Origin of the sequence: Rahnella sp. ATs2 (genome assembly GCF_051851855.1) — a bacterium.
Lineage (GTDB): Bacteria > Pseudomonadota > Gammaproteobacteria > Enterobacterales > Enterobacteriaceae > Rahnella > Rahnella variigena.
Map to the genome: position 1 here is coordinate 1 of NZ_JBLYPL010000010.1, position 229,424 is coordinate 229,424.

Sequence of the window (229,424 nt, forward strand, 5' to 3'; positions counted from 1 at the left end):
GAAGGCCCGAATTCACGGGCCTCATTTCCTTAAATGACTGGCATCCGCCACCCGGCTCCTTTCACCTTACTGCGGATTACTCCACTTCAAGCGCCTGCCAGAACTGATCCAGCATTTTTCTGGCGGACGGTCTGGCGGATGCCACTTTCACCGGCAGTTCTGGCGGCATACCGGGTTTCATTTCGCCGAGATTAAACACAAAGGTGTAATCCGGTTCCTGTCCCATGCGTAAATCGCTGACCAGAATGTGGCCACCCTGCTCTTTTACGCTGAAGAAACCGTGGCTGAACCAGGCGATGCGCGCCAGAAACGCATTATCTTTATGCGCCTCGTATAACGCTTCGCCGCGCGGATAAAAGCGAAAGCGGATTGGTGAATCCGGATGCAACAGCGAGGTGAATCCTTCGCCGTAGCTGTCCTTATTCATCACCACCACGCGCCATACCAGTGAATTGAGCGGCGTCGGCGTGACCAGCACCTGCGTGCTTTCGATATTCTGGCGTTGTAATTCCTCGCCAACATGCCGCGTCACCTGGTGTTGCTCGAAAGCGGTACAGGCCAGATACAAACAACTCATCCCCAGCAGCACGTTATTCCACGTGATCCCGCGCTGTTGCTCGCGGTACAGCGCCAGCCCGACGCCGATGATCAGCGGTAAGGTATACAGCGGATCGACGATGAAAATGCTGCCGACCGCAAACGGATAGTTTGTGAAAGGTAATCCGAGCTGCGTACCGTAAACGGTCATTAAGTCCAGCAGCGGATGGGTGATCAGCGCCAGCCAGACCGCGCCCCACCAGTGTTTGAAATGCCGCCCGCCGCTGAGCAGTTTTGCCATCAGCCAGGCCAGCAGCGGTGAAATCAACGTCAGATACAACAGCGCATGAGTTTCAGTGCGGTGCATCGTCATATTGCTGATGGCGTCACCGTGATCGTAAAACACATCCAGATCGGGCAACGTACCGCAGACTGCACCGGCCAGCGCGGATTTCCACACCGGCGCGCGTTTGCCCATCACCGCGATACCGACCGCCGCGCCCAATACTAACTGAGAAACCGAATCCATCCTGACCTCTTTAAGCCCGAAGCTGAATGCCTTCGGTAATAATGTGCTGCACGTTATTCACCGTCTGTTCAAAAAACTCAGGATCGCTTAGCGTTTTACCGGTGATAGCCTCAACCTGTACGCCAAAGTCCGCATAATGCTGGGTGGTTGCCCACAGCATAAAAATCAGCTGCATCGGATCAACCGGAGCGATCAGCTCATCTTTGATCCAGCCGCGAATAACATCCGATTTATCTTCCACCAGCGTTTTCAGGCTGCCGCCCAGTTCCTGTTTCAGTAACGGCGCGCCCTGCACCATCTCCAGACAAAACAGCCGCGATGCCTGCGGATGGTCACGGGATACACACAGTTTCAGGCGGATATATTCGCGTATCGCTTCCAGCGGATGCTGATCAGACTGCAATGCTTTTAGCGGCGCCAGCCAGATATCCAGCAGCCCTTTCAGTACCGCAATATACAAATCTTCTTTTGACGGGAAGTAATACAGCAGGTTGGTTTTGGACACATCGGCGCGCTCGGCAACCTGATCCAGACTGGTGCCATGAATGCCGTACAACGAAAAGAATTCCAGCGCTGCCGCCATGATATTGCCGCGCTTGGCAGCGACCGCCCTTGAGCGACGCGTCGGGGTTTTTGCCGCCGTATGACGGGATTTTTTCTCTCCGGCGGCAGGCTGCGGAGGTTCGACCAATGGCTTCACAACGTCTCCCTGAGACAAACAGCAAGGCTGAAATCATAGCAAATGGCGCTACAGGCGACTATCGCTATGCACCCCGATGATGGAAGTAACACTGACTACATCAATGCGTAACCACTAAGGATTATAAATTTAACAATTTTGCACCATTTATGCTCAATCCTGCCTGATACACGTGCAGTTATTTTTGACCAGATGGTCTGAAACAGACCGTTTGCTCCACCAAAATTTCGGACTTGTTTTTAACCTGCTGATAATCATCATGATTTAAAAACTGGCATCCGCTTTGCAATAACCTTTCCGTCAGGAGATTTCAGCACGGTGCAATTCGGAACCCGCAGGACGCACTCAAGCCGCGCAGAGATTTTCGCAAGCCCTTGTTTTGGTACTTATTATTTTCAATCGAGGTGAGCTATGAAAATCGGTGTCTTTATTCCTATCGGCAACAACGGCTGGTTAATTTCAGAAACTGCGCCGCAGTACAAACCGACCTTCGAACTGAACAAAACCATCGTGCAGAAAGCGGAGCACTACCATTTCGATTTCGCGCTGTCGATGATCAAACTGCGCGGCTTCGGTGGCAAAACCGAATTTTGGGAACACAACATGGAGTCATTCACGCTGATGGCCGGTCTTGCCGCCGTGACCTCCCGCATCCAGCTTTACGCCACCGCCGCCACGCTGGTGATGCCTCCGGCGATCGTGGCGCGCATGGCTGCCACTATCGACTCAATCTCTAATGGCCGTTTCGGCGTGAATGTCGTCACCGGCTGGCAGAAACCAGAATACGAACAAATGGGCATGTGGCCGGGCGACGACTATTTCACCCGCCGCTATGACTACCTGACCGAATACGTCAGCGTTCTGCGCGACCTGTGGGGCACCGGCCACTGCACGCTCGACGGCGAATTCTTCAAAATGGACGACTGCCGCGTCAGCCCCCGTCCGCAGAGCGAAATGAAAGTGATCTGCGCAGGCCAGAGCGATGCCGGTATGGCGTTCTCCGCCAGACACGCCGACTTCAACTTCTGCTTCGGTAAAGGCGTTAACACGCCGACCGCCTTTGCGCCAACCGCTGCGCGCATGAAAACGGCGGCAGAAGCTGAAAACCGCGACGTTTCTTCTTATGTCCTGTTTATGGTGATTGCCGACGAAACCGATGCCGCTGCCCGTGCCAAATGGGAGTTATATAAATCTGGTGCTGATGCAGATGCACTGGCGTGGCTCACCGATCAGAGCAGCAAAGACACCAAATCCGGAGCCGATACCAACGTACGCCAGATGGCTGACCCGACTTCGGCGGTCAATATCAACATGGGCACACTGGTGGGTTCTTACGCCAGCGTCGCCAGAATGCTCGATGAAATCGACACCGTGCCCGGCGCAGGCGGCGTGCTGCTGACCTTTGATGATTTTGTGCAAGGCATTGAAAACTTCGGCCGTTACATCCAGCCATTAATGAAAACCCGCCAGCACATCGGCACTGAGCAGAAAGAGGTCGCATGATGAACGTTGTTGAGAATCAAACTGTGGTCCGCCGTGAACCCCAAAATACCGGCGAGGAAGCGATCCTCACAGCACGTCCTGAAGCCATTGCTTTCACGCCGCAACAAACGGCGCTGATCGTGGTGGATATGCAAAACGCCTATGCCTCACAGGGCGGTTATCTGGTTCTGGCGGGCTTTGACGTTTCCGCCACCGCGCCGGTGATTGCCAATATCAAAGTGGCGATTGCTGCCGCCCGTGCCGCCGGTATCAAAGTGATTTTCTTTCAGAACGGCTGGGACAACCAGTATGTCGAAGCTGGCGGTGCCGGTTCGCCGAACTTCCATAAATCCAACGCACTGAAAACTATGCGCAAGCGCCCGGAACTGATGGGTAAACTGCTGGCAAAAGGCGACTGGGATTATGACCTGGTCGACGAACTTCAGCCGCAACCTGGCGACATTGTGTTGCCCAAACCGCGCTACAGCGGCTTCTTCAATACCCAGCTCGACAGCCTGCTGCGCAGTTACGGTATTCATCATCTGGTCTTCACCGGCATCGCCACCAACGTCTGCGTCGAATCCACGCTGCGCGACGGGTTCTTTCTGGAATATTTCGGCGTGGTGCTGGAAGACGCCACCCATCAGGCCGGACCGGAATTCGCGCAAAAAGCCGCGATTTATAACATCGAAACCTTCTTTGGCTGGGTCTCCAGCGTGCGCAATTTCTGCGACGCCGTAGGCTACAAAACTGAACAAAACGCGGCCTGACCGCTTTCTGAAAAGGACGATTAACCATGCCTAAAAGCGCCATTATTCCGGCTGGCAGCGGCGTTCCGCTGGCACCTTTTGTTCCGGGCACTCTCGCCGATGGCGTGGTGTATGTTTCCGGCACCCTGCCGTTTGATAAAGACAATAACGTGGTGCATGTCGGCGATGCCGCCGCGCAAACCCGTCATGTGCTGGAGATCATCAAAAGCGTGATCGAAACCGCAGGCGGCACCATGGATGACGTCACCATGAACTCGATTTTCATCACCGACTGGGCAAATTACGGCGCAGTGAATCAGGTGTATGCCGAATATTTTCCGGGAGAAAAACCGGCACGTTTCTGCATTCAGTGCGGGCTGGTGAAACCGGATGCGCTGATCGAAATCGCGTCCATCGCCCATATCGGCAAATAATCCGTGCGATGGAACCTGTCCTGAACTCCCTGAGGTAACAGCATGTATTACAAGATACTGGGTAAGAAAAATGCTGATGCAGAAACCGTCGTACTTTCTTCCGGCCTCGGCGGTTCCGGCGGCTTCTGGCAGCCACAGCTGGCGATGCTCGCGGAACATTTTCGCGTAGTGGTTTACGATCAGCACGGTACCGGCGTTAGTCAGGGCACGGTGCCCGCCGGTTACCGCATGGAAGACATGGCCGATGAGCTGGCAGGCATGCTCAACGAGCTGGAAATCAGCCGCTGTCATCTGGTCGGTCACGCTCTCGGCGGCATTATCGGCCTGCATCTTGCCCTGCGATATCCGGCATTGCTGCAAAGTCTGGTGGTGATTAACGGCTGGACGAAGCTCGACAGCCAGACGCGGCGCTGTTTTGAAGTGCGGCAGAATCTGCTGCTCAACAGCGGCGTGGATGCCTATGTGCAGGCGCAACCGCTGTTTCTGTATCCGGGTGACTGGCTTTCTGAACATGAGGCGTTATTGCAGGAAGAGCGCCAGCAACAGGTGGCGCATTTTCAGGGGATGGAAAACCTGCTGCACCGTTTGCAGGCGCTGATGGATTCAGACCTGACGGACAGCCTGGACCAGGTGATTGCCCCGACGCTGGCCTTCAGCGCTAAAGACGATTTGCTGGTGCCGTGGTCGCGGTCGGTGGATCTGGCTTCCCGCCTGCCCCAGGGCGAACACACACAAATGCTGTACGGCGGCCATGCCATGAGCGTGACCGACCCGGAAACCTTTAACCCGATTTTACTGGACTGGCTGCGGCGGCATTCAGCGCAAGCGCCCGCTACGCCGTCCGGTCACCTGCCCACGGAGACATCATGGCCGAAGCATTAACCGCCAGCGCACTGGCGACTTTATTCACCGAAGCCCGCACCCACAATGGCTGGCTGGATAAACCGGTGACCGGCGAACAGCTGAGAACGATTTACGAACTGGCGCGCATGGGCCCGACCTCGGCCAACTGCAGCCCGGTGCGCATCGTGTTTATACAGAGTCAGGAAGCGAAAGAAAAACTGGCTCCTGCGCTTTCGGGCGGCAATCTGAAAAAAACGATGACCGCACCGGTGACGGCGATCATTGCCTGGGACCCGGAATTCTACGAATTGCTGCCCGAACTGTATCCGTCCGGCGATGCCCGTTCGTGGTTCACCTCCAGCCCGCAACTGGCGCAGGATACGGCGTTTCGCAACAGCAGTTTGCAGGCCGCGTATCTGATCATGGCCTGTCGCTCGCTCGGCCTGGACACCGGCGCAATGTCCGGTTTTGACAATGTCAGGGTCGATGAAACGTTTCTGGCGCAGGAAGGCTGGAAATCTAATTTTCTGATCAACATCGGTTACGGCGACAGCAGCAAAGTGTATCCCCGTGCGCCGCGCCTTGATTTCAACCGCGCCTGCCGTGTGCTGTAAGCATCACTGAATAAATTCTGAGGACATGACCATGCAATCCACCCTGAACGCCACATTGTCTGCGACCGATATGCCCGCCGTTGAAAAACAAGCCACTGTCGAGAAACAGGCCGCCGTTGAAAAACAAGCCGCCGTTGAGAAACAAGAGTATCGCGATGCGATGGCGCGGCTTGGTTCTGCCGTCAATATCATCACTACCGACGGCCCCGGCGGACGTGCAGGTTTCACCGCCTCTGCAGTGTGCAGCGTGACCGATACGCCGCCGACATTGCTGGTGTGCCTGAACCGCTCAGCATCCGTGCATTCAGCGTTTACGCAAAATCAGGTGCTGTGCGTAAACACGCTGGCTGATTGTCATGAGTCACTGTCCAATTTATTCGGCGGAAAAACGCCAATGGAACAACGCTTTGACGCCGCCGAATGGGCGCGCCTCGCCACGGGTTCGCCCATCCTCACCGACGCGCTGGTGTCGTTTGACTGCAAAGTCACACAAATCACCCTCGTCGGCACCCATGACATCCTGATTTGTGAAGCCGTTGCATTGCGACGCAACGACGACAGCCACGGACTGGTGTATTTCGACCGGCGCTATCACCCGCTGATGCGTCAGATAGCCTGATAACTCAATCCTCTCAACTTAGTAAGGGTCGTGCATGGCAAATACCTGGTTTCCACAATGGCGTAAAAGAGAAGGCAATCTGGATGGCGTGGTGATCGCACCGGATGAACGACTGCCGTTCGGATCGACAGTGATCATGGGGCTGCAACATACGGTGGCAATGTTTGGTGCCACCGTCTTAATGCCCTTGCTGATGGGTTTTGACGCCAACATGGCGATTTTGATGTCGGGCATCGGTACCCTGCTGTTCTTCCTGGTCGTCGGCGGGCGTGTGCCCAGTTATCTCGGTTCCAGCGCTGCGTTTGTCGGGCTGGTGATCGCGGTGACCGGCTACAGCGGCCACGGCGCCAACCCGAATATCGGCGTGGCGCTGGGCGGTATTATTGCCTGCGGCGTGGTCTATACGCTGATCGGTTTTGTGGTGATGGCGGTCGGCACGCGCTGGATTGAACGCCTGATGCCGCCGGTCGTCACCGGTGCGGTGGTGATGGCGATCGGCCTGAACCTCGCGCCGATTGCCATTAACAGCGTATCGGCTTCTTCATTCGACAGCTGGATGGCGGTGATGACCGTGCTGTGTATCGGCTCAGTGGCGGTGTTCACCCGCGGTCTGGTGCAGCGTCTTTTGCTGCTGCTCGGGCTGGTGGCGGCATATCTGATTTACATGGTGATCACCAACGGACTCGGGCTCGGTACTCCGGTGGATTTCAGCGCCGTAGCCCAGGCGCCATGGTTTGGCGTGCCGGCCATCACCACGCCGGTATTCAGCTCTCACGCCATGCTGATGATTGCACCGGTGGCGGTGATTCTGGTGGCGGAAAACCTCGGCCACATTAAAGCGGTGGCTGGCATGACTGGCAAAAACCTGGATCCCTACATGGGTCGCGCCTTTGTCGGTGACGGTCTGGCGACCTTACTTTCCGCCTCGGCGGGCGGTACCGGCGTCACCACTTACGCTGAAAACATCGGCGTGATGGCCGTGACTAAAATCTACTCCACGCTGATTTTTGTCGCTGCTGCCCTCGTTGCCATCGTGTTGGGCTTCTCGCCCAAATTTGGTGCACTGATCCACACCATTCCGGGGCCGGTACTCGGTGGCGCGTCGATTGTGGTGTTTGGATTAATCGCCGTGGCCGGTGCGCGTATCTGGGTACAAAATCAGGTGGATCTGGGACTTAACGGCAATCTGATCATGGTGGCGGTCACGCTGGTACTGGGCGCAGGCAACTTTACCCTGAGCCTGGGCGGTTTCAGCATGGGCGGCATTGGCACGGCGACCTTCGGTGCGATTCTGCTGAATGCCTTCCTGAGCCGCAGCAAACAGGTAAAAACACAGCCTGAAATAAAAACTGGCACAGAAGCTGCATTAAAAGATCACTGACGACCTCAGTTTCTCCTTAGCTCATCATTTTTGATGATCGCCAGCGGTTATCCGGTCCACCCGTCCGGATTAGCCGCTGGTTTTTTTCTTTCTGCCTCCCGCCCATTTTCCCTAATGCCGTTTCCAGCTAACGATTGCAAAATTCCTTCGTTCACCTCCCCCTTAAATTGGTTTGTTATGGGCTCAGCACTTTCGTTCTAAGAACGCATAAGTCATTCACCTGCCACCACACCAAATAAGAAAAAGGGTTTAACGATGAAGAACATTCGCCGGATTAACGCGGTTACCCGCGCACTGGCTTTAGGGGCACTTCTCACCAGCACGTTTTCCGCCATCGCCGCTGACGGCACACCGGTTCAGGGCGGCACCCTGATTTATCTCGAGCAACAGGCGCACACTAACCTGTATCCGCCCGCAGGCGGCTTCTATCCCAACGGCGGCATACTGAATCAGATCACCGATAAACTGACCTATCAGAATCCGAAGACGCTGGAAATTGAGCCGTGGATCGCCGAATCCTGGTCTTTCAATGCCGATAAAACCGAATACACATTCAAGCTGCGTCCGGGCGTGACCTTCTCCGACGGCACGCCGCTGGACGCCAGCGCGGTCGCCAAAAACTTTGATACTTACGGTCTGGGCAATAAAGCGCATCACCTGCCGGTTTCCGAAGTCATCAACAATTACGACCACAGCGAAGTGGTTGATCCACTAACCGTGAAGTTCTATTTCAAAAAATCCTCGCCGGGTTTCCTGCAGGGCACCGCGACGATTGGCTCCGGTCTGGTGTCGCTGAGCACGCTGGATCGTAACTTTGATGCGCTGGGCGACGCCACGCACATCATCGGTTCCGGCCCGTTCGTGGTCAGCAAAGAAACGCTGGGACGTGAAGTCGATCTGACGGCGCGGAAGGATTACAACTGGGGGCCGAAAAACCTCAAACAGCAAGGTCGCGCCAATCTTGACGGCATCAAAGTGATCGTCACCGGCGAAGACAGCGTGCGTATCGGCGCGCTGCTGGCGGGTCAGGCTGATTTCATCCGTCAGGTTCAGGCCTATGACGAGAAACAGGCTAAAGATCAGAACTTCCCGATTTATGCCGCGCCGACCAAAGGCGTTAACGACAGCATTTCGTTCCGTCCGGACAACGCGCTGGTGTCAGATCTGAAAGTGCGTCAGGCGCTGCTGCACGCCACCAACAGCAAACAGGTTGTCGACACGCTGTTCTCGCCAAACTATCCGCAGGCCACGTCTGTGATTGCCAAAACGGCGGCCGGTTATGTCGATCTGAGTAACAAACTGACTTACGACCCGACGCTGTCCAAAAAGCTGCTGGATGAAGCGGGCTGGAAACCGGGTCCGAACGGCATACGCCAGAAAGACGGCAAAACGCTGTCGCTGACTATTTATGAATCCCTGCCACAACCGCAGAACAAAGAAGTGTTGCAGCTGGTTTCTCAGCAGTGGAGCCAGGTCGGCGCGAAGCTGAACATTCTGGCGGGCGATGCGGGCAGCCGCGTGGCGGATAACCTCGATCCTGAGAAAACCCCGGCCAACGTGGTGGAAGTCGGACGTGCCGATCCGGACGTGATTAAAAGCTCCTTCTACCCGACTAACCGCGATGCGCTGCTGCAAAAAGGTGGCCTGAGCAGCAAGGTGAAAAGCTTCCGCGACGACAAACTCAACGATCTGCTGACCGCGATCTCTGCCGAAGTCGATCCGAAAAAACGTCTGGCACTGACCGGCGACGTGCAGAACTACCTGCTCGATCAGGCATACGTGATTCCAATTTTCGAAGAGCCGCAGGTGTTTGCCGGTGCGCCATATTTCAAAGGCGTGAGCTTTGAAGCGGTCGGGCGTCCGAGCTTCTATGGCGCTTGGCTGGAAAAGCATTAACAGACGGGAGTCAATCATGAGCCGATACGTAAGCGGTCGATTCGGGCAGGCATTGCTGGTGCTGTGGGCGGCGTTTACTGTCTCCTTCATCTTGTTGCAGGTGCTGCCCGGCGATGCGATTCTGATTAAATTCCAGAACCCGGACATGGGATTAAGCCCGGCGCAGATTGCCGATATGCGCGCTGCGTACGGCGCCGATGTGCCGGTCTGGCAACAATATCTGCATACGCTGGGTAATTTCCTGCGCGGGGATCTGGGCTATTCGATTCAGGCTGGCGTACCGGTCACCGAATTACTCAGCAGCAACTTTCCGCCGACGCTGCGTCTGGCACTGATTGGTTTCGCACTGGCCGCCGTGGTGGCCTTTGCGCTGGCATTTCTTTCCAGCCTGCTGCATTTCGGCTGGCTGAAAAACGCCTTACAGGCAGTGCCGTCGCTGTTTATTTCCATTCCCACCTTCTGGCTGGGCATCGCGCTGATTCAGTTCTTTTCGTTCCACCTGCGCTGGATCCCGGTGATCAATCCGGGCGAATGGGTCGGGCTGATTTTGCCGATTATCACGCTGGCGGTGCCGATTTCCGCGCCGCTGGCGCAGATCCTCATCCGCAGCATTGATCAGGTGCAAACCCAACCGTTCGTCGCCGTCGCCCGCGCCAAAGGCGCCAGCCGCAGCGGCGTGTTGTGGCGACATGTGGCACGCAACGCCCTGCTTCCGGCGCTGACCATTGCCGGTTTGCTGTTCGGCGAACTGATTGCGGGAGCACTGATCACCGAAACTGTCTTCGGTCTTAACGGCCTCGGACAACTGACCCAGCAGGCAGTCAACAATCAGGATGTCGCGGTATTGCAGGCGATTGTGGTGATTTCCTCCGCCGCCTTTGTCGGCATCAATTTACTGGTCGATTTGCTGTATCCGTTACTCGATCCGCGCCTTAAAGCTTCTGCTTCTAAAAACTCACGGGGAGCCACCGCATGAGCAGCTTACCGCTTGGCAAAAGTACGCTTTCATTGCCGCTCACACAGCGCCGCCGCTGGAAACCGGCCCGCCTGCAACCGGGATTAATCCTGGCGTGGCTGGTGATGGCGACCGTCATTTTGTGGGCGATTGCCCCCGGCTTATTCACGGATTACAGCGGCACCGAAGGGATTGCCGGTGCGCAGCGTCTTGCGCCGCAGGCCGGACACTGGCTGGGCACGGATCAGCTTGGCCGCGATGTGTACGCGCGTATTGTCTACGGCGCATCGCATTCACTTTCCGGCGCGCTGGTCGCCGTGGCGCTCGGGCTGGTATTCGGCACCGCACTCGGTCTCGCGGCCGGTGCCAGCGGCGGTCTGGTGGATGCCATTGTCATGCGCATCAACGACGTATTGCTGTCAATTCCCGGCCTGCTGCTGTCGCTGAGCGTGATTATTTTGCTTGGTTTCGGCACGGTTCATGCGGCGATTGCCGTCGGTGTGACGTCGGTTGCCAACTTCGCCAGACTGGCACGTGCTGAAGTGGTGCTGGTGCGTCACAGCGATTACGTCGAAGCGGCGTATGGCAGCGGCGGTTCCTTCTTCTCCATTTTGTGGCGACACATTTTGCCCAACTCGCTGACCTCAGTGATTGCCTTTTCTGCACTGCAGTTCGGCAGTGCCATTCTGGCGATTTCAACCCTGAGTTTTCTCGGTTACGGCACACCGCCGCCGACGCCGGAATGGGGTTTACTGATTGCCGAAGGCCGTAACTACATTTCCACAGCCTGGTGGCTGACCACCTTCCCCGGCGTGGTCGTGGTGTTAGTGGTGCTTTCCGCCAACCGCATCAGCCAGTCATTACGCAGGAGAACGCGATGAACGCACAGGCCACTTTTACGCATGACGCTCCGCCGGTTCTCGAACTGGAAAACGTGTCGATTGCCTACGACGGCAAACCGGTGGTGCATAACGTATCGTTTACGATTAACGCCGGGGAAGTGCTGGCGCTGGTCGGCGAATCCGGCTCAGGGAAAACCACCACCGCACAGGCGATTATTGGCCTGCTGGCGGAGAACGGCCATATCGAACAGGGCGAAATTCGCCTGAACGGCACGGACATCAGCCAGTGGTCGCAGCGCCGTCTGGATGCCCTGCGCGGCGCACGCATCAGCCTGATACCGCAGGATCCGACCAGTTCGCTGGATCCGGTCAAAACCATCGGTTCGCAGGTCGCGGAAATTCTTGATATCCACCAGCGACTGCCGCGTGCGCAGCGCGACGCCCGCGTGGTGGAGCTGCTTTCCCGCGTTGGCCTGTCACATCCTGAACAGCGGGCTAAACAGTATCCGCATGAACTTTCCGGCGGCATGAAACAGCGCGTTTTAATTGCCATCGCAATTGCGCTGCAACCGGCGCTGATCATCGCCGATGAGCCGACCAGCGCACTGGATGTCACGGTGCAAAAACGCATTCTGGATCTGATCGACGAACTGCGCCGCGAATTCGGTACTGCCGTGTTGCTGGTGACGCATGACCTGGCGATTGCCGCTGAACGCGCCGACCGGTTACTGGTATTCCGTCACGGCAAAGTGCAGGAACAGGGCATCACCCGCGAGGTGCTGGATGCGCCGAAAAGTGATTACACCCGCCAGCTGTTCGCCGATGTCCCTGCCCTTTCCGGCCGCCACCGCGCGCAACTTCGCACGGCGGAAGATCCGGTGCTGGTGGTCGAAAACATCACCCATGATTTCACGCTGGGGGGCAAAAACCAGGCGGCGTTCCGCGCTGTAGATCACGTCTCTTTCAGTATTCCGCGCGGTACCACGCATTCGCTGGTCGGCGAATCCGGCTCCGGCAAAACCACGCTGGCGCGCATTCTGCTCGGTTTTCAGAAACCGGACAGCGGACGCGTGCTGATTGACGGCGAAGACATCACGCGCCTGAAAGGCGAAGCCCTGCGTCAGCTGCGCAGGAAAATCCAGCTGGTGTATCAGAACCCGTTCGCCTCGCTGGATCCATCGCAAACGCTGTTCAAAGTGATCGAAGAACCGCTGCTGAATTTCGAAAAGATTCCCGCCGCCGTTCGCCGTGAACGGGTGCTGGATATCGCCCGCCGCGTGGCGCTGCCGGAAGAATTACTCAGCCGCAAACCGCGGGAACTGTCCGGCGGTCAGCGCCAGCGGGTGGCGATTGCGCGCGCATTAATCTTAGAGCCGAAAGTGCTGATCCTTGATGAAGCGACGTCGGCGCTCGACGTCACCGTGCAGGCGCAAATCCTGACGTTGCTTTCACAGTTACAGGATTCACTCGGCCTGACCTATTTGTTTATCTCGCACGATCTGGCAACCGTCCGGCAAATCTCGCACAGCGTCTCGGTGTTAAACCGGGGACAGCAGGTGGATTCCGGCGACGTGGAAGACGTTTTTGCCCTGCCTTCCAGCGATTACACCCGCCAGCTGATTGACGCCATACCCGGCCGCCATCGCGCCGCCTGAACCCGTACATGAAAGCCCGTACAGAAAAAAAGAGGGACATTATGAGTAGTAAACGTCTTGGATTCTTCACCCGCCTGCTGGACAACACCAGCGCGCAGGAACGTTACCGGCTGGCGACCGAGCAAATTATTCACGCCGAACAGTTAGGCTTTGATTCCGCGTGGGTCGCGCAGCACCATTTTCACGAGGCCGAAGGCGGCCTGCCTGCGCCGCTGGTTTTCCTCGCACAAGTGGCAGCGCATACCCGCTTTATCCGTCTCGGCACCGGCGTGATCACGCTGCCGATGGAAAACGCATTGCGCGTTGCCGAAGACACCGCCGTGCTGGATTTACTCTCCGGCGGACGGCTTGAAATCGGTTTAGGCTCGGGCGGTACGCCGACGTCATTCCCGCCGTTCGGGCTGGAAAGTCAGGATCGCGGCAAGGCCTTTGGCAGCAATCTGCAAACCCTGCTCACCGCCTGGCGCGGCGAACCGCTGGCAGGCACCGATAACCGTTTATATCCGGCGGCACCACAACTGGCGAACCGTATCTGGCAGGCGACGTTCTCGGTGGACGGCGGCGCACGTGCCGGTAAATCCGGCGACGGCCTGATGCTTTCGCGCACTCAGCCGCGTCCGCAAGATGCGCCAGATTTACGTCTCGATGAACTGCAAAACCCGATTATCGATGCCTATCTGGATGCACTGCCGGAAGGCGTGACGCCGCGCATCATGGGATCGCGTACCGCATTCGTCACTGAAAACGGCGATGAAGCTCGTGAACTGGCGCAAAAAGGCTTACGCCGTCAGGCCGAAAACCACCGCGCCAGCGGGCAGATTGTGAAAGGCGATACGCTGGACGATTACATCCGCGCTTTCGACGTGCATCTCGGCACGGCGGCACAGGTCAGCGCGACGTTGCAGGCCGATACCGCCCTGGCACGTGTCACCGATCTGGCGTTTCAGGTGCATTCCATCGATCCGCCGCACCCTTACATTTTACGTTCCATCGAACTGATTGCCCGTCACGTTGCGCCCGCGCTCGGCTGGGTTCGCCGCACGCCGCAACGCCGTGTTTCCACCTCCGCTGCCGACTCCTCATTCTCAAGGGAAGCCCTATGACTACCTATTCGACCGACCTGCTGGAAAAGCTGGCTGACATCGCCCCGGACTCGGCGCTGAAACAGGCTCGCGACACGCGTGATGCCGCGACCCGTCACGCACAGGGCAGCTATGACGCGCTGTTTACCGAACAGGATGGCGTGGATTTTTCACTGGCTGAACGCCTGCGGTTAGCGCAAAACGTCGCGCGCTGGCATGGCGATTCGCAACTGACTAACCACTATTCCGAACGTTTGCAGGACTTGCCCGACATCGACGAAACTGCCCGTCTCGACGCTGCGCTGACGCACGGTGAACGCCTGAGTTTCAAACCTGCCAGCGCGACGCCGGCGCATTTGCAGGCACTGAAAAAAGCGGGCTGGTCGGCGGATGCGATTGTCACACTGTCGCAACTGATCGCTTTCGTCAGTTTCCAGAGCCGTGTGCTGCGCAGCTACCGGCTGATTGGCGGCAAGCCGGTAGAGAACGGCAGCAATAAACCGGTCGGTGCCGCATTCTGGCGCACCGAACCGAACACCCACAGTGGCCGCGATGCACCACAGGCCTTTACCCAGGAAGAACTGGGCTGGGAGCCGTGGATACCGGCGAAAAAGCTGGAAGAATTTGATGAAGCCCAGCAGGCGATACTGGCGAAATTCGGTCATACGGATTCCGACTATTTCCGCCTGTTAGGCCGTAATCTGCCGGTGCTCGAACAGCGCACGCTGACCGACAAAGGAATTTTCTACACCTCCGGCGGGCTGCCGCGCAAAGAGCGCGAACTGGCCGCCACCGTCGCCAGCAAAATCAACGGCTGTATTTACTGCGCATCGGTGCATTCGCGCAAAGCCAGCCAGCTTTCCAAACAGACGGAAGATGTCCAGCGCCTGATCGACACCCCGCCGTGTGGCATTCTCAGCAAAGAACAATCCCCGCGCTGGCAGGCCGAAATTGATTTCGCCGCCGCGCTTTCCGCTACCCCACCGGTCGCCACTGAGCAGCACATTGCGGCGCTGCGCGAACAGGGTTTAGACGAACTTGAGATTGTCGATCTGGCGCAGTCTGCGGCGTTCTTCGCCTGGGCAAACCGTCTGATGTTAACCCTGGGAGAACCGTTTAATGACTGAAGCTCAACATCCGCAGCCCGTTCGCCCGCAGCTTGATCACGTGGTGATCAACGTCGCCGAACAACTGAATCAGGCCGAGCAGCAGTTCCGCCGCCTGGGATTCCATCTCACGCCGCGTGGTCATCACTCGCTGGGATCCAGTAATCATCTGGCAATTTTCGGTGAAAACTATCTGGAACTGCTCGGCTATGAGCCGGGCAACGCGCACACCCGCAAAGACCTGTGGCAGGCGCCGCTTGGCCTGACCGGTCTGGTGTGGAAAACGCAGAATTCATCGGCGGTGTACGAACATCTGCAACAGCAAAACATTGCGGGTTCCGCACCGGCAGAATTCTTTCGCCCTGTGGCGCTCAACGATGGCACCTCGCCGAATGCGCGTTTCCGTACCGTACCGCTGGCCGCCAGCCGCGTACCGAATGGCCGCAGTTTCTTCTGTCATCACCTGACGCCGGAACTGGTGTGGCGCAACGAATGGCAAAACCACCCGAACGCCGTTGCCGATATCACCGGTTTCGTGATTTCTGCGGCACATCCGCAGGACGCCGCAAAGGTCTATGGCGAGTTGTTTGGTGCCGCTGCACTGGAGATCAGACCGCAGGAAGTGACCCTGCGCGCGGGTCGCGCCACCGTCCGGTTTGTCACGCCGGAGCAAGCCACCGCTGAATTCGGCATTGTGCCGGAAGGCGAAAACGGCAGCGCACGGATGGTCGGACTGGAATTCGCCACCCGTTCACTGGAGGCCGTACGGAATAGTTTGCGGGTGGGGGAAATTACATTCAGGGATGACGTTGATCTCGTGTCTGTCCGGGCAGCGGACGGGCTAGGGGTCGCGCTTAAATTCAGCGAGGAATGATCTGCTTTTAGCTCCTCCCCCTGCGAAGGGGGAGGCCGGGAGGGGGTTTTAAGTATTAACGCAAATGCCTGCGCGGTGACTTAACCCGCTGATTTGTCTTTAATACCCCACCCCAACCCTCCCCTTCGCAGGGGAGGGAGTCGATCGAGTTTCCGCTGAAGACTTTAGATCTTTTCGCTCTTAGTTATCACTTTTATTTTGTTGCTTAAATTCCCTGATATGTTAAAACTCTGCTACTGCGAGTCTTAGACGGCTAAACGTCTAAATCCCCATCCGTCTATTTAATAAGGCCGAACGCCCAGTGACCACCTCCCTCCTTGAGATGCGCGATATCTCGATTTCATTTGCCGGTTTTCCTGCCCTGCGCCAGGTGGATTTCACGCTGGAAGGCGGTTCCGTCCATGCGTTAGTCGGCGCGAATGGCGCGGGGAAATCGACACTGATGGCGGTGCTTTCCGGCACGCATGAACATTACACCGGGCAGATCACTATCGACGGCAAAACCGCAAATATCCGCCTGCCGCATCATGCCCGCGAGCACGGGATTCATCTGGTGCAGCAGGAAGTGGACGTCGCGCTGGTGCCGACGCTGAACGTTGCCGAAAACATCATGCTCGACCGCCTTTCTGAACCGGGTCATCTGCATCACTGGCCGCAGCTTTACCGTCAGGCACAGTTACTGACCGAACAGCTTGGGCTGAACATCAACCTGCGGGCTCGCATCGAGAGCTGCACGCTGGCGGAAAAACAGCTGATTTTGCTGGCGCGGGCGTTATCGCATAAATGCCGGTTCCTGATCCTCGATGAACCGACCGCCCCGCTCGATCAGGCGGAAAGTGCGCGTCTGTTCGCACTGGTACGCAAGCTGAAAGCCGCCGGAATGGCGATTGTGTTTATCTCTCACCGTATCCATGAACTGCGTGATATCTGCGACCGCATGACGGTGCTGCGCGACGGGCGTCTGGTCAGCGATGACAGCATGGACGGCCTGAGCAACGAGCACATTATCGAGAAAATGATCGGCCATCAGCTCGACGATATCTATCCACCGCGCCGTCCGCCGCACAGCGGTGAAACGCTGCTAAGCATTCGCGGCATGCACGATAAAGACAAACTGCGCGATATCTCTCTGCGCCTGCATCGTGGCGAAATCCTCGGCATTGCCGGGCTGGCGGGTGCCGGAAAAACTGAACTGTGCAAGGCACTGTTTGGCGCGACGCCGAGTCAGGTGGAAAGCGGTGAACTGAATGGCAAACCCTGGAAACCGAAAGAACCGCATCTTTCGGTGGAACAGGGGCTGGCGTTAGTGCCGGAAGAACGGCGCAAGGAAGGGATTTTCATTGATGAAAATATCCCGATGAACCTGAGTGTGACCGCTGACGACACTTTTTCGCGCTGGAGTATTTTCAACGCGCGCCAGTCACTGTCATGGGCAAAAGACATTATCAGCCGCTTAGGCATTCGCGCTTCCGGGCCGATGCAGAAGCTGGCACGGCTTTCCGGCGGCAACCAGCAGAAGGTCGCTATCGGGAAATGGCTGCGCAGTGAGAGTCAGGTGTTGATCTTCGACGAACCGACCAAAGGCGTAGACATCAAAGCCAAAACGGACGTGTTCAGGCTGATCGACGGCCTGGCGCAACAGGGAAAAGGCATTATTTATGCTTCCGGTGAGTTCGCCGAACTGGTCGGTTTATGCGACCGCATTCTGGTGTTGTGGGATGGCCGCATTGTGGCCGAACTCGACGCCGCTAACGTCGACGAAGAAACCTTATTAGTCTATTCAACCGGAGGAACACCCGCGTGAACAAAGCCGTGGTGAGTAAAGAAAGCGTGCCCGCAGCGAGTCAGCCGTGGCGTCATCAGCTGTTCGAGTTTTTGTATAAATGGGGCATGTTGCTGACCGTGGTATTGCTGATCGCCGGTTTTGGTGTGGCATCAGATAACTTCCTCGAGCCGTCGAATATCATCAACATTTTGCGTTCGATTGCCATCGTGACGGTGATTGCTATCGGCGTATCGATTTCACTGGCGGTCGGCGGCTTCGATTTATCCGTCGGGTCAACGGCGTCACTCGCCAATGCGCTGGTGATTTCGATGTTCGTCTGGCACGGTTTCGGCACCACCGAAGCCATCTTAATCACGCTGGCGTTGTGTACGCTGGTCGGCCTGTTCAATGCCTTCCTGATTGTCATCCTGAAGATCCCTGACATGCTCGCCACCCTCGCCAGTTTGTTTGTGATTCAGGGCGCGGCGATGACTTACAGCTTTGGCGGCTCGATCACTGAAAACATGTTATTGCCGAGCGGTGACATGGCCGAAGGCACGGTGCCCGCGGTGTTCAGCCTGCTCGGTCAGGTGCCGGTGATTGTCATCGTGATGGCCGTCGTGACCATTGCGGTACAACTGTTTATGTCGCTGACCAAACATGGCCGCCGCATGTACGCCATCGGTGGTAACCCGCTGGCCGCACGTCTGGCGGGGATCCGCACCGCGCGTTATCGCGTGATTGCCTATGTGATGTCATCCGTTCTGGCCGGTGCTGGGGGTATTTTGCTGGCGTCACGTATCGGGTCTTCGCAGGTGAATGCCGGAGGCGGTTACCTGATGGACGCCGTTGCCGCCGCCTACATCGGCTTCTCGCTGGCAGGTTCCGGTAAACCGAATGCGCTGGGAACCCTGCTGGGCGCAGTTATTTTAGGCGTGCTGTCGAACGGCCTGGTGATGTTGTCGGTGCCGTATTACGCGATGGATATCATCAAAGGGCTGGTGCTGGCGGTGGCGCTGGCGCTGACGTACATTCAGAAGAGATAGCAGAGGCCGCTGCTATATTTCGGCTTTTTTAAGGTCAACACCGTGGGTTGCCACCCACACCCACAAAACCTTGGGTTGCCACCCAAACTGGCCTCAAGGTCGTGGGCTCGCCGCCCACACTGGCCCAAAGGGTTTTAAACGAAACCCTTTGGAATCCTGCGTTTTTTTAACTGCGCGCTATCGCTAGACACTATGTTTCAGTCACCGCAGCGACAGGCTGGAAATCTTGCCGCTGCGCGGTGCCTTCTCTCGGTCCTGAAGCCTGAGGTCTTCAGGCCGCTCCGTTCAGCAAGATTTCTGAATCGCCCGCACGATCTTAAATTCAAAGGCACAAAGATTTCATCTTTTAGATAGATGGAATGGCGTGCTCAAAATCCAGCTGAACGGAGCGACTTCGAGACCATAGGCTCGAAGACCGAGAGAAGGCAGTGCGAAGCACCTGGATTTGCGCCACTCGCTAATGCCCCAGAACATGTCCGTCGTGCCCGCGATAGCGCGCAGTGAAAGAGCCCGGGGGGTCTTGGGGGGTGGCGGCGATAGGCCGCCCCCCAAGTCGGTGTGGGCCGACGCCCACGGTTTTGACTTTAAAACATTTCACATCAGCACTTTATACATCACGCTCGTCGATTCCAGCATCCCTTCCGTCGACATCGCATAATGCGGGATCGTCCCGCTCAGGGTGAAACCGAGATTTTTATACAATGTCTGCGCCGGACTGCCCGTCACCGTATCCAGTACCAGCAGGGTTTTACCTTCTTCGCGTGCCAGCGCTTCGACTGCCGTCATCAGCTTACGGGCGAGCCCTTTACGGCGGCCGTCGGGGTGAACCATCAGTTTCACCACGTCACCGCGATGGATGCCGTTGGCGGGCTGATCGACCACCAGCTGCACAGTACCGGCAATTTTCCCTGCCACCCGCGCCACCAGCAGACGCTTTTCACCACGCTCAAAAGCTGGCAAAAGCTTTTGCCAGAAGGCCTGCGCCTGCACAAAACCAAAAGGCAAAATGAATCCGATACTTGCGCCGAGTGCGACGGATTGCATCAGCGTCTCCGCCAGCGCATCCAGATCCGCAGGCGTCAGCACGCCGCCCTGCACTTCGCTGATCACCACTTCTTCATTGCTGCTTTGCATGGGAATAACCCTTTTCATCAGAGGTTAAGGACGTGAAATAACGATGGCGTAACGGGCATCCTGCGGGCCGGGTACGTGAAAAGATGTTGTGCCGTGAAGATGAAAACGCAGACAGTCGCCCGCTTCCAGCCGGTAACAGCGGCCATCGAGGGTGAATTCCAGTACACCTTCCAGCATCCAGATGTGCTGTTCGAGGCCGTCCACCGGCGGGGAATCATACGAAATGGTCGCGCCTGATTTCAGCAAACCGGAAATCAGCTCAGCACGAAAACCGGGGGCGGGCGCGGAGACCGAACGACGCTCAAAACCGGTTTCGCGATCATGCCAGACAGGTTGCTGCGCGCGGCGTATAAGCTCCGGCGGGTTATCTTCCAGCGCCATCAGCAGGCGTGAAGTCGTCAGCCCGTAAGCCGCGCTCAGTTTGCCCAGCAAAGATGCCGTCGGGCTGGTTTCTGCCCGCTCGACTCGCGAAAGTGTGGCACGGCTGATACCGGTCAGTTGCGCCAGTTGTTCAAGTGACCAGCCCTGCCCGATACGTAATTCTGCCAGACGCTCAGCGAGACGCAGATCCTGACTTTCCTGCCCTTCTTCCATTTTCTTACCCTGCCGTTAAATCTCAATATCGGGAAAATATCTCTGATATGAGAACATTGCAAGTTAAAATAATGTAGGGGAAAAGTATTAGGCAAGTTGTACAAAAATAATAAAGTTGTACAGCTTTGCAATCTGGCGCTAGAGTTAGCATTGGTTAGTGCGAATATTATGGAATTCATTATGTCTCTTTACAGCATCGGCGAAGTTGCCCGAATTTGTGGTATCAACCCGGTCACTCTGCGTGCCTGGCAACGCCGTTACGGCTTGCTAAAACCGCAGCGCACCGAAGGCGGCCATCGTCTGTTTAATGATGATGACCTTGATACCATCCGCACTATTTTGGGCTGGATTAATCGCGGGATCCCGGTCGGCCAGGTGAAATCTCTGCTCGAAGGCAAAGTTGATGCACTGCCGGGCGGCTGGTCGCAGTCAGAACATAGTTTGCTGACCGCATTACAGGATGGCCGCAGCAATAAAGTCCGTCAGTTGATGACGGAACTCGGTCGCGAATATCCGGCGGCGTCGTTTGTGAATAACGTGCTCAGACCATTGCGCTCGCGCCTCAGTGCAGGGGATCCGCGCCTGCTGATGTTACGCAGCCAGCTTGACGGTCTGATCATCGAACACGCGGTGATGTGTATGGGTGCCGCCCGTAAACGTCCCGGCAATCCGGCGACGCTGGTTGGCTGGGGACATCTGGACAGCATCGAGCTGTGGCTTGAAGCCATTGTGCGCTGCGAGGAAGGGATGCAGATCGACATCATGCCGGTCCCGCTCGATGACCCGCATCTTGAAAATCTCAGTGGTTCGCAAATCCTGTTATGGGCTGAAGGCAAACTGACGCAAATTCAGCGCCAGCGCCTGCTGAACTGGGTTGAACAGGGGCTGTCGATACTTCTTCTGGGCAGTGCTTCCCTGCTGCTTGGCTCACAAGACAGCGAAGACGAAAACGATAATGTCGAAAGTCTTCACGGTGAAGGCATCCCTCCGGTTCTGCAGATAGTGCCAGTGCGTAATGGAAGGAAAAAATAATGATCAAACATTTTCCTGAACCCGCGATACCCGCTGATGTTCTGATCCGGCTTTGCAAATTTTACAGCCATCTGGATGTGAGCCAGCTACCGCAGCTTTCGCGTATTTATCATCCGCATGTGGTGTTCATTGATCCGGTGTCGCATTACGACGGCGTGGATGCGCTCGAACGCTATTTCGCACAGTTGCTCAAAAAAGTGAATTACTGCCGCTTTGACATTCAGCCTCCGCTGACCAGTGGCGCTGAAGCGTCGCTGTTCTGGCGGATGGAGTTTTCGCATCCGGCACTGAAAAAAGGTCAGGCTATGTTTCTTAATGGCGCCAGCCATCTGCGCCTGTCAGATAACCGGATTGCTTATCAGCGCGATTATTACGATCTCGGTGCGATGTTGTATGAGCATGTTCCGGTGCTCGGCGGCGCTGTCCGCGCGGTTAAAGCAAGGTTGAAATAATGCGCCGCGTCCTGATCACCGGTGCCAGTTCGGGTATCGGAAAACAGCTGGCTCAGGACTATGCCGCAGAAGGCTGGGAAGTCATCGCCTGCGGACGTGACGCTGAAAAACTCATTGCGGTCGCCGCCGCCAGTCCGCTGATTATCCCGCTACGTTTTGATATCACCGATTTAACAGAAACCCGTCAGGCGTTGCAGGACGTGCAGGCCGATCTGGTGATCCTTTGCGCCGGCACCTGCGAATATCTTGATGACGGCGTGGTTGAGGCTGAAAAAGTCGTCCGCGTGATGAACACCAATTTCATCGGCCCGGTGAATTGTCTCGATGCCCTGCTGCCGCGCCTGGCTCCCGGCAGCCGCGTGGCGCTGGTCGGCTCCGTGGCCTGGCTTTTGCCTTTTTCACGCAGCGAAGCTTACGGTGCCTCGAAAGCCGCGCTGGCCTTTTTCGCCCGTTCTCTGGCGGTGGATCTGGCCAAACGTCAGATCCACATTTCCCTGATCCAGCCGGGATTTGTCGAAACGCCGCTGACAGCACGCAATGATTTTCCGATGCCGATGATGGTGACGGTGGTGCAGGCATCAAAACATATCCGTAAAAAACTGGCGCACGGCGCCAGCGAAATTGCCTTCCCTCCTCTCTTTGCCCGTTTGCTGAAAACTACCGCGCTGCTGCCGGTCGGTCTGCAAAAATGGTTATGCCGGAAAATGGTGAAATAAAATGACGACTAAAGTGGCTATCGTTGGCAGCGGGATTTCAGGGCTGAGTTGTGCCTGGTTACTGGCAAAGAACCAGCCGGACTGCGAAATTACCGTCTTTGAGGCATCGGCAACGTTAGGGGGCCACACCGCCACGCAGGATGTGATTTCAGACGGCCAGGAATACGCCATCGATACCGGTTTTATTGTCTATAACACCCGCACGTATCCGCATTTTATCGCCCTGCTCAAAGAGCTGGGCATCGAAGGTCAGCCGACGGAAATGAGTTTTTCTGTGCGTAATCCGCTCAGCAAACTCGAATATAACGGGCATTCGCTCAACAGCCTGTTTGCCCAGCGTCGCAACCTTTTCAGGCCGCGGTTCTGGCAGTTCATTTTCGAAATATTGCGCTTTAACAAATTGTGTAAGGCACGCCTGCTCAATCCGCATAATGACGAAGACACACTGGCCGATTTGCTGGATCAAAACGGATTTTCGCCGTTCTTCGCCCTGCACTATGTGCTGCCGATGGGCGCGGCAATCTGGTCCTCTTCTCTCGGCGATATGGCGAATTTCCCGCTGTCGATGTTTCTGCGCTTTTTCAATAACCACGGGCTGCTGGATGTCACTAACCGTCCGCAGTGGATGGTGGTGCCGGGCGGTTCGCGGGAATATATCCGCCGGATGCAGGAGAAACTCCCCGCCAGCGTAAAACTGCTGACCAGTACACCGGTCACTGGCGTTGTCCGCATATCTGGCGGCGTGACGCTGTATTCAGCACAGGGTGAAGAACAGTTTGATCAGGTAGTTTTTGCCTGCCATTCCGATCAGGCGCTGAGCATTCTGGGTGAGAACGCAACGGACGCAGAAAAAAGCATTCTCGGCGCGCTGCCTTATCAGGCCAATGACGTCATTTTGCATACCGACACGCATCTGCTGCCGCGCGAGAAACGCGCCTGGGCGAGCTGGAATTATCAGTTGCCCAATACGCTCCATCCGGCGGGGCGCGGCGATTTTCGCGACAGCAATCCGGCGCACAGCCGCCGTGCCAGCGTGACCTATAACATGAATATTTTGCAGGGACTGAACGCGCCGCAGACGTTTTGTGTTTCCCTCAATCCGCTGACGCCGATTGATGAGAGCAAGGTGTTGTTCCGCGCCACCTATATGCATCCGGTTCTGAATCTCGCCAGCCACCACGCGCAGCAGGAGCGTTACCGGATCAACGGCCACCACAACACCTGGTTTTGCGGCGCTTACTGGTACAACGGTTTTCATGAAGACGGTGTTAACAGCGCACGCGACGTGGCGGAACAACTGAGCCTGCGGTTATTCAGTGCACAGGCAGAACCTGCGCCGGAAAAACGGGAGGCGTCATGAACAGCCAGCTGTATGTTGGCACGGTGCGCCATCGCCGGTTTACGCCAGTTGAGCACCGTTTTGACTATGACATTTTCATGCCGCTGATTGATCTCGATGAACTGGACGCGTTACCGGCTCTGGGTATCCGGCTGGAAAAATTTTCTCCTGCCAGTTTTCGCCGTAAAGATTATCTCGGCGGTGGCGATATCAAAACCAAAGCCCAGGCGAGAATTGCCGAACTGACCGGCGAACGCCCCGAAGGACGCGTGATGCTGCTCTGTCAGCTGTGTTATTTCGGCTGCTATTTCAATCCGGTCAACTTCTACTACCTTTATGATCAAAGTGGGATTTTGCGCTGGATGCTGGCCGAAGTGCGTAATACGCCCTGGAATGAACGCCACACCTACGCGGTGCTCCCTGACGGTTCGCAGCCTGTGCCGAAAGCCTTTCATGTGTCGCCCTTCAATCCGATGGACATGGTCTATCACTGGCGCCTGACACCTCCTGGAAAACAGTTACACATCACTATCGAAAATCACCGCAAAGAACGGGAATTCGATGCTGCCCTTTCTCTGACCGCCCGCCCGCTGACACGCGAGGCGCTGCGTCAGCAATTGTGGCGGCTGCCCCTGATGACCGCAAAGACCGCGCTGACCATTTACTGGCAGGCGCTGAAACTGTGGCTGAAACGGGCCCCCATTTATTCTCATCCTCCCGTTGATAAGGACTGACCATGAGCCAACCTGAAGTGCAGCTCGCCCGCGAAGGGGCGAACAACAGGCGCAGCAAGGCCGCACGCGCATTGATTCTGAGCGTGCTCAGGCAGCTGAAAGGAGCCGGTCTGACCCTGCGGGAGCCGGGCCAAGACGCCATTTTCTTTGGTGATCACACAGCGCCTTTGCAGGGTGAAATCGAAGTTCATCGTCTGCGCGCTTATCGCCGGGTTTTACTGGGCGGCAGCATTGCGGCGGGTGAAAGCTTTATTGATGGCGACTGGACCACACCAAACCTGACGACGGTGTTACAGCTGCTGGCAGAGAACCTGAAACTGGTGGACAAGCTCGAAGCACGCCTGAGCTGGCTCAGCACGCCCGCCAATAACCTGATCCACTTTTTCCGTCGCAACAGCCCTTCTCAGGCACGAAAAAATATCTCCGCGCATTACGATTTGGGCAACGATTTTTATCAGGGCTTTCTCGATGAGAAAATGCTCTATTCCTCCGCCTGGTATCAGGAACCGCAAATGACGCTGGAACAGGCGCAGGAAGCCAAAATGCGCCGTCTTTGCGAACAGCTGCAACTGCATGCGGGAGATCATCTGCTTGAAATCGGTACCGGCTGGGGCGCGATGGCAGAATTTGCCGCGCGTGAGTACGGCTGTCAGGTGACAACCACTACCATTTCCCGCGAGCAATACCGCTTTGCCTGCGAGCGTATTGAAAAAGCCGGGCTGAGCGACCGCGTGACGGTGTTGTGTGAAGACTACCGCTCGTTGCGCGGCCAGTTCGACAAACTGGTGTCGATTGAAATGATCGAAGCGGTCGGAAAGCGTTATCTCTCCACCTTTTTCAAACGCTGTAATGCCCTGCTTAAACCACAGGGACGTATGGCTATCCAGGCGATCACCATTGCCGATCAACGTTACGCGTCTTACAGCCGCAAAGTTGATTTCATCCAGCGTTATGTGTTTCCCGGCGGCTTTCTGCCGTCCATCACCGCCATGAATGACACCATGACGCGCTGCACCAGTCTGGTGGTGCGTGATTTATTTGATATCGGTTCCGATTACGCCCGCACCCTGCATGAATGGCGCGAGCGTGTGCAGCGTTACTGGAATACGCAAACCGGTGACGGGCAGGACGAGCATTTCCGCCGCCTGTGGCTGTTTTATCTGTGCTATTGCGAGGCCGGTTTCCGCGCCCGCACCATCAGCACCGTACAACTGACCGCCGAGCGACGCGGATGATGTCCCTGCGCTTCTGGTTGCTGGCAGCAGGCTTCGACGTCTGGTGGACGCTGGCAGTCTGGGGGCGCGACCGTTTTATTATTTTTCTGCTGATCAGCAGTTTTCTGATGCTGGCGTTCACCCCGTCGCGCCGCCGTTTGTGGGTCGCGGTGGCCTGTACGCTGGGCATTATGATGGATTCGCTGTGGTGCATTCTGGGTCTGTTTGAGTTTACTGATTCTGCCGCCGTGCCAGCATGGATGATGGCGCTGTGGCTGGGTTTCAGCGCCTGGTGGCTGTGGCTGCTGGGGGTTTTACGCCTGAAAGTGTACTGGTTAATTCCGCTCGGTGCCGTCAGCGGCCCGCTGGCTTATTTTATCGGCATGCACCTGGGTGCGATGCAACTTCAGGCCACACCGTTGTACGTCTGGCTGGCGCTGGCCGCGGGCTGGGCACTGTTTTTACCGCTGATCAGCCTGCCGGTTTTGCTTAACCAACATTCCCTGCGGAGAAGCTGATGAAAGCACTTTTAACCGCCGCGCTGCTGATGTTCTCCTCCCCGCTTTTCGCCGCTGTGCCGTGGGAACAGTGGAAACCTGTCGGGCACGCCACGCTCAGCTGGGGGCCGTTTGAGGTTTACAACTCGCAGTTGCTGACCCCTGACGGCACATATCAGCCCCAAAAATGGCCACTGGCGTTAGACATTGATTATCTGCGCAGTATTGATCGCGAGGAACTGACCAAAGCCACAGAAGAACAGTGGCAGGCACTCGGATTGCTGGCACAGGCGCAAAAAAATGGCTGGCTGGACGCCGTCGAAAATACCTGGCCGGACGTCAGTAATGGCAGTGAAATCGTTTTTGTCGCCACAGAAAACGGCGGACAGTTTTACAGCCGTGCGGCCAACAGCGTGATGATAAATCCGGCGGGCAACGCATTCACACCGGCTTTTCGTGATGCGTTCCTGGCCATCTGGCTCTCCCCTGAAACGCAATATCCGGATTTACGCAGCAAACTGACCGGTGCTACCGCATCGGATTGACATCCCTCTGACCGGAGGCTTTATGACTGTTTTTCGCCAAGGTTTTTTTGCGTTACTGATGGGCTGCATTCTGGTCCTCAGCGGCTGTAAAGCCAACATCGAGGATTACGCCCAGGCTCAGCCGAAGCTGGATATTTTTACCTGGTTCGCCGGTGACAGCGTGGCGTACGGCATGGTGCAGGATCACAGCAATAAACAGACGCGACGTTTTACCGTGAAAATTCGTGGTGACGTGGCGGGCGATACGCTGACGCTGCATGAAGATTTTGTGTATGACGACGGCGAGAAGCAAACCCGCGTCTGGCACATCCGCAAACTCGCTGACGGCAGCTATACCGGGACGGCGGGCGATATTATCGGTACCGCCACCGGTCATTCCGCCGGTAACGCGTTTAACTGGAAATACGTCATGGATGTGAAATCAGGCGGCAGCACCTACCGCCTGACCTTCGATGACTGGATTTATCAGCAGGATGAACAGCACCTGTTCAACGTCACCTCACTGACAAAATTCGGCGTGGAAGTGGCGCGGGTGTCGATCTTCTTTGAGAAAAAATAGGTAAGTTCGATCTGCTTCCTCCCCTGCGAAGGGGAGGACGGTTAAACCTTCACTTCCTTAATCACCGATTTTTTTCGCCCGAACACAAATTTCCCCAGCGTCACCAGCAGGACTGCGCAAAGGATCACGCCTAACGCTACCCATTCGACCGGTGACAGGGATTCGCCGGCAAAGGTGATCCCCAGCAGAACCGCCACAATGGGATTCACATAGGCATAGCTGGTGGCGACGGCGGGACGCACGGTTTTCAGTAAGAACATATAGGCGCTGATAGCGATCATAGAGCCAAAAACCACCAGATAACCGAGCGCCAGAAAACCGTGCAGCGATGGCGTCGCGGTCAGATGTTCGCCGGTTACGCGGCTGGCAACCAGCAACACCACACCGGCGATGATCATTTCCGCTGCTCCGGCCATCAGGCCTGCTGGCAGCGGCAGACGCGAACTCCACACCGAACCGAATGCCCAGCTTAATGAGGCGAGCAGGATCAGCGCTGCGCCCCACGGGTTCCCTTCCAGATTACTGCCGGTATTGAGCAGCACAATCCCGAACAGGCCGATGGCGACACCGGTCCATTCCAGACGGCTGTTGGGCATTCCCCACAGGCGGCTGAAACACAGGGTAAACAGCGGAACGGTCGCCACCATCACGGCGGCAATGCCGGACGGCACCTGCATATGTTCCGCCACCGTCACCAGACCATTGCCGACCGAGAGCAGCAAAATGCCCACGGCACCGGCGGCCATCCACTGCTTCAGCGTCGGGACTTTATGTCCGCGCAGCAGCAGAAATGTGAATAAAATGCATCCGGCGACAAAGAAACGCAGACCGGCCATCATCAGCGGCGGCCAGCTTTCCACGCCGATGCGGATAACGAAATACGTAGAACCCCAGATAAAATACAACGCAAACAGTGCAGCAATTAATGGCAGCAGAGAACGGGTGACGGAACCAGTCATAGGAAGAACTTATTAGCGTGATAATGAAGGCCAACAGTTAACGCTATTGGCCTGATTTCCGGCAAGGGAATCTGTGCGATCGCGTGAAAATGTTGCTAAAAAGTTTCTGCATATGACAAAAAATTCGCTGACGGCAACGATAATGTAGTCATAGCATGAATAGTCTGTTGCAGGGGTAACGAAACGATTTATAATTCGTCGTTCAAATTTCTGAGGTATTGCACATGAATTCGCTTGGCAAAAAATTATTTATCGCGCTGTTTGGTCTGATGGCGATGGGCGCAATTGGCGGCGTGATGGTTGCCGGTTATGCGGTGGTGATCCAGGACGACGCTAAACCTGTCAGCGATAACGACGCCCCTTCTGTTGTCCCTGCGCCGTCTTCTGCATCAACGAACTGATTCGTCTGCCGATCGCTGCTGCCAGCGTTGTAACCACAGGCTCCAGCGTTCAAACAGCATATCCACGCAAATCGCCAGCAGCGCCACAATCACCGCGCCCTGCAACACGTAAGCCGTATTAAAGCCGCTCAGGCCGATAATAATCGGTGATCCGAGGCTTAACGTGCCGACCGATGAGGCAATCGCCGCCGTCCCGATATTGATAATCACCGACGTGCGGATGCCGGAAATAATCACCGGCGCGGCCAGCGGAATTTCCACTTTTCGCAACATCTGCCAGCGGCTCATACCCACGCCTTGCGCAATCTCACGCGCCGACGCAGGCACGGATTCAATCCCGGCAATCGTTCCCTGCAAAATTGGCAACAGCCCGTAAAGCACCAGCGCGATAATCGCCGGTTTTTCGCTGAATCCCATCACCGGCACCGCAACCGCCAGCACGGCGACCGGCGGAAATGTCTGCCCCATCGCCACCAGCGTTTCCACCAGTGAGCGGAATTCCTTGCCCGCCGGACGCGTCACGCCTACACCGGCCGCCACACCTATCACCACCGCGATCAGGCTGGAAATACCGACCAGTAATAAATGTGCTTCCACCAGCGAGGCGAAACTTTCCTGCTGATATACCGGCCTGCTGAGCTCAGGGAACATCCAGTGGAACAGGCCGCCGAGCGAGGTCATGCCGAAAATCAGCGCCAGCAGTAAAGCGAATAACCAAATCAGAGGATCTGCGAATATCCGTTTCATGCGCCGTTCCTCTCAGTGGTCAGATCGGCGAAATGCAGCACGCCGAGCGGCTGGCCCTGTTCATCGACCACCGGCAGTTGCTGAACCCGTTGCGCGACAAATTTTGACAGCGCCTGACTGAGGCTCATCGAATCCGTCAGCGGCGGCTGACTGCCGGAATACGGCTCGCCGCGCCGCGTCAGTGAACCGACTTCGCGCAGTGACAGCAGCCGGATCCCCATATCGCTGCCACCAAAGAAATCGCGCACGAACGGCGTCGCTGGCCGGGTCAGTAATTCCAGCGGTGTGCCCTGCTGCACCACTTGTCCGTCGTTGAGCAGCACGATGCGGTCGGCCAGTGCCAGCGCCTCATCAATATCGTGCGTTACCAGCACAATGGTGCGGTGGGTGATTTTGTGGATGCGCGCCACTTCTTCCTGCAACGTGGCGCGGGTCACCGGATCGAGCGCACCGAAAGGTTCGTCCATCAGCAATACTTCCGGGTCTGAAGCCAGCGCACGCGCCACACCGACGCGCTGCTGTTGCCCGCCGGAAAGCTGATGCGGATAACGATGCCGGAACTGTTTCGGATCCAGATTGAGCAATTCGAGCAACTCCGTCACACGGTCGCGGATTTTCGCCTTCGGCCACTTCAGTAACTGCGGCACGGTGGCGATGTTCTCTTCCACCGTCCAGTGCGGGAACAGGCCAATCGACTGAATGGCGTAGCCCATCCGGCGACGCAAATCCTGCGCACGGAATTTCTCTATCGGTTCACCGGCAAATAAAATCTCACCGCGATCGTGTTCCACCAGCCGGTTGATCATTTTGAGCGTGGTGGATTTTCCCGAACCGGACGTGCCAATCAGAACCGTGAATTCGCCTTTGGCCATTTCCAGCGTGAGATCGCGCACGACCGCTTTTCCGGCAAAGTGTTTGCTAACCTGCTTGAAATGAATCATCTGCGTGTGGTTTCCAGAATTGAGACTGCAAATTTAAAGAGACTGTCGACGACCACCGCCATCAGCACCGCCGGGATCACCCCGAGCAGGACCAGATCCAGCGCGCTGCTGAGTAAGCCCTGGAACATGATCGCGCCCAGTCCGCCAGCGCCAATCAGCGCGGCGACCATCGCCATGCCGACCGTTTGCACCGCTACAATGCGCACGCCGGTCAGGATAACCGGCAAGGCAATCGGCATCTGCACACGTAAAAACACCTGAGCGCGGTTCATGCCCATGCCACGGGCGGATTCAATGACCGCTTCCGGCACCGATTCCAGCCCGGCAATCACGCCGCGCACCAGCGGCAACAGCGAATACAGCACAAGTGCGATAATCGCCGGAGCCAGGCCGATGCCGCTGATGCCGTGCTCTGCCAGCCACGGCAGCGCTTTTGCCAGCCCGGCCAGCGGCGCGAGCAGCAGACCAAACAGCGCAATCGACGGCACGGTCTGGATAATATTGAGCACCGACAATACCGGCCCGCGCCAGCGGGGTTTACGGTGACACAGCAACCCGACCGGCAGGCCGATCAATACCGCAGGCACCAGCGTGCCAGACAAAATGCCGAGATGCTGCCACAGCGCGTCGTTGAACACGTCGGAACGGTTGTCGTATTCCTTGAGCAGCGAAAGTTCGGCAAGCTGACCGTACGCCAGCAGCAAAACCACCGGTACGATCATCTGCACATTAAGCAAAATGCGCAGGCTGTGATTGCGGGTAAAACGGGAAATAGCGTCGGAGGCGATCAGCAGACAAAGCGCCGCGCCCGCCCAGAAACCGCCGCCCAGCGAGGTGCGCGCGATACTGTCTTCATCGCCACCGGCAAGCTGAACCGCAGTGTGACCGGCCAGCCAGACCAGCGCGGTCAGCAGGATTTCAGCCAGTAACATCACCACTAAATGATGGCGGCCATAAAGATTCAGAAAAGCGCAGACCAGCAGTAAAACGGCAGGCAACAGCAGTAAGGCAGAATAGCCATTCAGCAGGCTCGTCAGCGAAATACCTTTGCCGGAGACCAGCCGGTTAGGCGCGTGGCTGACGAAGGCCAGTCCGAAACCGGCCAGCAACAGCAGCAAAACCAGCGTCAGCAGGACGCGGTTTTTAACGGGTGAGTGATAAGTCAAAACATTACCTGATATCAAAGAGCACGACCCGAAGGCCGTGCTCAGGGCGTCACTGCCCGGTTATTTTTTAACGAAACCTTTTTCCTGCAAATACTTCGCCGCCACTTTTTTCGCATCCTGACCATCAACCGCGATTTTCGCGTTCAGGCCCTGCAATGTTTTGGTATCGAGCGAAGCAAACACCGGTTTGAGCAAATCAGGAATGTTCGGATGCGCTTTCAGCGCGGCCTCGCGGATGATTGGCGCAGGTGCGTAAATTGGCTGCACGCCTTTCGGGTCTTCCAGCGTTTGCAGGCCAAGCGCCGCCACCGGACCGTCGGTGCCGTAGGCCATCGCCGCGTTCACACCGGAGGTTTTTTCCGCTGCTGCTTTGATGGTCACCGCCGTATCACCGCCCGCCAGTGACAACAACTGCGCCTGATTCAGTTTGAAACCGTAAGCATTTTCAAACGCCGGTAAGGCATCCGGACGCTCGATAAATTCTGCCGAGGCCGCCAGTTTAAACTCGCCGCCGCTGCTGATGTATTTGCCCAAATCACCCAGCGATTTCAGGTTGTGCGCACTCGCCACGTCCTGACGCACCGCGATAGTCCAGGTATTGTTAGCCGGAGACGGATCCAGCCAGACGATTTTGTTCTGGTCGTAATCCAGCTTTTTAACTTTATCGAAACCGGCCTGAGCATTTTTCCACGCCGGATCTTTATCGTCGGAGAAGAAAAACGCGCCGTTACCGGTGTATTCCGGATAGATATCGATCTCACCGGCGGTGATCGCGCCGCGCACCACTTTGGTCGTTCCCAGCTGTAGTTTATTGGTAGTATGAATACCGTTGGCTTCCAGCACCTGAATAATAATGTTACCGAGCAGCGAACCTTCGGTATCAATTTTTGAGCCGACACGTACGGCATCATCAGCGGCCTGTGCGCTGAAACTTATCGCAGAAACCAGCGCCAGCGCTGCCACGGAAAATCCCCGTACTCGCCCAGTTGTTACAGTCATGCTCTATCCTCTTATCGGGTTATGTTGGTTTTGTCGCCCGGCGACGGCTCAGTCTTTGAGCTTTCATCTGTATAAACAAGCTGCTAACAAGAATAGTCCAATTTCGCGCAGGGGAATGGAGGGTGTGCCATAAAAACAGGCGTCGGTAGCGGAGTAAAATACCGAAATGTTCGAAGCTTATCCGTGAAATCGCTGAAACATGATTGTCTGTTTCCCCGAAAGAAAATGCTCACCCCTTCCTCTTAGATCACTTTGTTTTAACTTATAGCCATTTGTTTTCATTCAACGTCTAATCAGGACTTGTGACGGGCATCACCTCGCCTCTATGCTGGTTTTTTTGTCAAAAAGCGTAAACACAATAATGTCTGATTCAATTGCGGCCTCTCCCGCCGCCTCTTCAGGGGATTACAGCGCAGATCCTGCGTCTGACCAGCCGGTGGTGATTCGTTCCGCTGCCGATATTACTCAGTTAGTGAACCGCGGCGCGGCGAAAATCAGCGACGCGCGCATCGTGATTGCTATTGCACTGGGCGGCGTTTTCCTCGACGCCTACGACCTCGGCGCACTGGCCTTCGGGATGAAAGACATCACCCGCCAGTTTGGTCTGACACCTTCCGGCGCGGGCTTTGTAGCATCGGCGATTACCTTCGGGGCAATTGTCGGCGCATTGTTCGGTGGCTATCTGACCGACAAAATCGGCCGTTACCGCGTGTTCATGGCTGACATGTTCTTCTTCGTGATTGCCGCGCTTGCCTGTGCCTTTGCGCCAAATGAATGGGTGCTCGGTGGCTCGCGCTTTGTGATGGGATTAGGCGTCGGCATCGATTTACCGGTGGCGATGGCGTTCCTTGCGGAGTTCTCAAAACTTCAGGGGCGCGGCAATAAAGCCTCGCGCGTGGCGATGTGGTGCCCGACATGGTACGCGGCGATCAGCGTTTCCTATCTGCTGGTGCTGCTGCTTTATGCGGTGCTGCCAGCCACGCATACCGACTGGTTGTGGCGTCTGATCCTCGGTTTCGGCGCAGTGCCTGCAATTCTGATTATTGCTATCCGCCACCGTTATATGAATGAATCTCCGGTCTGGGCGGCGAATCAGGGCGACCTGCAAAGCGCGGCGGCGATCCTGCGAAAATCCTATAACATTAATGCAGTCGTCGCGGACGATGCGGATAAAACCCCGCAGGTAAAAGTGCGTAAAGCCGCATGGCGCAACTACGGCACGTTGTTGCAGGGTATTTATCTGCGCCGCACCGTGCTGGCGACGGTCACCGCCGTTGCCTCATCATTTGCCTATAACGCCGTGGCGTTCGGGCTGCCGGTGATTTTATCCAGCTTCCTGCAACAGTCGATGATCAGCACTATTCTGTTCTCACTCGGCCTGAACCTGTGTTTCGCCTTCGTCGGCGGCCTGATTGCGGTACGGTATGTGTCGAAATTTGGCGCATGGAAAATGACTTACGCCGGTTACGCCTGCCAGCTGGTGGCAATGATCGGCCTGGCCGTCGTTGGCCGTCCGGCAGACGGCGGTGAAGCGGCGATTTCCATCGCCATGCTGGCGTTATTCCTGTTCGGTCAGGGTTTCGGGCCCGGCTCACACACCATGACGTTTGCTTCACTGAGCTACCCGACGTCGCTGCGCGGCATGGGTGTCGGTTTCAACCAGACGCTGATGCGCGCCAGTTCCACCCTTTCCCTGTTCCTGTTCCCGGTACTTTCCGCTGCGCTCGGCACCGGTGTGTTCTGGGTGATCGCGTTAGCGCCACTGGCGGGACTGATCGTACTGACTGCGGTACGGTGGGAACCGTCGGGATATGATGTTGATGCTGAGGATTTTCAGCAGGAAATTAAACCGGTTTAAGTCTTTGCCATGCTCCTCCCTCTGCGAAGGGGGAGGTTGGGAGGGGGTTTAGCAGACAACTCAGTTGCCATTAATACCCCACCCCAGCCCTCCCCTTCGCAGGGGAGGGAGCAGATCGGTATTCTTACTCATCTCTGTTAGAAAACTGAGAGAGTGACATCAAATCACCGCGCTTCTCGGCGCAAACACAAACCCGATATCGTTCTCGATCATCGCGGCCACCAGTTCAAATCCACCGTTTGGCTTAGCCTGGGCGAATTCCAGTTCGCTGGTAAACACCGGGCTGACCCAAAACTGATTCACCGGATCGCCGTAAATCTTCGGCAAACGCATTTTGTCGGCAGGGCCGCAGAGTGCGGAGGAAATCACGTGGCCTTCGAAACCGAGCGGTGCCATGGGTGACATCAGCGTGTGACCTTCGCCGAGCCAGCTCAGTGTGGTCCAGGGAACCTGCGCGTAGCCGGATAATGCACTCGCCATCTGCACGGCGTTTTCTTCGGTGACGTATTCTTTGCCAACTGAAAAAGCCAGCTCGATGCGGCGGTGCTTTTCCGCTTCATCGTTGAAAACAATGTCGATTTGCGGCATCGGGCGGATGCTCATGCCGACGGTGAAGAAGTAATAGTTTTCTTCATCTTCATGCTGGGAAATCGCCATCGGCGGCCAGTTGCCCTGATTGATCAGATAATATTTCAGCGACGGGCCAAAGCGATCTTCGTAGGATTCCAGCAGTTTACGCTGGATTTTTGGCCACGGATTAGTGAACTCATTTTGCCAGTCACGCCAGAAAAGACGGGTCTTTTCCGCCAGTTCACATTGCGTGTTGGTCGAGGCAGAACCCAGCGGGAAAGTCAGCGGATTCTGTTTAATGCAGCCGGCGGAATAACACACCGAATGATCGATATACAAACTCCAGCCGGGGATCACCGCCAGCAACAATCCCTGATACCACAACGCCGCGCCGTCATCGCTTTCATTCCACAGGATCTGAATTTGTGCCGGATCCAGCGGCGCTTCGCCTTCCAGATTCCGGCAATATTGCGCCGCCAGCATCGGGGCCATCCCCTGCTCCATCGCGTCCGTGTCATCGTTTACCGGCGCGGGCACCAGATTGCGTACCCAACAGGCACGCATTTTCGGAAAACGGTCGCGCAAATCTTCACGCGCAAAAATGTAGAAATACACCACGCGGTTATCCTGCTCGACCAGCGCGGTCAGGGTTTGTTTGTCGTTACTGACTTCAGCAACTATGTCGGACTGGCGCATATGACCTCAACATTATCAGGAAGCTTATTATTCCCTGTGATGGTCAGTGTAGAACGGATAAGCCAGCCCGATAACGGGCAATATTCCCAAAAATCCCCGATAAATCATTAAAACAGGCGCTTTCTTGTCAAAATATCGACATCAGCGGCAATACATGCGGAACAGTTGTGCCAGATGCGCGGCCATTGGTGTCAGCGTGGTATCACGCCGCTGAATGAGATAGAACGTCGCTTTCGGCAGCGGCAGATCTAAATCTAGCGCCACCAGGCTCTGGCCGATCACCGGATCGTTAATCACATCAACGGACAGAACGCTGAGAAAGTCTGTTTTCGCAATCAGGCTGGTGCAAGACATAAAGGTTTCGCAAATCACGCTGATATTCGGCTCCGCATCCATTTCATTGAACACTTCGCTGAGCAGTTTGTAATAGCTGCCTCGCGGCGTCGGCATGGTCCAGTCGCAATGTCGCAACTCTTGCATCGACCGGGCGTTTTGCATCGGATGACCGCGTCTTGCCACCACGCGGTACTCTTTATCCATAAGCTTTTCATATAACAGTTCGTTATCAAAGGGTCCCTGATAATAGGTATTCACCGTGAAATCCAGCTCGCCCTGACGCAGTTCGGGGATCATCGATACCAGTTGTCCTTCAGCGATCCGCACCTTCACATCGGGGAATTCGCGGTGAAAACGGTCCACGACTTCCGGCATGATGGTACGCGCGATACTGGCACCGACACCGAGATTCACCCTGCCGCTGGTACCACCGAGACGCTGCGAAATATCTTCCTGTGCGACACGCAACTCTTCCAGAATCAGGCTTGCACGCTTAAAAAACGCCTCACCGCAGTCAGTGAGCGTCACGCCCTGACGACGGCGGATAAACAACCGCGCGCCTAATCCTTCCTCAAGTTCTTTAATCGATTTGGTCAGCGCAGGCTGTGACAAATTCATCGTCCGGCTGGCGGCACGAATACTGCCCTGACGCGCAACCGACACAAATGCCCGTAACTGATGCATTTTAATTTGTGATGGCATGAGATTCTTTGATAACCCCTGATTATCACTAAGAAGATTTTGGCATCTTATATGCCCTGATTGCTTTATGTACATTGAAAATCATCTAAGGCCGCCTTTCGTCGCTTTCTGCGCGCTGGCCTGCACTTCCCAAAGCATTGATTTCCTCCTTTCTGCCGCTGCGCGGAAAGCCTGCATGTCTGTACAAAAAGAGAGTCCGTGATGGTTAATGAGATTTCTGAACGTGTAGAAAAGCTGTTCCCTTCCCTGCAAACGCAACGTCGTGACCTGCATAAATACGCCGAATCTGGCTGGCTGGAATTCCGCACCTCCACGCTGGTGGCGGAACGTCTGGAAAAGCTCGGCTATTCGCTGCAACTGGGCAAAGAAGTGATAGATGCTGATTCACGTATGGGTTTGCCTTCTGACGCCGTGCTGGCTCAACAGGAGCAACGCGCGCTGGAGCAAGGCGCGATTGCCCGCTGGATGCCGCATTTCTCCGGCGGTTTTACCGGTATTGTCGCCACGCTGGAAACCGGGCGCCCCGGTCCGGTGATGGGGTTTCGGGTGGATATGGACGCACTGGATTTAAACGAAGTGCTGGAAGACCAGCACCGTCCGTTCCGCGAAGGATTTGCTTCTGCCAATAACGGCATGATGCACGCCTGCGGGCACGACGGTCATACGACCATTGGCCTCGGACTGGCGGAAGTGCTGATGCAGGTTCGCGACCAGTTGTGCGGCACCCTCAAACTGATTTTCCAGCCTGCCGAAGAAGGTACACGTGGCGCGAAATCAATGGTTGAGGCAGGCGTGGTGGACGATGTGGATTATTTCACCGCCGTGCATATTGGCACCGGCGTACCCGCGAATCACATCGTCTGCGGTAACGATACGTTTATGGCCACCACCAAACTCGACGTGCGTTTCACCGGCGTCGCTTCTCATGCGGGCGGCAAGCCGGAAGACGGCCGCAACGCCCTGCTCGCCGCAGCGCAGGCAACCCTCGGTTTACACGCGATACCGCGTCACAGCGGCGGTGATTCACGCATCAATGTCGGCGTTTTACAGGCTGGTACCGGGCGCAATGTGGTGCCTTCCAGCGCCACGATGAAAGTAGAAACACGCGGCACCACCAATGAGGTGAACGAATTCATTTACCAGCAGGCGCTGAAAGTGATTTCCGGCGCAGCCGAAATGCATCAGGTGAAATTCGACATCACACTCATGGGCGCGGCGCAAAGCAGCACGCCAACGCCAGCCTGGGTGAATTACATCCACCGGCAGGCGGAAAAACTCGGCGAATTCGAACAGATCATTGACCGACAGGAAGGCGCGGCCGGTTCGGAAGATGCCACGTACATGATGGAACGCGTGAAATCCCGCGGCGGTGAAGCCTCTTATGTGATTTTCGGTACCGATCTGAGCGCAGGTCATCACAATGAACTGTTTGATTTCGATGAAAAAGTGATGATGCAGGGCATCAAAACGCTGGCAGCACTGGCGCTGAATATCGCTGAATTCAAAGGAGATAACTGATGGCTGATCAACAGAATATCGTCAATTTTATCAACGACTTTATCGATAACCAGCAGCCCGCGCTGTCAGAAATCAGCGATGCCATCTGGGATCATCCTGAAACCCGCTTTGTCGAATCTTTCTCTTCTGCATTACTGGCCGACAAACTCGACGCCAGCGGATTTACTGTTGAGCGCGGCGTCGGTGGCATGGAAACGGCATTTATCGCCAGCTTCGGCAGCGGCAAACCGGTGATCGCCCTGCTCGGCGAATTCGATGCGCTGGCCGGTTTAAGCCAGAAAGCCGGTTGCGATGTGGCCCAGCCATTGATTGAAAACGGCAACGGCCACGGTTGCGGCCATAATCTGCTGGGGACGGCGGCACTCGGCGGCGCGCTGGCAGTGAAAGCCTGGATGGAACGTGAAGACATTCAGGGCACGGTGCGTTTTTACGGCTGTCCGGGCGAAGAAGGCGGATCCGGCAAAACCTTTATGGCGCGCGAAGGGTTATTCGATGACGTCGATGCCGCGCTGACCTGGCATCCGGAAACCTACAGCGGCATGTTCAGCAATCAGACGCTGGCCAATATTCAGGCGTCGTTCAGCTTTAAAGGCGTGTCCTCACACGCCGCCGCCGCGCCACATCTGGGTCGCAGCGCGCTGGATGCCCTGACGCTGATGAATACCGGCGCGAACTTCCTCCGTGAGCACATCATTCAGGAAGCGCGGCTGCATTACGCGATCACCAACGCGGGCGGGATTTCGCCAAACGTGGTGCAGGCCGACGCCGAAGTGCTGTATCTGGTACGCGCGCCGCAGATGGATCAGGCGCAGGCGATTTTCGACCGCGTAGTGGATATTGCCAAAGGTGCGGCGCTGATGACCGGCACAAAAATGTCGATGCGCTTTGATAAAGCCTGTTCCAACTACGTGCCTAACCGCACGCTGGAAAGTGCCATGTATCAGTACGTTCAGGCTTTCGGCACACCGCATTATACCGACGGAGAGCGGGCGTTTGCGGCGTCGATTCATGCCACGCTGACGGAACAGGATATTGATAATAATCTTCTGAATATCTCCCGCACCAGCGGCGCAGAAGGCATCGAATTCGCCGAAACCCTGCGCCATTCCCCGCTGACAGACTCTGTTGCTCCGTATGCCCCTAACGGCAATATCCTCTACGGTTCGACGGACGTCGGTGATGTCAGCTGGCTGGTTCCCACGGCGCAATGCTTCAGCCCGTGTTTTGCCGTCGGCTCCCCGCTGCATACCTGGCAGATTGTGTCACAGGGGCGTACCTCCATCGCCCATAAAGGCATGTGTCTGGCGGCAAAAGTCATGTCCTCAACCGCGATAGAACTGCTCACTCAGCCGGATTTAGTGGCGGCTTGTCAGAAAGAGCGCGATGTACAACGCGCACGACGCCCGTATCAGTGCCCGATCCCGGCTGGTGTGAAACCTTCGCCATTGAAATAAATCACTGGTGTCAGTTAATGAAATAAACCGCTCATTCGCGCCCCGTTCCGGCACGGATGAGCGGCATAAATATAAAAAAGACAAACACGACAGAGGGTTAACAGATGAGTATTCAGGCGCAAGACTCCGGACAGAGCCCTGGAGGATTTCTCCAGTGGGTGGAACGTATCGGTAATAAAATTCCCAACCCGTTTTTATTATTTGTTTATCTGATTGCTTTGCTGATGGTCGCCAGTGCGGTGATTTCATGGTTCAACATTACGGCCGTGAACCCGACTAACGGCGAGATTATCCGCGTTAAAAATTTGCTGAGCGTGGAAGGTATTCAGTGGATTTTGCCGAACGTCATCAAAAACTTCAGCGGATTTACCCCGCTGGGGTCGATTCTGGCGCTGGTGATCGGTGCCGGACTGGCGGAACGTGTCGGGCTGCTGCAAAGCCTGATGTACAAAATGGCTTCCAAAGTGAATGCCCGGTACGCCAGTTATATGGTGATTTTTATCGCCTTCTTCAGCCATATTTCCTCGGACGCCGCACTGGTGGTCATGCCACCGTTGGGCGCACTGATTTTCCTCGCCGTCGGGCGTCATCCGGTCGCCGGTTTGCTGGCGGCGATTGCCGGTGTTGGCTGCGGATTTACCGCCAATCTGCTGATTGTGACTACCGATGTGTTGTTATCCGGGCTGAGCACCGAAGCGGCGAAAGCCATTAACCCGGCGGTCCAGGTCAGCGTGATCGACAACTGGTACTTTATGGCCGCGTCGGTGATTTTGCTGACCATTGTCGGCGCTATCCTTACCGATAAATTCGTGGAACCGCGCCTGCCGGTGTATCAGGGTGCGCGTAATGAAGAGATGAAAAAGCTGACACCGGAGCAGAACCGCGGGCTGATGGCCAGCGGCATTGCGGCACTGGTGTTCATCGGACTGGTGGCATTACTGGTGGTACCGGAAGCCGCACCGCTGCGTAACCCGAAAACCGGCGGCATCATTCCATCGCCGTTTATTCAGGGCATCGTGCCGCTGATTATTTTGTTCTTCTTCGTGATTTCAGTGCCTTACGGCATGGTGACGAAGCAAATCCGCAGCGCCAGCGACGTACCGGATTTGCTGGTGGATCCGATGAAATCAATGGCCGGTTTTATTGTGATGGTGTTTCCGCTCTCCCAGTTTGTGGCGTTTTTCAACTGGAGCAATATGGGGAAATTCATGGCAATCGGGCTAACGGATGTGCTGGAAAACTTAGGCATGACTGGTATTCCGGCCTTCCTCGGGCTGATTTTTCTGTCGGCATTGCTGTGTATGTTCATCGCCAGCGGGTCAGCCATCTGGTCGATTCTGGCTCCGATTTTCGTGCCGATGTTCATGCTGCTTGGCTTCCATCCGGCCTTTGCTCAGATTGTTTTCCGTGTGGCGGATTCTTCGGTTATCCCGCTCGCGCCGATGTCGCCGTTCGTGCCGCTGTTCCTCGGATTCCTTCAGCGGTACAACAAAGAGGCGAAGCTTGGCACCTACTATTCGCTGGTGCTGCCGTATCCGATTGTATTTTTTGTGGTGTGGTTGCTGATGCTGGTGGGCTGGTATTTGCTCGGTTTGCCGATTGGTCCGGGCGTTTATCCGCATCTTTAACGATCAGGTAATGGTCAGTTCAGCCGTCCCATCCGGCGCATGGCGCGGTGCCATGAGCCGTTTCTCACCGCCCAGCGCAATACGCCAGCGATGCGTCGGGTAGCAAAACGAATGCTTCTGCGTTTAGACGGGGAAAGGGAAATCCCCAGTTGAGTGGCCGCCCAGTCGGGTAAAAGCTCGATACCCGCCTGAATCATCAGGCTGCCGACAGGCTTTGCCAGACGGCTTGGCGCGGGCGCATTCTGCAATAATCTCACCACTTCCAGCGTACGCTCATCGCAGCGTAACTGCGGGCGCATCGCCTGCAGATACGCGTCTGCCGCCGCCACACTGTCCGGCACGTTTACAGCACCCAGACTTTCTGCCACGCGGGCAAATTCCTGATAATAGCGGTTCTGATCGCTCACACTGAGCGCAGGATTTCGATAACGCAGATGCGATTGCAGGAAACTGTACGCCTCGGCTACGTGCACCCAGACCAGTAAATCCGGGTCGCTGGCGGCATAAGGCGTGCCGTAAGCATCGGTTCCGGTGACGCGTAAATGGATGGGTTTTACCTTTTCGATCAACGCATTGGCGTCTCGAACAGGCGCAAAGGTAGTAGCGGAAATAAACTGACTGGTACGCCGCAGACGGCCAAGCATGTCTTCACGAAATGAGGAATGATCCCAGACACCGGCGAGCGCCAGCGGATGAAGCATTTGCAGCAGCAAGGCACTGACGCCACCACAAAGCATCGAGGAGAAGTCACCGTGAATTCGCCAGGTGATGCTTTCCGGGCCAAAAAGCCCCGGATCACCTGCCGGTTTCTCGAAGTCTATACCGCCCAACGCCAGGCCCGAAATACTCAGCACCTGGCGTTCTATTCTCTTTCTTAACAATTGTCTAAAACTCAGCGTTTAGTGTGCGGCTTTACTGGCAACCGTGGCTTTCGTCAGCTCCGGCCACAGATTCATGACCACGTCGATCAGGCGGTTAAGTTCAGCGGAACTTGCGCCGTCACGTGCCTGAACGGAGAAGCCCTGAATGGTACAGGCGAGGTATTTCGCCAGCAGCGCGCTGTCCGTTACCGCCGTCAGATCACCGCTCTCTTTCTTCTTCTCGAAGTATTCAAACAAAGTGCGTTCCTGCGAGAGGTGGCGCGCACGCAGCATTTCGGCAATATCCGCAGAAGATGAAGACATCCCGGATGATGCGCTGATCATGAAACAGCCGCTTGGCGTGTCGCAGTCGGTAAACAGCTCAACGATGGCGCGCAGGTAACGCCCGACCGTATCTTCGACGGACAAATCTGTTCTGCTCAATAAACATGAGCTCTTTTCGTAAAAGTTTTTCAGATAGTGTTCAACGGCTGCACGAAAGAGCCCTTCTTTGTTTCCGAATTCGGCATACAAAGTCGGTGCCTTTGCACCGGTTGCTTCGACCAAATCAGCTAATGAAGTGGCCTCGTAACCATGGCGCCAGAATAAATTCAGGGCCTTGCTCAGAGCAGTTCCACGGTCGAACTGTTTTGGGCGACCGCGACTTTTCCGGACCAAAGCCGTCTGTTCAGTGCTCATACACCCTCCTTCCATCACCATTGTGATTATGGTTATTAAAATAGTTATAGAAATAACTTAACGATCATTATTAAAAATAGTTGCGCACAAGTCCAGCGGAGTTTATTATTTAATTATCGAGCGATAAGAAAATCACTCAAACCCGCAAAGTTGCACAGCTATAAACGCTTTAACAAGCAACAAACCCAGGACGTAACATCATGAGTAACTTCAAAATCCTTCTTGCAGTTCTGGCATTAACCGCTGTACCGGTTGCCAATGTTGCCGCACAGCAGGTTATCATGATGCCAGCACTGAGTCAGGAAGTGAGAATGGTCAATGTGACCGGTGACAGTAACTTCTGTAACCCGGCTACCTGCGCGAACAAAAAAGTCGCACAGGGCCGAATTTCCACTTCTCCGACTCAGCCACCTGCACCTTCGACCTCTGGTCATCAGCCCGCTTCTGTTTACTACTAGCTTTTAACTACAAGCTTTTGTTTACACCCAAGCGTGGCGCCTGATGAAAGAGAGTCAGGGCAGGAATAACGGTAAGGCGGCTCAGGTCGCCTTATCTTTTTCGTAACCGACCCCTGTTTTATCACCCTCTTCGGTCAGAGCCAACCATTAACTTAGCGATCATTAAAGATTCATTTAGCGAAATTATGGATATGGCTGTCTCATACCTTTCCGGCGATCTAGTTTAAAAACATAAATTTAACAAAACAAAAACAACAGCCCCTCTGAGTGTGACCTGAGTCACAGCACAATTAGTTAACGCTCATTAAAAAAACATCTTGCACAAATCCGCTACACCCCTTACCATTTACTTATCGAACGTTAACTAATAGATAACGTTGACCTGAAACTCAGGCGCCTTATTCCTTATTAACGACTAGGGCACTGCCGAAAAAATTAACGAACAGGAATCACCATCATGAAAACTATCGCAATGACCATCGCTGCCCTGACACTGGCTACCGCTTCTTTCTCCACACTTGCAGCGACTGAAGTTCAGTCTGCACCAGCGGGTGAACAAACTATCGGTACTGTCAGCGCTTCTTCAAACGGTGACCTGAGCACGCTGCAGTCAAAACTGAATGCGAAAGCCACTGAAGCTGGTGCAAGCTCTTACCGCATCATCGGTGCTTCCGGTGAAAACCACATGTACGGTACTGCTGAGCTGTACAAATAAGAGATGAAGATGCGTTAGCAGATTGTTCCGCACAATTAGTTAACGATTAATAAATAAATGAGTTGCACAGAATGTGATCCAGGTCTAAGATTTAATTATCGAACGTTAATTAACAACGTCTGACCGAATCATCACCTGCTGATAAACAGATTAAAAGGAAGACCATCATGAAAAACATCACAATGACATTAGCTGCAATCGCCCTTGCTACCGCTTCTTTCTCCACCCTGGCAGCGACTGAAGTTCAGTCTGCACCGGCGGGTCAACAATCAATCGGTGTAGTAAGTGCTTCTTCAAGCAATGATTTATCCAGCCTGCAGAACAAACTGAATGCAAAAGCTAACGAAGCTGGCGCAAGTTCATACCGCATCATCGGTGCTTCCGGTGACAACCATCTGCACGGTACTGCTGAGCTGTACAAATAAGTAAGAAGTTTTGCGTTAAGGGTAAACGACATTTAGTTAACGATTAATAAGCTAGATGTTCGATCGGACAGAAGACCGCTTTGCACATTAAATGAACGTTGATGACAACGCCTGGCAAAGCGCAATAAACGAATTGAGGAAACCATCATGAAAAACATTACTATGACTCTCGCCGCTATCGCACTGGCAACCGCTACATTCTCCACCCTGGCTGCGACTGAAGTTCAGTCCGCTCCGGCTGGTCAGCAGGCGATTGGTGTTGTCAGCGCAACTTCAGGTAACAGCCTGAGCAGCCTGCAGGACAAACTGAGCGCTAAAGCCAGCGAAGCCGGTGCAAGTTCTTACCGTATCATCGGTGCTTCTGGTGACAATCACCTGTACGGCACGGCTGAACTGTATAAATAAGCACAGCGGTATACTTTAAAGCAGTAAGCAGAAGAGGCGGCATTTGCCGCCTTTTTCGTGCCTGCGATTCACCAAAACCACATTTGTTACGGCACATCACGCAAAACATATATCCGCTTTCTTGCTCACAGCCCCTGCCGTCATATAAAGGTGTTGGCGTGAGGCATATTTAGGTATAAAATTTTATACACAAGGAAAGTGACGGTGACTAAAAATATCGACTGGAGGGGAAGTTCACTCAAAGATTTGCGCAATTTTCCTGTTGATGTCAAAAAGCGGGCGGGCTATGAACTTGAGCAGATCCAGCAAGGCCTGCCTCCGACACAGTGGAAGTCCGTCAATGACTGGGGGGCCGGCGTGGTTGAAATCAAAATGGATGCCTTTGCCGGCACATTTAGGGTTGTTTATATCGCAAAATTTGAAGATGCAATTTACATCCTTCATTGCTTTGCGAAAAAGACTCAACAAACCAGTCTGACCGATATTGCCATCATAAAAACACGGTACGCTGAGATCGTCAGAGAACGTGAAAGGAGACAAAATGAAAGAGAACATTGATGTTGCTTCGCGCCATATCACGCCAGCTGACGGTAATGTCTTTGCCGATTTAGGATTTTGCGAAGAACAAGCGCAACATTTACATGCGGATTCGCAAGCTAAAATCGCACAGACCATTGCCCTGAAAGAACAACTGATGACTGAAATTGGCAACTGGATAGCACTGCAAAATATGCGTCAAGGTGATGCAGCTAAAGTGCTCCAGGTTTCACGCCCACGGGTTTCCGACGTAGTGAATAAAAAAACAGATAAATTTACGCTGGATGCTCTGATTCTGATGCTGAGTCTGGCTGGCAAACAGGTGAAACTGGTGGTCGAATAATCACTATCACAAAATAGAAAAGGCAGGGATCTCTCCCTGCCTTCTTCGTATTGCCCTGAAACCAGACGGTCAGTTAGCCGAGCTTTTCAGCTGGTTGTCCTGCTGATGTTGCTCCAGCGCCAGTTCGATCAGGCGGGTGATCAAATCGCTGTAACCTAGTCCACTGGCTGCCCAGAGTTTGGGATACATACTGATATTAGTGAACCCCGGCAGTGTGTTGATTTCATTGATGATCACCTCACCTTGTTCGGTCAGGAATACATCCACGCGCGCCATCCCCCGGCACTCCAGCACCTGAAATGCCTGTAAAGCGATAGCGCGTATCCGGTCGTGCGTTTCCTGCGGCAAGTCCGCCGGAACAGCAACAGAAGCGCCGGATTCATTGATGTACTTAGTGTCGTAAGAATAAAACTCGTCGTGCAGGATGACTTCTCCGCACACGCTTGCCTGCGGATAATCATTGCCCAGCACAGCACATTCAATTTCGCGGCCTTTAATGGCGGATTCGACCAGCACTTTATGGTCGAAACTGAACGCTTCATCCAGCGCGCGCTGATATCCCGCTTCATCGCTGACTTTACTGACGCCGACGGATGAGCCCTGATTGGCAGGCTTGATAAACAGCGGCAGACCGAGTTGTTGCGAGACTGCGGCAAACGTATGTTTCTGGCGGTTGGCACGGGTCAGACAGACAAACGGGGCGACAGATAAACCGGCATCACGCAACAAACGTTTGGTGACGTCTTTATCCATACTGACCGCAGAACCCAACACGCCCGAGCCCACAAAAGCGATATTTGCCATGCGCAGTAATCCCTGCAACGAACCATCTTCGCCCAGCGTGCCGTGAACAATCGGGAAAATCACATCGACCTGTGAAAGTGCGCTGGCGCTGTGCGTTTCGATTAACTGATTTTCCGTTTGACCCGGGATCAGCGCGACCTGATTATTCGAGCGGTTCAGGGCAATCAGCGAAGGGTTCTCAGCATTGATCAGGTAATTGCTGGCATCATTGATATGCCATTCCCCTTTCTTATCGATACCGAGTAATGTCACATCAAAACGTTGCTTATCAATAGTATCCACGATATTTTTCGCCGACTGCAATGACACTTCGTGCTCTGCCGATTTACCACCAAAAATGATACCAACCCGTAATTTACTCACCTGCTGCTCCTTGTCGTCCGCCTCAGCAGACGGCGAATTTTCTATAAACAAACGTGCTCAAAACAGCCTTGCCTAATCAACAACAAACAGTTTCGCACCTACCGGCGTGGAGGAACGGTGTGCTTCGGCATTGTCCGCCACCTGATAACTCATGCCCGGCGACAGCGTAAATTTACGACCATCTTCCAGACGGGTATGAAGCTCTCCTTCCAGACAAAACAGTACGTGGCCTTTACTGCACCAGTGATCTGCCGCATAACCTGCCGAATATTCAACAATACGCACCCGGATATCGCCGAATTTTTGCGTACGCCACAGCGCCATGCCGGTGTCGCCCGGATGTTGTGTCGGCGTTACGTCGCTCCAGTCAGTCGTGCAAAACGGAATCGCATCAAGCTTCATGAGTTTCTCAGTGTCGGGAATTTGAAGGAAAGCCAGCATAAAAGTGAGCGGTAAATTTATCAATCGCTTGCTGAAAACAATTCATTAACAGCCTGCCGCAAAGTTACGTAAAGCCGATTGTTCTTAGAGACAGACTACAGCCCGCGTCTGGCGGGGCCTTTGAAAATGCGGGTCGGGCACTCTAAACGGTTGTGTTGCATGAGGTGTCTGTGGGACAGAGGTCACGTTTTTTCGTCTATGCTTAATGTTCTGTTGAGAAAGAACGCAGTAAGGCGGACGCACCTCAATTCCAACGTGCCGTTGTTTTCGACGACACGCCACAAAACAAGGAGCAACACATGCCATATCAAACGATAAATCCGTTCAATAACAAACTCATCAAAGAATATCAGACCCATAATGACAAACAGGTTGAAGAAGCGCTTTCCACAGCACATGCCCTGTATAAGTCTGACTGGGCGCAAGGCGATATTAAGCAACGTGTTAAAGTGCTGCATAAACTTTCAGAACTGATGGCTTCACGTGTCGATGAACTTGCAGAAGTGGTCAGTACGGAGATGGGGAAACTCATCGGTCAGAGCCGTGGCGAAGTGCAGATTTGCGCCGATATTGCGAAATTCTATGCTGAAAAGGCGGAGGAATTTCTCAAACCTGTGCCGTATAAATCCGATCTCGGTGAAGCCTGGGTCGAGCATCATCCGATTGGTGTGATCATGGCCGTCGAGCCGTGGAACTTCCCGTTCTATCAGTTGATGCGCGTGCTGGCGCCAAACCTGGCTTCCGGTAACAGCGTAATCGTGAAACACGCCAGTATCGTTCCTCATTGTGCAGAAACCTTTGAGAAACTGGTTGCAGAAGCAGGCGCGCCAAAAGGTGCCTATACCAATCTGTTTATTTCACAGGATCAGGTGGCCTCCATTATTGATGACGACCGTGTTCAGGGCGTTGCGCTGACAGGTTCGGAAAAAGCAGGTGCTATTGTGGCTGCACGCGCCGCCGGTAAGCTGAAGAAATCGACTCTGGAGCTGGGCGGTAACGACGTGTTTGCCGTACTTGATGATGCCGATATCGATAAAGCTGCCAAAGCGGGTGCTCAGGCACGTGTATCAAATGCCGGTCAGGTCTGTACCGCCGCCAAGCGTTTCATTATTCACGAGAAAGTCGCCGATGAATTCCTGAAAAAATTCACCGAACACTTTAAAGCGCTGAAAATGGGTGACCCGCTGGATAAATCCACCACGCTGGGGCCGTTGTCCTCCGCAGATGCGGTGAAAACCCTGAGCAAACAGGTAGATGACGCCGTGAAGCACGGTGCGAAACTGCACTTTGGCGGCAAGAAGGTGAGCGATAATCCGGGGAATTTCTTTGAGCCGACCATACTGACGCACATTACCCGCGATAATCCGGCGTACTTCGAAGAGTTCTTTGGCCCGGTCGCGCAGGTGTACGTGGTGAAAAATGATGAAGAGCTGGTGAAACTCGCCAACGATTCTCATTACGGCCTTGGCGGTTCAGTGTTTACCAAAGATATGAACCGCGCCCGTAAGCTGGCAAGTCAGATTGAAACCGGGATGGTGTACGTCAACTCACCGACAGATACCGCCGCCGAACTGCCTTTTGGCGGTGTGAAACGCTCCGGTTTTGGTCGCGAACTGTCTGATTTAGGTATCAAAGAGTTTGTGAACCAGAAACTGGTGGTGCTGGCCGCTAAGTCCTGATGCTTCTTATCCCCCTGCGAAGGGGGATTTTTTCCTCTCTCCGCACTTCTCCTTTCTCCCTCATTTACCAAGCCTTGACCCACGACAAAGCGCGCTCAAGCACCGCCTCTCTATAATCAGACCCGTTTGTCTTCCCACTGGTAAATCACATGGCTTATGAACTCAATCTGGACTGGCCGGAATTTTTAGAAAAATACTGGCAAAAAAAACCTGTTGTTATTAAAAAAGCGTTCTCTAATTTTGTCGATCCTATCTCTCCGGACGAGTTAGCCGGTTTAGCGATGGAGCCGGAAGTGGACAGCCGTCTGGTGAGCCATAAAAATGGGGAATGGCAGGCAAGCAACGGGCCCTTCGAACATTTTGACGGGTTGGGTGAAACCGGCTGGTCATTACTGGCGCAGGCCGTGAATCACTGGCATCTGCCCGCCGCTGAACTGGTGAAACCTTTCCGCGTATTGCCGGACTGGCGTTTAGATGACCTGATGATTTCCTATTCCGTGCCCGGCGGCGGTGTCGGCCCGCACATCGACCAGTACGACGTATTTATCATTCAGGGTATGGGCAGCCGTCGCTGGCGTGTAGGCGATGCTTTGCCGATGCGTCAGTTCTGTCCGCATCCGGCGTTACTGCATGTCGATCCCTTCACGCCAATCATTGATGAAGATCTCGAACCGGGTGATATTCTGTACATTCCGCCGGGCTTCCCGCATGACGGTTTTACGCATGAAACCGCTCTCAACTATTCCGTCGGTTTCCGCGGTCCTAACTCGCGCGATTTCATCAGCAGCTTTGCTGACTATGCGCTGGAAAACGATCTGGGCGGCAATCATTACAGCGATCCGGATTTGACGCTGCGTGAACACGTCGGGAAAGTGGAAGAGTATGAGCTTGAACGTGTGCGCCAGATGATGGTTGAACTGCTCAGTCAGCCGGAAGATTTCAAACAGTGGTTTGGTCGTTTCGCCACCACGCCGCGCCACGAGCTGGATATCGCCCCGGCGGAGCCGCCTTATGAAGCGCAGGAAATTGTGGATGCGCTGATGCAGGGCGATATCCTGACCCGTTTAAGCGGGCTGCGCGTACTGAATGTCGGTGAACGTTTCTTTGTGAACAGCGAACCACTGGAAACTGCTCAGCATGAAGCCGCCGATGCGCTGTGCCGTTTCACTCTGATCAGTCAGAAAGAGCTGGGCAATGCGTTGCAGGATCCTGAATTTGTTGTCCTGTTAACGGATCTGGTCAATCAGGGCTACTGGTATTTCGACGAGTAATCCTTCGCGAATAAATAAGAGAGCAAAAGGCGGCCTCCCTGCGGATGCCGCCTTTTTTATGCGCTTTATTTGCCGGAGGTAATGAATTAAGGACGGTAAAGCTCCACCGGCGGCTTCATTTTTCGCTCTTCCGGCTCAAACAAATCAATCTCTTCACCGTGAATATATTTGGCGCGCAACATCGCAGAAATCTTATCCATCGTCATGACAATGGCGACCAGGATCAATGTGATAAACATCACCACATCCCAGTTCCATAAACGCATATTTTCCGCATACACCAGACCGATCCCGCCCGCGCCGACAAAACCGAGAACAGCGGCAGAACGTGTATTAGATTCAATCTGATACAACGACAGTGCGAGGAATGTCGGGAAAGATTGGGTGAAAATGCCGAAACGGTGCGTCTGCAACGGAGAAGCTCCCAGTGCCCGTAAACCGCGGCTCGGCGAGCGTTCCACGGCTTCGTGTCCTTCGGCGTACAGTTTGCCGAGTAAGCCTAAATCCTGCATCACAATCGCCAGCACGCCGGCCAGTGGCCCCATGCCGACAGCACGGACAAAAATAAGCCCCCAGATCGCCATATCCAGCCCGCGCAGCACGTCCAGAAGTCGGCGAATAATCATGGAAACCGGTCTGAGTAGCGGCGTAGACATTACATTGCGCGCCGCCAGAAAGGACAGTGGCAGAGCAAGGAAAGACGCAGTGATTGTGCCCGCAAAAACGATCGCCAGCGTGATCGCAATCTGCGTGAAATAATACTTAAAAGGCCATTCGGAAACGTTATGCCAGACGAACATGCGCAGGAAATATCGTCCGACTTCACGGGTGCCGCGCACCACTTCGCTCCACGGAATACCGAAATAGCTGAAGAAATAGACGTAGTACAACGCAATGACGACAGCCAGTATCGCGAGGTAACGCAGATAGCGACGCTGTGCGGCAAACAAATGTCCGTGCTGCTGCTTCAGGCTGCTGACAACATGAGGTTCAAGCGCATCAGTTAACATCAGAAAGTGCCCTCCACGACGCGTTTGCGCAATTTACCTGATAGAAAATCCATCGCCGACACCACCAGAATAATCAGCAATAAGGTCATACTGACCTGGTCATAACGGTCCAGTTTGATTGACGTCATCAGTTCCTGCCCGATGCCCCCCGCCCCGACTAAACCGAGGATCGTGGACTGGCGGAAGTTGATTTCGAGGCGCATAAAACTGTACGACAGAAATATAGGTTTAACCTGCGGCCACATAGCAAAGCGCATGCGCTGCAAGCGCCCCGCTCCGCAGGCTCGCAGACCGCGCACCGGTTTGTCCGATGCGGTTTCAATGGATTCGTAGAAGAGTTTGGTCAGACTGCCGACGGTGTGTAAAGTCAGCGCGATAAAGCCCGGAATAGCGCCGACGCCAAAGGCCATGACGCACATCACCGCCCACGCCAGCTCCGGCATAGTACGCAGGAAAGCCACAAAAGTGCGGATACTAAATTTAACCCATTTTGGCGAATCCGTATTACCCGCGGCGAGAAACGCCAGAATAACCGCCAGCGCGGTCGATAATATCGTCGAGGATAACGCCAGCTGAATAGTTTCCCAGATCAGTGGCAACTGAATATTAAGACGATATCCCCAATACGCCAGTGAACCTTCTGTATGACCGTCAGCAAATAACAATGACCAGTGTAATACCGGCACCGTCTGACCAATATAATCAAAGAAGCTCGGTGCGGAGACAATAATCGTTTTTAAATTAAGTTCGGAAACATTGCCTGACCACAGATATAACAACAGCATCAGCCCTGACCAGATCAGCGCCTCACGCTTTTGTTTTCCCCGAATCTGCTGGTAATAACGATTGAAGTCTTTGTTCAAAATAATATTTCCGATTTGCGATAATCATTATTCCTCCCCCTGCGAAGGGGGAGGCCAGGAGGGGGTATTAAAAAACAATAATGGTAAAAGCTTTCGCTTCCTGAGTTGCCATTAATACCCCACCCCAACCCTCCCCTTCGCAGGGGAGGGAGTTACGGGTTAGCGACCGCCTTTAGTCAGCTCACGCTTCATATCAATAATCTGCTGATATTCCGCCAGGGACGTTTCGCCGATATGTTGTTTACCGCCGACGGCTTTGACGAAGCAGGCGTGGTCATCTTTGTCCAGTTTCTTGATGGCAGAAACCAGTCTGGCTTTAAACGCCGGTGGCAGATCGCTGCGCACTAAGATCGGGCCGTTAGGGATCAGCGGAGATTCCCAAATGATACGGATTTTCTTCATCAGATCCGGATGGTCCATGCGGATCATACGGTTGAATGCGCCGGAGGTATAACCGGTTTCACGGTCGCCGATCATTGATGCCCAGGTCACTGCACCTTCAAACTGACCGTTCAGCACGCCAAGAATATCTTGCTCATGGCCGCCGGAGAAGGTGACGCTGGAGAAGAAGTTGTTGTACTTGTTGTCTGTCGTGCCGCCAAATTCTTTCTTGAAAGTCTGGTTTGGGATCAGATAGCCGGACGTGGAATCCGGGTCAGCGAAGCCGAATGATTTACCTTTCAGGTCAGACAATTTCTGGTACGGGCTGTCGGCTTTCACCACAACCACCGAGTGATAACCCCGGGATTTATCGGTGTCGTCGATAACGATACCGACCAGATCTACGGCTTTCGGGTTATTAATATAGACTGAGGCGAAAGACGATGGCGACATGCTTAATACCATGTCTACTTTCTTACCTAATAATCCCTGAATAACACCGGAGTAATCAGAGGAATTACGCAGTTTGGTATCCACGTTTAATTCTTTATCGAAGAAATCTTTTACACACTGATTATCGCCGATTTGCTGAGTGGCATTCTGACCGCCCAGAATACCCAAATTCAATTCTTTAGGCGCATCTTCTGCCATGCTGTGCATCGCGGTAAAAGAACCTGCTACGAAAACTGCCAGACGTAATAACTTCTTCATGTAATGATGACCTTGTGTAGATTGAGAGAAAGTAGAAATAAGGACTGCAAAATAAATAACGTTATTGTTTAACTGTTTATGGCTTCGTGTTCTTCACCGTATAACTGTTGCAAAATACCGTCAGTTAACTGATCCGGATGACCGTCGAAAATAATTTGCCCTTTAGCGATACCGATAACCCGGGTGCAATAATCTTTCACCAGTTCGACCGAGTGCAGGTTGACCATCACGGCTATATTTTCTTCACTGACTTTTTTCAGCGCATTCATGATGCGCAACGTATTTTTCGGATCCAGCGACGCAACAGGCTCATCGGCCAGCAGAATTTTCGGGTTCTGCATCAGGGCACGGCAAATCGCCACACGTTGCATCTGACCACCGGAGAGATTTTCAGCGCGCTGCAACGCATGCGGCAACATATGCAGCCACTCGAGCAGAGAAATCGCGCGGGCACGGTCTTCGTCGTCAAACTGGTTAAAGAAAGATTTGAATGTTGAGGTATGGCTCAGACGGCCCAGCAACACGTTAGTCAGCACATCCAGGCGAGGAACCAGACAAAAATCCTGGAAAATCATCCCGCAACCCGAGCGCCAGCGACGCAACGCTTTGCCGGTCAGCCCGGCCAGTTGCTGTTGTTCTCCATTTTCGTAATGACACACTACGCTGCCATCGGTAAGCGGAATGGTACCGTTGAGTACGTGCAACAGAGTGGATTTCCCTGCGCCTGACCGGCCAATCACCGCCACGAACTCACCCGCGTGCAGATCAAAATTGATGTCATTCAGGACGCGCTGACCTGATTTATAAGATTTCACCAGGCCTTTCACGTCCAGAACTTTGTTCAAATGCTGTGGCCCGGCCTGAGGATATTCAGCCTGTGCCAGCTTAAGTTGAGCTTGCGCCATGATGCTGTCTCTCGGTTGCTTTCATAATCTGGCGTTCATTAAGCGCGAGTTATATGACACATCAATGACGATTTAATGGACAGCACATGACAAAAATGCAACAGATTAAGTGAAATTACCTAACGGATATCCCGAATGGGGTTTAACTTAATGTGTATCATTTAAGTCTATGATTAGATGGCAATGCATTTAAAAAGGAAGATGAAATGGATAATCAGTCACTCATCGCCACGCTCAAAGAGATTGCTGGCAGCCGTCATGTTCTGACCGGAGACAGCAACACTGAGCGCTACCGCAAAGGATTTCGTTCAGGTGGCGGCAAAGCACTGGCCGTGGTATTTCCGCAAACGCTGCTGCAACAATGGCAATTGCTCAAAGCCTGTATCGCCGCCGATAAGATTGTCATTATGCAGGCCGCTAATACCGGGCTGACCGAAGGCTCAACGCCCAGCGGTGATGATTATGACCGCGATATCGTCATTTTCAGTACCCTCAAACTTGATCAAATTCAGTTGCTCGACGGTGGCCATCAGGTAATCGGCTTCCCCGGCAGTACGCTCTATAAGCTGGAGAAAATCCTCAAACCTTATAACCGTGAACCGCATTCGGTAATTGGCTCGTCGTGCATCGGTGCATCGGTGGTCGGTGGGATTTGCAACAACTCCGGCGGATCGCTGGTGAAACGCGGTCCGGCCTATACCGAAATGGCGCTTTATGCGCAGATCGACGCACAGGGTGAATTACGCCTGATTAACCATCTGGGTATTAATCTTGGCGAAACGCCGGAAGAAATACTGACGCGTCTGGAAAAAGCTGATTATCTGGAAAGTGACATACTGCACGATCAGCGTCTGGCATCTGACCATGATTATGCTGCGCGGGTGCGTGAAGTGGACGCTGATACGCCATCGCGTTTTAATGCCGATGAGCGGCGTCTGTTTGAAGCCTCGGGTTGTGCGGGAAAACTGGCCGTGTTCGCCGTGCGTCTGGATACTTTTCCGGCTGAAACGCAGCAGCAGGTATTTTATATTGGCACCAATGACACGGCAGTGCTGACTGAATTACGCCGTCAGATCCTCCGTGATTTTGCGAATCTGCCGGTGGCCGGTGAATACATGCATCGCGATATTTTCGATATCACTGAAGTCTACGGCAAAGACACTTTCATGATGATCGATAAGCTTGGTACCGACAAAATGCCGGACATGTTTACCGCAAAAGGAAAGTTCGATGCGCATGCCAGTAAAGTCCCTTTCCTGCCGAAAAACTTCAGCGACCGCGTAATGCAATGCCTGAGCAAAGCCCTGCCGAATCACCTTCCACCTCGCATGAAGCAGTACCGTGACCGGTTTGAACATCACTTACTGCTGAAAATGTCCGGTCCTGGAATTGATGAGGCACGTACATTTCTGACGCGTTTCTTCAGTGATGGTCAGGGTGATTTCTTTATCTGCTCGGCTGACGAAGGCAAAAAAGCTTTCCTGCACCGTTTCGCCGCTGCAGGTGCTGCGGTGCGTTATCACGCGGTACATGAAAAAGAAGTGGAGGATATTCTGGCGCTGGATATTGCACTGCGCCGTAATGACCGCGACTGGTTCGAAACATTGCCGGAAGATATCGACAATCAGCTGGTGGCAAAACTGTATTACGGCCATTTCATGTGCCACGTTTTCCATCAGGATTACATCGTCAAAAAAGGCGCGAACAGCAAGGCACTGAAACACCGGATGCTTGAATTGCTCGACGCCAAAGGCGCGGAATATCCGGCAGAGCATAACGTCGGACATCTGTATCTGGCAAAACCGCATCTGAAAGAGTTCTACCGGCAGGCAGACCCGACCAACAGCTTCAATCCGGGGATCGGGAAAACCAGTAAGATGAAAAACTGGCAGGAATAATGTCCTTCAAAAGGCAAATGGCGTAGTCGGCGCAGGCAGTTTGTTCCCGGACAGCGCGGCGGCTCCGCAGCGTACATAAAGTACGGGAGGAAGCCGAGCACTGTCCGGGGGCAAAATGGCAAGTAAGATAGCCATTACGTTAGAATAATTGTGTTCCGTAACCCCACATAATCACCGTCAGAGCCAGAAGTAACTCTAATACCAGAACGCCCATTGCCAGCGTTGAACTGGAGAACAGGAACCCTTCGCGACGGTCGATATTCAGGAAGTTAGGAATGCCGAGATACAAAAGATATCCGCTATAACACAGCCCGATGATGCCGACGAACAGGCATAACCAGACCATCGGATAAAGCGCAACAAGACCGCTGAGGAACATCGGCGTGGCAACATAACCGGCAAACACGATACAGCTGTTGAGTGTCGGGCGGCTGTCATAACGACGTGCCATCCAGTAGATTATGCGCCCCATCAGTGCGACAGCGGCGAGCATCAGAACATAGAAGATAACGGCGATATACGACGCGGTGAACATGGAAACCATCAGCGTCTGACCGTCACCGAAATTCCAGCCCAACTGTGTTGTACCGATAAACGAACAGACAACCGGGATCAACGCCATCAAAAGAACATGGTGGGAATACACATGTGAAACGGTTTCCCGCTCACGCTGGATTTGCTGCAGTTCGGGACCTGGATGGGATAAAAGTCCCCAGACATGATTTGCCATGAAACACCCCCTTGTACGCCGAAAGCCGCCAGCGGCGTGCAGTGATAGACCTTCGGAAATGCCCGTCACACAAGGGCACAAGGAAGGTGGCGACCTGTCTATATTATAGTCGTTATTGCCAGTTTTGCTGCTGCGCCCAACTTGTCGAAATCAGCGATTGACCGCAGCAGGTCCCTCTTAATGGATAAAGCGAGCGGCTGTAAAAGTTGCACCTACCAGTACCAGCATCATGCTAATAATCCAGCGAGTCTGTTGGATCATAAGGTCATAAAACATCTTCTGCATGGCGCTTAATGAGGCTTCAATCTTTACAAAGCGCGCATCCACCTGTTCAAACCGTTTGTCGATTTGTTCAAACCGTTTATCGACTTGTTCAAACCGTTTGTCGATATGCACCAGTCGATCGTCAATCCTAAGAAGATGCCCGTCGATGCGGGAGATGTTCTGTTCAGTTTTTCCTACACGCAAACCGATATCTGTTACCGCTTCAGTGAGCGTGACCATCTGATACTCCAGTTTGCCGACCCGCAGATTAGTGTCGGTGACCACTTCCGTCAGCTGAGTGACCTGCTGCTCCACCTTCCCTACACGAAGATTCAGTCCGGCAATTTCCTCACCGTTTTTGATCCCTTGTTTTTCGATATTATTGATCTGATTTTGCATGAGCTTTTCCATGAGCAATTTTCCTTTGTATTCTTCCGGCCAGGCAGAGGCACCGGGAAAGTAGAGCATCGGATTGACGGGCGAGATATCCATTGTGCTGAGCTGAAACATGGCTGTTGTCCCTCACATGAGCTTATGAGCTTTCCCTGTTTAGAAACTCTTAATCTGGGGGGATTTTGCGCTGTATAAATAACCATATCAAATCAATTTACTTCTCGTTTCACATGACACTGCTTATGTATCTATGCTTCGAAATCTTACATTTAGATGATGAATAAAAACCAACAAAAAGAGCCTCTTACGAGGCCCTTTAAACTTTATTACTTACGTTAGCTTTCGTTTACTGCTGTTCGGGATTATGCAACGCTGCAGCACCCTGCTGAGATTTACGCGCTTTTGCTACGTCGTCTTTGCTAACCGCCGGCGCCTGATTTCCCCATGCGTTACGGATATACGTACTGACATCCGCCATCTGCTGATCGGTCAGTTTCCAGCCGAACTCAGGCATGTCTGCACTGGTCGGATTGCTTGCCGTGGCCGCCCCCTGCCCGCCGTTCATCAGCACGTGCAGAATGTTGGTCGGCCGGGTGGCCTGAACGCCGTTATTACCCTTCAGGGCAGGGATCATGTTGCGTACCCCTTCACCGGAATTCTGATGGCATGCCGCGCAGTTATCGGCGTAGAGCTCTTTACCGTTGGCCATCGCGGAATTAGCGGCTAAAGGCGCGGAATTATCTTTGCTGCCCGGCAAGCTTTTCAGGTAAACCGCGATGGCATGCAGCTCTGAATCCGACAAATGCTGCAGCGAATTCGTGACCGCTTCCGCCATCGGACCGGCAGCCACGGTGCGCGAGTTCGCTCCGGTTTTCAGGTACTGCACCACTTCGTCATTGCTCCAGTCGCCAATGCCCTGACGGGTATTACCGGTGATTTCCGGCGCGAACCAGCCCTGCAATTCTCCGCCCTGCAGATGCACGCCAAAGTTATCACCGCCCAGAGGATTTTTTGCAGTATGGCACGATGTACAGTGCCCCAGCCCTTCCACCAGATACGCGCCGCGATTCCATTCTGCCGACTGCGACGGATCGGCTTTGAACGGTGCCGTATCCAGGAACAACAGGTTCCAGCCGAACATCATCAGACGGATGTTATACGGGAACGGTAAATCCGTTTTCGGGCCGTCATAATGCACGGCAGGCACGGTATTCAGATACGCTTTGATGTCTTTCAGGTCCTGATCGCTGACCTTGGCGTAAACGTTGTAAGGCATCGCCGGATACAGATTCTCACCGTTGATCCCTTTGCCGTTGCGCACCGCATTAATGAACTGCTGATCGGTCCATCCGCCAATGCCCGTTTCTTTATCAGGCGTAATGTTAGTGGCGTAAATCGTGCCGAACGGCGTGTTCAGCCCGTAGCCGCCCGCAAAAGGTTTACCGCCGCCGGGCGCGGTATGACAGGCCACACAGTCCCCTGCCAGTGCCAGATATTTGCCACGCTCAATGGCGGTTTTGCCGGTCATGGCTGCCGCAGCCGGAGCCTGAAAATCGCCAGACTGGCTGGCGTTGTGCCAGGTTTTAAAACCGACAAAACCCAGCCCGCCGATGACAACCACGCCCGCGATAATTGCTAATGTCTTTTTCACGCTCATGCTTAAACCCTCACCAGCGGACCAGGAGATTTCAGATACTGGGTTTTGATGGCTTCAGCTGCCCATAAGGTCAGCGCACCCACGGTACCGGTCGGGTTATATCCGCCATTATTAGCAAAGGCTGAAGCGCCGCAGACAAAGACGTTATGCACATCCCAGCTTTGCAGATAGCGGTTTACCGCGCTGGTTTTCGGATCGTCGCCCATGCAGGCGCCACCGGTGGTATGCGAGGAAAGGTTATCCATCGGTGAGAACGGTTTGGTGGTCGGTTCCTGACGGACAACGGTTTTTGCGCCCATCGCGTGCGCAATCTCAACCGAGCGGTCGGCCATAAATTTCGCTGAGCGTTTGTCGTTTTCGATCCAGTCAAAGGTCACGCGCAGCAGCGGCTGGCCGTGGCGATCTTTATATTCCGGATCTAAATCAAGGAACACATCGCGGTGCGGGTAGCTGTTGCCCATGCAATAGACGTTGTTGTAGTTCTGATAGCTTTGTTTGACGGCTTTCTTCCAGTCAGCCCCCCAGCGCGGAGTGCCCGGCGGTACGTTATTGGAATAGCCAATCGGACGTCCGTTGGTGGAATGCACCAGCGCCACACCGCCGCCGATAAAATCGTGGTGGGTATGATCGAAGTTGTCGCCGTTGAAATCGTCAATCGCCTGAGACAGCGCACCGGCACCGATAAACGGATTCATCATTTCATCTTCAAAGAAGAAACCTGCACCGGAAACGGTCTGATAAGCATAGTTGCGGCCTACAACGCCTTCGCCGGTTTTGTGGTCGTAAGGTTTACCGATGCCGGAAAGCAGCATCAGGCGCACGTTGTCCATCTGGTAAGCCGAAATCACCACGATGTCCGCGGGTTGTTCCCACACTACGCCGTCGCTGCCGATAAAAGTCACACCGGTAGCGGTTTTGCCGTCGGCGGCTTTGTTTACGCGCAACACTTCAGATTCGGTGATTACCGTGAAATTGGGGCGCTGCATCACGGCTGGTAAGATACAGGCATTCGGACTGCTTTTTGACCAGTTGCCGCAGCCGAAGAATTCGCAGTAACCGCAATAAGTACACGGCGCCATGTTAATACCCAGCGGATTGGTATAGGCATCAGACGTGTTACCCGCAGGCACGGCAAACGGGTGATAGCCCATCTCGCGGGTGGCTTTATCAAAGATCATCGACAGCTGGGTGCGTTTGAGCGGCGGCAGCGGATAATCGCGGCTGCGCGGTCCTTCGAAGACATTCCCGCCTTCAATTTTTTCACCCTTAATGTTGCCCGCTTTCCCGGACGTACCCGCGTAGCGTTCGAATTTGTCGTAGAACGGTTCGACGTCATCATAGGTCACGCCCCAATCCTGCACCTGCATACCTTCGAGGAATTTGTTCTTGCCGTAACGCTCTACTGTCTGGCTGTAGCTCTGGAAATCGTACGGCAGGAAGCGCCAGGTCATACCATTCCAGTGCGTACCCGCACCGCCGACATTCATACCAAACTGGTAGGTATTAAATTCACGCAGAGGTAACGCTTGCTGGATCGGGTTATTACGGAATGTCAGGGTTTCCACCGCAGTCGGCTGCATAATCGCGCGGCGGCTGACAAAGCGCAGCTCATCGGTATCAATAGTGGTGGGGAAATCGTTGCTGGTGTCGCGCCATGAACCGCGCTCAATTGCCACCACATTCAGTCCTGCCAGCGTAAGCTCATTCGCCATCAGCGAACCTGCCCAACCCAGGCCGACGATGACAGCATCGACCTTTTCACGTTTATTACTCATACGACATTTACTCCTGCAAAAATCAATTCAATCAATGACCGTTCGTGGGCGGTTTTTATGATTTTTCGTATTGGGACAACATGCTGACCGGCTCAATATGTAAGTCTTCGCCACGGCGGTCGATAACATCCCGGAAGTCATAACGCGCACCGGGGAAACCGAGCATTTTCCAGCCCGCCATATCTTTGTTGCCGCCATATAACGGGTCGGAGAAGAATCCCTCACGCATGTTCTGCACTAACATGTTGAAGAACAGCTGGCCGTTGACGCCCGCCAGCGGAATTTCGCCGGATTCCACGCGACGCAGTAAATCGTCCTGTTGTTCGCCGGAAAGCTCGGTGAAGTTTTTCCCGTTATTGCGCGATTTCGCGACGTTATTCAGCGCCGTCAGCCCCAGTTTGTAACGCTCGGCTGGCGTGTCTTTATATTGCGGTCCGGCCTGCGGCAACCCGTCCTGAATCACCGGCCCGAGACGATAGGTAGTTACCGCTTTGCCGAAATCGCCGCTCAGCTGACGATCCAGAAACACCGCGCAACCGGCCTCTTTGCCGCCGATACTGAGTTCATCTGCCGGAATGATACGGTCGGCCAGGGTTTCCACCAGGCTGACTTCTTCGGGCGTGAAAAATGTCCATTCACCGGCGACCACCGGTTTTGGCGGACGAACCGAATGAATAATCCACGGCATACCACCGGAGAAGATTTTGGCTTTAACCTTCAGCGCAGTGCTGAATAGCAGCACTGCCATAGAGGTCAGAAAATGTCTGCGTTTCACGATAAAACTCCTTTTAGCGGGGTCTGACGGGGAAGTACCCACATCTGCGGTGGGCTTTTATTTTGTGACGGAGATTATACGAAGATGTTAGGCGAAAGTAAGATATTTTGTACCAACTGGTACATACTTTATTTGTTTTAAATCAATGTATTATTTAATTCGTATTGAGTTCGTACACTAACTAACAAATTTTTACAGGCGAAAAGCCCTGCATACTGGAAAGAAATTCATTAACGTAGTGACACGCATTACTCAGGAGAATCACATGCGCATCACCTGTTTACACACGGCGGACAGCAATATTGCGGTATTTGACCATACAGCGCGGGAGCTTGGGCTAACTCAGCATCAGTTTCTCCATGTCTCACGGCCTGATTTACTGGCCGCAGCCGAAAAGGCAGGCGGACTGACTGAGGATATTCGTCAGCAAACTGCCGATGTGTTGCTGGCATTGAGTGAAAATGCCGACCGCGTTTTACTGACCTGCTCGACGCTGGGTTCAGCCGCAACGCTTGCCAGCGAAACAGCCACGGTGCCGGTTTTGCGAGTCGATCAGGCGCTGGCGCAACAGGCCATGAAAACGGCGGGCAATGTGGTCGTGCTGTGTGCAGTCGAAACGACCCTGGAGCCGACGCAACAGTTATTCACGCAGGTGGAAAAGCATCCGCAGGCACAGTTTGAAATCCGTCTGGTAACCGGCGCATGGGAAAAGTTTAAGCAGGGTGATCTGGCGGGATACTTACAGGCCATCGCGGCAGCGGCTGATGCGCAATATTTGAAAGGTGCGATCTGTGTGGTGCTGGCACAGGCATCAATGACCGGCGCGGCGCAACTGACACAAATGGGCAAACCGCTCACCAGCCCCGAATGTGGCTTACGCGCGGCGCTGGCCTGAAAAAACAGCGAGCAAAAAGCAAAAACGCAGGCAGAAGCTATACTGATAAGGAATATCATTGGCTTAGCCGGACGGCCGATGATGACTGAAAAGTATGTTAAGGAGAAAACATGAAAATTATTCTGTGGATCATCGCCATCATCTTTATCGTCGGCCTGCTGACCCTCACAGGTGTCTTTAAACTGATTTTCTGATCATCAGTTCATTCCCTGCAAACAAAAAGTCCGGCACATGGCCGGACTTTTTCATTTATCAGCAATGACTGAAATATCCAAATAATTCGGATTGCAATAAGGCGGCAAGCGAACGAATCCCGATGAGCTGACATTAGTCAGTGATTCGGGTGAGTGAACGTCGCCAACGCCATTGCGGTCCGAAGTATGCAGGATATTTTTAGTCGTCGGCTTCTTCGACGGAAGGCTGCGTCTTCTGCTGCTCTTTCTGCTTACGATAGTTCTTCGCGATTTGTGGAACGGGCACAGTTTTACCGGTTTCCATCCAGGTGCGCAGACGGTTGGCGTCGGCAAATGCGGTGTATTTTCCGAAAGCATCCATCACGACCAGGGTAACCGGTTTACCGTTGATGGTGGTGCGCATCGCCAGACAATGCCCTGCATCATCGGTGTAACCGGTCTTGGTCAGCTGGATATTCCAGGACGGGTTCATGATCAGATGATTGGTATTACGAAATGGCAAGGCATACGCCGGATGGCTGAAGACCGCGGTTTTTTCGGCTGTGGTGCTCAGCTGGCCGATCAGCGGATAACGCTGGGAAGCCAGCAGCAGACGGGTCAAATCGCGTGCAGTCGAGACGTTATGCGGCGATAAACCGGTCGGTTCCACATAATGCGTGTGGGTCATTCCCAGCGATTTCGCTTTGGCATTCATGGCTTTAATGAATGCTGAGTAACCGCCAGGATAATGCGCCGCGAGACTGGCTGCTGCACGGTTTTCCGAAGACATCAGCGCCAGCTGAATCATTTGACGACGGGTAATTTCGCTGTTGATTTTCACGCGGGAGAAAACGCCGCGCATTTCAGGCGTATTACTGATATCGACGTTAATCACTTCGTCGAGTGGCAGATTCGCATCCAGCGTGACCATAGCGGTCATCAGCTTTGTCAGGGAGGCAATCGGCCTCACCTCATCAGGATTTCGGGAATAAATCACTTCGTGGCTTTTAAGATCCACCACCATGGCGCTGCCGGAAGCAATTTGAACAATCGAGGCGACGGCCTGCTCTTGCTTTGCAGCGAAGGCGGCAGGTGCAGACAACATGCCTGTATTTAAGGCTAATAAGCTCAGAACCAGAAGACGGATTTTCACATGCATTGCTCTGTATTTAGAAAGTTGTCATTGAGTTATGTCGAAACAGCGGGCGGAATTATAAGGGACGCGAATAGTCTTAGCACCCGCATTTTTCAATTCTATTTGTCACAAAGTCTGTCACCAGCGCCCGCCAACCGTGGAACGGCGAGTAAGTGAACACTTGCGTAAAATCTCCCGCTCAAGAAAACGAAAATTTTAGAAAGTCACAAATGTCAAAATTTTGCTATGTGGTGCTCCCTATTTCGATGAGCTTCGAGCTCCACTTTTTGCAAAAGTAACACCAGAATTTTTGGATTTTTTCTCACAAACGTCACTATCTCTTCAAAAATCATCTTCATGTTTTATCGTTACAAACCTTAAAAGCGCGAAATTAAAAAAGAACATTTAAAACAATGATTTACAAATCATTATCAAAATTTATGAGTTTGTATAAATCTTAGTGTAATCTTTAAATACCAGCACAAAATGAAGGGTTAATTGATGTCAAATATTATTAGCAACCTATTTATGGAAAATAGCCAATTTGTTCTTATCGGTCTTACTGGAAGAACAGGTTCTGGATGTACTTCTGCAGCAAACATTTTAGAGTCACAATATGCAGACATTCCTGAAGAACATCAGATTAATGAATTTTATAATGGACTTGATCTTAAACGTTATTTAATCACAAAAAATTTCATTTCAGAACACTGGAACAAATTTTTCTCTATAAAAGTAAGCGATCTTATTTCTGGCTATATTTTATTAAAAGACGAAAAAGAAGTTGAAAAATTCATAATTTCCTCAGCATCACGAAATAATAAAAATATATCACAAGATAAAGTAAATGACTTTTTGAAAAGTAGAAAGTTCAACAAATCATTAATAAAATCAGGTAAAATGATAAATACAGGAGTAGAAATTAATGAAGAAGAAATAAATCATTACGATAATATTTTAAATATTATAATGAATCATGATCTCGATATTAACACAGTTGATATTAACAATGCAATTTTCGTCAAATTCCTCGAGTATATAAGAAGATTTACTAGTAATTTCAAAAATGGTCTTAATAAACTAGAACAAGGTTTGTATGTGTCCGTTTATCAAGACGCAGGTAATTCAATAAGAAAAACTGGTGGGATAAGTTCAACGTATGAAGAAGATTCCTTTTCCCCGAAAAGCGTATTCCACCTTCCAGAAAGCATTAACAGAATAATAAAATTACTAAGAAAAAATGAAGACAAAACATTTATAGTTATTGATGCTATAAGAAACCCTTACGAGGTAAAATTTTTTAGAGATCGTTACTCAGCATTTAATTTAATTTCAATAAATGCCCCTGATAAGGATAGAAAAAGATATTTGCAAAATGTTCACAAATTTACTAATGATCAACTTGGCGATTTAGATGAACGTGAGTCTGGCATTAAACTAAACAAAAATACATCAGAAGAGAATGCGGTAGAAGGCATTAAAGATAAAATGCAGAAAGATAAATATTTTGAATTCATTTCTCAAAATGTTAAAAGATGCATTGAAATATCAGATATACATTTGTTCAACCCACGGAATGAACTTGAGAACAATAACATACTTAAAGCTCAGTTAGTGTGGTATATAGCACTAATGCAACACCCTGGCCTAATTACACCGACCGCGATGGAACGTGTGATGCAAATTGCTTTTACAGCAAAATTAAACTCTGGTTGTTTATCAAGACAAGTGGGGGCAGTATTGACTGATTGTAACAATTCAGTTAAAGCAATTGGTTGGAATGACGTAGCCAAAGGACAAGTACCTTGTTCATTGAGATCATTAGATGGTGTAATTAACGATTTTGATGACTCAACTTATAGTGAATTTGAACAAAATGATCATGATTTTAGAACGAAAGCGAAAGAAAAACTAATAATCTTCAAGAATAAAGAAGTTAGTATCAAAGGTTATAATTTATCCTATTGTTTTAAAAGTTTAAAAAATAGCATCGATGGAGATAGAAACCAAGTTCACACTAGAGCATTACATGCAGAAGAAAATGCGTTCTTGCAAATTTCAAAATATGGAGGTGTAGGTATTGAAGGTGGAGTTCTGTATACAACCGCCAGTCCCTGCGAGCTTTGCGCAAAGAAGGCCTATCAAATAGGTGTAAAAGATATCGTATTTATCGACCCATATCCAGGAATTGCAATAAGTCATATATTGAGCATCGGTAACTCCAAGCCTAATTTAATTCAATTTAGAGGTGCTATAGGAAGAGCCTACCATAAACTTTATGAACAAATCATGCCTTATAAAGACGAGTTAGAGTTTCTTAGTGGAAATGAATAATTCAAAGTTAACATTCATAAATAATATAAAAGGTATAAAAATGCAGCAACAAAGTCTTTCTATAGCTCCAATCAAAGTGCAAGAAATAGACAGCATTAGCATGGGCATTTTACCAAATGGTGAAACCTTTTTATCATTACAAGGCTTAGCAAAGTTTTGTGGCGTGGCACCAAGTGCTATAATTCAATTAGCCCAAGACTGGGAGAAAGGCGAAGCGCAAAATAGAAATAGAGGTCAAAAACTTGAAAGTTTAATTAAAGAATGGACTGAATCAGATAGCGCCCCCGACAGTTTGTATGTTCAGATAAACAGTAACAACTCTATTTCTGGAGTTATTCATGCCGTTCCAGAGGCGATAGTGATGGCCATCACAGATTATTATGCACATTTTGCACTAATAACTAAACCAGAAGCTATTAGTAACTATCGCAAGGCGGCAAAATATGGATTAAGGAAATATATACATGAAAGATTAAGCTACACTGAGAAAGATGTACTGACAAAAAGCTGGGAACTTTTCCAAGAGAGAATTCTAAACAATGAAAGTCCCCGCGGATATTTCACCATGTTTGATGAGGCAACGACAATAATTGCATCATTGATTCGTAATAGTATTGCTGTTGATGACTCAATTATGCCCGATGGTAGTTTGGGTATTCATTGGGCTAAGCATTGGAAAAATATCAACCTAGCAACAAAGCATAGTGAAAGAATAAAAATAAAACACAACTTTCCTGAGTCATACCGACAAATGGATCCAGAAATAAATGCTTACCCTAACAGCGCCCTTTCAGATTTCAGAACCTGGTTTGAAGACGTATACTTACCACAAAAATACCCTGAATATATAAAAACAAAAGCGAGAAACGGAAAAATTTCTATTGAATCAATTTCTATTCTTCTAACAGCTGTATTACCTCCTTCAATAGAGGATAAAAAATTAAATTAAAAGTCAAAAATTAGGAGCGCAGAATACATATTTTCTGCGCTCTTAGCTATAAAATTTAACTGTAGAGGTATAATATAAGTGAATCTAAAACTAATTTACAAACTAATCAGATAACCAATTTCCTGCCCGTAAGATAATTCCAGCGTATTGCCGTCCGGGTCATCAAGAAATGCCCAGTAGCCCACCGGCGCGCCGGAATCTGTCGGCTCCTGACGTAAAACGCCTGCGGCGCGCGCCTCAGTAAGTTTGGCATCCATCGCTGCTTTTGACGCACAGGCGACGCCGAGATGGCCGAAAGGGCCGAGTTTGGTATCGGTGTTTTCAGGGTCTTCGGCGAGAACGATGGCGAAATGGCGGGTCATGTCGCTCAGCCAGGCGACCGGACGGGCAGTGCTGCCCTTTTCTCCGCGACGATGAATGACTTTCATGTCGGCGAATTGCTGGTAAAACGCGATGCTGGCATCCAGGTCTTTAACAGCGAATGCGATGTGGGTCAGGCCGATATCTTTGTTTTCCATGATGCTTCTCCATTTTTTTAAGCGTTATCGCGTGGAGAAGTCATGGTGTGAAATCACCGGTTGATGCGTTCGCCAATATCCTTCGACGTCTTCAGCACGCGCACTTCAGTAAATAACTCTGTCGCTTCTTCGTACTCTTTGCGCAAGTAGCTCAGCCACTGTTTGATACGCGCAACGTGATACAAACCGGTGTCGCCCTGCTTTTCCAGACGGGTGTATTTCTGCAACAGCGTCATCACATCCGGCCACGGCATACGCGGTTCGTTGTACTTCACCACGCGGCTGAGGTTCGGGATGTTCAACGCACCACGCCCCAGCATTACCGCATCGCAACCGGTAGTTTGCAGACAGGCCTGACCGCTTTCGTAATCCCAGATTTCGCCGTTAGCAATCACCGGAATACTCAGCCGCTGACGGATTTCACCAATCGCGGCCCAGTTAATGCGCTCCGGCTTGTAACCGTCTTCTTTGGTTCGCCCGTGAACGGTCAGTTCGGTGGCACCGGCCTGCTGCACTGCATCAGCAATTTCAAAACTGCGCTCGAGGGAATCCCAGCCAAGACGTACTTTCACGGTCACCGGCAAATGCGCGGGAACGGCGGCGCGCATGGCTTTCGCACCCTGATAAATCAGCTCAGGATCTTTAAGTAGCGTGGCTCCGCCGCCGCTGCCGTTGACCATTTTCGACGGGCAACCACAGTTGAGATCCACTCCGTAAGAGCCGAGCTTAACGGCAAAAGCGGCGTTTTCAGCCAGCCATTGCGGATATTGTCCAAGCAGTTGAACACGCACCCGCGTACCGGAGGGCGTACGGCTGTCGTGATGTAATTCGGGGCACAGGCGATGGAAAACTTTGGCGGGCAGCAGCTGATCGACCACACGCACAAACTCAGTGATGCACAAATCGTAGTCGTTCACTTCAGTGAGAAGTTCACGAACCAGAGGATCAAGCACACCTTCCATCGGAGCCAGTAATACGCGCATCGTTGTTCAACCTTTAAAAATGACGCGCAAGATTACCGCATGGCCCGCCGCCGGGCAATTACCCTTGTGACAAATCGCGGCTCAGGTGTTCCGGCGCATTGCCGCTGGCCTGCCGGGCTTTTACCGAGCGCCAGGCAATCCACACAGCCAGGAACGCCGGTATGGCAAACAGCAGGAACATCCAGAATGCCGCGTTGGCCGCACCGGCATCTCCCTGACTCACGCCCGCGAAGTTAGCGACAGTGCCCGCCAGTGCCGCGCCGAGCGCTGACGCAAAAGACTGCACGACAGTTATTGATGCACCGGCTTTTTCGCGGTCGTCCTCCGGAGCCTGTTGCAGCACGCGGGTCAGCAGATGCGGCCAGCCAAGACCGATGCCGAAACCGGCCAGCGTCAGCCCGAGAACCACACCACTGATATTTAGCCACGGCAGACCAAACGCGACGGGTACGGTAAACAACAATAAAAGCAAACCGGCAGCCAGTATCACCGGCCCGCAGACAATGGCGTTGTCGGCACGGCGACCTGTCCATCCGGAGCTCGCAACCTCACTTAATGTCCAGCCCGCTGCCGCGGCTGCCGTGATATAACCGGCCGCCAGCGGCGCCTGACCATGCAAATGTTGCAGCATATAAGGGACAAACAGTTCGCAGCCGAGGCCGATAATCAGCAGACTCATCACCAGATACAGCCCGTAAAGCGGAGAAGAACGGCGTAATGCATTGCGCGGCAGCAGCCTGACATCAGCGGTAAATTCGCGGTGACGCAGAATTAAAATCATCACCACCGCAATCACGAATCCGAGCAGGTTAATCAGGCCTTCGGAGGACAAACTCCCCGCAGAAACCACCAGCACCGAGCCGGTCAGCAACGCCAGCTGCATCAGCGGTAACGGCTCGTCGGCCTGTTTTTCACGCTGCGCTTTTGGCAAGATCCGCCATACCCACAGCCCGAACAAAGACGTCACCGGCAGCAGCAAACCAAATGCCCAACGCCAGGCGTGCAGTTCCGCAAAAATCCCGCCCACTGCCGGGCCGATCAGCGTCGCAATCCCCCACATGGCAGAAATCAGCGCCATTGCCCGCGGCCAGAGAGATTCTTTAAACAGCAGATTGATCATCGCGTAAGAAAGCGCAAACAGGAATCCGCCGCCCAGCCCCTGCAACGCCCTTCCGAGCAGCAACACCGGCATATTCGGCGCGGCGGTACAAATCGCGGCACCGGCGATAAAAATACCGGTCGCCATCAGATAACTGCCGCGGGGTCCGGCGGTTCGCATCAGACGGGCGGAAAGTGCCGAGCCCAGTATGGAGCACACGACGTACAGTGTGGTGTTCCACGCATACCACGCCAGCCCGCCGATATCCTGCACGACAGAGGGCAAAATGGTGATCACGATGTAACTGTTGGTGGCGTAAAGCGCGACACCGGCACTGAGGGTGATGGCGCTCCCGCGGTTCTCTGCACTGAATAAGTCCGCCCAACCATTCTGACTTCCCGACATTTCTCTGCATCCCTTTGGTTTGTGCTTTCCACACATTGAAGCGTGATGTGGTTATGGTATGATTAAAACAAGAAATAACTTGGAATATGTTTTACGTAATCTAGAACCCGCCGAGGTAATATGTCAAGCAATGACTTGGAAAATAAAAATGACGTCAGACAAAGTGTGGCAGAGCGGCTGCTGATGCTTCTGAAAACGCGCGGGGAATTACAGGCCAGTGATGCCGGTCACCTTTTGGGCACCACCGGAGAAGCCGCACGACAACAGTTCGTGAAGCTGGCAAAAGAAGGTCTGGTGGAAGCCAAAGCCGTTTCCCAGGGTGTCGGCCGCCCGTCACAATACTGGCAGCTGACCGCCGCAGGCCATGCGCGATTCCCCGATGCGCACGCCGATCTCACCGTACAACTTTTGCAGCTGATCCGCACCTCTCTGGGCGATTCAGCGCTGGATCAGCTGATCACTTCGCGGGAAAAAATCACGCAGGAAAACTACCACCAGGCGATGCTCGGGGCGGTGTCGATGGAAGAAAAATTGCAAAGGCTGACGGATATCCGTACCCGTGAAGGCTATATGGCGGACTGGACATTACAGGAAGATGGCAGTTATCTGTTTATCGAAAATCACTGCCCGATTTGTGCCGCCGCCGCCACCTGTCAGGGATTTTGCCGGGCAGAACGCGATGTGTTCAGCGAAGTGCTGGATGCTGATGTGCAACGCACCGAGCATATTTTGCAGGGCGCACGGCGTTGTGCCTATGTGATCCGATAAACCGGATCCGCTAGATTGCAGACGAAAAAAAACCGCCGGTGAAGGCGGTTTGATTGCACAACAGTGATAACAATTACTTGTTGCCGCTGCCTGCATTGCCGGTGCGACGCTGGCCTGCATGAGCAGGACGCGAACGTGCCGGACGGTTTTCAGCTGAACCGCGGTTTTCTGAACCACGAGTTTCTGAGGTACCGCTGCGCTGACCATTTCCGCCCTGACGCGGAGCGCCGGAACGTGGAGCACCAGAGCGCGGTGCGCCCGGACGCTGGCCCTGACGTGGCGCGCCACGACCACCGCCGCCGCTGCCCTGACGACCATTAATGATCGGCTCAGCTTTGATGCTCGGGTCTGGCTCGTAACCTTCCAGCGCGATGCGTGGAATTTCACGTTTCAGCAGACGTTCGATATCACGCAGCAGTTTGTGTTCGTCAACGCACACCAGAGAAATCGCTTCGCCGGTGGCTTCCGCACGACCGGTACGGCCGATACGGTGAACGTAATCTTCCGGTACGTTTGGCAGCTCGTAGTTCACCACGTGCGGCAGCTGGTCGATATCCAGACCACGCGCAGCGATGTCAGTCGCGACCAGAACACGGATAGAACCGGCTTTGAAATCGGCCAGTGCGCGGGTACGTGCGCCCTGACTTTTGTTACCGTGAATAGCGGCGGCAGTGATGCCGTCTTTATTCAGCTGCTCAGCCAGATGGTTTGCGCCATGTTTGGTACGGTTGAAGACCAGCACCTGTTTCCAGTCGCCTTCGCCGATCATCTGAGACAGCAATTCTCTTTTACGTTTCTTATCAACAAAGTGAACGCTTTGTTCAATTTGCGCAGAAGCGGTGTTGCGACGGGCTACTTCGACAGAAGCAGGGTTGGTCAGCAACTTGCTCGCCAGACCTTTAATCTCATCAGAGAAGGTCGCGGAGAACAGCAGGTTCTGACGCCTGGCAGGCAGTTTCGCCAGCACGCGACGGATGTCATGAATGAAGCCCATGTCCAGCATGCGGTCGGCTTCGTCCAGCACCAGAATTTCAACCTGAGATAAATCAACAGCACGCTGATGTTCAAGATCCAGCAAACGACCAGGCGTTGCGATCAAAACATCCACACCACCGCGCAGTTTCATCATCTGCGGGTTGATGCTCACACCACCAAATACCACCAGCGAACGCAGGGTCAGGTATTTGCTGTAAGCCTGTACGTTTTCACCAATCTGCGCCGCCAGCTCACGGGTTGGGGTCAGGATCAGCGCACGAACCGGGCGACGTCCTTTGAATTGCGCGTTGGTATGGCTGAGCATATTGAGCAGCGGCAGGGTAAAACCAGCGGTTTTACCAGTACCGGTCTGCGCACTCGCCATCAGGTCACGACCTTCCAGCACGACAGGAATAGCCTGACGCTGAATAGGCGTAGGTTCGCGATAGCCCTGTTCTTCAACAGCACGCAAAATTTCGGCACTTAAGCCGAGGGAATCAAATGACATATAAGGAAAAGCTCCAGTCCACTCTAACCCGAACGGGGTTCGGTGCAGTTTCAAGAGTGGATGATCAGACGAGGCAAATGAGGCATTACCACGAGGATTCGGCACAAACTGCAGTGCGCCAGTTGGGTCGATTCTACCACAGAACGCCGCCGTGCGTGAATTTATCTCCTGCAGGCCTGTAACGGGCGGTTACAGAGGCTGACTCCGGCGGCGCTTTCAGGCGGCATAATCTGTCGTGATAATCCCAAATGTTGACACAGGATAATCAATTATAAATCTGATGAATGGGTTCCCACTTTTTGCGTCCCCCTTCACAGATTTGATTGCTATGCTTCGTTTCTCACACTCCTCTGTCCATAAGGCTCGCTCGCTGCAACATGGAAACCTGGAAAGTAAATTTAATCTCCGTCTGGCTGGGCTGTTTTTTCACCGGCATGGCGATGAGTCAGATCCTGCCTTTTTTACCGCTTTACATCGAACAGCTTGGCGTCACATCTCATGAATCACTGAGCCTGTGGTCAGGACTGGTGTTCAGCGGTACATTTCTGGTTTCGGCCATCGTTGCGCCGCTGTGGGGCAGCCTTGCGGATCGTAAAGGCCGCAAGCTGATGTTGCTGCGCGCCGCACTGGGTATGGCAATTGTCATGATGTTGCAGGGTTTCGCCACCAACGTCTGGCAGCTTTTCATTCTGCGTACGCTGATGGGGCTGACGTCCGGGTATATACCCAATGCGATGGCGCTGGTCGCCTCGCAGGTGCCACGGGATAAAAGCGGCTGGGCGCTGGGCACCTTGTCTACCGGTCAGGTATCTGGTGTCATTATCGGCCCGCTGCTCGGCGGTTTTATGGCTGACCATCTCGGCCTGCGCACGGTATTTTTCGTCACCAGCGGCATGTTGTTTATCAGCTTCCTGATCACATTATTTCTGATCAAAGAACGCGTAGTGCCGGTGACCAAAGCCAACCGGCTGAGTGGTAAAGCGGTATTCACCACACTGCCTTATCCGTGGCTCATCGTCAGCCTGTTCGTTACCACCATGATGATTCAACTGGCGAACGGTTCCATCAGCCCGATCCTGACGCTGTTTATCCGCGAGATTTCGTCTGACACCAGCAACATCGCCTTTATCAGCGGCGTGATTGCCGCGGTACCCGGCGTTTCCGCGCTGATGGCCGCCCCTAAACTCGGCAAGCTCGGCGACCGCATTGGCGCGCACCGCATTCTTATCGCCGCACTGGTCTTTTGCTTCATTCTGTTCTGCCTGATGGCGCTGATTAATACGCCGACCCAGCTGGGTATTTTGCGGTTCATGCTCGGTTTCGGTGATGGCGCGCTGATGCCTGCGGTACAGGCACTGCTGGTGAAATACAGCAGTGATCAGGTCACCGGCCGGATATTTGGATACAACCAGTCGTTTATGTATCTCGGGAACGTGATCGGGCCGCTGATTGGCTCGAGCGCCTCAGCCCTGCTCGGCTTCCGGTGGGTGTTTATCGTGACGGCGATTCTGGTGCTGTTTAACACCGTGCAGGTGTGGTGGAGTTTTCGGCGTGTACCGACGGGGCGGGTCAGAGTTTGATGTGCTCCTCCCCCTGCGAAGGGGGAGGACGGGAGGGGGTTTTAGGGCTGACACCATTATCCCTGCACACTTCAGCATTCATTTTTTGACCTTTATACCCCACCCCAACCCTCCCCTTCGCAGGGGAGGGAGCTAATAAACCTCACCAGCCGGCATAAAAAAAGGGACACTTCTCAGTGCCCCTCTCAAACGTTTGCAATCAAAAACCGTTACCGGCGGTTGCCGAAAATCCGCAACAGCATCAGGAACAAGTTGATGAAATCGAGATACAACGTCAGTGCGCCAACAATGGAGTATTTACGGAAGTTATCGCGATCATCAGCAGACAACTGCGCACCCATGTTTTTCAGCTTCTGTGTGTCATACGCGGTCAGACCGACGAAGATCAGCACACCGGCGTAAGAAATGATGTTCGCGAGGCCGGAGCTTTTCAGCCACATGTTCACCAGCGATGCCAGCACCAGGCCGATCAGCGCCATGAACAACATGCTGCCGATACCGGTCAGGTCACGCTTGGTCACGTATCCGTAAACACTCATCGCGCCAAACATACCGGCTGCGACAATGAAGGTACCGAAAATCGAATCACCGGTGTAGACCAGGAAAATACTGGAAAGCGTCAGCCCGGTCAGCGCGGAATACAGCATGAACAGACCGGTGGCGACCGTGCCACTCAGGCGATTCACCATGCCAGAAATCACGAAGACCAGAGCCAGCTGCGCGATGATCAAACCGAAGAATGTAATCTGGCTGGAGAAAACAAAACTCATGATTTTCTCAGAGCCGGAGGCGTACCAGGCCACAAATGCGGTTAGCAGCAAACCACAGAACATCCAGCCATACACTTGCGCCATGTACGCCTGAATGCCGGTATTCGCGCGTTCAACAATTGAACCGTTACTGCGTGGATATCGATCCATGATGATTACCCTTTTGCATGGAGGACAAAAAATGAGGCCAGAACAGCCTCCCGATTTTTTAAGCGTATCACAGATAGAGAGAAAAGCATGGAAGGTCTGCGTGCGGTTGAGATGCGATTTACCAGCGCGCCGCGGCCTGTTTATCGCTGTCACGGGCATCAACCCAACGGTCGCCCTCTTCCGTGGCCTCACGCTTCCAGAACGGTGCGCGGGTTTTCAGATGATCCATAATGAATTCATTGGCTTCAAAAGCCATGCCACGATGCGCGCTGGTCACGCCGACAAACACGATTTCATCCCCCGGATACATCGGACCCACGCGGTGATAAACCGACACGCGTTGCAGCGGCCAGCGGGAACGGGCTTCAGCAACAATTTCTGCCAGCGCTTTTTCGGTCATGCCCGGATAATGTTCCAGCGTTAACGCGCTGACATGATTACCCAGATTGTGATTGCGCACTTTGCCGGTAAACGTCACCACAGCACCGTCGGCGTCAGATTGCGCCAGCCAGTTGTACTCATCACCCACGCTGAACGGCGCGGCATCCACAACAATTTTCGTCTCGCTCATCTCAGCCCCCGGTGACCGGTGGGAAGAAGGCCACTTCATCGCCCGCCGTGAGCGGATGCGCCATCGTGGTCAGCGTCTGGTTAACCGCCACCAGTAACTTTCCGGATTCCAGCGCCAGTGCCCAGCGGTCACCGCGTGCCGTAAGCGAAGTCCGTAACTCTTCCACCGTTGAGAAATCCGACGGAAGTTGCAGGCTCGAGGTGCCGGTCAGTTCGCGTACCTGCGCGAAGAAAAGAACGTCGATCATATTTCCACCTTACCTTCCACCTTAAAGTCTCCGGATTTGCCGCCGGTTTTTTCCAGCAGGCGGATCGGGCCGATCACCATATCTTTCTGCACCGCTTTACACATATCGTAAATAGTCAGCGCCGCCACGGAAGCCGCCGTCAGCGCTTCCATTTCCACGCCGGTTTTTCCACTCAGACGGCAGCGGGATTCGATGCGCACGCGGTTATGTTCCGGCTGCGCGTCGAGATTTACTTCCACTTTGGTCAGCAACAGCGGATGACACAGCGGGATTAAATCCCAGGTCTTTTTCGCCGCCTGAATGCCAGCGATACGCGCCGTAGCGAACACATCACCTTTGTGGTGGTTGCCGTTAATGATCATCGCCAGCGTACCGGCCGCCATTTCAACAAAGGCTTCGGCTCGCGCTTCGCGAACCGTTTCGGCTTTACCGGAGACATCCACCATGTGCGCGTCGCCGGAAGCATTAATGTGAGTGAGTTCAGACATGCTTATTTCTTCAAATGTGGAGTGAAATTGCACGGTCCCTGACGGGCGTCAAGCTGCGCTTCAATGATGTTGTCCCAGGCGGTCTGGCAGGCGCGGGTCGAGCCGGGCATGGCGAAAATTACCGTCTGGTTGGCGATGCCGCCAATGGCGCGCGACTGAATAGTCGAGGTACCGATATCTTCAAACGACACCATGCGGAACAACTCGCCAAAGCCTTCGATTTCGCGGTCAAACAGCGGTTTCAGCGCTTCCGGCGTATTGTTGCCGGCGTTAAAACCGGTACCGCCATTGATCAGAATCGCCTGGATTTTTTCATCCGCTACCCACGCAGAAACCACGGCGCGGATGCTGTAAATGTTCTCTTTGACGATTTGCTGTGCGACGACGTGATGCCCGCTTTCGGTCACGGCCTCTTTCAGGTAATGCCCGGATGTGTCTTCAGCCTCAGTGCGACGGTCGGAAACCGTCATGATCGCCACAGATAAAGGCAAAAACTCTTTACTGGCTTTGCTCATCAGTTTGCTCCTTAAACGATTAATGCCGGACTCAGCCGCCGATAAACGACAGGTTCTGGGTAATCCCGGTATTGCCCTCATGCAGGAAGTGAGTTTGTTTTTTGCGGCTCAGGCCGCCCTGAATGCGGTCCATCAGATCGTCCTGCTGCATGTCGTTGGCTAATAAATCACGCAGAGGGATGCCCTGCTCGCCGAAAAGACACAAATGCAGATTGCCGATGGCAGACACGCGCAGCCGGTTACAGCTGGCGCAGAAGTCTTTTTCGTACGGCATGATCAATCCGATTTCACCGAGATAATCCGGATGGCTGAAAACCTGCGCGGGGCCGTCGCTGCGGGAGCGAACCTGCAACTGCCAGCCCTGACGCACCAGCTGTTCGCGAAGCACTTCGCCGGACACGTGATGTTTGCGGAACAGATCGCCACCGTCGCCGGTTTCCATCAGCTCGATGAAACGTAGCTGGATCGGACGGGTTTTGATCCAGTCGAGAAACGTGTTCAGGCTGGCGTGATTCACATCGCGCATCAGCACGGTATTGACTTTCACCTTACTGAAACCGGCGTCAAAAGCCGCGTCGATTCCGGCCATCACATCGCGGAATTTATCCTGACCGGTGATGGCGTGAAACTGGCGGGCGTCGAGACTGTCGACGCTGACGTTGATGTTGGTCAGACCGGCATCGCGCCATTTATCGATATCACGCGCCATGCGATAACCGTTAGTGGTCACCGCGAGGGTTTTGATGGAAGGATTTTCGCGCACTGCAGCAATGATCTCGCAGAAGTCGCGGCGCAGCGACGGTTCTCCACCGGTCAGGCGCACTTTTTCTGTCCCTAAGTGAGCGAACGCGCGGCTGACCCGACGGATTTCATCGAGCGAGAGAAAACTTTTATTGCTGTGTCCGTGCGGCTTGTAGCCATCCGGCAGACAATAGGTGCAACGAAAATTGCACACGTCTGTGATCGACAGCCGCAAGTAATAAAACTTGCGGGCAAAAGCATCAGTAAGTTGAAGCACCTTAACACCTTTCCAGATACGGGAGATGCGGGCATTTCTGCCATACACCCTGGTGACTTTCGTCACGGCCAGGGCTCCATATTGTTTCTGTGGGAACGACGTCAGAAAGGCAACTTAGGAACCAGGGCTAGGAGTTGATTCATCCGATCCATAGCGGAGCGATGATGAATACGGGGGTAACGGGGCATATTCTAACGCCGCAAAGTCCGGATCGCCAAGATGGTTTTTCGTTATGCATTTTGATATATAACGATTTTTCACGACAAAAGACTGCATTTTCAAGGCTAAAAGCGTTTGATTTTGAATACGCTGAGTCTGCAAATGTCGTGCCCTTAAGTGATAACATCTTGTTGCAAAGTTAGGTAAAATCCCCGCAGAAAATTGATTTATATCGCCACTCCCCATTGAAAGGAAAACCATGCGTAACCGAACATTAGCAGACCTCGACCGGGTGGTGGCGTTAGGCGGAGGTCACGGGCTTGGCCGCGTGATGTCCTCCCTCTCCTCTCTCGGCCCGCGTCTGACCGGCATCGTGACCACCACGGATAACGGCGGTTCGACCGGTCGCATACGTCGTTCCGTGGGTGGCATTGCCTGGGGCGATATGCGCAATTGCCTGAATCAGCTGATCACCGAACCGAGTCTGGCCTCCGCGATGTTTGAATATCGCTTCAGCGGTCAGGGAGAACTCGACGGGCATAATCTGGGGAACCTGATGCTGCGTGCGCTCGATCACCTGACCGTGCGTCCGCTTGAAGCGATCAATCTGGTGCGCAGCCTGCTAAAAGTGGATGCCGAACTGATCCCGATGTCAGAACAGCCGGTCGATCTGGCCGCCATTGATGCCAACGGTGAAACGGTTCATGGAGAAGTGAATGTCGATAAACTGACGCAGATCCCGCGAGAACTGCGGCTTGAACCTCAGGTGCCGGCCACGCGCGAAGCGTTGCAGGCAATTGCAGAAGCTAATCTGATCCTGATTGGCCCCGGCAGTTTCTTCACCAGCCTGATGCCGCTGTTGCTGATGAATGACCTCACCACTGCGCTGCGTCGCAGCCGTGCGCACATTGTGTATATCGGCAATCTGGGGAAAGAACTCAGCGTCGCCGCGGCTTCTCTGACGCTGGATAACAAACTGGATATGATCGAAACGCGCATTGGTCGCCGTGCGGATGCCGCGATTGTCGGTCCGAAAGTGACTGTTGGCGGAAGCGCGGCTGAACATCTGATTATTCAGAGCCCGCTCGAAGCCAGCGATGTGCCCTATCGTCATGACCGCGATATGTTGCGGGCGGCCATCGAAGAAGCGCTGCAAAAGATGCTCTGATTTACTGAATAGCATAAACACGAAAGGCCGCGCGATGCGGCCTTTTTTGCGTCCGGAAACTGAATTTACTGCCAGTCAGCCAGGATCTCATTGGTGGTTTTCACGGTAACCGGATTCCCCGGCACGGATAACTCACGCCACACTTCATTATGCTGACCGATCAGTTGCTGCGCCGTCACATGCGTGCGGTCGCCGGTGGTATGCGCATCCGATGCGACGGTCACGGCATAGCCTTTGCTGGCGGCAACTTTGATGGTGGTATCAACGCAGTAATCCGTTGCACAACCACAGACCGTAAAACGGGTCGCGTTCAGTTCCTGCAATACCGATTCGAGCGTAGTGCGATAGAAAGAATCACAGGCGGTTTTGGTGACAGAAATTGCCCCTTCCGGCTGATGAAGTTCAGGTAACACTTGCCAGAATTCGCTGCCTTTGCTCATTTCACCTTCAGCATGCTGAATGAAAATAACGCGCCCTGCCCGGTCAATCAGCTGATTAATGCGCTCAGCCCGTCCGCTGCGGTCATAACGCGGGGAGATGAACACCCCGTTTTGCATATCGATCACGATAAGAACCTGTTGCTCTGACACGATCCTTCCCCTCAAATGAACAGAATGAAATGCGCGTAAATTACTTTTTCACCAGCGGATGGTTATTCCACGGGCTGTCGGCAGCCGGTTTGGCGGTACTGACTTTTGGCTTTTGCGGAGCCTGTGCTGAGAGCGGTGTGCGGCGCTTGCTGCGTGTCATGTCCGGGCGCAGATGACCTTCGATGAAATCCAGATACAGCGTTTCCACTTCCTTGCGCGCCCACGGCGTACGGCGCAAGAATTTAAGGCTGGATTTCACACTCGGGTCACTTTTAAAGCAGTTGATATTCACCTGCGAGGCCAGCGCCGGCCAGCCAAAGTTATCCACCAGCGTTGTCAGCAGTTTTTCCAGCGTGACGCCGTGCAGCGGATCTTTCGCTGCGCCAGGATTTTGTGGTGTGTCAGTCATTGGCTCGCTCTTCGTTAAAATGTCTGGGTCATGATTTTTAAGCCGCGCAGTCTACCACCCTTCTCGTTATGAAATGGCAATAAACTGCTCGCGCAAGGCATGCAGTTCGTCGCGGGTATTGGCTGCTTCTTCGAATTCCAGATTCTGCGCGTGCGCATACATCTTGCTTTCCAGCTCTTTGATGCGTTGCTCCAGCGCTTTCGGCGTAAGCGATTTGAAGGTCTGCGCCGCTTCTGCATCGCGTTTGTCTTTGTTCTTTTTGGTCTTAGGCTGACCGAGTTGCAGGATGTCGGAGATCTTCTTGTTCAGCCCCATCGGCGTGATGCCGTTTTCGAGGTTATACGCTTCCTGTTTGGCGCGGCGACGTTCGGTTTCTTCAATGGCGCGGGCCATCGAGTTGGTAATTTTATCACCGTAGAGAATCGCTTTACCGTTGAGGTTACGCGCCGCACGGCCAATGGTCTGGATCAGCGAGCGTTCAGAACGCAGGAAGCCTTCTTTGTCCGCATCCAGAATGGCCACCAGCGACACTTCCGGCATATCCAGCCCTTCTCGCAGTAAGTTGATACCGACCAGCACATCGAATTCACCCAGACGTAAATCGCGGATGATCTCCACACGCTCGACGGTATCGATGTCAGAGTGCAGGTAACGTACTTTCTCGCCGTGTTCTTCCAGATACTCGGTCAGGTCTTCCGCCATACGCTTGGTCAGCGTAGTGACCAGCACACGCTCGTTAACCGCCACACGTTTACGAATTTCAGACAGCAAGTCGTCCACCTGGGTGGTCACCGGACGCACTTCGATGATCGGATCCAGCAGACCGGTCGGACGCACCACCTGATCGACCACATCATCACCGGATTTCTCCAGTTCGTATTTACCCGGCGTGGCCGAGACATAAATACTTTGCGGCGCCAGCGCTTCGAATTCCTCAAAGCGCATCGGGCGGTTATCCAGCGCGGAAGGCAGACGGAAACCGTATTCAACCAGCGTTTCTTTACGCGAGCGGTCGCCTTTGTACATCCCGCCGATTTGCGGGATGGTCACGTGGGATTCATCAACAATCAGCAAACCGTCGGCAGGCAGATAGTCGAACAGCGTCGGAGGTGCCTCGCCCGGCCCGCGCCCTGAAAGGTAGCGCGAGTAGTTTTCGATACCGGAGCAATAACCCAGCTCGTTCATCATTTCGAGATCAAACTGCGTGCGCTGGCTGATACGCTGTTCTTCCAGCAGTTTGTTATTGGCCAGCAGCACTTTACGGCGATCCGCCAGTTCGACTTTGATTTCTTCCATCGCCTGCACGATGCGTTCACGTGGGGTCACGTAGTGCGTTTTTGGGTAGATGGTGAAACGCGGCACTTCGTGCTGAACCTGACCGGTCAGCGGATCAAACAGCGACAGACGTTCGACTTCCTGATCGAACAGTTCAATGCGTAGCGCCAGATCGTCAGATTCTGCCGGGAACACGTCAATGACTTCCCCGCGCACGCGGAAAGTACTGCGCTGAAAAGCCTGATCGTTACGGGAATATTGCAGCTCCGCCAGACGACGCAGAATGGCTCGCTGATCGATAATCATCCCTTTGGTCAGATGCAGCATCATTTTCAAATACAAGTCGGGGTCACCCAGACCGTAGATGGCAGAAACTGACGCTACCACGATGACATCCCGGCGTTCCAGCAGGGCTTTAGTCGCGGAAAGACGCATTTGCTCAATGTGTTCGTTCACTGAGGCGTCTTTTTCAATAAAAGTGTCTGAGCTCGGGACATAGGCCTCGGGCTGATAGTAATCGTAGTAGGAGACAAAATATTCCACCGCGTTCTCCGGAAAGAACTCTTTCATCTCGCCATAAAGCTGCGCCGCGAGCGTTTTGTTCGGGGCGAGCACCATCGTCGGACGGTTCAGGTCAGCAATCACATTCGCCACGGTAAAAGTTTTGCCTGAACCGGTCACCCCGAGCAACGTCTGGTGCGCCAGCCCGTTCTCCAGCCCTTCTTCCAGGCGGCGTATCGCCTCAGGCTGATCGCCTGAAGGTTTAAATTCGGAATGCAGTTTGAACTCTTTACTCATGACGGGCTACCTGACTGAAATGGAAATGCACAAGGCCGTACGGGCTGAACCGGTGAACAGTTCGGGGAAAAATAGTATGAAAGACTTGGCAATTTTTGCCAGTCCAAATTTTACCGCCATTATAATACTGTATATAAAACCAGCTTCCAATCAATAAAAACGGCACCTCTTTTAACATCTTGCTGCCACTGCACTTTTTTAGGTTATGGCAAATGAGAAATCTCACCATCAGTTGACATTTTTATCCCGATATTTACCGCTATTCACTTTCTGACCACAGCTTGACGAAGATTGACACAACTGTGACGAACGAATTACGCCTGTATTGCTTTTAACTAACTCATTGATATAAAACCACATCATCAAAAAGCTGCGAATACGGGCAAACTGAGCGCAAGCCGCGTCCTGACTCGTCTGTAGCAACTTTTCTTACTCTCATGCACAAGGTTATCCACAGGAATAGTGGATAAGTCTCAGTACACCAGGCGCGGCGGGAGTTGGTAAAAAACCATTTTTTGCTCCGTCAGCGCCTGAGAGCTCTTTTTTAGTTATTTTTTATCTTTTTTATCTCCTTATTTATGCCTATTTCGCCTGGATTTCCGAGCGGATGTTCCTTGCAAAACCCAAAAGTGCATCTGATCAGGATTTTCCAGCTTCTCAACGGCGCAAACCTTGCACCAAAATTAGTGAAACCGGCACTGCCAAAGTGCAGTTTCCTTTTACAACGGCTCACGCCGAATCTCCAAATCCTGACAATACTCATGAATAATCCTAAATCATCCGTACGTGGCCTGTTAACAGCCACGTAACGTCTCTTTTTATCACTGCCTGGTAAAACTTGGCCTGAGAGTTGCAAATTCACTCTTTGAAGAGATTTCGTGAAGGATTCCCCTGTAGAACGCGCATACAGCGGAACATAAATGTCAGAAACATGACAGTGGCCGTCAAAATGCAGTCCGGTGAAAAGCGCCATGAGGGAGGTATGTCTGATGTTAAGTGTAAAATCCGTTAATCAGTACTATGGGCAAAAACATATTCTTTGGGACATCAATCTCGAACTGTACCGCGGGCAATGCACCTGCCTGATCGGGCGAAATGGCGTGGGCAAAACGACGCTGATCAATTGCATCATGGGGCATCTTCCGGTGAAAAGCGGCGCAATTTCCTGGCAATCGCGTGATGAAGAGCCGCAAAGTCTGCTGAATCTGCCTGTGGAAAGCCGCGCACAGATGGGTATCGGTTATGTACCTCAGGGGCGGCAGATTTTTTCGCAGATGAGTGTCGATGAAAACCTGCAAATCGCCATGATGGCGAGCCGGAATAAGACGCGTCGCGTGCCTGAAGAAGTCTATGACCTGTTTCCGGCGTTAAAGGAGATGGGCACGCGTAAGGCAGGAGAACTTGATGAAAGCCAGCAGCAACAGCTGGCCATCAGCCGGGCGCTGGTTCAGGAGCCGGAATTACTGATACTGGATGAACCGACCGAGCACACCAGCGCATCGATGGCGGCGAACATGGGCAATATTATTCACCGCCTGAACCGGGATCTGGGTCTGACATTATTGCTGGTCGGCCACAAACTGCCGTTCTTCCGCAGCGTCGCCGACCGGTTCTGTCTGGTCGATGGCGGCCGCAATGTCGCACAGGGCACGCTGGCACAGCTCGACGATCAGTTAATCAAAAACTATCTGACGGTCTGATGTTTCACGCCGTGAGACGGTCAAGATCCAGATATTGTCCCAGATTAACGTCCAGTCCGGCGCTCAGGTACGGGATCTCGCCCAGCAGCGGCGCAGGCAGCATACGCGTGAGCGTATCCATATACGCCTGATGATGCTTCCCCGTTTCCTGCACGTCGTTGGCTATCCAGCCCGCCAGATGCAATCCGCTTTGTGCGATGGCCTGCGCCGTCAGCACCGCGTGGTTAATGCAGCCGAGGCGCATTCCCACCACTAACACCACCGGCAACTGCTCGGCGATAACCCAGTCAGCAAAGGTATAATCCGCGGTCAGTGGCGTATACCAGCCGCCCGCGCCTTCCACAATTACCCAGTCCGCCAGCGGTTCCAGATGGCGTAAACCTGCGGATAACACCTGCGGGTCAACCGGACGCTTTTCCAGTTCGCTGACGATGTGCGGTGAGGTCGGTTCGATAAAAGTGCAGGGATTCACTTCGTCATAACGCAGACCCACGGTGCTGTAAGCCTGCAACGCCAGAGCATCGCTGTTACGTGGCCCTTCGGCGGTCATTTCACTGCCAGATGCCACCGGTTTGTATCCGGCGGTTGTGTGTCCGGCACATGCGGCAGCCTGCAAGAATGCGGTGGTCGCGACGGTTTTTCCGACTTCAGTGTCGGTGCCGGTAATGAAGTATTTTTGTTTCATGAAAAGCCTGGGGTTGGTTGGCTCCCTCCCCGCATTGAAATCAGGTTTTGCTCCTCCCCCTGCGAAGGGGGATGTCGGGAGGGGGTTTTAAAGACGACTCCAGAGTTGCCATTAATACCCCACCCCAGCCCTCCCCTTCGCAGGGGAGGGAGCAGACCGCGCCAGTTTCAAACCAGGGAGGAGCTTTGTTAACGTGGGATAAGTTCTTCGACCTGCAAAATGCCGTAGACCAGCCGGTAGTTGAGGGGCAGGATGCCGTCGCGCCGGACGTAGTGTTTTTCCAGCAATTGCAGACGTCCGCGTCCGCCCAGACCGCCGAGGCGGCCGTTTTTGATGTGCGTCGCGCCGATGCCTTTCAGCGAGCGCATCAGTGACATCACATCGGGGAATTCGGCCACGTGGTCGCTGAAGGTTACTTCGTGGCGGTACGGTGCGCAGGCTTCGGCTATTTTGTCCGGCGTCAGAAACTGGTTCACGTGACGGCGGCCATCGACTTTCATCCATGCCGCAGCCAGTTCGTTAAGCGAACCTTCCGCCAGCGTGGAAAACAGTACCAGCCCGCCGTTGCGGGTGACGCGGTGCATTTCTTCCAGCGCGCGCGGTAACGCGTTACACCACTGCACCGCCAGATTGCTGAAACAAATGTCGACAGAATTGTCGGCGAACGGCAAACGTTCTATGTCGCCCGGCACATATTCATCGGCGGAATCCAGCTCACGGGCACGGTCTAACATGCCGTCGGAGAGATCCAGCGCAATAACCTTTTTGCCCTGCGCCTTCCAGTGACGGCTAAAATGTCCGGTGCCGCAACCCGCATCGACGACCAGATTGCCGGCGTCTTTAAGATACGGCGCTGCGAGCGCCAGTAATTCCTCGCCTACATCACGCTGCAACTGTGCGGCGTTTTCATAACTGATGGCGGCGCGACTGAACGCGTCGGCCACCGCTTGTTTGTTCACTAATTCAGTGACTGCACCCATGAAGGGACTCCAGCAAAAAATCGATATCTTCCGGCTCATGCGCTGCCGTCAGGGTGATACGCAACCGCGCACTGCCCGGCGGCACCGTCGGCGGACGGATGGCGCTGATCCACAACCCGCGTTCACGCAACGCCGAAGCCAGATCCAGCGCTGGCTGATTCTCACCCACAATAACGGGCTGAATAGCGGTCTGTGAACCGGTCAGCTGATAGGGTAAACCGGCGGCTCCCGCGCGAAAACGGGCAATATTGGCCGCCAGTTTATCACGCAAGTCGTCGTGCTGCCGGACTCGTGCCAGCGCAGCCTGTAACGCACACACCTGTGCGGCGGGCATCGCCGTGCTGTAAATCAGATGACGGGCGAACTGCAACAGATAATCCGCAGTCACATCATCACACAGCACTGCCGCCCCGCTGCAGCCGAACGCTTTTCCGAATGTGACGACCAGCAGCTCAGGCCGCACGCCCTGCTGCCAGCAACTTCCGCGTCCTTCTTCGCCGGTCACGCCCACGCCGTGCGCATCATCCACCATCAGCCAGCTGCCGTGCGTTTTCGACAAATTATGCAGCTCAGCCAATGGCGCAGCGTCACCGTCCATACTGAATACGCCTTCTGTAACCACCAGCGTTTCACCGCTGACCGGCTTTTCCAGCAGACGCTGCAGGGAATCCGGCTGATTGTGATGAAAACGCCGTAATTGCGAAGGCGCATGTGCCGCGGCTTCCAGTAAAGACGCATGACTGAGTTTATCGGCCAGCACGCGATCCTCAGCCTGCATCAGCGCGGCAAGGATCGCCTGATTGGCGGCAAAACCGGAGATAAACAGCAACGCACGCGGATAACCCTGCCAGTCCGCCAGTTGCTGCTCAAACTCGGCATGCGCCTGACTGTAACCGGTGACGTGACCAGACCCGCCGCTGCCGACGCCATATTTCTCCGCGCCCTGCTGCCACGCGGCGATCACATCGCGGTTCTGGCTCAGGCCGAGATAATCGTTGCCCGAAAAATTCAGATAACGCCGCTCATTCTGCGTCAGAAAACGCGCGCTGCCGCCCTCGTTCGGCTGGCGCACACGAAATGCCGCCGCCTGTTTCCGCGCCGCGACTGCTTCGTTGATCCGCGTTTGCCAGCTCACCGGTTATACCGCCGCGTTGTAGAACTGATCGGTATCAGCATGAACCAGTTGTTCGGCCAGCGCGGCCTGCTGCTGGTTGTCGCCCATTTCTGTTTCGAAGGACTGAGGATTCAGCCCCAGTTTGCCAAACAGAATTAAGTCTTTATCTTCTGCCGGGTTCGGCGTGGTCAGCAGTTTGCAGCCGTAGAAAATCGAGTTAGCACCGGCCATAAAGCACATCGCCTGCGTCTGCTCGCTCATCTGCTCGCGACCTGCGGAAAGGCGCACGTAAGATTGCGGCATCATGATGCGCGCCACGGCAATGGTGCGGATAAAATCGAAAGGATCCACATCGTCGTTATCAGCCAGCGGCGTGCCTTTGACTTTCACCAGCATGTTGATTGGCACGCTTTCCGGCGGTACCGGCAGATTCGCCAGTTGCATCAGCAGACCGGCGCGATCTTTAACGGTTTCACCCAGACCGACAATTCCGCCGGAACAGACTTTAATGCCCGCACCGCGCACTTCCGCCAGCGTATCCAGACGTTCCTGATAGCTGCGGGTGGTAATGATGCTGCCGTAAAATTCCGGTGAGGTATCGAGGTTATGGTTGTAGAAATCCAGACCGGCGTGCGCCAGACGCTGCGCCTGCGTGGTGTTCAGCGTGCCGAGCGTCATGCAGGTTTCCATGCCCATTTCTTTCACACCCTGAACCATTTGTTCGAGATACGGCATGTCACGGTCGTGCGGATTTTTCCACGCGGCGCCCATGCAGAAACGGGTCGAACCGGCGGCTTTTGCCTGACGGGCAGATTCCAGCACCTGTTCCACTTGCATCAGACGTTCAGATTCCAGTCCGGTTTTGTAACGGGAACTCTGTGGGCAGTATTTACAGTCTTCCGGACAGGCACCGGTTTTAATCGACAGCAAGGTGCTGACCTGCACCTGACGCGGGTCAAAATGTTGACGGTGAATTTGCTGAGCTTCGAACATCAGCTCGAGGAATGGCTTATCGAACAAGGCCTGCGTTTTTTCCAGCGTCCAGTGGGACATGACGACATCTCCAAATAATGCAATCAGAATGATTTTGGGGTTAATATTTTATGATTAGTAAACCATTTTTAATTTGTTTTGGTTTACCGTCAACGTTAAAATTATTTTTTAGTTTACAACTTAGCTCCCCCAGGACTCATTTATGACCCCCGCCGATATTGAATTCGATCAGCGCCACATCTGGCATCCGTACACTTCGATGACCAAACCGCTGCCCGCGTATGCCGTGGAATCCGCGTCCGGCGTGATGTTGCAACTCGCCGATGGACGTCAGCTGGTTGACGGCATGTCATCCTGGTGGGCAGCGATCCACGGATACAATCACCCGCAGCTCAATCAGGCCGCAGTCGAACAAATCGGCAAAATGTCACATGTGATGTTTGGCGGGATCACGCATCCGTCAGCAATTGCGCTGTCGCGCCGTCTGGTGGAAATGACGCCTGCCGGACTGGAATGCGTGTTTCTGGCGGATTCGGGTTCGGTTGCCGTAGAAGTGGCGCTGAAAATGGCGATGCAATACTGGCAGGCGCGCGGCGAAAAACGTCAGACCTTGCTGACGCTGCGCAACGGCTATCACGGCGATACCTTTGGCGCGATGTCAGTGTGCGATCCGCAAAATTCGATGCACAGTTTGTATCAGGGATATCTGCCGCAGCATCTGTTCGCCGATGCGCCGCAAAGCCGCTTTGACGGCGAATGGGATGAAACGGATATCGCGCCGTTCGCCAGAATGCTCGACGAGAACCACAGCAAAATCGCGGCCGTCATTCTGGAACCGGTGGTTCAGGGCGCGGGTGGAATGCGGATCTACCATCCGTTGTATCTCAAACGCGTGCGCAAGTTATGCGACGAATACGGCGTGCTGCTGATTGCCGATGAAATTGCCACCGGGTTTGGCCGTACCGGCAAGCTGTTTGCCTGCGATCACGCCGGGATTTCGCCGGATATTCTGTGTCTCGGCAAAGCGCTGACCGGAGGCTATATGACGCTTTCGGCTACCTTAACCACGCGTCACGTCGCTGAAGTGATAAGTAATGGCGAGGCGGGATGTTTCATGCATGGCCCGACCTTTATGGGCAATCCGCTGGCCTGCGCGGTCGCCAATGCCAGCCTGCGGTTGTTAGCCGAAAACCGCTGGCAGGCACAGGTTCTGAATATTGAAAAACAACTGAAAACCGAATTACAGCCACTCGCGGAACATCCGGCCGTCGCCGACGTGCGGGTGCTGGGCGCAATTGGGGTGGTAGAGATGCGCCAGCCGGTGAATATGGCGCAGTTGCAGAAACACTTCGTTGAGCAAGGCGTGTGGATCCGTCCGTTCGGCAAGCTGATTTACCTGATGCCGCCGTACATCATTTCGGCAGAAGAGTTGAGCAAACTGACCGGTGCCATCGCCAGCGCACTGGCTGCGCTGTACTGATCAGTTTGCGCTGACTAACCGGTGTGACGTTGATAACAGCGCGCTCAGCTTTTCCCGGCTGAGCCGCGCTTCTTCATTGAGAAAATCAATCGCCACTTTCAGTGCGGGCGTCGGATTTTCCGGATACAGCAACGTATAAGACGCGCCGCTCGCTACGCAAAGCGGGAACGGTGCGACAATCCGCCCCGCCTGCAAATCGTCCTCAATTAATGTCAGATCGCCAATCGCCACGCCATATCCCTGCAACGCAGAATTAATGGCCAAATCCAGCGTATCAAAATGCTGGGATTTGGCTGAAGGCAGCCCCTGAACACCCTCTTCCCGCAGCCATAACAACCAGTCACGACGATCCCGCGTCGGGTGCAACAGTGTTTTATCCTCAAGATCTGCCACCGCAGTTTGCCCTTTATGACGCGGCAAAAAATCAGGCACACAGACCGGTGTCAGCACTTCGTCAAACAAATGATGTGCGCGACGCGATGATTCCGGCGGACGGCCAAAGACTACGGCAGCATCAAAATGCTCACTGCTGAAATCCACGCCGTGGGCGATGGATGCCGTCAGTTCAATCTGCATATCCGGGCGATCATTTTGCAGCTGGATAACGCGCGGCAACAGCCAGCGCATCGAACAGGTCGGGCATTTAATGCGCAGCGTATCAGGGTGCGAACCGACGCGTTTCAGGGCTTCCCCCATCAGTGCCAGCGCCTGTTGTACCGGCGGTAAAAGTTGCGCCCCGCGCGGGGTCAGCGTCAGCCCTCTGGCCTGACGCAAAAACAACGGATAGCCCAGCGTGGACTCAAGCCCGGTTATCTGGCGGCTGACCGCGCCCTGCGTGATATGCAACAACGAGGCGGCATGGGTCAGATTCAGCGTCTGCGCTACAACCACAAACGTTTTCAGCACGTTGAGCGAAGGCAAATTCAGGTACGGCAGTTCAGGCGAAAAGCTCACAGTTACCTCGTTGTAAACGTCATTAAGCCATGACTTCAGATCATAACGAGTATGACAAACTTTCCATTGTCGGCACAGGGGAACTGTTGCTTAATCATTCAAACCCTGTTTTACCTTCTTATGGCCGCCCGGCCTGTATTTTTTGGGGAAATGCTATGAAGAGCGCCATGTCGCCGCAGTCTAAATTACCGGACGTCGGCACCACTATTTTTACCGTCATCGGCCAGCTCAGCGCCGAGCATAATGCCCTGAATTTATCGCAAGGTGCGCCGAACTTTTCCTGTCAGCCCGCGCTGATCGAAAGTGTCACCAAAGCCATGCGCGAAGGTCATAACCAGTACGCGCCGATGAGCGGTGTGGCGGCCTTACGTCATGCGCTTTCTGCCAAAGCCGAAGCGCTTTACGGCTGCAAATATGACGCCGACAGTGAAGTGACCGTGGTTGCCAGCGCCAGCGAAGGCCTGTATTCCGCCATCAGCGCACTGGTTCATGCGGGCGATGAGGTGATTTATTTCGAACCGTCTTTTGACAGCTACGCGCCGATTGTCCGTTTGCAGGGCGCGAAGCCTGTTGCGATCGGCCTGTCGATGGACGATTTCAGCATCGACTGGGATCAGGTAGCAAGTGCGATCAACAGCCGTACGCGGATGATCATCATCAACAGCCCGCACAACCCGACCGGCGCCATTTTCACGGATTTCGATATCGAACGTCTTACCGCACTGACCAAAGATACCGGCATCGTGATTTTGTCCGACGAAGTGTATGAGCACGTAGTGTTCGACGGCGAGCGCCATGAAAGTATGGCCTGCCATCCGCAACTGGCAGAGCGCAGTGTGATTGTGTCGTCGTTCGGCAAAACTTATCACGTCACCGGCTGGCGTGTGGGCTATTGTCTGGCACCGGCCGAACTGATGAGTGAAATCCGTAAAGTGCATCAGTTTATGATGTTCTCCGCGGATACGCCGATGCAGGTGGCTTTCGCCGAAGCTCTGGCCGATCCGCAAAGTTATTTAGGTCTGGCGGATTTTTATCAGCAAAAGCGCGACCTGCTGGCAGAAGCGCTCAGTGAATCCCGCTTTGAATTACTGCCAAGCCGTGGCAGCTTCTTTATGCTGGCGCGTTTTAGTCATTTCAGCCCGCTGACCGACGACGAATTTGTGCTGAGCCTGATCCGCGATCATCAGATTGCCACCATCCCGCTCTCGGCTTTTTATAGCAATAACAAACCCACCGGGCTTATCCGCCTGAGTTTCGCCAAAGACAACGACACGTTGTACGAAGGCGCACGCCGCCTGTGTCGCGTCTGAGCCTATGTTTTTATTTAAATTACGTTATTTAAATCACGTTATCTAAATCACGCCGGGGAATTGTGAATAATGAAAAAGTTAAAAATCGCATTGCTGTTAGGTTGTGCCGTGGCTTCTTTCTCCGCACTGGCGGACGGTTCTACACTCAAATTTGGTCTGGAAGCGCAATATCCGCCTTTTGAATCCAAAAGTGCGACCGGTGAGTTACAAGGTTTTGATATCGATCTGGGCAACGCCGTCTGCGCCGCAGCCAGCGTGAAATGCGAATGGTTTGATACCTCATTCGACGGCCTGATTGCGGCATTGCAGGCGCGTAAATTTGATGCAATCAACTCCGCCATGAACGTGACAGAAAAACGTCGTCAGGCGATTGATTTCACCAACGTGATTTACCGCGTGCCGAGCAAACTGATTGCGAAGAAAGATTCCGGTCTGTTGCCAACGGTTGATTCGCTGAAAGGCAAACATATCGGCGTGTTGCAGGGTTCGATTCAGGAAAGCTACGCGCAGGCACACTGGGCACCGAAAGGCGTAGATATCGTCTCTTATCAGGATCAGAACCAGGTTTATCTGGATCTGTCCTCCGGTCGCCTTGATGGCACTTTAGTACTGGCACCAGCCGGTCAGAGCGGTTTCCTGTCGCGTCCGGACGGTAAAGATTATGGCTTTGTCGGCGACGCCGTGCGGGATGACAAAATCCTCGGCAGCGGTATCGCATTCGGCCTGCGCAAAGGCGATATCCAGCTGAAAGAGAAGCTGGATACGGCTATCGCGAAAGTGCAAAAAGATGGCGTGGTGAAAGAGCTTTCGAAGAAATACTTTGGCGATATTGATGTGAGCGTGAAGTAAAGCCGCCTGGAAGACAGGTCTTACTTTTGCTCCTCCCCCTGTGAAGGCTGTCTCTTGATCAGATCTCCTGATCAAGAGACTTCGCAGGGAGGGAGCCACTCAATACTCGGAATTCACAATCACTTCTTCGCCAAACACACCGGCCTGCGGCAATGGTTTGTAGCTTGAGTTAGAAGCGCGCAGTACGCGAATGCCCCTCGCGCTCACGGCCTGAGCGGCAGTGATATCGTTGTCAGAATCGCCATAGAATATTTTAATCTGTTTGTCTTTCAGCCACTGGACTTTGGTGTTCTGCCCGGCTTTGTCACCGGCAAAAATCACCGGATTCACTTTGTCCTGCGGGATCTGGAAATCGTTCTGCAAGGTTTTAGTCACAGTCTCAGTTTTAGTTTCACTGCGTCCCGTTACGAAGTAAATGCTGTCGCCACGCTTGAGGTGCATGGCAATCAGGCTCTTTGCCACCTCTTTTGGCATGCTGAATTCATCCCAACCGTTATTCATTTTTTCCCAGAATTGCGGGTTCTTCAGGTAATCCTGCTTACCCGGTGAAAACTCGACCTGACCACGGTAAAAGCCCGGCGAGGAGAACAGCACGGTGTCATCAATATCAAACCCCACCGCCATCGGCGGGCGGCCGCTGAGGCTGTTTTCAATCTGAGCGACAGACACCCAGTGAACTGGAGCTTGCTGCGCGAGTTGCGCGACATTCACACCCGGATAAAGCGGTGCAGGCGTGGCGTCTTTAGCGACAGCCGACTGATTCAGGCTGAGTAGCAGGAAGATGGCACTCAGTGCCAGAGGCGTTTTACGCATTCGGATCCCTTTTTTATGCTTATTAATCTTGCAGATAAAGTGGAGCAACAGGTCAAAAATCTTAACGACCATACCTGCGCAACCTGCAGATTTAAAGGAATTTTCCGGCGGATGTCATAGGAAAAGATGATGGTCACATTTCAGGGTAAAACCGTCTGAATTTTTCCAACATGGCATAAAGCGCTTGGTTCGAAAACTGTTTAGCGTCCTATACTTATTCCCAATTACGTTAGCTTTTAACTTTCTTATAAGAAAACGAAAAGGAATGACTATGCCCCAGTTACAGTCTGAAAACCGCCGCATCGTGCTGGCTTCACGTCCTCACGGTAAACCTGTCGATGATAATTTCCGTCTGGAAAAAGCCCCGTTACCGCAAGCCAAAGACGGCCAGTTATTGCTGCGCACCGTCTGGCTTTCGCTCGATCCGTACATGCGCGGAAGGATGAGCGATGCGCCTTCTTACGCCGCGCCGGTACAAATCGGTGAAGTGATGACCGGCGGCGCAGTTTCCCGCGTGGTGGAATCAAAAAGCCCGGATTTTAAAGCCGGTGATTTAGTGGTCGGCAGCACCGGCTGGCAGGATTATTCCGTGGCTGACGCCAAAGCAGTGAAGAAACTGGAAGGCGCAGCACTCAAACAGCCTTCCCTGGCGCTGGGTGTTTTGGGTATGCCCGGCTTCACGGCCTTTATGGGTCTGCTGGATATCGGCGAACCTAAACCGGGTGAAACGCTGGTGGTCGCTGCGGCAACCGGGCCGGTCGGCTCGCTGGTCGGGCAGATTGGTAAAATCAAAGGCTGTCGCGTGGTGGGGATTGCCGGTGGCGAAGAGAAATGCCGCTATGCGGTCGAACATTTCGGCTTTGATGAATGTCTGGATCACCGCGCGCCGGATCTGGATGAACGCCTGAAAGCGGCCTGTCCGGACGGTATCGACGTGTATTTCGAAAACGTCGGTGGCGCGGTATTCGACGCAGTGCTGCCGCTGCTTAACACCAAAGCACGTATTCCGGTGTGCGGACTGGTTTCGCAGTACAACGCGACCGGGCTCAAAGACGGGCAAGATCGCCTGTCGCTGCTGACCGGAACTATCCTGAAGAAACGCATGCGCGTGCAGGGCTTCATTATTTTTGATGATTACGGCCATCGTTATCCTGAGTTTGCAAAACAGATGAGCGAATGGTTTGAAGCAGGAAAAATCAAATTCCGCGAAGATGTTGTGGAAGGATTAGAGAACGCGCCGCAGGCGTTCTTTGGCCTGCTGGAAGGTAAAAACTTTGGCAAACTGGTCGTTCGTGTCGGTCAGGACTGACCTCTCTTTAACGTCAGCTGACGACAACTTCAGCTGACGACGTCCACAGGAGGTAACATGAAATTACTGATTGTATTGACATCACACGATAAGCTCGGCGAAACCGGTAAGAAAACAGGTTTCTGGCTCGAAGAATTTACCGCGCCGTATTATGAGTTTCTGGATGCAGGCGCTGAACTGACACTGGCCTCACCCAAAGGCGGGCAACCGCCGCTGGATCCCAAAAGCTCTGAGCCGGATGCCCAGACGGAAACCACGGCGCGTTTTCACAAGGATGACAACGCCAGACAGGCGCTGGCAAATACCGTGAAACTCAGTGACATCAGTGCTGATGACTTTGATGCCGTTTTCTATCCCGGCGGTCACGGGCCGTTGTGGGATCTGGCGGAAGATGCGGATTCTATTGCGCTGATCGAGGCGTTCTGGAAGGCCGGCAAACCGGTTTCTGCCGTCTGTCATGCGCCGGGTGTTTTGCGCAATGTCCTGATTGATGGCACGCCGCTGGTCAAAGACAAACGCGTGACCGGTTTTAGTAACAGCGAAGAAGACGGCGTCGGCCTGACCGATATCGTGCCCTTCCTTGTCGAGGATGAACTTAAGAAAAATGGCGGTGATTACAGCAAAGCCGCAGACTGGCGTTCTTATGCCATCATCGACGGCAAGCTGATTACCGGCCAGAATCCCGCCTCCTCCAAAGCGGTCGCACAGGCCTTGCTGAAAATGCTGGGCGGGGCTGAAATCAGTAAGTAATCTGCGGGTAACCGTTCACCAAAAGATGAGGATTTTATGGCATTTACACTGACCAGTAATGATTTGCGCGATGGCGAAAAAATGCCGGAAACGCAGGTTTTTAACGGCATGGGCTACAACGGCGACAACCTGTCGCCGCATCTGGCCTAGTCCGGTGCTCCGGAAGGCACCAAAAGTTTTGTGATAACCGTTTATGACCCCGATGCTCCTACCGGCTCAGGCTGGTGGCACTGGGGCGTGGCGAATATTCCGGCTGACGTCACCGAATTGCCGCAAGGCGCGGGCTCCGGTAAAGGCGGTTTACCTGCCGGTGCCGTACAGACCCGCACCGATTTTGGCAAAGCCGGTTATGGCGGCGCAGCACCTCCGCAGGGCGAACACCATCACTATCACTTCACCGTATACGCCATCGATACAGAAACGCTGGAAGTGGATGAAAATGCCAGCGGCGCTTATCTCGGCTTCAATGTGCATTTCCATACTCTCGGCAAAGCATCACTGACAGTGATATACAGCTGATTCCTGTGGTATAAAAGACGCAGAAAAGGTGGTCAGTTTTACTGGCCACCGTTTTTTTATTGCGGCGATGACCGCAACATTGAAAAAAAAGAACAATCTTCTTCATCAAGGAGTCAGTCACAGTGAAAATTTCCACCCTGTCGCGCGCGTGCGCTATGTTGTCTGCCAGCCTGATCCTGGCGGCATGTAGCAGCAGCCATCAAGGCTTATCCAGCCAGGTTGCTCCGGGCACCGCGTCACTGCCCGTGTTATCTGCGGACGAAGCGGCCAACTTTACAGCGAAAAATTACCTGGCCTTTGGCGGCCCTTCTTTGCAGGTTCAGCAGCAGGGCTGGTTCCCTAAACTGGCAAGCACTGACGGCGCGAAAACCGACTTCGTGGTCGGCCCGCAGTTAGGCACTCACGGTGCGGCTTATGCCAACGTTCAGCAGGCAGTCAATGCCGCGCTGGCAGTGCGTAACCACGGCGAACGTATCTTCATTAAAATCCTGCCGGGCACCTATAACGGCGCGGTTTACATTCCTGCTGGCGCACCACCCATCACCCTGTTCGGTGCCGGCAACAGCTCCGCTGATGTGACCCTGGCCCAAGGCCTGGAAGCGTCAGCAGCGCCAGCCGTTTACCGTTCAACCGTCAGCCCTGCCGGTCAGTTCCTGCCCGGTGATCGCGCATTCTATATGTTCCAGAACTGCGCAACGCTGACCACTGAAACCATCGGCACCGGTTGTACCGCAACTGTGTGGTCACAGAGCAGCAGCCTGCAATTGCAGAATCTGACCATTGGTAATTCCCTGCTTGATACCGTGGATGCCGGTGATCACTCCGCTGTGGCACTGCGCACCGACGGAGATAACATCATTCTGGATAACGTGCGCCTGATTGGCCGCCAGAATACCTTTATGGCCAACACCGCCAATATCCACAATCAGACTGACAACAGCCGTTACAGCCGCGTTTACGTGCATAACAGCCTGATCGTCGGTGATGTGGATTACGTGTTTGGTCGCGCCAATGCGGTATTCGATCACGTTGAATTCCACACTGTTAGCAGCCGTGGCGTGAAACAGGCGTCCATCTTCGCACCGAATACGCCGGCAACCGCACCATACGGTTTCCTGGTGATCGACAGCAACCTGACCGGTGACCGTGGTTTCGAGCAGGCAGCGAAAGCGAAAATGGGTCGTGCGTGGGATGCTGACGGCGCGAGCAGCCAGCTGGTGATCCGCGACAGCAGCTTCGACAACAGCTATGACCAGATGAACCCGTGGGGCGCTTCCGTCTTCTCCGGCCAGCCGTTTGCAGGCAACGTGCCGAAAGATGAGAAACAACAGCGTAATCTGAACGATACCAACTTCAACCGCCTGTGGCAGTACAACAACGTGCTGACTCAGCCTGCGAAGTAATGTCGTCTGAGGTTGTGATTTAACATGATGAAGAACCGCCGGGATTAACTCCGGCGGTTTTTTTTCGTTCTGCGGATCGGGTTTCGCAACAACTTCAGAGCGCTTCATTTCCCAGACGGAATACCGACACGGTGCGTTCCAGATTCACCGCCTGTTCATCGAGCGAGGCCGCCGCACTGGCTGCCTGCTGAACCAGCGCAGAGTTTTGCTGCGTCACGGTATCCATTTCTGCCACTGCCAGCGCAATCTGACTGATGCCCCGGCTTTGCTCGTCAGAGGCCGAGGCAATCTCATGAATGATCTGCGTTACGTGGCGGACTGAACCGACAATTTCTTCCATCGTGTCACCGGCTTTTGCGACCAGCTGCGAACCGCTGGTCACGTTGGCGACTGATTTACCGATCAGGCCTTCAATTTCTTTCGCTGCCTGACCGCTGCGCTGTGCAAGGCTGCGGACTTCACTGGCGACGACGGCGAATCCGCGCCCCTGCTCGCCTGCCCTCGCCGCTTCGACGGCCGCATTCAGCGCCAGAATGTTGGTCTGGAAAGCGATGCTGTTGATGACGGTGGTGATTTCCGAAATCTGTTTCGAGCTGACAGTAATTTCTTTCATCACACCAACGACATCCGCCACCAGCTTGCCACCGCGAGCGGCAGTGTTTGCGGCATCAGACGCCAGCTGGCTGGCCTGAGTGGCATTGTCGGCGTTCTGTTTCACCGTGGACGTCAGTTGCTCCATACTCGCCGCCGTTTGCCCGAGCGCGGCAGCCTGTTCTTCGGTGCGTGCGGACAGGTCAATATTGCCCGCTGCAATTTCGCCTGAGGCGCGTGTCACCTGCATCACGCCTTCGCGGATATCGCCGATAATGCCGTGCAGGTTCTGGTTCATGGTTTCGATAGCGCGGCTCAACTGTCCGACTTCGTCAAAGCTATGGCTGGAGGCGTGGGTTGATAAATCCCCGGCGGCAATACGCTCGGCGGTTTGCAGCGTGCGGCGCAGCGGCAGTGTCAGCTGACGTGTCATGCGCCACGAAATCAGCGCCCCGGCAATAATGGTCGCCACAATAATCGCCAGCATCTCCGAAATGGTACGGCTTACTTCATGGTGAAGGTTGGTCATTTCATGATTCAGCAAGGTGTTCGACGCAGAAGTCAGCGCCAGTCCCGCGGCGGCAAGTTGTGCGCTTATCTGCTGCGGATCACTGCCTGCGGGCGGATTAAGCGTCTGCTGCCAGCTTTCCCGATAACGGCGGATGTTATCCGGCATGGCATCCACCAGCATCTGGTCGCCGCTGGCCCAGGAATGTGCCGCAACATCGGCGCGGACGGTGTCGAGTTTATCCAGCGCCAGACGGTTTTCTTCAACAAATTTCGTGTCTTTGCTGGCCATGTAGGAAAGCCGTGAAAATTTGGCCTCGTTTAGCAGGTCGTTCATGCTTTTAAGCAGCGTGGATTTTTCGGCGCGTTGATTGATGCTGGTGAGATGGTAAATACCGGATAAAGCGATTGAGGATCCCAGTAGCAGCACCAGCGCAAAGCCTGCGCCGAGCTTGTGAGCGATGGTGGCGTGGCGAACCCGGCCAGCGATCCCTGAAAGTACATTCATTTTCTTCTCCCTGATTTCCAAAAGGACTGACTCTGAAGCGGCAGATGCCACCGAAGAATGAGTGAAATACGGGAGAGTTATCGACCAGTGCGGAATAACATTTAGTGGAAAGTGGAAATTATTCTTAACTATTGGTGAGAAGCATCAGGCAATAAAAAAGCCCCTTAATACAGAGGCTTGATCATAATATCATGGCGGGATTATTGATCAGCTGAAAAGTAAACATGAGAAAAACTGACCAGTAACTCAGCGTTATTAATTAATTTCCAGAACGCTTACCCACATCGCGCCTTTGCCCACCGGGTAGGTTTTGAGCGTCGTCAGCTGACCGTTTTTCGGATCAATTTTCGCCACTTCAATCGCATCAGATTTCTGACCGGCAGTGATCACGTACTGACCGGAATGATCGATATTAAAACCGCGCGGCTGTGTCTGAGTGGCGTGATGCCCGACCAGCTCCAGTTTGCTGCCATCCGCGGAGACGGTAATGATGGAAATCAGGCTCGCGGTACGGTCGGAAGCGTAGAGATATTTACCGTCAGGCGTGATGTGCAAATCGGCTGCCCAGCAGGTACCGGAGAAATCAGCCGGCATAATGCCCAGCGTCTGCACCTGACGATATTCGCCGCTGGCGACATCTTTCTGATACACATCCACACTGCTGTTCAGCTCATTCACACAGTAGGCAAAATGATGATTCGGGTGGAATGCCATATGGCGCGGACCGGCACCTTCTGCCGTTTTCAGCTCAGCGGAAGCATGCGGTGTCGCCTCACCTTTCACGCTGAAATCAAACTGGCGGATGCGGTCTTCTTTAAGCGCAGGGATCATCAGCAGATGGTTGGTTGGGTCGATGTTGGCAGAATGCGGCGCCTGAATATTTTCAAGAACCTGAACCGGTGCCAGCGCGTGACCTTTTTCATTCAAAGGATGAATGCTGACATTGTTGAAGCTGTAAGAAGCCGAGAACACAAAACGCCCTTGCAGATCGATGCCCAGATGCGTCGGACTGCCCGGTAATGGCGCCATCGCACCCTCTTCCAGTTTGCCTTCACCATCAATGTGGTAAGTCAGCACGCCAAATTCAGGGCGAACGCCGACGTACAAGCGATGACCATCAGGATGGATAACCATCGGCTGAACCTGTCCCGGAACTTCAACCGTTTGCAGCAGGCTCAGCTCACCATCGTCCGCCAGACGAAAAGCGTGGATTTGCTGGCTCTCAGGGCTGGCAACGTAGACAACTTGCTTCATCACATCTCCTTTTTAAGAATCAAATAGTTGTAATACCCAAAATAGTTCGAGTTGCAGGAAGGCGGCAAACGAGAGACAAATCGGTCAGGAACCGATTTGAACAGCGCTTGCGCTGGCCCGCAGGGTGAGCCTCAGGGACGAGGCTCATTAATCCCGATGAGCTTACTATAGTAAGTGATTCGCGTGAGCGAGCGCAGCCAACGCATCTGCAACTTGAAATATGCCGGGTATTAAGCGTAGCTCAGGTTAACACGATTCCCCAACGCTCTGGCGGCACCTTTAGTGCCGGAAGCGCGGTTTAATTAGCAGGCTAAAAAAGGTAATATGGCGATAATTTCCCCGATCCTCCTTCACTTACGACGGACTGCTCATGACTTATCGCATTATCGCGCTTGATCTCGACGGTACACTGCTGGACCGCCAAAAACGTATCCTTCCTGAATCCCTTGCCGCTTTGGCGGATGCCCGCGCTCAGGGTGTCAAAGTGGTCGTGGTCACCGGACGTCATCATGTGGCGATACATCCGTTTTATCAGGCATTGCAGCTCGATACACCTGCTATCTGCTGTAATGGCACGTATTTGTATGATTATCAGGCACGTAAGGTCTTAACGTCTGATCCACTCGACAGTGTGAAAGCCAAAAAAGTGATCGACCTGCTGGAGTATCACGGTATTCACGGTTTGTTGTATGTCGATGACGCCATGCTGTATCAGCAACCCAGCGGCCATGTGAGCCGTTCTATCGCCTGGGGACAAACCCTGCCGGAAAATCAGCGCCCGAACATTATTCAGGTTAACAGCTTGCGCGAGGCGGCTGATGAAGCGCAGTCCATCTGGAAATTCGCGACTTCCCATCAGGATCTCGATGCATTGCATACTTTTGCGGCGCAGGTGGAAAACGAGCTGGGTCTGGCGTGCGAATGGTCGTGGCACGATCAGGTGGACGTCGCCAAAGGCGGCAACAGCAAAGGCCGTCGTTTGCAGGAATGGGTCGAATCTCAGGGCATGAGCATGCAGGATGTGGTCGCGTTTGGTGATAACTACAATGACCTGAGCATGCTGGAAAATGTCGGTCTGGGCGTGGCGATGGGCAATGCGGCGGATGCTATCAAAGAGCGCGCGGCGCTGGTCATCGGTGACCATGAAACGCCAGGAATTGCAGACGTTATCCGCAGTAAAGTGCTGAACTGATGAGCGTTGCACGCCTTCCCATGTCTTACAGGGAAGGCGTTATTCTTCTGACCCGGACATGGGTTATTCTTCTTGCTCTGCTTTCTCTACTTTCACCACTTTCACCTTCGCCGGTCTGACAGAACGGAGGATCCGACAGTTCTTCTCGTCGAAGTAACGGCTTGGCCAGATGCTTGACGGCGGAACACCGAGCGCCTGCGCAATCAGCATTTCACCTTTTGCCCAGGGACGTGCCAGCGCGTTTGCCAGCGTTGAAGACCCCAGTCCTGCCTTGCGTGATACGGCGGCCAGTGTGGTTCTTTTCTTACGTAATCCGGCAATAATATCTGCGGGATGCCAGTCATTTCCCATTTTCATCGTTCTTCCTTTCGTGATTGATACAGCCTTCAGAAATCTGCACTACACTTTTCGGTTACAACGTTCAGTAACTCTAAACAACAATGATGTTAAGGGATGCTTAACATAACGTCAATACAGTTTTTATGGTTATTGGCTATGATCCCTCACCGACTGAAGTCAGCACGAGCAAAAGCAAAACTTACGCAGGAAAAATTAGGTGTTTTAGCGGGTATTGATGAAAGCACCGCACGCTCGCGGGTTTCTCAATATGAAAGCGGCACGTACAGCCCGAACTTCGACACCATGTGTCATTTCGCCCGCGTGCTAAACGTGCCGGAATGTTATTTCTATATCATTGACGATGCGTTTGCCGAACAGGTTCTGGCGCTTTACGAAGTGTTCCGCGCTCCGGTCAAATAACCCACGCCTTCGTCATCTGTTCACCGACACGCTTTTGATCTGCGCATACAGCCACTGTCCGGCGCGGATCATCAGTTCGTCTCGCGCCCATGGCGTAATGCGGGCCCAGATAATATGGTCGGCCATCGCCAGTTTCACTTCCACCTGATTGCCGATATCCAGACATTCCAGCACCTTGGCGGGCAGAATATTACGGATACTGCTGTTGTTGGCCGTCGGTTGCAACACCAGTGAAACGTCCGTGGAGTTCACACGAATACGCAGCGGTGTGCCGGGTTCTTCCTCTACTTTGCTTATCCACAACCGCTGATCCCCCACCGCCAGCGCCGTCATTTCATAACGCGGATGATGTTCCAGCACACTGACATTCAGCACGCTGCTCTGCTCTGCTTTTGGCAGCCAGGGACGCATGACATTGCTCGCCCAGACGTCTTCCAGCGCGCCCATCGCCAGCACGTTGCCAGCATCCAGAACCAGCACCTTTTCAGCCAGCCGCAAAATCTCATCCAGGCTGTGCGTTACGTATAAAATCGGAATACTGACTTCCTGCGCCAGACGCTCCAGATACGGCATCAGTTCCCGTTTACGCGGGATATCCAGTGCCGCCAGCGGTTCATCCATCAGCAAAATTTCAGGCGCAGTCAGTAAGGCACGACCGATCGCCACACGCTGCTTTTCGCCCCCGGATAAGGTGAGCGGAAAACGATCCAGCAGGGATTCAATACCCAGCAAACGAACGATGCTGTCAAACTGACCGCGCATCGACGCGGCCATGCCGTATTGCAGATTGCCTTTTACGCGATAATGGGGAAACAGCCGCGCATCCTGGAAAACATAGCCCACGCGGCGTTTTTCCGGCGGCAGGAAAATGTTGTTTTGCGCATCTGACAAGATACGACCGTTTAAGGTGATGCGGCCATTATCAGGTTTGGTCAGTCCGCCGATGGCGTTGATCAGCGACGTTTTTCCTGCGCCCGACAGGCCAAAAATGGCCGTGATACCCTGCGCCGGTAAAGTTTGCGTAACCTGTAAATCCAAATCGCCCAGCTTTTGACTGAAATCGAGTTCGAGCATTTCAGCCTCCCAGCCGGATACGGCTGCGTTTTGCCAGCCAGTCAGAAATCAGTAACGCTGCCAGAGACAACAGAATGGCCAGCACGCAAAGGCGCGCGGCGGCACTTTCTGCGCCCGGCGTTTCAATGAGGGTATACATCGCCAGCGGAATGGTGCGGGTCTCGCCGGGAATGTTCGACACGAAGGTAATGGTTGCGCCAAATTCACCCAGTGAACGGGCGAAGGCCAGCACCACGCCGACGATGACGCCGGGCACAGAAAGCGGCAATGTAATGGTGAAAAAGACCCGCCACGGTGAAGCCCCGAGCGTGCGGGCGGCGAGTTCCAGTTTAGGATCAACGGCTTCGAGTGACTGACGTATCGCGCGAACCATCAGCGGGAATGCCACCACGGCAGATGCCAGCACAGCGCCGTGCCAGCTGAAACTGAAGCTGAAACCAAACCATTCATATAAACGCTGGCCGATAAAACCGCGCCGTCCCATTACCACCAGCAACAAATAGCCGATCACCACCGGCGGTAACACCAGCGGCAGATGAATAATGCTGTCGAGCAGGGATTTGCCGGGAAAGCGGCAGCGGACCAGGATCCACGCCATCAGAATTCCAAGCGGCAGACTGCAAACTACGGCCAGACTCGATACTTTCAGACTGAGAAGTACCGCCTGCCACTCATATTCACTCAACATCATGTCGGTTTGTTAATCCTGAAGTAAATGTGTGGCTAAAGATAAAATATCGGCAAAAATTTAAAAGCCTTTAATCGCGGGATCCTGCGTCCGCAAAGTATAAACCGGGACGCAGTGGCGTTGAGACAAAAAAGCCATCCCCAGAGGCGATGGCATAAGTGTTTCATCTGACGAACAGATGACGTTAACCGCGCGGGGTAAAACCGTATTTTTTGAAGATTTCAGCCGCAGCAGGCGTTTTCAGATAATCATAGAAACCTTTCACGGTGGCGTTGTCATGGTCTTTTACAATCGCCATCGGGTATTCAACCGGTTTATGGCTGGATGCCGGGAAGATGCCCACGACTTTCACTTTTTTGCTGGCGACGGCGTCAGAACCGTAAACAATTCCGACTGGCGCTTCTTCACGCTCAACCAGCGCCATTGCGGCACGAACGTCGCTGGCACGCGCCAGTTTAGGCTCCAGCGTGGTCCAGGCACCCAGCTTTTGCAGCGCTTCTTTAGCATAGATACCGGCCGGAACGTGGTCCGGATCCCCGACCGCCAGACGGCTGTCGCCAATCAGTTTGGTCCAATCGGTTTTATCAGAGATGTCGACTTTATCAATTTTGCTGTTGGCCGCAGATATCAGCACCAGTTCATTGCCCAGCAAGGTGTAACGGGTGTTATCGACCATTTGTTGTTTGCCGATCGCGTAATCCATCCACTGCTGATCGGCAGAAATGAACATATCCGCAGGCGCGCCCTGCTCAATCTGGCGAGCCAGCGTAGAAGACGACGCGAAAGAAGAGACAACCTGCACACCTTTTTCTTTCTGATATTGGGTGGCGATATCTTGTAATGCATTGGTCAGGGACGCCGCGGCGAATACAGTGATTTTTTCGGCGGCCTGCGCGTGCATGCTCACGCCTGCCACCAGCACGGTCGCGGTCAGTAATTTGCCCCAGGTGTGTTTCATCGGATTTCCTCTGCTGTTATAGATATGGATACGTTATGTAGAGATGAATATAACGAGAAAAAACACGATGTCATCCGGTTTTTCCGCACTCTGCTGAAGAAGCGGTAGTTTTTTGATCTCAGGCGGAAAATCGAGTCTGTTTCCAAAATGAGTCTGTTCCCAAAAATAGAAAGCCCGGCACAATGGCCGGGCTTCTGGAAAATGCGTTCTCAGAAAACACTCATGTTTCAGTAATGAGGTTTCTCGCGGGACTCTTTAGAGTGACCCACGTGGGAGATGAGGTTGAATACTTCGCCCAGTCCCCAGATCAGCCCCAGGATCACAGCGATGAAGACTGGCACCATGACGGCAGCGAAAAGCAAACTTTCTAATAGTTCTAACATGATAGCCTCACTTAGCTGGCTGAACCGCCCGCAGACGGTGTAGGACTTCTTGCATGAAGTCAAAAACGTAAATCAAACTGTGGCAGATAATAACAGCACGGGACTGTAAATACTTTAGCATTTAGCCAACTTGCCTGCCTGCGGGTTTAGCGGCGACAATAAAGCATGATTCATTTAAGGAAGCTGCAATGCAAGCCGAAATTCTCTTAACTCTCAAGCTCCAGCAACGCTTGTTCGCCGATCCACGTCGTATCGAATTATTGCGACAAGTGCGTCACACCGGGTCAATCAGCCAGGGCGCGAAGCTCGCGGGGATCAGTTATAAAAGCGCCTGGGATGCCATCAACGAGATGAATCAGCTTGCGGATGAATCGCTGGTTGACCGCAGTACCGGCGGCAAAGGCGGCGGGGGCGCAGTGCTGACGCCTTACGGCGAGCGCCTGATCCAACTTTATGAGCTGCTGGCGCAAATCCAGCAAAAAGCCTTTGACGTGCTTAAAGAAGATTCCCTGCCACTGGACAGCCTGCTGGCCGCGATTTCCCGTTTTTCACTGCAAACCAGCGCACGTAATCAGTTCTTCGGCACCGTCGTGGAGCGCACCCATCAGACCGTCCAGCAGCATATTGATATCCTGCTGGCGGACGGAAAAACGCAAATCCGCGCCGCCATTACCGAGCAAAGTGCCGACCGTCTGGCGCTGACACCGGGTAAAGAAGTGCTGGTGCTGATTAAAGCGCCGTGGATAACCCTCGGATTTAACGCTGAAAACAGCCACAACGCGCTGCGGGGCGAAGTTATCAGTATTCAGCACGGCGAGAAAAACAGCGAAGTGCTGGTGAAATTACTCAGCAGCGAGACATTGTGCGCCACGGTGCCGAATGCAGAAATGGATAAACTGGCGCTGAAAACCGGTCAGACGGTATTTGCTCAGTTTGATGACGACAAAGTCATCATCGCCACCCTTTGCTAAAAACGGGTATTTAATCAGTATCTTGCAAAATCAGCGTTTTCATTTTGCAGAATTGTCAATTGACTTGCGAAGGTGCAGCGCTTATCCCTTATTTTATAATCATTTCAAAATGAGAGATAAAAAATGTCGTCGTTGCATATTTCGCAAGGCGTTTTCCGCCTCAGTGACACCCGAACCCTCACACTTTCCGATCTGACTCTCCGCCAGGCCGACAGCTGGGCATTTGTCGGTTCGAACGGCAGCGGTAAATCCGCCCTCGCCCGTGCGCTGGCGGGCGACTTAACCCTGCTGAAAGGCACCCGCGAAAACAGTTTTGCGCATATCGTTCGCCTGTCTTTTGAACAGTTACAGAAACTGGTCGCAGATGAGTGGCAGCGTAACAACACCGATTTACTCAGTGAAGGTGAAGACGATACCGGTCGCACAACCGCTGAAATCATTCAGGACGACGTACGCGATCCGGCCCGTTGCGCCGCGCTTGCCGCGCAGTTTGGTATTGAGAAATTGCTCGACCGCCGCTTTAAATATTTATCGACCGGTGAAACCCGCAAAACGTTGCTGTGTCAGGTGCTGATGCAACAACCCGATTTGCTGGTGCTGGATGAGCCCTTTGACGGCCTTGACGTTAATGCCCGCGCCCAGCTGGCAGAACTGCTTGAGAAACTTTCCGCCGAAGGCCAGACAATGGTGCTGGTACTTAATCGCTTCGACGATATTCCTGCGTTTGTTAAAAATGTCGGCGTGCTGGCTGACTGTACGCTGGCCTCAGTGGGCCCGCGTGAACAGGTGATGGCCGACGCGCTGGTCGCACAGCTGGCCCACAGCGAAAGCCTGAATGGCATGGCCGTGCCGGAAGCGGAGGATCCAACCGCACGCATCAGTCCGCCTGCTGACAGTCCGCTGATCGTGCTGCGTGACGGCGTGGTGCAGTACAACGACAAACCGATTTTGCATAACCTCAGCTGGCAGGTCGATCACGGTCAGCACTGGCAGATCACCGGCCAGAATGGCGCCGGAAAATCCACGCTGCTGAGTCTGATTACCGGCGACCACGCGCAAGGCTACAGCAACGATCTGACGCTGTTTGGCCGTCGTCGTGGCAGCGGTGAAACCATCTGGGATATCAAACGCCACATCGGTTACGTCAGCAGCAGCCTGCATCTGGACTACCGTGTCAGCACCAGCGTGCGCAATGTCATTACTTCCGGCTTCTTCGACTCTATCGGGATTTATCAGGCAGTCTCTGACCGCCAGCGGCTCCTGACGTCGCAATGGCTGGAACTGCTCGGTCTGGGTGGCAATGCCGGTGAGACGCCATTCCACAGTTTATCCTGGGGACAGCAGCGGCTGGCGCTGATTGCCCGCGCACTGGTTAAACATCCTGCCTTATTAATTCTCGATGAACCGTTGCAGGGGCTGGATCCGATCAACCGTCAGCTGGTGCGCCGTTTTGTCGATATTTTGATTGGCGAAGGGGAAACACAGCTGCTGTTTGTTTCGCATCACGCCGAAGACGCCCCGCAATGCATTACGCATCGCCTGAGCTTTATTCCTGACGGCGATATTTACCGCTATCAGATTGACGCATTGTAACTTTCTTCCCTTTTCCGGGGGCCATCAGCGCGGTCACAATGCCCGCCAGTGCCAGTGCCCCCAGCAATGAAAACCCGGTTATAACCCCCTGATGACCGGGATTATTCCTCAGCAGCAACGTCAGCAGCGCCAGGATCACCGCAGTGCTGCTGACCTGCGCCAGCACGCCCAGCCGTAAAGAATAATGATATTCATCACCGGTAAGCCCCTCTCTGCCAGCACGTGCTGCGTGACCTGTCAGCCCTGCCCCGAAACCTGTCAGCAGCATGCCCGGCAGCAGCGCCAGCCAGAACGGCGCTGCTGCCGGCATCATGGATATCAGTCCCAGACCGCCCGCCGCCAGCATAAAACCCCAAAGTAAAACCGTGGAGGATGAGATGCCCTGCCCGAGTTTTTCACCGAGCGCCGTGCCCGCCAGCCGCATCAGCAGCCAGGGGAGAAAGCTGAGAATAATGCCCGGTACGCTCACTGCATAAAGCTGATACATCGCCACTGCCAGCAATAAACCCGCAGTATAGGTTACCGCCGGAGAGAAAATGCACGTCCAGAGGCTTATCTGTAACGGCAGCGATGAACGTAACGGACGCGGCAGCAGCGGATCAGGATGATAATTTTCACTAATGATAAACAACACAAAAAAGAGCGCAGCGGCCCCCGCCAGCGTGTGACTCAGCGGTGTATCCAGCCCGTAAAAAGCGACACTTAACAGCGTCAGAACCAGACTCACAATAAACACCACACCCGGGATCAGGGACCACAAGGGCGAACGGAAACGGATCATCATTAATCTTTCCTCTATCAGAATCTTGCAAAAAACATCTGCCATGAAAGATGATTAAATCTCATCCTCAGCATCTTGATAAAGGAGCTTACACCGCCTATTTTAGGCTGTTCAAAGTCATAGATTTCAGCAAAGGATGAAAATAACTCATCATGAAAAAAGTCCGGTTGCCGCCACTTGGCTCGCTCAGGGCATTTGATGTCGTGGCACAGCAGAACAGCTTCAAGCGAGCGGCAGAAGAAATCGGCGTGACCGCCACCGCCATCAGCCATCAGATCCGCGTGCTGGAAGAGGCGCTGGGCACCGCTGTTTTTGAGCGCAGTGCGAGGGAAGTCCGGCTGACGGCCACCGGGGAGATTTTGCGCCAGGCAACGCGGCAGGCTTTTGCCGGATTACAGGCGGCGGTAGAAGATATTCATCACGCAGCAAGACCCGCGGCGCTGACACTCACCACCACGTCCAATTTTCTGACTCACTGGCTGGTGCCAAGGCTGGCGGATTTGAAAAGTGCGGCGCCGGACATGGATTTACGGCTACACACCGGTATCGAACTGGTGGATTTGTCCCGCAATACGGTGGACGTCGCTATCCGTTACAGCGAGTCTGCAGACGAAACGCTGAATTCAACGCTGTTGTATCAGGACACATTTGTGCTGGTCGCCAGCCCTTCCCTTCGTCTGACCACGGCGGAAGATTTAGCTGACGCGACTTTATTTCATGTGGAAAATCGCCACATTCCGCAACCTTCCCCCGACTGGGAAAACTGGCGTCAGCATTTCGGTCCGGCGACATTAAAAATCGACAGCGGGCTGCGTTTCACCGATGAAACGCATGCGATTCAGGCGGCGATTGCGGGTCAGGGCGTAGCCATTGTCAGCAGTTTGCTGGCCCATGATTTCATCGAAAAAGGCATCCTTTCTACCCCGTTCCTGCACCATCTTCCCGGTGCGAATTACTATCTGGTGACGACGAAAGAGAAAGCGGAACGGGCAGATATCGTCATTCTGCGGCGCTGGCTGCTGGATAAAATGAGCACCATTCCCAGGATGTAGTCCGAAAAATCACATAAAACGCTGATTAAGGTAATGCAACTAAATCAGTGTAAGCGATTACACTTACCATCAATTCTGACTTAATGCCGGATGTTGCGGGCTTTCTGTACGGCGCACTGTACCTGTTTGCTCATCCTGAAAGGTGCTAAACTGTTTGTGTAAGCGATTCCATTTTATTGGGGATGGATCACCTTTTTCAGCCTTGCAGCGTGATATCGTTGCAGCAAGATAATCATCGGGGAGCTCTTATGTACGTCTTAGTCACAGGTGGTAGCGGTTACATTGGCAGTCATACTTGCGTGCAACTGATTGACGCAGGTTATACACCAATCATTCTGGATAACCTTCACAACAGTAAAGTCAGCGTGCTTGAACGCATTAATACGCTGACCGGCAAAACGCCGCTGTTCTATGAAGGAGACATCCGCGACCGTGCACTCCTCGATAAAATTTTCAGTGAACATCATATTCATTCCGTCATTCATTTCGCGGGCTGGAAAGCCGTGGGTGAATCTGTGGCAAAACCGCTGGCGTATTACGACAACAACGTCACCGGCACGCTGGTATTGCTTGAAGCAATGCGCGCCGCGGGCGTCAAAAACATGATTTTCAGCTCTTCGGCAACCGTGTACGGCGACCAGCCAAAAACGCCTTATGTCGAAGACTTCCCGACCGGCAATCCTTCCAGCCCATATGGCCGCAGCAAACTGATGGTTGAGCAAATTCTGGAAGACGTGCAACGTGCGGAACCGGAATGGAGCATGACGCTGCTGCGTTATTTCAATCCGGTCGGCGCGCATCCGTCTGGCCTGATGGGCGAAGATCCGCAAGGCGTACCGAATAACCTGATGCCATTTATCGCGCAGGTCGCGGTAGGTCGTCGCGAATCGGTGGCCATTTTCGGCAACGATTATCCGACCCCGGACGGTACCGGCGTGCGTGACTATATTCACGTGGTGGATCTGGCTGACGGCCACATCGCGGCGATGAAAACCCTGCACAACAAAGCGGGCGTGCATATTTACAACCTGGGCGCGGGCTTTGGTCACAGCGTGCTGGACGTGGTTAACGCCTTCAGCAAAGCCTGCGGCAAGCCGGTGAATTACAAGTTTGCACCACGTCGCGATGGCGACTTACCGGCCTACTGGGCGGATCCGACGAAAGCCGAGAAAGAGCTGCACTGGAAAGTCACCCGCACGCTGGAAGACATGGCCAACGACACCTGGCTGTGGCAGTCGAAAAACCCGCAGGGCTACCCGGATTAAGGAGCACTAAGGAAAGTTATGACAACGTTTAACCCGATTGACCATCCGCATCGCCGCTACAATCCGCTGACCGATCAGTGGGTTTTAGTCAGTCCGCACCGTGCCAAGCGCCCGTGGCAGGGCCAGCAGGAAGCGGTTTCGCAGGAAGTGCTGCCAGCACACGATCCGGACTGTTTCCTGTGTCCGGGAAATACCCGTGTGACCGGTGATGTGAATCCGAAATACACAGGCACCTACGTGTTCACCAATGATTATGCCGCGCTGATGCCGGACACGCCGTTTGCACCGGAAAGCGACGATCCGCTGATGCGCGTTCAGAGCGCACGCGGCACCAGCCGTGTGATTTGCTTCTCGCCGGATCACAGCAAAACTTTGCCTCAGTTGTCAGTTGAAGCACTGACGGAAATCGTCAGAACCTGGCAGGAACAGAGCGCAGATTTGGCAAAAACTTATCCGTGGGTGCAGGTTTTTGAGAATAAAGGCGCCGCGATGGGTTGCTCAAATCCGCATCCGCACGGCCAGATTTGGGCCAACAGTTTCCTGCCTAACGAAGCCGAGCGTGAAGACCGCCTGCAACGTGCCTATCTGGAAAAACAGAGCTCGCCGATGCTGGTGGATTACGTGCAGCGCGAGCTGGCAGACGGCAGCCGTACAGTGGTCGAAACCGAACACTGGCTGGCGGTAGTGCCTTACTGGGCGGCGTGGCCGTTCGAAACGATATTACTGCCGAAAGTGCATGTGAAGCGCATCACTGAGCTTTCTGATGAACAGCGCAGTGATCTGGCGCTGGCGCTGAAAAAGCTGACCAGCCGCTACGACAATCTGTTCCAGTGCTCTTTCCCGTATTCAATGGGCTGGCACGGCGCGCCGTTTACCGATGGCGACAACGAACACTGGCAGTTGCATGCGCATTTCTATCCACCGTTGCTGCGTTCAGCGACAGTGCGCAAATTCATGGTCGGCTACGAAATGCTGGCTGAAACCCAACGCGACCTGACAGCGGAACAAGCCGCAGAACGTCTGCGGGCGGTGAGTGATGTTCATTATCGTGAGGCCGGAGAAAAACAATGAAACTGAAAACCAAGACCCTGGAAATCTTTGCCGATAAATTTGGCTACCCTGCGACCATCACTATCAAGGCACCGGGCCGCGTAAATCTGATTGGCGAACATACCGACTATAACGACGGCTTCGTATTGCCGTGCGCGATCGACTACGAAACGGTGATCGCCTGTGCACAGCGCAACGACCGCACCATCCGCGTGATCGCCGCCGATTACGACAATGACGAAGACAGCTTTTCTCTCGACGAACCGATTCTGCATACCGACGCGCACCCGTGGGCCAACTATGTGCGTGGCGTGGTGAAACATCTGATGCTGCGTAACAAAGATTTCTCCGGCGCTGACATGGTGATCAGCGGCAACGTGCCGCAGGGCGCGGGCCTGAGTTCATCGGCATCGCTGGAAGTGGCCGTCGGTCAGGCGCTGAAATCGTTATATGATTTGCCGCTGGATGGCGTCGCCCTGGCACTGAACGGTCAGGAAGCGGAGAACCAGTTTGTCGGCTGTAACTGCGGCATTATGGATCAGCTGATTTCCGCACTCGGCAAGGAAAATCATTCCCTGCTGATCGACTGCCGTTCACTGGAAACCCGTGCGGTGTCTATGCCGACAAACGCGGCGGTGGTGATCATCAACTCCAACGTGAAACGCGGTCTGGTCGACAGCGAATATAATGCCCGTCGCGAACAATGCGAAGTCGCCGCCCGCTTCTTCGGCGTAAAAGCGCTGCGTGACGTGGATCCTGCCCTGTTCTTCTCCATTCAGGATGAACTGGATCCGGTGGTCGCCCGCCGTGCGCGTCACGTGATCACTGAGAACGACCGCACACTGGCGGCAGCAGATGCACTGGCCAGTGGCGACCTGAAACGTATGGGCGAACTGATGGCGGAATCTCACGCTTCCATGCGCGATGATTTTGAAATCACTGTTCCACAGATCGACAAGCTGGTAGAAATCGTCAAAGAAGTGATTGGCGATAAAGGCGGCGTGCGTATGACCGGTGGCGGTTTCGGCGGCTGTATCGTCGCGCTGGTTCCGGAAGACATGGTGGAAAAAGTCCGTCATGCCGTTGAACAGCAATATCACGCCCACAGTGGCCTGAAAGAAACCTTCTATGTTTGCACCGCATCACAGGGAGCAGGCATATGTTAAAACCTGAAAACACACAGCTGGCGCCGGACGGCCAGCCGTTTGAACAGGTGACGCTACAGAATGCGGCGGGTGCCACCGCCACGTTTATGGACTGGGGCGCGACCTGGTTATCTTTCACACTGCCGCTGGCCGACGGCACCTCTCGTGAGCTGTTGCTCGGCTGCGAGTCGCCGCCGGAGTACATGAATCAGAGCGCGTATCTGGGTGCCACCGTGGGGCGTTATGCCAACCGCATCGCCCGCTCGCAGTTTGAAATTGACGGCAAACCGCATCTGGTGGTCGCCAATCAGGGCGTTCATCAGCTGCACGGCGGGCCGGAAGGCTTCCATGCGCGTCGCTGGAAGATCCTCGGGCAAACCGCGCAGAAACTGACGTTCGAGCTGTTTTCTGCCGATGGCGACCAGGGTTATCCCGGCAATATGACCGCCAAAGTGCATTATCAGCTGACTGACGATAACCGTCTGGAAATTCGTTATGAAGCGACTGTCGATAAGCTGTGCCCGATCAATCTGACCAATCACGCCTATTTCAATCTCGACGGCGAAGGCACTGACGCGCGCCAGCATAAGCTGCAACTGTTTGCTGACCGCTTCCTGCCAGTGGACAGCGACGGCATTCCTTGCGCCGATCCGACGCCGGTTGAACATACCGGCATGGATTTCAACGCCGCAAAAACGCTGGCGAAAGATTTCCTCAAGGACCGCGATCAGCAACGGGTGAAAGGTTATGACCACGCGTATCTGCTCAACCGCTCATGCAATGCCGCTACAAATCCGGCAGCACATTTGTGGTCGGCGGACGGCAAAGTGAAAATGACCATGTTTACCTCGGCGCCAGCGGTCCAGCTTTATAGCGGCAATTTCCTCGGCGGAACACCGAACCGCAGCGGCGGCGAATATGCCAGCTATAGCGGTGTGGCGCTGGAAAGTGAATTCCTGCCAGACAGCCCGAACCACGCAACCTGGCCACAGCCAAGCTGCTGGATCAAACCGGAGCAGGCATATAAATCTGCCACCACGTATCAGTTCTTCGCGCTATAACGTCCATCATCTTTAACGTTTATCAGACAGGGTCGCCCGGCCCTGTCTTCATTTATTCCGACTTCTGCAAATTTGTGACTCACGGCGCATCTGTATCAGCACATTTTCAGCTAAAGGCATTTCCCGCATCTACTCTTAGAGAGTGTCCTGCATAAAAGGACGTTTAATAAGGAGTTTGATATGCGTTTACCCGTTGTGTTATCCCTGCTGGCAACGCTTTGCGCGGCTGGCTCCGCTCTGGCGGCTGACCCTGTGAAAGTGCCTTCTCCTGCTCAGACTGAGCAACGCCAAAAGATGACCGACTGTAATCAGCAGGCCACTACCCAGTCCCTTAAAGGCGATGACCGTAAAAAATTCATGAGTCAGTGCCTCAAGGCGGAAACCAAACCGGCGACGGCAGGCATGACGCCTCAGCAGGAAAAAATGAAAACCTGTAACGCTGACGCAGCGAAAAAAGAATTGAAAGGCGATGCACGTAAAACCTTCATGAGTACCTGCCTGAAAAAAGCCAGCTAACTGCTGTCCTTTTGCAAAAAACGCGCTGTCCGGGAAACCGTTCGCGCGTTTTGTTTTACATCGCCGCAGCAAATTCGTTATGTTTAATACAAACGGTGTCCCGCAAAGGCTTCCTGAGGAAGTTTCAGATTGCTGTCCGGGAGGCCAAGCCCCTATAATGATAACCGTTATCATTGAAAATTCAGTTAACTGAGGAGTTTAGCTATGGCTGTAACCAAGCTGGTGCTGGTAAGACACGGTGAAAGTGAGTGGAACAAAGAAAACCGTTTTACCGGTTGGCATGATGTTGAACTGTCCGATAAGGGTCGCACTGAAGCAAAAGCTGCTGGTCAGTTGCTCAAAGACGAAGGCTTCCAATTCGACTTCGCTTATACCTCTGTGCTGAAACGTGCCATCCATACTCTGTGGAGCGTTTTGGACGAACTGAACCAGCCATGGCTGCCGGTTGAGAAATCCTGGAAACTGAACGAACGTCATTACGGCGCGTTGCAGGGTCTGGATAAAGCAGAAACCGCTCAGAAATACGGTGACGAGCAAGTTAAACAATGGCGTCGTGGCTTCGCGGTGACTCCGCCAGAACTGGATCGCGCTGATGAGCGTTTCCCTGGCCATGACCCGCGCTATGCAAAACTGACTGCGGCTGAACTGCCAACGACTGAAAGCCTGGCGCTGACCATCGAACGTGTCATCCCTTACTGGACTGACGTGATCAAACCACGTATCGCCAGCGGCGAGCGCGTGATCATCGCTGCGCACGGTAACTCCCTGCGCGCACTGGTCAAATATCTCGACGATCTGAGCGAAGACGAAATTCTGGAACTAAACATCCCTACCGGTGTTCCATTAGTTTACGAATTCGACGAAAACTACAAACCAATCAAACGTTACTATCTGGGTAATGCCGACGAAATCGCAGCGAAAGCAGCGGCCGTGGCAAACCAGGGTAAAGCGAAGTAATTTCGCATTTTCTGTGTTAAACAGAGCGATTGGAACAGGCACGCGCAAGCGTGCCTGTTTTGTTTTCTAAATCTGACACTCCCCTGCCCTTCTCCAGACTTTCCGGAAAATCCTCCCTTTTTGAAATTCGTGATCCAGCGCTGGATTTTTAAATAACAGTTTTGCTACATTCCTTTATCATTTCGAATGAAAGTAAAACAATATTCGTACGAAATAATTATTTCACCAGTCTGCCGGAGGTTTTATGGATAACAGATTTACGTCAACGATATTACCTGTTGATTATAAAAAGAATATTATTGAGATGAAAAAACAACTCCGCGCACAGATTGGCGATGTTGAAGGACTCTTCCGGCAGGTCTGCGAAAAAATTGAAACGGAGATAGCCGCAGCAAGGGCGGAGGAAGCGGCTAACGGCACTGCATGGCCGCAAATAAGCTGGTCAGAACTGGCAGAAGGCCGGGTATCCGATGCGCAGATTGCGCAGGTGAAACGTCGTGGATGTCTGGTGGTACGTCAGACATTTGAACGTGATGACGCGCTTGCAATGGATAAATCCATGCTGCATTACCTTGATGAAAACAATTTCGATGAGGTTTATCGCGGACCGGGTGATAATTTCTTTGGTTCACTGGACGCTTCCCGCCCTGAGATTTATCCCATCTACTGGTCTGCCGCACAGATGGAAGCCAGACAGAGTGAGGAAATCGGCACGGTTCAGTCATTTTTAAACCGTCTCTGGAAGTTCGGCGACCATCAGGGCGCATGGTTTAATCCCGACGTAAATATTATCTATCCGGACAGGATCCGCAGGCGTCTTCCGGGCACCACTTCTAAAGGGCTGGGCGCGCATACCGATTCCGGCGCGTTAGAACGCTGGCTGTTACCAGCGTATCAGAAAGTCTTCCGCAAGATTTTCACCAACCGTTTTGAAGAATACGATCCATGGGATGCGGCTTTCAGACCCGACGTCAATGAATACGATGTGGATAACACGACTAAATGCTCAGCTTTCCGGACATTCCAGGGCTGGACTGCGCTGTCTGATATGCAAACCGGACAGGGCTTGCTGCACGTCGTTCCGGTGCCTGAGGCGATGGCGTATGTGCTGCTGCGTCCGCTGCTTGATGATGTGCCTGAAGATGAACTCTGTGGCGTTGCGCCTGGCCGCGTTTTACCTGTTTCCGAAAAATGGCATCCGCATCTGATTAAAGGCCTGTGCAGTATTCCGGAACTTCAGGCGGGCGACTCGGTATGGTGGCATTGTGACGTCATTCATTCCGTCGCGCCGGTTGAAGATCAGCAAGGATGGGGAAATGTGATGTACATTCCGGCCGCACCACTGTGCGAAAAGAATGTCGCTTATGCCCGCAAAGTACACGAAGCACTGAAGACAGGCGCTTCACCTGCGGATTTCCCCCGCGAAAACTATGAAGCAAACTGGACAGGCCGATTCCTTGAACGTGATCTCAACGCTAACGGACGGCTGGGTGTCGGGATGAAGAAGTAACTGTTCGCGCTATTTTGTGGTAATACGTTTTAATTAAAACGAACAGCCATAAGGAGAAACCGATGCCCGTCAGACTCGCCTCCCCCGATGAAGCGGAAATACTCTGGGAAATCAGAAATCAGGCTATCCGCCACGGATGTAAAAATACCTATGGCACCGACATTGTGATGGCCTGGACGCCGGATCAGATGCCACCCGGTTACCGTAAGGCCATTACTGAGAATCCTTTTTTTGTGGCTGAAGCGCACGGTCTGGGTACGCCTGCGGCAACGGGTTATCTCGACCTGAAAAATGGCAGTGTTGAGGCGATATTCACCTTGCCGGAATTCGAAGGAAAAGGACTCGCGACGCAAATTCTCAATACACTAAAAGCCGAAGCAAAATCGCGGGGATTTAAAGAGATCATCCTGTCATCCACGCCCAATGCTTTTGAGTTTTATAAGAGGAACGGATTCAGCCTGGTAAATGAGGGTCTGTACCGGTCAGAAATGGCGAATGCCGATTTGCGTTGCATGGATATGCGCTGCGCACTTTGACGTATTCAGCTAATAAAAAGCCCCGCAAAAGCGGGGCTCAGAAAGATGTGCTGGTGTTAAAGAATTATCCGCGGCGCGCTTTAACGGCGTTCGCGAGATTACGCAGCAGCACTTCGGTGTCTTCCCAGCCGATGCAGGCATCGGTCACGCTCTGGCCGTAAACCAGTGGCTCGCCGCTGTCGAGGCTCTGATTCCCTTCAACCAGATGGCTCTCAACCATCACGCCCATAATTGCCTGTTCACCACCAGCAATCTGCCCGCAAACGTCTTCACAGACTTCCATCTGCTTTTTGAATTGCTTGCTGCTGTTTGCATGACTGAAGTCGATCATGATACGTGCTGGCAGACCGCCTTTTTTCAGGCCGTCTTTCACTTCGAGCACGTCCTGAGCGCTGTAGTTTGGCTTTTTGCCGCCGCGCAGAATGATATGGCAGTCGTTGTTACCGCTGGTATTCACGATTGCGGAGTGACCCCATTTGGTGACAGACAGGAAGCAATGCGGCGCGCCTGCGGCGTTAATGGCGTCGATAGCCACTTTGATGGTGCCGTCGGTACCATTTTTGAAACCGACCGGGCAGGATAAACCGGAGGAAAGCTCACGGTGAACCTGAGATTCTGTGGTACGCGCGCCGATTGCGCCCCAGCTCATTAAATCCGCCAGATATTGTGGCGTGATCATGTCCAGAAACTCGCCTGCGGCAGGCAAACCGGTGTCATTAATATCAAGTAACAATTTGCGGGCAATGCGCAAACCATCGTTAATCTGGTAGCTGTTGTTCATGTGCGGGTCATTGATCAGCCCTTTCCAGCCCACCGTAGTACGCGGTTTTTCGAAATAAACGCGCATTACCACTTCCAGTTCCCCCTGCAATTCTTCACGCATTTTCAGCAGGCGTGCGGCATATTCTTTAGCAGCTTTAGGATCATTGATTGAGCAAGGCCCGATAACAACCAGCAGACGATCATCGTTTCCTTTCAGGATCTTATGAATGGCATTACGAGCCTGAGAAACTGTTTTTGCCGCTTTGTCAGTGGCGGGAAATTTTTCGAGCAGGGCAACCGGAGGTAAAAGTTCTTTGATTTCTTTGATGCGTAAATCGTCGTTTTGATAATTCATAACAGTTCCATTCGGGTGTTCATAAGAGACAAAGCGAAACGCTGACCGCGTTCAATCTAGCCGTAATGAGGGGCAGTGTAAACCTGCTTTTACACTTACGATTAGTCTCATTTTGATTTAGGACATAATTTATTTAGCTAGGCTTTAAGCAGACACATGAAACACGACCACGGACCTTTCTGAAACAATGGAGATGACATTATGAAAAAGCTCGCAATCATGTTACTGACTGCCACTATGGCTCTGACAACGGGCGCGGCCTTTGCTGCCGGTGAAACCTCGGCTGGTGATAACAACGGTCAGGCCAATCAGTCCGGTTCACCTGGCTCAATTCAGAATATGGCACCTAAAAGTGTTGATAATGACCAGATTAACAACACGAACAAGCCAGCAGATGAAGTGAATACCAAAACGGATACCACCAAGCAGCATATGAGCAAGGACAAACAGCATAAGAAAGCGATGTGCAAAGATGGTCGTTGTCCTGACCAGGCACCTGGAACCACGCAATCAAAAGAAACTGGTAAATAAATACGCCGGTAGCATCTCGTTCAGGAGGAACTTCGGTTCCTCCTTATTTCGAAACCTCCCCTTCTTGCAACGTCATCTGATTACGCTATTGTGATCGTCTCTGTTCATCATCTTTGTGAATATAACTATGTCTTCTTCCCTGTTACCGCAGGATAAAAATAGCCGTCGCCTGTTACTGGCTTTCCTTGTAACCGTTGTTTTTATGGTTGCGGAAGTTATCGGCGGGCTGATTTCTGGCTCTCTGGCGTTGCTGGCAGATGCCGGTCACATGCTGACAGATGCTGCCGCATTGCTCGTGGCGCTGATGGCCGTGCGTTTTGCAAAACGTAAGCCCAATTCCCGTCATACCTTTGGTTATCTGCGCCTGACGACAATGGCGGCTTTCGTTAACGCCGCCGCGCTGTTAGTGATTGTGGTGCTGATCGTCTGGGAAGCCATTGCTCGCTTCTTCAATCCACAGCCGGTGATGGGTACCACGATGCTGGTCATCGCTATCGCCGGGCTGTTTGCCAATATTCTGGCGTTCTGGTTACTGCATCAGGGTCAGGAAAAAGCCAACATCAACGTGCGCGCTGCGGCTCTGCATGTGCTGGGTGATTTACTGGGATCGATTGGTGCGGTCGCTGCAGCACTGATCATCATGTATACCGGCTGGACGCCCATCGACCCGATTCTGTCGGTGCTTGTGTCGTGTCTGGTGCTGAACAACGCCTGGCGGCTACTGCGCGAAAGTTTTCATGAGTTGCTGGAAGGTACGCCTGAGGAAATTGATATCGATAAACTGCGCCGTGATTTGTCGCTCAGCATCCCTGAAGTTCGCAATGTCCATCACGTGCACGTCTGGCAGATTGGTGAACAGCGGCTGATGACGCTGCATGTGCAGGTGGTGCCACCGCACGATCACGATGCGCTGTTAGACCGCATTCAGCATCATTTGCTGGAGAAATGCCGTATCGGCCACGCGACGATTCAGATGGAATACGGTCGCTGTGAAACACCGGATTGCGAGATTAATGAAATCCCGGCTGCCAGCGCAGGGCACGATCATCATGGTCACTCCCACGCACACCATCATCACTGATGTTCACCAATAACAGAAAGCAAAACGCCTCCGGTATGGAGGCGTTTTTGTTTGAGCAGGTTCAGACGGTTTGCAGTGGCTGCGAGCCATTTTGCTTCGCGCTCTTGATCCACAGCCACGAACCATTGAGTGCAATCAGCGTCAGCAACACGTATTCGAGCGCCATCGCATAGACGCCCTGATAAGCAAAAATCGCCACACTTATCACGTCGATCACCACCCACAGCAACCAGTTCTCGACATATTTGCGCGTCATCAGCAGCATCGCCACAATCGACAGCACCATCATTGATGAATCCCAGAACGGGAAAGCATCCGGCTGCAATTCTGGCATCTGCACATTCATCCCCAGCGCCTGCATCAGATTGACCGCCACCAGAGTGAGCGCGGCAAATACGCGGTCAATGTTAAACGTCATCAGCAAAATGCCTGCGACGCACACCACGCCCCATATCAGCGCTTTCCCACGTGGCAACCAGCGGATCTGCAATTCGGCTTCCTGATCCGCTGTCTGACGGCTCCAGGCATACCAGCCATAAATATTGGCGGCAAAGAAGAAGATCTGCAGTAGTAAACTGGCGTAGAGCTGGATCTGGAAGAAGATGATCGCAAACAAGGTGACGTTGATCAGACCGAACGCGTAATTGATCAATTTTTCTTTGCTGGCGTACCAGATACAAAGCAAACCAAAAATAGTGCCAACCGCTTCAATCCAAGACAGATCATATCCGCCTTTGCCGAGAGGAATATGAACCAGAATATTGCTGGTACTGAAAAAATCCATCATCACATCCTTCCTTTTTCGTCAGTCACATCGCGTTTGCTTACAGGGCTTTGGCCTGTGTGCGTAATTTGAGTTGCGCGGCAAAATCCAGCATACGGTTCAGCGGAATCAATGACTTCACACGCAGCGCCTCATCCACTTCTATCGCATGTTCTGCTCCGCCGTGCTCCAGACCTTCAGCAATGGCTTTCAGGCCGTTCATCGCCATCCACGGGCAATGCGCGCAGGTGCGGCAACTTGCGCCCTCGCCTGCCGTTGGCGCTTCGAATAATTCTTTATCCGGGCACGCTTGCTGCATTTTGTAGAAAATCCCGCGGTCAGTAGCGACGATCAGCTGTTTCTGAGGCAAGGTTTTTGCAGCCTGAATGAGCTGACTGGTAGAACCGACCGCATCTGCCATATCCACAATCGCCTGCGGAGACTCAGGATGCACCAGAACAGCGGCGTTTGGATACAAGCCTTTCATTCGGGTCAGGGCCTGGGTTTTAAACTCGTCATGGACGATACAGGCGCCCTGCCAGCACAGCACATCAGCGCCCGTCTGCTTGCGAACATAATTGCCGAGGTGACGATCCGGTGCCCAGATTATTTTTTCGCCCAGACTATCAAGATGTTCAATCAGTTCTACCGCAATGCTCGACGTAACTACCCAGTCGGCACGGGCTTTCACCGCCGCAGAGGTATTAGCGTAGACCACAACGGTGCGATCGGGGTGCTGGTCGCAGAAATCTGAGAAAGCCTGTTCCGGGCAACCCAGATCCAGCGAGCATTCCGCATTGAGCGTCGGCATGAGCACTGTTTTTTCAGGGCTGAGAATTTTGGCCGTTTCACCCATGAAGCGTACGCCGGCCACCAGCAACGTGGAAGCCGGATGCTGACTGCCAAAGCGCGCCATTTCCAGAGAGTCTGCGACAATGCCCCCGGTTTCTTCTGCAAGCGCCTGAATTTCAGGATCAGTGTAGTAATGCGCCACCATCACGGCATCACGTTCCCTGAGCAATTTTCTGATCTTCTCTTTGTAGAAAGTCTTTTCATCTGCACTCAGAACTGCGGGTTTAGGAGGAAAAGGATAAACCGTCGCATTCAGGTCCAATGTTTCGCTCATACTCGTCATCTCATTCAGTCAGGCAGCACGCCTGAAACGCCAGAAGCCGCAACAGATCCCATCCGGAAACCCGCTGGTTTTGTATGCTAAACAAAATACCGTAAAATTCTGAGAAAGTCGTCCAGATATTAGCCATAACGCTGAAAATGTTTACTGCACTTAAAAGAGACGAGGATTGACAAAATTGCCGGAGAAATGGATATCGCGATGGAAGGAAGTTTCAGGCGTCAGATGCGAAAAAAGCGCCAAAAGGCGCTTTTCTCTGAAAGTGTGCTTTAGATGGTGGGCCGTGCTGGATTCGAACCAGCGACCAATTGATTAAAAGTCAACTGCTCTACCAACTGAGCTAACGGCCCATCTAAATGCTGGGTACTACTTTTTACTGTCGGCGTCTAAAACTATTCAGGGCGTTCACTCTAAAAGAGTGGTGGGCCGTGCTGGATTCGAACCAGCGACCAATTGATTAAAAGTCAACTGCTCTACCAACTGAGCTAACGGCCCTTCCTGAATACTTCTGTCTGCCTGCGTGTCTTGCAGTTGGTGTGCAAGCCACATGCAATAAATGATTTAGATTTGGTGGGCCGTGCTGGATTCGAACCAGCGACCAATTGATTAAAAGTCAACTGCTCTACCAACTGAGCTAACGGCCCTTCTAAACCTACTGCATATTGCCTAAATCTCTGACAGCGTTAGCCGTTTGGAGTTGTCTGGGCAACGGCGGCATATATTACTTATTTAACTTTTCAGTGCAACTTTAATTTTCAGAAAGAGTGCTAACTGATGGCGTTTCACACACTCAAGCCCAGAAAATGCACGATATGTACATTTTCCAGACCTGAATGAGGAACTACTTTGCAGATAAACGTTTTTGAGCTTGTTTTGCCGCATCGGTATTTGGGTACTGTTTTACAACCTGCGTGAAGACGGCTTTGGCTTTATCAGCCTGACCTTTCTCCTGCATGATCACCCCAACCTTAAACATCGCGTCAGAACTTTTTGGAGACTTAGGGTAATTTTTGACCACAACTGCAAAATAATACGCAGCGTCGTCTTTTTTACCTTTGTTGTAATACAACTGTCCTAACCAGTAGTTGGCGTTAGGCTGATAAGTTGAATCAGGATATTTTTTGACGAAACTCTGAAAGGCAGCAATTGCCTCATCATACTGTTTCTTTTCCAGCGCCAGTGAAACCGCAGCATTGTAATCGCTGTTCACGTCACCGGTGCTTGCAGGCGCTTGTGCAGCACCCGCGTCCGGCGTTGCGGCAGCAGAACCGGACGCGTCACCTGTGGCTGCTGCAGCGCCCGTACTGGCGGCTCCGGCATTGCCCTGGCTTAAGCTGTCCAGTTGATTAAAAATTTGCTTCTGGCGATCACCAAGCTGACTCAACTGATACTGGTTCTCCTGGATTTGACCACGAAGAGTATCCATATCACGTTGGGTATCAGAAAGTTGTTGCTGGAGTTGAGTTAATAGCTGGCTGTGAGCGTTAGAAATACGCTCCAGAGAGGTGACCCGATCTTCAATCGAGCCTGAGCCGACATTACTGATTGGCGCTTGGGCAGTAGCGGCCCATGGGACCGCTACGCCAACCAGTAACGACAGACTCAACAAGTGAGTTCTGAAGTTACTGCTCATACTATTCTCTTAGTATACCAGTACTGCACGACGGTTTTTAGCGTATGCCGCTTCGTCATGGCCCAGTACAGCTGGTTTTTCTTTACCGTAAGAAACGATAGAGATTTGGTCAGCAGAAACACCTTTGCCTTGCAGGTACATTTTAACAGCAGTAGCACGACGTTCGCCCAGGGCGATGTTGTACTCTGGCGTACCACGTTCGTCAGCATGACCTTCTACAGTCACTTTGTAAGACGGGTTGCTACGCAGGAATGCTGCGTGCGCGTCTAACATCTGAGCGAATTCAGAAGACACATCGTATTTGTCCAGGCCAAAGTAAACGATGTTGTTTTTCTGCAGTTCTTGCATCTGCAGACGAGCTTGCTCTTCTGAAGACATGTTTGCGTTTTCAGTGCCTGCGCCAGAGTTCAGACCCATACCATTAGATTGGTCGTTGTCTGCGTTCTTGTGAGAACTACAAGCAGCTACAGCCAGTACAGGCAACGCCAGCATCAGCCCTTTCAGCACTTTATTCAGTTGCATCTATTCGATCCTTTTATAATTTTTTGCCATACATAGTTTTCTATGCATTACAGATACGGCGACCAGGCAGGGAATTTGACCTGTCCATCAGTTGCCGGAAGACGCGCTTTGAAGCGCCCATCAGTCGATACCAACTGCAATACGGAACCCAGGCCCTGTGAAGAGCTGTAAATTACCATGGTGCCGTTTGGTGCGAGGCTAGGCGTTTCATCCAGGAACGTGTCCGTCAATGTTTGAACGGCTCCCGTTGCCAGATCTTGTTTAGCGATGTGCTGTGTACCGCTGGCGCTGCTCACCATCACCAGGAACTTACCATCTGCACTTACGTCAGAGTCCTGGTTCTGCGAGCCTTCCCAGGTCAGACGCTGAGGCGCACCGCCATTAATATTGACTTTATAAACTTGCGGACGACCACCCTGATCCGATGTGAACGCCAGATTCTGGCTGTCCGGGAACCAGGTTGGTTCAGTATTGTTGCTGCGTCCGTTTGTCACCTGGCTAATCTGACCAGAAGACAGATTCATTACATACAGGTTCAGGCTGCCGTCTTTAGACAGAGCGAAAGCCAGTTTACTGCCATCAGGTGAGAACGCTGGTGCACCGTTGTGACGCGGGAATGAAGCAATCTGTTTGATCGCGCCATTAGCCAGAGTCTGAACAACCAGTGCTGAACGACCGCTTTCAAACGTGACGTACGCCAGTTTGCTGCCATCCGGAGACCAGGCCGGAGACATCAGTGGCTCTGGTGAACGGTGAACCACGAACTGGTTGTAACCGTCATAATCCGCTACACGCAGTTCATACGGGAATTTACCGCCGTTGGTCTGCACGATATAAGCGATACGGGTACGGAATGCGCCTTTCACACCGGTCAGCTTTTCGAAAACTTCGTCACTGGCGGTATGGGCGGAATAACGTAACCACTGTTTGGTCACTTTGTACTGGTTTTGTGCCAGCACGGTACCTGGTGCGCCAGAGGTATCAACCAGCTGGTAAGACACCACGTAGCTGCCATCGGCTGCAGGCTGAACCTGACCGATAACAACCGCATCAATGCCCAGCGCAGTCCATGCAGCAGGAGTCACTTCTGCGGCAGAGGTCGGCTGTTGTGGCATACGTGATGCATCAATAGGATTGAACTTGCCGCTGTTACGTAAGTCAGCTGCAACGATACCACCCACATCTTCAGGTGGTGTACCCGGGCCAGCCCATTTGAATGGCACAACGCCAATCGGGCGAGCTGTATCTACCCCTTGGGTAATTTCAATGCGAACTTCTGCATGAACCACAGATGCCCACATCATCAAAAGGCCGAACGCTACTCGAAATGCCTGCTTCATTGTATCTCCCTTATCTGGACGTATCTGCCCGCGATAATTTAGCAGAATTTTAACAAACCAACGCATACAAAACTAGAATTACACCCTGCAATCTATCGTAAAATTCTGAAAAGAAATTATTTTCGTCTTTCTACGGTTTAAAATCTATCGGAGCATTTTTAAAGACTTCATAGACTGCTTCAGAAGGCGGTTTCGGGAACTTCGCCTGTCGGGCTGCGGCAAGCGCTGCCTGACAAAGTGCAGGATCCCCACCTTCCGCCGACACGCTGATAAGCGAGCCATCCGGGTTCATTTTAACGCGCAACGAACAAGTTTTACCTGCATACGATGACGCATCATAGAATCTGCTCTCGATAGCTGCCTTAATCTGGCTGCCATAGTTAGCAATATCGGCACCTGATGCGCCTGCCTTTTTCTGAGTCCCCTTCCCTGCCGGAGCAGAAGCGCCGCCACCTGTTGCGCCTTTCGGTGCATTTTTGGAGTCAGCAAGGCCATCAAATAAGTTATTCGCATCAGCTGCTTCTTTCGCAGCGGCGGCAGCAGCAGCTTTTTTATCGGCTGCGGCTTTCTTCGCTGCAGCGGCGGCTTCTGCTTTTTTCTCGGCAGCAGCAGCGGCTTTCGCATCGGCAGCTGCTTTCGCATCTGCTTCAGCCTGGGCTTTTGCATCTGCAGCGGCCTGTGCTTTGGCTTCTGCAGCAGCCTGTTTCTTCGCTTGTGCAGCCGCTTCTTTCTTCGCGTCAGCTTCCGCTTGTTTCTTCGCAGCGGCAGCAGCGGCGGTTGCTTCAGCCTCTGCTTTTTTCTGAGCATCCGCAGCAGCTTTTTTCTGTGCATCTGCTTGGGCTTTAGCCGCTTCTTTCGCAGCATCCGCTTTGGCCTGTGCCGCCGCTTTTGCTGCTTCGGCTTTCGCCTGTGCAGCGGCAGCTTCAGCCTGCTTCTGTTGTTCTTTCGCCTGTTCAGCGGCTTGCTCAGCTTGTTTTTGCTGCTGAGCCTGTTCCTGAGCCTGCTGCTTCGCATCCTGCTGCGCTTGCAGACGCTCTTTTTCAAGTTCTTTCAGGCGCTGTTGTTCGGCGGCCTGTTTCTGCTGAAGTTCTTCAGCCTGTTGCTCTGATTTTTTCTGACGCGCTGCAGCAGCGCGTTGGGAATCAGCCTGTTGCTGTTGCTGACGGTTGTACTGATCGACCACGGCACTGGGATCAACCATTACGGCAGAGATATCGCTGCCGCCACCGCCACCACTCATGCTGGTATCTTCGTCCAGCGATCCCAAAATCAGCAGGCCTATAATGATGATATGCAGAACGACCGAAACAATAACGGCGCGTTTGAGCTTATCGTTTTGTTCAGTTGCAGTTGCCTTTACCAAAATAGATTTCCCAAGACAGGATTACTAAAAACCCGGTTTCCTGTATTGCCTGTCATACTTTTAACAAGCCAGAGAATGCCGGGTTTCAAATAAGTGTTACAAATTACCTATCCTCAGATAGGTTGTGTCATCAATCCGACAGACTTCACGCCAGCCTGATGCAGCATATTCAGCGCCTTAATGATTTCATCATAAGGCACATCTTTAGCGCCGCCGATCAGAAATACCGTCTTCGGATTGGCCTGAATACGGCTGGTCGCTTCCGCGATAACCTGCTGTTCAGGCAATTGTTCCATACGCTGATGATCCACCACTATGGTGTACTGACCCACGCCAGAGACTTCGACAATCACTGGCGGGTTATCATCGCTGGATACCGTTTTGGAATCCGTCGCGTCTGGCAGATCCACTTCCACGCTTTGGGTAATGATGGGAGCTGTTGCCATAAAAATCAGTAACAGCACCAGCAGTACGTCCAGCAGCGGAACAATGTTGATCTCCGACTTACCTTCGCGACGGTTACGACGACCTCGTGAACGAGCCATACTCTCCCCCTTTAGTTACTGCTGGTTTCGCGAGAGAAAGCCTGACGGTGCAGGATGGCCGTAAATTCTTCCATGAAGTTATCGTAGTTTTGCTCAAGCTTATTTACACGCTGGTTCAGGCGGTTATACGCCATAACCGCAGGGATAGCAGCAAACAAACCAATCGCGGTGGCGATCAGTGCTTCTGCGATACCCGGTGCAACCATTTGCAGGGTGGCTTGTTTTACAGAACCTAAGCCGATAAAGGCGTGCATGATCCCCCAGACCGTACCAAACAGGCCGATATACGGGCTGATGGAACCGACGGTACCCAGGAAAGGAATGTGCATTTCAAGAGATTCGAGTTCACGGTTAAAGGAAATACGCATGGCACGTGAAGAGCCTTCAATCACCGACTCAGGCGCATGGCTGTTGGCACGATGAAGACGCGCAAACTCTTTAAAACCGGAATGGAAGATTTGCTCTGCCCCGCTCAGGGTTTCGCGACGGCCCTGGCTTTCCTGATACAAACGGGAAAGCTCAATACCGGACCAGAATTTATCTTCAAATGCTTCTGCCTCACGGGTGGCGGCATTCAGCACTTTTGTGCGTTGAATGATGATCGCCCAGGACGCGACAGAGAAGCACACCAGGATAAGCATAATCAGCTTAACCAGGATGCTGGCCTTTAAAAATAAATCAAGCATGTTCATGTCAGTCACTGCTTAAACTCCGCGACAATAGACTTAGGAAGCGCACGTGGCTTCATTTGGTGTGGATCAATGCACGCAATCAACACTTCTGCAGAACTCAGAAGGTTTCCATGCGAATCAAGAATTCGTTGTGCAAAAGTAAGAGAAGCTCCGCGAATGGACGTAATCTCACTCTGAACATCCAGCAGGTCATCTAGGCGAGCTGGTGCAAAGTATTCGACCGTCATGCGGCGGACAGCAAAAGCGACATGTTCTCCCAGCAGTTGTTGCTGGTGAAAATTGCGTTGGCGCAACATCTCTGTGCGAGCCCTTTCATAAAAGGCGACGTATCGGGCATGGTAGACCACACCTCCCGCGTCTGTGTCTTCAAAGTAGACACGAACCGGCCATCGGAACAACGAATTACTCACTCTACATCCCGTAATGCAATTTGACGGCACTACTATACTCAAGTGAGTTGGGGTTGGGAATGGGTTGCATTGCTGGAACGAAAATAATTATGGGCCAGAGCGGCCCATAGGACGATTACTGTAAATTTGTCTTTTATTTCAGCAAAGAATCAGCTGAAAAAGTAAAAAAGTCCTGCGGCCAGCGCAATCATGGCAAGTATCGGAGAGAAGAATGCCTTCCATACCGATTTATGCGGACGAAAGCCAAGGCCGTGGATCACACCTGCACAGACTGCCCATATCAGGATGATGCCGTGCCAGACTTCCAGCTGACTGGTTGACGAGGCAAACAGGCCCGGTTTCCAGAATACGCATCCGGCAAGCACCAGTGACATCACAAGCGAAAGGGCCCGCAAGGGGCCCTTGTCTGTGATGGCGTAGAGTTTATCCACGATCACACTCATTATTACTTCTCTTCTTTAGCCGCTTTATTGGCTTCGCTGTGTTCAAACGCCAGCGCGGTAATGATACCGAATGAGCAAGCCAGTAAGGTGCCGAGGATCCAGGCAAAATACCACATGGTGTTCTCCTTAATACAACGAATGCTTGTTGTTCTCGATGTAGTGTTTATCGAGGCGACCGAACATCTTGTAATACGCCCATGAGGTGTAAATCAGGATGATTGGCACAAAGATACAGGCAACAACGGTCATCACTCTGAGCGTCAGCAAGGTGGATGTCGCATCCCACATGGTCAGGCTGGCGTTCGGCTCAGTGATTGACGGCATCACGAACGGGAACATAGTGATACCCGCAGTCAGGATCACACAGGCGATAGTCAGTGAGTTACTGATGAATGCCAGCGCCGCTTTGTTCATGCGTGAGAACAAAATGGTCAGCAGCGGCAGAATCACACCCAGTGCAGGGATCGCCCACAGGCCCGGAGTCTTGTTGAAGTTAGCCAGCCATGCACCGGCTTCATGAGACACCGTTTTGCGCAGCGGATTTGAAGGGCCGGCGTGATCCATAACAGACGTCACGGTGAAGCCATCAATCCCTTTCACTAACCAGATACCTGCCAGCAGGAAGCACACCATCATCACCAGTGCAGAAATCTGCGACGCGGTGCGGGTACGCAGGTGCAGTTCACCCACAGTACGCATTTGCAGATAGGTGGCACCTTGCGTGATAAGCATGGTCAGGCTGACCAGACCCGCCAGAATGCCGTACGGGTTCAGCAGGCCAAACAGGTTACCGGTGTAGAACAGACGCAGGTCGCTGTCGATATGGAACGGAACACCCAGCAGCAGGTTACCGAACGCCACACCGAACACCAGCGCAGGGACGAAGCTGCCGATAAAGATGCCCCAGTCCCACATGCCACGCCAGCGCGGGCTCTCGAGTTTTGAACGATAGTCAAAGCCCAGCGGACGGAAGAACAAGGCGCACAGCACCAGCACCATCGCGGCGTAGAAGCCGGAGAATGCCGCGGCGTAAACCATCGGCCATGCTGCAAACAATGCACCACCGGCGGTGATCAGCCAGACCTGGTTACCGTCCCAGTGCGGGGCGATGGCGTTGATCATCACACGGCGGTCAATATCGGTTTTACCGATAATGCGCACCAGAATGCCCACGCCCATATCAAATCCATCGGTGACTGCGAAGCCGATAAAGAGCACGCCAATCAGCACCCACCAGATGAACCGTAAAACTTCATAATCAAACATAAGTGGACTCCCTATTACCGAGCTTGCTCAAGTGGCGCTGAAGTTTGTTCATAATGATAACGGCCAGTTTTCAGGCTGCTTGGGCCCAGGCGCGCATATTTGAACATCAGGAACATTTCAGCGATCAGGAACAGGGTGTACAGGCCACAGATGAGGATCATCGAGGAGAGTACATCACCCACAGTCAGTGAAGAGTGCGCAACCGCAGTCGGTAACACCTCACCAATCGCCCAAGGCTGACGGCCATATTCGGCAACGAACCAGCCCGCTTCGACAGCAATCCACGGCAATGGCAGGCCGATGAATACCGCGCGGTGTAACCAGCGTTTCTGACCAATCTTGCCGCGCAATACGGTATAGAAGGACAGCGCAATCAGCACGAACATCAGGATGCCGCAGGCAACCATGATACGGAATGCGAAGTACAGCGGCAGAACGCGCGGAATAGAATCTTTGGTCGCTTTCTGAATTTGTGCGTCAGTCGCACCCGCCGGGTTGTCGGTATAGCGTTTCAGCAACATACCGTAGCCCAGATCCTGCTTAGCATTTTCGAAATCGCTGCGTACTTTCGGGTCAGTGTTGCCCGAACGCAGTTCTTCCAGCAGGGTGTAGGCTTTCATACCATTGCGGATACGCACTTCGTGTTGCGCCATCAGGTCTTTCAGACCGGTGACCGGCGTATCAACAGAACGCGTGGCAATCAGGCCGAGCAGATATGGGATCTGAATAGAATATTCGTTCTCCATTTTGTCCTGGTTAGGCATACCAAACAGCGTGAAGCTGGCCGGTGCAGGTTGGGTGTCCCACTCTGCTTCGATAGCTGCCAGTTTGGTTTTCTGCACGTCACCCATTTCATAACCGGATTCATCACCCAGCACGATAACGGAAAGTACGGCAGCCAGACCAAAGCTTGCAGCAATCGCAAATGAGCGTTTCGCGAAACCGACGTCACGACCTTTAAGCAGGTAGTAAGAGCTGATAGCCAGAATGAACATCGCGCCAGTCACATAACCAGACGCTACGGTGTGAACGAATTTAACCTGCGCAACCGGGTTCAGGACCAGCTCAGAGAAGCTGACCATTTCCATACGCATGGTTTCGTAGTTGAAGGTGGAAGCAATCGGGTTTTGCATCCAGCCGTTCGCCACCAGGATCCACAAGGCGGACAAGTTTGAGCCAAGCGCCACAAACCAGGTCACTGTCATGTGTTGAACTTTAGAGAGACGATCCCAACCGAAGAAGAACAGGCCGACTAAAGTGGATTCCAGGAAGAACGCCATCAAACCTTCGATCGCCAGAGGCGCACCGAAGATATCACCGACGTAATGTGAGAAATATGACCAGTTAGTACCGAACTGGAATTCCATAGTTAAACCGGTTGCAACGCCCAGTGCAAAGTTAATTGCAAAGAGTTTGCCCCAGAATTTGGTCATATCTTTATAGATTTGTTTGCCGGAAAGCACATAAACCGTTTCCATAATTGCCAGTAAAAACGCCATACCCAGCGTTAATGGGACAAATAGGAAATGGTACATGGCTGTTAAAGCAAACTGTAAACGCGACAGTTCAACGATATCAAACATCTTGACCCCTTGCTCCTCGGAGGAAGACCCCAAATTGCGATCTTTGACGAACCGGTTGCCGGAACGCCTCTTGACTACCAATATTCAAATGTGTGTAGAACAGAAATGCCCGCGGCAGGCACTCTGAACCCGGAAAACGCACGGTCAGTAAGCCTCTAAGAGGCTGATGAGCAGGCGAAATCACGGGGAAAAGTAAACATACAAAAAACTGATGTTACAGGACCAATATGTTACGCCAGTAATCCCACACATTAAATAGGTTTTTTAGTGACCCAAAGCGGATTTCCGTGTACAGGTCAATTTAAGAACAAAACAGTGAAAATCGCTGTAATTGATCTGCCGCAATTTAAGCCTATCTCCTTGTTTATTTCTATATTACCCACATCAATTTCTGAAAAAATATTTCAGGATGTTAATCATTGGTTTCATTGGGCTTTAAGGGTGGACTTAATGTTAATTAATTGTGCTTATATGGTTGTCATTAATATCTATTTTGCTACCTGTTGAAACCTAATTATTAACCTTTTATTTCCAATGAACCTATCGTGCTGTGTTAATAAATATAGCTCAATTCAGCGAATGTTAAATATTTCGCTTAAAATAAAAAAGGCCACCCGAAGGCGGCCAACATGTCGAATCAGTTTCTTAAATAAATCGACTTACATCGCACCGGATTTTTTCCGGCGCGACGGGTATTACTTATTGCGGCAGGACAGATTTCACGGCTTCGCCGATATCTGCCAGGCTGCGAACGGTTTTAACGCCGGCCGCTTCCAGTGCTGCAAATTTCTCGTCAGCAGTGCCTTTACCACCGGCAATGATGGCACCTGCGTGGCCCATACGCTTGCCTTTAGGCGCAGTCACACCGGCGATGTAGCCCACAACCGGTTTAGTCACGTGTGCTTTGATGTACGCAGCAGCTTCTTCTTCTGCGTTACCACCGATTTCACCGATCATGACGATCACTTCAGTCTGTGGATCTTCCTGGAACAGCTTCAGGATATCGATGAAGTTAGAGCCTGGGATCGGGTCACCGCCGATGCCGACGCAGGTAGACTGGCCGTAACCGTAATCAGTGGTCTGTTTAACGGCTTCATAGGTCAGTGTACCGGAGCGGGAAACGATGCCCACTTTGCCTGGCAGGTGAATATGGCCAGGCATGATGCCAATTTTGCATTCGCCAGGGGTGATCACGCCCGGGCAGTTTGGCCCAATCATCACGGCATCGCTCTGATCCAGTTTCACTTTAACCACCAGCATATCCAGCGTCGGGATGCCTTCAGTGATACAGATGATCAGTTTGATACCCGCATCCAGCGCTTCCAGAATGGAGTCTTTGCAGAACGGAGCCGGAACATAAATTACAGACGCCGTTGCGCCGGTAGTTTCTACCGCTTCGCGCACGGTGTTGAACACGGGCAGACCCAGGTGCTCGGTGCCGCCTTTGCCTGGCGTAACGCCGCCAACCATTTTGGTGCCGTAAGCGATGGCTTGTTCGGAGTGGAAAGTCCCCTGGCTACCGGTGAAACCCTGGCAGATAACTTTGGTGTTCTTGTTGATTAAAATCGACATTATTTCCCCTCCACTGCCGCGACAACTTGTTGAGCCGCATTCGTCAGGCTGGTCGCTGCAATGATGTTCAAACCGCTGTCTGCCAGTTTTTTGGCACCCAGCTCTGCATTGTTACCTTCAAGACGTACCACAACCGGTACGCTGACGCCCACTTCTTCCACCGCGCCGATGATACCGTCGGCGATCAGGTCGCAACGTACGATACCGCCGAAGATGTTAACGAAGACGGCTTTCACTTTTTCATCAGACAGAATGATTTTGAAGGCTTCAGTCACGCGTTCTTTGGTTGCACCACCGCCAACATCCAGGAAGTTAGCCGGTTCGCCACCGTGCAGTTTCACGATGTCCATGGTACCCATTGCCAGACCGGCACCGTTCACCATGCAACCGATGTTGCCGTCGAGGGCAACGTAGTTCAGTTCCCACTGCGCTGCCTGTGATTCACGGGCATCTTCCTGGCTGTAATCGCGCATTTCGCGCAATTCTGGCTGACGGAACAAGGCGTTGCCGTCCGCACCCAGTTTGCCGTCGAGGCAGATCAGGTCGCCAGCGGTAGTCACCACCAGCGGGTTGATTTCGATCAGCGCCAGATCGCGCTCAAGGAAGATGTTCGCCAGACCCATGAAGATCTTAGTGAACTGCTGAACCTGCTTACCGGTCAGACCCAGTTTGAACGCCAGTTCGCGACCCTGGTAAGGCTGCGGACCTGCCAGCGGATCCAGGGCTACTTTATGGATCAGGTGTGGCGTTTCTTCTGCCACTTTCTCAATTTCCACGCCGCCTTCGGTAGAGGCCATGAACACCACACGACGGGAGCTGCGATCGACTACCGCACCGAGGTACAGTTCCTGATCGATATCCGTTGCCGCTTCAACCAGGATCTGGTTAACCGGCTGACCGCTGGCGTCTGTCTGATAAGTCACCAGACGTTTACCTAACCAGTGCTCAGCAAAAGCACGAATTTCTTCTTTGCTTTTAACCACTTTCACGCCGCCCGCTTTACCGCGGCCACCGGCATGAACCTGACATTTCACCACCCACGGACCGGCACCGATTTTCGATGCAGCCTCTTCCGCTTCACGCGGGGTGGAACAGGCGAAGCCTGATGGTGCTGGCAGGCCGTAGCGCAGGAACAGCTGTTTCGCCTGATACTCGTGTAAATTCATGATGTTCTATCCATTCTTATTCGGTAAGTAGGAAGGCTTATCAGGGCACAGCGAACTGTGCCGCAGATTTTTCGATCTCTAATCTTTCGCTGCGCCAGGACTAGACGTCCAGCAGCAGACGAGCCGGATCTTCCAGCATTTCTTTGATGGTCACCAGGAAGCCGACCGATTCACGGCCATCCACCAGACGGTGATCGTAGGACAGTGCCAGATACATCATTGGCAGAATCACTACCTGACCATTGACTGCCATAGGACGATCTTTAATGGCATGCATGCCGAGGATCGCACTCTGTGGTGGGTTGATGATTGGCGTGGACATCAGGGAGCCGAAGACGCCGCCGTTGGTCACGGTAAAGTTACCGCCGGTCAGTTCTTCCACTTTCAGTTTGCCGTCACGACCTTTGATCGCCAGCTCTTTGATTTGCTTCTCGATATCAGCCATGCCCAGCGTATCTACGTCACGCAGAACTGGCGTGACCAGACCACGTGGAGTCGATACCGCAATGCTGACGTCGAAATAGTTGTGGTAAACCACATCTTCGCCATCAATAGACGCGTTCACTTCCGGATAGCGTTTCAGCGCTTCAACCACGGCTTTCAGATAGAAAGACATGAAGCCCAGACGCACGCCGTGACGTTTTTCGAAACCATCACCGTACTGCTTACGCAGATCCATGATTGGCTTCATGTTGATTTCGTTGAAGGTGGTCAGCATCGCAGTGCTGTTTTTCGCTTCAAGCAGACGCTCAGCCACGCGCTTACGCAGACGGGTCATCGGCACACGTTTTTCGCTACGTGAACCCAGAGCAGGAGCGGCGCTGGAAGCTGCCGGAGCGGCGGCTGGCGCGGCTGCCGGTTTAGCGTCTTTGGCTTTCGCCAGATGCTGTTCGATATCTTCACGGGTCAGACGACCGCCGACACCGCTGCCTTTGATCGCGCTGGCATCCAGAGAATGTTCAGCAATCAGGCGGCGGATAGCCGGGCTGAGTGCGTCATTGTTCTCTTCTTCCAGTGCTGCTGTGTGGCGTGCCGCAGGAGTCGCTTCTTTTTCGGAGCTTTTCTCAGTGCTTGGCTTACCGGAGCTGTTGCCCGGACGGATACGCGCCAGGATCTGGCGGGAAATCACGGTAGCGCCTTCGTCTTCGATGATGCTGTCCAGAATACCGGCTTCACTTGCTGGCACTTCCAGAACCACTTTATCGGTTTCAATTTCTACCAGTACGTCGTCACGCTCAACACTGTCGCCCGGTTTTTTGTGCCAGGTGGCAACCGTCGCATCCGCAACGGATTCAGGAAGGTCAGGGACCAGAATATCTACGCTACTCATTATAAATCCTTCTTATGTTCCATAGTGTTAACTCACGCCAACGCGTTATTTAACGTTAAGCGCATCGTTAACCAGATCTTGCTGTTGCTTCTGGTGAACGGACATGTAGCCGACTGCCGGGGAAGCAGAGGCCGGACGTCCTGCGTAACGTAAAGAAGCCCCGAAAGGAATCACTTCACGGAAATTGTGCTGGCTGCAATACCACGCGCCCTGGTTCAGCGGCTCTTCCTGACACCAGACGAAGTCATGAACGTGTGAGAATTTCTCAAGCACTTCCTGAATCGCTTTGTGCGGGAACGGATACAGCTGCTCGATGCGGACAATCGCCACATCGGTTTGCTCGTTTTTGCGACGTTGTTCCAGCAGGTCGTAGTAAACCTTACCGGAGCACATCACCACGCGCTTAACCTGTTTTGGATCCAGTTCGTCAACTTCACCAATCGCTGGCAGGAAGCTGCCGTCGGCCAGTTCTTCCAGCGTAGAAACCGCCAGAGGATGACGCAACAGTGACTTCGGTGACATCACGATCAGCGGACGACGCATACCACGCAGTGCCTGACGACGGATCATGTGGTAAACCTGCGCCGGGGTAGACGGGATACACACCTGCATGTTTTGCTCAGCGCAAAGTTGCAGATAGCGTTCCAGACGTGCGGAGGAGTGCTCCGGCCCCTGCCCTTCGTAGCCGTGCGGCAGCAGCATCACCAGACCACACATGCGGCCCCATTTCTGTTCGCCGGAACTGATGAACTGGTCGATAACTACCTGCGCACCGTTGGCGAAGTCACCGAACTGCGCTTCCCAGATGGTCAGGGTACGCGGTTCAGCAGTCGCATAACCGTATTCAAACGCCAGTACCGCTTCTTCGGAAAGCACGGAATCCCAGACGTTGAACTCGCCCTGGCTGTTATGAATATTGGCCAGCGGCACGTACACGGAACCGTTTTTCTGATTGTGGATCACAGCATGACGGTGGAAGAAGGTGCCACGACCGGTATCTTCACCGGACAGACGAATCGGAATGCCTTCGTCCACCAGCGTAGCGTACGCCAGATTTTCTGCGCCGCCCCAGTCGAATTTCTTATTACCTGCGGCCATCTCGTTACGGTCGCCGTAAATCTTGGCAACGCGTGACTGCATTTCAATCGCATCCGGCACATGGCTGACGCGACGCGCCAGTTCCTGCAGACGTTTCAGCTCAACCTTATTCGGGTATGGCTCGTCCCACTCATGATTCAGATACGGCGACCAGGTGAAAGTGTGCATGTCATTCTGACGCCACTCTTCCACTACACACTCACCGGCATCCAGCGCATCACGGTATAGATTGACCATTTCCGTCGCATCTTCGAGGCTGGCAACGTTCTGCTCAGTCAGGACATCAGCGTAGATTTTGCGTGGCGTCGGGTGTTTCTTGATCTTGGTGTACATCAGCGGCTGGGTTGCGCTAGGTTCGTCGGCCTCGTTATGGCCGTGGCGACGGTAGCAAACCAGGTCGATCATGACGTCACGTTTAAAGGTGTTACGGAAATCCAGTGCCAGACGGGTCACGAAAGCCACCGCTTCAGGATCATCTGCATTGACGTGGAAAATCGGTGCCTGCACCATTTTCGCGATGTCCGTACAATAATCGGTAGAACGTGCATCTTTCGGATTCGAGGTGGTGAAGCCCACCTGGTTATTGATGACGATACGCACGGTACCGCCCACTTCATAACCGCGTGCCAGCGACATGTTCAGGGTTTCCTGAACCACACCCTGACCGGTAATTGCCGCGTCACCGTGAATGGTGATTGGCAGAACCATGTTGCTGCGCGCTTCGTCCAGACGATCACGACGGGCACGAACAGAACCGATGACGACCGGGCTGACGATTTCCAGGTGCGACGGGTTAAACGCCAGCGCCAGGTGAACCATACCGCCTTCGGTTTCCACATCAGACGAATAGCCCATGTGGTATTTCACGTCACCGGTACCCAGGTGTTCTTTATGCTTACCGGAGAATTCGTCGAACAGGTCCTGAGGTTTTTTCCCCAGCACGTTGATCAGCACGTTCAGACGTCCGCGGTGCGCCATACCCAGCACCACTTCGCGCGTTCCGTTTTTGCCGGCATGACGGATCATGTCTTTGAGCATAGGAACCAGCGCATCGCCACCTTCGAGAGAGAAACGTTTTGCACCCGGGAATTTAGCACCCAGATAACGTTCCAGACCTTCAGCTGCGGTCAGTTCTTTCAGGAAGGTTTTCTTTTCATCATTGGTGAAATTCGCACGACCCGCCACGGATTCGATACGCTGTTGGATCCAGCGTTTCTCTTCGGTGTTGGTGATGTGCATGTATTCCGCACCAATGGATCCGCAATAGGTTTGCTTCAGGGCTTTATACAGCTCGCCGAGCTGCATGGTTTCCTTGCCAATGGCAAATGAACCGACGTTGAAGGTCTCCTGGAAATCAGCTTCTGTCAGATGATGGAACGCAGGATCCAGATCAGGTACATCGTCCAGTTTCCACAGGCCGAGGGGATCAAGGTTCGCGTTCTGATGGCCACGGAAGCGGAAGGCGTTGATTAACTGCAGCACCTTGACTTGCTTGGCATCCGTTTCCGGATCGCTGATGGAGGAGTTATAACGTGACGCGTCTTTCGCCAGGCGGCGGAAGTAGTCTCGTGTTTGAGAATGGAGTTGCTCTGGTTTCACACCCACTGTTGGTAGCTGTTTAAAAATCGAACGCCAGCTATCGTCAACGGAACCAGGATCGGTTAAGTAGTCTTCATAGAGTTGTTCTATGTAAGACTGGTTCGCACCCGCCAGATAGGAGGAATCCAGCCAGGCCTTCATTGCGCCGTTCTGCATCGTGATCCCTTAAGCTTTGAAGCTTTAGTTTTCGCCGTGGTTAATAATATTGACCGTGATACACCGCGGTAAAACGGTTTTCCTTACTAAAACAGTTCGCTGGTTGAGCGTTTGGCTCTTCAAGGAACCTTCAAAAATCATCCATCTGGCTGAGTGATTTTTGAAGTTGCCCTGCTTTTTCTTCCCGACTCTTTACTGCCCTTTTATCCCCCTGTTTTTCACCCGGCTATCTTACTCCAGTCAGGCGCAACTTTGTTGCACTTGTTGCTACTTTGTTATTAAAAAATTACTTATTTGCTATCGTCGCCTCAGTTACCGCATTTGTAACTAAAGAAAGTGCAAAACCGGTGGTAACTAAATAACAGCGGGAACCTGAGTTCCCGCTGATTGCGTTACCTAAACCACTCAGGCACCACGCTGCAGAAGCATGGATTTGATATGGCCAATCGCCTTGGTCGGGTTCAGCCCTTTCGGACACACACTCACACAGTTCATGATGCTGTGGCAGCGGAATACGCTGAAAGCATCGTTCAGATCGTCGAGGCGCGATTGTGTTTCGGTATCGCGGCTGTCGATCAGGAAGCGGTAAGCGGCCAGAAGGCCTGCCGGACCGACAAATTTGTCCGGATTCCACCAGAACGAAGGACAAGATGTTGAGCAGCAGGCGCAGAGAATACATTCGTACAATCCGTCCAGCTTTTCACGGTCATCCGGCATCTGTAAATGTTCACGCGCCGGAGGATTCTTCCCATCATTCAACAGGTAAGGCTTAATCTTCTCATACTGCTTATAGAATTGTCCCATGTCCACAACAAGGTCGCGCACAACAGGCAAACCTGGTAACGGACGGATAACAATTTTCTTGCTGCCGTTACGCAACGTCGATACCGGCGTGATACACGCCAGACCGTTTTTACCGTTCATGTTCACGCCATCTGACCCGCAAACACCTTCACGGCATGAGCGGCGGAAAGCCAGCGTCGGATCCTGTTCTTTCAGCAAAATCAGCGCGTCGAGCAACATCATGTCGCGCCCTTCTTTCGCTTCCAGCACGTAATCCTTCATGTACGGAACGTCATCGACGTCCGGGTTGTAGCGATAAATCGAAAATTCAATTTTCATAATCTGTCTCCGCTCCGCCCTAGTAAGTACGCGCTTTCGGCGGGAACGCCGCGCGAAGCTTAGGCTGCATGTTCACCTCACGGCGGGTCATGCTTTCTGTTTCCGGCTGATACAGCGTATGGCACAACCAGTTCGCATCATCACGCTCAGGGAAGTCGAAGCGGCTGTGTGCGCCACGGCTTTCTGTTCGGTAGTTTGCGGAGACGGCAGTAGAGAACGCAGTTTCCATCAGGTTATCCAGCTCCAGACACTCGACGCGCTGGGTGTTGAATTCTGAGGAGGTATCATCCAGACGCGCTGATTTCAGACGCTCGCGGATCACTTTCAGCTCTTCCAGACCTTTTGCCATCGCATCACCTTCACGGAAGACCGAGAAGTTGTTCTGCATGCACGATTGCAGGTCTTTACGGATTGCCACCGGATCTTCACCTGAACGGGTGTTATTCCAGCGGTTCAGACGTTCCAGAGACACATCGATATCATCCTGAGACGCATCGCGGCTGTCGCCCTGCTCGGCAATGGATTCCTGCAGATGCATACCCGCTGCACGACCAAACACCACCAGATCCAGCAGTGAGTTACCACCAAGGCGGTTAGCGCCGTGAACCGATACGCAGGCGATTTCGCCGACCGCGAACAGCCCCGGGATCACTTCATCCTGACCCTGCGCGTTCACACGCAGCGCCTGACCGGTCACTTTGGTCGGAATACCGCCCATCATGTAATGGCAGGTTGGGATAACAGGAATTGGCTCTTTCACCGGATCGACGTGTGCGAAGGTACGCGACAGTTCGAGAATACCCGGCAGGCGGGATTCCAGAACGTCTTTACCCAGATGATCAAGTTTCAGTTTGGCGTGCGGGCCCCACGGACCTTCACAGCCACGGCCTTCACGGATTTCGATCATGATGGAACGCGCCACCACGTCACGACCCGCCAGGTCTTTCGCATTCGGCGCATAACGTTCCATGAAACGCTCGCCGTCTTTATTAAGCAGATAACCGCCTTCACCACGACAGCCTTCTGTTACCAGAACCCCTGCACCGGCAATACCGGTCGGGTGGAACTGCCACATTTCCATATCCTGAACCGGCACGCCTGCACGCAGCGCCATGCCGACACCGTCACCGGTATTAATGTGGGCGTTGGTGGTGGACTGATAAATACGGCCTGCACCGCCGGTGGCCAGCACGGTAGCTTTAGCTTTGAAGTACACCACTTCACCGGTTTCGATACAGATAGCCGTACAGCCGACGATGGCGCCGTCCTGGTTTTTCACTAAATCCAGTGAATACCATTCGGAGAAAATCGTGGTGCCGTTCTTCAGGTTTTGCTGATACAGCGTGTGCAGCAAGGCGTGACCGGTACGGTCAGCGGCTGCCGCAGTACGTGCCGCCTGCTCACCGCCGAAGTTCTTCGACTGGCCGCCAAACGGACGCTGATAAATACGACCGTCTTCAAGACGGGAGAAAGGCAGCCCCATGTGTTCCAGTTCCAGAATCGCTTCCGGGCCGGTTTTACACATATATTCAATGGCGTCCTGGTCACCGATATAGTCGGAACCTTTTACGGTGTCGTACATGTGCCATTCCCAGTCATCCTCATGGGTGTTACCCAGCGCGACGGTGATACCGCCCTGCGCTGACACCGTATGGGAGCGGGTCGGGAAGACTTTTGAAATCAGGGCGCAGGACAGCCCCATTTGTGAAATTTGTAACGCGGCACGCATACCGGCGCCACCTGCACCGATAACGACAGCATCAAACTCTCTGACTGGCAGATTCATTTACTACGCTCCCCAAACAACAATTGTTCCGTAAAGTAGGTAAACCACTAATGTCACGACAATGGCCAGTTGCAGCACAAGCCGGACAGCTACCGGTTTCACATAGTCCGTTAACACCTGCCACATGCCGATCCACGCGTGGATCAGAATCGACAGCAGCGCCAGCAGTGTGAATACTTTGGTGATGGAGGAAGAGAAGAAGCCATGCCAGACATCAAATGTCAGTTCCTGAGCCAGAACCACGAAGCCCAGAATATAGAGGATGTACAGGGTGAGGATAATTGCGGAAGCACGCAGTAACAGCCAGTCGTGCACACCATTGCGCCCTAACGCAGAAACGTTGCTTACCATACGAGGACTCCAGCCAGAATTGACAGCACGACGGTCAGACCGATTGCCACCTGGGCAGAACGGGTACCGGCAGCCAAACTCTCTTCGATATAGCCAAAATCCATCAGCAAATGGCGGATGCCACCGCAAACGTGATAGGCCAGCGCAGTGAGTATTCCCCAAAAGATGAATTTGACGAAGAAGCTATTCATGATGGCGGCAGCATGTGCAAACCCTTCAGGAGAAGAGAGAGACAGGCCTAACAGCCAGAGGAGGATACCGACGGCGACGAAGGTAATTACGCCAGAGACTCGGTGTAAGATGGACGCTATCGCAGTAACAGGAAACCGGATCGTTTGCAGATCCAGATTGACAGGTCTTTGTTTTTTCACGGTTTTGCCCACACAGCTCTTATTATTTTACTTCCTCCGGGCCCGGAGCAGTATGTCAGACAGCATCCTTTCCTTCGTTCTTGTCGCTGTGGGTGCGTTGGCTGCGTGCGCTCACCCTAATCACTGACCTATGTCAGCTCATAGGGATTCGGTTGCTTGCCGTCTTCCCACAACACCAATAACTTTGGAAAGCTGAGCTAAAAGCTCATCAGTTTTCGCGCTCAAAGGACGACATCCAGTGTGCTTAAAAGGCGCGATAAACGTATTTTCGTAGCCGTAACGTAAAGGGCGAAGAAAATGATGCTGGGTGCTCCTACTTCGGATTGTCCGGAGACCTTGTAGGAGTATAGGTTGATCACATTCTTATTACAATTGCCCTACAAATGCTTTATTCACATTTCTCTGAAACAGTGAGTTAGCTCTCACTTTTCATAAAAGACACAAAATAAATTATCTGGTTTGACAATTGATCAACATTTCCATTACAAATGAGCTATCTCTATAGGACTGTGATACTGAGCACATACCGGCTTTCGCCTGATGCACCAGGAAGGTGAAAGTTTCTGAAGAATCAGTGGATCACACAATCGCAAATACGGGTCTTCCCTGATGGCTCAAGTTATGCAAAAGTGGTGATTGTGTAAATCCTCATGCTTCTCACAGGTACTGAGTGACAGAACAGTAATGATTTACCGAATCTTTAACAACGATGAAACGCCGCTTGTTTGTCACAGAGCAGTCTGAGACTGCAATTCGACTCAGCTCTACGTTCCCTTTTTCATTCGATCGAAGAGCTAAGGCTGACAATAATAATGACCTTACAAGGCGTCGCTTCCAGGCATTTCTGTTGTTAGGGATTTTTAAAAATAAGGCGCTAAGGAGACTGTAAATGGCTGATAAGAAAGCGACACTTACCCTACAAGGTCACGACCCGATCGAACTAAACGTGCTATCCGGCACACTGGGCCAGGATGAAATTGATATCCGCCCGTTAGGCGCGAAAGGTTTTTTCACCTATGACCCCGGTTTTACGTCTACCGCATCTTGCGAATCTAAAATCACCTTTATCGACGGTGACGAAGGGATCCTGTTACATCGCGGCTTCCCGATTGATCAACTGGCGCAAGAATCTACTTTCCTGGAAGTGAGTTATCTGCTGCTCAACGGCGAAACCCCGACGCCAGAACAGTATGAAGAATTCAAAACCAATGTGACCCGTCACACGATGGTTCACGAGCAAATCACCCGCCTGTTCCACGGTTTCCGTCGTGACTCTCACCCGATGGCTGTGCTGTGTGGTGTGACCGGCGCACTGGCGGCGTTTTATCACGACTCGATTGACGTCGAAAATGAACGTCACCGTGAAATCGCCGCTTACCGCCTGCTGTCCAAAATGCCGACCGTGGCAGCCATGTGTTACAAATATTCCATCGGCCAGCCGTTTGTATATCCGCGCAACGACCTGTCGTATGCCGGTAACTTCCTGCACATGATGTTCTCCACGCCGTGCGAAGAATACAAAGTGAACCCGATTCTGGAACGCGCCATGGATCGTATTCTGATCCTGCACGCTGACCACGAACAAAACGCCTCGACGTCTACCGTGCGTACCGCCGGTTCTTCAGGCGCTAACCCGTTTGCCTGTATCGCTGCGGGCATCGCATCCCTGTGGGGACCGGCTCACGGTGGCGCCAACGAAGCTGCGCTGAAAATGCTGGAAGAGATCAGCAGCGTTGATCACATTCCGGAATTCGTTAAGCGTGCGAAAGACAAAAATGATTCCTTCCGCCTGATGGGCTTCGGTCACCGTGTTTACAAAAACTATGACCCGCGCGCTACCGTAATGCGTGAAACCTGTCATGAAGTGCTGAAAGAGCTGGATCTGAAAGACAACCTGCTGGAAGTGGCGATGGAACTTGAGCACATTGCGCTCAACGACCCGTACTTCATCGAGAAGAAACTGTACCCGAACGTCGATTTCTACTCCGGCATCATTCTGAAAGCGATGGGTATTCCGTCTTCCATGTTTACCGTTATCTTCGCGATGGCGCGTACTGTTGGCTGGATTGCTCACTGGAGTGAAATGCATCAGGAAGGCATTAAAATCGCCCGTCCTCGTCAGCTGTATACCGGTTACGACAAGCGCGATTTCCATTCTCAGCTGAAAAAATAATTCTCCTCTAATATATAAGGCCGATGAATAACTCATCGGCTTTTTTATTTGTTAATTCACATGACAACTTAATTATATATTAAGATTTTTGAAAAAATATAAAAAGCAATACCAATGTTTGACGATTATCCCTCTGTGATATACCATCCCCCGAAATTCACTGGGCTACAAAAGCCATAGTCACCAGTAACACGATTCATTGCAATCCGGTAATTAAAAGAACGGATAAATGAAACATGTAATATAAACATGCCATTATTAAACCAAGGACATTCTGACATGGAAGAATATCGGAACGGCTCACGATCGTTTAAAAGAACATTATTATCTACAGCAATACTAAGTCTCTTACTCCCTTCTTTCACAACTTTGGCAACAGCGACATATTCTGGTGGTGAGTACAATTTCTCTAGCATAGAATCTTCTTCCACACCAGGTAATGACGGCATTGCCTATATTATTACCGACGCTGGCACAACAGTCACAGTTGCAGGAGAAATGACTCCCCCTGGTTACCTCGAGCCTATTCCTCTAGAATCGATAGTCTCCACGACCGGCAACGAAGCCTATGCCTTCAATATTATTAATGAAGGCAAACTGGTACTTAATTATGCTGACGTCAGCACAACAAATTCCAGTAAAACATTTAACATCACTACCGGTGCTTCGGCTGAAATTAATAATGCCGATATAATTTCAGGCAAACAGGATAGCAGTGTTATTTATGTCTCCGATAAAGGATCGGCTTTAACTGGCAATGATATTCGTATCACCAGTGATGCAGCTCAGGCCCGGGGAATTAATATCCGCTCAGGTGCGTCAGCTGATCTGAGCAATATTGACATTACCTTAACCAATGGCCGAAACGCGATCACCGTATCGGACTCAACCGCGATCATTGAAAACCTCACCATTAGTCAAAATTCTGAAAGTACTCAATCAGCTGTTTATGTATCAGGTTCGAGCGACACCAAGAAAGCCACCGCTGAGATAATAAACGGCAACGTCGAAATGACCGGTACTGGCGATATTATGGTGAATACAAACATTTACAGCGATGTCACGCTCAATGGCGGGACATATAAAGCGGTAGGTGATAATAACACCGGATTTTTTACAGCGACTAAAGGCGCGAAATTAATCGCCAATGACCTTACACTCATCACCGATGGCACGCACTCCAATGCGGTGGATGCACGGGGGGAGACAGAATTAAATAACGTCAGTATCACGACTCTGGGTAATCAGTCTTACGCTCTCTATGTCGATTCCAATGAAGCGACAAACGCGGGATTACCGCCCGTCATGCTGACTGCCAAAGATATGAAGATCAACACCACAGGGGCCAGTTCAGCCGCTGTTGTCGCTGCCCGCGCAGGGATTATGGATCTTGATGGCGCGGAGATCACAACTCAGGGATCAAACAGTAATCTGCTGGTAGCAATGAATGATTCCACCCTTGATGCCAATGCAGTCAAGGGAATGTCGACTGGCCAAGCTGCTTCCGCTATCCGTTCCTACGCCAACAGCCAGATGACCATCAGCAATAGCGAATTATCAGCCACCGGTGCATTAGCAAATGGCATCTATACGCAGGGTTTTGATGCAGACCATCAGGCCGTCATAACGCTGGATAACAGCCTTGTCAGCAGCGCCACCAGCGAGGGAATACTGGCTGCAGGTGCCAATACCCGGATTAACGTGAACAACGGATCAACCGTGCAAAGCGGAAACGGTATTCTGCTGAAAGCTGAAAGTTTCACAGATACTGATACGGGCGTGACCGTGCAAAGTCAGGTGAACTTATCCGCCAGTAACTCGCATATGGAAGGCGAAATCATTGTCGATACCGGCAGTATTGTGGATGTCTATCTTAACAGCGGCTCTGAATGGCAAGGCACTACCGCAAATACCAACAGCGTCAATATCGATGATTCCAGCCTGTGGACACTGACGGGTGATTCGACGATTTCGCAGATGAACTCAAGCGGCACCACACACTTCACTCACAGCGGCAATGAATATTCAGAGCTGACAGTGAATGGCAATATGACCGGTGACGGCGTTTATAGCATTAATACCTACCTTGATGACAGTAATTCGCCGACAGATAAGATCCACGTAACGGGCGACATTACCGGTCAAAATACCCTGTTTGTCACCAGCACTGGCGGCAACGGTAATAATACGCTGGGTAACGGGATTGAAGTGGTTACCGTGGATGGAACGAATACGCAGGGAACCGATGCTTTCACGCTGGGGAATTCTGTTTCTGCCGGCGCTTTCAACTACGGTCTGCGTAAAGGCGATATCACCACCGGTGAGGGCGAAAACTGGTATCTGAGCAATTGCGCCAGTTACGATTGTTCAACGCCTATCCCGGATCCAGATCCTATTCCGGACCCAACGCCAGATGATAATCCGGACGACAATCCTGATGATATTCCTGATGATATTCCTGACGATATCCCGGATGACAATCCTGATGTCAATCCAATCCCGACGCCATCCGATGACACTCAGCCATGGCGTGAGGAAGTGCCGGGATACATCGCGGCGCCAGTGCTGAATATGCAGTATGGCTTTGATGTGATCGGGACTTACCATCAGCGTACCGGCGGTGATGTGCTGCATAAAGACGGAGCCTGGGGTCGGATTGTCGGTACTCACACTGAGAATGACGCTGGTCGTTACAGCTTTGACACCGATACCTGGTATGCACAGTTGGGTATGGATCTGATGTGGGATAAAAACGAAGAAAATACCGAACGCAGTGCCGGTATTATCGTGACACTCGGACGTCAGAATACTGATGCGCAAGACAGCCTTCGCAGCAATAACCCGATGTATTCCGTACAAACCGGCAGTTTAGACAGCGACATCTACAGCATTGGTGGTTATTACACGCTGAAAGCGCAAGATGGCGGATACATTGACGCGGTGGGCATGGGCAGCTGGTATAAAAACAGTTATGACAGCACACATGATGCCGATCAGGACGGTTATGGCGTCGCGTTATCAGTAGAAGCTGGCAAGCCATTTACCCTGCATGAAAATCTGAAAATTGAACCACAGGCGCAGGTGATCTATCAGTATCTTAATCTGGAAGATTTCAACGATGACATCAGCCATGTCTCCGGCGTATCAACCAGTAACGCGCAGGCACGCGGCGGTGTGCGGCTGTTCCTGGATAATCCGACCTGGACGCCTTATCTGACGCTGGATGCTGTCACCACTATCGGCGATGAACCAGATGTACAAATCGCGGATCAGCGACTGAAAGCAGAATTCAGCGATAGCTGGTGGCAGACAGGCGCAGGTCTGGCGGGCAAACTCAGTGAAAACACCACGATTTATACTGACGTCCGCTACCAGAAAGGCTTTGATTCAGATCTGGAAGGCTACAGCGGCAATCTGGGTATCAAAGTGAATTTCTGATCCTTATTGGACTGAGCAAGGGCACTCCGGTGCCCTTTTTTATCACTCATACCTGACACACCGGACACCAGAAAAACGGTCGCGATGACACGCTGGTTTTCGCGATCGGATCACCGCAGCGCTCACAAGGCATACCCGTGCGGCCAAACACCTTGAAGCGAAACAGCGCGCCGTGATGCACATTTTCATCCATCGTGCCGCGTGTAGCATAAGATAACCGCGCAACAGACAAACAGGCATCCGCCAGCGCATCCAGTTCCGCTTCGTTCAGTTCTTTCGGTTTATGATCTGGCAATAGTTTCGCCAGCCAGAGAATTTCCGCCCGCAGATAGTTACCCAGCCCGGCCAGAAAAGCCTGATCCAGCAACATTCCGCCTAACTGCCGGTTGCAGAATTTAGGTGAAAGTAACCGCTCACGTACCTGTGCAACCGTCAATGTCTCATCCAGCACATCGGGGCCGATACGTTGCAGGAACGGATGATTCTCGATTTCCGCCGTATCGTAAATACTGATTTCCGACGCGCTGTACAGCAGGATCGCCGCGCCGGTGGTCTGCAATTTTACCCGCAGCGAGCGTTTGGTTTCTTTCGCCACTTCACCGGCATTCACCACCCGCCAGACACCATAGAGCTGATTGTGGCTGTAGAGCGTCAGTCCGTTAGAAAAGTGCGTCAGCAGCGCTTTGCCACGCGTTTCAATCGAGGTGATTTTCGTTCCGCGCAGTGCAGACTGATATGGTTTTAATGAGGGAAACGCAAACCACGCTTCCGTAAGCGGTTTATTGACCACCGCTTCTGCCAGTAAATCGGCAGCGCGGCGGATTTCAGGACCTTCTGGCATCAGTGAGTCGCACCCTCAGCAATTTTCAAATCTTGTTCCGTGTGCAGCGCGATAGCGATAGTCAGCTCAAGGGCGTTCAGGACAGTGTGTACTGACATACTCGGCGCGCCAGGATGCTTCGCCGCCTGTTCCGGCAGATAAGGAATATGGATAAAACCGCCCTTCACCACCTTGCATGACGGCTGGGCCAGCCGGTGCATCAGCCCGTACATCACGTGATTACAGACATAGGTACCGGCGGTTTGTGATACGCACGCCGGAATACCAGATTCGCGTAATCCGCTGACAATCGTTTTGATCGGCAGTGAGGAAAAATAGGCCGCAGGTCCGTCGGCGACAATGGTTTCGTCCACCGGCTGATTGCCTTCGTTATCAGGAATACGCGCATCATCGACGTTGATCGCCACACGTTCGAGACTGAAATCGACGCGCCCGCCCGCCTGTCCGACGCAAATCACCATTTCCGGCAGGATTTCATCAATTGCTGCATTCAGCGCATCAATGGCTTTACCGAACACACACGGCAACTGACGCACCACAATCTGCGCGCCGGATAACTCCAGATCGCCGAGTTGTTTGACCACTTCCCATGACGGATTCACACGCTCGCCGCCAAAAGGCTCAAAACCGGTTACCAGAACTTTACGCATTGATATTCCCTAAGATCAGCCCGCGCTGATCTGAATGTTTTGCTCACCAAACGCTTCCCGCAACCGGCGGGCGAAAGTCAGTGCGTGCTCACCGTCGCCGTGAAGGCAGACAGTATCGGCGCTGACCGGCACCCAGAGGCCTTCGCGGCTGAGAACTTTGCCTTGTTGCACCATCGCCAGCGTCTGGACCAGCGCCAGTTCGTCGCTTTCAATCATGGCATCCGGCTGACTGCGCGGCACCAGCGTGCCGTCACTTTGATACCGGCGGTCAGCAAATACTTCCTGACGCGTTTGCAGCCCGAGCCGCTCACCCGCGCGGATCAATTCACTGCCCGCCAGTCCGACCAGACGCAGCCCCGGGTTGATGGTATGCACCGCACGGGCAATCGCATCAGCCAGAATAGCGTCGGTCGCAGCCTGATTGTAAAGCATGCCGTGCGGCTTCACGTGAACCATTTCCCCGCCTTCCGCACGGGTGATGGCGGCCAGTGCGCCGAGCTGATACACCACCTGTGCGTACACCGTTTCAGGAGGCAACCGCATCGCAGTACGGCCAAAGTTTTCCCGGTCGGGAAACGAGGGATGTGCGCCAATCGCCACGCCGTATTTCAGCGCCCAGCGTACAGACTGACGCATGGTCTGCGCGTCACCGGCATGGAATCCGCAGGCAATATTGGCGGAGCTGACCAGTTGCAACAGTGCCTCATCGTTGGCACAGCCTTCGCCTAAATCCGCGTTGAGATCAACGACCATGCAGCCCCCGTTTTACCTGCTCAATAAACAGCGATTGCTCACGCAGCGCTTTCTGCGCCTCTTCTGGCGTACATTTCACAAAGTGAACGGGTTCGCCAAGGCGGATTTGCGCCAGATTGTATAAATCGGCTTCGATGACACAGGCGATACGCGGATAACCGCCGGTAGTCTGGGCATCGGCCATCAGCACAATCGGTTGTCCGCCGTGCGGCACCTGTACCACGCCCGGTAACAAGCCGTGCGACAACATTTCGCGGTCAGTTTCGCGCTTCAGGACATGCCCGTGCAGACGATAGCCCATACGGTTACTTTGCGGACTAAGCTGCCAGGAAGCTCGCCAGAATTCTTCACGCGACTGCGCGCTGAATTCCTGATATTCCGGTCCCGGCAAGGCACGGATGCGGTTGCCGAAGAGCAACTGTTTAATGCCGCCGGAATGCTTCGGCTGCTGGTATGAGTCGCCGGTGGGAAGCTGATCGCCATCCTGCAACTGACGCCCCTGAAAACCGCCAAACCTGGCTTTCAGATCCGTACTGCGCGACCCCATGACTTGCGGCACATCAATCCCGCCGGAAATTGCCAGATAACTGCGCATACCGCGCGTCGGCATTTTCATCGTCAGAATCTGTCCCGGCTTCACCGGATAATTCCAGCCGGTCCAGAGATCTTTGCCATCGAGTTGCGCGTGACAGCCCGCGCCGGTCAGCGCAATCCATCCTTCACGGTGAAACTCTGCGCTGAACTGACCGAGCGTGATTTCCAGACCGGCAGCATTCTCTTCATTGCCGACCAGCAGATTAGCAATCCGCAACGCCGGTGCATCCAGCGCACCGGACTGGCTGACGCCCTGCTGGCGATAACCGTTACGGCCTAAATCCTGCACGGTGGTCAACATCCCTGCGCGTAAAACCTTCAGCATACGCCCTCCTTTTGTGGCACGAAGCGCACGCTGTCACCCGGCAGGAGTAATGTCGGAATTTCGCGCAGCGGATCAAACATTGCCAGCGACGTTTGCCCGATCAACTGCCAGCCGCCCGGCGTGGCCAGCGGATAAATACCCGTCTGGCTGCCGCCGATACCGACCGAACCTGCGGGTACAGAAAGACGCGGTTCACCATGACGCGGTGTGCTCAGTTTCTCCGGCATGCCGCCCAGATAAGGGAAGCCGGGCTGGAAACCGAGGAAGAAGACGGTGTAATCAATGCCACTGTGGCATTCGACCACCTGACGCGGCGTCATACCGGTATGCTGCGCCACATGCTCTAAATCCGGGCCCTGCGTGCCGCCGTAAATCACCGGAATTTCAATCAGCCGTGATGCCGGCTCAATCGCTTCACTCTCTTCCCACCAGGTTTGCAGGCGTTCAATCGCATCCAGCGCCGAACTTTGCGCGTCGGTGAGTAACACCGTCAGATTATTCATACCGGGTATGACTTCGCGGACACCGGGATAGGTCGCCCGATCCTGTAAACGCTGAGCCAGTCCCCAGATACGCTGCTGGCTCGCCAGCGAAACCGGAGGTTCCAGTTCCAGCACTACCGCGCGTTCACCCAGCAGGTAACATCGTGCTCGTTGCACTCAGGCACTCCTCAAAGAAAGGTTGTGGATCATCAGGTTATTTACTAAATCAATAGTGTGTGATTTGTTATCAGTTATGCGTGAAATCGAGTGGTGATGTCAACTCATCTGCCCTTTTGCACGGGACACTGAGGTTTCGCCCGCCGTCCGCAACTGGTACTCTCATAAAAGTTGCTGTTTTTTTAGCGTTTGGATAACGCCTTCGTTACACAATAGGGATGGCCTGTGAGAAAACCGTTAGCACTCTTCTTTCCGCTGTACACCACGACATTACTGATGCTGCTGGGCTCCGGCCTGCTGACTACCTACATTTCCCTGCGTTTGTCCGCTGTCCACGTCAGCGGCGCGATGATCGGGGCAATCATTGCGGCCAACTACATCGGGCTGGTGATCGGCGGTAAAGTCGGCCACATTCTGATTGCCCGCGTCGGGCACATTCGCGCATACGTTTCCTGTTCCGGCATCATTACCGCCGCCGTGCTAGGTCATGGCCTGACCGATATTATCCCGATCTGGGTGGTGCTGCGCCTGATCATCGGCTTGTGCATGATGGTGCAATATATGGTGCTGGAAAGCTGGCTTAACGACCAGGCCGAATCCAGTCAGCGCGGCGTGGTATTCGGCTTTTATATGGTGGCATCTTATCTCGGGATGGCACTTGGTCAGGTGGTGCTGATGCTCAACAGCGATTTAGGCGTCAGTACGCTCATCGTTATCGCGCTGTGTTTCGCCCTGTGTCTGGTGCCGATTGCCCTGACGACGCGCACCAACGTCGGACATATGTCTCCGGCGCCGATGGAGCTGAAATTCTTTATCGGCGCGATCCCAAAAGTGCTGGCTATCACGTTGCTGATTGGTATGGTCGTCGGGTCGTTCTACGGGCTGGCGCCGATTTACACCAGCCAGCAATCGCTGAGCACACAACAAACCGGTCTGTTTATGGCGCTGGCGATTTTCGCCGGATTACTGGCGCAGTTCCCGCTGAGCTGGCTGTCGGATCGGTATAACCGCAACATGCTGATGCGCATTAACGCGATTCTGCTGGCCGTGGCGGCATTGCCGCTGGCGCTGCTCACGCATATCTCCTTCCCGCTGCTGCTTGGCATCGGTTTTATCGTCAGCCTGATGCAGTTCACGTTGTACCCGCTGGTCGTCGCGCTGGCCAATGACATGATCGAGCCGGAACGCCGTGTTTCGCTGTCCGCCTGTCTGCTGATGGCGTTCGGCGTCGGTGCCTGTATCGGTCCGCTGGCGGTCGGCGCGCTGATCGAGCCACTGGGTGGCAATATTTTGTACGCATTTTTTGCGATTTGCGGCGGCGGCATTGTGGCGCTGAGCCGGACATCGAAAAAAGAAGAAGAGACGCAGATGGCGGTCGATGCACCGGTTCCGCACATCGCCATGCCGGACAGCCTGAGCAGTTCCCCGCTTTCTCCTGCACTGAATCCGGCCTTTGATGAGCAGATGATTCAGGACACCATGCCCGCGCCGGAAAATGTGGTTGAACCGCTGGTTGAGGAAAGCGAAGCCGCAGAGCAAGAAGAGGAAGAAGAGGAAAGTAAGTATCCACCGCAGGGCGCAGACCCCGAAGTGGATACCGGATTACAGCGGGCGTTTACCCTGCTGGAAGACAGCGTTCCTGAAGAGACAACTGATAAAACGATACATAAGTAAGGGGCGTAATCGTTGCAGGCAGTTTGGATTCGGCCAGCGCGCAGGGACAGGAGCGTACAATGAGTACGTGACTGTCACGAGCACTGCCCGGATTCAGAATGGCAAATAAGATAGCCCTAGGCAGGGTTATCAATGTCGATAAACATGACGTCCAGCCCATGTTCCGCTGCCAGCCATTCGCCCAGCGCCTTCACGCCATAACGTTCTGTGGCGTGATGGCCGGCGGCGTAGAAATGCAGCCCCATTTCGCGGGCAATATGTATCGTCTGTTCGGACACTTCGCCGCTGATAAAGGCATCGACGCCATATTCCGCCGCTTTCTGAATGTAGCCCTGACCGCCACCGGAACACCACGCCACACGGCGGATTTCAGCCGGTGCATTCTGTGAACTGTGAAGGACGTTGCGATCCAGCGTCACTTCGATGCGCTGTCGAAACTCTTCACCGGTCAGCGGTTTTTCCAGCTCGCCCCACGGCAACAACACGGCAATTTCGCCCTGCACGTTAATTCCGAACAGCTTTGCCAGTTGCGCGTTATTGCCCAGTTCAGGATGGCCGTCAAGCGGCAGATGATAGGCGTACATGTTGGTGTCAGTCGCCAGCAACGTCTTGAGACGGTTGCGTTTCATGCCACGAATTTCAGCCGGTTCGTCTTTCCAGAAGTAACCGTGATGCACCAGCACCGCATCGGCTTCCACCGCAATCGCGGCATCCAGCAAATCTTGCGACGCCGTCACACCGGTCACCACGCGTTGTACTTCGCGACGGCCTTCAACCTGTAATCCGTTCGGCGCGTAATCTTTGTAGTTGCTGATGTCCAGTTTCTGATTAATCAGGCGTTCAAGCTGGAGATTATTCATGGCGTTTCTCGTTATTAAATGAATGGTCTATTTGACCTCTAATTTATCACCCTGCGCCATTCTGACAAACTTCACGCCAAATTTATTGCCTTTCTCCAGCTGTGCCATGATCTCTTTTTCAGGATCCGCACCCGCTTTCAGGCCCGGTTTGACGTGGCTGATGATCACCGTCAGATCTTTCAGCGAACCCTCGCCCCCAGCGTATTGCTGCAAAATCCCCAGTTCTTTGAGCAACCAGTCCGGTGTCAGGTGCCCGAACAGTTTGCTGTCAGGCACACCATCAGGATAAGAGGTCTCGATGATGATGCCTTTCAGCCGTTTGGCTTTCACCTCATCACCCAGCACGCGCCAGACGGTATCCAGGTTCTTCGATTTTTCGACTTCATCCGGGCCGGTATCGCCGAAGAAGGCAAACGACTCTTTATTGCGGCTCACCAGAATCATGCTCGATGGTGTGCCGCCATGGCTGAGCGGATAAATATTGCCATCCAGTCCGGTCAGCCCGAGAGAAAAACGTTGCGCCGGACGCTGCTGATTCAGGCGATAAGTGCCGATGCGCAAACCGCTGCCGGAGTCGGTGAAGTTAGGCCAGACGCGGCCATTGAAATAATGCTGGCGCAGCGTACCGATGGTATCCGCCGTGCCGTAAATCGGTTTTTTGCTGTCTTCCGGGGAGCTGATAATCAACCCCGCAAGATGGTCGAGATGACCGTGACTAATAAAGTATCCGCCAATCAGATTGCGGAAAACCGCGCCCTGCGGGGTCAGCGGCGCGGCATTTTCAGCGGTCACCTGCGGAAAACTGCCCTTATCCAGCGCCTTGCGGATGCCCGGCAAAACAGAACCGGCATCCAGCCCGAGATAGAGTTTTTGATCATCACTTCTGATCAGGTACGAGGTGAGATTGCCTTCTTCGACGCCGCCGTTCACGCCCAGCGCCACCACATCAAATCCTGCGGTGGCCTGTCCCGCCCAGCATGCCAGCATCAGCGCCAGCAGGTACTTTTTCATCACATCGCTCCTTGTCGTGGTGAGAGTAAGGTCAGTCAGACCGGTTTTTTGCCGCCTCAAATGCCGCGAGCGTATCTTTTCTCGCCCGCGCATGATCAATAACCGGCAGCGGGTAGTCTAGCACGCGATGTTGTTTTTCCGCCCAGCGATGGGGTTGATGAATGTCTCTTTCTGGTACATCCGCCAGTTCAGGCACCCAGGCTTTGATAAAGCGTCCTGCTTTGTCAAAACGTTCACCCTGCGTGGTCGGGTTGAAAATACGGAAATACGGTGCAGCGTCGGTGCCCGTAGAAGCGCCCCACTGCCAGCCGCCATTGTTGGCGGCCAGATCGCCGTCGAGCAGTTGCGACATGAAATAACGCTCGCCTTCGCGCCAGTTGATCAGCAAATCTTTCACCAGAAAACTGGCGACAATCATACGCAGGCGGTTGTGCATCCAGCCTGTTGAATTCAGCTGACGCATTGCCGCATCCACAATCGGATAACCGGTTTTACCGTCTTTCCACGCCTGTAACTCTTCCGGTGCATGACGCCAGCGTACATTGTCGGTCCATTCCACGAATGGCTGATGCTTACAAAGCTTAGGCCAGGCAACAATCAGATGACGGTAAAACTCACGCCACACCAGTTCATTCAGCCAGCCGAACGCGCCGCCGTCAGTTTTCTCCAGTACATCCGGGCATTCGGTGCGCAGACGGTTAAGACACTGACGCGGCGAAAGCACGCCGATAGCCAGATAAGGCGACAGCGAACTGGTGCCATCGACCGCCGGTAGATCGCGTTGTTCGAGATAATCCTGTACCTGTTCCCGGCAGAAACTGCGCAGCTGATGACGCGCAGCTTCTTCGCCAATCGCAAAGTCGTCACCAATATCGGCCAGCGGATAATCGAAGGGCATCAGCCGGTGCATCACCACTTTTCCGGCATTTTCCCGGACTTGTGGCGCAGGCAGGGAACGGCTGTCGGACTCGGTCAGGCGGGATAAAAACGCGCGGCGAAAAGGCGTATACACCTTGTACATTTCATTATTGCCGGTCGTGACCGAACCCGGCGGCAGCAGCAAGCTGTCGTCAAACGCGTGGCAGATGACCGATTCACTGACCGCTTTTTCAACTGCCGCATCCCGCTGACGTTCATTGAATTCATACTGTTTATTGTAAAACAGTGCATCCACTTTTTCGGATTTACAGAAATCCTTCAGCCAGTCCACGCTGTCAGCAAAATCATCACACTGATGGTAATGCAGTCCGATACCGCGCTCTGCCAGTGAATGTTGCAGTGCCTGAAGATGCTGATAAATAAACATCGCCTGCCGTGGTGCCATCTCATGCTGTTTCCACTGTTCCGGCGTGGCGATAAAAAGGGCAATCACTCGCGCCTGCGGGTCTTCACAGGCAGCATGCAACGCGCGGTTATCGGTTATCCGCAGATCATTACGGAACCAGACTAAATGCGTGGTCATAACACTCCTTTTAATGTCCGTATCGAAGTTTTAGTGCTTCCGGGTAAGGCTCGAAATAACGCTGGTCAGCCAGATAAGCGTCCGGATATTCCGACATGTAATGCTTGAGCAACGTGATTGGCGCCAGCAGCGGCTGCATGCCCTGACGGTAACGGTCGATCAGTCCGGCCAGTTCCTGACGTTGTGGCGAACTCAGCTGTTTACGGAAATATCCCTGCACGTGCATCAGCACGTTGGTGTGATTGCGGCGCGTGGCCTTATGACTCAGCAGATTCATCAGCCGCAGGCGATATTCTTTAAAGTATTCTTCAAGGGAATCCCATTCGGCCATCGCGGCAACAAAGCGCCCCAGCTCGCGGTATTCCGGCTGCGAATGGGCCAGCAAAATGAGTTTATAACGGCTATGGAAAGCCATCAGTTTGCCGCGCGTCAGGCCGCTTTCCCGCAGCTGATTGAGTTCAAACAGCGTAAAAATGCGCTCGACAAAATTCTCACGTAACACCGGATCATTGAGACGCCCGTCCTCTTCTACCGGCAGCCAGGGATGCTGCTTCATCAGCTCGGGGGTATAAATCCCGACGCCGGATTTTTTGGCGTCTTTACCGTTGGCGCTGTAAACGCGCACCCGCTCCATTCCGCAGCTGGGAGATTTTGCACAAACGATATAGCCACAAAGGTGATCGAGCGGTGCAACGCGTTTTTCCGCGTAGGCCTGCATCTTCTCAGTGATATCGGTCGTTTCATCGTTACTGAAACGCATGATCACGCCGTCGTCGTGTTTAATCAGACGCAGCGCCGCGCGGGGTGCGGGTAAGCCGATGGCCATTTCCGGACAGATCGACTCAAAGCGCACATAAGGTGATAACTGCTCGACGGCAAACGCCAGGCGTTTATGACCGCCATCAAAACGCACGTTGTCGCCCAACAGACATGCACTGATGCCAACTGGAATTGTTTTCGCCATGGTCAGCTCCCGGTATTAAGAAAAAAGAGGGGTGCCTTAACTTCATCACCTGCATGTATAACCTTAGCACAAGTTATACATAAAAATAATGTTGTACAGGTTTATCGACCAGCAATAAAAAACCCCGCGGGGAAACGGGGTTTTTGGCTCCTCCCCCTGCGAAGGGGGAGGATGGGAGGGGGTTTAGCAGACCGAATAACGGTTTACGCAGACTTCAAATCGGGTGTTTGAACTTAATACCCCACCCCAACCCTCCCCTTCGCAGGGGAGGGAGCTAAATTAATAAAAATCCTGGGTCGCCATCTCAGCATGACTCAGCCACACCGGCTTATCGCTGGTTTTCATCCAGACGCGGTGTAAATAGCTGTAAAAACGAGCGCGGTCAGCGCGGAACAGCATGACGGGCAGAGCCAGCACACCGGCTGCGATAACAAAAGCGCGGCGGGCCAGTATGCGGGTCATTGTATATGGCGTGTAATCATTCATCGCGTTGCTCCTGTGAAATGTGGAAAGTTTTCGGAAACTGTAAGTTGCGAAAAATATACTGCAATTGATGAAATTTTACTACTCATCTGACCACTTAAAAGTGTAAATATTCGCCAATTTTGCCCTGACACTGTAATTGGGTTACAGAATGGTTAAATAAATACGCAATTAAAGTTTCTTTATGGTTTCATTTTTGCGAATTTTTATACTTTTTTTACACTGCGGTTATGTTTCTTTTCAGGATCTTTTCCCGCCTTTCCTTATTCTCGCCACAACATAAAAACACACCTGTGGAGGTGGATTGTGAGTGTTGGCGTAATCTGCGGCGCATTACTGGTTCTTCTGCTGCTCGGCTATCTGGTTTATGCCCTGCTGAATGCGGAGGATTTTTAAATGGCCGCAACCGGATTCTTACTGATTGCCAGTTTTATGCTGGTGCTTTTGCTGCTGGCAAAACCACTGGGTAATTTTATTGCTCAACTGATCGAAGGACAGCCCGGCGCATTTATTCAGCGCATTGAAAACGGTGTTTTACGCACGTCTGGCAGCAGCCATGCTGAAATGAACTGGTGGCAGTACGCGCTGGCGATCATGGTATTCAACATTCTGGGCATTATTGTGCTGACGGCGATGCTGATGGCACAAGGCGCGTTGCCGATGAATCCGCAGCACTTTGGCGGACTGTCATGGGATCTGGCCTTTAACACCGCGGTAAGTTTCGTCACCAACACTAACTGGCAGGCTTACAGCGGCGAAAGTACGCTGAGCTATCTCAGTCAGATGGTCGGACTGACCGTGCAAAACTTCCTTTCTGCTGCCACCGGTGTCGCCGTAGCGTTCGCTCTGATCCGCGCTTTTGCGCGTCCTTCAGCGCAGACCATCGGTAACGCCTGGACTGATTTATGGCGCATCACGCTGTATCTGCTTCTGCCGGTGTCCTTCCTGCTGGCGCTGTTTTTCGTCAGTCAGGGTGTACTGCAAAACTTCGAAGCGTATCAGCACATCACCACGCTGGAAGGCCTGCAACAAACGTTGCCGATGGGGCCGGTGGCTTCTCAGGAAGCGATCAAAATGCTCGGCACCAACGGCGGTGGCTTCTTTGGCGCTAACTCCGCGCATCCGTTTGAGAACCCGACGGCGCTGACCAACATGGTGCAGATGCTGGCAATTTTCATTATCCCTTGTGCGCTGTGCTTCGCGTTTGGCCGGGTGGTCGGCGACAACCGTCAGGGACACGCGCTGGTCTGGGCGATGTCGGTGATTTTTGTCGTCTCGGTGGTAGTGGTGATGTACGCCGAACTCAAAGGTAACCCGCACTTCACGATGCTCGGTGCGGACAGCAACTTCAATATGGAAGGTAAGGAAAGCCGCTTCGGCATTCTGGCTTCCAGCCTGTATGCGGTGGTCACCACGGCGGCATCGTGCGGTGCGGTCAACGCCATGCACGATTCCTTCACCGCGCTCGGCGGCATGGTACCGATGTGGCTTATGCAGATCGGTGAAGTGGTGTTCGGCGGCGTGGGTTCCGGCCTGTACGGCATGCTGTTGTTCGTGCTGCTGACGGTGTTTATCGCCGGGCTGATGATCGGCCGCACACCGGAATATCTCGGTAAGAAAATCGACGTTTACGACATGAAGATGACCGCACTGGCGATCCTGGTTACACCGACGCTGGTGCTGCTCGGCACCGCGCTGGCACTGGTCACCGACGCAGGTCGCGCGGGGATTTTAAACCCCGGCGCACACGGTTTCAGTGAAGTGCTGTACGCGGTGTCCTCCGCCGCTAACAACAACGGCAGCGCGTTTGCCGGACTGAGTGTTAACACACCGTTCTACAACCTGTTGCTGGCAGCGTGCATGTTCTTTGGCCGCTTCGGGGTGATCATTCCGGTGCTGGCGATTGCCGGTTCACTGGTGGCGAAAAAGCGCCAGCAGGCAGGCAACGGCACCCTGCCGACGTCCGGCCCGCTGTTTATCGGCCTGCTGGTCGGCACCGTGTTGTTAGTCGGCGCGCTGACCTTTATTCCGGCACTGGCGCTGGGACCGGTCGCGGAACATTTGCAGGTCTGGTCAGCACAGTAATGCTGCGTAACTCGTTGAACTGATGAATATAGAGACTAAAAAGATGAGTCGTAAACAACGTGCGTTATTTGAACCCCGCCTGATCCGCACTGCCCTGCTGGATTCGGTGAAAAAGCTGGATCCCCGCGTTCAGTGGCGCAATCCGGTGATGTTCGTGGTGTATCTGGGCAGCATCCTGACCACCCTTATCTGGCTGGCGATCTTGCTGCACCGTACCGACGGCAGCGCGGCTTTTACCGGCAGCGTGTCGCTGTGGCTGTGGTTCACCGTGCTGTTTGCCAACTTCGCCGAAGCGCTGGCGGAAGGCCGCAGCAAGGCGCAGGCGCAGAGCCTGAAAGGCGTGCAGAAAACCAGCTGGGCGAAAAAAATCTACGAACCGTGCCCTGAATCGCCGGTGATCAAAGTCGCCGCCGATACGCTGCGCAAAGGCGATTACGTGCTGATCGAAGCAGGCGATACCGTGCCGTGCGACGGCGAAGTGCTGACCGGCGGTGCATCTGTGGATGAAAGCGCGATTACCGGTGAGTCCGCGCCGGTGATCCGCGAATCCGGCGGTGATTTCTCCTCGGTTACCGGCGGGACGCGCGTGTTGTCCGACTGGCTGGTTGTGGAGTGTTCGGCCAACCCCGGCGATACCTTCCTCGACCGCATGATTGCGATGGTCGAAGGCGCGAAACGCCGCAAGACCCCAAACGAAGTGGCGCTGACCATTTTGCTGGTGGCGCTGACGCTGGTGTTCGTGCTGGCAACGGCGACGCTGTATCCGTTCTCACTGTTCAGCGTGGGCGCAAGTCACGCCGGCATTCCGGTGACTGTCACCGTGCTGGTTGCGCTGCTGGTGTGTCTGATCCCGACCACCATCGGCGGCTTATTGTCGGCTATCGGCGTGGCGGGGATGAGCCGTATGCTGGAAGCCAACGTCATTGCCACCAGCGGTCGTGCGGTAGAAGCCGCCGGTGACGTGGATGTATTGCTGCTGGATAAAACCGGCACCATCACGCTCGGTAACCGTCAGGCTTCGCAGTTCCTGCCCGCCCCTCAGGTGACGGAACAGGAACTGGCTGATGCCGCGCAGTTATCGTCTCTGGCGGATGAAACACCGGAAGGCCGCAGTATCGTGGTACTGGCGAAGCAGCGCTTTAATCTGCGCGAACGCGATATTCATTCACTGAATGCGACCTTCGTGCCCTTCTCCGCGCAAACCCGCATGAGCGGCGTTAACGTCGGTGAGCGCAGCATCCGTAAAGGTGCGGTGGATGCGATCCGTCGTCATGTGGAATCCAACGGCGGCACCTTCCCGAAAGCCGTTGATGAGCTGGTGGAAAACGTAGCGCGCAAAGGCGGCACGCCGCTGGTAGTGGCGGAAGGCGCGAAAGTATTGGGCGTGGTCGAACTGAAAGATATCGTCAAAGGCGGCATTAAGGAACGTTTCGCCGAACTGCGCAAAATGGGCATCAAAACGGTGATGATCACCGGGGATAACCGTCTGACCGCCGCTGCGATTGCCGCCGAAGCAGGTGTGGATGATTTTCTGGCGGAAGCCACGCCGGAAGCCAAACTGGCGTTGATCCGTCAGTATCAGTCAGAAGGCCGTTTAGTGGCGATGACCGGCGACGGTACCAACGACGCCCCGGCTCTGGCGCAGGCAGATGTCGCGGTGGCGATGAACTCCGGTACGCAGGCGGCGAAAGAAGCGGGGAACATGGTCGATCTCGATTCCAACCCGACCAAGCTGATTGAAGTAGTGCATATCGGTAAACAGATGCTGATGACGCGCGGCTCACTGACCACCTTCAGTATCGCCAACGATGTGGCGAAGTATTTCGCCATTATCCCGGCGGCATTCGCGGCGACCTATCCGCAGCTGAATGCGCTGAACGTCATGCACCTGACGTCGCCGTCGTCGGCCATCATGTCGGCGGTTATTTTCAACGCCCTGGTGATTGTGTTTCTGATCCCGCTGGCGCTGAAAGGCGTGAGCTATAAAGCCATGAGTGCCGCCGCCCTGCTGCGCCGTAACCTGTGGATTTATGGCGTCGGCGGACTGCTGGTGCCATTTGCGGGTATCAAACTGATTGACGTGATCCTGACCGTTTTACATCTGAGCTGATTTTTGAGGAAGACCATTATGTCCGTTAAAAGAATGTCCTATGTCCGCCCGGCTCTGGTGATGACGGTTCTGCTGACGCTGGCGACCGGCGTGGTGTATCCGCTGCTGACCACCGGCGTCTCAGAACTGGTGTTCCGTACTCAGGCCATGGGTTCGCTGGTTAAAGACAGCGGGAATAAAGTGATTGGCTCAGAACTGATCGGGCAGAATTTTACCCGTAATGATTATTTCTGGGGACGTCCTTCTGTCACCTCAGACTCGCCATATAACCCGATGCCGTCCGCTGGCAGCAATCTGGCGGCCAGTAATCCGGCGCTGGATCAGGCGGTGAAAGACCGTGTGGCTGCGCTGCGCAAGGCCAACCCGCAAAGTCCGGCGGCGGTGCCGGTGGATCTGGTCACCGCCAGTGGCAGTGGTTTAGACCCGCAGATTTCGGTCGCCGCCGCCCAATGGCAGGCACCGCGCATTGCTGCCGCGCGTGGTCTGCCACTGGCGCAAGTGAATAAATTGATTGATGATAATACATCATCGCCGCTGATTGGTTTCCTCGGCCCCGACGTGGTTAACGTGCTCGGCCTGAATCAGGCGCTGGATGAACTGAAAACCAATTAACCAATTAACCAATTAACCAATTAACCAATTAACCAACCAAAATAATTCGGGTTGCAGGAAGGCGACAAGTGAAGGAGTCCCGATGAGCTTACATAAGTAAGTGATTCGGGTGACTGAGTGAAGCCAACGCACCTGCAGCTCGAAGTATGAAGGGTGATATGACAGAAGAAAGACCCGATCCTGACAGCCTGCTGGCGCTCGCCAATGAGAAGCCACGCGGGCAACTGAAAGTCTTTTTCGGCGCCTGTGCGGGCGTCGGGAAAACTTTTGCCATGTTGCAGGAAGCACAGCGTCTGCGTGCCACCGGTCTCGACGTGCTGGTTGGCGTGGTGGAAACCCACGGAAGGGAGGAAACGCAGGCGCTGCTGCCGGGGCTTTCTCTGTTACCACCGAAACGCATAAACCACCGCGGTCGTCAGGTGCAGGAATTTGACCTCGATGCCGCGCTGGCCCGCCGCCCTGCCCTGATCCTGATGGACGAACTGGCGCACAGTAACGCCGCCGGTTCGCGCCATCCGAAGCGCTGGCAGGATGTCGAAGAGTTACTTGATGCCGGAATCGACGTGTTTACCACCGTCAACGTGCAGCATCTCGAAAGCCTGAACGATGTGGTCAGCGGCGTCACCGGCATTATTATTCGCGAAACCGTTCCCGACCGTCTGTTTGATGACGCCAGCGAAGTGGTGCTGGTGGATTTGCCGCCAGACTCCCTCCGCCAGCGCCTGAAAGAAGGCAAAGTTTATATTCCCGGTCAGGCCGAACGCGCCATCGAACACTTCTTCCGTAAAGGCAATCTGATTGCCCTGCGCGAGCTTTCCCTGCGCCGCACCGCCGATCGCGTTGACGATCAGATGCGCGAATATCGCGACGATCAGGGCGTTAATCGTGTCTGGCATACCCGCGACGCACTGTTGCTGTGCATTGGTCACGGCGGCGGTAATGAAAAACTGGTGCGTGTTGCATCGCGCATGGCCGCACGTCTCGGCTGCGTCTGGCATGCGGTGTATGTAGAAACGCCACGTCTGCATCGTCTGCCGGAAGGTCAGCGACGCGCCATTTTACACTCCCTGAAACTGGCGCAGGAACTGGGCGCGGAAACCGCCACCCTCTCCGATCCGCAGGAAGAACAGGCGATTTTGCGCTACGCCCGCGAGCATCGTCTGGGCAAAATCGTGACCGGCCGCCGCCGCGAAAAACGCTGGAAGTTCAGCGCCAGTTTTGCCGATAAACTGGCAAATATCGCGCCGGATCTCGATCTCATCGTGGTCGGACTGGAAGATTCTCCGCCCAATCCGGCACGCAAAGAACAGGACTCACGCACATTCGCTGACCGCTTCAGCCGCCAGCTCTGGGGCTGCTCGCTGGCAGTGGCGCTGTGTGCGGTGATCACCGTGATGTCGCAATGGCTGGTGCCGACCTTCGATCAGGCCAACCTGGTGATGGTGTATCTGCTCGGCGTGGTGATTGTCGCGCTGTTTTATGGCCGCTGGCCGTCGGTGCTGGCGGCAGTAATCAATGTCGTTAGCTTCGATCTGTTTTTCGTCCAGCCGCGCGGCTCGCTGGCGGTCACTGATGCACAGTATCTGGTGACGTTCGGCGTCATGCTGATCGTCGGTATTCTGATCGGGAATCTGACCGCCGGTGTGCGTTATCAGGCGCGCATCGCCCGTCACCGTGAAAAACGCGCGCAGCATCTGTATGAAATGTCCAAAGGGCTGAGCCAGTCGCTGACGCCGGAAGCCATTGCGCAAACCAGCCGCCACTTTATTTCTTCCAGCCTGAATGCCAAAACCGCCATTTTGCTGCCGCAGGAGAATGGCGAACTGGCACAACCTGCCGGTGAAACCACGTCGATTGTGGTGGATGACGCCATCGCCCGCTGGAGTTTCGATAAAAAAATGCCTGCCGGTGCGGGCACCGATACCCTGCCCGGCGTGCCGTATCAGCTTTTGCCGCTGATTGCTTCCGGAGAATCGCGCGGTCTGCTGGCGGTCGAACCGCCGAATATCCGCCAGCTACTGGTGCCGGAACAGCAACGTCTGCTACAAACTTTCACCGTGCTGATTGCTAATGCCCTTGAACGTCTGCATCTGGCCGCCAGCGCGGAAACAGCAAGACTGGAAACTGAACGCGAGCAACTGCGCAACTCACTGCTTTCAGCGCTTTCCCATGACCTGCGCACACCGCTGACGGTGCTTTTCGGGCAGGCGGAAATCCTGACGCTGGATCTGGCATCGGAAGGTTCGAAGCACGCCCCGCAGGCCAGCCAGATCCGCCAGCAGGTACTGAGCACCACACGGCTGGTGAATAATCTGCTGGATATGGCGCGCATTCAGTCCGGCGGATTTAATCTGCGCAAAGAGTGGCAGTCAGTGGAAGAAATCACCGGCAGCGCACTGCGGATGCTTGAACCGGTGCTGGCTCACGACCACATCGAGATAGATTTGCCGAAGGAAATGGTGCTGGTTAACTGCGACGCCAGCCTGATTGAACGGGTGCTGATCAATCTGCTGGAAAATGCCCATAAATATGCCGGTATTGGCGCGACAATTGGCATAAAAGCCACACCGCTGGATGAGTGGCTGGAGATCGAAGTCTGGGATAACGGTCCGGGAATTCCGGCCGGTGCCGAACACGCTATTTTCGAAAAATTCGCCAGGGGAAATAAAGAGTCAGCAATTCCCGGCGTGGGGTTGGGATTAGCGATTTGCCGTGCCATTATTGAGGTGCACGACGGACGAATTTGGGCGGAGAATGGCCCTGACGGCGGCGCGCGTTTCCGTTTCAGGCTGCCGCTGGAAGCCCTGCCCGAGATGGAAGCGGATATGGACACTGACATCGACGAGGCAACGTGAGCGCATCCCCGGTAAATATTTTAATTGTTGAAGACGAAAAAGAGATCCGCCGCTTTGTGCGCACGGCGCTCGAGGCGGAAGGCTTGCGGGTATTTGAAAGTGAGACGCTGCAACGCGGGTTGATTGAGGCCGGCACGCGTAAACCGGATCTGATTATTCTCGATCTCGGTTTACCGGACGGTGACGGCCTGACGTATATCCGCGATTTACGCCACTGGAGCGCGATCCCGGTGATTGTGCTGTCGGCTCGCACGAGTGAAGAAGACAAAATTGCCGCGCTGGATGCCGGTGCCGATGATTTTCTGACCAAGCCGTTTGGCGTTGGTGAGCTGCTGGCGCGGGTTCGCGTGGCGTTGCGCCGTCATGCGGGCAGTTCGCAGGAAAGTCCGCTGGTCACATTTGCGGATGTGACGGTAGATTTGATCAACCGCCGCGTACAGCGAAACGGGGAAGATTGTCATCTGACGCCGATTGAGTTTCGCCTGCTGGCCGAACTGCTGGCAAACAGCGGCAAAGTGATTACTCAGCGTCAGTTACTGAGCCACGTGTGGGGCCCGAATTACGTCGAACACAGCCATTATCTGCGCATCTACATGGGGCATTTGCGCCAGAAACTGGAGGCCGACGCCACCCGGCCGCGTCATTTACTGACTGAAACCGGCGTAGGCTATCGTTTTATGCCTTAGGTTCGTCAGTTTCCGGTTTGGCTTCGCCAAATTCAGCTTCCAGACTTTCCGCAGCCTGCTGCAAAATGGCACTCACCCGCACCACCTGCTCCGGCGTTAAATCCGAACGCATCATGTTGCCGCGCAGCGCGTGACGCAGGCGGTGCATCGATTCATGAATACCTTCTGCCAGATTGTTTTCACGCGGACGCTGAGCGCCAGCCAGACGGGCAAAAATCACATCCACCGCCGCCTGATGTTGCGCCAGTTCGACTTTTCCGGCTTCAGTTGTCTGATAGCTTTTACGACCATTACCGGTGGCGACAGGCTCGAGGAAATCCTGCTCTTCCAGCAGCGTCAGCGTCGGGTAAATGACGCCAGGGCTTGGCACATACAGACCGGAAGACGCTTCTTCGATAGCTTTAATCAGCTCATAACCGTGGCTCGGTTTCTTCGCCACCAGCGCCAGCAGCACGCGGCGCAAATCACCGTGTTCAAACAGACGATGCACACCGCGCTCGCCACGACCACCGCGACGGCCTTCGCCACGTCCGCGACGTTCGCGCCCTTCTTCACCACGTTCTTCACCACGATGGCGGCCATCCCGGCGCAACATGTGACGCTCGCTGTGATCGCTGCGATCTGATTCATGACGGCAATGACCGCGATGCCCTTCTTCCCGGCATCCGTGACCGCGGTGGCGGCCTTCAAACATTTTGCTAAACATAGTTTACGTCCTATTTAGATATATCGAATTATTTCGATATATCTAAACTAGATCGATTTTCAGAAACTGGCAAGCCGAAAAGCGCATTTAGATATATCTTTTTCGTCTCTGAACTGGCGGCAAGAAACGCGCAAAAAAAAAGCGCTGAATAATCAGCGCCTTTGATGAGAAACAGAAAACGGCTTATTTAGCGTCGGCAAGAACCTTGCTGACGATTTCTACCGCTTCTTTCTCGATTTGTTCGCGGTGTTCAGCACCGAGGAAGCTTTCACAATAAATTTTGTAGGCTTCTTCTGTACCGGACGGACGTGCCGCGAACCAGCCGTTTTTGGTCATCACTTTCAGGCCGCCGATTGACGAGCCGTTACCCGGAGCGTTGGTCAGACGGGCAGTGATCGGGTCACCGGCCAGCGTGTCGGCTTTCACCTGTTCAGGAGAAAGTTTAGACAGCGCGGCTTTCTGCGCGTGAGTTGCAGGTGCCTGAATACGGTTGTAGCTTGGCGCGCCAAAGCGGGCAGCCAGCTCGTTGTAATGTTCCTGCGGGTTCTTGCCGGTGACGGCGGTGATTTCCGCGGCCAGCAGGCACATGATGATACCGTCTTTGTCGGTAGACCACGGGGTGCCATTGAAACGCAGGAAAGAAGCCCCTGCACTTTCTTCGCCACCAAAACCGAAGCTGCCGTCAAACAGACCATCAACGAACCATTTAAAGCCTACCGGTACTTCTACCAGTTTACGGCCTAAATCTTCCACTACGCGGTCGATCATCGCGCTGGAAACCAGCGTTTTACCGACGGCAACCTCTTTGCCCCACTGCGGACGGTGCTGGAACAGGTACTGAATCGCCACCGCCAGATAATGGTTGGGGTTCATCAGACCGGCTGGCGTCACAATGCCGTGGCGGTCGTAGTCAGGGTCATTGGCAAAGGCCAGATCGAATTTATCACGCAGCGCCAGCAGACCGGCCATGGCGGATTCAGACGAGCAGTCCATGCGGATCACACCGTCGTGGTCGAGATGCATGAAACGGAAAGTCTGATCGACTTCATCGTTCACCAGCGTCAGATCCAGTTTGTAATGCTCAGCGATGCGCTTCCAGTATTCGATACCGGAACCACCGAGAGGATCCACACCCAGTTTCAGGCCTGCTTTCTGAATCGCGGCCATATCAACGATGTCGGTCAGGCCTTCGATAAACGGCTGAACCAGATCCTGCGCCACCAGATGACCACTTTTCCACGCCTGATCCAGAGACTGACGTTTCACACCCGCAAGCTTCGCAGCCAGCAGTGCGTTAGCGCGTTTCTCAATCACGGAGGTCAGATTGGTATCTGCCGGGCCACCGTTGGTCGGGTTGTATTTGATACCGCCATCTTCCGGTGGATTGTGCGAAGGGGTGATGACGATGCCATCAGCCAGCGCGCCGCCGTTGCGGTTGTGGGTCAGGATAGCGTGAGACACCGCAGGCGTCGGCGTGAAGCCGTTGTCTTCCTGCACGATGACATCTACGCCATTCGCCGTCAGCACTTCCAGCACAGAGATAAACGCCGGTTCAGACAACGCATGTGTGTCTTTACCCACGTAGCACGGGCCGGTGGTGCCCTGCTCTTTACGCACTTCAGCAATTGCCTGAGCAATGGCCAGGATGTGCGCTTCATTAAAGCTGTGACGCAACGAACTACCGCGATGACCGGACGTGCCGAATTTCACAGCGTGTGCTGTATTAGCCGGATCCGGTTGCAGAACGTAATACTGTGACGTTAACTGCGCCACATTAATCAAATCGCTTTGCTGAGCAGGTTGCCCTGCACGGGGGTGATTAGCCACTGGCGCTTCTCCCTTACGCTGAAATTTAGAGGGTGCCGCACACTTTGTCAGTCAGTTCCGCCGGGAACTGCATGAGTTGCATGATGTGTTCGATCATGCTGCGTTTGCGACCTGTGTTGGTATTCGTAATAACCCAATACGGCGTTCCGGGAACGTGTTTAGGCTTGGTATGAATGCCGTTTTGCAGCAGGGTTTGCTGGTCACCGGCAAAATAGGTACGCGTGCGGCCTGTTAATGACTCGGTCGCAACGGCAAATTCTTTCGGGTTCAGGCCATACAAGGTCGACAGGATCAACATAAAGCGGTTCACCGCTTTGGTCTGCTCTGCGTATTCGTCAGACAGCAACAATTCACGGACGGCGCGGACTTTATCACGCGACGTCGGTGCTGCAGCGGCGACAGGTTTTTCCTGTGCAACGGTGCCGGCAATAATGGAAGCATTCACTGTCGCGGCAGGAGCGGTCTGTCCGGCAGTAAACTTCAACATACGGCGTAAAATATCAGACGCACTTTCACCGATAGCCTGCGTGTGGCTGGCAATGTAGCGGTAGAGTTCTTCGTCAACCTCAATAGTTTTCATCTTTATCCAGTACTGTTTTTCTACTTAATTCAAAAGGATTATACAAATTTCTACACAGTAACAAACAGGGGAATTGCGCCGCGAAGCAAAAACCAGACTACTTCCCGTTTTTGCTGCATGCAGGCTCCGGCCTGTTCTTGCTTCTGGTAGTCAAATCCCGCTCAGGCATCTGGCAGAAACTTTCTGTTCTAAAAAATCATCCGCAACTCATGATAACCTAATGGAATCGTTTATCAGTATGAACTTCGCCATGAAATTACATTATCGCCTGCAAGAACCTGAAGTCGCTGGCAGCCATGCCCTGCCGGTTGTGTTAATCCACGGCCTGTTCGGAACCCTTGATAATCTGGGCGTTCTGGGCCGCGACCTGAAACAACAGCATAGAGTGTTACAGGTCGATTTGCGTAACCATGGCCAGTCCGGGCGTTCTGATGAGATGTCATACGCCGCGATGGCGCAGGATTTAGCAGAAACGCTGGATGAAGTGGGTTTCCAAAAAATCATTGTTATCGGCCACTCGATGGGCGGCAAAGCAGCGATGGCGCTGACCGCGCTGATCCCTGACCGTATCGAGAAGCTGATCGTCATTGATGTCGCGCCGGTCGATTACCGCGTGCGCCGTCACGATGAGATTTTTGCCGCGATTAACGCCGTCACCGCTGCCGGATTACGTGACCGCACGTCAGCTGCCGCCTGTATGCGCGAGTATATAAAGGAAGACGGCGTGATTCAGTTTCTGCTGAAATCTTTCCAGCAGGGAGAATGGCGCTTTAACGTTCCGGTGCTGCTCAGTGAATACGAAACCATCACCGGCTGGGAAGACGTACCGGCGTGGGATCACCCGGCGTTATTTATCCGCGGCGGATTGTCGCCGTATGTGCAGGACGCTTACCGCGAAGATATCGCCCGTCAGTTCCCGCAGGCCAAAGCCTATGTCGTCGCCGGAACCGGACACTGGGTTCACGCGGAAAAACCTGAGGCCGTGCTGCGCGCTGTTCACCGTTTCATCGATGTGGACTAAGGTTTAACATCCTGGGGATAAATTGTGCAAAAAGTCTGCACAACTTAGAAAGTTATCATGAAATCAGGGCAATCAGGCGTTGTGAACCCCAGGCGCGCCAGTGTATGATTGCGCGCTATAATTTTGCCGCCCCGTTTCACTCAGGCTGAGTCGCGGGGGGTAAATTGGGTCAGGGTTTCTTAGCCCGAAATGTGTGAAACGCTCGTCAGGAATCGGCTTGCCGTTTTCCGATGTAAAAACTTCCCTGGTTGTACCGCTACCTATGGCAAAAGAACAACTGGATCGCACGACGATTGATCTGTTCGCAGATGACCGCCGTCCGGGGCGTCCAAAAACAAATCCGCTATCCCGTGATGAACAGCTCAGGATCAACAAGCGCAATCAGTTACGCCGCGATAAAGCGAGCGGTCTGCGTCGCGTTGAGCTGAAAATGAATGCCGATGCTGTTGATACGCTCAATAAGCTGGCTGAAGAACGTAACATCAGTCGTAGCGAACTGATTGAAGAGATGCTGCTGGCACATCTTAACGGTCATGAAGGCTGATTAAAAACGGGTAACCTTTTCAGGCTACCCGTTTGTTTTTTCTTACTTATTCAACGCTCACTCTCTTCGTGCTTCTCAAAACGTTTCCCAGTTCTCAGCACTTTTCGCGCTATTCGCCGAAAGCAACCCGCCCATCCCGGTATCCGGACGCAGCAACGGAGCGGAAACCGCTTTCGCTGGACGTCCCTTCACGTTGGTGACGCTGTCTTTGAGTTTGAACGTGGCCACGGCGTTGTTGAGTAATGCAGCCTGTTCTTCCAGAGAAACCGCAGCCTGCGATGCCTCTTCAACCAGCGAGGCGTTCTGCTGCGTCACACTGTCCATCTGAGTGATCGCCACCGCCACCTGGCCGATGCCTTTGCTTTGCTCATCAGATGCCGAAGCAATTTCCGCCATGATATCGGTGACATGCGTAATTGAGCGCACCACTTCATTCATCGTCAGACCGGCGTTTTCAACCAGTTTTGAACCGCTGTCGACGCGGGAAACCGATTCACTGATCAGGGATTCGATTTCTTTCGCCGCCTGGGCGCTGCGCTGTGCCAGATTGCGCACTTCGCTGGCGACCACCGCAAATCCACGCCCCTGTTCGCCCGCACGTGCGGCTTCAACTGCGGCGTTCAGCGCCAGAATGTTGGTCTGGAAAGCAATGCTGTTGATGACCGACGTAATTTCAGCAATTTTCTTTGAGCTGCCGGAAATGTCTTTCATGGTACTGACCACGTCCGCCACAATATTTCCGCCCTTCTGCGCTGTGCCGGAGGCTTCAATCACCAGCTGGCTGGCGTGATGTGCGTTATCGGCATTGTGTTTCACCGTCGCTGTCAGTTCTTCCATGCTGGCTGCGGTTTCTTCCAGAGCAGAAGCCTGTTCTTCGGTACGCGAAGACAAGTCATTATTCCCTGCTGAAATTTCCGATGCGCCCTGATAGATATGGTTAGTACAGTTACGGATCGTCTGCACCGTATTCACCAGACTCGCCTGCATCACATTCAGCAGCGGGATCAGTTTACCGGCGCAGTTTTTACCGAACTCTTCCATATACTGCGTCAGGTCACCGCTGGCGATCACCGCGAACTGATCGCGGATTTTATCCAGCGGTTTCACCAGCGCCATCACCAGATAGCGGTCGGTCAGCAGCAACAGGATCAAACCAATACCAAATGCGCTCAGCTGGATCACTTTGCTCATGTAGGTCAGATGATTGGATTCATTTTGTGCGGCCTGAAAATCAACTGCAATCTGGCTGCTGACTTTTTCCATTGATGAACCAAAAGTGCGGCTCAGCGCCGGAACCGTGGTGTTGGCTAACTGGTTATAGGTGTCGATATTCTTACTGCTGGCAGCATTGAATAACGGCGTAACGCCCTGTGTCAGCAGGTTTTCCCAGCTGGTCTGCAGTTCCTGAATGGCTGATTCTTCCAGGCCCGGATGGGGTACTGATTTAAAATCAGCCAGCGCCTGAGTCAGTCCATCAAGAGATTGTTTGGCGCTGTCAAAAATTTCAGGGCCCTTTGACGGGTCAGCCTGAAGCTGTGCAACCGCACGACTCAGACGCGTCACGGTACGGAAATACTGATCGTTACCTTTGCTGATCAGCGTCATGTTGTTGACCAGTTCGGTACTGTTCCTGGTATTTTGCGTTAATGTGCCAAGTGATGTGACGGTATAAAGGGAAACACCGGCCCACATCACGCAGAAGATGCCAAGAATGGTTAATAAAGCGGCCCTGATGGTAATATTTTTTAAAAACTGCACGATATGCCTCTCTCGAAACAGGACTGTTTCTGGTCTGAGGATTGACGGGGATGCGGAGAATCAAAACAGGTAACCAGCAGGCTTACGCCCCCGGACATGTTTGAACACCTCTCCGGGCATCGATTTCTTTATTATGTTGAGATTGCTCTCGCATCATCTATCGGCGGGACATGCGTAAACTTAAGGAAGGAGCCGGTTTATTTCTTCACTTTGCTTATGACCTCAGGAACCCTGTGGTTGATAAGCACACGATGGCGATAACACTTTAAAATATTGCCCGATAAACTTATTCCCCAGTTAAGAAGGCGAGCAGAAGCATATTCTCCGCCTCGCGAGTTTGGTATCATCTTCGCTATTATTGCCTGCAATGCAGGGCACTTCATTTAGAACAAGAGGTTAGATAATCTTATGGCCGTTGTAGGTATCTTCTTTGGATCCGATACAGGTAACACCGAAAACATCGCTAAAATGATCCAGAAACAATTGGGTAAAGATGTGGCTGAGGTGCATGACATTGCGAAGAGCAGCAAAGAGGATCTGGAAAAATTCGATATTTTGCTGATCGGAATTCCAACCTGGTATTACGGTGAAGCGCAGTGTGACTGGGATGACTTTTTCCCGTCGCTCGAAGAGATAGATTTTGAAGGTAAGCTGGTTGCCCTGTTTGGCTGCGGCGATCAGGAAGACTATGCCGAGTATTTCTGCGATGCACTGGGTACCGTGCGCGATATCATTGAGCCACGCGGCGCAGTGATTGTCGGACACTGGCCAACTGAAGGTTACCACTTTGAAGCATCCAAAGGCCTGGCAGATGATAAGCACTTCATCGGACTGGCAATTGACGAAGACCGTCAGCCGGAACTGACCGCTGAACGTGTTGATGCGTGGGTGAAACAGATCACAGAAGAACTCAGCCTTTCAGAAATTATCGGCTAAAACCCTGTTGGCCCTGAGGATTTATTCTACAATTGAAGGGCCAAACTATTACTGAAATTAACAATTTAACCGCTACAAAATTGTAACTTTCGGTCGTATCAAGGTACACTGAGTTCATCTGTTTTTTCTATCGATCAAGTCGTTGCATTATTAGTGTGACAGGCAATTTGTGATCTTTATTAACAGGCTGTCGTTTACGAGAATGGGCACACTTCCCTTAAACGAAGAACAGTAAACGAACAATTTTGTGCCGCCGATGCCACAGGCTGCATGCCTCAACTTGATTAGCACATAGTAACAGGACTGAATCCGCATGACTGACAACAACACCGCACTGAAGAAAGCCGGCTTAAAAGTCACGCTTCCGCGCCTCAAAATCCTGGAAGTGCTGCAAGCGCCGGAAGGTCATCACGTTAGTGCGGAAGATCTGTACAAGCAACTGATTGATATGGGCGAAGAAATTGGTCTGGCCACGGTTTATCGTGTTCTGAACCAGTTTGATGATGCTGGTATCGTCACCCGTCATAACTTCGAAGGCGGCAAGTCCGTATTCGAACTGACTCAGCAACATCACCACGATCACCTGATCTGCCTGGATTGCGGTCGTGTGATTGAATTCCGTGACGAATATATTGAAGGTCGTCAGCGTGAGATTGCTAAAAAACATGGCATCAAACTGACCAACCACAGTCTGTACCTGTACGGCCACTGTGAAGCAGGCGACTGCCGTGAAGATGAATCTTTGCACAATGACAAACCTGCGCATTAATTTGCACAGCTTCGATTGTCGCAAATGTTCTAAATAAACTAACCGCTGGAAAGCGGTTTTTTTATGTCTGCCTCTCACCCCGAACACAGACGCCGCTTGCCGACGTAAAAAACCCCGGCAAGCCGGGGTTTCGCTTTTGATAATGATGATTTTGCCAGCTAAGGCTTTTACAAAAATCTGCTATTAGTTCGCCATTGCAGGCGCGTTATTGGATGTGATTTCCTGCCAGATTTTACCGCAATCCGCCGCATATGCCTGACCATCACCGGTTTTGCGCGCCGTCAGACAGCGCTGGTAATCCAGCACGCGAACTGTTTCCTGTTCCGCAAATTTCTGGTGTGTTTTTTCCTGTTTCAGCTTGTTCAGCAACACCTGACAGGATGCCAGTTTGTCCGGATTACCTTCTGAAGAATTAATACACGCGCGGTAGTCTTCACGCGTTTGCGAAATCTGTGCCTGATCGGCGGTAGGCGCACAGCCTGCCAGCAGAACAGCCGATACCGCCATCATCAGTAATTTATTCATCGACATAACGACCTCAGAAAATAGTGAATGGAGCAATAACGATGAATTTCACGTCTTTTTCATCCTGGAATATGTTGCCGTAACCCCCGCCCCAGCTCGGAATATCCGAGTGGTTGTCGTACTGGGTGTAATGCAGTTTGAACAGTGTCCCCTTCGCGCGGCCTTCCTGAATGGTGTAAAGCGCATCCAGGCTCCAGGCGCTCTCTTTCAGACGCTGGCTCTGGTCATAAGCGGCGTTGGTACTCGGTTTGGCGTCCCACGCGTAAACGTAAGAACCCCCGACGGCAAAGCCCGGCAGATCCCATTTCGCCAGATCGTAAAGTACGCCGGCGTACACCGCTTTCTCGCCGTTGGCGTTGAAGTCCGAACGGTTATCCCACCACACGTCAAGACGACCGTTGGAGGAGGAATACGTCGGGGTCATACGTTGCAGGAAGTAGCCCTGATTACCTTCCGCTTTGACCATCGTACCTTCCAGCCGCCAGTTAAACTGACCAGTGGTGTAACCGAAAGTCAGCGCCTGCAACCAGGCCATCCCGTCATACAAGCTGTTCGGATCGTTCTTATTGCTGATGCGATCTTCCGCACCGTAGAACTGGTAGCTGGTGGTCAGCGGATTGCCCATCAGATCGATTTTGTAAGACGCTTTGGCAAAATACTGATCGACGTAACTTTCAGCCTGACCAAAAGCGCCTTCCAGCACAAAGTCGTTTTTGAAGTCGTATTTCGCTCCAAGAGAGTGGATGTATGAAACGCCCGTTTTCTTATCGTTCTGGCGGAAATCATCCATTTCCAGATGCCACGGAGATTTATATTCATCCGCCCACATGTAGGAGAAACTCAATTCTCCCGGATCACCGAAATCGTGCTTGTAGCCCGCTTCCGCACCGCGGTAAGTTCCCGGCATGAAGCTCCAGTGCGGTGCAATCAGTGTCTGGCCCGTTGGCTGGATGTAACCGGCATGTCCCCAGAATCCGCCGTATTTAAATTTACCGGCGGCTTTGTACAGGCTGACCCCACTTTTATCACCGGAGTAATCTTCGTCGTAAGCACGGTTGCTGTTGGAGAAAGCGATTTCGTTGGGATGTCCGCTTTCGCTGCTTTCGGCCATTTCAATCGCCGTAAAGGCTGCGATATCAATACCAAACATGTCCCAGGCATAGCCGGAAGAAAAATCGAGATTCAGGTTAGCGGTAGAATGTGAAAGGTTGGTTGTGTAGTCTTTGTAGTTGTCGCTCGCCGGATCCATGTCCTTGCGGTCACGCTCACGCTGCCAGTAATACACACCGCCGGTCAGCGTCGAATCATCAATAAAACCTGCCGCTTTGGCATCTTCAGAAAACATCATTCCGCCACCCAATAAGGTGCCGGCAAGAGAATATAGTGCAGGTTTCAGGTAAGCCGATCCCCTGCCCCTGTTAAGGTGCTTGTGCATAGAAATTCCTCATCTTTGACTAAAAAATACCAACAAAACCCAAACGGGTATTAAAAGCGGCCGCCAAAGGCGTACCGGTTAAATCACGTTCAAGAGTATTTTTCGCGACGCGAATTATCAATGAGTAATTACTCATTGATCGCTGAAGTATGACAAAGTGCACATAAAGATGAAAAAGTGTAACAAAATGCCATAGGAAAGAGTTAAGCGGAGGAGTAACTAAAATAAATAACATAATCAGTGAATTGATAATTTTAATCGTTCATTTAAACGTTTCAGCACACAAAAAACAGGGTTTAAAAGTAAACATCAAAAACACATTAATTCGCGATGAAAAACAAAACCACCATGCACCTGTCATTACCAGCAGACAGAAATAGCAGACATAAAAAAAACGCAGCCGGAGCTGCGTTTCATCAGTCGTTCAAACAAGCCATTCAGAGGCAATTACGCGACGGGTTTGCTTTCCCAGGTATCACGCAGACCAACGGTACGGTTGAACACCAGATTGTCAGCGCTTGAGTAGCGGCTGTCGGCGCAGAAGTAACCTTCACGCTCGAACTGCAGGCTGATTTCAGCCTGAGCTGCCACGAGAGAAGGCTCAACAAAACCGTGAGCAATCACCAGCGATTCCGGGTTGATCGTGGTCAGGAAGTCCTCTGCCTGGCCAGGATTCGCCACGCTGAACAGACGGTCATACAGACGGAATTCCGCCGGTTTACCTTCTGTCGCAGAAACCCAGTGGATCACACCTTTCACCTTGCGGCCATCAGCGGGATCTTTGCTCAGCGTTTCGATATCGTAAGAACAGAAGATGGTGGTGATATTGCCTTCTGCGTCTTTCTCAATGCGTTCAGCTTTAATCACATACGCATTGCGCAGGCGAACTTCTTTGCCCAGCACCAGACGCTTGTACTGTTTGTTCGCTTCTTCACGGAAATCAGCCTGATCGATGTAAATCTCGCGCGTGAACGGCACTTCGCGGGTACCCATTTCCGGCTTGCTCGGATGGTTCGGCATTTTCACCATCTGCACGTCATCACCGGTAAAGTTCTCGATGATCACTTTAACCGGATTGATAACCGCCATGGCGCGCGGTGCGTTTTCGTTCAGATCGTCACGAATACAGGATTCCAGCGCCATCATTTCGACGTTGTTATCTTGTTTCGTCACGCCAATACGACGGCAGAATTCACGGATAGACGCGGCAGTGTAGCCACGGCGACGCAGACCGGAAACGGTCGGCATACGCGGGTCATCCCAGCCTTCAACGATTTTATCCGTCACCAGCAGGTTCAGCTTACGCTTGGACATGATGGAGTATTCGAGATTCAGACGGGAGAACTCGTACTGACGCGGATGGCATGGAATGCTGATGTTATCCAGCACCCAGTCGTACAGACGACGGTTGTCCTGGAATTCCAGCGTACACAGTGAATGGGTGATCCCTTCCAGCGCATCGGAAATGCAGTGGGTGAAATCGTACATCGGGTAGATGCACCATTTGTTGCCGGTCTGATGGTGTTCTGCAAATTTGATACGGTAAATTACCGGATCACGCATCACGAAGAATGGCGAAGCCATATCGATTTTTGCACGCAGACACGCAGCGCCTTCAGCAAATTCGCCGTTACGCATTTTTTCGAACAGCGCGATGTTCTCTTCTACGCTGCGATCGCGATACGGGCTGTTTTTACCCGGCGATGTCAGGGAACCACGGTATTCGCGGATCTGATCAGGAGACAGTTCATCTACATACGCCAGACCTTTATTGATCAGTTCCAGCGCATAGGCGTGCAGCTGATCAAAATAGTCTGAAGAATAGTGAATATCACCACTCCAGTCGAAACCTAACCATTGCACGTCGTGTTTGATCGACTCAACGAATTCAATATCTTCTTTTGCCGGGTTGGTATCGTCAAAACGCAGGTTGCACTGCCCCTGATAGTCTTGCGCGATGCCAAAATTCAGGCAGATAGATTTCGCATGACCAATATGCAGATAGCCATTAGGCTCAGGCGGGAAACGGGTATGAACGGTATTGTGTTTCCCGGTCGCCAGATCTTCATCAATAATCTGACGGATAAAATTTGTTGGGCGGGCTTCTGCCTCACTCATTGTGCAATTCCTCTACGCGACATTTGACTCTACGGATAACCGCTTATGTTCCAACAAGCCACGTAAGGAAACAACCGTTAGTTGCATAAAATCGTGGTTATCTGCATGACTTCTGCTTAGAAGCAATAAAAACGCGGGAAGAGATTACTCTCTTCCCGCGACAGGGCTTTCTAATGTGAATCAATCAACAGAGTTACTTACTCTGGATCTCGAACAGTTTGGTCTGACCGGCAACCACTGAGCCGCTGGCCAGAGAAATCACACCGGTATAATCGTCGATGTTGCTGACCACAACCGGGCTTATCATTGAGCGCGCATTGGCGTTCAGATAATCCAGATCCAGTTCCAGTACAGGCTGACCAGCGACGACCGTTGCACCTTCTTCAACCAGGCGGGTAAAGCCCTGACCGTTGAGTGCAACCGTATCAATCCCCATATGCACCACGATTTCAGCGCCGGAAGTGGTTTCCAGGCAGAACGCATGGTTGGTATTGAAGATTTTCACCACAGTACCGGCCGCAGGAGAAACGACGATTTTGTCTGTCGGACGAATAGCGACGCCATCACCGACCGCTTTGCTGGCAAATGCTTCATCAGGCACCTGATCCAGCGCAACGATGTCACCGGTAACCGGCGAAACCAGCGTCTCTACGACGGTTTTGACGCTGTTTGGCACAGCCTGCGGCGCTGCTTTAACCGCAGCCAATGGCGTAGCAACACCGGCAGCAATCGGGCCACGCGCCATCACTTTCTTCATGGCATCTGCCAGAGATTCTGCTTTAGCGCCGACGATAACCTGAATACTTTGTTTGTTCAGACGAACAATACCTGATGCCCCCAGACGTTTACATGCGGCGTCATCAACGGTGCCGGCATCTTTCACGTTCAGACGCAGACGGGTAATACAGGCATCAATACCTTTGAAGTTATCAGAACCACCCAGAGCTCCGATGTAGCTCACAGCCAGCTGATTCAGACCTTCTTCAGTGTTGCTGTTTGCTTCCGGCTCACCGATATGATCAACGTCGTCTTCACGACCTGGCGTTTTCAGGTTGAACATACGGATGATAACGCTGAACAGAACGAAGTAGATGATGAAGAAGATTACACCCATCACCAGCAACATCCAGACGTTTTTACTTGCTGCTGGCAGGTTGTACATCAACGCATAGTCGATGGCGCCTGCAGAGAAGGAGAAGCCTGCGTGAATGCCCAGCGCGGTTGCGATGTACAGGCTGATCCCGGTCAGGATGGCGTGCACTAAGTACAGCAACGGAGCAAGGAACATGAACAGGAATTCTAATGGCTCGGTCACACCGGTCAGGAATGCAGTCACCGCGACGGATACCAGCATACCGCCAACCAACGGACGACGTTCTTTTGGTGCAGCAAAGTACATTGCACAGGCTGCGCCTGGCAGACCAAACATCATGATTGGGAAGAAGCCGGACATGAACATCCCTGCAGTGCCGTCACCCGCGTAGAAGCGGTTGATGTCACCGTGGAATACAGTACCTGCAGCGTTAGTGAAGTCACCAATCTGGAACCATGCGATGGTGTTCAGAACCTGATGCAGACCGGTTGGGATCAGCAAACGGTTGACGAAACCAAAGATACCCGCACCGAATGCGCCAGCACCTACGATCCACTCCCCGCCTGCACGGATTGCATCCTGCACCGGAGGCCAGACGTAACCGAAGATAGCGGCCAGAATCAGACAGAAGAAGCCGGTTGCGATAGGAACGAAGCGTTTCCCACCGAAGAAGCTCAGGAAGTCAGGCAGTTTGATATCTGACCAGCGGTTGTAAACCATACCGCCCACCAGACCGGTGATAATACCGGCCAGCACGCCCATGTTTACCGCAGGGTTGATGGTGATCATCGCTTTAGTCAGGATGAAGTAACCAATACCACCAGCTAATGCTGCTGCACCCGCATTGTCTTTAGACCAGCTGGATGCCACACCAATAGCAAAAATTAATGCGAGGTTATCGAAAATCCCGCCACCGGCTTGCGCGATGAAAGGCATATTAAGAAGATCAGGCTGACCGAAACGCAGCAATAAAGCAGCGACCGGCAGTACGGCTATCGGCAGCTGTAGCGCTCTGCCTAAACGCTGAAAGAATCCAAGAATATTCACATTTCCCCCTATCCGCCGTCAGGCGAATCACCTAAGTAGTTTAATTAGTATGGTTACTACCTTTACATTTACCGTTCCGATTTAACCAACTGCACTTATAACTAACAGCACTGCGAGTGTAAAAAGATTATTTCGTATCGCAAATTAAAACCTCTCTTTTTGTGAGAAATGTCACCAAAAAGAGGTCATAACATGCCATCAGACTGGTCAACACACAAAACTTATTTTATCATTAAAAAAATCTAGACGGCATTGTGCCAGTCATAAACCGCCGCGGTGGTTTACGCTTAACAAGACCGCCTTTGAACTGACGAACTTAGTTTTTACTTTGACTACGTATATCCGCAGTCATTGACGTTGCAGGAAGGCGGCAATCGAGTGAAACCCGATGAGCTTACACAGGTAAGTGATTCGGGTGAGCGAGAGCAGCCAACGCCCCTGCAGCGTCAAGGACAGAGGATATCAACAGTATATTCAATATTCTGAAACTAGAGGTACGTGATGAGACTTATTCCTTTAAACACCACCACTGAAGTTGGCAAATGGGCTGCACGTCATATCGTTGAACGTATTAACGCTTTCAAACCTACCGCCGACCGTCCTTTCGTTCTGGGCCTGCCTACCGGTGGTACCCCTCTCGAAGCTTACAAACATTTAATCGCCATGCATAAAGCAGGCCAGGTTAGCTTCAAGAACGTCGTCACCTTTAATATGGATGAATATGTGGGTCTGCCGCAGGAACACCCTGAGAGCTACCATACCTTCATGTATAAAAACTTCTTTGATCACGTTGATATTCCACGCGAAAATATCAACCTGCTGAATGGTAATGCACCAGACGTCGACGAAGAATGTCGCCAGTACGAAGCGAAAATTAAGTCTTACGGCAAAATTAACCTGTTCATGGGTGGCGTGGGTAACGACGGTCATATCGCGTTCAACGAACCGGCTTCATCCCTGGCTTCACGTACGCGTATCAAAACCCTGACCCATGAAACCCGTATCGCGAACTCCCGTTTCTTCGACAACGATGTGTCTCAGGTGCCAAAATTCGCCCTGACCGTTGGCGTGGGTACGCTGCTGGATGCGGAAGAAGTGATGATTCTGGTTACCGGTCACGCGAAAGCGCAGGCGCTTGAAGCCGCTGTTGAAGGTAATATCAACCACATGTGGACCATCAGTTGCCTGCAATTACACGCAAAAGCCGTTATGGTGTGTGATGAACCTTCCACCATGGAACTGAAAGTCAAAACTGTTAAATATTTCCGCGAGTTAGAAGCGGAAAATATGAAAAACCTTTAATTAACTGAGTCCCCGAAAGCATTGGAGTTGCAGCAAGGCGGCAACGGAACGAGTCTCCGGGAGCTTACTCAAGTAAGTGACCGGAGTGAGTGAAGGCAGCCAACGCTGCTGCGGCTCAAAGGATTTAGGGGAATGGGGGCATGATGTACGCATTGATTGAGGGCCGGGTCTATACCGGTCATGACGTTCTGGATAACCACGCGGTAGTGATTGCCGATGGCAAAATCGAACGTGTCTGTCCGGTGAGTGAATTGCCGGCGAATGTGGAAACCCGCAGTCTGGACGGCGCCATTCTTGCCCCCGGATTTATCGATCTGCAACTTAATGGTTGTGGCGGCGTGCAGTTCAACGATTCTCTGGAAGCTATTTCAGTAGAAACGTTAGAAATCATGCAGAAAGCCAATGAAAAATCCGGCTGTACCAGTTTCTTACCGACGCTGATCACCTGTAGCGACGACTACATGAAACACGGTATCAGCGTGATGCGCACCTATCTGGAAAAATATCCGAACCAGGCTTTGGGTCTGCATCTGGAAGGGCCGTATCTCAGCCCGCTGAAAAAAGGCACGCATAATCCTGCCTTTATCCGCCTGCCAGACAGCGCCATGATTGATTTCCTGTGCGCGAATGCCGATGTGATTACCCAACTGACGCTCGCACCGGAACAGGTTGATGCGAAATATATCCGCCAGTTGCGTGATGCAGGGATTGTAATTTCCGCAGGCCATTCAAATTCAACGTATGCTGAAGCCCGTGCCGGTTTTGCGGCAGGTATCAGCTTTGCGACGCACCTTTATAATGCAATGCCCGCCATTACCGGTCGTCAGCCTGGCCTTATTGGTGCAATCTTCGATACGCCTGAAGTGTATACCGGCGTCATCGCAGACGGTTTGCATGTGGACTGGGCCAATATCCGTAATGCGAAAAAGCTCAAAGGCGAGAAGCTGGTGCTGGTCACTGATGCTACCGCTCCGGCTGGCGCGAATATTGATGAGTTCATTTTTGCCGGTAAAACAATATACTACCGTGACGGACTCTGTGTGGACGAAAACGGCACGCTGAGCGGCTCTGCGCTGACGATGATCGAAGCGGTGCAAAACAGCGTCGAACATGTCGGAATTGCTCTGGATGAAACGCTGCGTATGGCAACGCTTTATCCGGCTCGCGCCATTGGTCTTGAAGATCAGCTTGGCAGCATCGAAGCAGGTAAAGTCGCCAACCTCACCGCGTTCACTCATGATTTTAAAATCACAAAAACTATCGTTAATGGTGACGAAGTTTAATTGAGCGGATAACAGCATTGATGACAACTGGCGGACAGCAGGCACAAATCGGCAACGTTGATCTGGTTAAGCAGTTAAACGGCGCAGCCGTTTACCGCCTGATTGACCAGCAAGGGCCCATCTCGCGCATTCAAATTGCCGACATGAGCCAGCTGGCACCCGCCAGTGTCACCAAAATTACCCGGCAATTGCTCGAGCGCGGGCTGATCAAAGAAGTGGATCAGCAGGCTTCCACGGGAGGCCGCCGCGCAATTTCCATCATTACTGAAACCCGCCCTTTCCATGCTATTGCGGTGCGCCTTGGCCGCCATGATGCAACGATTACCCTCTACGATCTCAGTGCCAAATCGCTGGCTGAACAACATTACGCCCTGCCCGAGCGCACTCAGGAAACGCTGGAGAACGCGCTGTTCGAGGCTATTGCCCAGTTCATCGAGCTGAATCAGCGTAAAATCCGCGAACTGATTGCCATTTCTGTCATCCTTCCGGGGCTGGTCGATCCTAATAAAGGAATTGTGCGCTACATGCCGCATATCAGCGTCGGTGCGTGGAAATTAGTGGATGCGCTGGAAGCAAAATTCAAAGTCACCAGTTTTGTTGGCCACGATATCCGCAGTCTGGCGCTGGCTGAGCACTATTTCGGTGCGACCCGCGACTGTCAGGACTCGATTTTGGTTCGTTTACACCGTGGTACAGGTGCAGGGATCATCGTTAACGGGCAGATTTTCCTGGGCAGCAACGGCAATGTGGGGGAAATCGGGCATATCCAAATTGATCCGCTGGGCGAACGCTGTCATTGCGGTAATTTCGGCTGTCTGGAAACCGTTGCGGCCAACGCCGCCATCGAAAATCGTGTGCGCCACCTGCTTACGCAAGGTTATGCCAGCAAACTCAGCCTGGAAGATTGTTCGATTTCCGCCATTTGTAAGGCCGCCAATCGCCACGATGCGCTGGCAACCGAAGTCATTGAGCATGTGGGGCGCCAGTTGGGTAAAGGCGTTTCGATTGCCATTAACCTGTTTAATCCGCAAAAAGTGGTGATTGCGGGTGAAATCACGGAAGCCGACAAAGTGTTGCTTCCTGCGATTCAGAACTGTATTAATGCGCAAGTTCTGAAAGATTTCCGCCGCAATTTACCGGTAGTGACTTCAGCCCTGAATCATCAGTCTGCGATTGGCGCTTTTGCACTGGTCAAACGGGCGATGCTGAATGGCGTTCTGTTGCAGCGTCTGATGGAAAATTGAGACGTGCTATAGTATCAGGCTGCCAGGAATGGGACTGAAAATGTGGGTTTGGAAATCATGACAATAAAGAACGTAATTTGTGACATTGATGGCGTGCTGTTGCACGACAATACCGCAGTACCCGGCGCCGACCGTTTTCTCGCGCGAATTCAGGAACAGGGAATGCCGTTAGTGATCCTCACTAACTACCCTTCCCAGACAGCACAGGATCTGGCTAACCGCTTCAGCGCAGCCGGTCTTGAAGTGCCTGAAAGTGCATTTTTCACCTCCGCGATGGCGACCGCCGATTTCCTGAAACGCCAGGAAGGCAAAAAAGCCTATGTCGTCGGCGAAGGCGCATTGATTCATGAACTGTATAAGGCCGGTTTCACCATTACCGATATCAACCCTGATTTCGTGATTGTTGGCGAAACCCGGTCTTACAACTGGGATATGATCCATAAAGCCGCGTATTTTGTGGCTAACGGCGCACGTTTTATCGCCACCAATCCTGATAATCACGGACACGGTTTTGTCCCGGCCTGTGGCGCGTTATGCGCACCTATCGAAAAAATCACCGGACGCCAGCCGTTTTACGTCGGTAAGCCAAGCCCCTGGATCATCCGCTCGGCGTTGAATAAAATGCAGGCGCATTCCGAAGAGACGGTCATTGTGGGTGACAATCTGCGCACCGACATACTTGCGGGCTTCCAGGCCGGTCTGGAAACCATTCTGGTACTGTCCGGCGTTTCCACTCTCAATGATATTGAGGGAATGCCATTCCGCCCGACCTGGATTTATCCTTCCGTTGCCGATATTGACGTAATTTAACGGCCACTGATAAGTCTATGAAAACGAGCCCGAATTTGACTCCCGGCTCGTTTTTTTTCGTCTTGCCGCCTGATTTTTATCCACTTTTCTCTTTTTTTGAATCCTCCTCAATTTTTGGCAATTAAATTAATAATTCGCTAATGAAAATGCCATAAAACTGATAATTCGTTAAAGATCACCCTCCCTCTACCAACTATTTATCAGAAGAGCGTTAAACCACTTGCACAACATGGGGGTTTTGACGCATTTTCATAGTCAGCAACGCAACAACCGCCGGTTAAAACTGCAAGAACGGCAACGTTGATCCTCATTCATAAACATAAAAATGACAGCCAGAGAAACGTCGTTAGGGAGAAAGCAATATGTGTTCAATTTTCGGTGTGCTCGATATCAAAACTGACTCCGTCGAGCTGCGCAAAAAAGCGCTGGAACTGTCGCGCCTGATGCGTCACCGCGGACCAGACTGGTCCGGCGTGTTTGCCAGCGATAAAGCGATTCTGTCGCACGAGCGTCTGTCCATCGTTGACGTCAACAACGGCGCACAGCCTCTGTACAACGCAGCACACACTCACGTTCTGGCTGTTAACGGCGAAATCTACAACCACCAGGCTCTGCGCGCAGAACTGGGCGATAAATATGAATTCCAGACCGCATCTGACTGCGAAGTTATTCTGGCGCTGTATCAGGAGAAAGGCCCTGCTTTCCTCGATGAACTGCAAGGCATGTTCGCCTTTATTCTGTATGACACAGAAAAAGACGCGTACCTGATTGGCCGTGACCATCTGGGCATTATCCCGCTGTATATGGGTTACGACGAACACGGCAACATGTATGTCGCTTCTGAAATGAAAGCACTGGTGCCGGTTTGCCGCACCATCAAAGAATTCCCGGCAGGCAGCTATCTGTGGAGCCAGGACGGTGAAATTCGCGAATATTACCAACGTGACTGGTTTGACTTCGAAAACGTCAAAGACAACGTCACTGACCCTGCGGCGCTGAAAGATGCACTGGAAGAAGCAGTGAAAAGTCACCTGATGTCTGACGTGCCTTACGGCGTGTTGCTGTCAGGTGGTCTGGATTCCTCCGTGATTTCCGCAATCACCAAGAAATTTGCAGGTCGTCGTATCGAAGATAAAGATCAGAGCGAAGCCTGGTGGCCGCAACTGCACTCCTTTGCAGTCGGTCTGGAAGGTTCTCCGGATCTGCGCGCAGCTCAGGAAGTGGCAAACCATTTAGGTACCGTGCACCACGAAATTCATTTCACCGTGCAGGAAGGTCTGGATGCTATCCGTGATGTTATCTATCACATCGAAACGTATGACGTGACGACTATCCGTGCATCAACGCCGATGTATCTGATGTCTCGTAAAATCAAAGCGATGGGCATCAAAATGGTGTTGTCTGGCGAAGGCGCAGATGAAGTGTTGGGCGGCTACCTGTATTTCCATAAAGCACCAAACGCCAAAGAATTCCACGAAGAAACCGTGCGTAAATTGCTGGCCCTGCACATGTATGACTGTGCGCGTGCCAACAAAGCCATGTCAGCCTGGGGTGTGGAAGCCCGCGTACCGTTCCTGGACAAAAAATTCCTCGACGTTGCGATGCGTATCAACCCTAAAGACAAGATGTGCGGCAACGGCAAGATGGAAAAACATATCCTGCGTGAATGTTTCGAGTCTTACCTGCCACACAGCGTGGCATGGCGTCAGAAAGAACAATTCTCTGATGGCGTAGGCTATAGCTGGATCGATACCTTAAAAGAAGTGGCCTCTCAGCAGATCACCGATCAACAGCTCGAAACTGCACATTTCCGTTTCCCGTACAACACGCCGACGTCCAAAGAAGGCTACCTGTACCGTACGATTTTTGAAGAATTGTTCCCGGTCCCAAGCGCGGCAGAATGCGTGCCTGGCGGCCCTTCTGTAGCCTGTTCTTCTGCGAAAGCGATTGAGTGGGATGAAGCGTTCAAAAACATGGACGATCCATCCGGGCGTGCTGTTGGCGTGCACCAGTCCGCCTACAAATAATCCATTCCCCGGTAATTATCCTTGTAACAAACGGGCCGCTTATGGCCCGTTTTTTTGTGGGTAAAGCCACTAAAAATAATGTCTTTTGTCCAATTAATCACCAGAGTGGTTATAAGCCAGACAAATGGACGCCATCAGGGCTTTTTCTCCAAAAAAGGTGTTGACGCAAAACGGTCATATACGCATAATGCGCCCCGCAACGCCGATGAAGGTAGCGCGAAAAAAGATGGCTACGTAGCTCAGTTGGTTAGAGCACATCACTCATAATGATGGGGTCACAGGTTCGAATCCCGTCGTAGCCACCATCTTTTTTGCGGGAGTGGCGAAATTGGTAGACGCACTAGATTTAGGTTCTAGCGCCGCAAGGTGTGCGAGTTCAAGTCTCGCCTCCCGCACCATTTCCAGACATCGGTAGCACAGTTGGGGTATCGCCAAGCGGTAAGGCACTGGTTTTTGATACCAGCATTCCCAGGTTCGAATCCTGGTACCCCAGCCATTTTCTTATCTTTCACATTGCTTTACTGATGTGTTTGTGAGGAAAATCCAATTTGAAGAAGTTGTACTGTTGGGGTATCGCCAAGCGGTAAGGCACTGGTTTTTGATACCAGCATACCCTGGTTCGAATCCAGGTACCCCAGCCATACTTCTTTCTGTATAATTGGTAAGCACTTGAAATTTATTATTAAGTTAGTTAAATTAGTGCTTGAAGTTTTGAAGTAAGTCAGTAAAATTTGGCTACGTAGCTCAGCTGGTTAGAGCACATCACTCATAATGATGGGGTCACAGGTTCAAATCCCGTCGTAGCCACCATTTTACTTGCAGTACACTGCTCAAAAGGTAGTGAGAAACAAAATTGGGGTGTCGCCAAGCGGTAAGGCTCTGGTTTCTGATACCAGCATACCCAGGTTCGAATCCTGGCACCCCAGCCACATTAAGAGAGCCCGCCTCGTGCGGGCTTTTTGCTATTTGTTTTTTAATCAGCAAACAAGAAAGGCAAACCAGTATTTCTCCGGTTTGCCCTGAGCTGATTAAATCCCTAAAGCATATTTTAGTGCTTTGGTTTTCAGTGCGCCGGCACGCTGTGCGGTCATTAACGCCAGATTACGCAACGCTTTCACCGGTGGCAGATCGTTGCTGAAGGCGGTATAGAACAAATCCATGCCGCTTTGCATCAGCAAATTATCCAGACGACGCTGACGCTGATAGCGTAACAACACTTTTTCACTGCTCCACGCCTCATCATGATCCCGCGCTTTCTCCAGCACAGACAGCAATGCTTCCACGTCACGATATCCCAGATTCACGCCCTGCCCTGCCAGCGGATTGATGGTATGCGCCGCGTCACCCACCAGCGCCAGCCCCGGTAAGACGTAACGCTGAGCATGACGGCGAACCAGCGGAAACGCCCCTGCCGATAACGCTTTGACCGTGCCCAGTCGCGCAGGGAACGCCTGCATCACTTCTGTTGTGAGCTGCTGCATATTAAGCGTTTTCAGATAACGGATACGCTGCGGACTGTCATACCAGACCAGCGAGGCCTGATTGCCGAACAGAGGCAGAAATGCCCGCGGGCCGGAAGGGAAAAATTGCTGCCAGGTGACGTCCTGATCCGGCGTTTCAGTTTCAACGTTAATCAGCATGCAGTGCTGGCGGTATTCCCAGCCATCCACGCCAATGCCCGCCAGCTGGCGTACCAGTGAGTTCGCCCCGTCGGCGGCAATCACCAGTTTCGTACGCAACAAATCCCCCGTGGTCAGCTGAAGCGACCAGGTTTTATCATCGTGCTGCAAGAGATGACGTAACTTTGCCGGACAAAAACGCGTCAGGTTGGTGAGTGCGTCGAACTGCTGCCACAACGCAAGCTGCAATACACGGTTTTCGACCATGAATCCCAGCTCCGGCAATCCGAGGGATTGCGCGTCAAATTTCACCTCAGAACCGTCCACTTCCCAGGTTTCCAGGCGGCGGTACGGTACTGAGCGCATTTTCTCAACGGATTCCCATGCGCCCAGTTTCTGTAAAAAGCGGGCGGATGCACAGCCAATGGCGGAAATACGCAAATCAGCCGGTGCTGACGGGTCAAATCCGGCAGGCGCTTCATTCTCTATCAGTGCGACTTGCAGACCTTGTTTTGCCAGTCCCAGCGCCGCGGCTGCGCCGACCATGCCGCCGCCGACAATTACTGCATCAAATGTCTTCTCAGAATTATTCATTTTATTCCGGCTTTCTGTTCAGTTCATTATGCGAAGTGTACCGGATTTTTATGTCAGCATCAGGGCCTAAGCTGCTTTCCTGCACTGGTCAGCACCGGAGTGAGGGTTTACAATAGCGCCCCTGAACTATGCTATGCACTGCGGCATTGCCGATCTCACGTTCCCCGTATTGAGTACTGACACGCTGATGACTAAAAAACTGCACATAAAAACCTGGGGCTGCCAGATGAATGAATATGATTCATCCAAGATGGCTGACCTTCTCGACAGCACCCATGGTTACCAGCTGACGGATAACGCTGAAGAAGCAGACATTCTGCTGCTGAACACCTGCTCAATCAGGGAAAAAGCGCAGGAGAAAGTCTTCAGCCTGCTCGGACACTGGAAATTACTGAAGAAGAAAAATCCGGATATCATTATCGGCGTCGGTGGCTGCGTAGCCTCGCAGGAAGGCGAAATGCTGCGTAAACGCGCGCCTTGTGTTGATATCGTCTTCGGCCCGCAAACCCTGCACCGCTTGCCAGAAATGGTGAACCATGTGCGTGGCACTAAAAGTCCTGTCGTCGATATCAGTTTCCCTGAAATCGAAAAATTTGACCGGCTGCCGGAACCGCGCGCCGACGGCCCGACCGCTTTCGTTTCCATCATGGAAGGCTGCAACAAATATTGCAGCTTCTGTGTGGTGCCTTATACCCGCGGCGAAGAAGTCAGCCGCCCGTGCGATGACGTGCTGTTCGAAGTCGCCCAGCTGGCCGCGCAAGGCGTACGTGAAGTCAATCTGCTGGGCCAGAACGTCAATGCGTATCGCGGCGATTCTTTTGACGGCGGCATCTGCACCTTCGCTGAGCTGCTGCGTCTGGTGGCGGCCATTGACGGCATCGACCGTATCCGTTTCACCACCAGTCACCCGGTCGAATTTACCGATGACATTATCGATGTGTACAAAGACACGCCGGAAGTGGTGAGCTTCCTGCATCTGCCGATTCAGAGCGGTTCCGACCGCATTCTTACCATGATGAAACGCCCTCATACGGTGCTGGAATACAAATCGACGATCCGTAAGTTACGCGCTGCGCGTCCTGATATTCATTTCAGTTCAGATTTCATCATTGGCTTCCCTGGCGAAACCAATGATGATTTTGAGCGCACAATGGATTTGATCGCACAGGTCAATTACGACGTCAGTTTCAGCTTCATCTACTCTCCGCGCCCTGGTACACCGGCGGCGGACATGGTGGATGATGTGAGCATGGACGAGAAGAAACAGCGTCTGGCGTTGTTGCAGGACAGAATCACTCAGCAGGTCATGCGTTTCAGCCGCGCCACGCTGGGCACCGTTCAGCGCATTCTGGTGGAAGGCACGTCCCGCAAGGATATTATGGAGCTGACCGGGCGTACCGAATGTAACCGCGTGGTCAACTTCGAAGGCACACCGGATATGATCGGTAAGTTCGTGGATGTCGAAATTGTCGATGTGTATGCCAACTCGCTGCGCGGTGTGGTTGTCCGCACCGAAGAACAGATGGCGCTGCGCCTGCATGAATCTCCGCAATCGGTCATCGAACGTACCCGTAAAGAAAATGAATTGGGCGTTGGAATGTATCAACCCTGAACCATAGTAATGATGTATGACCCGATATCGACAGGGCGCTCCGGCGTCCTGTTTCTTTTGAGATTTTCGCTAATACCTTCATCACAAGGGTTTAATTTTCCAGCAAAGGCCGCATATCCGGATGAAGGTCCCTGCAACTGCTGCCACGGCGCAGCATATTTTGCCAAGGGCATGTATTATTAAGTCAGGTATGGTTGACGGCTGAAAGCAGTGATCAGCCGGGTGCTTCATAAAACGTACCCGAAATAATTCGAGTTGCAGAAAGTCGAGTGAATGCAGCTAACACACTCTGTAGCTTCAGTATGAAGGGTAAACTGGTCCGAAGTGACCCAAAGGATTCGTTTGAACGTTGTAACACAAGAGATTTTACTGGAGCCCGAAGACAACCAGCGTTTGCTGAGCCTGTGCGGGCCGTTTGATGACAATATCAAACAACTGGAGCGCCGGTTGGGCGTTGAAATCAACCGTCGTGATAACGCGTTTAAATTGGTCGGAAAGAGTCTGCCTGTTGCGGCAGCCGCCGACATCCTGCGTGATTTATACGTAGACACTGCGCCGCTGCGGGGTGAAATCCAGGATATCGACCCTGAAAAAATCCATCTGGCGATCAAAGAAAGCCGGGTGCTGGAACAAACCGCAGAAAGCGTGCCGGATTTCGGCAAAGCGGTCATTATCAAAACCAAACGCGGGATGGTGAAGCCGCGTACGCCAAATCAGGCGCAATACATCGCTAATATCCTCGACCACGATATCACCTTCGGGATTGGTCCTGCCGGTACGGGTAAAACCTATCTGGCCGTGGCTGCTGCGGTGGATGCGCTGGAGCGTCAGGAAGTACGCCGTATTCTGCTGACCCGCCCTGCTGTTGAAGCCGGTGAAAAGCTGGGCTTCCTGCCGGGCGATCTCAGCCAGAAAGTCGACCCGTATCTGCGCCCGCTGTATGACGCATTATTCGAAATGCTCGGCTTTGAAAAAGTGGAAAAACTGATTGAGCGCAACGTCATTGAAGTCGCCCCGCTGGCTTACATGCGTGGCCGTACGCTGAACGACGCCTTTATTATTCTCGATGAAAGCCAGAACACCTCTATCGAACAGATGAAGATGTTCCTGACCCGTATTGGTTTTAACTCCAAAGCGGTGATCACCGGTGACGTCACGCAAATCGACTTGCCGCGTCATCAGAAATCAGGGCTACGTCATGCCATTGAAGTGCTGTCTTCCGTTGATGAACTCAGTTTCAACTTCTTCCACAGTGAGGACGTCGTCCGTCATCCGGTGGTGGCGCGCATTGTTGTCGCGTACGAAGCCTGGGAAGAAGAAGACCAAAAACGCCGTGATGCGATTGCCGCAGAGCGTAAACATGAACACCAGAACAGCTCAACACAACAGGCCGGTCAATGAATACGGTAATTCTCGATTTACAAATTGCCTGCGAAGAACCCGCAGGTTTACCGTCTGAAAATGACTTTCAAAAATGGCTCGAAGCTGTTCTTCCACAATTTCAGGAAGAATCGGAAGTGACCATCCGTCTGGTCGATATCCCCGAAAGTCATGAACTGAATATGACGTATCGTGGCATGGATAAACCGACCAACGTGTTATCCTTCCCGTTCGAAGCACCTCCGGGTATGGAGATGCCACTTCTTGGCGACCTGATTATTTGTCGTCAGGTCGTTGAGAAAGAAGCGAAAGAGCAGGATAAAGAACTTCTGGCCCACTGGGCGCATATGGTAATTCACGGCAGTTTGCATTTGCTGGGCTATGACCATATCGTTGACGAAGAAGCCGAAGAAATGGAATCGATTGAAACTGAAATTATGCAGGGTTTGGGTTATCCGGATCCGTACATTTCAGAGAAAGAAGACCACTGATTTATCAGTAAACTCGCGCAGCGCCTGCCCGGTGAAGGTTTATCATCCGCAGGCGTTTCGCATAATTTTCACTAACTACGAGTAAAAAAAACCAAACGCCATGAGCGATGACCATTCACAAAATAGTGACAGCCCCAGTCCCAAGAAGGGCTTCTTTTCCCTTATCCTTAGCCAGCTTTTTCACGGTGAACCTAAAAACCGTGGCGATCTGGTTGAGCTGATCCGTGATTCAGAACAAAACGATCTGATCGACCCCGATACCCGGGACATGCTGGAAGGCGTGATGGATATCGCCGAGCAGCGCGTGCGGGACATCATGATCCCCCGTTCCCAGATGATCACGCTAAAACGCAATCAGCCGCTGGAAGAGTGCCTCGATGTCATCATCGAATCCGCACACTCACGCTTCCCGGTGATCAGCGAAGATAAGGATCACATTGAAGGCATCCTGATGGCCAAAGACCTGTTGCCGTTTATGCGCACAGAGTCTGAACCCTTCAGCATCGATAAAGTGCTGAGAACCGCGGTCGTTGTTCCTGAAAGCAAACGCGTAGACCGCATGCTGAAAGAATTCCGCTCCCAGCGTTACCACATGGCGATTGTCGTGGATGAATTCGGCGGCGTTTCCGGTCTGGTCACCATCGAAGATATTCTCGAACTGATCGTCGGTGAAATCGATGATGAGTACGACGAAGCGGAAGATCTGGATATTCGCCAGCTCAGCCGTCATACGTATACCGTCCGCGCCCTCGCGCCGATTGAAGATTTCAATGAAGTGTTCCAGACCCACTACAGTGACGACGAAGTCGATACCATTGGTGGTCTGGTGATGCAGTCATTTGGCCATTTACCGGCGCGTGGCGAAAGCATTGAAATTGACGGTTACCTGTTCAAGGTTGCGATGGCCGACAGCCGCCGTATCATTCAGGTTCACGTAAAAATACCGGACGACGCGCCGCAACCGATACTGGAAGAATAATTCTCCATGGCAATTGCCTCTTTATATCAACGCCAGCGGGTTCGCGCCCTGCTGGCGCTCTTTTTCGGTGCCTGTGGCACGCTGTCATTTTCCCCTTATGACTTCTGGCCTGCGGCGATTATTTCGCTGTGCGGTCTGCTGGCATTAACGCTCGATCGCCGTCCGGGTCAGGCCGCGTTGATCGGCTTCTTCTGGGGGATGGGACTTTTTGGCAGCGGCGTAAACTGGGTGTATGTCAGTATCGCCACCTTTGGCGGCATGCCGGAAGCGATTAACCTTTTCCTCGTCGTGTTGCTGGCAGCCTATTTGTCGCTGTATACCATGCTGTTTGCCGGATTGTTCAGCAAACTGTGGCCAAAAACCACCTGGTGGAAACTGGCTCTTGGCGCGCCCGCCCTGTGGCAGATGACTGAATTTCTGCGCGGCTGGGTACTGACCGGTTTCCCGTGGCTACAGTTTGGTTACAGCCAAATCGATGGCCCGCTTAAAGGCCTTGCCCCCATCACTGGCGTCGATGGCATCACGATTTTGCTCACTTCGCTGAGCGGCCTGATTGTGTATGCGGTACATCAGCGTCGCATCACGCCGGGGCTCATTGCTGTTGCTATGTTGCTGCTGCCGTGGCCGTTGCGTTATATCCACTGGTATCAGGAACAGACCGATAAAACGGTCGATGTGGCACTGGTTCAGGGCAATATTCCGCAGTCGATGAAGTGGGATCCAAAGGCGCTGGAAAGTGCATTGCAGACCTATCTGGATCTCAGCCGTCCGTACGTGGGCAAATCCAGCATGATCATCTGGCCGGAATCGGCGATTTCAGACATTGAATCCGATCAGCAAGGTTTCCTGAGCATGGTAGATAATATCTATCGCTCACACGGCACCCAACTCATCACCGGCATTATCGATGCGCGCCGTAACGAAGAAGGCATGAAGGTGTATAACAGCGCCATCGTGCTCGGCGGGGAAAAGCCGTATCGCTATCCCGACGAAAATCGTTTCAACAAGCATCATCTGGTGCCGTTCGGTGAATTCGTGCCGCTTGAAACAATTCTTCGCCCTCTGGCACCGTTCTTTGATTTGCCGATGTCAGGACTTACCAGTGGTGATTACGTGCAGAAACCGCTGGTGGTCAGCGGCCTGAATCTGACCACGGCAATATGTTATGAAGTGGTCTTCGGTGAACAGGTGCGTGATAACCTGCAACCGGACACTAACTTCCTGCTGACGATTTCCAATGATGCCTGGTTCGGACATTCCATCGGCCCGTGGCAGCATTTCCAGATGGCACGTATGCGTTCGCTCGAACTGGGTCGCCCGTTACTGCGCAGCACCAACAACGGCATTACCGCCGTGGTGAATGCGCAGGGCGATGTGACACACGAAATCCCGCAATTCACCCGTCAGGTGCTGAACGTGAAAGTCACACCGACAACCGGTATGACACCGTATGCCCGGGTGGGCTGGTGGCCGGTATGGTTCGCAACAGTAGTGATGGCGGGCGCCGCCTTGTGGCTTGGCCGTCGTAAATCCTAAGTAAACGCATTTCGCAGTGAAAACAGGCACCTCCCGGTGCCTGTTCTTTTATGTCGCACCCTGTTCTGCCCCGCTCTTCCCGCTCCCTTTTACCTGCTGCCGATTGTTGAGACTACCGCATTTAGCGCTGCAGGAATGACGGCTAATGAAGTTAAATCAGGCTATCTGGCACGAGTCTTGCTACATCTGATTGAAAGATATCTGTTTAGTGATTTTTTGCGACGGGATGCATCATTTTGATACAAACAGGCTGATCCTCATGCACTTTTTCAGTGCACAGCCATTTGATTGCTTCGAATTGGTGCGCGTCTCGTCTCAAAAAAGAAACAATATGGTTTCATAATATTCACATTCAGCTATTTTCTAGCTTCATATGACGAGGCATTAGTACTTTCTGATCCCTGAGTTTGGATCCCTAATGACAGCAAGGAGTTGGACATGCAATTGCGCAAATTGGCATTATCAGTACTGTTGGCAAGCGTTACCGTAAGCAGCTTTGCTCACGCAGAGGAACTGACCGGTACCCTGAAAAAAATTAAAGACAACGGCGTTATCGTTGTGGGTCACCGCGAATCCTCAGTGCCCTTCTCTTATTACAATAACGAACAAAAAGTCGTGGGTTATTCACAGGACTACTCTGACGCTATCGTCGATGCCGTGAAGAAAAAACTCGACCTGCCAAACCTGCAAGTCAAGATGATGCCGATCACTTCCCAGAACCGTATCCCGCTGTTGCAAAATGGGACCTACGATTTTGAGTGCGGTTCAACCACCAACAATCTGGAACGTCAGCAACAGGCCGCGTTCTCTGACACCATCTTCGTGATTGGTACCCGCCTGCTGGTGAAAAAAGGCTCCGACATTAAAGATTTTGCTGATCTGAAAGGCAAAACTGTGGTGGTGACTTCCGGTACTACCTCAGAAGTGCTGCTCAACAAGCTTAACGAAGAGAAGAAACTGGATCTGCGCATCATCAGCGCGAAAGACCACGGTGACTCCTTCCGTACGCTGGAAACTGGCCGTGCTGTTGCCTTTATGATGGACGATGCCCTGCTGGCCGGTGAACGTGCTAAAGCCAAAAAACCTGATAACTGGGAAATCATCGGCACCCCGCAGTCCAAAGAAGCTTATGGCTGCATGATGCGTAAAGACGATGCGGAGTTCAAAAAACTGGTTGATGACACCATCGTGAAAGCGCAGACCTCCGGTGAAGCCACTAAATGGTTTGAAACCTGGTTCAAAAAACCAATTCCTCCGAAAAACCTGAACATGAACTTTGAACTGTCTGACGACATGAAAGCTCTGTTCAAAGCGCCAAACGATAAAGCGCTGTAAGAAATACCAGACAGACAGGTATAACCAAGAGAAGAGTGAAAAGTGACTAAAATATAAGGCTGGCCCACCAGCCTGTGATGATAAAGATGCGGGGTGGTCGTTCCCCACCCCGCGTTTCTTCCCATTCACTTTAGGCGGAATTACGTCATCACTCAGAGGGTAATTCATTACCCGTTTTACGGAGTTTTTATGTCAATAGATTGGAACTGGGGCATTTTTCTGCAACAAGCGCCCTTTGGCAATACCACTTATCTGGGCTGGATTTGGAATGGATTTCAGGTCACTGTCGCACTGTCAATTTGCGCATGGATCATCGCCTTCTTCGTCGGCTCTCTGTTCGGTATCTTACGTACCGTCCCCAATCGCGTCCTATCAGGCATTGGTACGTGTTACGTTGAGTTATTCCGTAACGTCCCATTGATCGTTCAGTTCTTCATCTGGTATCTGGTGGTCCCTGAATTACTGCCGGAAAATATCGGCATGTGGTTTAAATCTGAACTGGCGCCGGACGTGCAATTCTTCACCTCATCTGTGATTTGTCTCGGTTTGTTCACCGCTGCCCGCGTGTGCGAGCAGGTGCGTGCTGCGATTCAGTCACTGCCAAGCGGGCAACGCAACGCGGGACTGGCGATGGGTCTGACCCTGCCACAAACCTACCGTTATGTGCTTTTGCCGAATGCTTATCGCGTGATTGTGCCGCCGATGACTTCTGAGATGGTCAACCTTGTTAAAAACTCCGCCATCGCCTCGACGATTGGTCTGGTCGATATGGCGGCACAGGCCGGTAAATTGCTGGATTACTCCGCGCATGCGTATGAGTCTTTCACCGCGATTACCCTGGCTTATGTTCTGATTAATGCCGTCATCATGCTGCTGATGCACTTTGTAGAACGGAAAGTCCGCCTGCCGGGCAACATGGGAGGTAAATAAGCATGCATGAATTTGACTGGAGTTCTATTGGTCCCGGTCTGCCCTATCTGTGGCAAGGCATGGTCATTACGCTGAAGATTACGTCACTGGCGATTGTGGTCGGTATTTTGTGGGGCACGTTGCTGGCGGTGATGCGTTTATCGACGTTTAAACCGATCAGCTGGTTTGCTTCTGCCTACGTCAATCTGTTCCGTGCCGTTCCGCTGGTGATGGTGTTGTTGTGGTTCTATCTGATTGTGCCGGGCTTTTTACAGAAAGTGCTCGGGCTGTCACCGAAAACCGATATCCGCCTGATTTCAGCGATGGTGGCATTTGCGCTGTTTGAAGCGGCCTACTATTCCGAGATCATCCGCGCAGGCATTATCAGTATCGCCCGCGGCCAGTCTTCTGCCGCACTGGCGCTGGGTATGACGCAGTGGCAGTCGATGAAGCTGGTTATATTGCCGCAGGCTTTCCGCGCCATGGTGCCGCTGCTGCTGACACAGGCGATCGTATTATTCCAGGATACTTCGCTGGTGTACGTTCTGGGCCTCGCGGACTTCTTCCGCAGTGCATCCAACATTGGCGACCGCGACGGTACGCTGGTTGAGATGGTGCTGTTTGCAGGACTTATTTACTTTGTTATCAGCCTTTGTGCTTCCTTGCTGGTGCGTTATTTGAAGAAAAGGACCGTTTCATGATTTCACTGAAGAATGTTTCTAAATGGTACGGGCACTTTCAGGTGCTTACCGATTGCAGCACCGAAGTTAAAAAAGGTGAAGTTGTGGTGGTTTGCGGGCCTTCCGGCTCAGGTAAATCGACGCTGATCAAAACCGTTAACGGTCTGGAGCCGGTTCAGAAAGGCCAAATCCTGGTTAACGGCACGCCAGTGAATGATAAGAAAACCAATCTGGCGCAACTGCGTGCCAAAGTGGGCATGGTGTTCCAGCATTTTGAATTGTTCCCGCACCTTTCTATCATCGATAACCTGACGCTGGCACAGGTCAAGGTCCTGAAACGCGATAAAGCCGCAGCAAAAGACAAAGGCCTGAAATTACTGGATCGCGTCGGTTTATCCGCACATGCCAATAAGTTTCCGGGTCAGCTTTCCGGTGGTCAGCAGCAGCGTGTGGCGATTGCCCGTGCGTTATGTATGGATCCTATCGCCATGTTGTTTGACGAACCGACTTCTGCGCTTGATCCGGAAATGATCAACGAAGTGCTGGACGTGATGGTTGAACTGGCAAACGAAGGCATGACGATGATGGTGGTCACGCACGAAATGGGCTTCGCCCGTAAAGTGGCTAACCGCGTGATTTTCATGGATGAAGGTAAAATTGTGGAAGATCGTAATAAAGACGATTTCTTCAATAATCCGGAATCAGACCGTGCGCGGGACTTCCTGGCGAAAATCCTGCACTGATCAGACTAGTTCCAGCAACAGGAACAAATCAGCCCCGCATTTGCGGGGCTGATTATTGATAATCAAGGCTCAAACGGACGGCGCGTAAACTCTGTATGGCCGCACTTAGGACATTTGCTCAGAATTTCCGGCGTATACACCGCTAAATTGAAATGACAGTTTTCACAGACCAGATTCCCCAGCCCGACCACTTCCCCGCTGTGATAAATCCCGTGATGGCTGACATCTTTAAACACTTCTTTCCATTCCAGCTGGGTTTTGTCGGTCATATCCGCCAGCTCTTTCCACAGGCTTTCTTTAATCACCCGCATAAATACGCTGTCCGTGCCGTCATCTTCAGCTTCTGCTACTGCCTGCTGATTTTCAGAATAACTGCGCGCAAACTCATGCAGGTCGCGTCTTACCGCTGACGTTAGCTGTTCAATCTGGATTTCAGACAGTTTGCCTTCGTTTTGCAGCTCAATACGGGCATCCTGCACCAGCGCGCTGATATCACGTTCCCCATTTTTTAACCGTTCAGTGAGTGAAGCCACCAGCTGGCGGTAAGATTGCGTAATATTGCTCATAATTTCTTCTCCTTGAACTGACGTGATCATTTGCCCGACGAAAGCGCATTGACTTTATTTTAGCCGTAAATCCCTGATCCGTTGCGCAGATTATGTCGTGCCGGCTCGCAGATTATGAATATTGCGCCAATAGCGGACAGAAATCCCCTTTAGCCTTCGCTGGGTGTTGTTGCACCATCCGCTTATCAGCTATGCTATGCGGATCTTTTGATTAAAACTTTTTGAGCTACAGGCGTAGCTGTTTTCACTCACAGGACCACCGGCCGCCATGCAAGAGCAATACCGTCCAGAAGACATCGAGTCACACGTTCAGCTTCACTGGCAAGAGAAGCAAACCTTCAAAGTTACCGAACAGCCTGGCAAGGAGAAATACTACTGCCTCTCCATGTTGCCTTACCCGTCGGGTCGTCTCCATATGGGACACGTGCGCAACTACACCATCGGTGACGTGATTTCCCGTTATCAGCGTATGCTTGGCAAAAACGTTCTGCAGCCAATCGGCTGGGATGCTTTCGGCCTGCCTGCTGAAGGTGCTGCGGTGAAAAACAACACTGCGCCTGCTCCGTGGACGTACGAAAACATCGAATACATGAAGAACCAGCTTAAATTGCTGGGCTTCGGCTATGACTGGGATCGCGAAGTGGCGACCTGCAAACCGGATTATTATCGCTGGGAACAATGGTTCTTCACCAAGCTGTATGAAAAAGGCATGGTTTATAAGAAGACCTCCGCGGTGAACTGGTGCCCGCATGACCTGACTGTTCTGGCGAACGAACAGGTTATCGATGGCTGCTGCTGGCGTTGTGATACCAAAGTAGAACGCAAAGAAATCCCTCAGTGGTTTATCAAAATCACCGATTACGCCGATCAGCTGCTTAACGATCTGGACACGCTGGAAAGCTGGCCAGAGCAGGTTAAGACCATGCAGCGCAACTGGATTGGCCGTTCCGAAGGCGTGGAAATCACTTTTGACGTGGCAGACAGCGACGAAAAAGTGACGGTTTACACCACCCGTCCGGACACCTTCATGGGCGCGACTTATGTCGCCGTGGCTGCGGGTCATCCGCTGGCGCAACAGGGTGCACAAAACAATCCTGCCCTGACCGATTTCATCGATGAATGCCGCAATACCAAAGTTGCCGAAGCAGAAATGGCAACAATGGAGAAAAAAGGCATGGCAACCGGTCTGTTTGCTATTCACCCGCTGTCTGGTGAAAAGCTGCCAATCTGGGTCGCTAACTTCGTTCTGATGGAATACGGCACCGGCGCCGTGATGGCCGTTCCAGGTCACGACCAGCGTGACTGGGAATTCGCCACTAAATATGACCTGCAAATTAAACCGGTTATCCTGAATCTTGATGGCAGCCAGCCTGACGTCAGCGCAGAAGCGATGACAGAGAAAGGCACGCTGTTCAATTCAGGCGAATTTGACGGTCTGAGCCACGAAGACGGCTTTAATGCCATTGCCGACAAACTGGTTGCTCAGGGCGTAGGTCAGCGCAAAGTCAACTACCGCCTGCGCGACTGGGGTGTTTCCCGTCAGCGTTACTGGGGTGCACCAATCCCGATGATCACGCTGGAAGACGGTACCGTTATTCCTACACCAGAAGATCAACTGCCGGTTATTCTGCCGGAAGACGTCGTAATGGATGGTATCACCAGCCCGATCAAAGCCGATCCTGAGTGGGCGAAAACCACCGTGAACGGTATCCCTGGTCTGCGTGAAACCGACACCTTCGATACCTTCATGGAATCTTCCTGGTATTACGCGCGTTACACCTGCCCGCAATATGACGAAGGTATGCTGGATCCGGCTGCTGCCAACTACTGGCTGCCGGTTGATCAGTATGTCGGTGGTATCGAACACGCCATCATGCACCTGATGTATTTCCGCTTCTTCCACAAACTGATGCGTGACGCAGGTCTGGTTGATTCTGACGAACCGGCAAAACGTCTGCTGTGTCAGGGTATGGTTCTGGCTGACGCCTTCTACCACACCGGCAGCAACGGCGAACGTATCTGGGTTTCTCCGACAGATGCCACGGTTGAGCGTGACGAAAAAGGCCGCATTACTAAAGCCACTGATCCGCAGGGCCGCGAGCTGGTTTATGCCGGCATGAGCAAGATGTCCAAGTCTAAAAACAACGGCATCGACCCGCAGGTCATGGTAGATAAATACGGCGCCGATACTGTGCGTCTGTTTATGATGTTCGCTTCACCGGCTGAAATGACGCTGGAATGGCAGGAATCAGGCGTTGAAGGGGCAAACCGCTTCCTGAAACGCGTCTGGAAACTGGCCTTCGAGCACACTGCAAAAGGCGCTACCGTTGATCTGGACGCAGCTTCTCTGAACGAAGCGCAAAAAGATCTGCGTCGCGACCTGCACAAAACGATCGCTAAAGTGACCGATGATATCGGCCGTCGTCAGACCTTCAACACCGCTATTGCAGCCGTGATGGAGCTGATGAACAAGCTGGGGCGTGCGCCGCAAGAGACCGAACAGGATCGTGCGTTGCTGCAGGAAGCGTTGCTGGCGGTTGTGCGTATGCTTTATCCGTTCACTCCACACGTTTGCTTCACCCTCTGGCAGTCACTGAAAGGTGAAGGCGATGTCGATACCGCGCCGTGGCCACAGGCTGACGAAAAGGCAATGGTTGAAGACTCTAAGCTGGTCGTGGTACAGGTGAACGGTAAAGTGCGTGCTAAAATCACCGTAGCCGCTGATGCTACCGAGCAGCAAGTGCGCGAGCGTGCGGCAGAAGAGCATTTGGTCGCAAAATATCTGGATGGGGTTACGGTTCGCAAAGTAATCTACGTCCCGGGCAAACTTCTTAACCTGGTTGTAGGTTGAGTCAAGGAGGATCTGTGCGACATCCCTTAGTGACACTGCTGCTGACCGCCGCAGTTATGGTGACAGCAGGTTGCGGATTCCATTTACGTGGAAAAACCAACGTTCCCGACGAACTGCAAACAATCGTTTTAGACAGTGGGGATCCGTATGGTCCGATGACTCGTAATATCAGGACTCAGCTGCGTCTTAGCAATGTGACCATTGTTGATGATCCAACGACGCAGCAGCGTAAAGATATCCCGTCGCTGCGCATTGGTGCGGAATCCTATGGTCAGACGACTGCGTCGATCTTCCAGGACGGTAAAACCGCTGAGTACCAGATGGAAATGAACATCAATGCCACCGTACTGATGCCGGGTAAAGACATTTATCCACTCCACGTAAAAGTGTTCCGTTCGTTCTTTGACAACCCGTTAACGGCGCTGGCAAAAGATAATGAGCAGGACATTATTATCGAGGAAATGCGTCAGCAGGCTGCACAGCAACTGATCCGTAAGTTGCTGACCGTTCATGCGTCTGAACTGCATAAAGCTGAAGATGTCGGCGGACGTGAGGTAGAAGTCATTTCTACCAGTACATCCGCTGGCAGCAAGTCGTCTGAGGATACCAAAGAGGTACCACCAACGACGTCGTCCAGCACGTCTGTAAAATGATCCGAGTTTATCCGGAACAACTTGCCGCGCAGCTCCGTGAGGGGCTGCGCGCTTGTTATGTGTTATGTGGCAACGATCCTTTGTTGCTGCAGGAAAGTCAGGACAGCATCCGCAAAGCGGCGCAGCTGGCTAATTTCGAAGAGCATTACACCTTTATCATCGATAACCATACTGAATGGGAATCAATCTTCAGCATCTGCCAGGCGCTCAGCCTTTTCGCCAGCCGTCAGACCCTGATGCTTATCCTGCCCGAAAATGGTCCGACAGCGCCGGTTGCCGAACAACTCCTTAAGCTCACGACGTTATTGCATGATGACATCCTGCTGCTGTTACGCGGAACTAAGCTGACCAAAGCTCAGGAAAACAGTGCATGGTTTAAAGCGCTGAGTGACAAAGGCGTTTTCATCAGTTGCCAGACGCCCGAACAGGCTCAGTTGCCGCGCTGGGTTTCACGCCGTGCGAAAGAGTTATCTCTGGAGCTTGATGAGCCCGCCAACCAGCTTTTGTGTTACTGCTACGAAGGCAACCTTCTGGCGTTAGCGCAGTCTCTGGAGCGCCTCTCCCTGCTTTATCCGGATGGTAAACTCACGCTGCCACGCGTGGAAGAAGCCGTGAATGATGCTGCACATTTTACGCCATATCACTGGCTGGATGCTCTGCTTGCGGGTAAAAGTAAACGTGCCTGGCACATTTTGCGTCAGCTGCAACAGGAAGACAGCGAGCCGGTTATTTTACTGCGCACCGTGCAACGTGAACTTCTGATGCTGTTGAATCTGAAACGTAAAATGGATAACACGCCACTCCGCACATTGTTTGATCAGCAAAAAGTCTGGCAAAATCGCCGGGCACTGGTGACACAGGCACTGCAACGCTTATCGCTAGCGCAACTTTCTCAGGCCGTACGTTTACTGACTCAAATGGAGATTACGCTAAAACAAGATTACGGTCAGTCAGTCTGGTCGGAGCTTGAAAGCCTCTCCATGCTATTATGTGGAAAACCATTACCCACCCATTTCGCTGGTTTGGGTTCGTATTGAAGTCAGGTATCCGTTATGCCGCGTAACACCTCTCTTACTTCTTCCTCCGGCCCAGCACCGTTGCTGGCCTTTTTTGGCGGCACGTTCGATCCGATCCATTACGGTCATCTGAAACCGGTGGCCAGTCTGGCGAATATCGCCGGGTTTGATCAGGTTATCCTGCTGCCCAATAATGTCCCGCCGCATCGTCCGCAGCCCGAGGCCACGGCGCAACAACGCCTGCAGATGGTTGAGCTTGCCGTCGCCGCCGATCCGCTGTTTTCTGTTGATCCCCGCGAACTGATGGTGGATACGCCCTCCTACACCATCGAGACACTTGCAACGTTACGTAAAGAACATGGCGATGATTGCCCGCTGGCGTTTATCATTGGGCAGGATTCATTGCTGACGTTGCATAAATGGCACCGCTGGGCGTCACTGCTGGATTTCTGTCATCTGGTGGTGATGGCGCGTCCGGGATACAAAGAGCGTCTCGATACGCCAGAATTACAGAAATGGTATGACGCCCACCGGGTGACTGATGCTGAAAAGCTGAAACAGAAACCCTGCGGATTCATTTATCAGGCCAATACGCCCCTGCTGGATATTTCAGCGACAGAAATCCGGGAACGGCGCCATGCGGGGCTAGATTGCTCAGATTTACTGCCAGCAGCCGTTGAGCACTATATTGAATCGCAGGGCTTGTACCGCCAGTAGCGAACGCGTGCTATACTGCGCCGCTTAATTTCGGCTCTCGATAACGCTACGTGACTCACCAATACAATGTATTGATTGTTAAACGTTTTAGGCTGTTTTCCTGATAACCGCTATGTTTATCCATCATGAGACTGATTGTCGCTTCGGTGCCGCACCGGCGAACGTCTTGTGGTGTCAATTGTTTCAAACATCCCCAGGGGGAACCTTTGCAAGGTAAAGCGCTCCAAGATTTTGTTGTCGATAAAGTCGACGACCTGAAAGCACAAGACATCATTGCCATTGATGTTAAAGGTAAATCAAGCATCACTGACTGCATGATTATTTGTACCGGCACATCAAGCCGCCATGTTATGTCCATCGCCGGGCATTTGGTTGAAGAAATCAAAGCCGTCGGTCTCGATGCGATGGGCGTGAAAGGCATCAACGAAGCTGACTGGGTCGTTGTCGATCTGGGCGAAGTGATCGTTCATGTTATGCAGGAAGAAAGCCGTCAGTTGTATGAGCTTGAGAAACTCTGGGGCTGATGCGTGAAGCTGCAACTTGTCGCCGTCGGCACTAAAATGCCTGACTGGGTACAAACCGGTTTTAACGATTATCTGCACCGCTTTCCTAAAGACATGCCGTTTGAACTGACTGAGGTTCCGGCAGGGAAGCGCGGAAAGAACGCGGATATCAAACGCATTCTTGAGAAAGAAGGCGAGCTGATGCTGGCCGCGGTCGGAAAAGGGAATCGCATCGTGACGCTGGATATTCCAGGGACACCGTGGGAAACCCCGCAACTGGCGCAGCAACTGGAACGCTGGAAACAGGACGGACGTAATGTCAGCCTGCTGATCGGCGGTCCGGAAGGATTAGCTCCGGCCTGCAAGGCGGCGGCGGAACAGAGCTGGTCGCTCTCTCCGTTGACACTTCCTCACCCGCTGGTTCGGGTTCTGGTCGCGGAAAGTCTTTACCGTGCCTGGAGTATTACCACTAATCATCCATACCACCGCGAATAACGGGTGGTGAATGTCAGCAACATGAATTAAGTAGTGGGATGAAAATAGATCGTAACCCTTTTCGCGACTATACGGCTGAATCAGCCCTCTTTGTGCGCCGTGCACTGGTGGCGTTCATCGGCATTCTGCTACTTAGCGGTGTCCTGGCCTTCAATCTCTATAACCTGCAAATCGTCCGGTTTCAGGATTACCAAACCCGTTCCAACGATAACCGCATCAAGCTGGTGCCGATTGCGCCAAGCCGCGGGATTATCTATGACCGCAACGGCACCCCGCTGGCGCTGAACCGGACGATTTATCAGCTGGAACTGGTGCCGGAAAAGGTTGACGATTTGCAGGCCACGCTCGAAGGCCTCAGACCGATTGTTGATCTCACCGATGAAGATATCGAAAACTTCAAGAAAGAACGTCAGCGCTCGCGGCGTTTCACTTCAATAGCGGTAAAAACAGCCCTGACCGAAGTTCAGGTCGCGCGTTTCTCCGTGAACCAGTTTCATTTCCCCGGCGTTGAAGTCAAAGGCTATCAGCGTCGCTATTATCCTTACGGCTCTGCACTGACGCACGTGATCGGCTACGTGTCGAAAATTAACGACCGCGACGTAGAACGTCTGGATAAAGACGGTATTCTCGCCAACTACGCGGCGACGCACGACATTGGTAAGCTCGGCATTGAGCGTTATTACGAAGATACCCTGCACGGTAAAACCGGCTACGAAGAGGTAGAAGTTAATAACCGCGGCCGCGTTATCCGCCAGCTTCACGAAGAACCGCCTCAGGCGGGGAAAGATATTTACCTGACTATCGACCTGCCTTTGCAGCAATACATTGAAGTGTTGCTGACCGGCAGCCGTGCCGCGGTGGTGGTGACCGATCCACGCGATGGGGCGATCCGCGCGCTGGTGTCTAACCCAAGTTATGATCCGAACCTGTTTGTGGATGGCATCTCCAGTAAGGATTACAGCGGTCTTCTTAACGACCCGAACAAACCGCTGATTAACCGTACCACACAGGGTGTTTACCCGCCGGCCTCGACCGTGAAACCGTACATTTCAGTTTCAGCACTGACCTCGGGCGTAATCACTAAAAACACGTCGTTGTTCGATCCGGGCTGGTGGCAGTTGCCGGGATCTGACAAGCGTTATCGCGACTGGAAACACTGGGGTCATGGTCGTCTGAACGTCACCAAAGCACTTGAGGAATCGGCTGATACCTTCTTCTATCAGGTGGCTTATGATATGGGCATCGACCGTCTTTCCGAGTGGATGGGCAAATTTGGTTACGGACACTACAGCGGCATCGATTTATCGGAAGAACGCAGCGGTAATATGCCAAACCGTGACTGGAAGTTTAAACGCTTCAAAAAGCCGTGGTATCAGGGCGACACCATTCCGGTCGGTATCGGTCAGGGCTACTGGACAGCAACACCGGTCCAAATCATGAAGGCCATGACCACGCTGATTAATGACGGCAATGTCAAAACGCCGCATTTACTGCTGAGTACCAAAGTTGACGGGCAGCTCGTGCCTTATAAGCAACAGGAAACCACGCAAATTGGTGATATCCATTCCGGCTACTGGGAAATTGCCAAAGACGGGATGTACGGCGTAGCTAACCGACCAAACGGGACTGCGCGCAAATATTTTGCTGATGCGCCTTACAAAGCAGCGGCCAAATCGGGGACAGCACAAGTTTACGGTTTGAAAGCCAATGAAATCTATAATGCGCATAAAATCGCTGAGCATCTGCGTGACCATAAGCTGATGACCTCTTTCGCACCGTACGATAAACCGACCGTGGCCGTGGCCGTGGTGCTGGAGAACGGCGGTGCGGGTCCGGCAGTGGGGACCATTTCCCGCCAGATACTCGACCATATTTTACTGGGCGACAATACGACACAATTACCGGCTGACGCGCCAGCGCCGCCGGGAACCGAAGGTGATTAACCGTCAATGACTGAGAACCAACAGAAAAGATCATTGTGGTCGAAAATGCATATCGACCTGACGATGTTGCTGATCATACTTGCGCTGCTGACGTACAGTGCGTTTGTCATGTGGAGCGCCAGCGGTCAGGATATGGGCATGATGGAGCGTAAAATCGGCCAGATCCTGATGGGTCTGGTGATCATGCTGGTCATGGCGCAAATTCCCCCGCGCGTTTATGAAAGCTGGGCGCCCTATCTTTATATCTTCTGCGTTTTCCTGTTAGTGCTGGTAGATGCGTTCGGCAGTATCAGTAAAGGTGCGCAGCGCTGGCTGGATCTGGGGATTATCAAATTCCAGCCGTCGGAACTGGCGAAGATCGCCGTGCCGTTAATGGTCGCGCGCTTTATCAACCGCGACGTCTGTCCGCCGTCACTGAAAAATACCGCTATCGCACTGGCGCTGATTTTTATCCCTACCCTGCTGGTGGCCGCGCAGCCCGATCTCGGCACCTCGATTCTGATTGCCGCCTCAGGTCTGTTTGTGCTGTTTCTTTCCGGTATGAGCTGGAAACTGATCGCCGTCGCTGCCATTCTGGTTGCCGCGTTTATCCCGATTTTGTGGTTCTTCCTGATGCACGATTATCAGCGTGATCGCGTAATGATGCTCCTCGATCCGGAAAGCGATCCGCTGGGAGCCGGCTATCATATTATTCAGTCGAAAATTGCTATCGGTTCGGGCGGACTATCCGGTAAAGGCTGGCTGCACGGTACGCAGTCACAGCTGGAATTCCTGCCGGAACGACACACCGACTTTATCTTTGCCGTACTGGCCGAAGAACTGGGCCTGATTGGCGTGCTGGTGCTGCTGGGGCTGTACCTGTGCCTGATCATGCGTGGTCTGGTGATCGCCGCCAATGCGCAAACAACTTTCGGGCGTGTCATGTCCGGCGGACTGATGCTGATTCTGTTCGTTTATGTCTTTGTTAACATCGGCATGGTCAGTGGTATTGTCCCGGTAGTTGGGGTACCTTTGCCTCTGGTCAGCTATGGCGGGTCAGCACTCATCGTGCTAATGGCAGGGTTTGGTATCGTCATGTCGATACATACTCATCGAAAAATGTTGTCAAAAAATTTATAGAGGTGAGCAATGCGTAAGGAGTGGCTTGGAGCTGTCATTATCGGTTTGCTGTTAAGTGGTTGCGCCACTGAAGATACCCAGCAACAACAACCGGCACCGCAACAAGCCTATAACGGCCCTGTGGTGGAAATCGGCGGGGCTGATCCGCGTTACGAACCTTATAATCAGGGCACGATGCAGGATTATACCGTTAACGGTAAAACCTATAAGATCATCAAAGACCCGTCTAACTTCTCTCAGGTCGGTCAGGCTGCCTGGTACGGTCAGGAAAATGGCGGCAACACCACGGCAATCGGTGAAGAATTCGACCCGAGTGCCATGACCGCCGCGCACCCGACACTGCCGATCCCAAGCTATGTTCGCGTCACCAACATGGCAACAGGCCGTATGCTGGTTGTGCGTGTTAACGACCGTGGTCCTTATGTGCCGGGCAAAATCATTGACCTGTCACAGGCGGCCGCAGATCGCCTGAATCTGACCAACAGCACTAAAGTCCGTATCGATTTCATTAATGTGGCACAAGACGGCACATTGTCCGGACCGGGTACGATTGGTACGACTGTCGCTAAACAATCTTACGCCCTGCCGTCACGTCCAAGTTTAGGTGCCAGCAGCATGGGCACGCCAACGCTGAGCGCTCAACCGGTCGATACGTCAGATGTGCGTCCGATCAGCAACAGCACCCTGAGTAATCCGAATGCTGCGCCATTAACCAATGAAGAAGATAACAACGCCGCCGTAGCCTCTGCACCAGCAGCGACCACGATGTCCGGTAACAGCGGCAGCGGCGGATTTCTGAGTGCGCCAACACCTCTGCGTCAGGGGGTGTTAGAAGGCAGCGAACCGGTGGCAGCACCGGTTGCTGTCGCCAGTGCCGCGCCGGTAGCAGCAACTGCGGCCTCCGCAGCGCCTGCGCATACCACTGCCGTTCCTTCCTCGGGATTTATGGTACAGGTTGGCGCACTGAGCAATCCTCAGAATGCGCAACTGTGGCAAAAAAGCCTCAGCCAGCGTTTCTCTGTACCCGGTAAAGTCCAGGCCAATGGCAGCACCTATCGCGTGCAGCTTGGTCCGTTCAGCACCCGCCAGCAGGCAGAACAGCTGAAACAGCGACTGGCCAGCGAAGCCCAGCAGCAGTCTTTCGTCACTGCCAGTATGTAATTTAGAAATACGGGGCTGCGGCCCCGTTTTTATAAGTGCTCTGTCTAATAAGAGCTCTGTCTTATAAGTAAAAATCAGTAAGCGCCGGTAATCGAAGATGTCTGACTTATGACTCTTCTGCTATAGTGGCGCACGTTTATCACTTACTCCCACGGATGTTGTTGTCCCGATCATGAAACTTGTAAATACTTCACGTTTAGTCAAAAGCCTCGCATTTGGCACCGTAATCACTTTAAGTGCAGCGTCCGCCTATGCCGACGATGTTAATTTAAAAACAATGATCCCTGGCGTTCCGCAAATTGATGCTGAAGCCTATGTCCTGATCGACTACAACTCCGGTAAAGTTTTGGCAGAAATGAATGCCGACGCACGCCGCGACCCTGCCAGCCTGACAAAAATGATGACCAGTTATGTTATTGGTCAGTCTATTAAAGCCGGCAAAATCTCTCCAACCGATATCGTGACCGTCGGTCAGGACGCCTGGGCAACCGGCAATCCGGTGTTCAAAGGCTCTTCCCTGATGTTCTTAAAACCAGGCGATCGCGTGCCGGTTTCTGAACTGAACCGCGGTATTATCTTGCAATCAGGTAATGACGCCTGTGTGGCGATGGCCGACCATGTTGCCGGCAGCCAGGACGCTTTCGTCGCCATCATGAACAACTACGTGAACGCGCTGGGTCTGAAAAATACCCATTTCGGTACCGTTCATGGTCTTGATGCCGCCGGTCAGTACAGCTCCGCCCGTGATATGGCGCTGATTGGTCAGGCGCTGATCCGTGACGTGCCGGAAGAATACGCCACCTATAAAGAGAAAGAATTCACCTTCAACAATATCCGCCAGATGAACCGTAATGGTTTGCTGTGGGATAACAGTCTGAATGTTGACGGCATTAAAACCGGTCATACCGATTCAGCAGGTTACAACCTGGTGGCTTCCGCGACTGAAGGCCAGATGCGTCTGATCTCTGCCGTCATGGGCGGTCACACCTACAAAGGTCGTGAAGTTGAAAGTAAAAAGCTGCTGACCTGGGGCTTCCGCTTCTTCGAAACGGTTTCTCCGCTGAAAGCCGGGAAAGAGTTTGCCTCTGAGCCAGTCTGGTTTGGCGATACCGACCGTGTCGCGCTGGGTGTCGAAAAAGATGCATACCTGACCATCCCACGTGGCCGTATGAAAGACCTGAAAGCCAGCTACGTGCTGAACACTCCTGAACTGCACGCGCCGTTGCAGAAAAATCAGGTGGTTGGCTCAATCAACTTCCAGCTTGATGGTAAAACCATTGATGAGCGCCCTCTGGTGGTGATGAACGAAGTGAAAGAAGGCGGCTTCTTTGGTCGCATCGTGGATTACATCAAACTGATGTTCCACCACTGGTTCGGTTAAGTGGCTGCTTGAAAAAGTTTGCAACAATCCCCATATAACCGGTATAGATTATGGCTCCCGCTACGGCGGGAGTTATACTTTCAGAGACAAAACTTAATACGCTGTACAACACGCTGGAGTGCACATGAAAACCAAACTGAACGAACTGCTCGAATTCCCTTGTCCCTTTACTTACAAAGTAATGGGCCTGGCACAACCCGAGCTGGTGGACCAGGTTGTGGAAGTCGTGCAACGCCATGCGCCTGGTGACTACAATCCTCAGGTAAAACCGAGCAGTAAAGGGAATTATCACTCCGTTTCTATTACGATCACTGCCACCCACATCGATCAGGTCGAGACCCTGTACGATGAGCTGGGCAATATCGAAATTGTCCGCATGGTGCTGTAAGCCCTTTCTGACCGATACGCGCGGGAGCCACAACACTGTCGCGCGTTCTCCCCTTCCCTGACTGACGATAACTGCCGTGCAACCACATAACCCGCAAGAACGTATCGTACTGCGCCAGCTTGGCCTTCAGCCTTATGAGCCCGTTTCTCTGGCCATGCACCACTTCACTGAACACCGTAACGCTGACTCGCTTGACGAGATCTGGCTGGTTCAGCATCCGCGTGTCTTTACGCAGGGTCAGGCAGGCAAAGCTGAACATGTTCTGATGCCCGGCGATATTCCGGTTATCCAGAGTGATCGCGGCGGTCAGGTGACGTATCACGGTCCCGGTCAGCAGGTGATGTACGTGATGGTGGATCTCAAGCGCAAAAAGCTCGGCGTCCGCCAATTAGTCACCGCTATCGAACAAACGGTAGTGGATACGCTGGCGTATTTCTCTATCGACGCTTATCCGCGTGCTGACGCGCCGGGTGTCTATGTCGATGGCAAGAAGATTTGTTCGCTTGGTTTGCGCATTCGCAAAGGCTGTTCGTTACACGGTCTGGCTCTGAATATTGATATGGATCTGGAGCCGTTCCACCGGATCAATCCCTGCGGATATGCCGGTCTCGAAATGACTCAGGCCAGTCTGGAAATGCCGGGATTAACAGTCGATCAGGTCATGCCTGTTCTGGTGAAATCCTTTAACCATCGCCTTGATTATCAGCAGGTTGAATATCTGCCGTGGCAGATTGAACACTATTCCTCTTCAGCGGAATGATTTTCATCGATTCAAAACTGCGTCATAAAACCTGCTGCGAAAAAATATTTACACACCATTAACACCCTCTCTCCGGCAGGGGGTGCTTGTGGAAAAAGTTAATATTTTCAATCCACTGGAATCATTACAGGGTTGGTTTTTCGAGAATTATTCTTGTTTAAGGTTAAATAATTGCAGCATTTAGCACTTCAGGCCATGACGAAGGGCTGAACGCAGGGATGCTTCAATGATATAATTTCCGCATTATTTCTACTTTTTTTGATGAATCAGCCAGTTCATTGAATGTCCTGAAAAAACTCGGGTAACGAGTGACAAACCTGGAAGCTGCGAGATTATGAGTAAACCGATTCAGATGGAACGCGGCGTCAAATACCGCGATGCAGACAAGATGGCGTTAATCCCGGTGAAAACCGTGGTCAGTGACCGGCAGGAAATGTTACGTAAGCCGGCATGGATGAAAATCAAATTACCTGCCGACTCAACGAAAATTCAGGGCATTAAATCAGCGCTGCGCAAGAACGGCCTGCATTCTGTCTGTGAAGAAGCGGCTTGTCCTAACCTTTCCGAATGCTTCAACCACGGCACCGCGACCTTCATGATCCTGGGCGCTATTTGTACCCGTCGCTGCCCGTTCTGCGACGTGGCACATGGTCGTCCGACCGCACCAGACACCAATGAGCCAGAAAAACTGGCGCAAACCATCTCGGATATGGGTCTGCGTTATGTGGTTATCACCTCTGTTGACCGTGATGATCTGCGCGACGGCGGTGCTCAGCACTTTGCTGATTGTATTACGGCAATCCGCGCGAAAAACCCGACAATCAAAATCGAAACGCTGGTACCGGATTTCCGTGGCCGTATGGATCGCGCACTGGACATTCTCAATGCCAGCCCGCCGGATGTGTTTAACCACAATCTGGAAAACGTGCCACGCGTTTACCGTCAGGTTCGTCCTGGCGCGAACTACGAATGGTCACTGACCTTGCTGCAACGCTTTAAAGAAGCGCACCCGGAAATCCCAACCAAATCTGGCCTGATGGTCGGTCTGGGTGAAACCAACGAAGAAATCATCGAAGTGATGCGCGACCTGCGTCGCCATGGTGTGACCATGCTGACGCTCGGCCAGTATTTACAGCCAAGCCGTCACCACCTGCCGGTACAGCGTTACGTGAGCCCGGAAGAGTTTGACCAGATGAAAGAAGCGGCGATGGAAATGGGCTTCACCCATGCAGCCTGCGGTCCGTTCGTGCGTTCTTCTTATCACGCCGATCTGCAAGCCAAAGGCTTAGAAGTTAAATAAAGTCTGACGTGGTGCTCCGGCACTGCGTTTAATATTTTGTTACTTCTTATCGCCGAAAACAAAAAAGGTTGTTCGTGAGAACAACCTTTTTTCATGCCCGGAAAACGTGATTGAGTCAGACTCAGTCTTTGTGCTCTACGCGTTCAGCCGGTTTAGCTTCTGCTGTTTTTTCAGCAGCTGCCGGAGCCGGATCATCATTCATGGCTTTCTTGAAGCCACGCAGTGCTGCACCCAGGTCGCCGCCCAGAGAACGCAGTTTGCTGGTACCGAACAACAGGACGATCAGCACGCCGACCACCAACAATTTAGTAATACTTAGACCTTCCATACATACCTTCTTTACACTGAGTGCTGGAAAACAGCAGTGACAATTTGTCGTTATTAACGGCCATTCGCGACGTTAATACAACCCGAAAATGTAACAGAACGGATCCAGAACTGTGCGCATTATGACCATAGTGAGCTATTATGAGCGTGAATAGCCTGCTCATAAAGTAATTCTGTCTTTATTTACAGCAAAACCACTTCGACTTTGATTTCGACCCGTTTTACACGCCCGATTAGCCCGCCCGACCATGTGGTGTTTGAGGCGAAGAAAAACGGGCGGAACCGGGTTGAAATAGCAGAGTAAAACTATCGCTTTCCCGTGTTCTGCCCGCCGTTATCAGATGAAGCGGCTCAGGAATGCTTGCGTGCGAGGATGCTGGGGATTCACCAGCACCTCATCTGCCGCGCCCTGCTCAACCACCACCCCGCGATCCATAAACACCACTCGGTCCGCTGCTTCTTTCGCAAAACCGATTTCATGGGTGACCACAATCATGGTCAGCCCCTGCTGCGCCAGATCGCGCATAGTCGCAAGCACCTCGCCCACCAGTTCAGGGTCAAGCGCTGAAGTCGGTTCATCAAACAACATCAGTTTAGGTTTCACTGCCAGCGCACGGGCAATCGCGACGCGCTGTTGTTGTCCGCCGGAAAGATGGCGCGGATACGCATCGGCCTTATCGCTCAGCCCGACCTTTTGCAGCAACTCACGTGCATATTTCTCTGCGTCCTGACGGCTTTCTTTATGCACGCCAACCGGGGCTTCAATAATGTTTTGCAGCACGGTCATGTGCGGATAAAGATTGAATTGCTGAAACACCATGCCGATATCCCGGCGCTGACGCGCAATCGCCCGTTCAGGCAATTTATGCAAACGATCGCCGCGCAGCTCATAACCGATTTGCTCACCGCCCACCATAATAGAGCCGCGATCGATATCTTCCAGATGATTAATACAGCGCAGGAATGTCGATTTACCTGAGCCTGACGGCCCGAGTATCACCACCACTTCGCTGGGTTTCACATCCAGATCAATGCCTTTCAGCACTTCATTATCGCCGTAACTTTTATGCACGTTACGGGCTGTCACCAGCGATGCCGGTTCGGATGACTGTGCGTCGGATAATAGTTGACTCATAAGTCCTCCTTTCGGGCCAGACCCGGCGAGTTAATGATCGGCGCGGTTTTTTCTTCCGCATTACCCTGACGTCGCTTCGCATTAGGCAACGTCCGGCGCGTACCCCGGGAATAATAGCGTTCTATCGCCGACTGACCGAGATTGAGCAATGACGTGATAAACAGATACCAGATCACGGCCACCATCAGCATCGGTACCACTTCAAAGGTGCGGTTATAGATGGTTTGCACCGAATACAGCAAATCACCCATGGCGATAACACTGACCAGCGACGTCGCTTTAATCATGCTGATCAGCTGATTACCGGTCGGAGGGATAATCGAACGCATCGCCTGCGGAATGATGATCCGGCGCAACGCTCGACCACGGCTCATGCCGAACGCCTGCGCAGTTTCCGCCTGACCGTTATCCACCGATAACAAACCGGCGCGGATGATTTCCGCCATATACGCCGCTTCGTTCAGCGCCAGACCGGCAATCGCTGCCGTCAGCGGCGTGATCAGATCATTGGTATTCCAGCTCAAATATTGCGGACCAAACGGGATACCAATCACCACCCGAGGGAACAGCGTCGACATGTTGTACCAGAACAGCAATTGCACCAGCAGCGGCGTACCGCGGAAGAACCAGATGTACAACCCTGCCAATCTTCGCAGCAGCATGCTGTCGGACAATCGGGCAATCGCCAGCATCAGGCCGATGAAAACACCGAGCACCATTGAGACCACGGTAAGGCCGAGCGTGACGCCCAGGCCTTTGATGACTGTACCTTCCGTAAACCACTGCGCCACCACATGCCATTCGAAATTGGGATTGTGAGAGACAGCCCAGAGAACATCCGCGGCAATCAGCACCACCACTATCCAGGCAATCCAGCGACCGTAATTCCGCGGTGCATGGGAAAACTCAACGTTACGTCGTGGATCCTGCGTATAGTCGTCCTTGACTGCCGGCTTTGAACTATACGGTTTATCAGTCATTTAGCCTGCGCCTTTGCCAGGTTGATGCCCGGTGCCGGGATCATATTGCCTTCCAGCCCCCATTTTTTCATGATGATGGCGTAAGTGCCGTTATCGAACAATTTCTGATAACCGGCAAGGATCGCATCACGCACTGGAGAATCTTTGGCCACCACAGTGCCCTGGAAGATATCGCCAAATCCGTTGGATTTACCGGTGCCGGTCAGCTCAAGCTGGCCGTTGGCTTTTTCCACGAAATAGGTCAGCGGTGCCTGAGAAGAGAAGAACGCGTCGGAACGGTTTGAGCGCACAGCCAGAATTGACGTCGGCTGATCGCTGAAAGATTGCACAGTGACTGCCGGTTTACCGTCTTTCACACACACATCCGATTGCTTGCGGATAACCTGTTCAGCGGACCCGCCCGCCATGACAGCGATGCGTTTACCGCAGGTATCATCAAGAGAAGTGATCTTTTCCGGATTACCTTTGCGTACGCCGAACACCACGTATTCTTTCACAAAATCAATGAAATCATTTTTCGCCTGACGATCCGGATAGTCACCAATCGGGCCGATGCCCATCTGGTAACGACCTGCCGCCATACCGCTGAGGATGCCAGATAAACCGCTCACGGAAGCATGTTCAATTTTCACACCTAACACTTCGGCCAGCGCGTGTGCCAGATCGGCGCTTGCACCGTCCAGACCGTTTGCGCCGGTGACGATTTCATACGGAGGGAATGACCCGTTGTTCACCGACGTCATCACGCCTGACTTTTGAATATCCGCAGGTAATTTAGCGTGGATCGCCGGATCCATCGTCTGCGTCGGGATGGTCACATTTTCAGCAGCCCGGGCATTCATGGAAGATACGGAAAGTAATGCAGCAGTCAGAACAGCAGCCTGACGTAATTTTTTTGCCATCATTCTCTTATTTCCTCTGTCGAAAAAGTCGGTCTGTGAGTTTATGAATGTTGTGTATTTATAGTGAGTGCCTTCCGTGGCGGGATTCCGGATGCTTCTTTTCGAAGCTTTTACTATGGCTATTAAAAACAGCTTTAGCCTTTTATTTATAAAACAAACGCATTCCCTGGTGAGGGCGCGGTACTGCATGAAATCAGTGGCCGCCGTTGAGGACCGGCAGCGAAATCAGTCCTGACGCAATTGCGGTAAACCAAAGCGGCGATTTGCCAGCACCGGTAACACCTTGCGGGCATGTGCCAGACGATCTTTGTCCAGTTCGGCAAACACCAGCGCCGGGGCTTCTGCTGCGCGGGCAATGGCCACACCCAGCGGATCGACCACCATACTGTTGCCGATATTACGCTCGCCACACTCGCCCACTGCTACCATATAAGTGGTGTTTTCCAGTGCGCGCGCCGTGACCAGCACTTCCCAATGCATTTCTTTCAGCGGGCCTTTCACCCACGCGGCAGGCAGAACCAGCACGTCTGCGCCATCCAGCACCAGACGCCGCGCCAGTTCCGGGAAACGCACGTCATAACAGGTCATCAGGCCGACGTTAAAACCGGCGACATTGACCAGCGGCGGCACTTCATCGCCAGCCGTAACGTTTTTCGATTCCTGTGAAGAAAAGGCATCATAAAGATGCAGCTTCTGGTATTCAGAGATAATTTCGCCATTACGGATGGAAATCAGCACGTTATACGCACGACCGTCCGGTGCCGGCGTGTGCACGCTCATCATGGTGGTCATCTGATTGCCACGGCTGGCGGCGACCAGCTGGCTGACAAACGGGCCATCCAGAGGCTGAGCCGCTTTCAAAACCAGATCCGGATCGGTGATGTCGCGCGCCAGAATGCCTTCCGGCAATACCAGTAAATCCGCGCCCGCTTCCAGCGATTTCGCCATCAGCGAAAGACAAGTTTCGACGTTCGCTTCCCATTCGCGGGAAACGGCAAACTGACCTAATGCAACTTTCATCTTTACTCCCCTGTCGCCTGAGAGTTCAGGCAAGTGGTTAGATAGTATTGGCAAATTGCGGGAACAACTCCTGCGGCGTCAGGCGCTTAGCCGTCAGCCCCTGAGCATGTAATTCATGAGCAAAATCGTCGATCATTTTCTCGTTGGCCGCGTAACCGTTTGCATTCCAGTTCGCAGGTAAATCGATGACCGTACGACGTAAATCGTCCAGCAACCACGGTGTGGTATCGGCATATTTAGCACGCTTATCCATCCAGACCTGATAAGAACGGTCGATAATTTCGCTCAGTGCCTGCGGTAACCACGGGTGTTCTTCGGCCAGTGCGGGTTTGATCGCCAGCAGGTGAATGCCAGGGATGTAACCGACGCGATTAAAATAGGCCAGTTCGGCGGCACGGAAATCCGGCTGGAACTGACGAAAACCGGAGTCAGGCTTGAAGAAACCGTCAGGCATGAAGGGCGTGAAAATCGCGTCCAGCCAGCCTTCCTGCAACAACTCCATCATCGGGCGTTCTTCCGGCACCACTTCAATACGGCCTTCACGACCAAAACCGGCCAGACGATCCACAACCGGATGCGCTTCGGTCAGACGACCGACATACCAGTTCGCATCTTCAATGCCCACGCCTTCCAGCGCCAGCAACGTGCGGGTCCAGGTATTGCCGGAATCCTGCCAGCCGGTCAGTCCGATACGTTTACCTGCCAGCTGAGAAAGTTCGGTCAGCGGGCTGTCTTCGCGGGTGATAATGCAACGCTGGCGGAAACCGCGCATCAGGAAATGCGGTATCGCCAGCAAATCGGATTCGCCCCGCGCACGCCCTTGTGCGTAGCGGCTGAAAGAGACTTCACCCGCATCGTATTTATCGCTGCTGCCCAGATTATCGACCAGCGTACCCACGCGATCGATTTCAAGATTAAAGCCTTCCGGTTTGAGGTCGCCCAACGCCAGCGGCGTAAAATAATCCCAGTCACGAACTGCCAGCCTGATGGTAATCGTCACATCTGTCCCCTTAAGTGTCAGCATGGTTGATATGCAGAAAAACAACTGTGCGTTTACAAACCTTCCGGCAAACACACCAAATTCTTTTACGAAGGAGACCATCTTCATCGTAATGTGATTATTTTATCGCCTCCTCTGGCTAAGTTTGATACTAATGGCATAAATTAATATGTACAATAGATTCTTTGTTACTGAACAAAATGCGAGAAAATGGCAGAAAACCCCCTCGAAAAAACGCTGGATGCACAATGGTTAGCGACGCAATTACAGGATCGATCCATGCGGGGCATTGCAATTGAAACCGCGGCGATGATCCGCTCCGGCGTGATTGAAATCGGAACGCACCTGCCCGCCGTCCGCGAACTGGCACAGGCGCTGGGAGTCAGTCCGGCCACGGTATCCGCCGCCTGGGGGCAACTCCGCAGACAAAAAGTGATCGCCGGTCGCGGGCGTAACGGCGTCTGGGTGTGCGGGGACATGCTGTCGCCGAGACCGGCGCGGTTCGAGAAAATCGGCAATTTTGGCGAACATATCATTGCGGATCTGGCGCTGTCTTCGCCGGATCCTGAGCTGCTGCCAAACCTGCTCGAAGCCATGCAACATGGCGTTGGCGCTGATAATCTCAACAGTTATCAGCGTGAGGCCATCGCGCCGTCTTTGCTTGAAGCGGCTAAACACGACTGGCCTTATGACGCGCCGGCGTTTATGTCTGCGGATGGGGGTTTTGACGGGATGAACCTGACGCTGCAAACCTTGCTGATGCAGGGTTCCGTGGTGGCTATCGAAGATCCGACCGCTACCCGTTTGCTGGATATGCTGGACAATCTGGGCGCGCAGGTCATTGCAGTGAAATGTGATGAGTTCGGCCCGTTGCCGGAATCCCTGGCTCAGGCGCTGCTGAAAAATCCTTCCGCGTTTATTTATCAGCCCCGTACGCACTCACATTGCGGTCACGCCATCAATGCGGAGCGTTATGCTGCGCTGGCGGAAATTCTCAGCCAGAGCAATACGCTGATCATTGAAGATGACGGCATCGGACAATTGTCCTGTCATCCGCCGCTCAGTATGGGCAGTCGCCTGTCTGACCGGACGGTGCATGTCCGCTCTTATTCCAAAGCTTACGGGCCGGATTTGCGGCTGGCTGTTATTTCAGGATCGAAAGATTTAATCAAACAAATCAAATCATTCCGTAACTTTGGTGCCGGCTGGTCGAGCCGTATTTTACAGGAAGCACTGGCCTGGCTGATTAAAGATCCGAAAACGCAGGAAGGTATTTCGCACGCCAAAAGTGTGTATGCACAGCGCCGTAAAGCCATGTCCGATGCCTTACGCATACGCGGGATTAACATTCCCGAACGCGACGGGCTGGCGATGTGGATCCCGGTGCCATCGGAGCAGTTCGCACTGGTGACCATGGCTGCGCGGGGGATTGCCGTTCTTCCCGGCGAGCGCAGCCGCATCGGGCCGGGGCAGTTTATCCGTATCAGTACCAGTCAGATGAAACCGGAACAGGTTGATTTAATTGCCGATGCTTTGGTTCTGGCAATGGGTGCCTGATGACTTACCGTTTTTTTAGCAAATATTTCGGCGACTCTTCGTACTGCGCCCGCGCATAGAACTGGTGGGCGCGCACGCGGCGGGTATGGCTGTGAACTTCCATACGGTCACAGCCGCGCTCCGCCGCCAGCCGTTCTGCTTCATCCAGCAATTTCTGGCCGATACCGCCGCCACGACACTGGTCACTGACGCATAAATAGCTGATACGGCAGAATTCTCCGGCCAGGGCGATTTGCGGGATATAGTGCAACGAGATAAAACCCACCGCTTTGCCGTCTGCCTCAGCGACCAGCAGACAACTGTCCGGGTTCGTCGCCATTTTTACCACACGTTCTGCTATGGCTTCCGGCGTGTTGGGATAATCCAAATCGCCCAGCAATTGCGCCAGAATCTGCGCGTCTGAAACAACACCTTCTCTGATTAGCATGGCATTTTCCTGGTTACATACTGTTTCTGTATCGTGGCTACACAAGCCTCAGGACGCGAGGTAAACTTAGCGCCCGGCCCTTTCTGAATTCATCTGCTTTTTTAAGGCATTACTATGTTTAGCACCTTACTTGCAGTTTTTATTGGCGGTGGTATTGGCAGCGTGGTTCGCTGGTATGTCAGCCTCAAAATGAACGGGATGAGCCCGGTTCTGCCCGTGGGTACACTGACGGTGAATCTGGTCGGCGCTTTTATTATTGGTCTGTGTATCGCCCTTTTCACCCGTCTGACCCATATTGATCCGGTGTGGAAACTGCTGATCACCACCGGTTTTTGCGGCGGTTTAACCACCTTCTCCACCTTCTCACTGGAAGTCGTGTACATGTTACAGGATGGCCGTTTTGGTGCCGCCCTGCTTAATATGGCGCTCAATCTTGCCGGTTCCCTGGCCATGACGTTACTGGCCTTCATGCTGGTCAGCTGGTTCAGCGCGCACTGATACTATCTTCCGGCGATGCTTTTTTTATGACAAAAGGCATCGCTGCCCTAAATTTGTGACACAGGTTCTTATCCTTCCGACGTTTCTTAATGTTTCCTTCATCTTCTGTACCGATAATAGCGTCAGTTCACTCTGGTCTATTTTCGAGGTATGGCATGTTTTCTGTTCCAAAAACGTCTTCTGAGCTTCTGGTTGTTGCTCTCTGTATTCTGACTGTTGTCGCTTTTTTACAGGCATACTTTGCCTGAATAACAATGCCTTGCCCGTAGTGTTATCACTTCTCCCTTTTCCGTAAGCGGCGCATTCCTCTGGGTTGCGCCGTTTGCATTTCAGCGTCGTGCGTAATGGCGCTGAAACTAAACGTCACTTTTCATTCCATTCATAATACAAATATTTACCTGTTCCTCCTTATTGCCTATACTTGAGAATGATCGTTCACAGTCACTGTCCGCAAAATTCTCAGGTAAATCATGCTTCACCCACAACAATGCAGTAAAGACGCGCGCATCAGCGCACGGCGCGACCAGATTATTGCCGCAGCACGCCTGTGTTTTCGCAAACACGGCTTTCACGGTGCCGGCATGGCTGAAATCGCTAAAACTTCACTGCTCAGCGTGGGACAGATTTACCGCTATTTCGCGAATAAAGACGCCATCATCGAAGAGATTGTGCGCCGCATCGTGATGAAAAAAATCAGTCTGATGACCGGCAATGCCCACAATCTGCAGCAGGTGGCACACAATCTGGCCTACCGCCGGATTGGCAATCTCAGCGCGCCTTATAAAGAAGAACTGTGCGTGGTTCAGCAAGAACAGGCAGAAATTGACCACGCATTAATGCTGGAAGTGGCCGCAGAAGCCACACGCAATCCTGTCGTGGAAAAAATCTGGCGCGACTCTGAAAAACAATTGTTCAACGAAGCAAAGTCTCTTCTCAGTGCCACTTTCCCGCAATTTTCAGAAGCTGAAATGACGGCCAAAGTGGAAACTTTAGCAGTGATTTGTGAAGGCACCGCATTTCGTCGACTGACGACAATTCACGCCGACGCGGAGCTTCTGGAAGCCATCTACCATCGCTACTTCCAGAGCCTCTTCGAAACGGATTTAATCACCAGCAAACCGGAATAAACCTTTACCATGAGCGCTCATCTGCAAGAAAAACGCCTCGGTTATGCCCTGGTGCTAGGCTCCCTCGCCGCACTGGGTCCCTTATGCACCGATTTATACCTTCCCGCTCTGCCAGAAATGGCAGGCGATCTGAATACCACAACCGCCAGCGCGCAACTTAGTCTGACCGCCGGTTTACTCGGCCTCGGTTTCGGCCAGTTACTGTTTGGCCCGCTGAGTGACCGCTATGGCCGTATGCGACCTTTATTATGGTCACTGGCTTTATTGCTGGCCGCGTCAGTTTGGTGCGCCGTGGCGCAGGATATCAGTCAGCTGATTGTCGCCCGTCTTTTACAAGGGATCGCCGGTGCCGGAGGTGCCGTGTTGTCACGCGCAGTCGCGAGGGATTTATATAACGGACATGAGCTGACACGTTTTTTTGCGTTGCTGATGCTGGTCAACGGGCTGGCACCGATTATCGCGCCGGTACTTGGCGGCGCCTTACTGAACTGGGTGAACTGGCGGGGAATATTCGGCGTACTGGCGTTCATTGCCATCTTACTGTTCAGCTTCTCATCGCTGAAACTGCATGAAACCTTAGCCCCCGAACGCCGTTCGCAGGGCGGCATTTTCAGCATGTTAGGCTCGGTATTTGGACTGCTGAAACACCGTCCGTTTATGGGTTTGTGCCTGACACAGGGCTTTATCATGGCAGGAATGTTTGCGTATATCGGCGCATCACCGTTTGTGCTGCAACAGATTTACCATCTCAGCCCGCAGATGTTCAGCCTGTGCTTTGCAATAAACGGCATCGGACTGGTAATTTCTGCCCAGGTGTCTACCCGCCTGAGCCGTCGTTTTGGTGAACTGGCTCTGGTGAAAGCCGGTTTAGGTATCGCCTCTGTGGCATCCGTTGCACTGGTCATCGCTGCAAGCCTTAACGCGCCGCTGGTGATGCTGCTGATCCCGCTGTTCTTCTCAGTGATGGTGATAGGAATTATCGGCCCGAATGCCGGATCACTGGCGATGCAAAGTCAGGGGAAAAACGCAGGCAGCGCTTCTGCACTGCTCGGGGTTTGTATGTTTGCGCTTGGCGCACTGGCGGTGCCGGTGACCGGCTTTGGCAGCCAGCCCGCGCTGTCGATGGGGCTGACCATTCTTGGCTGCTACGCGATTGCTATCCTGATGTTCGTGATTCTGGTCCGCAAACCGGCGTAAACATTTCACGAATGACAGGCAAAAAAAAACCCGCTTCGGCGGGTTTTTTAGAATTCGGCTAAAGTCAGATAGCGATAACGTTAGCAGCCGACGGGCCTTTGGCACCATTGGTGATTTCGAACTCTACGCGCTGGCCTTCAGCAAGGGTCTTGAAACCGTTGCTGGAAATAGCAGAGAAATGAACGAAAACATCTTTGCTGCCATCTTCAGGGGTAATGAAACCAAAACCTTTAGATTCATTGAACCACTTAACGCTACCTTTAATCTTAGACATCAAACTTACCTTTACGTGAATGTTGGACACAAAATGTGTGTCAAATACAGTACAGCAACAGATTTCACTTTTGTCCAGAATTCTGATGGTAATAAGCGATAAAGCTCTCACTCCTGGCTTTCTGTTGCTTTGTTCTGCTGTCAAAAAGGCCTTTAATCGCCTTATGACATCAACCGGTTAGAAGAATGAGTCGTCATCATTGTTGAAATCGTCAGTGTCGAAATCATCATTTCCAAAACCCAAATCCGAATTATCATTGCGCAGCGAGGCATCTTCCCAGGAAGGCTGACCGCTATCAAAACTCTGATTATTGTCGAGGAAACTGCTGTCAGCCGGATTGAGATCCTGCACTGGCGGCTCTTCGATAATATTGACGATTTCCTGCGGCTGGCTGTGATGGAACATGCCGGTCAGCATATCCGCCAGCACCACACCGCCCGCGACACCGGCGGCTGTGCGCAGTGCGCTGCCTAAAAAGCCCGGCTGCTGAGGTGCGGCCTGAGCCGGAGCCTGCTGCTGCGGCTGTGCAGCATATTGTTGTTGCTGAGGCTGACTGCCCCACCCTTGCGTACCGGGAATAGGCTGGCTGCCCTGCGACGCCTGGCGCTGTGGCGCAGCCTGGGAGGAGCCGCCGCCAAACAAACCAGCCAGAAAACCGCTGCTTTGCGGTTTTGCGGTTTGCGCCTGCTGTTGCAGCTGTTCATTCTGCTGTTGCAGTTCCTGCACCTGCGCATTGAGCTTGGTCAGCGCCGCTTCCTGAATAATCATCGCCTGCGCCATGTAATACGGGGCAGACGGTTGCTGACGAATATGGGCCTGAATCACACGCTCAGCTTCCGCATCACGCGGTGCTGTATTGGACTCAGCCTGTTGTAAGCGACTAAAAAGCCCGTCAATTAAACGCTGTTCTTCAGATTGCATAAATTCACCTTGTTGATGTTTCGCACGACGCCTTATACGGTATTCACCGGCGTGATAACTCTACAGTAATACAGTTACATTTTTGTATGAATTAACGGAGTGTCAACAAATGTGACGGAGGTAAAGTTGGTGCAGAAAACATGCGGAGGGATTGAAAATCCGCCTGCGGGACCACAGGCGGAATCATCAGACCTGAGAAGGACAGATGTCAGTCGTTACTTTTTCGGCGTCCAGCCCAGAATGAAATCCTGATCCGGCAGGTTAGTGAAGTTACGCACGATGTCGTGATACGTCTTCGCCGGATCCAAATCTTTGAACTGTTGCGGATAGATAAATTTCGCCAGATATTCCATGCCGACAATGTTGTAAGGATGGTTGTAGAACTGGTGATAAACGCCATACACATGGTTGGCGCTAACCGCCGGGATCTGCGCAACGCCGGTACGGGAGAGCAACACTTTGGCTTGTTTATCCACATCAGCTTCATTCGCGCCATAACCGAATGGCAGAATGTGCGTCACGGAACCGGAAGCCGGACGCGCAGAACCGGTCATGATGTAAACGTCCGGTTTCATGCTGATGACTTGTTCCAGAGAAACCGTGCCTGATGCGCCCGGCAGCAGTTTAGAACCAATATTATTGGCATCAACGGCCTGGATCAGTTTGCCCCAGCCTGCATTCCCATGGGTAAAGCAGCAGGAATCGTCACGCCCGGCAATCGGCTCAATGAACACATTTGGCCTGGTTTTAATCGCAGCGACGGCCTTCTGAATAGCCTGGAAGTGCTCATTATAAAACGCGGTATAGGCGCGGGCATTGTCTTCCTGATTCATCACTTTACCCAGCAGCTCAATGCTCGGCGCGGTATTTTTGGCCGGATCCAGTTCGTAATCCACGAACAGCACCGGAATATGCAGCGCAGCCAGTTTTTCCAGCACACCAGCCTGCGCCAGCGAGTCTTTGGCACGCGTCTGGGCAATCATCAGATCCGGTTTTTTGGCGATCACCGTTTCCAGATCCACCTGCCCCTTATCGCTGAATCCCATATCGAGGATTTTCGCTGAGTCAGGCCATTTGCTTTTCAGCATGTCCCAGGTGCCGCTGTCCGTTTTCTTCAGCAGGTTATTCCACGCCACCACATGCTGGAACGGATTGGCTTTGTCCAGAACGGCCAGCGCCAGCAGATCACGCCCGTCCTGCAAAATCACACGCTGCGGCGCTTTATCAATAGTGACCTTTTGCCCGGCCATATCGGTCACGGTCAGCGGATAGGTGGTAGCAAAAACGGAGAATGAGGCAGCCATCAGACCTGTAACAGACAGCACGCGAGCGGTGTTCTTTAACATGCGATTACCCGAAGATGAGAATGAATAAGAAATGATTTTGATAATTGTTATCAAGTAAGGCTGAAATAATAAACAAGGAAGGATTGGCGGGGCAATGTTTTTAGGGAGAATATTGGCGGTTAAAACATGTCGAAATATTAACGGGATACCGTAATGGCATCCCGTTTGGCTTAAGTCACCGAATCACTGCATCGGCTTTCTTTCTATGCTTTACGTCCAATGAAGTGCAACAGAAACTCACTCACCATCACGCGCTTAAACGCAGATTGCGCCTTGTCTGCCGCTGCGCTATGCCCCCCGTCGGTATTCTCATAAAAATACACATCCGGGATGCCCATTGCCTGCATTTTGGCGGTCATTTTACGTGCATGGTCAGGTCCGACGCGATCATCGCTGGTGGCAGTGGTTATCAGCACCGGCGGATATTTTTTCGTTGCATCAAGATTATGATACGGCGAAAACTCGCGGATAAACGCCCACTCTTCCGGCTTCTGCGGGTCGCCATATTCGGCAATCCACGAAGCGCCTGCCGAAATTTGCGTATAACGGTACATATCCAGCAGCGCAACTTCACAAACAATCGCCCCGAATAACTCCGGATAACGCGTCAGCATATTGCCGACCAGCAAACCACCGTTGCTGCCACCCTGCGCCGCAAGATGCGCCGGAGAGGTGATGTTGCTGGCGATGAGCGCTTTGGCGACCGAAGCGAAATCCTCATACGCGCGCAGACGTTTTTCTTTCAGTGCCGCTTTATGCCATTCCGGCCCGTATTCACCGCCGCCACGGATATTGGCGACCACAAAGACGCCGCCGCGATCCAGCCACGACACGCCGCTGACGCCGAGATAATACGGATCCAGCGAGACTTCAAAGCCGCCGTAACCATAAAGGAGCGTCGGATTTTGCCCGTTGTACACCACGTCTTTGCGACAGATAACAAAATACGGCACGCGTGTGCCGTCATCAGATTGCGCGAAATGCTGGCTGACCTGATAACGCGATGCATCAAAATGCGACGGATCCTGTTTCAGTAGTTCAGCCTCCACCTCCACGCCGTTATCCAGATTACCGAGTGATAAACTCGCCGGTTGCAGGAACCCGCTGACCGTCACGAAATATTCGTTGGTGTCGTCATCCACGCCCCAGGCATGAATTTTACTCAGCTCCGGCACCTTGCCGAACGGTTCACGCCGCCATTCACCGTTTTCCGGCGTCAGCACTTCGAGGCGGTTGACCACATCGTGCGTGATACTGAGGATGATGTGATCGCTGGTGAAGGAATAACCGTTTAGCTGGTCGCGGGTTGCCGTCACACCGCTGAGGGAGGAATGCGCCCCCGGCATAAACAGCGGTTTCAGCGCGCGCTCACCTGCCAGAAACGCCTCAAAGTTTACGGTCAGCAGCGAGCCGGAAGGCCAGGTTTCACCATTAATCTGCCATTCGCTGGAAGGCTGGATCAGCAGCCAGTCGCGCCAGGTACTGAATTTGGCATCCGTTGGCAGGTCAATCCGGGTCAGCTCTTTTTGCCCATTGAGCACAAAGGCCTCGCGGTGATAAAAGTCGATAACGCGCACCACAAAATCGCGTTCAAACCCTTTAAAACTGTCGTGATAACCGGCCGCCAGCATGTCTTTCTTATCGGCGCTGAATACCGTTTTGGCTTCTGAGAGCGGTGTGCCGCGCTGCCAGATTTTTACAATGCGCGGATAACCGGAATCGGTCAGCGAGCCTTCGCCAAAGTCGGTGGCGACAAACAGATGGTCGTGATCAATCCAGCCGGTACGGCTTTTGGCGA

Annotated in this window: 218 protein-coding genes, 9 tRNA genes, 1 pseudogene and 1 riboswitch (1 of these 229 running past the window's edge); of the genes and pseudogenes, 118 read left to right on the plus strand and 110 right to left on the minus strand. The window is 53.0% G+C overall.

The features are described from left to right. Positions 1-76: 76 nt before the first annotated feature. Positions 77-1,066 carry a metal-dependent hydrolase gene (locus tag ACJY2G_RS12215; protein WP_430319033.1) on the minus strand — a complete coding sequence of 330 codons (990 nt, stop codon included), beginning with the start codon at positions 1,064-1,066 and terminating at the stop codon, positions 77-79. Positions 1,067-1,076: 10 nt separating this feature from the next. Further along, entirely contained in the window at positions 1,077-1,766 is a 690-nt protein-coding gene (rutR, locus tag ACJY2G_RS12220) for an HTH-type transcriptional regulator RutR (RefSeq protein ID WP_120160552.1), read from the minus strand. Between the two features lie 411 nt (positions 1,767-2,177). On the opposite strand from rutR, the gene rutA reads away from it, so the two are divergent. From rutA to ACJY2G_RS12300, 16 genes are all read left to right on the plus strand, one after another. Next, positions 2,178-3,269 (plus strand): pyrimidine utilization protein A, encoded by a 1,092-nt coding sequence (gene rutA, locus ACJY2G_RS12225; RefSeq protein ID WP_430319032.1) that lies wholly within the window; start codon positions 2,178-2,180, stop codon positions 3,267-3,269. Next, the gene (rutB, locus tag ACJY2G_RS12230) at positions 3,266-4,018 is read left to right on the plus strand and encodes a pyrimidine utilization protein B (RefSeq protein ID WP_439291774.1); all 753 of its coding nucleotides are present in this window, start codon (positions 3,266-3,268) and stop codon (positions 4,016-4,018) included. Before rutA ends, rutB begins: the two co-directional genes overlap by 4 nt. Before the next feature lie 26 nt (positions 4,019-4,044). Then, on the plus strand, positions 4,045-4,431 hold the full coding sequence (gene rutC, locus ACJY2G_RS12235) for a pyrimidine utilization protein C (RefSeq protein ID WP_113878315.1): 387 nt from the start codon (positions 4,045-4,047) through the stop codon (positions 4,429-4,431). Positions 4,432-4,473: 42 nt separating this feature from the next. After that, complete coding sequence (gene rutD / locus ACJY2G_RS12240) at positions 4,474-5,313, plus strand: pyrimidine utilization protein D (protein ID WP_439291775.1); 840 nt, start codon at positions 4,474-4,476, stop codon at positions 5,311-5,313. Further along, the gene (locus tag ACJY2G_RS12245; protein WP_430319029.1) at positions 5,298-5,888 is read left to right on the plus strand and encodes a malonic semialdehyde reductase; all 591 of its coding nucleotides are present in this window, start codon (positions 5,298-5,300) and stop codon (positions 5,886-5,888) included. Before rutD ends, ACJY2G_RS12245 begins: the two co-directional genes overlap by 16 nt. A gap of 31 nt (positions 5,889-5,919) precedes the next feature. Further along, entirely contained in the window at positions 5,920-6,507 is a 588-nt protein-coding gene (rutF, locus tag ACJY2G_RS12250; protein WP_430319028.1) for an NADH-dependent FMN reductase RutF, read from the plus strand. A 34-nt stretch (positions 6,508-6,541) separates the two neighbouring features. Next, on the plus strand, positions 6,542-7,888 hold the full coding sequence (gene rutG / locus ACJY2G_RS12255) for a pyrimidine utilization transport protein G (RefSeq protein WP_430319027.1): 1,347 nt from the start codon (positions 6,542-6,544) through the stop codon (positions 7,886-7,888). A 255-nt stretch (positions 7,889-8,143) separates the two neighbouring features. Next, positions 8,144-9,784 carry a TIGR04028 family ABC transporter substrate-binding protein gene (locus tag ACJY2G_RS12260; protein ID WP_132963750.1) on the plus strand — a complete coding sequence of 547 codons (1,641 nt, stop codon included), beginning with the start codon at positions 8,144-8,146 and terminating at the stop codon, positions 9,782-9,784. A gap of 16 nt (positions 9,785-9,800) precedes the next feature. After that, a complete protein-coding gene (locus ACJY2G_RS12265; protein ID WP_430319026.1) occupies positions 9,801-10,760 on the plus strand; it encodes an ABC transporter permease in 960 nt (319 codons plus the stop codon). Then, positions 10,757-11,620: an ABC transporter permease gene (locus ACJY2G_RS12270; protein ID WP_113878310.1), complete on the plus strand. Its 864-nt coding sequence runs from the start codon at positions 10,757-10,759 to the stop codon at positions 11,618-11,620. Before ACJY2G_RS12265 ends, ACJY2G_RS12270 begins: the two co-directional genes overlap by 4 nt. After that, positions 11,617-13,236 carry a dipeptide ABC transporter ATP-binding protein gene (locus ACJY2G_RS12275; RefSeq protein ID WP_430319025.1) on the plus strand — a complete coding sequence of 540 codons (1,620 nt, stop codon included), beginning with the start codon at positions 11,617-11,619 and terminating at the stop codon, positions 13,234-13,236. The genes ACJY2G_RS12270 and ACJY2G_RS12275 overlap by 4 nt, the downstream gene beginning before the upstream one ends. A 41-nt stretch (positions 13,237-13,277) precedes the next feature. Then, entirely contained in the window at positions 13,278-14,339 is a 1,062-nt protein-coding gene (locus ACJY2G_RS12280) for a putative FMN-dependent luciferase-like monooxygenase (protein ID WP_439291776.1), read from the plus strand. Continuing rightward, the gene (locus ACJY2G_RS12285; protein ID WP_439291777.1) at positions 14,336-15,445 is read left to right on the plus strand and encodes an alkylhydroperoxidase domain protein; all 1,110 of its coding nucleotides are present in this window, start codon (positions 14,336-14,338) and stop codon (positions 15,443-15,445) included. The genes ACJY2G_RS12280 and ACJY2G_RS12285 overlap by 4 nt, the downstream gene beginning before the upstream one ends. After that, positions 15,438-16,298 carry a VOC family protein gene (locus tag ACJY2G_RS12290; RefSeq protein ID WP_439291778.1) on the plus strand — a complete coding sequence of 287 codons (861 nt, stop codon included), beginning with the start codon at positions 15,438-15,440 and terminating at the stop codon, positions 16,296-16,298. The genes ACJY2G_RS12285 and ACJY2G_RS12290 overlap by 8 nt, the downstream gene beginning before the upstream one ends. A 322-nt stretch (positions 16,299-16,620) precedes the next feature. Then, complete coding sequence (locus tag ACJY2G_RS12295; protein ID WP_439291821.1) at positions 16,621-18,102, plus strand: sugar ABC transporter ATP-binding protein; 1,482 nt, start codon at positions 16,621-16,623, stop codon at positions 18,100-18,102. Between the two features lie 8 nt (positions 18,103-18,110). Then, entirely contained in the window at positions 18,111-19,109 is a 999-nt protein-coding gene (locus tag ACJY2G_RS12300; protein WP_439291822.1) for an ABC transporter permease, read from the plus strand. Positions 19,110-19,703: 594 nt separating this feature from the next. On the opposite strand, the gene ACJY2G_RS12305 is transcribed toward ACJY2G_RS12300, so the two are convergent. Together ACJY2G_RS12305 and ACJY2G_RS12310 are read right to left on the minus strand one after the other, a co-directional pair. After that, entirely contained in the window at positions 19,704-20,243 is a 540-nt protein-coding gene (locus ACJY2G_RS12305) for a GNAT family N-acetyltransferase (RefSeq protein ID WP_439291779.1), read from the minus strand. Positions 20,244-20,267: 24 nt separating this feature from the next. Next, on the minus strand, positions 20,268-20,837 hold the full coding sequence (locus ACJY2G_RS12310; protein WP_112287470.1) for a helix-turn-helix domain-containing protein: 570 nt from the start codon (positions 20,835-20,837) through the stop codon (positions 20,268-20,270). Between the two features lie 180 nt (positions 20,838-21,017). Between ACJY2G_RS12310 and ACJY2G_RS12315 the strand changes: the two genes are divergently transcribed. Genes ACJY2G_RS12315 through ACJY2G_RS12355 form a run of 9 tightly spaced genes read left to right on the plus strand, consistent with a single transcriptional unit; the run spans position 21,018 to position 27,925 of the window. Beyond that, positions 21,018-21,869 carry a MerR family transcriptional regulator gene (locus ACJY2G_RS12315; protein ID WP_439291780.1) on the plus strand — a complete coding sequence of 284 codons (852 nt, stop codon included), beginning with the start codon at positions 21,018-21,020 and terminating at the stop codon, positions 21,867-21,869. Then, positions 21,869-22,321 (plus strand): nuclear transport factor 2 family protein, encoded by a 453-nt coding sequence (locus ACJY2G_RS12320; RefSeq protein ID WP_439291781.1) that lies wholly within the window; start codon positions 21,869-21,871, stop codon positions 22,319-22,321. Before ACJY2G_RS12315 ends, ACJY2G_RS12320 begins: the two co-directional genes overlap by 1 nt. Then, positions 22,321-23,037 (plus strand): SDR family NAD(P)-dependent oxidoreductase, encoded by a 717-nt coding sequence (locus tag ACJY2G_RS12325; RefSeq protein ID WP_430319018.1) that lies wholly within the window; start codon positions 22,321-22,323, stop codon positions 23,035-23,037. The genes ACJY2G_RS12320 and ACJY2G_RS12325 overlap by 1 nt, the downstream gene beginning before the upstream one ends. 1 nt (position 23,038) lies before the next feature. Next, positions 23,039-24,397, plus strand: a complete 1,359-nt coding sequence (locus tag ACJY2G_RS12330) for an NAD(P)/FAD-dependent oxidoreductase (protein WP_439291782.1) — start codon at positions 23,039-23,041, stop codon at positions 24,395-24,397. Next, complete coding sequence (locus tag ACJY2G_RS12335; protein WP_112287465.1) at positions 24,394-25,110, plus strand: DUF1365 domain-containing protein; 717 nt, start codon at positions 24,394-24,396, stop codon at positions 25,108-25,110. The genes ACJY2G_RS12330 and ACJY2G_RS12335 overlap by 4 nt, the downstream gene beginning before the upstream one ends. Before the next feature lie 2 nt (positions 25,111-25,112). Further along, entirely contained in the window at positions 25,113-26,345 is a 1,233-nt protein-coding gene (locus ACJY2G_RS12340; protein ID WP_439291783.1) for a class I SAM-dependent methyltransferase, read from the plus strand. Beyond that, a complete protein-coding gene (locus ACJY2G_RS12345) occupies positions 26,342-26,842 on the plus strand; it encodes a DUF2878 domain-containing protein (protein WP_120160520.1) in 501 nt (166 codons plus the stop codon). Before ACJY2G_RS12340 ends, ACJY2G_RS12345 begins: the two co-directional genes overlap by 4 nt. Continuing rightward, positions 26,842-27,366: a hypothetical protein gene (locus ACJY2G_RS12350; protein ID WP_439291784.1), complete on the plus strand. Its 525-nt coding sequence runs from the start codon at positions 26,842-26,844 to the stop codon at positions 27,364-27,366. The genes ACJY2G_RS12345 and ACJY2G_RS12350 overlap by 1 nt, the downstream gene beginning before the upstream one ends. 22 nt (positions 27,367-27,388) lie before the next feature. Further along, on the plus strand, positions 27,389-27,925 hold the full coding sequence (locus ACJY2G_RS12355; RefSeq protein WP_439291785.1) for a DUF3833 domain-containing protein: 537 nt from the start codon (positions 27,389-27,391) through the stop codon (positions 27,923-27,925). 41 nt (positions 27,926-27,966) lie between these two features. Here the strand turns inward: ACJY2G_RS12355 and yedA are convergent, their stop codons facing one another. Continuing rightward, the gene (gene yedA, locus ACJY2G_RS12360) at positions 27,967-28,884 is read right to left on the minus strand and encodes a drug/metabolite exporter YedA (RefSeq protein ID WP_439291786.1); all 918 of its coding nucleotides are present in this window, start codon (positions 28,882-28,884) and stop codon (positions 27,967-27,969) included. Positions 28,885-29,108: 224 nt separating this feature from the next. Between yedA and ACJY2G_RS12365 the strand changes: the two genes are divergently transcribed. Beyond that, the gene (locus ACJY2G_RS12365; protein ID WP_165353138.1) at positions 29,109-29,285 is read left to right on the plus strand and encodes a hypothetical protein; all 177 of its coding nucleotides are present in this window, start codon (positions 29,109-29,111) and stop codon (positions 29,283-29,285) included. Here the strand turns inward: ACJY2G_RS12365 and ACJY2G_RS12370 are convergent. Genes ACJY2G_RS12370 through osmF form a run of 4 tightly spaced genes read right to left on the minus strand, consistent with a single transcriptional unit; the run spans position 29,274 to position 33,138 of the window. Next, positions 29,274-30,032, minus strand: a complete 759-nt coding sequence (locus ACJY2G_RS12370; RefSeq protein ID WP_120160514.1) for an ABC transporter permease — start codon at positions 30,030-30,032, stop codon at positions 29,274-29,276. The genes ACJY2G_RS12365 and ACJY2G_RS12370 overlap by 12 nt on opposite strands. After that, positions 30,029-30,973 (minus strand): ABC transporter ATP-binding protein, encoded by a 945-nt coding sequence (locus ACJY2G_RS12375; RefSeq protein WP_439291787.1) that lies wholly within the window; start codon positions 30,971-30,973, stop codon positions 30,029-30,031. Before ACJY2G_RS12375 ends, ACJY2G_RS12370 begins: the two co-directional genes overlap by 4 nt. Further along, the gene (locus tag ACJY2G_RS12380; RefSeq protein ID WP_120160510.1) at positions 30,970-32,139 is read right to left on the minus strand and encodes an ABC transporter permease; all 1,170 of its coding nucleotides are present in this window, start codon (positions 32,137-32,139) and stop codon (positions 30,970-30,972) included. Before ACJY2G_RS12380 ends, ACJY2G_RS12375 begins: the two co-directional genes overlap by 4 nt. Before the next feature lie 60 nt (positions 32,140-32,199). Beyond that, complete coding sequence (gene osmF, locus ACJY2G_RS12385) at positions 32,200-33,138, minus strand: glycine betaine ABC transporter substrate-binding protein OsmF (RefSeq protein ID WP_279919166.1); 939 nt, start codon at positions 33,136-33,138, stop codon at positions 32,200-32,202. Positions 33,139-33,499: 361 nt separating this feature from the next. Between osmF and ACJY2G_RS12390 the strand changes: the two genes are divergently transcribed. Next, the gene (locus tag ACJY2G_RS12390; protein ID WP_113877926.1) at positions 33,500-34,996 is read left to right on the plus strand and encodes an MFS transporter; all 1,497 of its coding nucleotides are present in this window, start codon (positions 33,500-33,502) and stop codon (positions 34,994-34,996) included. Positions 34,997-35,155: 159 nt separating this feature from the next. Here ACJY2G_RS12390 and ACJY2G_RS12395 read toward each other — a convergent pair whose 3' ends face one another. Both ACJY2G_RS12395 and ACJY2G_RS12400 read right to left on the minus strand, forming a co-directional pair. Further along, a complete protein-coding gene (locus ACJY2G_RS12395; RefSeq protein WP_113877865.1) occupies positions 35,156-36,262 on the minus strand; it encodes a suppressor of fused domain protein in 1,107 nt (368 codons plus the stop codon). A 141-nt stretch (positions 36,263-36,403) separates the two neighbouring features. Then, positions 36,404-37,300 carry a LysR family transcriptional regulator gene (locus ACJY2G_RS12400; RefSeq protein WP_112290833.1) on the minus strand — a complete coding sequence of 299 codons (897 nt, stop codon included), beginning with the start codon at positions 37,298-37,300 and terminating at the stop codon, positions 36,404-36,406. 201 nt (positions 37,301-37,501) lie between these two features. On the opposite strand from ACJY2G_RS12400, the gene ACJY2G_RS12405 reads away from it, so the two are divergent. The 3 genes from ACJY2G_RS12405 to abgT all read left to right on the plus strand — a co-directional run bounded on the left by ACJY2G_RS12405 (position 37,502) and on the right by abgT (position 41,900). Further along, a complete protein-coding gene (locus tag ACJY2G_RS12405; RefSeq protein ID WP_430319009.1) occupies positions 37,502-38,818 on the plus strand; it encodes a M20 family metallo-hydrolase in 1,317 nt (438 codons plus the stop codon). After that, entirely contained in the window at positions 38,818-40,272 is a 1,455-nt protein-coding gene (locus tag ACJY2G_RS12410; protein ID WP_430319008.1) for a M20 family metallopeptidase, read from the plus strand. Before ACJY2G_RS12405 ends, ACJY2G_RS12410 begins: the two co-directional genes overlap by 1 nt. 104 nt (positions 40,273-40,376) lie before the next feature. Further along, on the plus strand, positions 40,377-41,900 hold the full coding sequence (gene abgT / locus ACJY2G_RS12415; protein ID WP_113877869.1) for a p-aminobenzoyl-glutamate transporter: 1,524 nt from the start codon (positions 40,377-40,379) through the stop codon (positions 41,898-41,900). A 14-nt stretch (positions 41,901-41,914) separates the two neighbouring features. Here abgT and ACJY2G_RS12420 read toward each other — a convergent pair whose 3' ends face one another. Then, positions 41,915-42,754: an oxygenase MpaB family protein gene (locus tag ACJY2G_RS12420; protein WP_439291789.1), complete on the minus strand. Its 840-nt coding sequence runs from the start codon at positions 42,752-42,754 to the stop codon at positions 41,915-41,917. Between the two features lie 45 nt (positions 42,755-42,799). Continuing rightward, a complete protein-coding gene (locus ACJY2G_RS12425) occupies positions 42,800-43,459 on the minus strand; it encodes a TetR/AcrR family transcriptional regulator (RefSeq protein WP_113877871.1) in 660 nt (219 codons plus the stop codon). A gap of 200 nt (positions 43,460-43,659) precedes the next feature. Here ACJY2G_RS12425 and ACJY2G_RS12430 point away from each other — a divergent pair, with 200 nt between their 5' ends. The 6 genes from ACJY2G_RS12430 to ACJY2G_RS12455 all read left to right on the plus strand — a co-directional run bounded on the left by ACJY2G_RS12430 (position 43,660) and on the right by ACJY2G_RS12455 (position 46,342). Continuing rightward, a complete protein-coding gene (locus ACJY2G_RS12430) occupies positions 43,660-43,917 on the plus strand; it encodes a hypothetical protein (RefSeq protein WP_120160498.1) in 258 nt (85 codons plus the stop codon). A 457-nt stretch (positions 43,918-44,374) separates the two neighbouring features. Continuing rightward, the gene (gene bhsA, locus ACJY2G_RS12435) at positions 44,375-44,632 is read left to right on the plus strand and encodes a multiple stress resistance protein BhsA (RefSeq protein ID WP_120160497.1); all 258 of its coding nucleotides are present in this window, start codon (positions 44,375-44,377) and stop codon (positions 44,630-44,632) included. Between the two features lie 167 nt (positions 44,633-44,799). Beyond that, positions 44,800-45,057, plus strand: coding sequence for a multiple stress resistance protein BhsA (gene bhsA / locus ACJY2G_RS12440; protein ID WP_430319006.1), 258 nt, complete (start codon positions 44,800-44,802; stop codon positions 45,055-45,057). 147 nt (positions 45,058-45,204) lie between these two features. Further along, positions 45,205-45,462: a multiple stress resistance protein BhsA gene (bhsA, locus tag ACJY2G_RS12445; protein WP_430319005.1), complete on the plus strand. Its 258-nt coding sequence runs from the start codon at positions 45,205-45,207 to the stop codon at positions 45,460-45,462. A 204-nt stretch (positions 45,463-45,666) separates the two neighbouring features. Further along, positions 45,667-46,020: a type II toxin-antitoxin system RelE/ParE family toxin gene (locus ACJY2G_RS12450; protein ID WP_430319004.1), complete on the plus strand. Its 354-nt coding sequence runs from the start codon at positions 45,667-45,669 to the stop codon at positions 46,018-46,020. Next, positions 46,004-46,342, plus strand: a complete 339-nt coding sequence (locus tag ACJY2G_RS12455) for a helix-turn-helix domain-containing protein (RefSeq protein WP_120160491.1) — start codon at positions 46,004-46,006, stop codon at positions 46,340-46,342. Before ACJY2G_RS12450 ends, ACJY2G_RS12455 begins: the two co-directional genes overlap by 17 nt. A 69-nt stretch (positions 46,343-46,411) precedes the next feature. Here ACJY2G_RS12455 and ddlA read toward each other — a convergent pair whose 3' ends face one another. Together ddlA and ACJY2G_RS12465 are read right to left on the minus strand one after the other, a co-directional pair. Then, positions 46,412-47,509: a D-alanine--D-alanine ligase gene (ddlA, locus tag ACJY2G_RS12460; protein ID WP_439291790.1), complete on the minus strand. Its 1,098-nt coding sequence runs from the start codon at positions 47,507-47,509 to the stop codon at positions 46,412-46,414. Between the two features lie 72 nt (positions 47,510-47,581). Beyond that, positions 47,582-47,911, minus strand: a complete 330-nt coding sequence (locus tag ACJY2G_RS12465; protein WP_430319002.1) for a DHCW motif cupin fold protein — start codon at positions 47,909-47,911, stop codon at positions 47,582-47,584. 338 nt (positions 47,912-48,249) lie between these two features. Here ACJY2G_RS12465 and ACJY2G_RS12470 point away from each other — a divergent pair, with 338 nt between their 5' ends. Then, positions 48,250-49,629, plus strand: coding sequence for an NAD-dependent succinate-semialdehyde dehydrogenase (locus ACJY2G_RS12470; RefSeq protein ID WP_112291363.1), 1,380 nt, complete (start codon positions 48,250-48,252; stop codon positions 49,627-49,629). A 149-nt stretch (positions 49,630-49,778) separates the two neighbouring features. Continuing rightward, positions 49,779-50,900: a JmjC domain-containing protein gene (locus ACJY2G_RS12475; protein ID WP_430319001.1), complete on the plus strand. Its 1,122-nt coding sequence runs from the start codon at positions 49,779-49,781 to the stop codon at positions 50,898-50,900. A gap of 86 nt (positions 50,901-50,986) precedes the next feature. On the opposite strand, the gene phnE (ACJY2G_RS12480) is transcribed toward ACJY2G_RS12475, so the two are convergent. The 4 genes from phnE (ACJY2G_RS12480) to phnC all read right to left on the minus strand — a co-directional run bounded on the left by phnE (ACJY2G_RS12480) (position 50,987) and on the right by phnC (position 54,770). Beyond that, a complete protein-coding gene (gene phnE, locus ACJY2G_RS12480) occupies positions 50,987-51,910 on the minus strand; it encodes a phosphonate ABC transporter, permease protein PhnE (protein WP_112291360.1) in 924 nt (307 codons plus the stop codon). Then, entirely contained in the window at positions 51,910-52,773 is an 864-nt protein-coding gene (gene phnE / locus ACJY2G_RS12485) for a phosphonate ABC transporter, permease protein PhnE (RefSeq protein ID WP_113877879.1), read from the minus strand. Before phnE (ACJY2G_RS12485) ends, phnE (ACJY2G_RS12480) begins: the two co-directional genes overlap by 1 nt. Positions 52,774-52,932: 159 nt before the next feature. Next, a complete protein-coding gene (gene phnD / locus ACJY2G_RS12490; protein ID WP_120160483.1) occupies positions 52,933-53,865 on the minus strand; it encodes a phosphonate ABC transporter substrate-binding protein in 933 nt (310 codons plus the stop codon). Between the two features lie 68 nt (positions 53,866-53,933). After that, the gene (gene phnC, locus ACJY2G_RS12495) at positions 53,934-54,770 is read right to left on the minus strand and encodes a phosphonate ABC transporter ATP-binding protein (protein WP_113877880.1); all 837 of its coding nucleotides are present in this window, start codon (positions 54,768-54,770) and stop codon (positions 53,934-53,936) included. A gap of 206 nt (positions 54,771-54,976) precedes the next feature. Between phnC and dld the strand changes: the two genes are divergently transcribed. After that, positions 54,977-56,668, plus strand: a complete 1,692-nt coding sequence (gene dld / locus ACJY2G_RS12500; protein ID WP_120160481.1) for a D-lactate dehydrogenase — start codon at positions 54,977-54,979, stop codon at positions 56,666-56,668. Between the two features lie 139 nt (positions 56,669-56,807). On the opposite strand, the gene ACJY2G_RS12505 is transcribed toward dld, so the two are convergent. The 5 genes from ACJY2G_RS12505 to ACJY2G_RS12525 form a co-directional block, all read right to left on the minus strand. Next, the gene (locus ACJY2G_RS12505; protein ID WP_113877882.1) at positions 56,808-57,398 is read right to left on the minus strand and encodes a Yip1 family protein; all 591 of its coding nucleotides are present in this window, start codon (positions 57,396-57,398) and stop codon (positions 56,808-56,810) included. Positions 57,399-57,575: 177 nt separating this feature from the next. Further along, entirely contained in the window at positions 57,576-58,172 is a 597-nt protein-coding gene (locus ACJY2G_RS12510; protein ID WP_439291791.1) for a hypothetical protein, read from the minus strand. Between the two features lie 229 nt (positions 58,173-58,401). After that, positions 58,402-59,712 (minus strand): c-type cytochrome, encoded by a 1,311-nt coding sequence (locus ACJY2G_RS12515; protein WP_430318999.1) that lies wholly within the window; start codon positions 59,710-59,712, stop codon positions 58,402-58,404. Between the two features lie 2 nt (positions 59,713-59,714). Then, complete coding sequence (locus tag ACJY2G_RS12520; RefSeq protein ID WP_120160475.1) at positions 59,715-61,487, minus strand: GMC family oxidoreductase; 1,773 nt, start codon at positions 61,485-61,487, stop codon at positions 59,715-59,717. Positions 61,488-61,542: 55 nt separating this feature from the next. Further along, positions 61,543-62,262, minus strand: coding sequence for a gluconate 2-dehydrogenase subunit 3 family protein (locus ACJY2G_RS12525; RefSeq protein WP_120160473.1), 720 nt, complete (start codon positions 62,260-62,262; stop codon positions 61,543-61,545). A gap of 265 nt (positions 62,263-62,527) precedes the next feature. On the opposite strand from ACJY2G_RS12525, the gene ACJY2G_RS12530 reads away from it, so the two are divergent. Continuing rightward, positions 62,528-63,157 carry an aspartate/glutamate racemase family protein gene (locus tag ACJY2G_RS12530; RefSeq protein WP_430318998.1) on the plus strand — a complete coding sequence of 210 codons (630 nt, stop codon included), beginning with the start codon at positions 62,528-62,530 and terminating at the stop codon, positions 63,155-63,157. Between the two features lie 393 nt (positions 63,158-63,550). On the opposite strand, the gene pbpG is transcribed toward ACJY2G_RS12530, so the two are convergent. Then, positions 63,551-64,489, minus strand: a complete 939-nt coding sequence (gene pbpG / locus ACJY2G_RS12535; protein ID WP_439291792.1) for a D-alanyl-D-alanine endopeptidase — start codon at positions 64,487-64,489, stop codon at positions 63,551-63,553. Positions 64,490-64,966: 477 nt separating this feature from the next. On the opposite strand from pbpG, the gene ACJY2G_RS12540 reads away from it, so the two are divergent. Both ACJY2G_RS12540 and ACJY2G_RS12545 read left to right on the plus strand, forming a co-directional pair. Then, positions 64,967-66,799: an anti-phage dCTP deaminase gene (locus ACJY2G_RS12540; RefSeq protein WP_439291793.1), complete on the plus strand. Its 1,833-nt coding sequence runs from the start codon at positions 64,967-64,969 to the stop codon at positions 66,797-66,799. 40 nt (positions 66,800-66,839) lie between these two features. After that, on the plus strand, positions 66,840-67,748 hold the full coding sequence (locus tag ACJY2G_RS12545; RefSeq protein ID WP_439291795.1) for a hypothetical protein: 909 nt from the start codon (positions 66,840-66,842) through the stop codon (positions 67,746-67,748). A gap of 95 nt (positions 67,749-67,843) precedes the next feature. On the opposite strand, the gene ACJY2G_RS12550 is transcribed toward ACJY2G_RS12545, so the two are convergent. The 3 genes from ACJY2G_RS12550 to ACJY2G_RS12560 are packed head-to-tail and all read right to left on the minus strand — an operon-like array spanning position 67,844 to position 70,753. Next, positions 67,844-68,266: a VOC family protein gene (locus ACJY2G_RS12550; RefSeq protein WP_439291796.1), complete on the minus strand. Its 423-nt coding sequence runs from the start codon at positions 68,264-68,266 to the stop codon at positions 67,844-67,846. 53 nt (positions 68,267-68,319) lie between these two features. After that, complete coding sequence (dusC, locus tag ACJY2G_RS12555) at positions 68,320-69,249, minus strand: tRNA dihydrouridine(16) synthase DusC (protein ID WP_430318993.1); 930 nt, start codon at positions 69,247-69,249, stop codon at positions 68,320-68,322. Positions 69,250-69,307: 58 nt separating this feature from the next. Further along, a complete protein-coding gene (locus ACJY2G_RS12560) occupies positions 69,308-70,753 on the minus strand; it encodes an MFS transporter (RefSeq protein ID WP_430318992.1) in 1,446 nt (481 codons plus the stop codon). Positions 70,754-70,873: 120 nt separating this feature from the next. Between ACJY2G_RS12560 and ACJY2G_RS12565 the strand changes: the two genes are divergently transcribed. Then, positions 70,874-71,521, plus strand: a complete 648-nt coding sequence (locus ACJY2G_RS12565) for a helix-turn-helix transcriptional regulator (RefSeq protein WP_430318991.1) — start codon at positions 70,874-70,876, stop codon at positions 71,519-71,521. Positions 71,522-71,594: 73 nt separating this feature from the next. On the opposite strand, the gene rhlE is transcribed toward ACJY2G_RS12565, so the two are convergent. Next, the gene (rhlE, locus tag ACJY2G_RS12570; protein WP_430318990.1) at positions 71,595-73,004 is read right to left on the minus strand and encodes an ATP-dependent RNA helicase RhlE; all 1,410 of its coding nucleotides are present in this window, start codon (positions 73,002-73,004) and stop codon (positions 71,595-71,597) included. A 377-nt stretch (positions 73,005-73,381) separates the two neighbouring features. On the opposite strand from rhlE, the gene mdtG reads away from it, so the two are divergent. Further along, entirely contained in the window at positions 73,382-74,584 is a 1,203-nt protein-coding gene (mdtG, locus tag ACJY2G_RS12575) for a multidrug efflux MFS transporter MdtG (protein ID WP_430318989.1), read from the plus strand. Positions 74,585-74,793: 209 nt separating this feature from the next. Here mdtG and ACJY2G_RS12580 read toward each other — a convergent pair whose 3' ends face one another. The 6 genes from ACJY2G_RS12580 to moaA form a co-directional block, all read right to left on the minus strand. After that, positions 74,794-75,504 carry a Bax inhibitor-1/YccA family protein gene (locus ACJY2G_RS12580; RefSeq protein ID WP_013576373.1) on the minus strand — a complete coding sequence of 237 codons (711 nt, stop codon included), beginning with the start codon at positions 75,502-75,504 and terminating at the stop codon, positions 74,794-74,796. Positions 75,505-75,622: 118 nt separating this feature from the next. Further along, positions 75,623-76,075 carry a molybdopterin synthase catalytic subunit MoaE gene (gene moaE / locus ACJY2G_RS12585; protein ID WP_120160459.1) on the minus strand — a complete coding sequence of 151 codons (453 nt, stop codon included), beginning with the start codon at positions 76,073-76,075 and terminating at the stop codon, positions 75,623-75,625. Position 76,076: 1 nt separating this feature from the next. After that, positions 76,077-76,322, minus strand: coding sequence for a molybdopterin synthase sulfur carrier subunit (moaD, locus tag ACJY2G_RS12590; RefSeq protein WP_120160457.1), 246 nt, complete (start codon positions 76,320-76,322; stop codon positions 76,077-76,079). Then, complete coding sequence (gene moaC, locus ACJY2G_RS12595; protein WP_120160456.1) at positions 76,319-76,810, minus strand: cyclic pyranopterin monophosphate synthase MoaC; 492 nt, start codon at positions 76,808-76,810, stop codon at positions 76,319-76,321. The genes moaD and moaC overlap by 4 nt, the downstream gene beginning before the upstream one ends. Before the next feature lie 2 nt (positions 76,811-76,812). Beyond that, positions 76,813-77,325, minus strand: coding sequence for a molybdenum cofactor biosynthesis protein B (gene moaB, locus ACJY2G_RS12600; RefSeq protein WP_439291797.1), 513 nt, complete (start codon positions 77,323-77,325; stop codon positions 76,813-76,815). A 31-nt stretch (positions 77,326-77,356) separates the two neighbouring features. Continuing rightward, complete coding sequence (gene moaA, locus ACJY2G_RS12605) at positions 77,357-78,343, minus strand: GTP 3',8-cyclase MoaA (protein ID WP_112291713.1); 987 nt, start codon at positions 78,341-78,343, stop codon at positions 77,357-77,359. Next, positions 78,333-78,489, minus strand: a riboswitch (molybdenum cofactor riboswitch). Its footprint overlaps the gene before it by 11 nt. Positions 78,490-78,761: 272 nt before the next feature. On the opposite strand from moaA, the gene ACJY2G_RS12610 reads away from it, so the two are divergent. Next, complete coding sequence (locus ACJY2G_RS12610; protein WP_112291711.1) at positions 78,762-79,670, plus strand: gluconeogenesis factor YvcK family protein; 909 nt, start codon at positions 78,762-78,764, stop codon at positions 79,668-79,670. Positions 79,671-79,735: 65 nt separating this feature from the next. Here the strand turns inward: ACJY2G_RS12610 and ACJY2G_RS12615 are convergent, their stop codons facing one another. From ACJY2G_RS12615 to ACJY2G_RS12630, 4 genes are all read right to left on the minus strand, one after another. Next, positions 79,736-80,260 carry an isochorismatase family protein gene (locus ACJY2G_RS12615; RefSeq protein ID WP_439291798.1) on the minus strand — a complete coding sequence of 175 codons (525 nt, stop codon included), beginning with the start codon at positions 80,258-80,260 and terminating at the stop codon, positions 79,736-79,738. A 40-nt stretch (positions 80,261-80,300) separates the two neighbouring features. Continuing rightward, the gene (locus tag ACJY2G_RS12620; RefSeq protein WP_013576381.1) at positions 80,301-80,669 is read right to left on the minus strand and encodes a VF530 family DNA-binding protein; all 369 of its coding nucleotides are present in this window, start codon (positions 80,667-80,669) and stop codon (positions 80,301-80,303) included. A gap of 66 nt (positions 80,670-80,735) precedes the next feature. Beyond that, positions 80,736-82,742: an excinuclease ABC subunit UvrB gene (gene uvrB / locus ACJY2G_RS12625; protein WP_112291709.1), complete on the minus strand. Its 2,007-nt coding sequence runs from the start codon at positions 82,740-82,742 to the stop codon at positions 80,736-80,738. Positions 82,743-83,286: 544 nt separating this feature from the next. Then, a complete protein-coding gene (locus ACJY2G_RS12630) occupies positions 83,287-83,715 on the minus strand; it encodes a hypothetical protein (protein WP_112291707.1) in 429 nt (142 codons plus the stop codon). A 16-nt stretch (positions 83,716-83,731) separates the two neighbouring features. Between ACJY2G_RS12630 and ACJY2G_RS12635 the strand changes: the two genes are divergently transcribed. Then, positions 83,732-84,442, plus strand: a complete 711-nt coding sequence (locus ACJY2G_RS12635) for an ABC transporter ATP-binding protein (RefSeq protein ID WP_430318987.1) — start codon at positions 83,732-83,734, stop codon at positions 84,440-84,442. A 4-nt stretch (positions 84,443-84,446) separates the two neighbouring features. Here the strand turns inward: ACJY2G_RS12635 and bioD are convergent, their stop codons facing one another. The 4 genes from bioD to bioB form a co-directional block, all read right to left on the minus strand. Beyond that, entirely contained in the window at positions 84,447-85,127 is a 681-nt protein-coding gene (bioD, locus tag ACJY2G_RS12640; RefSeq protein ID WP_112291703.1) for a dethiobiotin synthase, read from the minus strand. A 188-nt stretch (positions 85,128-85,315) separates the two neighbouring features. After that, entirely contained in the window at positions 85,316-86,107 is a 792-nt protein-coding gene (gene bioC, locus ACJY2G_RS12645; protein ID WP_430318986.1) for a malonyl-ACP O-methyltransferase BioC, read from the minus strand. Beyond that, entirely contained in the window at positions 86,091-87,242 is a 1,152-nt protein-coding gene (gene bioF, locus ACJY2G_RS12650) for an 8-amino-7-oxononanoate synthase (RefSeq protein ID WP_430318985.1), read from the minus strand. The genes bioC and bioF overlap by 17 nt, the downstream gene beginning before the upstream one ends. Before the next feature lie 3 nt (positions 87,243-87,245). Continuing rightward, positions 87,246-88,274: a biotin synthase BioB gene (gene bioB, locus ACJY2G_RS12655; RefSeq protein ID WP_113877904.1), complete on the minus strand. Its 1,029-nt coding sequence runs from the start codon at positions 88,272-88,274 to the stop codon at positions 87,246-87,248. Between the two features lie 142 nt (positions 88,275-88,416). Between bioB and bioA the strand changes: the two genes are divergently transcribed. Further along, positions 88,417-89,694: an adenosylmethionine--8-amino-7-oxononanoate transaminase gene (gene bioA, locus ACJY2G_RS12660; protein WP_430318984.1), complete on the plus strand. Its 1,278-nt coding sequence runs from the start codon at positions 88,417-88,419 to the stop codon at positions 89,692-89,694. Here bioA and ACJY2G_RS12665 read toward each other — a convergent pair whose 3' ends face one another. Then, complete coding sequence (locus ACJY2G_RS12665; RefSeq protein WP_120160440.1) at positions 89,695-90,648, minus strand: LysR substrate-binding domain-containing protein; 954 nt, start codon at positions 90,646-90,648, stop codon at positions 89,695-89,697. Positions 90,649-90,803: 155 nt separating this feature from the next. Here ACJY2G_RS12665 and ACJY2G_RS12670 point away from each other — a divergent pair, with 155 nt between their 5' ends. Beyond that, positions 90,804-91,958 carry a methionine aminotransferase gene (locus tag ACJY2G_RS12670; protein WP_112291426.1) on the plus strand — a complete coding sequence of 385 codons (1,155 nt, stop codon included), beginning with the start codon at positions 90,804-90,806 and terminating at the stop codon, positions 91,956-91,958. Positions 91,959-92,027: 69 nt separating this feature from the next. Then, positions 92,028-92,807, plus strand: a complete 780-nt coding sequence (locus ACJY2G_RS12675) for an ABC transporter substrate-binding protein (protein ID WP_430318983.1) — start codon at positions 92,028-92,030, stop codon at positions 92,805-92,807. Between the two features lie 99 nt (positions 92,808-92,906). Here the strand turns inward: ACJY2G_RS12675 and aphA are convergent, their stop codons facing one another. Further along, the gene (aphA, locus tag ACJY2G_RS12680; RefSeq protein WP_112291817.1) at positions 92,907-93,620 is read right to left on the minus strand and encodes an acid phosphatase AphA; all 714 of its coding nucleotides are present in this window, start codon (positions 93,618-93,620) and stop codon (positions 92,907-92,909) included. Positions 93,621-93,891: 271 nt separating this feature from the next. On the opposite strand from aphA, the gene ACJY2G_RS12685 reads away from it, so the two are divergent. From ACJY2G_RS12685 to ACJY2G_RS12700, 4 genes and pseudogenes are all read left to right on the plus strand, one after another. Continuing rightward, entirely contained in the window at positions 93,892-94,929 is a 1,038-nt protein-coding gene (locus ACJY2G_RS12685) for an NADP-dependent oxidoreductase (RefSeq protein ID WP_430318982.1), read from the plus strand. Positions 94,930-94,986: 57 nt separating this feature from the next. Then, positions 94,987-95,679 (plus strand): type 1 glutamine amidotransferase domain-containing protein, encoded by a 693-nt coding sequence (locus tag ACJY2G_RS12690; RefSeq protein ID WP_430318981.1) that lies wholly within the window; start codon positions 94,987-94,989, stop codon positions 95,677-95,679. Between the two features lie 36 nt (positions 95,680-95,715). Then, positions 95,716-96,198, plus strand: a pseudogene (locus ACJY2G_RS12695) (kinase inhibitor). Between the two features lie 122 nt (positions 96,199-96,320). Next, positions 96,321-97,601, plus strand: a complete 1,281-nt coding sequence (locus tag ACJY2G_RS12700; RefSeq protein ID WP_430318980.1) for a putative acyl-CoA thioester hydrolase — start codon at positions 96,321-96,323, stop codon at positions 97,599-97,601. A gap of 94 nt (positions 97,602-97,695) precedes the next feature. On the opposite strand, the gene ACJY2G_RS12705 is transcribed toward ACJY2G_RS12700, so the two are convergent. Further along, entirely contained in the window at positions 97,696-99,207 is a 1,512-nt protein-coding gene (locus ACJY2G_RS12705; protein ID WP_430318979.1) for a methyl-accepting chemotaxis protein, read from the minus strand. Between the two features lie 255 nt (positions 99,208-99,462). Further along, positions 99,463-100,461 (minus strand): 6-phosphogluconolactonase, encoded by a 999-nt coding sequence (gene pgl / locus ACJY2G_RS12710; protein ID WP_430318978.1) that lies wholly within the window; start codon positions 100,459-100,461, stop codon positions 99,463-99,465. A gap of 370 nt (positions 100,462-100,831) precedes the next feature. Between pgl and ACJY2G_RS12715 the strand changes: the two genes are divergently transcribed. Next, a complete protein-coding gene (locus tag ACJY2G_RS12715; RefSeq protein ID WP_120160426.1) occupies positions 100,832-101,653 on the plus strand; it encodes a pyridoxal phosphatase in 822 nt (273 codons plus the stop codon). A gap of 63 nt (positions 101,654-101,716) precedes the next feature. On the opposite strand, the gene ACJY2G_RS12720 is transcribed toward ACJY2G_RS12715, so the two are convergent. Further along, entirely contained in the window at positions 101,717-102,004 is a 288-nt protein-coding gene (locus ACJY2G_RS12720; protein ID WP_120160726.1) for a helix-turn-helix domain-containing protein, read from the minus strand. A gap of 144 nt (positions 102,005-102,148) precedes the next feature. On the opposite strand from ACJY2G_RS12720, the gene ACJY2G_RS12725 reads away from it, so the two are divergent. Next, a complete protein-coding gene (locus tag ACJY2G_RS12725; protein WP_112291849.1) occupies positions 102,149-102,412 on the plus strand; it encodes a helix-turn-helix domain-containing protein in 264 nt (87 codons plus the stop codon). Between the two features lie 12 nt (positions 102,413-102,424). Here the strand turns inward: ACJY2G_RS12725 and modC are convergent, their stop codons facing one another. The 4 genes from modC to ACJY2G_RS12745 all read right to left on the minus strand — a co-directional run bounded on the left by modC (position 102,425) and on the right by ACJY2G_RS12745 (position 105,515). Beyond that, a complete protein-coding gene (gene modC / locus ACJY2G_RS12730) occupies positions 102,425-103,486 on the minus strand; it encodes a molybdenum ABC transporter ATP-binding protein ModC (RefSeq protein ID WP_113877914.1) in 1,062 nt (353 codons plus the stop codon). Between the two features lies 1 nt (position 103,487). Next, on the minus strand, positions 103,488-104,177 hold the full coding sequence (gene modB, locus ACJY2G_RS12735; RefSeq protein WP_120133709.1) for a molybdate ABC transporter permease subunit: 690 nt from the start codon (positions 104,175-104,177) through the stop codon (positions 103,488-103,490). A 181-nt stretch (positions 104,178-104,358) separates the two neighbouring features. Next, on the minus strand, positions 104,359-105,132 hold the full coding sequence (gene modA / locus ACJY2G_RS12740; RefSeq protein WP_430318977.1) for a molybdate ABC transporter substrate-binding protein: 774 nt from the start codon (positions 105,130-105,132) through the stop codon (positions 104,359-104,361). Between the two features lie 227 nt (positions 105,133-105,359). Further along, positions 105,360-105,515: an AcrZ family multidrug efflux pump-associated protein gene (locus ACJY2G_RS12745; RefSeq protein ID WP_120160415.1), complete on the minus strand. Its 156-nt coding sequence runs from the start codon at positions 105,513-105,515 to the stop codon at positions 105,360-105,362. Positions 105,516-105,703: 188 nt separating this feature from the next. On the opposite strand from ACJY2G_RS12745, the gene modE reads away from it, so the two are divergent. Then, a complete protein-coding gene (gene modE, locus ACJY2G_RS12750; protein ID WP_430318976.1) occupies positions 105,704-106,486 on the plus strand; it encodes a molybdenum-dependent transcriptional regulator in 783 nt (260 codons plus the stop codon). A 123-nt stretch (positions 106,487-106,609) separates the two neighbouring features. Next, positions 106,610-108,079 (plus strand): molybdate ABC transporter ATP-binding protein ModF, encoded by a 1,470-nt coding sequence (gene modF / locus ACJY2G_RS12755; protein ID WP_113877917.1) that lies wholly within the window; start codon positions 106,610-106,612, stop codon positions 108,077-108,079. Here the strand turns inward: modF and ACJY2G_RS12760 are convergent. Further along, on the minus strand, positions 108,033-108,863 hold the full coding sequence (locus ACJY2G_RS12760) for a hypothetical protein (protein ID WP_430318975.1): 831 nt from the start codon (positions 108,861-108,863) through the stop codon (positions 108,033-108,035). The two genes, modF and ACJY2G_RS12760, sit on opposite strands and share 47 nt — an antisense overlap. 149 nt (positions 108,864-109,012) lie before the next feature. On the opposite strand from ACJY2G_RS12760, the gene ACJY2G_RS12765 reads away from it, so the two are divergent. From ACJY2G_RS12765 to ACJY2G_RS12805, 9 genes are all read left to right on the plus strand, one after another. Next, a complete protein-coding gene (locus ACJY2G_RS12765; protein WP_113877918.1) occupies positions 109,013-109,912 on the plus strand; it encodes a LysR substrate-binding domain-containing protein in 900 nt (299 codons plus the stop codon). 248 nt (positions 109,913-110,160) lie between these two features. Next, positions 110,161-111,177, plus strand: coding sequence for a UDP-glucose 4-epimerase GalE (gene galE / locus ACJY2G_RS12770; RefSeq protein WP_113877919.1), 1,017 nt, complete (start codon positions 110,161-110,163; stop codon positions 111,175-111,177). A gap of 18 nt (positions 111,178-111,195) precedes the next feature. Beyond that, positions 111,196-112,248: a galactose-1-phosphate uridylyltransferase gene (galT, locus tag ACJY2G_RS12775; protein ID WP_430318974.1), complete on the plus strand. Its 1,053-nt coding sequence runs from the start codon at positions 111,196-111,198 to the stop codon at positions 112,246-112,248. Further along, positions 112,245-113,393, plus strand: coding sequence for a galactokinase (galK, locus tag ACJY2G_RS12780; protein WP_112291865.1), 1,149 nt, complete (start codon positions 112,245-112,247; stop codon positions 113,391-113,393). The genes galT and galK overlap by 4 nt, the downstream gene beginning before the upstream one ends. Next, on the plus strand, positions 113,387-114,433 hold the full coding sequence (gene galM / locus ACJY2G_RS12785; RefSeq protein WP_430318973.1) for a galactose-1-epimerase: 1,047 nt from the start codon (positions 113,387-113,389) through the stop codon (positions 114,431-114,433). Before galK ends, galM begins: the two co-directional genes overlap by 7 nt. 180 nt (positions 114,434-114,613) lie before the next feature. Continuing rightward, positions 114,614-114,949 carry a PsiF family protein gene (locus ACJY2G_RS12790; RefSeq protein WP_112291867.1) on the plus strand — a complete coding sequence of 112 codons (336 nt, stop codon included), beginning with the start codon at positions 114,614-114,616 and terminating at the stop codon, positions 114,947-114,949. Positions 114,950-115,153: 204 nt separating this feature from the next. After that, positions 115,154-115,906 carry a 2,3-diphosphoglycerate-dependent phosphoglycerate mutase gene (gene gpmA, locus ACJY2G_RS12795; protein ID WP_112291869.1) on the plus strand — a complete coding sequence of 251 codons (753 nt, stop codon included), beginning with the start codon at positions 115,154-115,156 and terminating at the stop codon, positions 115,904-115,906. 244 nt (positions 115,907-116,150) lie between these two features. Further along, positions 116,151-117,416 carry a DUF1479 domain-containing protein gene (locus ACJY2G_RS12800; protein WP_430318972.1) on the plus strand — a complete coding sequence of 422 codons (1,266 nt, stop codon included), beginning with the start codon at positions 116,151-116,153 and terminating at the stop codon, positions 117,414-117,416. A gap of 62 nt (positions 117,417-117,478) precedes the next feature. After that, the gene (locus tag ACJY2G_RS12805; protein WP_430318971.1) at positions 117,479-117,952 is read left to right on the plus strand and encodes an N-acetyltransferase family protein; all 474 of its coding nucleotides are present in this window, start codon (positions 117,479-117,481) and stop codon (positions 117,950-117,952) included. Between the two features lie 64 nt (positions 117,953-118,016). Here ACJY2G_RS12805 and aroG read toward each other — a convergent pair whose 3' ends face one another. After that, positions 118,017-119,069: a 3-deoxy-7-phosphoheptulonate synthase AroG gene (gene aroG, locus ACJY2G_RS12810; protein WP_120160401.1), complete on the minus strand. Its 1,053-nt coding sequence runs from the start codon at positions 119,067-119,069 to the stop codon at positions 118,017-118,019. A 201-nt stretch (positions 119,070-119,270) separates the two neighbouring features. On the opposite strand from aroG, the gene ACJY2G_RS12815 reads away from it, so the two are divergent. Both ACJY2G_RS12815 and zitB read left to right on the plus strand, forming a co-directional pair. Then, positions 119,271-119,600 (plus strand): protein YbgS, encoded by a 330-nt coding sequence (locus ACJY2G_RS12815; RefSeq protein ID WP_112291877.1) that lies wholly within the window; start codon positions 119,271-119,273, stop codon positions 119,598-119,600. 127 nt (positions 119,601-119,727) lie between these two features. Then, the gene (gene zitB / locus ACJY2G_RS12820; RefSeq protein ID WP_113877924.1) at positions 119,728-120,681 is read left to right on the plus strand and encodes a CDF family zinc transporter ZitB; all 954 of its coding nucleotides are present in this window, start codon (positions 119,728-119,730) and stop codon (positions 120,679-120,681) included. Between the two features lie 61 nt (positions 120,682-120,742). Here the strand turns inward: zitB and pnuC are convergent, their stop codons facing one another. The 24 genes from pnuC to sdhC all read right to left on the minus strand — a co-directional run bounded on the left by pnuC (position 120,743) and on the right by sdhC (position 142,936). Beyond that, complete coding sequence (gene pnuC / locus ACJY2G_RS12825) at positions 120,743-121,465, minus strand: nicotinamide riboside transporter PnuC (protein WP_113877930.1); 723 nt, start codon at positions 121,463-121,465, stop codon at positions 120,743-120,745. Between the two features lie 40 nt (positions 121,466-121,505). Beyond that, on the minus strand, positions 121,506-122,570 hold the full coding sequence (nadA, locus tag ACJY2G_RS12830; RefSeq protein ID WP_129638388.1) for a quinolinate synthase NadA: 1,065 nt from the start codon (positions 122,568-122,570) through the stop codon (positions 121,506-121,508). A 280-nt stretch (positions 122,571-122,850) separates the two neighbouring features. Beyond that, positions 122,851-122,926: transfer RNA gene (locus ACJY2G_RS12835), tRNA-Lys, on the minus strand. Positions 122,927-122,995: 69 nt separating this feature from the next. Continuing rightward, positions 122,996-123,071 (minus strand) — tRNA-Lys (locus ACJY2G_RS12840). Between the two features lie 73 nt (positions 123,072-123,144). After that, positions 123,145-123,220: transfer RNA gene (locus ACJY2G_RS12845), tRNA-Lys, on the minus strand. A 197-nt stretch (positions 123,221-123,417) separates the two neighbouring features. Further along, positions 123,418-124,209 (minus strand): cell division protein CpoB, encoded by a 792-nt coding sequence (cpoB, locus tag ACJY2G_RS12850; protein WP_279919773.1) that lies wholly within the window; start codon positions 124,207-124,209, stop codon positions 123,418-123,420. A gap of 9 nt (positions 124,210-124,218) precedes the next feature. Then, entirely contained in the window at positions 124,219-124,731 is a 513-nt protein-coding gene (gene pal / locus ACJY2G_RS12855; protein WP_013576426.1) for a peptidoglycan-associated lipoprotein Pal, read from the minus strand. Positions 124,732-124,778: 47 nt separating this feature from the next. Next, positions 124,779-126,071, minus strand: coding sequence for a Tol-Pal system beta propeller repeat protein TolB (tolB, locus tag ACJY2G_RS12860; protein WP_112289187.1), 1,293 nt, complete (start codon positions 126,069-126,071; stop codon positions 124,779-124,781). 130 nt (positions 126,072-126,201) lie between these two features. Beyond that, complete coding sequence (gene tolA, locus ACJY2G_RS12865; protein ID WP_430318970.1) at positions 126,202-127,434, minus strand: cell envelope integrity protein TolA; 1,233 nt, start codon at positions 127,432-127,434, stop codon at positions 126,202-126,204. Positions 127,435-127,547: 113 nt separating this feature from the next. Continuing rightward, entirely contained in the window at positions 127,548-127,979 is a 432-nt protein-coding gene (gene tolR / locus ACJY2G_RS12870) for a colicin uptake protein TolR (RefSeq protein WP_013576429.1), read from the minus strand. A gap of 11 nt (positions 127,980-127,990) precedes the next feature. Then, positions 127,991-128,680, minus strand: coding sequence for a Tol-Pal system protein TolQ (gene tolQ, locus ACJY2G_RS12875; protein WP_056771666.1), 690 nt, complete (start codon positions 128,678-128,680; stop codon positions 127,991-127,993). Continuing rightward, positions 128,677-129,081, minus strand: coding sequence for a tol-pal system-associated acyl-CoA thioesterase (ybgC, locus tag ACJY2G_RS12880; protein WP_015698108.1), 405 nt, complete (start codon positions 129,079-129,081; stop codon positions 128,677-128,679). Before ybgC ends, tolQ begins: the two co-directional genes overlap by 4 nt. 149 nt (positions 129,082-129,230) lie before the next feature. Next, the gene (gene ybgE / locus ACJY2G_RS12885; protein ID WP_112289185.1) at positions 129,231-129,524 is read right to left on the minus strand and encodes a cyd operon protein YbgE; all 294 of its coding nucleotides are present in this window, start codon (positions 129,522-129,524) and stop codon (positions 129,231-129,233) included. 2 nt (positions 129,525-129,526) lie between these two features. Further along, positions 129,527-129,640, minus strand: a complete 114-nt coding sequence (gene cydX / locus ACJY2G_RS12890; protein WP_013576433.1) for a cytochrome bd-I oxidase subunit CydX — start codon at positions 129,638-129,640, stop codon at positions 129,527-129,529. Between the two features lie 10 nt (positions 129,641-129,650). Further along, positions 129,651-130,790 carry a cytochrome d ubiquinol oxidase subunit II gene (cydB, locus tag ACJY2G_RS12895; protein ID WP_430318969.1) on the minus strand — a complete coding sequence of 380 codons (1,140 nt, stop codon included), beginning with the start codon at positions 130,788-130,790 and terminating at the stop codon, positions 129,651-129,653. Positions 130,791-130,804: 14 nt separating this feature from the next. Beyond that, complete coding sequence (gene cydA, locus ACJY2G_RS12900; protein ID WP_120160391.1) at positions 130,805-132,373, minus strand: cytochrome ubiquinol oxidase subunit I; 1,569 nt, start codon at positions 132,371-132,373, stop codon at positions 130,805-130,807. A gap of 699 nt (positions 132,374-133,072) precedes the next feature. After that, on the minus strand, positions 133,073-133,945 hold the full coding sequence (sucD, locus tag ACJY2G_RS12905; RefSeq protein ID WP_101077378.1) for a succinate--CoA ligase subunit alpha: 873 nt from the start codon (positions 133,943-133,945) through the stop codon (positions 133,073-133,075). Further along, complete coding sequence (sucC, locus tag ACJY2G_RS12910; protein WP_113876027.1) at positions 133,945-135,111, minus strand: ADP-forming succinate--CoA ligase subunit beta; 1,167 nt, start codon at positions 135,109-135,111, stop codon at positions 133,945-133,947. The genes sucD and sucC overlap by 1 nt, the downstream gene beginning before the upstream one ends. A gap of 100 nt (positions 135,112-135,211) precedes the next feature. Further along, complete coding sequence (odhB, locus tag ACJY2G_RS12915) at positions 135,212-136,441, minus strand: 2-oxoglutarate dehydrogenase complex dihydrolipoyllysine-residue succinyltransferase (RefSeq protein ID WP_113876028.1); 1,230 nt, start codon at positions 136,439-136,441, stop codon at positions 135,212-135,214. A gap of 45 nt (positions 136,442-136,486) precedes the next feature. Next, positions 136,487-139,294, minus strand: a complete 2,808-nt coding sequence (gene sucA / locus ACJY2G_RS12920) for a 2-oxoglutarate dehydrogenase E1 component (RefSeq protein ID WP_120160387.1) — start codon at positions 139,292-139,294, stop codon at positions 136,487-136,489. Positions 139,295-139,699: 405 nt separating this feature from the next. After that, positions 139,700-140,416 (minus strand): succinate dehydrogenase iron-sulfur subunit, encoded by a 717-nt coding sequence (locus ACJY2G_RS12925; RefSeq protein ID WP_013576440.1) that lies wholly within the window; start codon positions 140,414-140,416, stop codon positions 139,700-139,702. Positions 140,417-140,435: 19 nt separating this feature from the next. Continuing rightward, positions 140,436-142,202, minus strand: a complete 1,767-nt coding sequence (gene sdhA / locus ACJY2G_RS12930; protein ID WP_112289181.1) for a succinate dehydrogenase flavoprotein subunit — start codon at positions 142,200-142,202, stop codon at positions 140,436-140,438. Positions 142,203-142,205: 3 nt separating this feature from the next. After that, positions 142,206-142,553 carry a succinate dehydrogenase membrane anchor subunit gene (sdhD, locus tag ACJY2G_RS12935; protein WP_095921202.1) on the minus strand — a complete coding sequence of 116 codons (348 nt, stop codon included), beginning with the start codon at positions 142,551-142,553 and terminating at the stop codon, positions 142,206-142,208. After that, positions 142,547-142,936 carry a succinate dehydrogenase cytochrome b556 subunit gene (sdhC, locus tag ACJY2G_RS12940; RefSeq protein ID WP_015698116.1) on the minus strand — a complete coding sequence of 130 codons (390 nt, stop codon included), beginning with the start codon at positions 142,934-142,936 and terminating at the stop codon, positions 142,547-142,549. The genes sdhD and sdhC overlap by 7 nt, the downstream gene beginning before the upstream one ends. Before the next feature lie 877 nt (positions 142,937-143,813). Between sdhC and ACJY2G_RS12945 the strand changes: the two genes are divergently transcribed. Further along, positions 143,814-145,097, plus strand: coding sequence for a citrate synthase (locus ACJY2G_RS12945; protein WP_112289179.1), 1,284 nt, complete (start codon positions 143,814-143,816; stop codon positions 145,095-145,097). Positions 145,098-145,222: 125 nt separating this feature from the next. Here ACJY2G_RS12945 and ACJY2G_RS12950 read toward each other — a convergent pair whose 3' ends face one another. Then, positions 145,223-145,513, minus strand: a complete 291-nt coding sequence (locus ACJY2G_RS12950; RefSeq protein ID WP_430318968.1) for a hypothetical protein — start codon at positions 145,511-145,513, stop codon at positions 145,223-145,225. Between the two features lie 82 nt (positions 145,514-145,595). Here ACJY2G_RS12950 and ACJY2G_RS12955 point away from each other — a divergent pair, with 82 nt between their 5' ends. Continuing rightward, a complete protein-coding gene (locus ACJY2G_RS12955; RefSeq protein WP_430318967.1) occupies positions 145,596-148,535 on the plus strand; it encodes an autotransporter outer membrane beta-barrel domain-containing protein in 2,940 nt (979 codons plus the stop codon). A gap of 46 nt (positions 148,536-148,581) precedes the next feature. Here ACJY2G_RS12955 and nei read toward each other — a convergent pair whose 3' ends face one another. From nei to pxpB, 5 genes are read right to left on the minus strand one after another with little or no spacing between them, the layout of a single operon-like run. Further along, positions 148,582-149,376, minus strand: coding sequence for an endonuclease VIII (gene nei, locus ACJY2G_RS12960; protein WP_430318966.1), 795 nt, complete (start codon positions 149,374-149,376; stop codon positions 148,582-148,584). Further along, positions 149,376-150,026 (minus strand): pyroglutamyl-peptidase I, encoded by a 651-nt coding sequence (gene pcp, locus ACJY2G_RS12965; protein ID WP_132965175.1) that lies wholly within the window; start codon positions 150,024-150,026, stop codon positions 149,376-149,378. The genes nei and pcp overlap by 1 nt, the downstream gene beginning before the upstream one ends. A gap of 15 nt (positions 150,027-150,041) precedes the next feature. Further along, positions 150,042-150,779 carry a 5-oxoprolinase subunit PxpA gene (gene pxpA / locus ACJY2G_RS12970; RefSeq protein WP_430318965.1) on the minus strand — a complete coding sequence of 246 codons (738 nt, stop codon included), beginning with the start codon at positions 150,777-150,779 and terminating at the stop codon, positions 150,042-150,044. Further along, positions 150,769-151,698 (minus strand): 5-oxoprolinase subunit PxpC, encoded by a 930-nt coding sequence (pxpC, locus tag ACJY2G_RS12975; RefSeq protein ID WP_430318964.1) that lies wholly within the window; start codon positions 151,696-151,698, stop codon positions 150,769-150,771. The genes pxpA and pxpC overlap by 11 nt, the downstream gene beginning before the upstream one ends. Further along, positions 151,692-152,357, minus strand: a complete 666-nt coding sequence (gene pxpB / locus ACJY2G_RS12980; RefSeq protein ID WP_430318963.1) for a 5-oxoprolinase subunit PxpB — start codon at positions 152,355-152,357, stop codon at positions 151,692-151,694. The genes pxpC and pxpB overlap by 7 nt, the downstream gene beginning before the upstream one ends. Before the next feature lie 276 nt (positions 152,358-152,633). Here pxpB and ACJY2G_RS12985 point away from each other — a divergent pair, with 276 nt between their 5' ends. After that, positions 152,634-154,031 (plus strand): MFS transporter, encoded by a 1,398-nt coding sequence (locus ACJY2G_RS12985; protein WP_430319112.1) that lies wholly within the window; start codon positions 152,634-152,636, stop codon positions 154,029-154,031. 116 nt (positions 154,032-154,147) lie between these two features. Here the strand turns inward: ACJY2G_RS12985 and ACJY2G_RS12990 are convergent, their stop codons facing one another. The 5 genes from ACJY2G_RS12990 to ACJY2G_RS13010 form a co-directional block, all read right to left on the minus strand. Next, positions 154,148-154,891 carry a type 2 GTP cyclohydrolase I gene (locus tag ACJY2G_RS12990; RefSeq protein WP_112289171.1) on the minus strand — a complete coding sequence of 248 codons (744 nt, stop codon included), beginning with the start codon at positions 154,889-154,891 and terminating at the stop codon, positions 154,148-154,150. Positions 154,892-154,918: 27 nt separating this feature from the next. Next, positions 154,919-155,902, minus strand: a complete 984-nt coding sequence (locus ACJY2G_RS12995; protein WP_430318962.1) for an MBL fold metallo-hydrolase — start codon at positions 155,900-155,902, stop codon at positions 154,919-154,921. Between the two features lie 31 nt (positions 155,903-155,933). Then, positions 155,934-157,364 carry a deoxyribodipyrimidine photo-lyase gene (gene phrB / locus ACJY2G_RS13000; RefSeq protein WP_430318961.1) on the minus strand — a complete coding sequence of 477 codons (1,431 nt, stop codon included), beginning with the start codon at positions 157,362-157,364 and terminating at the stop codon, positions 155,934-155,936. A 10-nt stretch (positions 157,365-157,374) separates the two neighbouring features. Then, the gene (locus tag ACJY2G_RS13005) at positions 157,375-158,328 is read right to left on the minus strand and encodes a YbgA family protein (RefSeq protein WP_439291802.1); all 954 of its coding nucleotides are present in this window, start codon (positions 158,326-158,328) and stop codon (positions 157,375-157,377) included. Positions 158,329-158,607: 279 nt separating this feature from the next. After that, positions 158,608-158,814, minus strand: a complete 207-nt coding sequence (locus ACJY2G_RS13010) for a YbfA family protein (RefSeq protein WP_013576456.1) — start codon at positions 158,812-158,814, stop codon at positions 158,608-158,610. A gap of 303 nt (positions 158,815-159,117) precedes the next feature. On the opposite strand from ACJY2G_RS13010, the gene ACJY2G_RS13015 reads away from it, so the two are divergent. From ACJY2G_RS13015 to kdpE, 6 genes are all read left to right on the plus strand, one after another. Continuing rightward, positions 159,118-159,207, plus strand: coding sequence for a K(+)-transporting ATPase subunit F (locus ACJY2G_RS13015; protein ID WP_071823630.1), 90 nt, complete (start codon positions 159,118-159,120; stop codon positions 159,205-159,207). After that, positions 159,208-160,896, plus strand: coding sequence for a potassium-transporting ATPase subunit KdpA (gene kdpA / locus ACJY2G_RS13020; RefSeq protein ID WP_279919760.1), 1,689 nt, complete (start codon positions 159,208-159,210; stop codon positions 160,894-160,896). A 43-nt stretch (positions 160,897-160,939) separates the two neighbouring features. Then, positions 160,940-163,006 (plus strand): potassium-transporting ATPase subunit KdpB, encoded by a 2,067-nt coding sequence (gene kdpB / locus ACJY2G_RS13025; RefSeq protein WP_430318960.1) that lies wholly within the window; start codon positions 160,940-160,942, stop codon positions 163,004-163,006. A gap of 33 nt (positions 163,007-163,039) precedes the next feature. Beyond that, complete coding sequence (kdpC, locus tag ACJY2G_RS13030) at positions 163,040-163,618, plus strand: potassium-transporting ATPase subunit KdpC (RefSeq protein WP_430319111.1); 579 nt, start codon at positions 163,040-163,042, stop codon at positions 163,616-163,618. 158 nt (positions 163,619-163,776) lie between these two features. Further along, on the plus strand, positions 163,777-166,473 hold the full coding sequence (gene kdpD, locus ACJY2G_RS13035) for a two-component system sensor histidine kinase KdpD (RefSeq protein ID WP_113876041.1): 2,697 nt from the start codon (positions 163,777-163,779) through the stop codon (positions 166,471-166,473). Further along, positions 166,470-167,159, plus strand: a complete 690-nt coding sequence (gene kdpE, locus ACJY2G_RS13040) for a two-component system response regulator KdpE (protein ID WP_112287658.1) — start codon at positions 166,470-166,472, stop codon at positions 167,157-167,159. The genes kdpD and kdpE overlap by 4 nt, the downstream gene beginning before the upstream one ends. On the opposite strand, the gene ACJY2G_RS13045 is transcribed toward kdpE, so the two are convergent. From ACJY2G_RS13045 to seqA, 3 genes are all read right to left on the minus strand, one after another. Further along, positions 167,149-167,865 carry a PadR family transcriptional regulator gene (locus tag ACJY2G_RS13045; RefSeq protein WP_439291804.1) on the minus strand — a complete coding sequence of 239 codons (717 nt, stop codon included), beginning with the start codon at positions 167,863-167,865 and terminating at the stop codon, positions 167,149-167,151. The two genes, kdpE and ACJY2G_RS13045, sit on opposite strands and share 11 nt — an antisense overlap. 183 nt (positions 167,866-168,048) lie before the next feature. Beyond that, a complete protein-coding gene (gene pgm, locus ACJY2G_RS13050) occupies positions 168,049-169,692 on the minus strand; it encodes a phosphoglucomutase (alpha-D-glucose-1,6-bisphosphate-dependent) (RefSeq protein WP_439291805.1) in 1,644 nt (547 codons plus the stop codon). A 25-nt stretch (positions 169,693-169,717) separates the two neighbouring features. Continuing rightward, complete coding sequence (gene seqA, locus ACJY2G_RS13055; RefSeq protein WP_112287655.1) at positions 169,718-170,272, minus strand: replication initiation negative regulator SeqA; 555 nt, start codon at positions 170,270-170,272, stop codon at positions 169,718-169,720. Between the two features lie 238 nt (positions 170,273-170,510). On the opposite strand from seqA, the gene ybfF reads away from it, so the two are divergent. Continuing rightward, positions 170,511-171,293, plus strand: a complete 783-nt coding sequence (gene ybfF, locus ACJY2G_RS13060; protein ID WP_430319110.1) for an esterase — start codon at positions 170,511-170,513, stop codon at positions 171,291-171,293. Positions 171,294-171,555: 262 nt separating this feature from the next. Further along, on the plus strand, positions 171,556-171,837 hold the full coding sequence (gene ybfE, locus ACJY2G_RS13065; RefSeq protein WP_056772022.1) for a LexA regulated protein: 282 nt from the start codon (positions 171,556-171,558) through the stop codon (positions 171,835-171,837). A 75-nt stretch (positions 171,838-171,912) separates the two neighbouring features. Here ybfE and ACJY2G_RS13070 read toward each other — a convergent pair whose 3' ends face one another. Continuing rightward, positions 171,913-173,595, minus strand: coding sequence for a methyl-accepting chemotaxis protein (locus tag ACJY2G_RS13070; protein WP_439291808.1), 1,683 nt, complete (start codon positions 173,593-173,595; stop codon positions 171,913-171,915). A gap of 408 nt (positions 173,596-174,003) precedes the next feature. Here ACJY2G_RS13070 and fldA point away from each other — a divergent pair, with 408 nt between their 5' ends. Further along, positions 174,004-174,531 carry a flavodoxin FldA gene (gene fldA / locus ACJY2G_RS13075; protein ID WP_112287653.1) on the plus strand — a complete coding sequence of 176 codons (528 nt, stop codon included), beginning with the start codon at positions 174,004-174,006 and terminating at the stop codon, positions 174,529-174,531. Between the two features lie 313 nt (positions 174,532-174,844). Beyond that, positions 174,845-175,300, plus strand: a complete 456-nt coding sequence (fur, locus tag ACJY2G_RS13080; protein ID WP_015698140.1) for a ferric iron uptake transcriptional regulator — start codon at positions 174,845-174,847, stop codon at positions 175,298-175,300. A 183-nt stretch (positions 175,301-175,483) separates the two neighbouring features. Here the strand turns inward: fur and chiQ are convergent, their stop codons facing one another. The 4 genes from chiQ to nagE form a co-directional block, all read right to left on the minus strand. Then, positions 175,484-175,825, minus strand: coding sequence for a ChiQ/YbfN family lipoprotein (gene chiQ, locus ACJY2G_RS13085; RefSeq protein WP_430319109.1), 342 nt, complete (start codon positions 175,823-175,825; stop codon positions 175,484-175,486). A gap of 13 nt (positions 175,826-175,838) precedes the next feature. After that, complete coding sequence (chiP, locus tag ACJY2G_RS13090; RefSeq protein WP_113876047.1) at positions 175,839-177,260, minus strand: chitoporin ChiP; 1,422 nt, start codon at positions 177,258-177,260, stop codon at positions 175,839-175,841. A gap of 447 nt (positions 177,261-177,707) precedes the next feature. Continuing rightward, the gene (gene glnS, locus ACJY2G_RS13095; RefSeq protein ID WP_120160352.1) at positions 177,708-179,378 is read right to left on the minus strand and encodes a glutamine--tRNA ligase; all 1,671 of its coding nucleotides are present in this window, start codon (positions 179,376-179,378) and stop codon (positions 177,708-177,710) included. A gap of 193 nt (positions 179,379-179,571) precedes the next feature. Then, on the minus strand, positions 179,572-181,518 hold the full coding sequence (gene nagE, locus ACJY2G_RS13100) for a PTS N-acetyl glucosamine transporter subunit IIABC (RefSeq protein WP_430318958.1): 1,947 nt from the start codon (positions 181,516-181,518) through the stop codon (positions 179,572-179,574). A gap of 501 nt (positions 181,519-182,019) precedes the next feature. Between nagE and nagB the strand changes: the two genes are divergently transcribed. The 11 genes from nagB to ACJY2G_RS13155 all read left to right on the plus strand — a co-directional run bounded on the left by nagB (position 182,020) and on the right by ACJY2G_RS13155 (position 189,113). Further along, positions 182,020-182,820, plus strand: a complete 801-nt coding sequence (gene nagB, locus ACJY2G_RS13105; RefSeq protein WP_112287648.1) for a glucosamine-6-phosphate deaminase — start codon at positions 182,020-182,022, stop codon at positions 182,818-182,820. Positions 182,821-182,963: 143 nt separating this feature from the next. Continuing rightward, the gene (gene nagA, locus ACJY2G_RS13110) at positions 182,964-184,103 is read left to right on the plus strand and encodes an N-acetylglucosamine-6-phosphate deacetylase (RefSeq protein WP_430319108.1); all 1,140 of its coding nucleotides are present in this window, start codon (positions 182,964-182,966) and stop codon (positions 184,101-184,103) included. A gap of 20 nt (positions 184,104-184,123) precedes the next feature. After that, positions 184,124-185,347, plus strand: a complete 1,224-nt coding sequence (nagC, locus tag ACJY2G_RS13115; RefSeq protein ID WP_113876051.1) for a DNA-binding transcriptional regulator NagC — start codon at positions 184,124-184,126, stop codon at positions 185,345-185,347. 57 nt (positions 185,348-185,404) lie between these two features. Further along, positions 185,405-186,157 (plus strand): HAD-IIA family hydrolase, encoded by a 753-nt coding sequence (locus ACJY2G_RS13120; protein WP_113876248.1) that lies wholly within the window; start codon positions 185,405-185,407, stop codon positions 186,155-186,157. Positions 186,158-186,519: 362 nt separating this feature from the next. Further along, positions 186,520-188,184, plus strand: a complete 1,665-nt coding sequence (asnB, locus tag ACJY2G_RS13125) for an asparagine synthase B (protein WP_279919752.1) — start codon at positions 186,520-186,522, stop codon at positions 188,182-188,184. 228 nt (positions 188,185-188,412) lie between these two features. Next, positions 188,413-188,489: transfer RNA gene (locus tag ACJY2G_RS13130), tRNA-Met, on the plus strand. An 8-nt stretch (positions 188,490-188,497) separates the two neighbouring features. Further along, positions 188,498-188,582 (plus strand) — tRNA-Leu (locus tag ACJY2G_RS13135). Positions 188,583-188,605: 23 nt separating this feature from the next. After that, a tRNA-Gln gene (locus ACJY2G_RS13140) sits at positions 188,606-188,680 on the plus strand. A gap of 70 nt (positions 188,681-188,750) precedes the next feature. Beyond that, positions 188,751-188,825, plus strand: a tRNA-Gln gene (locus ACJY2G_RS13145). 92 nt (positions 188,826-188,917) lie between these two features. Next, a tRNA-Met gene (locus ACJY2G_RS13150) sits at positions 188,918-188,994 on the plus strand. A gap of 44 nt (positions 188,995-189,038) precedes the next feature. Then, positions 189,039-189,113: transfer RNA gene (locus ACJY2G_RS13155), tRNA-Gln, on the plus strand. A gap of 99 nt (positions 189,114-189,212) precedes the next feature. Here the strand turns inward: ACJY2G_RS13155 and ubiF are convergent. After that, complete coding sequence (gene ubiF / locus ACJY2G_RS13160; protein ID WP_112287644.1) at positions 189,213-190,397, minus strand: 3-demethoxyubiquinol 3-hydroxylase; 1,185 nt, start codon at positions 190,395-190,397, stop codon at positions 189,213-189,215. A gap of 187 nt (positions 190,398-190,584) precedes the next feature. Here ubiF and miaB point away from each other — a divergent pair, with 187 nt between their 5' ends. The 9 genes from miaB (at position 190,585) to ACJY2G_RS13205 (ending at position 200,062) form a co-directional block, all read left to right on the plus strand. Further along, positions 190,585-192,009: a tRNA (N6-isopentenyl adenosine(37)-C2)-methylthiotransferase MiaB gene (miaB, locus tag ACJY2G_RS13165; protein ID WP_120160721.1), complete on the plus strand. Its 1,425-nt coding sequence runs from the start codon at positions 190,585-190,587 to the stop codon at positions 192,007-192,009. A 324-nt stretch (positions 192,010-192,333) separates the two neighbouring features. Then, a complete protein-coding gene (locus ACJY2G_RS13170; RefSeq protein ID WP_120160341.1) occupies positions 192,334-193,410 on the plus strand; it encodes a PhoH family protein in 1,077 nt (358 codons plus the stop codon). Beyond that, entirely contained in the window at positions 193,407-193,880 is a 474-nt protein-coding gene (gene ybeY, locus ACJY2G_RS13175; protein ID WP_120160339.1) for an rRNA maturation RNase YbeY, read from the plus strand. The genes ACJY2G_RS13170 and ybeY overlap by 4 nt, the downstream gene beginning before the upstream one ends. A gap of 100 nt (positions 193,881-193,980) precedes the next feature. Next, a complete protein-coding gene (gene corC / locus ACJY2G_RS13180) occupies positions 193,981-194,859 on the plus strand; it encodes a CNNM family magnesium/cobalt transport protein CorC (protein ID WP_015698153.1) in 879 nt (292 codons plus the stop codon). A gap of 6 nt (positions 194,860-194,865) precedes the next feature. Next, positions 194,866-196,395: an apolipoprotein N-acyltransferase gene (gene lnt, locus ACJY2G_RS13185; protein WP_439291809.1), complete on the plus strand. Its 1,530-nt coding sequence runs from the start codon at positions 194,866-194,868 to the stop codon at positions 196,393-196,395. Between the two features lie 438 nt (positions 196,396-196,833). Beyond that, positions 196,834-197,730: an amino acid ABC transporter substrate-binding protein gene (locus ACJY2G_RS13190; RefSeq protein WP_112287639.1), complete on the plus strand. Its 897-nt coding sequence runs from the start codon at positions 196,834-196,836 to the stop codon at positions 197,728-197,730. A 189-nt stretch (positions 197,731-197,919) separates the two neighbouring features. After that, on the plus strand, positions 197,920-198,660 hold the full coding sequence (locus tag ACJY2G_RS13195) for an amino acid ABC transporter permease (protein WP_112287638.1): 741 nt from the start codon (positions 197,920-197,922) through the stop codon (positions 198,658-198,660). A gap of 2 nt (positions 198,661-198,662) precedes the next feature. Continuing rightward, a complete protein-coding gene (gene gltK, locus ACJY2G_RS13200; protein WP_013576487.1) occupies positions 198,663-199,340 on the plus strand; it encodes a glutamate/aspartate ABC transporter permease GltK in 678 nt (225 codons plus the stop codon). Next, positions 199,337-200,062 carry an amino acid ABC transporter ATP-binding protein gene (locus ACJY2G_RS13205; RefSeq protein ID WP_095921160.1) on the plus strand — a complete coding sequence of 242 codons (726 nt, stop codon included), beginning with the start codon at positions 199,337-199,339 and terminating at the stop codon, positions 200,060-200,062. Before gltK ends, ACJY2G_RS13205 begins: the two co-directional genes overlap by 4 nt. Positions 200,063-200,124: 62 nt before the next feature. Here the strand turns inward: ACJY2G_RS13205 and ACJY2G_RS13210 are convergent, their stop codons facing one another. After that, positions 200,125-200,628, minus strand: a complete 504-nt coding sequence (locus tag ACJY2G_RS13210) for a zinc ribbon-containing protein (RefSeq protein WP_112287636.1) — start codon at positions 200,626-200,628, stop codon at positions 200,125-200,127. Positions 200,629-200,896: 268 nt separating this feature from the next. Here ACJY2G_RS13210 and leuS point away from each other — a divergent pair, with 268 nt between their 5' ends. The 13 genes from leuS to lipA all read left to right on the plus strand — a co-directional run bounded on the left by leuS (position 200,897) and on the right by lipA (position 214,915). Next, positions 200,897-203,479, plus strand: a complete 2,583-nt coding sequence (leuS, locus tag ACJY2G_RS13215; RefSeq protein WP_129638369.1) for a leucine--tRNA ligase — start codon at positions 200,897-200,899, stop codon at positions 203,477-203,479. A gap of 14 nt (positions 203,480-203,493) precedes the next feature. Then, positions 203,494-204,132 carry an LPS assembly lipoprotein LptE gene (gene lptE / locus ACJY2G_RS13220; protein ID WP_165353134.1) on the plus strand — a complete coding sequence of 213 codons (639 nt, stop codon included), beginning with the start codon at positions 203,494-203,496 and terminating at the stop codon, positions 204,130-204,132. Next, the gene (gene holA, locus ACJY2G_RS13225; protein ID WP_113876059.1) at positions 204,129-205,169 is read left to right on the plus strand and encodes a DNA polymerase III subunit delta; all 1,041 of its coding nucleotides are present in this window, start codon (positions 204,129-204,131) and stop codon (positions 205,167-205,169) included. Before lptE ends, holA begins: the two co-directional genes overlap by 4 nt. Before the next feature lie 15 nt (positions 205,170-205,184). Beyond that, positions 205,185-205,865, plus strand: coding sequence for a nicotinate-nucleotide adenylyltransferase (gene nadD / locus ACJY2G_RS13230; protein WP_113876060.1), 681 nt, complete (start codon positions 205,185-205,187; stop codon positions 205,863-205,865). Positions 205,866-206,071: 206 nt separating this feature from the next. Beyond that, positions 206,072-206,389, plus strand: a complete 318-nt coding sequence (gene rsfS / locus ACJY2G_RS13235) for a ribosome silencing factor (protein WP_015698163.1) — start codon at positions 206,072-206,074, stop codon at positions 206,387-206,389. Positions 206,390-206,392: 3 nt separating this feature from the next. Next, entirely contained in the window at positions 206,393-206,863 is a 471-nt protein-coding gene (rlmH, locus tag ACJY2G_RS13240) for a 23S rRNA (pseudouridine(1915)-N(3))-methyltransferase RlmH (RefSeq protein ID WP_112287631.1), read from the plus strand. A 38-nt stretch (positions 206,864-206,901) separates the two neighbouring features. Next, positions 206,902-208,806 (plus strand): peptidoglycan DD-transpeptidase MrdA, encoded by a 1,905-nt coding sequence (mrdA, locus tag ACJY2G_RS13245; RefSeq protein WP_113876061.1) that lies wholly within the window; start codon positions 206,902-206,904, stop codon positions 208,804-208,806. A 6-nt stretch (positions 208,807-208,812) separates the two neighbouring features. Next, positions 208,813-209,925, plus strand: coding sequence for a peptidoglycan glycosyltransferase MrdB (mrdB, locus tag ACJY2G_RS13250; RefSeq protein ID WP_112287630.1), 1,113 nt, complete (start codon positions 208,813-208,815; stop codon positions 209,923-209,925). A 9-nt stretch (positions 209,926-209,934) separates the two neighbouring features. Continuing rightward, complete coding sequence (rlpA, locus tag ACJY2G_RS13255) at positions 209,935-211,086, plus strand: endolytic peptidoglycan transglycosylase RlpA (RefSeq protein ID WP_430318949.1); 1,152 nt, start codon at positions 209,935-209,937, stop codon at positions 211,084-211,086. A 172-nt stretch (positions 211,087-211,258) separates the two neighbouring features. After that, positions 211,259-212,467, plus strand: a complete 1,209-nt coding sequence (dacA, locus tag ACJY2G_RS13260; protein ID WP_112287628.1) for a D-alanyl-D-alanine carboxypeptidase DacA — start codon at positions 211,259-211,261, stop codon at positions 212,465-212,467. A gap of 124 nt (positions 212,468-212,591) precedes the next feature. Further along, on the plus strand, positions 212,592-212,855 hold the full coding sequence (gene ybeD / locus ACJY2G_RS13265; protein WP_013576500.1) for a DUF493 family protein YbeD: 264 nt from the start codon (positions 212,592-212,594) through the stop codon (positions 212,853-212,855). A gap of 76 nt (positions 212,856-212,931) precedes the next feature. Then, positions 212,932-213,615, plus strand: a complete 684-nt coding sequence (gene lipB / locus ACJY2G_RS13270; protein WP_430318948.1) for a lipoyl(octanoyl) transferase LipB — start codon at positions 212,932-212,934, stop codon at positions 213,613-213,615. A gap of 334 nt (positions 213,616-213,949) precedes the next feature. Then, entirely contained in the window at positions 213,950-214,915 is a 966-nt protein-coding gene (gene lipA, locus ACJY2G_RS13275) for a lipoyl synthase (RefSeq protein WP_095921145.1), read from the plus strand. A gap of 121 nt (positions 214,916-215,036) precedes the next feature. Here lipA and tatA read toward each other — a convergent pair whose 3' ends face one another. The 6 genes from tatA to ACJY2G_RS13305 form a co-directional block, all read right to left on the minus strand. Then, positions 215,037-215,243 (minus strand): Sec-independent protein translocase subunit TatA, encoded by a 207-nt coding sequence (gene tatA / locus ACJY2G_RS13280; RefSeq protein ID WP_112287626.1) that lies wholly within the window; start codon positions 215,241-215,243, stop codon positions 215,037-215,039. A gap of 336 nt (positions 215,244-215,579) precedes the next feature. Beyond that, the gene (locus ACJY2G_RS13285) at positions 215,580-216,377 is read right to left on the minus strand and encodes an amino acid ABC transporter ATP-binding protein (protein WP_112287625.1); all 798 of its coding nucleotides are present in this window, start codon (positions 216,375-216,377) and stop codon (positions 215,580-215,582) included. After that, positions 216,374-217,357, minus strand: a complete 984-nt coding sequence (locus tag ACJY2G_RS13290) for an amino acid ABC transporter permease (RefSeq protein ID WP_430318947.1) — start codon at positions 217,355-217,357, stop codon at positions 216,374-216,376. The genes ACJY2G_RS13285 and ACJY2G_RS13290 overlap by 4 nt, the downstream gene beginning before the upstream one ends. Continuing rightward, positions 217,354-218,262, minus strand: coding sequence for an ABC transporter substrate-binding protein (locus tag ACJY2G_RS13295; protein ID WP_430318946.1), 909 nt, complete (start codon positions 218,260-218,262; stop codon positions 217,354-217,356). The genes ACJY2G_RS13290 and ACJY2G_RS13295 overlap by 4 nt, the downstream gene beginning before the upstream one ends. A 222-nt stretch (positions 218,263-218,484) precedes the next feature. After that, the gene (locus ACJY2G_RS13300) at positions 218,485-219,279 is read right to left on the minus strand and encodes a deaminated glutathione amidase (protein WP_120160326.1); all 795 of its coding nucleotides are present in this window, start codon (positions 219,277-219,279) and stop codon (positions 218,485-218,487) included. A gap of 37 nt (positions 219,280-219,316) precedes the next feature. Further along, positions 219,317-220,279, minus strand: coding sequence for a nitrate ABC transporter substrate-binding protein (locus ACJY2G_RS13305; protein ID WP_430318945.1), 963 nt, complete (start codon positions 220,277-220,279; stop codon positions 219,317-219,319). 210 nt (positions 220,280-220,489) lie between these two features. Between ACJY2G_RS13305 and ACJY2G_RS13310 the strand changes: the two genes are divergently transcribed. After that, positions 220,490-221,836: an aminotransferase class I/II-fold pyridoxal phosphate-dependent enzyme gene (locus tag ACJY2G_RS13310; protein ID WP_430318944.1), complete on the plus strand. Its 1,347-nt coding sequence runs from the start codon at positions 220,490-220,492 to the stop codon at positions 221,834-221,836. A gap of 4 nt (positions 221,837-221,840) precedes the next feature. On the opposite strand, the gene ACJY2G_RS13315 is transcribed toward ACJY2G_RS13310, so the two are convergent. Continuing rightward, positions 221,841-222,263 (minus strand): GNAT family N-acetyltransferase, encoded by a 423-nt coding sequence (locus ACJY2G_RS13315; protein ID WP_112287620.1) that lies wholly within the window; start codon positions 222,261-222,263, stop codon positions 221,841-221,843. 114 nt (positions 222,264-222,377) lie between these two features. On the opposite strand from ACJY2G_RS13315, the gene crcB reads away from it, so the two are divergent. From crcB to ACJY2G_RS13330, 3 genes are all read left to right on the plus strand, one after another. Beyond that, complete coding sequence (gene crcB / locus ACJY2G_RS13320) at positions 222,378-222,761, plus strand: fluoride efflux transporter CrcB (protein ID WP_112287619.1); 384 nt, start codon at positions 222,378-222,380, stop codon at positions 222,759-222,761. Positions 222,762-223,231: 470 nt separating this feature from the next. Next, positions 223,232-223,888 carry a TetR family transcriptional regulator gene (locus ACJY2G_RS13325; protein ID WP_120160320.1) on the plus strand — a complete coding sequence of 219 codons (657 nt, stop codon included), beginning with the start codon at positions 223,232-223,234 and terminating at the stop codon, positions 223,886-223,888. Positions 223,889-223,897: 9 nt separating this feature from the next. Next, a complete protein-coding gene (locus tag ACJY2G_RS13330; protein ID WP_430318943.1) occupies positions 223,898-225,085 on the plus strand; it encodes a multidrug effflux MFS transporter in 1,188 nt (395 codons plus the stop codon). 64 nt (positions 225,086-225,149) lie between these two features. Here ACJY2G_RS13330 and cspE read toward each other — a convergent pair whose 3' ends face one another. The 4 genes from cspE to ACJY2G_RS13350 all read right to left on the minus strand — a co-directional run. After that, positions 225,150-225,359, minus strand: coding sequence for a transcription antiterminator/RNA stability regulator CspE (cspE, locus tag ACJY2G_RS13335; RefSeq protein ID WP_009636912.1), 210 nt, complete (start codon positions 225,357-225,359; stop codon positions 225,150-225,152). A gap of 177 nt (positions 225,360-225,536) precedes the next feature. Next, positions 225,537-226,280 (minus strand): DUF2076 domain-containing protein, encoded by a 744-nt coding sequence (locus ACJY2G_RS13340; RefSeq protein ID WP_120160317.1) that lies wholly within the window; start codon positions 226,278-226,280, stop codon positions 225,537-225,539. A 215-nt stretch (positions 226,281-226,495) separates the two neighbouring features. Beyond that, a complete protein-coding gene (locus ACJY2G_RS13345; protein ID WP_430318942.1) occupies positions 226,496-227,626 on the minus strand; it encodes an ABC transporter substrate-binding protein in 1,131 nt (376 codons plus the stop codon). 203 nt (positions 227,627-227,829) lie between these two features. Continuing rightward, positions 227,830-229,424: the 3' portion of a prolyl oligopeptidase family serine peptidase gene (locus ACJY2G_RS13350; RefSeq protein ID WP_430318941.1), read on the minus strand. Its footprint extends 496 nt past the window's final position; the window shows 1,595 of its 2,091 coding nt (coding positions 497-2,091); the start codon falls outside the window, past its right edge; it ends in the stop codon at positions 227,830-227,832.

What these genes read in the sequence shown, in the direction of transcription:
- cspE (WP_009636912.1), bottom strand. Translation starts at nt 225,359, where the DNA reads ATGTCTAAGATTAAAGGTAGCGTTAAGTGGTTCAATGAATCTAAAGGT.
- ACJY2G_RS13195 (WP_112287638.1), top strand. Translation starts at nt 197,920, where the DNA reads ATGTCAATAGATTGGAACTGGGGCATTTTTCTGCAACAAGCGCCCTTT.
- crcB (WP_112287619.1), top strand. Translation starts at nt 222,378, where the DNA reads ATGTTTAGCACCTTACTTGCAGTTTTTATTGGCGGTGGTATTGGCAGC.
- ACJY2G_RS12315 (WP_439291780.1), top strand. Translation starts at nt 21,018, where the DNA reads ATGTCTCTTTACAGCATCGGCGAAGTTGCCCGAATTTGTGGTATCAAC.
- ACJY2G_RS12365 (WP_165353138.1), top strand. Translation starts at nt 29,109, where the DNA reads ATGAATTCGCTTGGCAAAAAATTATTTATCGCGCTGTTTGGTCTGATG.
- ACJY2G_RS12280 (WP_439291776.1), top strand. Translation starts at nt 13,278, where the DNA reads ATGAGTAGTAAACGTCTTGGATTCTTCACCCGCCTGCTGGACAACACC.
- ACJY2G_RS12245 (WP_430319029.1), top strand. Translation starts at nt 5,298, where the DNA reads ATGGCCGAAGCATTAACCGCCAGCGCACTGGCGACTTTATTCACCGAA.
- ACJY2G_RS12285 (WP_439291777.1), top strand. Translation starts at nt 14,336, where the DNA reads ATGACTACCTATTCGACCGACCTGCTGGAAAAGCTGGCTGACATCGCC.
- galM (WP_430318973.1), top strand. Translation starts at nt 113,387, where the DNA reads ATGTTAAAACCTGAAAACACACAGCTGGCGCCGGACGGCCAGCCGTTT.
- ACJY2G_RS12390 (WP_113877926.1), top strand. Translation starts at nt 33,500, where the DNA reads ATGTCTGATTCAATTGCGGCCTCTCCCGCCGCCTCTTCAGGGGATTAC.
- ACJY2G_RS13325 (WP_120160320.1), top strand. Translation starts at nt 223,232, where the DNA reads ATGCTTCACCCACAACAATGCAGTAAAGACGCGCGCATCAGCGCACGG.
- cydB (WP_430318969.1), bottom strand. Translation starts at nt 130,790, where the DNA reads ATGTTTGATTATGAAGTTTTACGGTTCATCTGGTGGGTGCTGATTGGC.
- modB (WP_120133709.1), bottom strand. Translation starts at nt 104,177, where the DNA reads ATGATGTTGAGTGAATATGAGTGGCAGGCGGTACTTCTCAGTCTGAAA.
- galT (WP_430318974.1), top strand. Translation starts at nt 111,196, where the DNA reads ATGACAACGTTTAACCCGATTGACCATCCGCATCGCCGCTACAATCCG.
- ACJY2G_RS13340 (WP_120160317.1), bottom strand. Translation starts at nt 226,280, where the DNA reads ATGCAATCTGAAGAACAGCGTTTAATTGACGGGCTTTTTAGTCGCTTA.
- ACJY2G_RS12545 (WP_439291795.1), top strand. Translation starts at nt 66,840, where the DNA reads ATGCAGCAACAAAGTCTTTCTATAGCTCCAATCAAAGTGCAAGAAATA.
- nadD (WP_113876060.1), top strand. Translation starts at nt 205,185, where the DNA reads ATGCCGCGTAACACCTCTCTTACTTCTTCCTCCGGCCCAGCACCGTTG.
- sdhA (WP_112289181.1), bottom strand. Translation starts at nt 142,202, where the DNA reads ATGAATCTGCCAGTCAGAGAGTTTGATGCTGTCGTTATCGGTGCAGGT.
- dusC (WP_430318993.1), bottom strand. Translation starts at nt 69,249, where the DNA reads ATGCGCGTATTACTGGCTCCGATGGAAGGTGTGCTTGATCCTCTGGTT.
- gltK (WP_013576487.1), top strand. Translation starts at nt 198,663, where the DNA reads ATGCATGAATTTGACTGGAGTTCTATTGGTCCCGGTCTGCCCTATCTG.
- ACJY2G_RS12470 (WP_112291363.1), top strand. Translation starts at nt 48,250, where the DNA reads ATGCCATATCAAACGATAAATCCGTTCAATAACAAACTCATCAAAGAA.
- ACJY2G_RS12375 (WP_439291787.1), bottom strand. Translation starts at nt 30,973, where the DNA reads ATGATTCATTTCAAGCAGGTTAGCAAACACTTTGCCGGAAAAGCGGTC.
- ACJY2G_RS12295 (WP_439291821.1), top strand. Translation starts at nt 16,621, where the DNA reads ATGCGCGATATCTCGATTTCATTTGCCGGTTTTCCTGCCCTGCGCCAG.
- rutB (WP_439291774.1), top strand. Translation starts at nt 3,266, where the DNA reads ATGATGAACGTTGTTGAGAATCAAACTGTGGTCCGCCGTGAACCCCAA.
- ACJY2G_RS12675 (WP_430318983.1), top strand. Translation starts at nt 92,028, where the DNA reads ATGAAAAAGTTAAAAATCGCATTGCTGTTAGGTTGTGCCGTGGCTTCT.
- ACJY2G_RS12510 (WP_439291791.1), bottom strand. Translation starts at nt 58,172, where the DNA reads ATGTTTCAGCTCAGCACAATGGATATCTCGCCCGTCAATCCGATGCTC.
- modE (WP_430318976.1), top strand. Translation starts at nt 105,704, where the DNA reads ATGCAAGCCGAAATTCTCTTAACTCTCAAGCTCCAGCAACGCTTGTTC.
- cydX (WP_013576433.1), bottom strand. Translation starts at nt 129,640, where the DNA reads ATGTGGTATTTTGCCTGGATCCTCGGCACCTTACTGGCTTGCTCATTC.
- pal (WP_013576426.1), bottom strand. Translation starts at nt 124,731, where the DNA reads ATGCAACTGAATAAAGTGCTGAAAGGGCTGATGCTGGCGTTGCCTGTA.
- ACJY2G_RS13005 (WP_439291802.1), bottom strand. Translation starts at nt 158,328, where the DNA reads ATGGCGAAAACAATTCCAGTTGGCATCAGTGCATGTCTGTTGGGCGAC.
- moaC (WP_120160456.1), bottom strand. Translation starts at nt 76,810, where the DNA reads ATGTCTGAACTCACTCACATTAATGCTTCCGGCGACGCGCACATGGTG.
- chiP (WP_113876047.1), bottom strand. Translation starts at nt 177,260, where the DNA reads ATGCACAAGCACCTTAACAGGGGCAGGGGATCGGCTTACCTGAAACCT.
- mrdB (WP_112287630.1), top strand. Translation starts at nt 208,813, where the DNA reads ATGACTGAGAACCAACAGAAAAGATCATTGTGGTCGAAAATGCATATC.
- ACJY2G_RS12815 (WP_112291877.1), top strand. Translation starts at nt 119,271, where the DNA reads ATGAAAAAGCTCGCAATCATGTTACTGACTGCCACTATGGCTCTGACA.
- ACJY2G_RS12455 (WP_120160491.1), top strand. Translation starts at nt 46,004, where the DNA reads ATGAAAGAGAACATTGATGTTGCTTCGCGCCATATCACGCCAGCTGAC.
- ACJY2G_RS13045 (WP_439291804.1), bottom strand. Translation starts at nt 167,865, where the DNA reads ATGTTTAGCAAAATGTTTGAAGGCCGCCACCGCGGTCACGGATGCCGG.
- cpoB (WP_279919773.1), bottom strand. Translation starts at nt 124,209, where the DNA reads ATGAGCAGTAACTTCAGAACTCACTTGTTGAGTCTGTCGTTACTGGTT.
- ACJY2G_RS12705 (WP_430318979.1), bottom strand. Translation starts at nt 99,207, where the DNA reads ATGAATGTACTTTCAGGGATCGCTGGCCGGGTTCGCCACGCCACCATC.
- ACJY2G_RS12610 (WP_112291711.1), top strand. Translation starts at nt 78,762, where the DNA reads ATGCGTAACCGAACATTAGCAGACCTCGACCGGGTGGTGGCGTTAGGC.
- mrdA (WP_113876061.1), top strand. Translation starts at nt 206,902, where the DNA reads ATGAAAATAGATCGTAACCCTTTTCGCGACTATACGGCTGAATCAGCC.
- ybfE (WP_056772022.1), top strand. Translation starts at nt 171,556, where the DNA reads ATGGCAAAAGAACAACTGGATCGCACGACGATTGATCTGTTCGCAGAT.
- seqA (WP_112287655.1), bottom strand. Translation starts at nt 170,272, where the DNA reads ATGAAAACTATTGAGGTTGACGAAGAACTCTACCGCTACATTGCCAGC.
- rlpA (WP_430318949.1), top strand. Translation starts at nt 209,935, where the DNA reads ATGCGTAAGGAGTGGCTTGGAGCTGTCATTATCGGTTTGCTGTTAAGT.
- ACJY2G_RS12465 (WP_430319002.1), bottom strand. Translation starts at nt 47,911, where the DNA reads ATGAAGCTTGATGCGATTCCGTTTTGCACGACTGACTGGAGCGACGTA.
- ACJY2G_RS12215 (WP_430319033.1), bottom strand. Translation starts at nt 1,066, where the DNA reads ATGGATTCGGTTTCTCAGTTAGTATTGGGCGCGGCGGTCGGTATCGCG.
- ACJY2G_RS12540 (WP_439291793.1), top strand. Translation starts at nt 64,967, where the DNA reads ATGTCAAATATTATTAGCAACCTATTTATGGAAAATAGCCAATTTGTT.
- glnS (WP_120160352.1), bottom strand. Translation starts at nt 179,378, where the DNA reads ATGAGTGAGGCAGAAGCCCGCCCAACAAATTTTATCCGTCAGATTATT.
- bioA (WP_430318984.1), top strand. Translation starts at nt 88,417, where the DNA reads ATGACCCCCGCCGATATTGAATTCGATCAGCGCCACATCTGGCATCCG.
- ybfF (WP_430319110.1), top strand. Translation starts at nt 170,511, where the DNA reads ATGAACTTCGCCATGAAATTACATTATCGCCTGCAAGAACCTGAAGTC.
- aphA (WP_112291817.1), bottom strand. Translation starts at nt 93,620, where the DNA reads ATGCGTAAAACGCCTCTGGCACTGAGTGCCATCTTCCTGCTACTCAGC.
- ACJY2G_RS12550 (WP_439291796.1), bottom strand. Translation starts at nt 68,266, where the DNA reads ATGGAAAACAAAGATATCGGCCTGACCCACATCGCATTCGCTGTTAAA.
- ACJY2G_RS13210 (WP_112287636.1), bottom strand. Translation starts at nt 200,628, where the DNA reads ATGAGCAATATTACGCAATCTTACCGCCAGCTGGTGGCTTCACTCACT.
- ACJY2G_RS12355 (WP_439291785.1), top strand. Translation starts at nt 27,389, where the DNA reads ATGACTGTTTTTCGCCAAGGTTTTTTTGCGTTACTGATGGGCTGCATT.
- ACJY2G_RS12685 (WP_430318982.1), top strand. Translation starts at nt 93,892, where the DNA reads ATGCCCCAGTTACAGTCTGAAAACCGCCGCATCGTGCTGGCTTCACGT.
- rutD (WP_439291775.1), top strand. Translation starts at nt 4,474, where the DNA reads ATGTATTACAAGATACTGGGTAAGAAAAATGCTGATGCAGAAACCGTC.
- ACJY2G_RS12990 (WP_112289171.1), bottom strand. Translation starts at nt 154,891, where the DNA reads ATGAATAATCTCCAGCTTGAACGCCTGATTAATCAGAAACTGGACATC.
- ACJY2G_RS12955 (WP_430318967.1), top strand. Translation starts at nt 145,596, where the DNA reads ATGACTCCCCCTGGTTACCTCGAGCCTATTCCTCTAGAATCGATAGTC.
- moaB (WP_439291797.1), bottom strand. Translation starts at nt 77,325, where the DNA reads ATGAGCAAAGCCAGTAAAGAGTTTTTGCCTTTATCTGTGGCGATCATG.
- ACJY2G_RS12340 (WP_439291783.1), top strand. Translation starts at nt 25,113, where the DNA reads ATGAGCCAACCTGAAGTGCAGCTCGCCCGCGAAGGGGCGAACAACAGG.
- uvrB (WP_112291709.1), bottom strand. Translation starts at nt 82,742, where the DNA reads ATGAGTAAAGAGTTCAAACTGCATTCCGAATTTAAACCTTCAGGCGAT.
- nagA (WP_430319108.1), top strand. Translation starts at nt 182,964, where the DNA reads ATGTACGCATTGATTGAGGGCCGGGTCTATACCGGTCATGACGTTCTG.
- ACJY2G_RS13295 (WP_430318946.1), bottom strand. Translation starts at nt 218,262, where the DNA reads ATGATGGCAAAAAAATTACGTCAGGCTGCTGTTCTGACTGCTGCATTA.
- modF (WP_113877917.1), top strand. Translation starts at nt 106,610, where the DNA reads ATGTCGTCGTTGCATATTTCGCAAGGCGTTTTCCGCCTCAGTGACACC.
- moaD (WP_120160457.1), bottom strand. Translation starts at nt 76,322, where the DNA reads ATGATCGACGTTCTTTTCTTCGCGCAGGTACGCGAACTGACCGGCACC.
- ACJY2G_RS12635 (WP_430318987.1), top strand. Translation starts at nt 83,732, where the DNA reads ATGTTAAGTGTAAAATCCGTTAATCAGTACTATGGGCAAAAACATATT.
- nagC (WP_113876051.1), top strand. Translation starts at nt 184,124, where the DNA reads ATGACAACTGGCGGACAGCAGGCACAAATCGGCAACGTTGATCTGGTT.
- tolR (WP_013576429.1), bottom strand. Translation starts at nt 127,979, where the DNA reads ATGGCTCGTTCACGAGGTCGTCGTAACCGTCGCGAAGGTAAGTCGGAG.
- ACJY2G_RS12925 (WP_013576440.1), bottom strand. Translation starts at nt 140,416, where the DNA reads ATGAAAATTGAATTTTCGATTTATCGCTACAACCCGGACGTCGATGAC.
- ybeD (WP_013576500.1), top strand. Translation starts at nt 212,592, where the DNA reads ATGAAAACCAAACTGAACGAACTGCTCGAATTCCCTTGTCCCTTTACT.
- kdpA (WP_279919760.1), top strand. Translation starts at nt 159,208, where the DNA reads ATGGCCGCAACCGGATTCTTACTGATTGCCAGTTTTATGCTGGTGCTT.
- nei (WP_430318966.1), bottom strand. Translation starts at nt 149,376, where the DNA reads ATGCCAGAAGGTCCTGAAATCCGCCGCGCTGCCGATTTACTGGCAGAA.
- ACJY2G_RS12720 (WP_120160726.1), bottom strand. Translation starts at nt 102,004, where the DNA reads ATGGGAAATGACTGGCATCCCGCAGATATTATTGCCGGATTACGTAAG.
- tolB (WP_112289187.1), bottom strand. Translation starts at nt 126,071, where the DNA reads ATGAAGCAGGCATTTCGAGTAGCGTTCGGCCTTTTGATGATGTGGGCA.
- ACJY2G_RS12670 (WP_112291426.1), top strand. Translation starts at nt 90,804, where the DNA reads ATGAAGAGCGCCATGTCGCCGCAGTCTAAATTACCGGACGTCGGCACC.
- rutA (WP_430319032.1), top strand. Translation starts at nt 2,178, where the DNA reads ATGAAAATCGGTGTCTTTATTCCTATCGGCAACAACGGCTGGTTAATT.
- bhsA (WP_120160497.1), top strand. Translation starts at nt 44,375, where the DNA reads ATGAAAACTATCGCAATGACCATCGCTGCCCTGACACTGGCTACCGCT.
- ACJY2G_RS13190 (WP_112287639.1), top strand. Translation starts at nt 196,834, where the DNA reads ATGCAATTGCGCAAATTGGCATTATCAGTACTGTTGGCAAGCGTTACC.
- ACJY2G_RS12995 (WP_430318962.1), bottom strand. Translation starts at nt 155,902, where the DNA reads ATGAAAAAGTACCTGCTGGCGCTGATGCTGGCATGCTGGGCGGGACAG.
- ACJY2G_RS12560 (WP_430318992.1), bottom strand. Translation starts at nt 70,753, where the DNA reads ATGTCGGGAAGTCAGAATGGTTGGGCGGACTTATTCAGTGCAGAGAAC.
- ACJY2G_RS13300 (WP_120160326.1), bottom strand. Translation starts at nt 219,279, where the DNA reads ATGAAAGTTGCATTAGGTCAGTTTGCCGTTTCCCGCGAATGGGAAGCG.
- rutC (WP_113878315.1), top strand. Translation starts at nt 4,045, where the DNA reads ATGCCTAAAAGCGCCATTATTCCGGCTGGCAGCGGCGTTCCGCTGGCA.
- moaE (WP_120160459.1), bottom strand. Translation starts at nt 76,075, where the DNA reads ATGAGCGAGACGAAAATTGTTGTGGATGCCGCGCCGTTCAGCGTGGGT.
- asnB (WP_279919752.1), top strand. Translation starts at nt 186,520, where the DNA reads ATGTGTTCAATTTTCGGTGTGCTCGATATCAAAACTGACTCCGTCGAG.
- kdpD (WP_113876041.1), top strand. Translation starts at nt 163,777, where the DNA reads ATGACAGAAGAAAGACCCGATCCTGACAGCCTGCTGGCGCTCGCCAAT.
- aroG (WP_120160401.1), bottom strand. Translation starts at nt 119,069, where the DNA reads ATGAATTATCAAAACGACGATTTACGCATCAAAGAAATCAAAGAACTT.
- bhsA (WP_430319005.1), top strand. Translation starts at nt 45,205, where the DNA reads ATGAAAAACATTACTATGACTCTCGCCGCTATCGCACTGGCAACCGCT.
- ACJY2G_RS12765 (WP_113877918.1), top strand. Translation starts at nt 109,013, where the DNA reads ATGAAAAAAGTCCGGTTGCCGCCACTTGGCTCGCTCAGGGCATTTGAT.
- ACJY2G_RS13330 (WP_430318943.1), top strand. Translation starts at nt 223,898, where the DNA reads ATGAGCGCTCATCTGCAAGAAAAACGCCTCGGTTATGCCCTGGTGCTA.
- pgl (WP_430318978.1), bottom strand. Translation starts at nt 100,461, where the DNA reads ATGAAGCAAGTTGTCTACGTTGCCAGCCCTGAGAGCCAGCAAATCCAC.
- ACJY2G_RS12690 (WP_430318981.1), top strand. Translation starts at nt 94,987, where the DNA reads ATGAAATTACTGATTGTATTGACATCACACGATAAGCTCGGCGAAACC.
- ACJY2G_RS12325 (WP_430319018.1), top strand. Translation starts at nt 22,321, where the DNA reads ATGCGCCGCGTCCTGATCACCGGTGCCAGTTCGGGTATCGGAAAACAG.
- fldA (WP_112287653.1), top strand. Translation starts at nt 174,004, where the DNA reads ATGGCCGTTGTAGGTATCTTCTTTGGATCCGATACAGGTAACACCGAA.
- ACJY2G_RS12370 (WP_120160514.1), bottom strand. Translation starts at nt 30,032, where the DNA reads ATGAAACGGATATTCGCAGATCCTCTGATTTGGTTATTCGCTTTACTG.
- ACJY2G_RS12745 (WP_120160415.1), bottom strand. Translation starts at nt 105,515, where the DNA reads ATGTTAGAACTATTAGAAAGTTTGCTTTTCGCTGCCGTCATGGTGCCA.
- ACJY2G_RS12335 (WP_112287465.1), top strand. Translation starts at nt 24,394, where the DNA reads ATGAACAGCCAGCTGTATGTTGGCACGGTGCGCCATCGCCGGTTTACG.
- ACJY2G_RS12310 (WP_112287470.1), bottom strand. Translation starts at nt 20,837, where the DNA reads ATGGAAGAAGGGCAGGAAAGTCAGGATCTGCGTCTCGCTGAGCGTCTG.
- rutF (WP_430319028.1), top strand. Translation starts at nt 5,920, where the DNA reads ATGCAATCCACCCTGAACGCCACATTGTCTGCGACCGATATGCCCGCC.
- ACJY2G_RS13285 (WP_112287625.1), bottom strand. Translation starts at nt 216,377, where the DNA reads ATGAGTCAACTATTATCCGACGCACAGTCATCCGAACCGGCATCGCTG.
- ACJY2G_RS12715 (WP_120160426.1), top strand. Translation starts at nt 100,832, where the DNA reads ATGACTTATCGCATTATCGCGCTTGATCTCGACGGTACACTGCTGGAC.
- modA (WP_430318977.1), bottom strand. Translation starts at nt 105,132, where the DNA reads ATGAAACACACCTGGGGCAAATTACTGACCGCGACCGTGCTGGTGGCA.
- ybeY (WP_120160339.1), top strand. Translation starts at nt 193,407, where the DNA reads ATGAATACGGTAATTCTCGATTTACAAATTGCCTGCGAAGAACCCGCA.
- chiQ (WP_430319109.1), bottom strand. Translation starts at nt 175,825, where the DNA reads ATGAATAAATTACTGATGATGGCGGTATCGGCTGTTCTGCTGGCAGGC.
- ACJY2G_RS12985 (WP_430319112.1), top strand. Translation starts at nt 152,634, where the DNA reads ATGCTGCTGGGCTCCGGCCTGCTGACTACCTACATTTCCCTGCGTTTG.
- ACJY2G_RS12515 (WP_430318999.1), bottom strand. Translation starts at nt 59,712, where the DNA reads ATGAGCGTGAAAAAGACATTAGCAATTATCGCGGGCGTGGTTGTCATC.
- holA (WP_113876059.1), top strand. Translation starts at nt 204,129, where the DNA reads ATGATCCGAGTTTATCCGGAACAACTTGCCGCGCAGCTCCGTGAGGGG.
- ACJY2G_RS12800 (WP_430318972.1), top strand. Translation starts at nt 116,151, where the DNA reads ATGGATAACAGATTTACGTCAACGATATTACCTGTTGATTATAAAAAG.
- ACJY2G_RS12530 (WP_430318998.1), top strand. Translation starts at nt 62,528, where the DNA reads ATGCGCATCACCTGTTTACACACGGCGGACAGCAATATTGCGGTATTT.
- kdpC (WP_430319111.1), top strand. Translation starts at nt 163,040, where the DNA reads ATGTCCTATGTCCGCCCGGCTCTGGTGATGACGGTTCTGCTGACGCTG.
- sucD (WP_101077378.1), bottom strand. Translation starts at nt 133,945, where the DNA reads ATGTCGATTTTAATCAACAAGAACACCAAAGTTATCTGCCAGGGTTTC.
- dacA (WP_112287628.1), top strand. Translation starts at nt 211,259, where the DNA reads ATGAAACTTGTAAATACTTCACGTTTAGTCAAAAGCCTCGCATTTGGC.
- ACJY2G_RS12790 (WP_112291867.1), top strand. Translation starts at nt 114,614, where the DNA reads ATGCGTTTACCCGTTGTGTTATCCCTGCTGGCAACGCTTTGCGCGGCT.
- bioD (WP_112291703.1), bottom strand. Translation starts at nt 85,127, where the DNA reads ATGAAACAAAAATACTTCATTACCGGCACCGACACTGAAGTCGGAAAA.
- phnC (WP_113877880.1), bottom strand. Translation starts at nt 54,770, where the DNA reads ATGGCGCAAGCTCAACTTAAGCTGGCACAGGCTGAATATCCTCAGGCC.
- ACJY2G_RS12520 (WP_120160475.1), bottom strand. Translation starts at nt 61,487, where the DNA reads ATGAGTAATAAACGTGAAAAGGTCGATGCTGTCATCGTCGGCCTGGGT.
- sucA (WP_120160387.1), bottom strand. Translation starts at nt 139,294, where the DNA reads ATGCAGAACGGCGCAATGAAGGCCTGGCTGGATTCCTCCTATCTGGCG.
- kdpB (WP_430318960.1), top strand. Translation starts at nt 160,940, where the DNA reads ATGAGTCGTAAACAACGTGCGTTATTTGAACCCCGCCTGATCCGCACT.
- nadA (WP_129638388.1), bottom strand. Translation starts at nt 122,570, where the DNA reads ATGAGCGAAACATTGGACCTGAATGCGACGGTTTATCCTTTTCCTCCT.
- rhlE (WP_430318990.1), bottom strand. Translation starts at nt 73,004, where the DNA reads ATGTCATTTGATTCCCTCGGCTTAAGTGCCGAAATTTTGCGTGCTGTT.
- osmF (WP_279919166.1), bottom strand. Translation starts at nt 33,138, where the DNA reads ATGACTGTAACAACTGGGCGAGTACGGGGATTTTCCGTGGCAGCGCTG.
- ACJY2G_RS12805 (WP_430318971.1), top strand. Translation starts at nt 117,479, where the DNA reads ATGCCCGTCAGACTCGCCTCCCCCGATGAAGCGGAAATACTCTGGGAA.
- ACJY2G_RS12475 (WP_430319001.1), top strand. Translation starts at nt 49,779, where the DNA reads ATGGCTTATGAACTCAATCTGGACTGGCCGGAATTTTTAGAAAAATAC.
- leuS (WP_129638369.1), top strand. Translation starts at nt 200,897, where the DNA reads ATGCAAGAGCAATACCGTCCAGAAGACATCGAGTCACACGTTCAGCTT.
- ACJY2G_RS12330 (WP_439291782.1), top strand. Translation starts at nt 23,039, where the DNA reads ATGACGACTAAAGTGGCTATCGTTGGCAGCGGGATTTCAGGGCTGAGT.
- dld (WP_120160481.1), top strand. Translation starts at nt 54,977, where the DNA reads ATGGATAATCAGTCACTCATCGCCACGCTCAAAGAGATTGCTGGCAGC.
- ACJY2G_RS12405 (WP_430319009.1), top strand. Translation starts at nt 37,502, where the DNA reads ATGGTTAATGAGATTTCTGAACGTGTAGAAAAGCTGTTCCCTTCCCTG.
- sucC (WP_113876027.1), bottom strand. Translation starts at nt 135,111, where the DNA reads ATGAATTTACACGAGTATCAGGCGAAACAGCTGTTCCTGCGCTACGGC.
- ACJY2G_RS12950 (WP_430318968.1), bottom strand. Translation starts at nt 145,513, where the DNA reads ATGCTAGAGAAATTGTACTCACCACCAGAATATGTCGCTGTTGCCAAA.
- pcp (WP_132965175.1), bottom strand. Translation starts at nt 150,026, where the DNA reads ATGCGTAAAGTTCTGGTAACCGGTTTTGAGCCTTTTGGCGGCGAGCGT.
- ACJY2G_RS12320 (WP_439291781.1), top strand. Translation starts at nt 21,869, where the DNA reads ATGATCAAACATTTTCCTGAACCCGCGATACCCGCTGATGTTCTGATC.
- ACJY2G_RS13010 (WP_013576456.1), bottom strand. Translation starts at nt 158,814, where the DNA reads ATGAATGATTACACGCCATATACAATGACCCGCATACTGGCCCGCCGC.
- ACJY2G_RS12620 (WP_013576381.1), bottom strand. Translation starts at nt 80,669, where the DNA reads ATGACTGACACACCACAAAATCCTGGCGCAGCGAAAGATCCGCTGCAC.
- tatA (WP_112287626.1), bottom strand. Translation starts at nt 215,243, where the DNA reads ATGGAAGGTCTAAGTATTACTAAATTGTTGGTGGTCGGCGTGCTGATC.
- abgT (WP_113877869.1), top strand. Translation starts at nt 40,377, where the DNA reads ATGAGTATTCAGGCGCAAGACTCCGGACAGAGCCCTGGAGGATTTCTC.
- phnE (WP_112291360.1), bottom strand. Translation starts at nt 51,910, where the DNA reads ATGTTAACTGATGCGCTTGAACCTCATGTTGTCAGCAGCCTGAAGCAG.
- rutG (WP_430319027.1), top strand. Translation starts at nt 6,542, where the DNA reads ATGGCAAATACCTGGTTTCCACAATGGCGTAAAAGAGAAGGCAATCTG.
- ACJY2G_RS12945 (WP_112289179.1), top strand. Translation starts at nt 143,814, where the DNA reads ATGGCTGATAAGAAAGCGACACTTACCCTACAAGGTCACGACCCGATC.
- ACJY2G_RS12410 (WP_430319008.1), top strand. Translation starts at nt 38,818, where the DNA reads ATGGCTGATCAACAGAATATCGTCAATTTTATCAACGACTTTATCGAT.
- modC (WP_113877914.1), bottom strand. Translation starts at nt 103,486, where the DNA reads ATGCTCGAACTCGATTTCAGTCAAAAGCTGGGCGATTTGGATTTACAG.
- ACJY2G_RS12350 (WP_439291784.1), top strand. Translation starts at nt 26,842, where the DNA reads ATGAAAGCACTTTTAACCGCCGCGCTGCTGATGTTCTCCTCCCCGCTT.
- ubiF (WP_112287644.1), bottom strand. Translation starts at nt 190,397, where the DNA reads ATGAATAATTCTGAGAAGACATTTGATGCAGTAATTGTCGGCGGCGGC.
- ACJY2G_RS12400 (WP_112290833.1), bottom strand. Translation starts at nt 37,300, where the DNA reads ATGCCATCACAAATTAAAATGCATCAGTTACGGGCATTTGTGTCGGTT.
- ybgE (WP_112289185.1), bottom strand. Translation starts at nt 129,524, where the DNA reads ATGAGTGTGATCGTGGATAAACTCTACGCCATCACAGACAAGGGCCCC.
- ACJY2G_RS13310 (WP_430318944.1), top strand. Translation starts at nt 220,490, where the DNA reads ATGGCAGAAAACCCCCTCGAAAAAACGCTGGATGCACAATGGTTAGCG.
- ACJY2G_RS13290 (WP_430318947.1), bottom strand. Translation starts at nt 217,357, where the DNA reads ATGACTGATAAACCGTATAGTTCAAAGCCGGCAGTCAAGGACGACTAT.
- ACJY2G_RS12565 (WP_430318991.1), top strand. Translation starts at nt 70,874, where the DNA reads ATGTCAAGCAATGACTTGGAAAATAAAAATGACGTCAGACAAAGTGTG.
- bioC (WP_430318986.1), bottom strand. Translation starts at nt 86,107, where the DNA reads ATGGGTGCAGTCACTGAATTAGTGAACAAACAAGCGGTGGCCGACGCG.
- phnD (WP_120160483.1), bottom strand. Translation starts at nt 53,865, where the DNA reads ATGAAGAAGTTATTACGTCTGGCAGTTTTCGTAGCAGGTTCTTTTACC.
- ACJY2G_RS13315 (WP_112287620.1), bottom strand. Translation starts at nt 222,263, where the DNA reads ATGCTAATCAGAGAAGGTGTTGTTTCAGACGCGCAGATTCTGGCGCAA.
- bioB (WP_113877904.1), bottom strand. Translation starts at nt 88,274, where the DNA reads ATGTCCCACTGGACGCTGGAAAAAACGCAGGCCTTGTTCGATAAGCCA.
- ACJY2G_RS12270 (WP_113878310.1), top strand. Translation starts at nt 10,757, where the DNA reads ATGAGCAGCTTACCGCTTGGCAAAAGTACGCTTTCATTGCCGCTCACA.
- pxpC (WP_430318964.1), bottom strand. Translation starts at nt 151,698, where the DNA reads ATGCTGAAGGTTTTACGCGCAGGGATGTTGACCACCGTGCAGGATTTA.
- pxpA (WP_430318965.1), bottom strand. Translation starts at nt 150,779, where the DNA reads ATGGTCGTTGATCTCAACGCGGATTTAGGCGAAGGCTGTGCCAACGAT.
- gpmA (WP_112291869.1), top strand. Translation starts at nt 115,154, where the DNA reads ATGGCTGTAACCAAGCTGGTGCTGGTAAGACACGGTGAAAGTGAGTGG.
- miaB (WP_120160721.1), top strand. Translation starts at nt 190,585, where the DNA reads ATGACTAAAAAACTGCACATAAAAACCTGGGGCTGCCAGATGAATGAA.
- zitB (WP_113877924.1), top strand. Translation starts at nt 119,728, where the DNA reads ATGTCTTCTTCCCTGTTACCGCAGGATAAAAATAGCCGTCGCCTGTTA.
- ACJY2G_RS12760 (WP_430318975.1), bottom strand. Translation starts at nt 108,863, where the DNA reads ATGATGATCCGTTTCCGTTCGCCCTTGTGGTCCCTGATCCCGGGTGTG.
- cydA (WP_120160391.1), bottom strand. Translation starts at nt 132,373, where the DNA reads ATGTTTGATATCGTTGAACTGTCGCGTTTACAGTTTGCTTTAACAGCC.
- ACJY2G_RS12305 (WP_439291779.1), bottom strand. Translation starts at nt 20,243, where the DNA reads ATGCAAAGCAGCAATGAAGAAGTGGTGATCAGCGAAGTGCAGGGCGGC.
- ACJY2G_RS12430 (WP_120160498.1), top strand. Translation starts at nt 43,660, where the DNA reads ATGAGTAACTTCAAAATCCTTCTTGCAGTTCTGGCATTAACCGCTGTA.
- fur (WP_015698140.1), top strand. Translation starts at nt 174,845, where the DNA reads ATGACTGACAACAACACCGCACTGAAGAAAGCCGGCTTAAAAGTCACG.
- lnt (WP_439291809.1), top strand. Translation starts at nt 194,866, where the DNA reads ATGGCAATTGCCTCTTTATATCAACGCCAGCGGGTTCGCGCCCTGCTG.
- ACJY2G_RS12260 (WP_132963750.1), top strand. Translation starts at nt 8,144, where the DNA reads ATGAAGAACATTCGCCGGATTAACGCGGTTACCCGCGCACTGGCTTTA.
- odhB (WP_113876028.1), bottom strand. Translation starts at nt 136,441, where the DNA reads ATGAGTAGCGTAGATATTCTGGTCCCTGACCTTCCTGAATCCGTTGCG.
- ACJY2G_RS12505 (WP_113877882.1), bottom strand. Translation starts at nt 57,398, where the DNA reads ATGGCAAATCATGTCTGGGGACTTTTATCCCATCCAGGTCCCGAACTG.
- mdtG (WP_430318989.1), top strand. Translation starts at nt 73,382, where the DNA reads ATGGAAACCTGGAAAGTAAATTTAATCTCCGTCTGGCTGGGCTGTTTT.
- pbpG (WP_439291792.1), bottom strand. Translation starts at nt 64,489, where the DNA reads ATGCATGTGAAAATCCGTCTTCTGGTTCTGAGCTTATTAGCCTTAAAT.
- ACJY2G_RS13345 (WP_430318942.1), bottom strand. Translation starts at nt 227,626, where the DNA reads ATGTTAAAGAACACCGCTCGCGTGCTGTCTGTTACAGGTCTGATGGCT.
- bhsA (WP_430319006.1), top strand. Translation starts at nt 44,800, where the DNA reads ATGAAAAACATCACAATGACATTAGCTGCAATCGCCCTTGCTACCGCT.
- ACJY2G_RS12725 (WP_112291849.1), top strand. Translation starts at nt 102,149, where the DNA reads ATGATCCCTCACCGACTGAAGTCAGCACGAGCAAAAGCAAAACTTACG.
- nagB (WP_112287648.1), top strand. Translation starts at nt 182,020, where the DNA reads ATGAGACTTATTCCTTTAAACACCACCACTGAAGTTGGCAAATGGGCT.
- ACJY2G_RS13205 (WP_095921160.1), top strand. Translation starts at nt 199,337, where the DNA reads ATGATTTCACTGAAGAATGTTTCTAAATGGTACGGGCACTTTCAGGTG.
- ACJY2G_RS12395 (WP_113877865.1), bottom strand. Translation starts at nt 36,262, where the DNA reads ATGCGCCAGTCCGACATAGTTGCTGAAGTCAGTAACGACAAACAAACC.
- ACJY2G_RS12275 (WP_430319025.1), top strand. Translation starts at nt 11,617, where the DNA reads ATGAACGCACAGGCCACTTTTACGCATGACGCTCCGCCGGTTCTCGAA.
- ACJY2G_RS12580 (WP_013576373.1), bottom strand. Translation starts at nt 75,504, where the DNA reads ATGGATCGATATCCACGCAGTAACGGTTCAATTGTTGAACGCGCGAAT.
- sdhD (WP_095921202.1), bottom strand. Translation starts at nt 142,553, where the DNA reads ATGGTAAGCAACGTTTCTGCGTTAGGGCGCAATGGTGTGCACGACTGG.
- ACJY2G_RS12630 (WP_112291707.1), bottom strand. Translation starts at nt 83,715, where the DNA reads ATGGCGCTTTTCACCGGACTGCATTTTGACGGCCACTGTCATGTTTCT.
- pnuC (WP_113877930.1), bottom strand. Translation starts at nt 121,465, where the DNA reads ATGGATTTTTTCAGTACCAGCAATATTCTGGTTCATATTCCTCTCGGC.
- phrB (WP_430318961.1), bottom strand. Translation starts at nt 157,364, where the DNA reads ATGACCACGCATTTAGTCTGGTTCCGTAATGATCTGCGGATAACCGAT.
- ACJY2G_RS12345 (WP_120160520.1), top strand. Translation starts at nt 26,342, where the DNA reads ATGATGTCCCTGCGCTTCTGGTTGCTGGCAGCAGGCTTCGACGTCTGG.
- yedA (WP_439291786.1), bottom strand. Translation starts at nt 28,884, where the DNA reads ATGACTGGTTCCGTCACCCGTTCTCTGCTGCCATTAATTGCTGCACTG.
- ACJY2G_RS12425 (WP_113877871.1), bottom strand. Translation starts at nt 43,459, where the DNA reads ATGAGCACTGAACAGACGGCTTTGGTCCGGAAAAGTCGCGGTCGCCCA.
- lipA (WP_095921145.1), top strand. Translation starts at nt 213,950, where the DNA reads ATGAGTAAACCGATTCAGATGGAACGCGGCGTCAAATACCGCGATGCA.
- ACJY2G_RS12265 (WP_430319026.1), top strand. Translation starts at nt 9,801, where the DNA reads ATGAGCCGATACGTAAGCGGTCGATTCGGGCAGGCATTGCTGGTGCTG.
- ACJY2G_RS12290 (WP_439291778.1), top strand. Translation starts at nt 15,438, where the DNA reads ATGACTGAAGCTCAACATCCGCAGCCCGTTCGCCCGCAGCTTGATCAC.
- corC (WP_015698153.1), top strand. Translation starts at nt 193,981, where the DNA reads ATGAGCGATGACCATTCACAAAATAGTGACAGCCCCAGTCCCAAGAAG.
- galE (WP_113877919.1), top strand. Translation starts at nt 110,161, where the DNA reads ATGTACGTCTTAGTCACAGGTGGTAGCGGTTACATTGGCAGTCATACT.
- ACJY2G_RS13120 (WP_113876248.1), top strand. Translation starts at nt 185,405, where the DNA reads ATGACAATAAAGAACGTAATTTGTGACATTGATGGCGTGCTGTTGCAC.
- galK (WP_112291865.1), top strand. Translation starts at nt 112,245, where the DNA reads ATGAAACTGAAAACCAAGACCCTGGAAATCTTTGCCGATAAATTTGGC.